The sequence below is a fragment of the Alloacidobacterium dinghuense genome, assembly GCF_014274465.1.
Taxonomy (GTDB): domain Bacteria; phylum Acidobacteriota; class Terriglobia; order Terriglobales; family Acidobacteriaceae; genus Alloacidobacterium; species Alloacidobacterium dinghuense.
In genome coordinates this window covers 3,801,312-4,031,997 of sequence record NZ_CP060394.1, presented here as the reverse complement: position 1 = coordinate 4,031,997, position 230,686 = coordinate 3,801,312, and the positions used below count along the sequence as shown (strand labels likewise).

Sequence of the window (230,686 nt, the reverse complement as noted above, 5' to 3'; positions counted from 1 at the left end):
GAGTGCGCGCGCCCCGAGCACAAGAGTTTCAAGCGGAAGCGTAATCGTCCGCGAAATGTAAATCGCAAGTGCTCCACTTATCAGAAGAACGAAGGCAACCAGGGCAACAAGCAGGTGATTCAATTGCGTCAGATAGCGGCTTGCCTTGTCATACGACTTCAGAACGACAAGCTGGATGAGCGGATCTCCTGCGCCTGACAGTTTCACAGACGCTTGGATATAGTGCTCACGATCCAGCCAGAGGTCCGCGCTGTTGAACGGATGATTGAGCAGCGTTTCTTTCTGGTCGATGCTCGCTTGCTGGCGTTTTGCTGCCAATGTTGTAGCCACAATCTCGCCATCCGCAAAAAAAATTACCTCGGCCGCTGCAGATTCGCTTACCTCTCTCACTACCTGATTGTTGACGGCGTATCCCACTGCCACATAGCCGAGCCTTGTCCCTGAAAGCGCGGAGCCGAAGTAAATTGGCTGAGCGGAAACCTCGTACAGTTTTCCATCGCGTAAAACGTAATGGGACTCAGTAGAGGTAAAGTCAGCTTCGGTGATACCTTGCACGGTTTTCGTGCCGTCCCACGGCACGCCTTGTTGAAAGAGTGCAACAAGACCGCCATTCGCATCGGCCAGGGCGAAGAAGTCGCCGCCGCTCAGGCGATAAAAATCCTTCGCCCCGTCACGAATCGTTGGGCCATCCTCAGTCGTCATCAATGACTTCAGGACCGGAAGATCGGCCAGCAAGGCCGCCTCACGCGAAAGCATCTGCCTGCGCTGGACCTGAATATTTTGAAACGTAACGATCGAGTGTTCAAGATCCGAGGAGATTTCGTTACGAATCTGCTTCTCGATGATGGTGTGGACAGCCAGAAGGCTCAGCGCAGCCAGCCCGAAGGAGACAGACACGAGGCTCAGCAAAAGCGTCGTTCGCATTCGCATTGCCACCGGCGTTTCGCCTCCTGCCTTCTCTCGTCCCCTTAAGCTTGCGGACTCTGCACGAACCTGTAGCCTACTCCATGAACCGTGCAAAAATGAACTGGATTCGCAGGATCGATTTCAAGCTTCTGGCGGAGCTTAAGCATCTGGTTATCAACGGTCCGGGTTGAAGGATAGAAGTTATATCCCCAGACTTCGTTCAACAGTTCTTCGCGGCTGATCACGCGTTCCGCATTTTCGAGAAAAAATCTGAGCAGCTTGAACTCATGCGCCGTCAATGCGATCTTCTTTCCGCCCTTTGTCACTTCCATTTTGGCAAAGTCCACCTGCACATCGCCAAAGTGCGCGGCCGGGCCTGGCCGAGAGCGCCTGGATCGCCGTATCGCTGCCTGCACTCTTGCCAACAACTCTCTCGGGCTAAACGGCTTGGTCACGTAATCGTCAGCGCCAAGTTCCAACAGCAGCACCTTGTCGGCGACTTCAGAAATGGCGCTCAAGACCACAACCGGAGTGTCAGGAGAACTTTGCTTCATGGACTTGCACAATTCCCGCCCTGACATGCTGGGAAGCATCAGGTCCAGAACAACCGCATCCGGAGTGGATCCGCGAAAGATCTCCAACCCCTGCCTGCCGTCATTCGAACTCTTGATTTCGTATCCTTCGGAGGCAAACAGGCGCTGAACCGCCTTTTGTATCCGCGCATCGTCTTCGATAACCAGAATCGTACCCATGCACTGTCCAAACTGCCGGCGATCGATTTGTAACCCGGCAACGCTGTCATCATTGTCCTCTAGATTGATAGCTTTACCGAGCGGCATCCTATGGAAATGACAATCAGATGACAAAAGCGCGACATTCCGGAGAGGTGTTAAGCGGCGAAAATGAGCGAGATCAACCCGACTTCGGGCTCAAAGAAGAGGTCGCTGATAGAAACTACCGTGCGCTGAATGACGGCAGCCTATCAAGAATGAAAAAGCTCCAGTTCTGCCGGAGCCTTTCATTTATCTGGACAGTTCGTATGTTCAGACACCCAGCCGAAGCAATTCTTGCAGCCCGATTCGACTTTTTTATTCGTACGGAAAGCGCGCCCGGTTCAAAAACTCAAACTAGACTGGAGCCCGCGATTCTTAGCAGGTAATCGTTTGCCATATATCCGTTGAAATGCGGTATCGATGATGTCAATAATTGCACTAATAGTGCGGCCCACTTGATCAATCGTAAGGCCCATGGCTTCTTTAGGATGTGTCAGTGCATTTCGAAGCCTGATCCCATCTTTTAGATGGGACCACGTTGACGATTGATAATCAAAGGCGTCCTCCACTGAGCATCTAGTCCATAACAAGGCGATTCTGTCATCGATTCTCTGCATTTGAAGAGACTCCTGCAGTGTGAAGACCCCTTGGCGCAAATCCACTTTTCGCTCGGAAAGAAAGGCGCGCTCGTGAACGCTGAGATCGGTTCGTTCAAGTTGGTCATCCACTATTGAGTTGATATGGGCTTCGAGGGAAGAAAAGCCAAGACTAAGAGAGGCATGCAAGAATGCGTGTATCGCTGTATCGTCGGAGGTTTCCTGAGCTTTCTCTAAGAAGCGCTTGCTCTCTTCGAGTAGGATAGACGCTAACGCGTCGATATCGTTCATCTATTTCGCCCCTTTTTCGAGGCGCTGCACTTCAAGTTGGCTTTGCTTCGCATAATACTTGGCAATGGCTACCTCGATTGCGCTCTTCGTAATGCCGTCACCCTTTTCGGCCTGATAATAGAAGAGTTCGACTAGCCTCCCTCGCTCTTTTGCGTCAGTTCGTGTACCGAGACCACGGTAGTTCTCTGGGTCTGTCTTATGCCGTCCTTTTGCCAAAGCAGCTGAGTTGAGCGGATCGCCACTAGTTTTCTCGCTCAGCGCGAAATGGCGTTTTAGACGTGCTTCATTATCCGTCAGGAAACCTGCTACATAAGCCCAGGCTGCAAGGATGGCGATATTCATTGCCTTCTCGCGGTAGTCAGCGGGCCCCTTCCTGCTCTCAATAGCCTTCCTTTGGGCGGCAACAAGCTTTGCAAATTGCATTCCTGCTCTGCTGAGCCTAGAGTCCTCCCAAATCGAGGGCTTGTGGCTGCGCAATTTGTCCCATTCCACGCCATCGATTCCAACGCTTGGGATGATCGGAGATGTGTCAGTCGTATCGAAGGGTTGTCTGGAATGTTTGACGCCCTCATAGAAATTAATAATGAAGGTTCGTGCAAGGCGCACAGTAATTGGGCCACTCCGCTGCGCCTTGTCCCCGAAGTCCGACTCTTTAGCGAGTAGCCCCGTCTGATGGCACCATTTTCGTAGTTCTGGTCCTTTTACAGTCTCCAGCATCCGATCGTAAAGATCACCGGATACGGCAATTACCGTATTCGATACGACCTGAACGTCCAAACGCTGTTCTTGATCCAACGCGAAATAGACTTTGACTTCGTGAAATTCATCGATACCTTGTGCCAAGGCCTCTTTAATCGCTTCCGTCCTATGCTGTCCACCGATCACTCCGAGTGGCGAAGAAGGATTTTGCTGCGGATTAAATTCAGCGACTATGTTGCTGAAGCTCCGTCTCTGAGAGGCGTCTGACTTCATTCGCTCGAAGGCGACATGGTCATTCACTATCTCGCGGTTGGCCCGATATTCCCCTTGCTCGTCTGGGTCGAGAGGAACGTCAGTCGTCGAGCTTTCGATGAATTTTGAGGCCTTGATATGGGATTCGAAGTAATGGGCGCCCGTGCGATGGTCGACAAAAACGAGAATCTCGTTCAGGTTAGTTTCGATCGGAGCGAAGAGATCGATAAATTCGTTGACTAGCTTACTAACTTCTTCTTTCTTTTCTTCATTGCTATTTCCGATGAAGCGAATTCGAGTTCTTGTCACTTCGATATTGCTCTGCAAGGTATCGTTCATGGTTGCCAACTATAGTAATTGATCTAAGAATCACCTCGATTCAAAGGAAGTTGTCTGTTAGACCGTAGTTGTGGTTGCTGGGCCTTGCTCGCGCAAGCAAGCCGCACATGAACTTCGTTCATCTGCGTCCTTCGACTGCGCGCCTCGCGCTTCGCTCAGGATGGCGACGAATTTAAGCATCGGCACGATGCGGCGAGTAGTCGAAGTGCACATCTCGAAATGAAAAAGCCCCAAGTTCTGCTGGGGCTCTTTCGTTTGCCCCGGACGGCCAGTCGGCCGCCGGAGCATCTTTTCTGTTTTCTCGCTAGACCGTGACGGTTTGCTCTACGTTGACGTTGACCGGCGTAAGCCAGCCAAAGCGGTCGGGTTTGAGGCCGTTGGCTATGCCGAAGAATTCATCGGCCAGCTGCTTGGTGATGGGGCCGGGGTTGCCGTCGGCTACCGGGATGCGATCGATCGAGCGGATGGGCGTGACTTCGGCGGCGGTTCCGGTGAAGAAGACTTCGTCGGCGATATAGAGGAGTTCGCGCGGCAGAGCCTGCTCAACGACCGTAATGCCGAGGTGGCGCGCAAGGGTGAGCACCGAGTCGCGGGTGATGCCGGCGAGGACGGAGTTGGCCAGCGGCGAAGTGTAGATGACTCCGTTGCGCACGACGAAGAGGTTCTCGCCCGACCCTTCAGAGGCGTAGCCGTTTACGTCGAGGGCGATGCCTTCGGCGTATCCATTGATGTCGGCTTCCATGCGGATGAGCTGCGAGTTCATGTAGTTGGCGCCTGCTTTCGCGAGCGTTGGCAACGTGTTGGGCGCCGGACGGCTCCAGGAAGAGACGCAGACATCGGCGCCGTCATCTCCGGCGACGTACTTGCCCCAGGGGTAGTTGACGATGTAGACCTCAATGGGCGAGTTCTTCGGATTGACCCCAACTTCGCCGTATCCACGAAGAGCAATAGGCCGGATGTAGCAGGGCGCCACACCGTTAGCTTCGATGAGCTCGACGACGGCGTTCGAAAGCTGGTCGAGTGAATAGGGCAGCGTCATGCGGTAAATCTTGGCCGAGTCGATGAGGCGCTGCATATGCTCGGGCAGGCGGAAGACGGCTGCTCCTTGTGGCTGCCCGTAGCAGCGAATGCCCTCAAAGACGGACGAGCCGTAGTGGACTACGTGGCTCATGACGTGGATCTGGGCTTTATCCCAGGGGATGAGGTTGCCATTGTGCCAGATCTTGCTGGTGGGCTGAATGGGCATGCGAGGCGAGTGCTCCTTTCCTACTAGACGCCTTCATTATAACTTTGCTGGCGCAGGTTTGGCGCTGGTTTCGATGATTGTGCGGGCACTTTGGGTACGTCAAATCGGGGCATGCGCCTGACAGAAATATCGGTTGACAAATTTATATCTACATATGTAGAGTTTGCCCGTGAAGCTGAGACTGTCGCCGCAAACGCTGAGTGTTCTGGATGCCTTTCTTGATGCTCCGAAGGAGTGGAGGTACGGGTACGACATCAGCCGGGACACGGGGTTGAAGTCGGGTACGCTGTATCCGATCCTTATGCGGATGGCGGAGCGGAAGCTGCTGGAAACGTCGTGGGAGACAGTGGAAGAGGGCAAGCCGCCGCGGCACCTTTACCGGCTGACGCCGGATGGGATGCAGTTTACGCGCGAGCACCGGCGGTCGCGTGCAACGGGTTTGCGGCGTGCCGCGCTGGGCGAGGCGAAGGGCTGATGTCGCGCGTTCGTGGATTTGCGAAGTGGCTGCTGGAGTTCGTGCTGCGCTCCGCGCCCCGGCACTGCGAGCAGTGGGCTCGCGCGATGCTGCACGAACTGGATTTCATCGAGGGGGACTGGGCTGCGCTGTTCTGGGCTCTGGGCAGCGTGGCTGCGATTTTCAGGCATTGCGGGCGCGAGCTGGTGCGCATGGGTTTCAGGAGACGGGAGGAGGCGGATATGAAAGAGACGGCGAAGAACGTGGGGTGGGTGTTTGCTGGGGTCGTACTGTCGGCAGTGCTTGTGGTGTGCGCGGCGATGCTGTTCCACTTGGCAGAGTATTTCTATCCGCCGATGAACCAGAGCATTCCGTGGCCAACCTGGCTGGTGGTGTTTTTCCTGCCTGAGACGCTTTTTGTGATTGGCACAGTGCGCCTCTGGCACAAGCGGAAGCCGATGGCGGTGGGAGTTCTGCTGGCAGCGTTGATCTTTGCCACCCACTTTGCCATGCATATTGTGAGTCACTTCCGGGGTTAAGAGCAGTACCTCAATGACTAAAGCTGCCGAGTCATCGGTCGTTTTATTGCGAGGGCTGAAGCCCTCGCCTACCTCAATGCTGACTCTGGAGATGGTGCTAACTACGTGCTTTGTGGGAGCGCGGCTCCGCTCTTTTTCAGCTCCTTCTTGCGGCGATAAATAACAATCAAGCGCACGGCTAGAGCAATCGATCCGCCGATCGCGGTGGAAATGGCGCGGCGTTGAGCGACGAGTGGGCCGGGGACATTGTTGATCGAGAGCAGGAAGACGATGTATCCGGTAATGCAGACCGAGAAAAGCGCGTAGTTGACGTTGTTCGTCCCATAGGAGAACCACGCAAAGATCAGGGTGAAGGCTGCGAGCACGGTCGGGGACGGGCTTGGAAGCTGCGCGAGGCAGGAACTGACGACGATCGCTGCGGCGAAGGTGCCGACAAGGCGCGCGATGGCGCGGCTGACGGTATCCGTGATGCCGGGCTTGAGGACGAGCAGGGCGGTCATCGGAATCCAGTAGCCGCTGGGGAAATTCATGCGGCGGTAGATTTCGGTCGTGACCGCAAGCGTAACAGCCAGGCGTAAGGAGTAGGGGATCGCCGAACTCAGAAATCGGCGTCCCAGGATCGATTGCGTGGCCATCAGATAAGCAGAGCGCAGGGCAAGCTGCTCAGCGTGGACATATTGGGCGAGTGAAGCAAGATGGCCCCCGAGCTGACGGAAAAGCCGGAGCAAAATCGCACTGAAGGCGAGTTGGATGGTTCCACCGGCAAGGATGAGAAGAGCGCGGTTGCATGCGGGTCCCAAAGACGCCGGAAATGCTGAGGCGACGAGAAATGTAATGACGCATTGCTGGCCCACCCAGCTGTAGCCCTCCTCGCGCGTGGTGAGCATGCCGTAGCCGAAGGCCCAGAGCGCGGCTATGGGAACCAGCAAGTAATTCGTGTAGCCGATGATCACGCCGAGAAATGCAGCGAAGGTCATGCCGATGGAAACGAAGAGCATCGGCAGCAGGCGGGAGTCGTCAATACTCTGCTTTGCGCCAAAGCCGACGGTCATCGCGCCGCCGCCCGCGATCATGCCCGCTGCGGGATGGCCGAGCGCGACGCCTGCACCAAGGCAGATCGCGATGGCCGGCAGCAGCACAAGGTCGTCGCGAAAAGTCTGGTTGTGCCAGTTAAAAACGTAGCTGTCGGTGAAGTATCCGCCGCTTTGTGGTCGTGCCGATGGTTCTGATGTTGCAGGAAGCGGCATATATCCAATCTTAAAGTGTGCGTGGCTCGAAATGCTTGAGATTCGCGGTGTTCACTGCCATCATGGGGCATGAGAGAGACGCTGGAGCGACGAATCGATCAGGCTCTCAGCCGGATGCCTGCCGATCTTGTCATTCGCAATGCGCGGATTCTGGATCTCGTTACTGGCGAGCTTCGTGCCGGGGACATTGCGATTTGCGGCGATCGCATCGTCGGAACTCTTGACACATACAGCGGCGTGCGCGAGATCGACGCGAAGGGACGCATCGCTGTTCCCGGATTCATCGATAGCCACGTCCATTGTGAAAGCACACTTGTCACTCCCGGCGAGTTCGATCGCTGCGTTCTTCCCCGCGGGACTACGACCGCAATCTGCGATCCGCATGAGATCTGTAACGTGCTCGGGCAGGAAGGGCTCCAATATTTTCTCAATAGCGCAATGGGCACGGTGATGGATCTTCGGGTTCAGCTTTCTTCATGCGTACCTGCTACGAATCTTGAAACATCGGGTGCTCGACTTACAGTCCACGATCTGGCGCCGCATCGGCATCATCCAAAGGTGATCGGTCTCGCCGAATTCATGAATGTGCCCGGCGTTCTGAATAAAGACCCCGAGTGTCTGGACAAGCTGGCTGCGTTTGAGGGGCAACATATTGATGGGCATGCGCCGCTGCTCTCAGGGAAATCGCTGAATGCTTATCTAGCGTGCGGCGTTCGTAACTGCCACGAAACAACAAATATCAACGAGGGGCGCGAAAAGCTTTCGAAGGGAATGCAGGTGCTGATCCGCGAAGGCACGGTCTCGAAGGACCTGGCGGCGCTGGCTCCGCTGATCAGCGAATTCACCTCGCCCTTTCTGGGATTTTGTACGGACGACAGGAACCCACTGGATATTTTTGAGGAAGGTCATCTGGACTGCCTGGTTCGTCGCGCGATTGCTCTGGCTGCGCCGGTGGCCGCTGTCTATCGCACTGCGAGTTGGTCGGCTGCGCGTGGCTTTGGGCTGACGGATCGGGGACTGGTCGCGCCGGGGTATCTTGCGGATATTCTGCTGCTCGATGATCTCGAGACCTGCGCGGTCAGCATGGTCTTGCGTCGCGGCCGCGAAATTACAGCCGAGTCATTTGAGAACCGTTCGCTGCCTGTTCCGCATGGTGAGAACTCGATGCGGCTTGCGCGTGTAAGCGCGCGGCAATTTGCAGTGCTCGCTTCAGGGCCTTCAGCGCCGGTGATCGGAATTATTCCAGGCAAAATTCTCACAGAGCACTTGCAAGCAAGTCTGATCTATCGCGATGGAGAGCGTCACGCAGACCCGGCAAATGACCTGCTGAAAATCTGTATTGTGGAGCGGCATGGACGCAACGGCAACATCGGCCGCGGTTTTGTGAAAGGCTTTGGGCTGCGGCATGGAGCGCTGGCCTCGTCCGTTGGTCACGACAGCCACAATGTGTGCGTAGTGGGCAGCAATAATGAGGACATGGCACTCGCCGTGAATCGCTTGGTTGAACTGGGCGGCGGTTTCGTAGCCGTCCAAGGCGGAGCGGTGCGCGCAGAGTTGGCATTACCCTTTGCCGGATTGATGAGCCTGAACACCTTCGAGGATGTGAGGCACAAGCTTGAGGCTCTGCGTGCGGCGGTGCGAGCCATGGGCTGTCCGCTGCCTGATCCGTTTTTGCAGCTTGCTTTTCTGCAACTGCCGGTGATTCCGCATTTAAAGATTACAGATTTTGGGATGGTGGACGTGGACCGGTTTGAGTTGATTGAGGTTTAGATTGTGCTTCATAAGTATGAAGAAGTATGATCTGTTCAGGAGTAGTTATGGCCAGTATTGAGCGCATGACGATCACATTGCCTACTGAGATGGCGGGCATTGTGAAAGACGCCGTGGAGGGCGGGGACTACGCTTCTTCAAGCGAAGTGATTCGGGAAGCCCTGCGCGACTGGAAATTAAAACGTGAGCTGCGAATCCAGAAAATCGCTGAACTCAAGGCTGAAATTGACCGAGGTTTAGAGGATGTTGCGAAAGGCCGAGTCAAGAAATTCAATGCACAACGCATTATCCAACGCGGGAGAAAGTTATTAGCCGAACGACCCTCCGTCTAACGGACGCTGCTGCAAGTGACCTGGCGGAAATCTGGAAGCACATAGCAGTCGAAGCATCGGAGGAAATTGCGACGCGATTTTTAACCTGCGTCGTTGCGAGATTTGATCAGGTCTTACGGTTTCCAATGTCGGGAAGTCCGCGTCCGCAACTTGCAACGCATTTACGCGTGATCTTTCACGACAACTACGCGATTTATTACTTGCCTCGTCTGAACGAAATCGTGATCGTGCGGGTACTGCATGGTTCTCGCGATTTGGAAGCGATTGCAGAAGAGGAAGGGTTTGCGCTCTAAGGATGTATGAGCGCTGAACCCTCCCTGGAAAATTCATGGCTGTGTAGGACTTGGATGCGAGACTGTGCTGCCGTCCGTCATGCCGAGAACCCACTTCACAGCTTCAAAGTACATCTTCCGGATATCGGGATCGCTCCAGGCTTCTTCCGTGTGGCCGAGGGTCGAGTAGAAGACCCGGCCCTTGCCGTACATCTTCGACCATGCGACCGCGAAATCATGATCCGTTCGATGAATGCGCGGGTTGTTGTTGTAATCGAGCCTTGAGGGATCAAGGCTGAGCAGGACGTTAACTTTGTCGCGGGACCATTCCTTGGGCTGGTAGATCTCGTCGTACTTCACGAACTCATGAGGAAAGTGGCGGACAGCGGGGAAGTTCGGGTCCTCATTGATGATGGGCGCGTTGAAGGTCATCCAGGGATGCTGGTCAAACCAGCCGCCGATCATTTCGCCGTATTCGGGCCATTTGTAATTCGTATCGAGCGCCGCATGGATGCCGACAAAGCCTTTGCCGTCTTCCTTGATGAAGGACATCATGTCGGCTTTCTGGCTGTCGTCCATGTCCAGCTCGCCCGTGGTGCTGGTGAAGACGATGGCGTCAAAGTAGTTGAGATTTTTAGCGTTTCTATTGCCGAGGTCTTTCTTGGTGAGCAGTTCGGTGTCGGTGCGTAGCGTCGTGTCCCACAAGCCGCTCTCTTGTCCCATGTTGAAGATGGCCGCCATCGCATCGGGAACTGAATCGTGTTCGAAGCCTTTGGTTTCACCGATCACCAGCACGTGCTTGAGGTGAATGGTCTTTGCGTGGGGCACTGGTGGAACGAGCGGGTTTGCTGCCTGCTGCGCGTGGGATAGGGTCGCAAACAAGAGACAGAAAACAGTGATGAGGGAAAGGCGAAGAATGGTCCGGTAGCAGCGCAAGTGGTCTCCTCTTCTGTGAAAAATCGAGTCGGCGAGATTCTACACGGAATCGGTTTAGTTCTGCATGGCGAACTGATTGAGACGGCACTGAGATAGAACACGGACGGAGAACCGGCTTCTATCAGGCGATCCTCCATAGCCTTCTCATTCCTCGCGCAGCAATATCGCAGGATCGATCGAGAGAGCGCGACGCGCCGGGATCCACGTAGCGAGAAGCCCTACCAACGACATTGCCAGAACGACACCAGCCATGACCAGTGGATCGCGGGGCGAGGCTTCATACACGATAACCGCGAGAACCTTGCTTGCGAGGATTCCGAGAAACAGCCCCGCTGCCGAACCAAAAGCCAGCAATTTGAAAGCCCGTTCCAAGGCTGCCTTTAGCACTTCCTTCCGTGGTGCGCCGAGGGCAACGCGGATTCCTAATTCCCGGAGCCGCTTGCTGACAGAGTACGCGGCCATTCCGAAGATTCCGGTGATTGACAGCACGGCGCCCATCACGCCCAGCACGCCCAGCGATACTGCCGCCATCTGGGAGGGAAACAAAGCCCCGCCGATTTCATCGTATCGGGCCTCAATCTGAACAGGCAGTCCCGGATCCAGTTGCCCCAGCGTGCTTCTTATGGCTGTCCCCAGTTGCTGCGGGTCCCGCCGAGAGCGCACCACTATCCACGCGGAGTTCGATGGATATTGCAGGATCGGGAGAAACATCGCTGCCTGGGGGTCTTCGGTGATAGACCCGTACTTGCCGTCCTCGGCAATCCCTATTACCTGTATGCGCGATCCATCCGGCATCTTGTAATAGCTGCCCACAGCGTTTTCTGCTGAGCCAAAGAGTCTGCGCGCGAACTCCCGATTCACAACGGCAACGCGCGGCGAGTTTTTGTCGTCGTGCCATGTAAGTGCTCTGCCATACAAGAACGTAGTGCCCTCCGCCTGAAGGTACTCGGGAGATACGTGGTATATACAGGCGCTGGCTGCGGCATTCGATGCCCGCATGTCTATGGTTTTATCGGTAAAGACATTTGAGGAGTTCGAACCATTCAGCAGCAACGTGTCAGTCAATCCCGCGAACTCCACTCCGGGAATCGCTGCGATCGCATCGATCAGGCGTTTTTGCATCGGAGCAACTCGATTGCCGCTGTAACCTGCCATACTCAGGTCCGCGCCCACCAGCACGGCATTCCGTGGCTCAAAGCCGTAATTGCCGTGCAGAGCGTGTGCCAGCCCGCGCACGGCAACCAGCGAAGACGTGACGAGTACGGCGCAGATTGCGATTTGCACTGCGAGCAATATGTCCCGGACGGTCATTCGCCTCCCCACTCTCGCGGACGATCCGGACTTAACAACTTCATAGGGATTTGTGCGAAGCACCTGGTTCACCGGGACCACTCCGAAGAGGAATCCGCTGATGAAGCTCAGCAGCAAAGCCAGTCCATAAACGGTCGCGTCGGGGTTTACAGGGATATATATGGGGAAATTCCCGAACGGCTGCCATTGGCTCAGCCACCGCAACAGCAGAACGGCGGTCCACATTCCAACAGCGCCGCCAGCAAGCGAGATCAGCACAGCTTCGGTAAACAGTCCGCGCAAAATGCGTCTGCGGCTCGATCCGAGCGCAAGACGCAAGGCAACTTCACGCCCACGGTCAGCGGCACGGGCTGCAAACAGGCTGCCCAGATTGGCGCATGCGGCCAGCAGAATCAACCCTGATAACAACAACAATCCCGCAAGAAATTCCTGGGCCGGGCGGCCAAACTGATCGCCCAGAAGTCCGGGACGCGCCAAAGAGAATTTCGTATCGCGCTCGTCTTTGGGATACGTCTTCTCCAGGAACGAGCCAATCGAGTTTAGGTCCGAAGTTGCTTGTGCCCGAGTGACGCCGGCCTTCAAGTGACCGATGACCATGAAAATCCAGCGGTTTTCGCGGTCATTCAGAGCGGCCTCCGCAGCGAGCTGCTCATGGTTCACGATCGGTACATAAAAATTGGGAAAGGCGAAGACAATCGTCCCGCGGAATTCGGGCGGGGCTACGCCGAGAATCGTAAACGGATGTTTGTTGAGTTCAACGATGCGGCCTACAACACCGCGATCATCGTGAAAGCGGCTGTGCCAGAATGCATAGCTGAGCACGATATACGGAGCACTGTTCGCGCCATGCTCATCGGAGGCATGAAAGAAACGGCCGAGATACGGCCGAATGCTTAAAGCGTCGAAGTAGTTACCGCTCGCCTCCTCACCCCAGACAAGAGATGGATTTCTCCCGGTGTCCAGCGCCACCTCAAAGATTGCAAAGGCTGCCAAGTCATCAAAGCTGCGATTTCTTTCGCGAAAATCGATGTAATCGGGATACGACTGGCTTGTATCCTTGTCGCTCGCACGCTCGATGAGGTACAGATTCTGTGCTTGAGGCACATTCAGGGGACGCAGGATTATTCCGTTGATAACACTGAACACAACTGCATTTGCCCCGATGGCGAGAGCCAATGTCACAATGGCGGTCAGGCTGAATCCAGGCGACTTGCGCAATTGCCGAATTGCGTAGCGAAGATCCTGCAACCAGCTGATCATTTGGATTACTCCGTCAAAGACGGAGCAATTTTCGTTCCTTTTAGAAAAACAACAAAGGGACTGAAAAAGAATCAAATGGGCCAGTTACACGGTTAGTCAGAGGCAGTTGCTGTCCACTTGTAAGCCATTTGTGTTCGAAAGTGGACAGATGGTTTATTTAACGCATGGCAGTTGTGATACATTCGCGGGCGATGAAAAATTCACGTTTATTGCTTCTCCTATTGTGCGCGCCTCCGCTTGCGTTGTTGGCGCAGAGCGCTCCGCATGGTGTCCTGCTGGTTGCGAATCAGACAAGTCAGAATCTCAGCATCATCGACCCGGCAACGGAGAAGCAAATTGCCGCCGTTCCCGAAGACGCATACACCGGCCACGAAGTCGCAGCGTCTCCCGATGGGAAACTGGCTTTTGTGCCGATCTATGGCAACTCAGGCGTGGGCAAGCCAGGCACCGATGGCAGCACCATGGACGTCCTCGACATTGCCAGCCGCAAGCTGGTGAAGACGGTCAGCTTCGGTCATGGCGTGCGCCCGCATAAGCCTGTCTACGATCCAAACAGCGGGCTGCTCTACGTGACGACAGAGCTCGATAACTCAGTGACCGCGATTGATCCGAAAACGCTGAAGATTGTCGGCGCCATTCCAACGGGCGCGGCGGAAGCGCACATGCTGGCAATCACGGGCGACGGCCATTACGGCTATACCGCGAATGTCGGCCCAGGCAGCGTCTCAGTTCTCGATTTGAAAGCGCGAAAATTAGTCACGGTCATTCCGGTTGCGCCGACAGTGCAGCGTATCTCTCTCTCAAACGATGACAAACTGGTGTTCGTCGCTGACTACACGAAGCCACAGATGGCGGTAATCGATACGGCGACGAACAAGGTCAAGAACTGGATCGTCCTGCCTGCGATCGGCTACGGCACTGCGTCGACGAAAGACGGCAAGTGGCTGCTGGTTGCGATGACCTCAGCGAACAAAGTCGCGGTCGTCGATCTGTCCACGCTGAAAGTGGCGCGGACGATCGACGTACCGCAAGGGCCGACCGAAATTCTGGTACGGCCAGACAACGCCGTGGCTTATGTTTCGTGCGGGCATAGCAATCAGGTGGCTGTGATTGATCTTGCTGCCTGGCAGGCAAAGACCGCGATCGACGCCGGGAAAGGCGCGGACGGTCTGGCCTGGGCTCAATTCTGAGCCTACGACCTCCCGTCGAGAGCCTCTCGAAGCGCCTGCGGCAATCTGCTGGTGTCACGGGAAAGGATCGCGTCGCCCGTGAGACCGCTGGCGTGGAGATTTGCGTCGGCCAGATAAGCGATGAACTGCTGCGCATCCTGCCGCTTGATGCGTATCGCTGATTCGATCGCCGACTCAATCGAGTCGGAATGCGAAATCTCAAACAAAACAACATCATGGCGTACCTTGTGCCAGAGTTCCTCAAGATGGCCGTAATTCGTGGCTGTCTCAACATCAAAGCCAGCCTTAACTAACGAGGTCGTGACCGCGGAAACAAGATGTTGATTATCACTGCCGAGTATGATCCGGGGGGATTGAGAAAAAGTAAGAGTACCCATCGTTGATTGTTTTGCTCCTGTCTTTTTGGCGTTCCGACAGTTTCAGGTGTTATCCCAACCAGGATTGGTTGACGATGTCGGGGCCCATATGGAAAAGCAAACGGGCGCTTTCTCCGGGCGGAATGTTAAAAAGCAGGAGGCATGCCAAACTATTTCTGCATTAAATTATTGATTTCGCACATCATAAACAGATAGCGGCCAGGGCAACCTTTCAGGCAGTCGCAATCTATTCACCGTGTCGAGAAGTTTTGACATGGACTGCCCATAGTTATTTACATAAGTAATTTATTTTCTAGTATTTAACCAAGGGTCCTCCGGAAGGATGCCGCCTCGGTGAGATAAGGTATTTCATTGGATATGTATGGTCCGGCGAACACGGCATTGCATGAGCTTCAGCATTCCACCTATGTCCGGTTTTCGCTGCTGGCTTTCAGCTCAATTTTCTTTCTGGTCGATCCATTTGCGGCGATTGGGTCGTTTCTGGCGATTACGGCAGGTGCAAATCCGGCACGGCGCAGGCGCATGGCCTTCAAGGCGTCCCTGACATGCTTTATCGTGCTCACGGCTTTCGCCTTTGCCGGGCAGTTTATCTTCAGCCTCTTCGGCATCAAGCTGCCGGCCTTTGAGATCGCCGGCGGGCTGATTCTGCTGCTGATTGGCATTGACATGCTGGAAGCCAAGCGGTCGCCTACCCAGGAATCGTCTGACGAGACGACAGAAGCTGCGACCAAAGAAGATGCGGGTATTGTGCCGCTTGGGATTCCAATGCTCGCTGGGCCGGGCGCGATTTCAAGCGTAATGGTGCTGGTAGGGCAGGCTCCGAACCACTGGCAGATGTTCGCTATCATCGGTTCCATCGCAATCACTGCGGCTGTCAGCTATGGCGTGCTGAATGGAGCCGATCGCGTGCGCGGGATCCTGGGAGAGACAGGGATTCGCATTCTCGTGCGCATCATGGGATTGCTCTTGGTAGCGCTGGCTGTGCAGTTCTTTGTGAATGGGTTGACCGATCTTGGTGTGATCGCTCGGCAAGACTAAAACCTCCGCTGCGAGAGAAAGAAAATCCCTGCTGGTCATCGAGTTTTCTAAGGGAGCCTTTGGGCGAGCGGCTGCAGCATGCGCTTGATGGTCGCGATCGTTTGACGCGGGCCACCCAGGATCAGGATTGCAGCGATAAGAAGGAAGAGCAGCAGCTTACGCAGGTTCATCGGTCTGGTCGTCTCATGTTCTCGTGCTCATTGTGCGCCAAGCCTGATGCGAATGCCGCTGTTACTTTGATTTCGTCAACCCGCACTTCCTGCCGCAGCCAATCTTTGGTAATGCCGGTTTTGAGACCAAACCCGGTCGTGTTACCGAGCTGGCCCTGCGGAAGAAATGCCACGTTTCTCATTCAAACGGATGCTCTCCGCTGCTTGCGGAGGATTTGGCCACGAAGGACAATTCGTCTAGGTGACTTCGTGAAGATCAGATCCACTTTCCTCAGTCCTGTCCTTCTTCTCATTGCAGTCGCAACTGCCCTTCCCGCGCATGCCCGTTTTGCGCAGCCTCCTCCATGTAAGAACGCCTTTACTCCTGATCGTGAGATTACTGAAGGCAAGAAAGCAGCAGCCCAGGTTTACAAAGAGATGCCGGTGCTGCCCGATTCGAATCCGGTAACGCAGTATGTGCAGCAACTGGGGGCGAAGCTGGTGCAGTTTGCTCCGGGGTATGCGTGGCCCTATTCGTTTCATGTCGTCAATCAAGCCGATATCAACGCGTTTGCGCTGCCGGGTGGGCCGATCTTCGTCAACTTAGGCACGATTCAAGCAGCGGAGACCGAGGCGCAGCTTGCGGGCGTGATGGCGCACGAGATTTCGCATGTCGTGATGCGCCATGCGACCTGCAATATCACCAAGCAGCAGGGGCAGGCTCCGTGGTGGGCTTTGGGGCAGCTGGCGGCGGGCGTATTGCTCCCCGGTGCTGGTGGAGCGATTGCGGCGGAGGGAGTAGGCGCTGCGGCCGGCATGACGTTCCTCAAGATGGGGCGCGATGCAGAGAAGCAGGCCGACCTGATGGGCACCGATATCGCGTATGACGCTGGGTATGATCCGCGCGGGATGGTGCAGTTCTTCGAGATTATTCAAGGCAAGTATGGTCAGGGCGGGACGCAGTTTTTGAGCGACCACCCCAATCCCGGCAACCGCACGGAGTATGTCAACGCCGAGATCGCGACCCTGCCGCCGCGCACGCAGTGGGTGAAGACGACGCCTGAGTTCCAGAAGATTCACAAGCTGGTGACGAGCATGCACGCGTACTCAGCAAAAGAGATTTCAAGCGGCGCATGGAAGGGGCACAGCGCCAACGCTCCTCCTGCAACAGCAGCTTCAAATCCCGGAAGCTTTGAACCCAACGGTCAATGGACGATGCTCGATGGTGCGGGGTTTTCCGTGCAGTATCCGGCGAACTGGCAAGCAGTCGAAAAGGCTGGCGTTGGCGCAACCATTGCGCCTCAGAATGGCGTAGTCGCTACCGCGACGGACGGCAACACGGTGATCTATGGCCTGATCATCGATGATTTCCAGCCGCAACAGGCGTCCGATATCGGCTCGGCGACGCGGCAATTGATTGCTTCAATCCAGCAGGGAAACAGCGGCATGAAAGCCACCACCGACGTCGACGAGATTCGCGTGAACCAGCGTGATGCGCGGAGCATCGAGTTCGAGAATCAGGGAGCATCGGCTGGCGGCGGAACCGAGCATGACTGGCTGGTAACAGTGGCGCGCGATGATGGGTCATTGAGCTACATGGTGTTCGTTGCGCCGCAGAAGGATTTCGAGACGCTGCGTCCCGTATACGAGCAGATGCTCAGGACATTTCGGGTGAAAAGCTGATCAATTTTTCCAGGTAGGATGCTTTGGATTCGTCCCTGGCTGGCAGCAAGATCAGGCTGCTTGCCAGCCGGGACAATTCTTTAAGATTGACAAACAATCGAACCATTCATGCCATTCGGGTAAAAACCACCCGAGCAGCGGCCGCCGTGGTAAACGATGTTCAGTACCTGCGACACTGTGCGCGGAATGCTCAATCCCTTTGCGTTATCGTCGTAAGGAGCCTTCGGCGTTGGGGGGATGTCAAGCGAATCCACAGCTGGACTGCTGACTGCGTTCTGGATACAGGCGAGTCGAAGTGAACCGGAATGTTGCGCTTCAACCCCCAGGATCGCTGCGGCCGCCGAGAGATAAGTGCGGTTGCTGATGAGTGGAGCAGCGCCCAGGTAGGCACTTACTCCTACATCTTCAAATTGTCTCGCCAATTTCAGCCAGCTATTGACGCTGGAAAAACCGTATCCAAGAGCATTGAGGTCAATTGCAGGTTTTTTGGCTGCCGAAGAGCCGAGGGCTGTGCGCAGGAACCGAACATGGTTGATTTCATCGTTGCGCAATGCGGTGGCGAGTACCGCCTGCGGCGAGGAGGAAAATTCCTTCACCATGTTGCCACCGGTTGTAGGCCCTGTCGTGTCGGCCTCAGGGATGACTCCCAGCGTCACCAAAGTCGCGCCATACGTGGCGACGGCATAAAACTCAGCCTCAAGGTATTCGAGGTTTAGAGCAAAGTTGAGAATATCGGCGTCGCTATACGCGGCGGCGCTTACGGTTTGCTCAGCGCTTCCAAACTTGCTATCGATGACGGCTGTGGTTGCAAGGCCGATTCCCGCGATTCCCGCCCCTTTTAAAAAAGAGCGACGATTGGCTGTGAAACGAGCTACTGTGTCCATTCGCATTTTGCGGTCTCCTGAAGTGTGTTGTCGTGAGTTTGTGAGGTGCATGGGCAGCGAGAAGTAGGCGGCCACACGCAGACGGGTGCGAGGCTTTCAGGTGCACAGCTTCACGGCACCCTTACTTTCCCTTGCTGGCTTGCGAGACGTTATCGGAGGTGGATCGTCAAGTGGACCTAGAGCGGCAGATGCCCTCGGGTAAGTCGTCGTGCATTGGATTGAAGAGGCAACCACAAGGGTTGACTGGGTATTGCGATCTGACGCGATATGACGTCACGGTAGCGGAAGCCGGTGCGGCAACCCGGCAGTTCATCGCTTCGATCCAGCAGGGAAATAGCGGAATGAAGGCGACCACCGGCGTCGACGAGATGCGCGTGAATCAGCGTGAGGCGCGGAGTGTTGAGTTTCAGAACCAGGGAGCGTCGGCTGGCGGTGGAATGGAGTATGACTGGCTGGTGACGGCAGCACGCGATGATGGGTCGTAGAGTTATCTGGTGTTTGTTGCTCCGCAGAAGGATTTTGAGACGTTGCGGCCCACGTTTGAGCAGATGTTGCGGACGCTCAAGGTGAAGAGCCGGTGCTGTGCACTTCGCGCGTGCTTGGGAAAAGCAGATCCTTCGCTTCGCTCAGGATGACAGCCCTGGATTGGCGATCGCTAGAGCCGCATAAACACTGGTCAAGCTCCTCTTTTCAACAGGCATTAACAGTTTTCAACAGTTGCAGTGGGGTCGCTCTGGTTGATAGTATTCATCTTGTCGCTACGAGGTTAACAAGGCGCTGAACAAGCGCATGTTGCTGCGAGCAGATGAGCTTGCAAGATGAGGCTGTCTGCGATAAGATGAGAAGCGATACGAAAAGCAGTGGCAAGTTGCTTCGCTCCCGGCCAGATGTTGGTGGTTTGAGTAGATAGCGAAGCTCAGGGTGATGGTTCGACAGCCGCAATGAGCGGCATTCAGAGCGAACAATCCATTGCAGGTTGGGAGTAAATCTCCCACAGGGCTGAGTGCCCGGCAGTAAAGCACGCTTTGCTGCGGATCTTTTAAAGTTTGGCGCTGTGCGGAATTTGCCGGGTGTGAGCCCGGTGACGATGCGAAGTGGTAGTCAGTAAGTCGGCGGATCAAGATAGATCGCACTTATGTGACGTTTGAATGACAAGTAAATGAAAAAGTTTACAAAATCGTTTGACGGATGCTTCAAACTTCGATAGTCTTAAAAAGTTCGCGCAAAAACGGCGCAACAAGTTCGAGGACGCACGACACGGTCGTGCTCTCGATCCAAAAGCAGCCCGCTCAGGCGGTCACTGTTGAGGATCTTTGACAATCAGGTTGAACATGCCAGTCGTGAGAATGGAAGAAGATCGGTTTGATCATTCTCACTATATTATGCTCTGCAATCTTTCGAGCATTGCAGGGCGATTGCCCCGCTGACCTCCGTCAGTCGGGTGCAATCATCAGGTTTCAAACGAGAGTTTGATCCTGGCTCAGAATCAACGCTGGCGGCGTGCCTAACACATGCAAGTCGAACGAGAAAGTGGAGCAATCCATGAGTAAAGTGGCGCACGGGTGAGTAACACGTGACTAACCTACCCTTGAGTGGGGAATAACTTCGGGAAACCGAGGCTAATACCGCATAACACCTACGGGTCAAAGGAGCAATTCGCTTAAGGAGGGGGTCGCGGCAGATTAGTTAGTTGGCGGGGTAATGGCCCACCAAGACGGTGATCTGTATCCGGCCTGAGAGGGCGCACGGACACACTGGAACTGAAACACGGTCCAGACTCCTACGGGAGGCAGCAGTGGGGAATTTTGCGCAATGGGGGAAACCCTGACGCAGCAACGCCGCGTGGAGGATGAAGTCTCTTGGGACGTAAACTCCTTTCGATCGGGACGATAATGACGGTACCGGAAGAAGAAGCCCCGGCTAACTTCGTGCCAGCAGCCGCGGTAATACGAGGGGGGCGAGCGTTGTTCGGAATTATTGGGCGTAAAGGGTGCGTAGGCGGTTCGGTAAGTCTTGTGTGAAATCTTCGGGCTCAACTCGAAGTCTGCACGAGAAACTGCCGGGCTTGAGTGTGGGAGAGGTGAGTGGAATTTCCGGTGTAGCGGTGAAATGCGTAGATATCGGAAGGAACACCTGTGGCGAAAGCGGCTCACTGGACCACAACTGACGCTGATGCACGAAAGCTAGGGGAGCAAACAGGATTAGATACCCTGGTAGTCCTAGCCCTAAACGATGATCGCTTGGTGTGACGGGTACCCAATCCCGCCGTGCCGAAGCTAACGCGTTAAGCGATCCGCCTGGGGAGTACGGTCGCAAGGCTGAAACTCAAAGGAATTGACGGGGGCCCGCACAAGCGGTGGAGCATGTGGTTTAATTCGACGCAACGCGAAGAACCTTACCTGGGCTCGAAATGTAGTGGACCGGGGTAGAAATATCCCTTCCCAGCAATGGGCCGCTATATAGGTGCTGCATGGCTGTCGTCAGCTCGTGTCGTGAGATGTTGGGTTAAGTCCCGCAACGAGCGCAACCCTTATTACCAGTTGCTACCATTTAGTTGAGCACTCTGGTGAGACCGCCTCGGATAACGGGGAGGAAGGCGGGGATGACGTCAAGTCCTCATGGCCTTTATGTCCAGGGCTACACACGTGCTACAATGGCCGGTACAAACCGTCGCAAACCCGTGAGGGGGAGCTAATCGGAAAAAGCCGGCCTCAGTTCGGATTGGAGTCTGCAACTCGACTCCATGAAGCTGGAATCGCTAGTAATCGCAGATCAGAACGCTGCGGTGAATACGTTCCCGGGCCTTGTACACACCGCCCGTCACATCACGAAAGTGGGTTGCACTAGAAGCAGGTGAGCCAACCGCAAGGGGGCAGCCTTCCAAGGTGTAATTCATGATTGGGGTGAAGTCGTAACAAGGTAGCCGTAGGAGAACCTGCGGCTGGATCACCTCCTTTCTAAGAGAGAACCTTATGGCAAGCTTATGTATCCGCGATGGCGGACGGCGAAAGCCGCGCATAAGATGTGCCATACACCCTTCGACTCGAGTCCCTGACTCAAGTTGAAGGAGCCTGAATCAAACCATCTCTGCTTCTTCCTGCTTCAAACGATGGTCATCGGTGGCGTAGCTGCCGAGCAAGTTCAACCTGGTCCTCGAAAACTTTCTCGAGTACGCAAAAGTGAGCAGTCTGGCTCAGCCTGGCGCCTGATTAAGGTAAGGCGTGAGTCGCCTGGGCAGGAATGCCGGGCCTGTAGCTCAGTTGGTTAGAGCGCACCCCTGATAAGGGTGAGGTCGGTAGTTCGAATCTACCCAGGCCCACCATTACTTAACGTGGGGCTGTAGCTCAGCTGGGAGAGCACCTGCTTTGCAAGCAGGGGGTCAGGAGTTCGATCCTCCTCAGCTCCACCAACCTCGTACGAGAGAATGCCCAAAGGTGAGCTTCTTGAAGAGAAGTTGATCTTTGGGCAGGCTGACGTAAGTCGTCAGCATGTTCGATTCGCCTGAGGGCGAGCGTCAGCGAAAGCTGATGTCTGGATGTTTGACAACGAAATCGATTGGGTAATTTATTACAAGGCTGAGCAAGGCTTTGTTCTGCGGATACAAGTTAGACTGCGGGGCTAAGTCATGTTCAAGTTGAGTGTCTTTAGATCAAAATTCTGTGACGTGCTTGTCTATGTAAGAAAGTAGATGAGTATGGTCACTAAGGCGGCAATATTACATAGTTTCAATTCCTGCATGGAATTAATTCTATGGTCAAGCTACTAAGGGCGCACGGTGGATGCCTTGGCAGAAACAGGCGATGAAGGACGTGGCAAGCTGCGATAAGCTTCGGGGAGCCGCACACAGGCGTTATATCCGAAGATCTCCGAATGGGGAAACCCTCCTGAGCAAACCTCAGGAACACCCTGCTGAATACATAGGCAGGAGTGAGCGAACCCGGGGAAGTGAACCATCTCAGTACCCGGAGGAAAAGAAAGAAATCTCGATTCCGAAAGTAGTGGCGAGCGAAATCGGAAGAGCCCAAACCCGTGGCATTTCGGTGTCTCGGGGGTTGTAGGACCAGCAACAGTAGAGTTACCAATCCGGTAGTTAGTCGAATCCTCTGGAAAGGGGATCCACAGAGGGTGACAGGCCCGTAGACGAAAACTATCCGGACTCGAAGCTGGCACCTGAGTAAGGCGGGGCACGTGAAACCCTGCTTGAATCCGCGGAGACCATTCCGCAAGGCTAAATACTCGTTTCTGACCGATAGTGAACCAGTACCGTGAGGGAAAGGCGAAAAGAACCCCTGTTAGGGGAGTGAAAAGTACCTGAAACCGTGTGCCTACAAGCAGTGGGAGGGCTATGCGCGCAAGCGAATGCCTGACCGCGTGCCTATTGCATAATGAGCCGGCTAGTTATTCTTGTCAGCAAGGTTAAGCGTAAGCGAGCCGAAGCGAAAGCGAGTCTTAATAGGGCGATATAGTTGGCAGGAATAGACGCGAAGCGGGATGATCTACCCTTGGCCAGGTTGAAGGTGGGGTAACACCCACTGGAGGACCGAACCGGTGTTTGTTGAAAAAAGCTCGGATGAGCTGAGGGTAGGGGTGAAAGGCTAATCAAATTCCGTGATAGCTCGTTCTCTCCGAAATAGCTTTAGGGCTAGCCTCGGATGATTTGCTGTGGTGGTAGAGACCTGGATGGACTAGGGGGCTTTCCGGCTTACTGAATCCAACCAAACTGCGAATGCCACAGACAACCAGTCCGGGAGTCAGACAGTGGGGGCTAAGCTCCATTGTCGAGAGGGAAACAGCCCAGACCGCCTGCTAAGGTCCCCAAGTTACAGTTAAGTGGGAAAGGAAGTCGGAACGCCCAGACAGCCAGGAGGTTGGCTTAGAAGCAGCCATCCTTTAAAGAAAGCGTAATAGCTCACTGGTCAAGCGGTCCGGTGCCGACAATACAACGGGGCTAAAACTGTACACCGAAGCAGCGGATGCACACCTATGGTGTGCGTGGTAGGAGAGCATTCTCAACAGCGGTGAAGCCAGACTGAGAAGACTGGTGGAGCGTTGCGAAGAGACCCTGCCGGCATAAGTAGCGATAATGAAGGTGAGAACCCTTCACGCCGAAAGTCTAAGGTTTCCTGAGGAAGGTTAATCCGCTCAGGGTTAGGCGGTCCCTAAGGCGAGGCCGAGAGGCGTAGCTGATGGACATCCGGTTAATATTCCGGACCTCCCAACTCTCGTTTGACGATGGGGAGACGCAGAAGGATAAGCAGGGCCTCCTATGGCTATGGGGCTTGATGCGTGTAAGCTGGTTCGCTTAGGCAAATCCGGGCGAACTTAACAGTGAGACGCAAAACATTAGGGCGTATGCCTGAAAGCTGCTGAGTTCACGCTGCCAAGAAAATCCTCTAAGGAGAGTAGTTGGGAACCGTACCCCAAACCGACACAGGTAGACGAGGAGAATATCCAAAGGCGCTCGAGTGAAAGCTTGTTAAGGAACTCGGCAAATTAGACCCGTAACTTCGGGAGAAGGGTCGCCCACTTCGGTGGGCCGCAGTGAAACGCATACGGCGACTGTTTAACAAAAACACAGGTCTCTGCAAAGTCTAAAACGACGTATAGGGGCTGACGCCTGCCCGGTGCCGGAAGGTTAAAAGGAGAGGTTAGCCGCAAGGCGAAGCTTTGAATTGAAGCCCCGGTGAACGGCGGCCGTAACTATAACGGTCCTAAGGTAGCGAAATTCCTTGTCGGGTAAGTTCCGACCTGCACGAATGGCGTAACGATCGTATGACTGTCTTAACGAGTTGCTCGGCGAACTTGTAGTACCGGTGAAGATGCCGGTTACCCGCAGCTAGACGGAAAGACCCCGTGCACCTTTACTACACCTTAACTATGAATTATGACTCTTACTGCGCAGGATAGGTGGGAGGCTTTGATCCCAGACTCTCGGGTTTGGAGGAGCCAACGGTGAGATACCACCCTGTGAGTGTTGTGATTCTAACCTACTCCCGTGATCCGGGAGAGGGACATAGTTAGGCGGGTAGTTTGACTGGGGCGGTCGCCTCCTAAATTGTATCGGAGGCGCGCGAAGCTACTCTCAGACTGTTTGGAAATCAGTCGTCGAGTGCAAAGGCATAAGAGTGGTTAACTGTGAGACCTACAAGTCGAGCAGATGCGAAAGCAGGCCTTAGTGATCCGGTGGTTCTGTATGGAAGGGCCATCGCTCAACGGATAAAAGGTACGCCGGGGATAACAGGCTGATCATTGCCAAGAGTTCATATCGACGCAATGGTTTGGCACCTCGATGTCGGCTCATCGCATCCTGGAGCTGTAGAAGGTTCCAAGGGTTAGGCTGTTCGCCTATTAAAGCGGTACGTGAGCTGGGTTCAGAACGTCGCGAGACAGTTCGGTCCCTATCTGCTGTGGGCGTAGGAGATTTGAAGAGGGCTGTCCTTAGTACGAGAGGACCGGGATGGACGAACCTCTTGTGTTCCAGTTGTCATGCCAATGGCACGGCTGGGTAGCGAAGTTCGGTTGTGATAACCGCTGAATGCATATAAGCGGGAAGCACGCTCTAAGATGAGATCTCCCTGAAGGGCCCAGGAAGACCACCTGGTTGATAGGCTGGATGTGGAAGCGCAGTAATGCGTGTAGCTTACCAGTACTAATCGCCCGTTCGGCTTGTCCATAGAATTAATTCTGTGCAGTATGTCGCACTGAAGATATTCAACAAGCCTTGTAAATACGCTGTTTTGAAGGGGCACGGCTTCAGCCGTGCCGTTACAGAGCTAGTACTAAAGGGGCTTTAGCCCCTGAGGTAAACCAATCGATTTCGTTGTGAAAGATCAGGTTGAGTGGCGCCAGTTGCCGTATCTCGTCCGGAGCAACAAACCGCAGACGAATCTGGCCGCGGGAGAAACAGCCCGCAAGCGCCTCCCAAGTTTGCCGGTGACCATACCGCGAGGGTCACACCCGTTCCCATCCCGAACACGGAAGTTAAGCCTCGCTGGGCCGATGGTACTGCACGAGAAATTGTGTGGGAGATTAGGTGATCGCCGGCATAATCATTAAAAAGCCCGCTCTTCGGAGCGGGCTTTTTGCATTTATGGGAAATTTCTTAGTCTCAAAGTAACCGTCCGGTCATTGCCGTGCTATGTTCTACGAAGTCTGTTCTGGCTTGATGACGAATGAGCAAACGTATAGTGGTCAGCTTAAAGGTTAAAAATCTCTGGCAGGCTGTGCGCAAGGTAGTATATGCGCGAGCGACGATCGTGTCGGTAGCATGCCTGATTGTTCTGTACGCCGATCTTGTATTAGCGTCTCCGGCATCGACAGCCCAGGAACGTTACGATCTGGGAGGCCCGTGTAAAGACCAACCAAATTTCCGTGTGTCGAAGGAGCTCCAAGACGCCGAGAGCGCCCACGAGTGGGACCGAGCTGTCGTGCTGGCAAAGGAGGACATCAGGGCCGGCGGGTGCAACATCCCATATAGATGGTACGGATTAGTCAACGTACTCCTTAGCGCTCATCGACCCGCAGAAGCATCGAGCGTTCTACAAGAGATAGACGCTCGCGGTTTCGACCTCAATCTTGCACTTTTGGCGAGGATTTCCCTGAAATAGTGAACTTCATGGAGGGCAAAGAATTTGGTGCATCCCCCCCCTGGGATTGAAATTTAAGCCCCTCGAGGACATATCGGATGAGAGGCGCATCAAGTTTCAGGAAGCCCTGAGTCGGATGCCTGCCAGTGAGAAGCCGCCGGACAATTATGTTGCCAAGGGCACTTGTCCTTTTGAGTGCTGCCGGTATGGCAACTGGACCGTGTTGGAAGACACGGATTTGGTTGCTAGTCCAGGCAGCAGCCGCGTGGTCGGCAGAGCCATGAAAGGAAGTCGTGCATTTGGTCTCACGGGCGAGGTGCATCTGAGGCCCGAGCCCGTTGTCGTGCTGACTGCACCCGAGTCCGATGGCGTGCTGACTGCAGACGAACTGCCAAAGAACAGCATCGCGTTCATCCTCGACTACGTAGGCGAGGGATACTCACACGTGTACACGCGTGGGAAGGTGGTCGAGGTCGAGACGCACTTGAGCTATGCAAAATATTGTTTCCATCCTTCGGAGTCTTGCTGGGGCGAGACGCTTTGGCCATCGAACGAAAGAAAGGAACAGATATGGTGGGTGAAGGTTCGACTTCCTAACGGAATCGTGGGATGGACTGATAAGACGAACAATTTCGGTGACAAAGACGCTTGCGCCTAATTGTTGGGATCAGGCGAGTCGAGAGGTTCCAGGGGAGAAGTTCATAAATGAGGTTGATGGGATGATCAGCGACCCACTCGAGGACGTGGCACAGATAGAGTTCCGGATCGAAACCGTTCAGCTTGGCTGTGCCCAGCAGCGTATAGATCGCGGCAGCGCGTTCTCCTCCAGGGTTGGAACCAGCGAAGAGATATTTCTTGCGGCTCAAATAGGGCTTCTCAGTTCGATTGACATCATGATGTCTATTTTGAGAGCATCATGATGTGCGAACGACTCTTTCCATCGATGATGATGTAGCCAGCCTGCTTGAGCAGGAGGTCCGACGCTCAGGGGAATCCTTCAAGTGGACGATCAACCGGCTGCTGCGGTTAGGCCTGATGGCGGCCAACCAGCCGCGAGAGCGCAAGCCATTCGTGGTTAAACCACGGAGCCTGAATCTACCGAGCTACGACTGCGTGGAAGATATACTCGAATTTCTTGAAGGACCGGAGCATCGGTGATCGTTGTCGACGCGAATCTTCTTTTGTACGCCTATGACGATCAATCGCCTTTTCATAACCGGGCGAGAATCTGGACAGAAGAGGTTTTTTCCGATGCCGCGCCAGTGGGTCTGCCATGGCAGACAATCTATGCATTTCTGCGCATCGTGACCAACCCCCGACTGCCGGGGCAGCATTTTTCGATGGCGGAAGGGATTGCTACGGTTGATCAATGGCTAACGCAGCCAAACGTTCGCCTTCTGTCTCCCAGTGAACGACATTGGTTGATCTTTCAGCAAATGCTGTTGGAAGGACAGGCCCGTGGCCCGATGACCACAGACGCGCAACTCGCAGCTCTGACCATCGAATACGGAGGAGTGCTCCACACTACGGACCGCGATTTCTCGCGCTTCCCGGGACTTCGCTGGATCAATCCGCTGATCCAATCATGACGAGTTGGCGTCTCGATTCACTTATCGCACACCCCACTCCCACATCCCAAAATCCACCTGCTTCGGCAACGGAAAGCCAGTCTGTCGCGCCAGCATGCCAATCTGTCCGCGGTGATGCGAATCATGCGCAATGATATAGCCGACAAAGGCTGCCGTATCCGGTTTGAATCCCTTGATACGCACACTCGACGCAAGCGACTCTGCGACCAACGTGTGCAAAGCCGCAGCGCTCGCGTCCAGCGCAGCAAGAGCTTCGTTAGCGGTCAGTATTCCCTTTCTCAGCTCCTCCGGAATTTCCTTGCTTCCCGCAGCCTTCAGCCACATGCGGCGCACGTTGTGAATATGCGCTACGATCGCGGCGACATTGCGGCCCTTGCCATCCGGTGTCGTCGCATGCCACGCCTTGGCGTCAAGATTCGCCACCAGATAGCGTGTGATCCGACAGTTGATATCCAAAGCCCGTATAAGGGAGTCGGTAAGCGGCAAAGCTGCATCAGCCGTTTTCGCTGGCATGATTTCCTCCTGCGCAGAGGGTCAAGAATGCGGGAGGCCAGAGTATCACGAAGATAGTTAGCGGAAGTGGAGCAGCCGGCTCCGCCTCCGATGCCGATTCGTGTTGCTAAAGCCAGTCTTCGGCAGCAAGAGCCGGCAAAAGCGCTCGGCTGCAAGTCATGATGCGGGGGGAGGGGTACGTCATGGGTTCTCCTCAGGAAACCAGCAAGGTTGCAAGATCAAGTGAGACACACGAATGAGCCGTCACCCGTCAGGATCGATTTGTGGAGATGCGCGGTCCCCAACGACGCAGAAGACTTGCAGGGGAAGTGGCAGGACAGTGCAGCAAAAGAACGGTAACTAGACGCAGATCATCGAGGAAGGGTTTTATTGTTAGCTTGGCGATTGAATCGCCCTGTTTCTACGCAGGATATGGGTCTCAAGATAGCGCTTCAGCGCGACCGCGTTGTTGTGCTCCGCATCATGAGAGCTGAAAACCAGCGTAACGCGGCCTGTCTTAAGTGCTTTCAGAATCGGCTCCAAAGCCTCGCGCCGTTGATCCAGTTCCGCAAAATATCTGCGCTGAAACTCCGTCCATTTCGCCGGATCGTGGCTAAACCATTTCCGCAACTCCGTGCTCGGCGCCGCGTCTTTCAACCAGGCAGCGATGTGCAATGCTTCTTTCTTCAGACCGCGCGGCCACAGCCGTTCCACTAGAAAGCGTGTGCCGTCATCAACGCTTGCATCATCGTAGGCACGCTTCAACTGGATCACGATGCACCACCTGTCGCTTCATCAAAAACCCGGATTCCTATGTGATTCTCATTCAGCGTTTCGCTTCAAGAAACTGAGTCCCTTCAACGCTGCCAATCACCACCCGGCTCGCCATTCCAAGAAACAGACCATGCTCCACCACTCCAACGGTCTGCTTGAAAGCGACCGCCGCCTCTTCCGCAGTAAGTCCCGACTTAGGCAGATCGCAATGCAGAATGTAGTGCTGCCCGTCCGTGATGAAGGGCTTGCCGTCATCGTTCACGCGCAACTCGGGTGCAAAGCCATGATCGCGCAGGCGTTTGGCCGTTGTCTCCCAGCCAAACGGAACCACCTCGACCGGCACCGTAAACACTGAGCCCAGCGTCTTCACCAGCTTTCTCGGATCGACCGCGATCAACAGCTTGCTGCTGGCCATGGCGACGATCTTCTCCCTCAGCAATGCGCCTCCGTGACCCTTGATCAGGTGCAGCGTGCCTTCCTGCACTTCATCCGCGCCATCGATCGTCAGGTCAAGATGCAGCTGATGCGCGAAGTCCGTCATGGAAATACCGAGGCTCACCGCTTCGCGATGCGATTGCTCTGAAGTAGCAATCGCAGTAATGCGCAGGCCCGACGCAACGCGGCGGCCCACCTCTTCGATCACCAACGCCGAAGTTGTGCCGGTACCCAGGCCAACCGCCATTCCATCTTCAACTTGCGAAGCAGCCCACTCCGCTGCCTTGCGTTTCGCTGCTTCTGCCGGATCCTGTGCCTTGATCGTAGTCATGCCAAGGTGATATCACGATGCGGCAGAAACTTCCAGCCGCGCAATTCGGCTCGAAGAATATGTCGCGCGCAAGCGGCACATCTGGCTCAGTGATGATGCCCGCCTCCACCGTGTCCACCCGAATGCCCACCCCCGCCTGAGTGTCCGCCCGGCATATGAAAACCGCCGCCGGAATGTGAACTGAATCCCTTCCCCCCGCTGAAACCCTTCGGCGCATGGCCGCCACCGAAAGAGTTCTCAGAAGAATGGCCGCCGCCGAAAAGATGGAAGCCACCTGAATGCGGCTGCTTGCCGGAATATCCGCTAAACCCATTGCCGCCAGATGCTCGGCCCGAAAACGCACTGCCGGAAAACCCGTTACCAGAAAACCCGTTACCAGAAAACCCGTTATACGATCGCTGCCCGGCATCATTGTGCGCAAAGCTCGATGCCGGGGCGCGATATGCAGGCATAGAACCGCTGAAAGTCGGGACCGATCTTCCTGAGAAATTCTCCGCAGGCCTCCCATAAAAGCCAGATCCATAGCTGGATCCGTAGCCCAACCCAGAGCCGGCCCGATAACCAGATCCATAACCAGGGCTCGAACGATAGCTTGGAAAGCTTGGACGACTATACTGCTGCGGGCTGCCCATCATCGGCGACGTTCGGTTGAAAGCCTCCTGTGTCGGCCGCGTATTCCCGAAAGCAGGGGCCTGATATCCGCGGCCATAATTCGTGGTCTGGCCGTAGCCATATCGTTGCGGCTGGCGGGCAAATCCCGATCCATATCCCCCGCCGTACCCGCCACGGTTATAGCTGGCTGTCGCAAAGCCATTGCGTTGTCCGGAAAAGGCGCGCATGTGCCCCGGCGGCAAGTGCCAGTCACGGACCGTGGCGCTGTTCGTGTAGTAATTCGACTGATGAAAGAGCACCGATTGCGTCAGCCAGTTCAATCCCCAAGTCAGCCAGCCAAACGGCGTATGGCTGAATGCCGACATCGCAATCCCCAGCCCCCACTGTATCGGCGACGAGCCAAAGAACGATCCCAGCGCCCCAAGCAGAGAAAATCCGGGATAGGGCGCGACCGGCTGCCCATAGACCGCCCACGGGTTATACGTCGGCACATACACCACCTGCGGATTCGCCGGATACAGCGCAATATTGCCCTGGTAGTAGCCCACCGTCTCCTGCGGAGTGTTCTGCAGGTTCCCCGCCGTCTGCGCGCGCTGGCGCATCTCCTGCACCGCCTCCATCACATCCTGCGGCTGGTTGAAGTACGCATTGCCCAACGCAGCAGTCCATTGCAGATTCCTATCCATCTGCGCCAGCACCTGCGGAAACGCCGTCAGTGCCTTCACACTCGGATCCCACGACGCAACATTCGCTTCAGCAGCAATCTGGTCGGCAGAAACATTGCCTTGCGCCTGCATCCAGTGATCGGCCTGCACCACCTGCATAGGATACGTCGAAGCCGCCAGCACCATCGCCACCAGGTTGTCGGGATAAAGAGCAATCGGCGCCACCAGCTGTTCCAGCTGATCCGCACCTAAAGCCTGCGTCTGACCACCGGCATACTGCTGTTGCTGGTCGCCATACTGCTGTTGCTGGTAAGGTTGCGGCTCCGCTTCCGCATCAACCGGCGGAGGCGCCCCATAATCCTGCGTCCCCCCATAGTTCTGCGCTCCATTGTTTTGCGCCGGATAGTTCTGCGCCCCATAGCTCTGCGCACTATAGCCCTGCGACTGCTGCGCATCATACGACGGCCCAATCTGCGGATACTGTTGCGCGAAAACCGTCCCCACAGGCAACAGGATCAGCGCGAAAAGCAATGCCCTGAGAAAATGGCGCTTCTTGCGGAGGACGGATTGTGCAGCAGAAGAACGATCCGTTGGGAGGTTAAAAAGCGAGGCTGGATGCAGCGCTCGCCAATGTTCGCAGGGTTCCATGTTGTTCCCCTCAGGACACGGAAACTGCCGTAGCCGCTCTTCCGCCCGCGACCGATCCCGAAACGCCGTCGCTATTCTCAGGTACTTTGTACACGTACCAGTTGGATTCGGCCAGAGAAGAACGATCAACTCAGTTCAAACCCAATCGCCCCGCAATAGTTCCGGCAACGTCTCTGACAATTCGCAGTCCAAGCCTGAAACCTGCCCTCAGGACCGTGCCCGGCGCGATAGCTTGTCCAGCCCTTGCCTTGAAAACAATGAGCTAGATACCTTTAACAAAGATCGGAATGGACTGACAGGGACCGGAATGGACCTTTTGTCCTGCGGAGCAGGACGACGGTAGAAGAGCGGGGCTTCAGCCCCGCATTAGGCCCAAACAAAGAAGGGGCTTTAGCCCCGGGGTTTCTCCACGCTCTTCCGTTGTCAAGAGGGTCCTCAGCAAAATAATAATAGTGATCCCTTTGACGGAGGATTTAGTTGGACTGATTGTCCTGCGCTAGCAGGACGGCGGTGAAAGAGCGGGGCTTCAGCCCCGCGTTAGAACCTCAACAAAGAGGGGCTTCAGCCTCGGAGCTTCCTTCCACGCTCTTCCGTTGTCAAGGGGGTCCTCAGCAAAATCATAATGGTGATCCCTTTGACGGAGGATTTAGTTGGACTGATTGTCCTGCGCTAGCAGGACGGCGGTGAAAGAGCGGGGCTTCAGCCCCGCGTTAGAACCTCAACAAAGAGGGGCTTCAGCCCCGGGCTTTCCCTGTTTCTCCTTTGTCAAGGGGGTCCTCAGCAAAATAATTTCCAAGTCGTTGAATCCAAATAGAAAATAGCCGGCCCAACTTGGCGTGGAATTATGCCCATCTGCGGTAAAATAAAAAGAGAGAAGAAAGAAAGCCTGCCGACACTCCGGCAGGCTTTTTCTTTGGGTAGTGGTGCAGCTTGTTTCCCTAATAAATGCCGATATCCTTGAGGACGCTATGGAAGCGAACTTGCAGATTTCGGCACTATCAGGAAGAATGTAGTTCCGACCTAAAGGAGTCTTTATGCCCGTCACTGCGAAAGTTAATTCAGCTTCGAATTGTCCACAACCGGTAACGGTGGCATTTGCGGGGCCTTTAACATTCCCAACGCACCCATCAGCTGAGCGGTCCTCAGGGCAGGCCCACGCCAATGCCAGCGGCAGTTCTCAGTCTTCAGATTCACAGACTCAACATCGCCACCCGAATAAAAGAGATCGCAGTCGGTCAGGACGCAATTAACAAAGAAGCAGTCTTCCATAACGAAAGCCGCCTTTGTAAATTTTTGGCCCTCGTATTTCGTCATTCTGTCGCGGCCTCCTATGCCGCTTTTCCTGTCCAAAAGTGCGACCAATTCTTCCAGCGACCGGACGTGATTGGCAATTCCTGCCTCCATCGCGGGCTAGTGATGATAGGCGGCGCAAGCGCAGCCCATGTCCTCGATGGGTTCAAGGACTGCATGCTTCGCGGTGCCCGTCATACGAACGATTGCGTTAATGCTGTTCCCCTCAACTAGAGCGGAAGTCACTTGTACGCGCTTAGCGGTGGAAAGGCGATTCATGACAATATAATTGTGGTTTATTGTCATATTTTTGTCAATATAATGCCACCATTTACCGTATTTGTTCGTCCAATAATTAACTATTGACAGTCAAGAAGATGTCGATATAATGCTCTAAGAACGTCTAAAAGTAGAGTGAACACTGTTCACTCTACTTTGATACGAGACTTGGGAAAGAGAGGATATAAATGGCAGCAAGCGCACTTCCCGTTATTGACCCTGACGTCAAGTTTGTTGGTGTCAGTAAGTTGCGCGATCTGAACGCCACCAAACTCAAGGAGCAAAGAGACGAAACGTTCGTTATTCAGGAGAACGATACCCCCCTTTCGGTGCTTCTCTCTTATAAGAAATTTCAGGAGATGAGAGAGGAATTTAACGCTATGTTGAGCATGATTGAAATGCTTTCAAACGAGGCTGAGCGTGCAAGTCTATTGGCAGCCTTCGAAGACATCCGTTCTGGTCGCATTCGCTCCCTAGCTGAAATCGAAGCAGATTTGGAGAGGGAGTAAACAATGGCAGGGAAGAATCGGAAGAACACTGGACAAGCAGGCCGGACTTCCGGTTTACCCTATGATGTCGATATGACAGCCTCAGCCGAGGCTGTCTATGTCAAATTAGCACGCGCCGCAAAGGCGGCTGAGGCAGCTGGGAACTATGTAAGCGCCAACTGCACAACCTTCAACATGGTCAAAGACGCCGTTAAGCGCATAATCCCGAACGATCCGCTCAACAAAAAGTACGCCCTTAGAGGCGATCTATCAAACATCTTCAGATTGCGGAAGGGCAGGCTGAGAGTTTGCTGGATCGCCTCATCGAAGTTGCGCCGCGTTTGTATACTTTTCATCGCGGAGACCCTGCGTAAAGAAGGCGACGCTAACGATCCATATGCAATCTTCCAGAGCCTTTTACAGTCGGGACTATTCGACAAAGCTATAAGCGAGTATGGTGTCCGCATTTCGCGAACATTTCCCCAGTCGCCAAACAAGCCAAACTAGCTAGCTCTTCTCCGTCGCTTCTTTAACGATACGCGCAGCAGTTTGGTTAATGTCTTCGCGAGACTTCTTCTTTGCAGTTTTTTTCTTCGGTTTTGGAGCGGCCTTTTCCTTCACTGGCTGTCCACAGTCCACCGCCGCTTCCGAATCAATTTTCAAACTGCACGACTATCTTGTTTTGCGGTAAATTTGCGATCTTTAGAGCCAATAGAATCAAATAGATAGAAATAAGCCCTGTAATTACAAATAGATAGCGCCATCTTTACCAAAGATCCCTGTTTCCAGGAATATCCGGGCTACCCCATCGCCCATGAGGACCAACCATGATCCCCGAATGCCAGCACGTCCTGCCCGGCGGAAAGAAGTGCCGCGCCATCGCCCTTCGCGGCAAGACCCACTGTCACCATCACTCGCCCACGCGTAAGCGGCACGCTCCTCGCCCCTACCGACTACGGCAGACCGCCCTGCTTGGGCCTCTTCCGGAACTCAGCAGCCATGATGCCGTGCAACAGGTTATCTCGCAGACCGTTCACGCCCTCGCGAACGGCGACATCAGCGTCTGCCGCGCACAGGTTCTCATCACCTCGCTCCAGTTAGCCGCCAAAACCTTGTGAGCACGATAGTCTAACGTTGATGAGTACCTCCAAAGCGATCTTCACGGCACTGATAGCCATAACCGTCTCCACCGGTCGAGCTGTCACCCACCACCCCGGCCCCTACGTCCCGCTATGCTCCCACATCACACTCACGGCGAACTACCTCGCCGAAGCCGAACCAGGTAAAGGACCGGGATTTGTATTTGTAATCAAGAACGATACAAATAAAGAGATCCGCCTCGCGGAGCCCGTTCCATCCAGCGCCCACTGGTACGCGCACGTTGGAACGAAATGGTTGTGGCGCGCATCGAGCGGCTCTGGTGGCAGCTTCGTCGATGCCGATAACGAGAAGGGCGAGGTCTTCGCCTACCAGCCGAAAGATCCGCCGCAGCATCCGCAATACATCGCGATTGCCCCACACGCCTCGCATGAATGGACCGAGACCGTGCACGATCATCCCGCAATCGCGTATCGTCCGAGCTGTGCCATCTGCAATAATCCGGGCGAGCACGAATACCGCGCGGTCTTCGCCTACGCCTATGTCCCGCACCCTCAGGAACATGCCGAAGGTCTGCTCGCCTGCGGCCTGCGCTCGGAACCGGCCGTGATGCCGCCACTTTCGACATCCCATCTCGCGCCGAAGTGATGCAATGAAACCCGCGCACAGATAAAAGTTGTGCGACAGGTCGCCTTTCATCCAACATTCTGCGTCTATCTGCATTGGAAGCGCCCATCCACCGGGGTGAGCGCAACCCAGCGCGCCAGACGGTGTTCTGAATCAGTGTTGGAGGAATCACACACTATGCGAAAAACACTCTGTACGATAGCACTCACTGGCCTGCTCGGGCTTGGAATGACGGCATTCGCGCAGGATCAATCCACTGCTACAACCACCGCGCCCCCGATGCATGAACCACACGGGCGTATGGACGCGAATAGTCAGCTGGAACATCTGACGAAAGCCTTGAACCTGACCTCGGATCAGCAGACGCAGATCAAGCCGATTCTCGATAGTCAGCAACAGCAGATGATGCAGCTTCACCAGGACTCATCGCTCTCGCGCGACGACAAGATGGCGAAGGCCAAGAGCCTGCACGCCGATACGACCAGTAAGATTGAAGCCGTGCTGAACGATCAGCAGAAGCAGAAGTACGAAGCCATGCAGCAAAGGATGCAGGAACGGATGCAGGAAAGATCAGGCGGTGGAGCAGGAACGCCCCCATCCCAGCCGCAGCAGTAATCTGTATCTGATTCAGTTACAAAAAGACCGCCGTCGAACCGGCGGTCTTTTTGTTAGTGTGTTGGAGGATTGACGACCGTCGCGCCCGCCTGTTGCACCGCATCGGCGTGAAACTTCTCGTAGTCGTTATCGGTAACGGCAATGTCGCCGCGCCAGCCAAGGATGCCGACCGCGTGAGCCACGACATGAGCCTGCGCGCCCGTCGGCAGCCAAAGCTCATTGTTAACAAGCTTCTGATCGAAGGCGAAGGTGCTTCCTTTGCCGACGCTGAACAGTCCAAAGCCGAGATGGAAGTTGTCATCGAAGCGCGCAATCATGCGCCGAACCTGGCGATCGTTTTCGTCAATCCAGATTGTGCCGGAGAGCTTCTTCGAAGCATTCTCCGCGATGCCATGCGTCTTCGCATGCGGATCGCCGGTAAAGTCGAACGCAATCACGCTGCGGCCATCCATCTGCTCGCGTCGCGCGTTCGAAACCTTCATGATCTGGAGCAGACGGCTCACGCTCACTTCGTTCTTGTCCAGCGATTGCCCGGGAGGCGTCTTCGAAGCCTTCTCTACTTCTTTCTCAACGCGCTCCTGTTCTTTCTTCTGCTGGTCTTCGTTCAGTTCCTTGCCGTCTTTCTTGAACTTGCGGTCGATTTCGTGGCCGTTTACAAAGAAGACGTTGTTCTCTTCGCTCTCGTTCTTCTTGATGTTGCCATTCTTGTCCAGCTCGTGGGTGATCACCACTTCGTGGTAGGTGTAGTTCTCGCGCACCTGGTCAAGCTTGCGCTGGTGATCCTCCACCTGCTTCATGAGCGTTGGAACGTCAGGCAAAGGTTGCAGCGTCGCCTGCGCGTAGCCACTTGCAGCCATCAGAACGGGAGCGGTCAGCAGAAGCCGGAGATGCATAAACTTCCCTGTCTTTACCTCTGGTCTTTCTTCCTGGATTATCTCAAGGTACGCTGGTACGGTTCGAGAGGTTCCCCTTAGAAGACGTTCAAACACTCCAAAAAGCGAGGTCAGAACAAAAATATGCTGCGGTTGCTGGTGAGATGGATTCTTGACGCGGTTGCCCTGCTGATTGTTGCGGAATTAGTGCCAGGCTTTAAAGTAGCTAACCTTCCGGCAGCGTTGATCGCCGTCATCGTGATCGGCCTGCTCAACGTGACGCTGGGATTACTACTGAAGTTGATCACCCTGCCCCTCGGAATCCTGACTCTGGGGCTGTTCTTTCTGGTCATTAACGCCTTCATTCTGAAGCTCGCCAGCGGAGTCGTTCCTGGATTCTACGTTATGACTTTCGGTGCCGCCTTTATCGGCGCAGCTGTGCTGGCCCTGTTGCACATGCTCTTTGAAGCCCTATCGAACTAAGGCTTCTCGGGTTCGGTGGATTGAGGTACGGCAACGCCTTTGGGTTTGTGCGCGTCGCGGGAAACCGTGGCGCGACCCGTAGCCTTTCGCTCCGAGCGGGAATGCGCGCCGCGTTCCGGAACCGCGACTGGCTGAGGCGCAATGCGCGCACCAGATGCCGCGCCGAGTCCGTTGCCAGGAACAGGCAGATGAACTCCGGTAGCGGGTATCACGCGCTGGTGCGAATGCTGCACGCTCCCAATCACGATGGCGATGCAGGCCAGAGCAGCAGCGACGGATGCGAAGACAATCCGTTGCGAGACAAAGGCGCCGAATCTGACGGCGAAGCCCCGGTGCTGCTCCGCTTCGCGGAGCAAACGGGCATGGATGCGGTGTTCGAGATTCGCAGGAGCTTGAGCCTGCGCCAAGAGATGATGCAATGCGGCATCGATCTGACGCTCAACGTCGTTTGCCGGATTCGGATGAGGGTTCATCAACTACTCCTCTCCTTTGTGAGCAACTCGGCAAGTTCGCGGCGCGCGCGGAAGATGCGGGAGCGGATGGATGACTCCGTCGTGGAACAGATGCTCGCGATTTCGGTTGTAGATAGCTCTTCGAGGGCGGAGAGCAGAAGCGCCTGCCGTTCTTTCGCCGGCAACTGATCGATAAGCGCCAGCACGCGCGCATGTTCCTGTGTGGAGATGACTGCGTCATCGGCGCGGCGTTCGGCGGAGGGCAGCGTTCGCACAAGATCTGCGATATCTTCGGTTTCCGGGCGCGATTTGCTGCGTCGCTTGCGGTCGAGCGCCAGGTTCCACGCGATGCGGACAAGCCAGACGCGCGCGTCGCGGATCTCACCGAGTTTGTTCTGGTGCCTGAGCACACGGAGGAATGTCTCCTGCACAATATCTTCTGCTTCTGCCGCATTGCGCGTGACCGAATAGGCAACGCGATAAAGCGTCGTCGAGTATTCGGCGACGAGCGCGGTGATGATTTCGCTCACGTCTTCCCGGGTCTTCAATACAGGTTGAGTGTAAAACCAGCCAGCGGCTTGTGCTTCGCAAGAACTCATCTTTCTACTGTGACTGACGGCTCACAAGCCTTTTGCGCTCATGAAAAAAGGGGCTACGCCACTAGGGAAACCCATTGGTTTATCCTGCTATGCTGTCTGCGATTGCGATGCGACGCCAGAAATGGTTTGAGTTCCACGATCACCGCCTGTATCCCGGCTTTCTGCGCGACCTGGTGACAGATGCGCTGGAGGCGATCTGGAACTACACGAACAGCTATCGCGTGATCGTTCCGCGTCTTCGAGCGGCAATGGAAGATGCCGGGACGCATCAAATTGTCGATCTGTGTTCAGGCGGCGGCGGACCATGGATCCACCTTCAGGAGCAGTTCGAAAGTGCCGAAAATTATCCGATTAACGTCGCACTCACCGACAAGTACCCGAATGAAAAGGCGTTAGCGCAGTCAGGGCTCTCGCTGGGATTGGAATTCTATTCCGCGCCCGTCGACGCCCGCGAGATTCCAGTTGGCCTCAATGGTTTCCGAACGATCTTCTCGACGTTCCACCATTTCAATCCGGTTGCAGCGCGGGCGATTCTGGCCGACGCGGTCGAGCGAAGGCAAGGGATTGCAATCTTTGAGGCTGCGAAGCGCAGCTTCCGCACAATGCTCGCAACCTCTATGGTGCCATTGCTCTCCTGGCGTGTAACGCCAGGGATTCGACCTTTCCGCTGGTCTCGCATTTTATGGACTTATCTGTTGCCGGTGGTGCCCTTTACATTGTTCGTTGATGGAGTGTTGTCATCTCTGAGAGCGTATTCGCTGGAGGATTTGCGCGAATTGACAGAGGGCTTGGGAGGTGGCGAATATCAGTGGGAGATCGGTGAGCAGGGCGGCGGAAGGATTGGAATCACTTACCTGATCGGCAAACCGCTCCGTTCGATTGCTCCTGACGAGCACCTCGTATCCGCTGCATTGGCGGACAGATGACAAAGGCCCGCTTGTGGCGGGCCTATTGTTTATGGGGTAGGGCAACTTTATGGATGTGCCGGCGCCGGCTGAGCGGTTGCGCCTTGCAGCTTTTGTGTGGCGATTTGCCCGGCTGCCGTGGTCTTATCCTGATCCTTGATCTCAGCGTAGAGGCGCTTGGCTTCGGCCGGTTTGGTCGTCTCATACAGACCGGCAAGCTGCAGCTTGGCCATGCTCGCCGGAACAGTGAGCGTAGGCTTGGCAATGAGCTGCTGATAAAGCTCGATGGCCTGAGGGTCACGTCCAGTCTGATGGTAGAGTCCGGCAAGGGCAAGCTTCGCCAGCGCGGCGACTCCGCGATCGTGCGAATCAGCTGCTTGCTTCAGCTCATTTTCGCCGGCTGCCGTCTGACCCATGTCGATGGCGGTCATGCCGGCAAGATAGCGTGAGTTTGCGCCTGCTTTGAACCAGCCGTAGCTATTCGCCACTTCTTCGAAGAGCGGATGTGCGTCCTTGGCGCGGGCGGCGGCGCTCGCGTATGTCTTAAGTCCCGGCTCTGTCGGCTGTCCTGGTTGGGTCACAGGAGTGTTGTAGATATCCATGGCCTGGCCGAAGAGGTTTTCAGCACGCGTGGAACGGTTGTTGTACGCAATGGCGCCAGCAAGAACAACGGCTATGACGACGACGACGACGATCGATGTCTTGATGATGATGGAACGATGGGCATCCATCCAGTTGATGCTGGAAGCGGTCGCCTGAACGAAGCTGTCCTGCTTAAGCGCGTGACGTGTTTGTGTATCCACGAGTTTCCTTCGAGATCCTTTAGGGAAGGGGAACTGGCAGGCAGGAAAATAGTGCTGTCTGCTTAGGTACTTAAAGTCTAGCAGCGTGGTTTAAGCGGGTCAAACCGATGACGGGTAGGGATTGCAGCCGCCAAGAAGGAACAAGGCTCCCCGAGGTGGGGAGCCTTGGTTGGCTGCTAACTCTGTTGCCGATTTTATCTATCGTGGTCGTCGTCGCTGGGGGCCAGGGCGACGCCGCGGAACGCTTCGCCAGCGCGCGCTGAGCGAATTGTGACGAACCTGTCGAGGTGACCGTTCGTTGCCGGCTGGGTGTCGCTGATTCGATCAGCGACTTTCACCAGCTTGTTGGGATCAGCGCCATTGTCTCCGTTCTGGCTGATCGTGGACGTGATCGCGTAAATCGTGGCGGTGCCGTCGTGGTTGACAACGCCGATTATGTTCCGGCATCCGCCAGCCGCGGGCTCGATCGACGCGGGATAGTTCCGGACGCTATAGGGCGCCCCAAGGTCGAGTCCATTCTGGATGACGTACTCGCGCACCCAGGTTTGGCTGCCACTCGCCGTCGTGGTGAGGACCCACTTTTGAAGACCGGCCGTCGCCAGCGTACCAGCATCTGCAACGTTCACCTGTCCATTGATTACCTGATTCGGGGTATAAATCAGGTCGCCCTCGTCACAAACGTACAACGTAGTAGCATTCGCAAACCAAATCCCAAAAGGATAGTCGCCGCCCGGGCTATTTGTGCTGGCACTGGTATCGGGGAATCCAGGAAGGATCGTAAAAGGTTCGTTGACAAGGCCGCCCGAGGGCGCATTTCCCGTGGTAGGCAGAACGCCCGGAGTACCTAGCTGATAGACGGTATTGATGCCGTTACCGCCGCTGCCCTTTGCGACATATAACGTATCGTTGAAGATTGTCATGCCGCGGAAGTTCGTATCCTTACCGGGCTTGTCTCCCGGGAACACGAAAAACGAGATCATGTTGTTGTCCGGCGGGACGAGCGGTGCCGCGCCAGGCGTGAAGAGTTCAGCACCGGTCGAGTGGGAGAGATTGAAGCCGAGTTGCGTCTCCGGCACCTGCTTCTTCGAGAGGCCACCGTTGTTGTCGTTTCCGACCGAGTAATACAGCCAATTGTCCGCCTTCATCACAGCGCGGGAGTTGTCGCCGCTGTAGGCGTCGCCATCGGTGTAGGAAATGTGGCCCCAGGCGTCCACCTCCGCGATGGAGCGGTAGTAAGCAGTCGGATTGGATGCGCCGGCATAGCTCGCGACCGAGGGATTGGTCGGGTCGCAGAGGCCTGGCGTACTCGAAGCGGAAACATCGATCAGGTTCGGCGCAGTGGGCGAGATCGGACCCACGTTCGTGCCTTGCGTCAGAGTGTTGGTCGCCGGATCCAGTGTCAGCGTCGGACAGCCAGGGCCGCCGCGGTAGCCCATGAAGGTTAGGCTCTTGCCGTCCGCCGAGCGATTCAAGGCAAGCTCGGATTTGGAGCTGAAACTGGTCACGATCTCATTACCGGGAACGTGTAGCGCACCGAGCAACGCGCCATCGGTGCTCAGGTCCCAGAGAACGATTGGCGAGGAGACGCCAAAGTTGGGATCCGTGCTCGCGTTATTCCAAACGTTGTGATTGTCATGGAGATTAGGGGCTTCGCCGTTATCGCTCGCAAAGCCGCAGGTAACCGTCACGGCTGTGGTGGTCGTAGAGGGCGTTTGGTCAGCGGGGAGGAGCGGGACATTCACTGTGGCAGGGTTAGGGTTTGTGACCGCGCCGGTGTTCAGACAGCCATGCGGTAATATTTCCCCCGGGGTAACGGTGTCGGCATTCCCAGCGTAGACTGTGCCGCTCAAAACGATGCTGCCATGTGCAAAACCATGGAAATCGTGATCGTGATCGCGATCGAAATCCTGCGCCTGAGATGCCAGGCCACCGGCAAGATAACCCAGGGAAAGGATGGCCGTTGCTGCAGCAAGCATGCTGCGATTGCTCACTTTTAGGGATTTTGTTGTCATGAGGTTGTTCTCCTGAAATGAGCGACACGATTGCAACCGCCATGCCGCCACGCAAGACGTTAGCAGCGGGTTGTTAAAGACGAATTACTTAAGACAACCTTAAGATCGGGCGGATAGCTGAATTTCTGACGGCTCAATCAGCGCGTAAGGCCTTCATGGGATCAATGCGTGTGGCAAGGCGCCCGGGAATACAACAGGCGATGAGCGCAACCAGAGAGAGAAAGAGGGCGATCGCCACAAATGTCAGCGGGTCGGTTACATTTACCGCAAAGAGCATTCCAGCCAGTGCGTGTGTGCAGAAGAAGGCCGCGATGATTCCGATGGCCACGCCGGTAAGAACAGGAGCCATGCCGCGATAAAGACTGTGGCGGAGGATCGCTTCGCGTGTCGCTCCAAGTGCGATGCGTATACCGATTTCTTTTGTTCGACGCGCGACGAAGAGTGCGAGCGTACCGCTCACACCCACTATGGGAAGGACTGTTTCTAGGCGTTCTAACTTCCACGAACAAACCGGCCTGAAGATTCATCGTGATAGGAGAGCGATGGAAGCAAGAAGAACTTCGACAACAGTCGGGAGCGTGAGTAGCCGTGTTCTATTCAGGTTGATGGGGGCTGGTGATGCGGACACACCGATGGTGGAAAAGCAGGTTTGCAGGACACCGAAAGGTGTCCTGCATTCTAGGCAGCGCGGACGGGGGCTTCGATCTGGCCGTTTTCAATTTTTCCCTGACAGTCGATGCAGTACGGGGTCCATGGCACGGCTTCAAGCCGTTTGGCGCCGATGGGATTTCCGCATTGCAGGCACTCGCCATAACTGCCGTCGTCGAGTCGATCCAGCGCAAGGCGAATTTGCGATAGCTGCGCATGGCCGCTTGTGCCCTGGGTAAACAGCAACTCCTTTTGATACGATGTTACCGCCTGATCGGCGACATCCTGCGTTGCGTCTGCTACAGTCTGGCGGCCTTGTTCAACGGCGGTCAGCATGTTGCGTTCGAGCATAGCCTGCTCCTCGCGCAGTTTCTCTTCTAATCGCCGTGCGTTTTGTGGGGACTGGGTCACTTTAGTTGAACTCCTTTATCGAATCATCTTTTTTCTCTCTCTTCCTTGCGAGACAAATATTGGACGCAGGATCGAGAAGAAAAGATTTGCGGCTGAGTTGCATTAATTGAGAAATTTGCGCAGGCAATAAACACCTTGACTAACCCAACGCACCCCGGGTATTATTTGGTTAGTCAAGGTGAACGACATTGCAAATGCCTGAAACACTTATCGAAGCCATCCGCTACTTCTCCGACGAACAAACCTGCATCAATGCGGTGGCTTATCTGCGCTGGGAGGACGGCAGTCCAGTATGCCCAAAGTGCAATGCGGCTCAAGGAGAGCGTAATCATTATTGGCTTACAACTCAGAAGCGTTGGAAGTGCTATGCGTGCCGCAAGCAATTCAGCGTCAAGGTTGGAACGATATTCGAGGATAGCCCAATCGGTCTTGATAAGTGGCTCACTGCCCTTTGGCTGTTGGTGAACTGCAAGAACGGAGTTAGTTCCTACGAAATCTCGCGCGATCTGGGAATTAGCCAGAAAGCCGCATGGTTTGTTCTACAGCGTCTCCGTCATGTTCTGAAGGACACCACCGTTATCCCGATGAAGGGGCCTGTGGAAGCTGACGAGTCGTTCCACGGCGGCAAGCCCAAGAACATGCATCGCAGTCGTCGCCTCAAGATGAGGGTTGCAATGAACGGCTATGAAGAGAAGACGGCGGTGTTCGGGATGCTGGATCGTGAGACTCGTAAGGTTCGCGCTCAGGTCGTCCCGAACGTCAAGCGGGAAACCCTTCAGAGGGCCATTCTTGACCGTGTAGGCTTCGGCGCGACGGTCTATAGCGATGGATGGCCGGGATATGACGGTCTAGACGCAAAGGGCTTCATCCATGAAACCGTCAACCATGTTGAGGAATATGTTCGCGGTCAGGTTCACACGCAAGCAATCGAGAATTTTTGGAGTCTGCTAAAAAGGGGATTGAATGGAACCTACGTTGCTGTCGAGCCATACCACATGGACCGTTATCTAGATGAAGCTATGTTCCGGTTCAATCACCGAATTGGTCATACTGATTCGACCCGCTTCGCACAGGCGCTCGCTCAGGTCGTAAGCCGTCGCCTTACCTATAAGGAATTGACGGGCAAGGAGGCAGGGTCTTGTTAAGCCCGGTCCTTTGAGGGGGAGTAAACGAATCGAGTATGACGTGAAGGTTTCGCTGCTTTGGCAGCCGCGATTGCGGCGCGGGAGGAAGCCGGGGAAGCTTTTGCAACCTTCGCCAAAGCGTCAGTAAATGCCTGAAATTCCCGTGGTGGCAGCCCCGAGTTTTTTCTAGGCGAATCTGACGACGATGACATATAACTGTCCTTCTCGGCTTTAACCGACGGATGGCCTACCAGAAGTGTATCACCGAGGGGGCAATCCGATGGATGACATGAACGTTGCTTATATAAATCCGCGCATCATTACGTGGGCTATGGCCCAAAACAATCTAGTGCCAGAGCAATTGGCCACGGAAGCCGTCACTGCCGACAAAATAAGAGCATGGGAACAGGGGGAACCGATCAGTGAAGATCAGGCGGAATTTCTTGCCAACAAACTCCAAATTCCATATCTAGTGCTATTCCTCCCGAACCCGCCTCAACCTGATCCGGTGCCAATTCCCGATCTCCGTACCCGCAGCGGAAAGCCTGTAGCCGAACCCTCACGGGAATTTATTGGCGTAATCAATGACGCGCTCATGCGCCAAGATTGGTTTCGTGAGCATAAGCTTCGCCAGGGAAAGCAAAAACTAACTCTTGTTGGCCGATTCACTACCAAGGATTCCGTCGCCGATGTTGCTGCCAATATGCGGTTGGTTATCGGAGTGAATGCCGATTTTCGGCAGCAGTGTAGAAGTTGGGAGAAATTCCTTCGTCAGCTAATCAAAAAGGTCGAGGTTGCGGGAATTTTGGTAATGAGGAGTGGGGTTGTCGGCCACTCCACTCATAGACGACTAGACGCGGAGGAGTTTCAGGGCTTCGCAATCAGTGATCCATATGCGCCACTAGTCTTCGTTAATGATACCGATGCAAGAGCGGCTCAAATTTTCACTCTCGCGCATGAACTTGCTCACATTTGGATAGGGAAAACTGGTATTTCCAATGCCAGACTTGCCGGGCGGAGTCTGAGCGAGTTGAGTAATATCGAGCGTTTCTGCAATCAGGTCGCCGCCGAATTTCTCGTGCCAGAGAAATCCTTCAATGTGTCATGGCAACCATCGCGGAGCATCAAGGCCAATCTTGAACGCATACAGCGACATTTTTGGGTAAGTTCATTGGTAGCCCTGCGGCGAGCCTATGATCTGAAAAAACTTAATTACGACGACTTTAAGGCCGCGCTCGACCAAGAGTATGCCCATTACTATGCAATCGAGCAAAGACGTAAAAAGCGTGAGGAAGAGGCCAAGAAAAAACAAACTGGCGATTTCTGGTCCACATTCAAATTGCGCAATAGCGTACTGTTCTCTAACGCTATTGCGGCAAGCGTCAGAAACGCTACGACAACCTACACGGAAGCCTCTAATCTCCTCGGCGTGACAATCGCGACAGTCGAAAGGTTCCTACATAGGGAGAAAGCCGCCGCTTGAGCAGCTACTGGCTCGATTCCGATGTTCTCGTGTGGGCGAAGGACAACGTAGCCCCATTGGGGTATACGGAATATGCCGGATTCTGGACTCTAATAGAACGCAACATCGCAAATGGTGCCATCAAGATCACCAAGCGAAATTTCAAGGAAATCACCGAGGGGCGGAAGGGGGACGACGAACTAGCTAAATGGCTCAAATTGCAATTGACCAAATGGCCAACTGTGCGAGTCTCGCCCTCCAAAAGTGTCCAAGAGTTTGCCGCGAAGATTGGAGAGTACGTCTACACGGAAAGTCGTTTCTATGCACGTCATCGTGCGAGGTTCTCTAGCGGGGCAGATGCGTGGCTCATTGCTCAGGCGGCCATCGACAACGGCACCGTTGTCACGAGGGAAGAATCCGCACCCATGTCGCACGAGCCAAAGATTCCCGACCTGTGTAAGCATTTCGACGTGAAAATCATTACTCTTACGGATCTGATGAAAACGCTCGGCACCACTAAGAAATAAATTATGGGTTAGCCAAGGTATTTATTGCCTTTGCGCAGTCTCTCGTCACACGCTTGATACTGCAGCGGCTGCCGTATACGCTTAAAGAAGCCATGTACGAAGACTTTCATGTGACTGATCGCTGGACCGGCGAAGATCTGCACTGCCAGTGGAAGGCAAATATTGTTGCCATCGCTACCCGCCATGCCGATGCCGTGGATGTTCGCTATGAAGTGAACAAGAGACCCGTGTGGATCGCGATGCCTTGCGAGGCATGGGTGGAGCAGAAGAAGCGGACCGGGCATGTGATTACCGATCAGCTCGCCGCGCAGATCGCGGGACATTACCTCAAGGGCGCGATCGAATCTGGCTATGACAATGGCCGCGAGATGTACACCATGAGCATCGATGAAGTACTCGATCATCTGGATGTGGTGCTTCATGAGGCAGGACATACGAGCAAGCTGCCTACTCTGCCAGCCAACGATGACGCGCAACCTGTTCCCTAAGATTGTTCGGGAAGACTCTCAACACAAAGGACTGCGTGAAGCAGTCCTTTTGTTTGTGCACTGTAACTTGTTTTGATCTAGTAGCGACCCCCACCACGTGGCCTTCTTGAATCGCGGCCGCCGGATTGTGCCTGGTAGCAGCTCTTGCAGAAGACGGGACGGTCGCCTCGTGGTTCGAAGGGAACCGTTGTCTGCTGACCGCAACCGGCACAGATTACGGATGTTCCCGTCGAAACATTCGACCGATATCCGCCGCCCCCGCCTCCGTAACTGCCACCGCCACCGCCCCCCTGATGGTCATTCTTTTTTGCCTGACGGCATGCCTTGCACCGCTTGGGCGCGGAATAACCGCGTTCGCGGAAAAATGCCTGATCGGCGGCACTAAAGGTGAATTCCTGTCCACAGTCGCTGCAGATGAGTTGCAGGTCCCCAGTCATATCGGCTCCTTACCTTGTTCGAACTATATTCGTTCCCGTCTGGAGAGTTCCTGCGCCTAATCCATATCTACTCGGTACCTGGAGGAGATAGACAGAAAGTCTGAGCAGCGGTTCGAGGGTAGTGCTTATTATTGCACTTTAGGGCGGCTCCGAATCATTAAATCGAAGCCAAGGTTTGCCGTATGCCCTCTTTATAGGGCGTTTTTGGCAGTTCACCTAACAGATCTTTCAGGCGCGTGTCGTCCAGAATGACTGGAGAAGTCTGCAGATAATGCATTTCAACCAATTCGCGCACCATGGGGTTGAAGAGGCCGAAAATGCGCAACATCGTCTTTCCGGCAACTGTATATTTCGGCTTACGTCCAGCTTGCGCAAAGATTTCGGCGGCCATGGCGCGGGTTGAGGTGACACCAGCCCCTCCCAGATTCCAAGCCTTACTCCATGCTCCTCGCGTAGCGATAAGGCGCGCGACGGTGGCGCCCGCGTCGGGGATGTAAACAAACTCGTGGGGCGTGTCGATAGGGCCAACGAGTTGAGCGCGCTTCCCCGTCTTGGCAGATTGAAAAGCGCTCCAGAGGAAGCTTTTATCGACACCAGGACCATAGAAGTCGGGCAGGCGCAGGATTGCCGTCTGAATTTTTCCCGTTTCGTGCGCTGCAAGTACCAGGTCTTCCTGCTCTTTGCGCATGCGGCCCTTGAATGTATGTGGTTGGCGCGGGTGATCCTCGCTTACGCGTTCGGCCTGTGGTCTGCCAAACGGATAGACAGTACCGATGAGGAGAAGCTTCTTCACGCCCGCGGCGACGGCTCCATCGAGGGTCTTCTTTATAAGCTGCGGATGAAGTTCGAATTGCCAATAGTTGACCCCCACCATGTAAATGGCAGTATCGATGTCAGCGAGCGCTCGACGGATCGATTCGGGAGAGTCCGGATTCCAGCTGACGAGGCTGGCGAGCGGATCAGCTCCGAAGCTTACTTTCAGCGAGGACTCTGATCTTCCAATGACACGGTAACGCGTTGATCTTGCGCTGAGCGCGGCGGCAATCGATTTGCCAAGGCTTCCAGATGCTCCAATGAGCGCGATCGACTCCATAGAAATTCCCTCTGATGTGCGGGTCTGCGTTGGCTGATGAATCTGAGAATTGTCTGCCATGTTTCAGAACAAAACTCGACGATAATGCTTTGCCATCTCACATTGCAGAATGGCACAATAAACAGTTTGCCCAAGGAGTGTATTTATGGGAGCTGCCACGATGGCAACTGACCTGCGAACCCTGACTGAAGGCCCTCACGTTCACCGGAATCTTTCTACCCCTCAACTCGTGGAAGCCGCCATTGCCCGCGGCGAGGGAAGACTGGCCGCAAATGGCGCGCTGGTGGCATTTACGGGCGCCCGCACGGGACGTTCCCCGAAGGACAAGTTCACAGTCGAGGATGATGAGACGCGCAGCCGCGTTGACTGGGGTAAGGTAAACCAGCGTTTCGATCCGGCGAAATTCCAAGCTTTGCTCGACCGGGTTACCAAACACATGGCGGAGCGCGACCTGTATGTCATGGATTTGTATGCCGGCGCAGATCCGGAATATCGTCTGCCGATAACGATCATAACGGAATACGCGTGGCACGCACTTTTTGTGAAGCAGCTCTTCGTGCGTCCGCAAATGGCTGAACTGGGACGCCATGTCGCGGAATTCACAGTGATTGCTGCACCAGAATTTGAAGCTGTTCCCGAGCGAGACGGAACCAAGTCAGGAACGTTTATTCTCGGGGACTTTACGCGCAATGTCATTCTCATCGGCGGTACGAAATACGCCGGCGAGATGAAGAAGTCCATTTTTGGAGTCATGAATTACCTTCTGCCTGCACGGGATGTTTTCCCCATGCACTGTTCCGCGAATATCGGCGCCAACGGGGAGACAGCTTTGTTCTTCGGCCTTTCGGGAACGGGCAAGACCACGCTATCGGCGGATCCTCTTCGGCGGCTGATTGGCGATGATGAGCATGGCTGGAGTCCCGCTGGAGTCTTCAATTTTGAAGGCGGATGTTATGCCAAGTGCGTCGACCTGTCCGAAGAAAAAGAGCCGCAGATTTATCATGCGATCCGCTTCGGGTCGGTACTTGAAAATGTCGTGATCGATCCGGTGACCGGTGTTCCTGATTATTCTGATATTCGCTACACGGAGAATACGCGAGTGGCGTATCCGATTGAATTTATCGAAAACGCCGTGATCCCTGGTGTCGGTGGGCATCCAAAGAACGTGCTTTTTCTGGCGGCTGATGCTTTCGGCGTGCTTCCTCCGATTGCGAAGCTTACACCCGAGCAAGCGATGTATCACTTCCTGTCCGGATACACGGCGAAACTTGCAGGAACCGAAGCCGGCCTGGGCAGCGAGCCTGTGCCCGAATTTTCTGCGTGCTTCGGATCGCCGTTCCTGCCGCTTGCTCCGCGCGTGTATGCGGAGATGCTCGGCCGTAGGCTAAAGGAGCACGATGCGCAGTGCTGGCTTGTGAACACTGGCTGGACTGGCGGCGCGTTCGGTGTAGGCAAGCGCATGAGCCTCAAGCACACGCGTGCCATCGTGCATGCGGCCCTCGACGGAAGGCTTGCCAAGGCTGAGTACGTCACAGAAGATGCATTCGGATTATCGATTCCTACTTCATCCCCTGACGTTCCGGCTGAGTTGCTCCATCCGCGCAATGCGTGGGCGGACAAGAAGGCTTACGATGCGCATGCTCGTCTCCTGGCGGCAAAGTTTGAAGAAAATTTTGCCAAGTTCGACGCTCCTGAAAATGTTCGCGCCGCTGGTCCAAAGTCTCGCGCTTAATCTGCGATGTACGCTCGCAAGCTGCAGGTCGAAAGCGTGAATCCTCACGGAGAAGCACAGCTGTGCCCCATCGCCTGGATCGACAATTTCGCCATGCGTAACTTCACGAACGATGCGGTTTTCGATGACACATTGCCTGTCGCCGATGGCTTGCTGGAGGTGGGTTTCCGAGTCCCGATTGATCAGCTCGAGATGGCGATGGAAGACTGGTTTCGGCGCAAGGGCTATATCAAGCCTGAGGAGAAGCTGCGCGTTACTCAGCTTCAGGACGGGTAGTATTCCAGATACAGCACAACTTCAAATGGGCTCGGCTGGCCATCCTTCATTTGCGGTTCGAAGACGAGGTTTCGCGCGTACTTGCGGATAGTACCTTCGAGGTGCTTGTCGTCGGAGTCGATGATCGATTCTTTCGTTACGTGTCCTTTCTCATCCACTGAAATTGCAATCTGAACGTTTCCATATATCGGCTGCGACAGGTCCATCTTCTTCGATTTGATAATTTTGTACTGGCTTTGCTGCGTGGGCTGCGATGGAGTGTCGGGTATTTTCAAGAAATTTTCAGGAAATGTTTTGACGGCTTCAACAGTGCCGGTTGCCTCGACAATCAGTTTCTTGTCCTCATAAATCCGGATCGCGCCCGGCACTGTATGCGAGCCGATCGGCAGCCACTGGTCATACATGATGGTGCGGTTGAACAACTGCGCGTAGGCAAACATACGAATCATAGGGTTAAAGCAGATGGCTGTACCGTCATTGTCATTCGCACACAGCACTGGAGCGCCTTCCAATTGCTCAGGGTGCATCGCGTCGATGCTTCCCGGCTCGGACTTGAAGCGGTCCACTGCGGCCGTTGGGAGGTCCATCACCTCGTCGAAATCGACTATCTTGAGCGGCATTTCACCCGTGTAATGAAGCCATTGAATGTGATCGCGCACATTGCTGATTCTGGTTAATTGGTAATTGTCGGCTTTGACCTCGACCCGCTCATACATGATTGGGTCGCGATAGATGTCGTACGTCGCAGTGCTTTCGTGTCCTTCCCGATCATAGAGTTTCAAGTCATAGTGAACGTGGTGGGGGATGTCAGTGGCCGTCGTCCCGGCGAGAAGGGACTGGGCGTGCGCCATCTCCCGTTCGTAATTCGTGTTTTGCATCACCTGGCTATGCGCATACGCGAAAGCGAACGTAAACAGGAGAATTGGAGTAAGGCTGCGCATTCGGCGATATGGTAGCGTTCTGCCGCGCGATGAGCAACTGTTTGCAGCGGCATGCATCGCGCAGGGAAACCCGCCAGTTAGTCTACGCGAAGGATCTTTCTCGCATCCCAGCTATTGTTCGTCAAACTTTCTACCGAGGTATGTTATGAAACTGGAAACCATGCGGGAGCTTCTGCTGGACGAACTGCAGGACCTTTATTCAGCCGAGACACAGATAACGAAGGCCTTACCGAAAATGGCCAAGACATCAACGAGCCCAGAACTGAAACAGGCCTTTGAGAGCCATCTTCAGGAGACCGAAGGGCATGTGCAACGGCTCGAAAAGATCTTTAAGCATTTGCAAGAGAGCTCCAAGGGCAAGACGTGCGAAGGCATGAAGGGTCTGCTCAAAGAGGGTGAAGAACGTATCAAAGACGGCGGCGAGCCCGAGGTTGTAGACGCTGGACTTATTGCTGCGGCGCAGCGCGTCGAACACTATGAGATTGCGGCGTACGGTTCAGTTCGCACCTACGCTGAACTGTTGAAGGAAAGCGACGTTGCGAACTTGCTGGAGCAGACGCTTGCAGAAGAGAAGTCGGCTGACCAGAAGCTGACAAAAATCTCCACGACTGTGAACAGGAAAGCCAAGGCGGCCTAATCTGTTCGCTTCACAGTTACAATTCCGTCCGGATTGCATGCGAAATGCGATCCGGGCTATCCAACCGTTGATGCAATCAGAACCATCTGAGCTACTGAAAGTGAGGTAGATGACATGTTTCTGATTCTGGCGTTGGTCCTGATACTAGCCTGGATTGGCGGATTTGTGGTGTTCCACACCGCAGGATTTCTCATTCACTTACTGCTGATCTTCGCGGTGATTTCGATCATCATGCATTTCGTTCGGGGTTCTGCTGCGAAAGCTTGAAAGGCGCCGTTGAGCGGCGCCTTTCTTATTCGTTGTAATGCAAGAGACTGAAGACGTCGTAGTCTTTGAACTTGTCGCGTCCTTTCAGGAAGTCAAGCTCCACGGCAAATCCAAGACCAGCGATGTGTCCGCCTAACTGCTGGACCAGCTTTACCGTCGCTTCCATTGTTCCGCCGGTTGCGAGCAGATCGTCGACGATAATTACCTTCTGACCTGGTTCGACGGCGTCGAGGTGGATTTCAAGCGAATCGGTTCCATACTCCAGGTCATAGGTGACGCGGGCCACAGGCGCGGGCAGCTTGCGCGGCTTGCGGACGGGCACGAAGCCGGCGTTGAGGCGATAGGCGAGAGCCGGGCCGAAGATGAAGCCGCGTGCCTCGATGCCGAGCACGAGGTCGATGTCTTTGCCGATGTAGTGCGCGGCCAAGGCATCGATGAGCTGGGCGAAGCCGATTCTGTCTTTCAGTAAGGTCGTGATGTCGTAGAAAAGAATTCCCGGCTTGGGGAAGTCAGGGACGGTGCGAACGAGCGGCTTCAACGGCTCGCAATCTAATGCGTGACTCATAACTGGCGTTACCAGGCTCCTTCAATCTGAAATGGTCCAAGGTCATTGTCTTCCGAATCGTCGAGCTGGTGTTCGATGACATGGTCGACACGGCTGCCCCGCGATCCGCGACCGAGGGCGAGGCGCAGGGCGGCAAGTTCGTTTGCGTCACCCGCTGCAACGACTTCGACATGACCGTCTTCTGTATTGCGCACCCAGCCACGCAGGCCCAGCGCTCCGGCTTCGCTGTGCACATACCAGCGGAAGCCGACGCCCTGCACGCGGCCTTTGATGAGGTAATGACGAACCATATTGGGGTGGACCGAAGACAAGTGTTGCAGATGCGCGGCTCGGGTGCAAGGCACGTCGCGCCTACCCCCTGGACCCGAAGTTCTTGAAATCAAACGATCTACGTAAAGATAGCGCTAACTATCAGATACGAATGCGCTTATATGCAAGTATTTGATTCTGCTGGCATTATCGATATGCGGGGAAATTGCTATTCGGCCTGTTATTCGATTCCCCTATTTATAGTTTACCGGAATCCGGCATAATCCCACGCCACTATTCGTTGCGACGATTAATTTATTTCGAGTCGAAGGTAATGCTATGAGTTGCGTCCGGATTTGCGATGGGGGCAAAGCCTATCTGCTCGTACATACGGGCCGCATCGGAAGTTTCGGCACGAAGTCGCACGATGCGAAAATGCTTTCTGGCTTCGGCGAGGAGTGTGGTGACGAGCGCTCTTCCGATGCCTTGATTCCGCCATGCTTGTTTCACGTAGACGCGCCTGATCCGGCCAATTTCAGGATTGGCGGCGAATGGATCGCAATTGAGTCCGCCTACGGCGACCAGCAGGCCTTGATTGAAGTGGCCGCAGAGGATCTCTCCGGGGCCGTCGAAGCGATTCTTTGCGCTGGTTCAGTCGTCGAGCAGCGTCTCGATGAAGTTGTAGCCTTCGCTGCGTGCCTCGGACTGCAATTGTTCCATTCCCGGCATGGGCAGCTCAATCTTCTGGATTGAGATCTTCGGTGAGGCCGTGCTCAATGGCGAATCGCCCACGCGAGTCCGTCGGGTTCTGCGCCGACATCGATATGGCCTGTAACTTCGAGTGTCTTCAGGTCGATCACGGCGACGTAGTTATCCGGAGAGCAGGCGACGTAGACGCGCGCGCCATCCGGCTGCATGACGATGCCGGCAGCACCGTGGCCGATCTTGATTCGCTTTACTTCTTTTCGCGTAGCGGCGTCGTAGATGGCCAAGTCGGGCTGTCGCAGGCTTGAGATGAAGACGAGCTTTCCGTCAGGGGTGAACTTGAGGCGGTTGGCTCCCTGCATGTTGGCTGCGAGTGTTTGCGTTACGGTTTTGCTGGCGCGGTCGATGATCGAGACGGTGCCGTCCTGTGCATTGGCTACCCATATCTCGCTGCCGGAAGGCGAGACATCAAATCCCTCTGAACCCTTGCCGACTGGAATCACCGTTTCATTCCAGTCGCCGCCGGGCGCGCCCATTGGCGGGGGGCCCGGTGGAGGGCCTGAACCTGCCGGCATGGGCGGCGGTGGTCCTCCGGGAGCCTGGCCTTTGATTTTCTCGATAAGGCTCACGGTTGCGGAACTCACATTCGTGGTGATGATCGACTGCACGTCCTGCGAGACGAAGATCATGTGCGTGCGGTTCTGGCCGGTTCCCAGGATCCAATCGACTTTACTGCCTGCAGGATCATAGCGGCCGATTGCTTTTGCCGCTTCGGCGGTGAACCACACTTTGCCATCGACAAACGTGAGGCCATGCGGTCCGCGCAGAGGGCCGAGATCGATGGAAGGCATTGCTTGCTGATGCACAAGATCGATGACTGCAAGCGTGTTGTACGCTCCAAAGCCATAGTTCGAAACGTATGCGGTGCTCCCGTCACTCGATGCAATCACTTCATGAGGATCATTGCCGACGGGAACGCGGGCTATCACCTGAAGGCTGGAGGGATCGACGATGGCAAGCGTATGCGCCCGCTTGGACAGGGCCAGCAAGGTCGTCTGCGGCGTGCTCTGAGCACCGAGTTGGAGCGACAGACACAGTCCAATGCAGAGGGATGCGAGAGCGAGCTTCATTTTCATCACGCGCAAATCTTACTCCCAAGCTGGTGCTGTTCCTATCGCTTTCGCGTTTGACTCATGGGAGATAGATCTGAGAGGTTTTCCCTTGAATTGCGGAAGAAAACAAAGTTGGATGTTACCGAGGTGAGTTCGAAAGATGGCCCACTTAGGATTTCTTACGCTGCACGTGATGGGACACCTCTTTCCGATGAGCACGCTGGCGGCGCATCTTAAGAGTCGCGGGCATCGGGTGACGTTCTTCGCATTCGCGGACTCGGAGGCCTTTATCACGCAAGCCGGGTTGGAGTGCGTTGTCGTAGGCCGCGAAGAATTTCCGCTTGGCTATGTTAAGCGGGCTTTCGGCGCGTTGAGCCGGATGAGTGGCATACGCGGAATTCGTTATACCGTCGACCTTCTGTGCAAAGAGGTTGGGGCTCAACTGGCTACGCTGCCGGAAGCGATCAGAGAAGCAGGAATCGACGCGCTGATTATCGATCAGTTCTATATCGGCGGCAGCACGGTAGCCGACCACTTGCAATTGCCCTACGTGCACGTTGCGAACGCTCTGTTGAGTAACGTCGACAAGAAAATTCCGCCGATCATTTTCACCTGGAGCGACGAACGAGGATTCATCGCCCTGGCTCGAATCAGACTTGCTCACGCGATCATCCGAAAGATGTTTCAACGGGTTTGGGACGAACTCAACAGGCAGCGACAAAAATGGGGGCTGCCGGTTTACACGGAATTCCTGAATGAGAGGTTTGGGGCGCAACCGCAGATCTGCCAGCAACCGCGAAGCTTTGAATTTCCCCGGAATTTGCCGCCCACATTTCATTTCGTGGGACCGCTGCATAAGAGTGAGAGCAGGCCGGGTACATCCTTTCCATGGGAGCGAATTGACGGGCGGCCGTTGATTTATGCGTCGATGGGAACGCTGCAGAATGGTCTGGAGTGGGTCTTTCGAGCGATAGCCGAGGGCTGCGCCGGAGTGGATGCGCAGCTTGTTCTTTCGCTTGGCGGCAATATGGATCCGGCGCAGTTTTCGCAGTTGCCGGGCGACCCCGTCGTTGTCCAGTTTGCGCCGCAGCTCGAAGTGTTGAAACGTGCGGCCTTGTGCATTACGCATGCGGGATTGAATACGGCACTTGAGTCGCTGGCTCAGGGCGTGCCGATGGTTGCAATTCCGATTACAAATGACCAGCCGGGTGTGGCTGCGCGCATTGTGTGGACAGGTACGGGCCAGCTGATTCCGCTGAAGAAACTCACCGCAAATTCTCTCCAACGCGCGGTGTCGGGCGTTATGTCGAATTCGACGTATCGCGAGAATGCGCGCAGGTTCAGAGATGAGATTGCGAACTTGAACTCGCTGGAGCGTGCGAGCGAGATTGTCGAAAGCGTCCTGCGCTGAGCGGCGCCGGTTTACACTGGCAATTGCTTAGCAGGAGGTGGGTTCGTGGCAGAGATTGTTGCGGGTGAGAGTGGTCTCGAAAAGGTGCGTGTCAGCACGGCTGCGGCTGAGGCAGACATTTACCTGCACGGAGCGCAGGTTACGTCGTGGCGCCCGGCGGGCGATGAAGATGTGATCTTCCTGAGCAAACAGTCGAAGTTTCAAGATGGCAAAGCAATCCGTGGAGGGATTCCGATCTGCTTTCCATGGTTTCGCGGGAAGGCCGATAACCCGAAAGCTCCGGCACATGGAGTTGTGCGCACAAAATCGTGGAAGCTTGATTCATTGGAGCAGCAGCAGGATTCAGTTGTGGTGACAATGTCGACCGAGAGCGATGACGGAACCCGGCAATGGTGGCCGCATGAATTTCGTGTGATGCATCGCGTGACGGTTGGTCCTGAACTGAAGCTGGAACTTATCGTGACGAACACAGGTTCGACCGCCATGCATTTTGAGGAAGCTCTGCACACGTATCACCAGGTTGGAGATGCAGAGAAAGTTCGCGTGTCCGGTCTGGATGGAGTTGTTTTTCTCGACAATATGGATGCGAATCGCGAGAAGACGCAGCGCGGCGATGTCATTCTGACGCAGCCGACCGACAACGCGTATCTGCAAACAAAGAGTGTGCTTGAACTGGTCGATGCAATTCTGGGCAGGCGGATCAAAATCGCCAAGGAGAATTCGCTTTCAACTGTGGTGTGGAATCCGTGGTCAAGCGGAGCGAAGGCTCTGGCGGATTTGGGAGACGAGGAGTGGCGGCATTTCGCGTGCGTGGAGGCAAGCAATATTCTGAGTTGCGGTGTGGACCTTGCTCCCGGCGCACAGCACACGATTGCGGCGAGGATCAGCGTGGCGGCTAGTTAAATCCGCGACGCGTCCTACGCTGGGACCAGTCGTCCATTTCACGCTCCGGTTCGCGTTCGGGGCGCGAGGGGCCGCGTGCCTTATCCTGCGCTGCGAAGCCGCGCTCTTCGGTCCTGCTGAGTCGATGATGCGCATACATGCCTTCGAGCAGGAATTCCGCGGCTGCGACGAGGTGTTCGGGATCGGATCCAGATTTGATTTTTAGCGGTGAGAGTTTTTCTGCGAGTCCTTGAATTTGCTTCAATTCAGCGGCAATGGACTTCGCGGGCTGGTCGTCATCGAACTTGATCGTTCCGCCGAGATTGAACCATTGCTCAATTTGCTGGGTGTTTGTTTCCACGAAATATTTGTCGAATATTTTGGCGACTGCAATACGAAGAATTTCGCGCACGACGGTATCGGCGCCGCGCATCTCGCCTTCGTATTCAAGCTCCAGCTTTCCGGTGATGCCGGGCAACGCAGCATACAGATCCCCGACGCGCGGCATGACCAGCGATTCGCCATGCATCAAGGCCCTGCGCTCCGCATTCGAGATGACGAGATCCATAGTTGAAATCGGCAGACGCTGGCTTACGCCGCTGCGCTTGTCGACCTTTTTGTCTTCGCGCGCGGAAAAGGCAATCTGTTCGATGATCTCGCGCATGTATTGCGGAATCTCGAGCGTGCCGAGACCGCGTGCGCTCCAGGCTTCCTGCGCGGTGATGGCGATGCCTTCCTCAATCGTTTCGGGATAGTGTGTGCGAACTTCAGAGCCGATGCGGTCTTTCAGCGGTGTGACGATCTTGCCGCGCGCGGTGTAGTCTTCAGGGTTCGCGCTGAAGACCAGCGCTACGTCGAGGGCGAGACGCACGGGGTAGCCTTTAATCTGCACATCCCCTTCCTGCATGATGTTGAAGAGGGCTACCTGAATTTTTCCGGCGAGGTCCGGGAGTTCGTTGATGGCGAAGAGGCCGCGATTGGCCCGTGGCAAAAGGCCATAGTGCATGGTCAACTCGCTCGATAAGTCCTGTCCGCCGCGTGCCGCCTTGATTGGATCGAGGTCGCCGATCAGGTCGGCGACGGTGACGTCAGGTGTCGCCAGTTTTTCGACATATCGCTCGTCGCGGTCCATGTAGGCGATGGGGGTTGCGTCGCCTTTTTCAGCGACAAGGTCGCGGCATCGCCTGCAAAGCGGATGATAAGGGTTGTCGCGGATTTCGCATCCGGCGATGTAGGGAGTCTGCTCGTCAAGCAGCGCAGTCAATGCGCGCAAGATGCGGCTCTTGGCCTGTCCTCGGAGCCCGAGCAAAATGAAGTTCTGCTTCGAGAGCACGGCGTTTACGATTTGCGGAACGACGGTGTCTTCGTAGCCGATGATCCCAGGGAAGATGGTCTCACGAGTTTTGAGTCTCGCGATCAGGTTTTCGCGCAGCTCGTCTTTCACCGTGCGCGATTGGAGACGTGCTTCAGAAAATGTAGAGCTCTTGCGTAGCTCGCCGAGAGTTTGAGGCAACTGGCGGTTGGTCGGCATCGTTACTCCTGATCTCTAGAGTATGACTTGTTTTTCAAATAGACGAGTGAAGACAGGGAATCAGTAGCGCTTTTCCCGGATGGGCTTCTTGAAAGTCATTGGCTGAGCGGAGCTACATGACCTGTCCATTGTGGGTTGCGACGCGGCTGGATATTGCGCCAATGCGGAGTTTGGGCAGCATGGTTTTGTAAAACTCAGACAGCATTTGCGTGCGCTCGGCATCGGAGCGAATGTTCAGCAGTTGCTGCTTGAATCCGAGATCGGCCGGTAAAGCCCAGGCGAGCTGAAAGGCGATGGGAGCATCGAGATTGACGTGCGCAGGTTGGTGCTCTACGCCGGCAAGCTCCAGGACTTCAAAGTGTAGGGCGAGGCATTCTTCGCGCGACTGCCGCGAGGACTCGGCTCCGTCGTCGGTGAAGAAGTCTACTTCGGCTTGCAGGAACGCTCGCGAATTGTCGAGTTGCTCAATCTCAAAGCGGTCGCCGCCATCGCATAAGATGTCGAGCCGTCCATCGTCATATTCCTGCAGAATGCGTATGATTCGCGCCATGCAGCCGATTACTGCCAGTCCTTCGCGCTGTGCGCGCACCACGCCGAAGCCGGTTTTTTCTGCGAGGCATTCGGTGATCATCTCTTTGTAGCGTTCCTCGAAAATATGGAGGGGCAGCGGGGTTCCCGGGAAGAGCACGACGTCCAGCGGAAAGAGGGGAACTTTCATGATCAAGCCATTATGCGCGTTTTGGTCGGGAAGGGAAGGTGTCCGACGCTCTTTGTTTTGATACGCCGCGACGGCGTTGCTATGAGGTCCGTTCGGGTCAAAGAGAACAACTACCCGGCCAGTTCCAGATCGTCGAGCATGGCCTGCATTTCACTCAGGGCATGCTGATTGCCGGTGCGGCGCGCGCTGGCGATGCCTTCTGCGAGCTGCGCTTTTGCCTCGTCGGCTCGTCCGGCCTTGGCCAGCGTCTGAGCGGCCATGAAGTATCCGGCGGTGTAGTCAGGGTGGTCGGCGAGCAGGCGCTGGAACTCCTGCATGGATGTTTCTACGTTGCCCTGGCTGGCGTGCTCCATGGCGAGGCCGTAGCGGGCGAAGGCGTTGGTTGGATCCTGGGTGAGTATTTCGGAGAGCGCGGCGATCTTATCCATCGGGTTGATTATTTCGCGCCGCGGAGGAGGACGCAAACTGCCGCGGAGAGCGTTTGCTTAAATCGGCGCCATTGCTTGAAACTGGTAGGTGGCCCCTTTGTGAGCGTTTGCGCGATTCTTAACGCATTTGCTTGCGGAAGGGTTGGGAAAGGCGAGTCTTGATGAATTTTTCCGGGCCTTCACGCCCCGTACGTACGGTTGCCGAATCGCAGTCGGAGATGACGGAGCTGATTCTGCCGAATGACACCAATACGCTCAACAATCTTTTGGGTGGGCGGCTGATGCACTTTATTGATCTGGTGGGAGCGATGGCAGCCTACCGGCATGCGCGCACGCATGTGGTAACGGCTTCGATGGATCACATCGACTTCATTGCGCCAGTGCACGTAGGGGATCTGCTGATTCTGAAGTCGTCGTTGAACCGGGCGTTCAATACCTCGATGGAGGTGGGCGTCAAGGTCTGGGTAGAGAACACGATTGCCGGAACGCATCGGCATGTGGCTTCGGCGTATCTAACGTTTGTGGCGGTGGATTCGCAGGGGCGGCGCGTTCCGGTCCCTTGCCTGGAGCCCGAGAATGAGGAGCAGAAGCGACGTTATGAAGATGCTGGGCGTCGGCGGGAGCAGCGGCAGAAGGAACTGGCGCACAAGCGCTCGGCCAAAGCCGAATTGGCTGCGCAAGGGCGCGTTTGATCGACTGAATTAGCGCACAAATTAAAGGTTTAAGCGCGAAATCAGCGCGCAAAGAGGAGCTTTTATGGCACATGGACATGCACCCCAGCCGCCGGCGCCGCCGCCGCTTCCGGGCGTGGCGAATATTGTGGCAATCGGTTCGGGTAAGGGCGGCGTGGGGAAGACCACGCTGGCGGTGAATGTTGCCGTCGCGCTGGCGAAGCTGGGCTACAAGGTTGGGCTGATCGATGCCGACATTTATGGCCCTAACGTTCCGCTGATGCTGGGGTCGGGGCAGCAGCCTCGCGTGCTCCAGAACAACCAGATCGAGCCGAATTTCGTTCACGGGATCAAGGTCATCTCGGTCGGCTTTATCTCGCCCGGCGACAAGCCGATGGTGATGCGCGGGCCGATGCTGCACCAGATCATCCGGCAGTTTCTACAGCAGGTGGAGTGGGGGGAGCTCGACTTTCTGATTATCGACCTGCCGCCGGGGACGGGGGATGTGGTGATCTCGCTGGTGCAGACGGTGCCGTTGACGGGCGCGGTGGTGGTTTCGACTCCTTCGGATGTTTCGCTGCAGGACGCGCGCAAGGCTCTCGAAATGTTCCACCAGGTCAACGTCGAGGTACTGGGGATGGTCGAGAACATGAGCCACTTTACCTGCCCGCATTGCCACCAGGAGATCGACATTTTCTCGAAGGGCGGCGCGGAGCGGACGGCGAAGCAATTCAACATTCCGTTCCTCGGGTCGATTGAGCTTGACCCGGAGATCCGGCAGGGTGGTGACAAGGGGCTGCCGGTTGCCCTGCTGGGCGAGAGTTCGGCCAAGGCCAAGGACTTTTATTCGGTTGCGCGACAGATTGCGGAGCGGGCGCAGGCGGAGTCGGCCAAGGCTGAGAACGTCTTTGAGATCAGCTAGGGCGCAACCCCGGTATATTTCTACGGAAATTCCTGATTCTGAACGGGTTAACGTGAATTAATAGGTAAATTATCTGTTTTCAATTACTTACGTTAAAAACAAGAAGGGCACGGTTTTTGAGGCCGTGCCTTTTCTGCTTCTGTTCTTATTATAGCGTTTTTTGCAGTAATTCCCTGCAGCTGCTTCGTCTTGCTAAGTCATTTATTAATAAATGACTTGCTGGTCGCTGGATGAGCCAAGGGGCTTGACAGCGTTTATAGGCGTCGATCGTTGACAGCGAAAGGCGAGCGATCTAACGTCAGACGTATCAGGAGACAGAAATGAGCGTCCAACTCACACGCGAACAGGAGGAACTGGTTCGGGCTAAGCTAGAAACAGGGCGATACGGATCGGCCGGGGAAGTTGTTTCTGATGCCCTGCGACTTCTTAGTGAGAGGGACCGCCTTCTGGAACTGACCCGCGACGAGGTCCACACCAAAATTTCGGCGGGCTTGAAGTCTCTCGATGAAGGCAAAGGGACGGACGGAGAGTCAGTGCTCGAACGGCTAGATGCCGAACTCGATCACTTGGAGCGCAGTGGACACGCGTGACGCGCTACCTTCTCTCTCCTGAGGCTGTTGAAGACCTGCAAAGCATCAAAAATTTCCTCGAAGAGGACGCTGGAGTCCGCGTCGCCCGTTATGTTCTCAAGGAACTTCGGGAAGGGATGAGGTTTCTGGCTGAGAGACCAGGAGCGGGACATACGCGTGAGGATCTGACGGACCATCCAGTCCGATTCTTGCCGGTGTTTTCTTATCTGATCGTGTATCGCGAACAAAATCAGCTACTTGAAGTGGTGCGGGTGCTGCATGGAAACCGCAACCTGCGTGCTTTGCTGAAATAGACCGGAAATGGGAAAAGGCCGGACGGGACGCCGACCTTTTCTGGTTCTGGGGTGAGGACTCTTATGCGGTCTTCTTGACGGCAACGGCCTTGACGCGAGCGGCGAGGCGGCTCTTGTAGCGGGAGGCGGTGTTGCCGTGAAGGACGCCCTTCTGCACGCTCTTGTCGAGCGCGGAGACGGTCTGCTTGAACTGCTCGTTGATGGCGGTGACGTCGCCCTTGGCGATGGCCTCGCGCAGGAGGCGGAGGCTGCCGCGAACGCGGCTCTTGTTGGCGCGGTTCACAGCCGTCTTTCTCTCGGTCTGACGGGCGCGCTTCAACGATGAAACATGGTTTGCCATGGTATTCCTTAACTTTCCTCAGGGGAATGGGATGCTGGGCAGGAGAGACACACAAGCCACATCCCGCGCAAAATATAAGTCTATGGGATTTGGGGGGTTGGGTCAAGGGACTAGCCAGAAGCAAGCAGGTTAGGTGCGGAATCTTTGAAGACCTTTCGGCTGTTTAATATTCGCTTGGCGCGACGCCATAAGCGCCAAGAATGTGTTGGAGACACACAAACGTCTCGGGTGTATGAAGGGGATGAGATGACGAATCGGGCAAGGCTATCAGGAATTCGGGAGTTCTCAGGTTGTTTGGCTTGTCTTTTAGATAATGCCATGCAAAGTTAGTGAAACCGAGAAGTGATACCAGTTGCTCATTGTTCTGCCATCGGCTCACTATCTCTTGCTGCCATTTTGCCGTTTCTTCGAATGCCGTATTCGGAGGCAGGTTTACGTCTAGAAAAACCGCGAATGGTATGCCGACAGTGCCTTGTTTTAATGCTTCACGGTAAAGTCTATCTATATCCGCCCGCATGCTCTCTCTGGCGGTAGGTCTCCCGGTTGGTGTAGAGAACCTGGTCGACGACGACTTTTTGTCTCGACGGCTAAGTTCTCACCTGTGTTTTTATTCCGTGCGATAAACTCCGGGTGTGGTTCCCTCCGACTTTCAATCCACTCAAGCTCAAATCCGCATTTAACAAAGGCGGCAGCGATAGCAACCTCATATCTTGCACCTTGAAACTCATTGTAATTTCGAAGTCTTGCCACTAGTTGATCTGGCAGGTGATTCACGCGCAATAGCGTATAAAGATCATGGCTCAAAGCGATCAATTCCGTTGTTGCGCCAGTAGCCGGAGCCCCGTAAACTCTCCCAGGCATTTGCTTCTGGGGTCTATGTTTAAGACCTTCCTCTCGAAATGATCTTAACCACTGAACCACTGCATGCCGTTCATTTTCTGGTTTTAGGATCTCTTGCTTATACCACTTCTCCCCAAATGTGCCCTTCAGTGGAACTTCTACAAGAAATTCGTGGAAGGTTTCTGTAATAGGTCGTAGGTATACTCTGTTCCACAACGCTATTGCACGTGTGTTTTGTTCTTTCCACGGAGTTTGTATTGCGCGGGGATTTGATGTGCGCAAAGGATTGAAGGTGAGTGCACGTAGAGTAGACTCGATTGCTTCCGGCGATGGACCAGAGGCTAGGTTTTGCCCAAGGTCGCGCTCTTCGAGAAGAACTAGCACATCGCAACCAGTCTCTTTTGCAGTATGACCTTTTACAACTGCAATAACAATTCCCTCTTTCCCGTTCTTTATCCCCTTACTATCGCCCGGTTTGTAGCTATCTTCCATGGTGCCGAAGTCGCTACCAGCAGGTACAGGAACGCCGTTGGACAATCGAACAAAATATCCATATTTGATCCACATAAGGTCAGTTCCTTTATAGCTAACTGGACAACACAATCATGAACGACCATTGTAATTTCGATAATCTTTTGCATTATTGTTGTTTGACAAGGCTGGGGGCTCCTCCAGAGAATTGCCCCGGGGCTAAAGCCCTTTTTGTTTTGGCGAGCTATTCATCGGCCTAAAGGCCGATGCTTTCACCGGGTCTTGCTGCGCAAGGCGATCCCATGTCTCAAAAGCGAGACATGGGGCACCCACATCCATTTTCGCGTGGCGTGTTCATTGCTGCTGGGGCTCAGGAAAGCGGGTCCTTTGACTTCCGCATCGATTCGCTCAGGATGACGGCAGTGGGAGAAAAGGCCCGGGGCTGAAGCCCCTTTTGTTTTGGCTCCCTATTCATCGGCCTAAAGGCCGATGCTTTCACCGGGCCTTGCTGCGCAAGGCGATCCCATGTCTCAAAAGCGAGACATGGGGCACCCGGCATACTCGGCGAAAAGCAGATCCTTCGGCTGCGCGCTTTGCGCTCCGCTCAGGATGACAAAACATTGGCGTACGGTTGCGGTATCCCACCCTTTCGCAAAAATGCGCGAAAGGATGGGGCACCCGGCGAGACATGGGGCACCCGGCATCGATTCGCTCAGGATGACGGCAGTGGGAGAAAAGGCCCGGGGCTGAAGCCCCTTTTGTTTTGGCTCCCTATTCATCGGCCTAAATCACCCCAACGCGCAAAGATCGCGCGTTGGGGACCCCGATGAAGGCCGATGCTTTCACCGGGCCTTGCTGCGCAAGGCGATCCCATGTCTCAAGAGCGAGACATGGGCGACCGGCTCGTTTGTGCGAAAGGGCTGAGGAGTTTGCATATTCTTCTGCAAGTGGCGCTCTTGCGGTCGATTCTGCGGCGGAGCATTTGAGGTCCCGGGGCTGAAGCCCCTTCATTTTGGTCCCGCTATTCACTGGCCTAAAGGCCAGTGCTTTCACCGGGCCTTGCCGCGCAAGGCGATCCCATGTCTCAAGAGCGAGACATGGGGCACCCGGCGAACTGCAGATCCTTCGGCTGCGCGCTTTGCGCTCCGCTCAGGATGACAACACAGATTATCCTCACAAAAACCCGTCGGCCTTAATGGCCGAGATGCGCTAGCGCAGCACGAAGTGGCGCGTCGGACACTCGAATGAGCCCCTCGTAAGGCGAGTACATTTCCAACAGCAGCAGAATCGCGCCGGAAACGGAGAGTGCTGAGACCAGCATCGTAACAATGATCGTTGGGTTAGGAGCGGAGAGAAGTCCCCAGATGACGAATGTCACGGTCAGCCAGAAGATCATGATGACCAGCATCGGCTTGGAAATGGACAGGGCTCCCTGCTCGTACATCAACCAGCGCATCTGACCGATACTCATGGCCATATTCAGAGACTGGGATCGTATGAAACGCTGTGAGTCGTCTTTTGGAGCAAGTGCCTCGATTTGATCGTAGAGTGCACCGGCGCCCACAGAAGTAGGGTCCAGCCGGGAAGCCTGGGCGCTATTTTCTGACCACAATTGATTGAGGATTCTCTCAGCTGCATTGCGCAAGGCCTCGCGCGCTTCTTTCGTTTCGGGTCCGTAACGTGCGAGGCCGCGGTCAAGGAAGGCAATGTTTGCCGACAGCTGGGTCAGTTCCGTGGTCTGCGCATCATAGAAGCCCTTGGCCGAAGCGACGAGCAGGCCAAGCACCAGCGCCGACATCGTCCCAACCAGCCCAGTGGCCAGTTTGATCACGTCTCTGGAATCATCACGGAGATGGTGAACAGGCAAGACCTTACGTAGAAGCATCCCGACAACTGCGCCTACGAAAATAATCACAAATGCAATGATGCTGGTACTAAGGGAGCCCATCATCTCCTCCGACCATCACGTCTAACGCAGTTGGGTTCTTGCTTTCCCACCCTGACTGCGACAGGATGGGGCGCTCCTTTTTTTGCAGCCCAAGGCGCGAACGCGATCGCTCCCTTCCACGCTCTGAGTGCGGAACGTGGCCGGCTGCCCGGCACCTACTTGCTTTCCAAAACAACCCGGCCGTACAGCGGCTGCGTCGGGCGTGCGTTGGCCCGGTACAGTTTTGAGAATTGCTCGATCTCCGCGGTTGTAACGGTCACCGGATGCTTCAGGACGTACCAGGTGACGCCTTCACTGCAAGGCGGCGTCGTGAGAGATCCATCGAAGGTGTAGTAACCGCGATCGGCGGGCAGCAGTTTGGCCAGATCGATCTGGATGTTGTTGAGATGTTCTTCTTTGTCCTTTTCTTTGGGGATGTCCTCCCACAGTTCGTGGACGAGAGGGTTGTCCTCTCCCTTCTGCAGGAGAACTGCGACGACGGCCAGGTGGCCCTGCTGGTCGGCGTGGACGAGATGCGCACCGATTTCATAGTCGACCCCGTTGATCCTTTCTTCACTGGGGCGGTGGAAGTGAAATTGTCTGAGTTCGTACCTCTTGCCGCCTACGGTGATGAAGCTGCCGGGGGCGTAGATGATCATGACGGTATGGCCGTTGTCGATGATGTCGAGCGGCGAAGGATTGTAGTTGAACTGGATGGGCGGGAGGTCGGCACTTTGCGGGTTGCGGATGTCGATGGGAGATTGGTGATGGCCATTCGCGCACGGCGCAAACTCGGGTCCAAGCTCAGCCCAATGACTTGGTCCATGCAAGTTGCTGTAGTCCCATGTATGCTCCGGATGCTGCTGCTGCGCTGTGGCTGCCGCTAAAACCAGGGCGCAAAAGATGAGTGCAGGGCGGCAATGCTTCGCTAGATCCATCCAGCCCTAAGTGAAACAGATCGTAGCGACGTATTTGAACTGTCAGAACTGTCAGTCGTCTTACGGACTCGAAGCAACTTTCGGGGCACCAGATTGTCAGTCGGCTTGAACCGGGCGTCGATGTAAGAAGAGATGGCGCAGTTGATCCTGACCCAGGACTCTTCGCACTTCGGCGTATGCGAAGAAGGGGATGAGCACAACGAACATGATCAGGGTGACGCAGATGATTCCCTTCAGGGTGCCACCGGCGATCTCGGTAATGCTTTGCGTGAATGGCCGGTGGTGAAAGAGGCCGACGATGCCGACTTCCAGAATTTTGAAGATAGCCAGGAGGATAGAAAATAAGGCGGACTTGAGGAGTGTCGGATAAATGAGCGGCACATCTTCGGCCATCTCGCCGAGGTGGAAAGCCTGGGCGAGGACGATGATCTTTCCGAGCGCCAGCGCGTTGATGAGCGCAAGGCCGCGCGTCTCGATACTAACGTTCTCCTCGGCCAGAATTACGGACTTGTACTCGACCAGGAGCGCAAAGATCACCCAAAGATAAAAGGCGACGACGAGGAATTTCTTCGTCTCCTCGATGATGACCTGCCTTACGGTTCGACGTGGTATCGCCATGTGATCTCCCTCCCATAAGGTCTTTCGGCGAGGTAAGGATATTCCTGTTGGGGCGAGGAGGGAAGCGAGTTGGAGTCGCGCTCCTTCGCAATTGGCTTTTCGGGCGCGACGATCCCCACTGACTGAAGAGAGGCGGTTACTTGGGAATTGTGAGCCTGATCATGTTGGATGGAAAGCTTTCCACTCCGTGCGCGTCCACGCTTTTCACCATGTAGTTATAGGTGCGGCCATTCTCAAGCAGGTAGTCCACATATTTTGTCTCTTTGATTGGGGACTTATTGAGCAGGTGATAGGCCGGGTCTCCTTCAGCCGAGCGGTAGATGTTGTAGCCGACGACGGGGACAGGCGAAGTGACGGGCGCATTCCAGCTAAGGTTAACGTGGTGCGGTTTGGGTTTGCAGGCGGCTGGAAGAGAAAGCAGACAACAGGCAAATAGCAGGCGGCTGATCGAGAAACAGGATGCGGTGAGCCGTGCGGGAGTCCTCAGGCGATTCGATGTCATCTTCTCCCATTATGGGGAGGAATTTCGACGAGGGATACCAGTATAAACACTGGGGCCATCGACGCTATTAATAGAGTGGGTTGCCTTCTATCAGGTTGTTTCCATTGGAAACTGGACGATGTTCGCTTATTTCCTGCGGACGGCGCTCCAGCGGCCATCGGCACGGCCTTCGACTTTCATTCTGCCCTTGGCCGTGTCCTCGTCGACCCACCCGGCGAGGGTTGCGGTGACGGTTCCGGGTTGATCGGGCCAGGTTCCGCTGAAGGTGAGTTCGACATAGCCGTCACGCCAGACGCCGTTGACAGGCTGATCCGGACCGAAGGCGCCTGACCATATACCGACGATGGTGCTGTTCTGGCGCACGAGCTTCATGGTGCCGGTGTAGGCGCCGGCGTCGCTCGCATACTTTACGTCCCATGTGCCGGCGGCTTCTCCGCCATTCTGAATCGGATCAGGTTTGGTGTTGGTGATTTTGAGATTGGAGAAGTAGGACTCTTCGCGGGCGTATGTCCAGAGAGCGACTGCACCCTGGAGGTCTTCGCCTTTGAGGCCATCGACGACGAGGCTCGGATTGGGTGAGTTGTTCAGAAACAGCTCGGCGTGACGGCCATGCACTTCGATCTTCATGTGCGTCCACTCTTCGGGCTGGAGGTCGGCGTAGGACTCGTAGATGAATGGCCATTGTCGGCGGAGCTTTTCCCATCCGAAATCCGGTTCGGAAACGTATTGGACGGAGTGGTTGCGCATGGCCTGATCGTCGGATCGCGAGTTGCCGGGGCGAAGGTAGAACATCTCGTAGCGGGATGCGTCGGGACGGGCACGAAAGGCAATGCCGGTGAAGCCGGGCATGCGGACGCCGGGAGGCACAAGAGTTTTCGTTGCTATGTCCGCCTCGATGGTTCCGTCATGAAACTGCGTTTCCTTGAGGAAGGCGAATCCGAATTCCTCCTCGGTGGTGAGCCGGATGGCCTTGCGGCCTCGGTATTCGACGGCTTCGGCTTTCACGCCCTGAAGTGTGAGATCTTTTGCGTCGGTGAGCGTGAAGGTCTGTGATGAGGGAAGGGATGGTTCCTGTGCCCTGGTAGTCTGTGCTGCGGAAAGGGATAAAAGAACGATTCCGACGGCGAAGGTCGTACTGCCGAGTCGAGACATGAGACACACAGTAGAAGCGGCAGGTTTGGGCGGCAAGAATTCTGTGACGAACTGCGGATATTCGTCGCGAATGATTTTGAATGCGGCAGAAAAGCGAAGGGGCGATTTCCCTTGCGGGATCTCGCCCCTTCTTTTCCGATTTTCGAAGATCCGGTTCGGAACCGGATCACAACTGTTTGTCGCTTCGGCTTTGCTCCGGACCTGCGAACCTTGCGGCCCGCGCTTCCTGAACTCTTCCGTCGCTTCCGGTCGTTGTAAGAGCTTTCTCGGTTCCATCCAAGGCTTTCGGTTGCCCGTACGCCTCGCGAGATCCGTTACCGGTTCTCCTGATGGTTCCTTGTCTGCTCTCTTCGCTGGAAGATCTCTCTTCCGTTGATTTGAAGCATACTCCCGCGCCGGCGTATTACAAGGGGGTAAAACAAATTTTCCGGTGTGGAAATGCAGGACAATTTGTGGAAAATATGTAACTGTGTCAGTTGCACATTATTCAGGGCATTTCTGCTAGCGAAATTGCAAGTTGTTGGAGAGTTGGGTGGTGGGTCAATTTGATTTGGCCGAGTTACCGAAATGCGGACTTTGCGGGCACTACACAGGATCACTTCCGTATTGCCGGTCACACGGCAGCTTGACGAATCGTTGGCCGTAATCAGCTATGATCCGTGCGATTCTCGCCAATCGGAACGCTCCTGCTCATCCCTTGTTAAGTCGTGCCAGCGACCTCCCCAGTAACCGGCCAAACGAATTGAGCGTTCCCGGTGGTCGATGGCGAGAGAGTGGATGCCACCTCGACCAACCTTCAGCGCCGATACCACCGTCAATGAGTGAGCATCGAGTACCAAAACTTCACTCCCCCAATCACGGTCCGTATCGACCAGAACCCAAGCTACCCGTGATCGTCCAATTGCGATGAATCGATCATCAGCAGAGTGGACGATCTGGTGAACGTAAAACCAATCAGGGACTACTGGCTTGAGAAGGTTCGGGAAGAATGGCAAATCGGCCTCTGAATCGCTCTTTCCAGAGTCGTCCAACAGGACGGCTTTCTGCTTCGTTCCTTCGCCCGACACCGTAAAAAACCGATTCGACGCTACAAGGTAGGTCGGTACGGCGGCGTCGTTCTTCGGGAATGTCAATGTGCCGTCGGTCACAGCATGGTCTCCATCGAGGCGATAGCGCCGGTAGCACTCGTATCCGCAATCATCGGGTACCCAAAACTGTTTAAATCCTGCCCCGAATATCGGTTCGCGGCCACCCACAGCAACTCCCAACACGCCCAGGTCCTGATCTGAGATCAATTCTCCTTCTATGCTCCATCGCTGACAGTGCAAGTGAACGATGGAAGCGTCGTTTGGACTGCGACCCTCCTGCGGTACATATCGCCAAAGTATGATCGAATCATCAGGGGCAAATCCTCCTAGAAACCTAGACTGGTATCCAGCCTCCAACGCGATGTTGTGAAAAGTGTGCCACTCTGACGAAAACTGCCCATGAAGCTCCTGCTTCTTCACGTTGAGAATCTGAATTGTGAGCTTCTCGGCTGGCAAGAGAGTGATCAGCCACTCCCCGTTACCGCTGAAGCCTTGTTCGCATCTCCACGGATTCGCGATCGTCGTGCGGATTACCTTTGCCGGGGCGCCGCGTGCTGCGAGGCGCGTCTCCAATAAACCCTTCTCGATGGTTCCGGTGGCTAACGTTCCATCCGCTGCGAAAGCCGAGCAGGTTCTAACAGAGGGGGTTTGACCGTTGGCGATGGCGTGTGCAAGAAAACAGGTAAGGACAACAACGAGAACTGAGCCGAAGGATTTCACAACCTCAAGGATAGTATGAGGCTCCACATCCAAGGCCGTGGTCGCATGATTACGAGTTTATTCCCGGTTTGTCGGCTATACGGAAGTAACCCATCGCTGGGGCAGCCAGCATGCAGAACGAAGTGCCTGAAAAACGGCATTATCGGTAACTACAATCTGTCAGAGACTTAAACTGACCCACTAGCGATGGTCGCCGGGTCGGGTGTCTTTTGTACGGGGCGGGTATAATCGCGTCTTGGCTTCATCGGAGGAGTCTGCGGTGCGGCAAATGCGATTTGATGCTGTGTGGGTGAGCGTGCTGGTGATGGGGGTTTTTCTGCCGGTGCTTTCTGCGCAGACGGCTCCGCACTCTGTTCTGACGACGCGCGATGGCGTGTATACAGCGGAACAGGCGCAGCAGGGAAAGGCGATCTACCAGAGCCAGTGCGGTATGTGCCACGGGGACGCGCTTGAGGGCCAGGGGGAGAATTCTCCGCTGGCCGGGAGCGAGTTTTTGAACAGGTGGACCGACCAGACGGTGGCCGATTTGTTTATGAAGACCATTGTCATGATGCCGGCGATGGATCCGGGGACAGTGCCGCCGAAAGAGGTGGCGCAGGTGCTCGCTTACATTCTGAGCGCGAGTAAATTTCCAACGGGCAGCAAGGAACTGCCGAGCGATCCGCAATCGCTGGAAGCAATTCACATCGTTAAGCCGTAGCGTGCAGGCTTCCAATGGGGCGCGTACTATATCTGCCAAGCCATGAATCGTCGCGAACTGCTTCGTAATTCGTTGTTGACCATGGGCGCGGCGGCGGTGACGCGACCAGCCGGAGCGCGGATTTTTCCTGCGGGAGAGGATGCTTTTCTCGAACTCCAGCGCGCTGACTGGACGCCTGTCTTTCTGAACCAGCAGCAGAACGAAACCTTGATTGTGCTGAGCGAGGCGATTATCCCAGCGACCGACACTCCGGGAGCGAAGGCGGCGCTGGTGAACCGGTTTCTCGATCTGGTGCTGTCGGTCGAGATCGAAAAAAATCAGCGCGAGTTTGTCGAGTCGCTGGAGTGGTTCGATACGGGTGCGCAGGAGCGCTATAAGACGACTTTCGCAAAGCTGACGGATGGTGAGAGGACAGATTTTCTGAACCTGGTTGCGTGGCCTCATACACAGTCAGCCTGGGGACAGGCGGGGGTTGTGTTCCCCGGCTATCTGCATTTCACCCGGCTCAAGGGTTGGATTGCCAGCGCGTACTACAGCTCTCCGATCGGCCTGAAGGAACAGGGCTGGGACGGCTGGGCGGCACGGGGCACATTTTCCGGTTGCGAGCATCAGCCGGGCGAACACAAGGCCAGTTAATCGGGAGCCAGTTAATCGGGAGATTGTGCAGAGAGATGTTTTTTCAGGATCCGCTGACTCGCACGTATGACGCAATCGTAGTGGGCTCGGGCGCAACCGGGGGATGGGCGGCGAAGCGACTGGCCGAAGCCGGTCTCGAAGTTGCTTTGCTGGAAGCGGGGCGCAATATCTCGCCGAGGGAGTTCACCGAGCACAAGCCAGTATTCGAGCTGAAATACAGAGATATGGGCGGAGCGGGGGAATGGCGCAAGACGCGCCCTATCCAGACGCAGTGCTACGCGTGCACGGAATACAACTACGACTGGTTTGTCGACGACCTCGAGAATCCTTACAGCACTCCTGCGGGCAAGCCTTTTACCTGGCAGCGTATGCGCATTGTGGGAGGAAGGACGCTCAGCTGGGGACGCCAGAGCTATCGGTTGAGCGATCTTGACTTCAAGGCGGCGAGCCTCGACGGCTATGGGAGTGACTGGCCCATCGCATACAAAGATATGGCTCCCTTTTACGACATTGTTGAAGACTATGTCGGCATCAGCGGCGCGGCGGAGGGAAATGACGCGCTGCCGGATGGGCATTTTCTACCCCCGATGAAGATGACCTGCGGAGAAATCCACTTCCGCGATGCTGTTGCCAAGAATTTTGGCAGGACGGTGACTATCGGGCGCACGGCGATTCTTACGCAGGCGCACAATGGGCGGTCCGCGTGCCATTACTGCGGCACCTGCGAGCGTGGCTGCATCTCTTTTTCGTATTTCAGCAGCCCCTTCACCACGGTGAAGGACGCGCTTAAGACCGGGAAATGCACCCTGCTGACGAATGCGATTGCGGCGAGTGTCGAGATGGATCCGGCAACGAACCTAGCGAATGGTGTAACGTTTGTCGACGGTACGACGCGGCAGACGAAGACCATCCGGGGGAAGACGGTGATCCTATGTGCGCAGGCGATGGAATCGACGCGCATTCTGCTGAACTCGACGAGCGGCAGTCACACGGTGGGCTTGGGCAATTCGAGCGGGCTGCTAGGCCGTGGGCTGATGGACCATGCGACCGGCGCCGGGGCTTCCGGAGAACTGCCGCAGTTCAAGGATGCTCCCGATGCGTACAGTGCGCCGCATCGTGCCAACGGAATTTACATCATCCGCTATCGCAATACATCGAAGGCGACGCGGCAGCCGAACTTCATTCGCGGCTATGGATATCAGGGTTCGGCAGAAGCCGATTTCCATTTCGAAGCGGAAGGATTCGGAGCCAGTTACAAGCAGGCGGTGAAGGCGGGCAAGTACATGATCTCGGTCGGAGGGTTTGGTGAGTCGCTGGCGCGCGATGACAATTTTGTCTCGATCGACCCGAACCTGAAGGATACGTGGGGCATTCCCGCGCTCCACATCTCGATGACCCACGGAGCGAACGAACAGGCCCTGATGGAAGATGCGGCCGCGACTGCTGCGGAAATGCTTGACGCTGCAGGAGCCACGAACATCAAGATTGGGTCAACGGTCGCCGAGCCGGGGATGGCGATTCACGAACTGGGAACGGCGCGGATGGGGAACGATCCGAAAACCTCGGTCACGGATTCTTATTGTCAATTGCACGATGTGAAGAATGTCTTTGCTATGGACGGTGCGTGTTTTGTCTCGTCCGGATGCCAGAATCCTACGCTGACGATGATGGCGATTACGGTGCGCGCCTGCGATCGCTTGATTGACCGGTTCAAGAAGCACGAGATCTGAAATCGTTCGCGGATCGTTAGCGCTGATCAGTTCAGCTTTTATTTCGTTCGGATTTTTTACGGCAGAAAAGCGAAGGGGCGATTTCCCTTGCGAGATCTCGCCCCTTCTTTTCCGATTTTCGAAGATCCGGTTCGGAACCGGATCACAACTGCTAGTCGCTTCGGTTTTGCTCCGGACCTGCGAACCTTGCGGCCCGCGCTTCCTGAACTCTTCCGTCGCTTCCGGTCGTTGTAAGAGCTTTCTTAGTTCCATCCAAGGCTTTCGGTTGCCCGTCCGCCTCGCGAGATCCGTTGCCGGTTCTCCTGATGTCTCCTTGTCTGCTCTCTTCGCTGGAAGATCTCTCTTCCGTTGATTTGAAGCATACGCTCGCGGCGGCGTATTACAAGGGGGTAAAACAAATTTTCCGGTGTGGAAATACGCGACTTATTGTGGAAAATATGTAACTGTGTCAGTTGCACATTATTCAGGGCAACTTATCAGCGAAATTGCAGGTACCCCCAGCGCTCGGGGACATGCATGTTGATGACGCCCTGTGGTGACCAGACCCAGTTGTCTTCTACTGGGTTGCCGGGCTTCCACTCGACGCGGCTGAAGTTGATGCGCCAGGTTGTTCCGGGCTGCGGTGGCGGCACGGCCTGTCTCGAGTTGAAGGCGGTGAGCGGATAAGCAATTTCGACTGTCCATCCGTGATCTTTGTCGCTGGGATGGTTGAGTGTTCCCTGAACGGCGATAGCGGTTTTGAGTCCGATGATGTCCCAGCTGTTGTCGGCTTTGCCGCCCTGGTTGTAGGGCTTGCTCAGGAAGAGATCCCAGCCGGTGTTGAGGGCATTGATTTCGAATTCGTAGTAGCTCGCGGTATCGGGAAGCGGCTTGATGAAGACTTCGAAATCGTTGTCCTTGAAGATGACGGAGTCGTGCTGGGTGAGCGTGGCGGTGACGTTGGGCTCTTCGAGTTCGGCGGCGATGTAGAGGTACTTGTCGTCGTAGAGCATCTTGGCCCGCGTGCGGAAGCGCGGGGTTGGTTTGGATGACCCTTCGATGTCGACGAAGTCGGAGGTCCACGGTGCCTGGTTCCACGCGGGATCGTCGAGCTTTCCGTCGATCACGATCGGAGTGGCTGTGCGGTGGCAGTCATAGGAGAGCGGCTGTGGCAGCGTCTTCTGTGCAAATAGCGCGGGAGCGATTACGAGGCAAAGGAACGTCAGAAGGCGGGTCGGGGAAGAAATCATGGATGGAAGTATTTTATTCAATCTGAACTTGCCAAGCCGGACTGCCCCGCCTAATGTGGATGCCACAACGTTCCGATGGACTGCGCGTTGTAGTTCATCATCCGCTGGGCCCCCCGCACATTCCATGACGAGGAGACTACACCGTGAAGCCCTGTCGTATCAGCAGTATTTCGATTTTGCTGGTTTTGCCTTTCGCATTGACTCTCACCAGTGGAACTTATGCGCAGCAGGATCAGCACCCGATTCTGGACAAGGTGGCAGCCAAGGTTATTCAGAAGTACCAGAGCGCAGTTGAAAGCGGAAAAGGCGGCGAAGACGCAGCCAACTCCCGAAGAGCAGAAGGCGATCGCGTTCCTGAAAAGCGATCCGCAGATGCGGACGATCTTCATCAACAAGATCGCCGCGCCCATCGCCAACAAGATGTTCGATTGCGGAATGATTCCCTAGCTTCAGGATGACGGCTGGAGGACGGCGCGCAGGCGTGCGTTCTCTTTCTGGAGTTCGTCGATGCGGCGGCGGAGCGGGTCGAGGCTCTCGGCGAGTTCTTCGAGCGTGTAGCGCGGGGTGATGTGCTGCGGGCAGTTCCAGTCGAAGGTTTCGACGTGGATGAGGACGGCGCGTTCAGCGGGCGTCGTTTCTGCAGGCATGCGCAGGGTCTCGAGCAATTCCTTTGCAGTTGCGTCATCTTCGTGGAATTCGGCGTGGCCGAGGATCTTGAGCCGGCTTTGCGACGGGTAGTCCATGAGGAAGAGCGTGACACGGTCGTCATGCTGGAGGTTGCCGACGCTGATGTACTGCTTGTTGCCGCGCAGGTCGGCGAAGCCGATGGTCTGTTCGTCGAGCACATGGAGAAAGCCTTTTGGGCCGCCGCGATGCTGGATGTACGGCCAGCCGGTTTCGCTGACTGAGGCCATGTAGAAGCTGTCGCGGGTGCGGATTATCGTCTGCTCGTCGGGACCGAGATGACTGCCGGCGATGAAGGACTGCTCGACGCGCTCATAGGAGCGGCGGCTGCCATGCTTCTCCTGCTGCTCTTTGACGAGCGGAGTGAAGGCGATTTCGGCGAAGCGTCGACCCATGCGGTTCTCCAGACTTTTGCAGGCTTATTAGAGATTCGCGAGGGTGCGGTTCGGATGCAGCGGTTGGCGCTTGCCAGCTGGCTATGGGGCCGAAGCGTCGTGGGCAGATCCGGTGTTGCGGTGGGTGGCTTTGATCTGCTTGTAGAGCGCCAGCTCGCGGTTTGCGTCTTCAGTGCGCCCGTCGCGACGGTAGGCGACCTGCAGTTGATAGTGGATGTAATCGGAGTCGGGATCTACCTTTGCTGCGATTTCGAGGTGTGGGATAGCTTCGTCGATCTTGCCATCTTCGAGCAGCACCTTTCCCAGCTGATATTGGGCTTGGGAGTGGTCGGGCTGCTCGGCGATGACGGTTCGCAGAAGGGACAAGGCTTCGTCTTTCTGCGAGGTTTCCAGCAGGGCGAAGGCGAGGTAGTACTGCGTCTCCACGTCCTGTGGGCTGAGCTTGAGTTCCGTGCGCAGCTCAGGGATGGCGTCGGTGGGACGGTCGAGGTGCACGAGCGTGGCTCCGGCTTCGAAGTGAGCGTGGGGCATGGTTGGGTTTTCTTCCGCCAGCTTTTTGAAACAAGGGACGGCGTGCTCGTAATTTTCCGTGGTGTTGTAGAGCTGGCAGACGAGCATGTGCACGTCGGGCGGCAGATCGCGCGCGGCCAGGTTGTCGATGATCTGGTTGGCCTGCTGCTCCTGATGCGTGCGGGCAAGCGAGAAGGCCCAGGCATAGGCGGAGCGCGTGTCCTGCATGGCGGCGTCACCGATCGGAGCGAAGTTCTGCGCAGCCTCGGCGAACTTCTCCACGTTGAAGAGAGACATGGCGAGCATCATGCGCGAGCGCTGGTCGTTCGGATCCTGCGCGACGACGGTGGTGAGGGCGCGGGCACTCTCCGGGTAATTCTGCAGCAGAAAGGCTGCGGCGCCAAGGTTGCGCATCAGGCCGGGTGTGGCCGGGTCCCATTTTTCAGCCTGCTGGAAGTGGGCGAGTGCCTGCTGATACTGCTGCTGGCGGGCTTCGGCGGTGCCCCAGTCGTTGAATCCGTTGCTCAGGACCTGGTGAAGCTGCTCATTGCGATGCTTCAGTTGCTGGGCTTTTGCGGGTGGCAGGTTGGACTGTTTTAGGGCTCGGCTCGTGGCTGTTTCCTGCTGGGCGGCGAGGTCGGTGAGCTTCTGCGAGGCGGTTATGACCTGAGCGGGGTCGCCGGATTGCTTTGCGGTTTGGTCGGCGTCGATGAGTTGCTGAAGCTGCTGGGTGGCGGCGTCAGGTTGTTGTTGCGCTGGCGCAGCAAGGGGGAGTGCGAGCATCATTCCCCATAGCCCGAAATTTGCTAAATTCTTGAAAACGCTCATCGAGTGGCGGAGAGTCACGGTAAATTATTGATTCCGGATATTTTATCTATAAAGTTTCTGGAATCAACAGTTTCCAGCATGTAGAAGTGCGCTGCATTTTCCGTACGCGTTTGAAAACTCTTCTATTGTTTGAAAAACTCTCCTATTTCTATTCTAGCCAATCCGAACGGGAAACACGCCAAGTTTGGCTGGGATTTTGCTCTTTGGAATGAGTGGGTTGCGACGAATTTTTAGCTTTTGGGGCTTGACAAGGTTTTGGGGGTTAGGAATGTTGTGAAAAGGCCCGATTTAGCTACCCGCGGTGGATGCTTCATGCTGTTGCGGGTGGTATTTGTCGCATGGATTTTTCCCCTTTGTGCCTCAGGGGCAGAATGAAGGCTCGTTTGCGTCTGGGGTTCCCACCCTTTGCTCCGCAAAGGATGGGGCACCCTTTTTCGTGCTTCTGCCTTGAAAAACAGGTACTTCCCCTTGATTGCATTCAGGGTCAGGATGACGGTCTATTGAGTGGTGTCTAAGCAATTTCACCTTTGCAGCCAGGATGGCCACATTCGCAGGCGATCTCGACTGTGTCTTTGCGTTCTTCACAATGGGCACTGCAATATTTTTCCGTGGTCATGCAGGTACAAGATGGATGTGCGCATTTCTTCGCGTCTGCCATGGGATTCTCCTCGGTGATCTGATCTCGGGCGTACGAAGACTAGGATGCGATTTACCCTTGGCTCGTTTGTGAGGCCGTTCTTCGATTGTTTGGCCGGAATTTTGGAGTCGCAAAGATCGTTCTGATTCTTTCCTTCGGCTTCGCTCAGGACAGGCTCTCCCGTTGGTCGTCGGAATGACGGGTGGGTTGGGGTATTGCTCTCCCACCCTTTCGCTCCGCAAAGGATGGGGCACCCATTTTCGTGCTTAACGATGCGATTGCGAGCCTTGCTCTCGCAAGGCTTCGCAGCTGTTTCCCGCTGCGGGTCCTTCGACTGTGCGCTTCGCGCTCCGCTCAGGATGACATTTGGGCCGGGGTGATGTTATGGACACACCGCTTCTCGTGCCAACACCTGCGAAAAGCAGATCCTTCGCTGCACTCAGGATGACAGCACTGTTGAAGTGGTGTGTTTTTTCGTTTGCAAAGAAAAATGGCAGGTTCCTTGCGGAACCTGCCGGAAAGCTCTTGGGAGAGCGGTTAAAAGTTGAAGTGGAGACCGTACTGGATCTGGCGAGCCGGTGTGCCCAGCAGACTTGTGGATGTGCCGAATCCAGGGGTCAGATCCTGCGCCGAGACGATGTTGTTGGTCGGGCTGCAGGCGTTGTAGAGTGAGTGGCCCGTTGACGGGTCGGTTCCCGCCACCGCACCGCAGTTGATCGCCTGAATCGGGTTCTGCGTGGCGGGGCTGAAGTTCGGATGGTTGAAGAGGTTGAAGAAGTCGAAGTTGAACTGGATGTTCACCTTTTCCTTGACGGTCCAGTTCTTGCGGACGGAGAAGTCAGTGTTGTTGAAGTTAGGACCACCGCAGAAACCGCGCGGCTCCATATTGGTGGGCAGCGTGCCGAGCGCATAGCCGACGAGGGTAAATGCGCCCGCGTTGGCGACCTGGTTCGAATTCCGGCCGGTGACGCAGCTCTGTCCGGTTTGGAGCGGACGTAGCGGCGAGGTGAAGCCGGTTTCGACCAGTGCGCCGTTCTGGTTCAGCTGGCTGCTTGCGCCAGCGACCAGATTGGCTTCATGCGCGCCCTGGTAGATGGTGAAGTTGTTGCCGTTCTGGGCGGTGATGATGCCGGTGGTTTCCCATCCGCCAAGCGTGCTGCGTTCAAGGAGGTTGGCTCCTTGCAGCTTGGGCAGATAATAGGTTGCGTTGGCTACGAACATGTTCGGGCGGTTGACGTCAGACGAGCCGTAGTCAAGGCGCGAATTCGTATAGTAGGTGCGAGACTGCTGGCCGATGCCACCGCCGGAGTCGTCGACGATGACGTCAGCCAGAGTGTGCGACCAGGTATAGGCGGCTCCCCAGGTGAGGGAGTTGCCGATGCGGCTCTTTACCACAGCCTGAAAAGCGTTGTAGTTTGAACCACCGTTGTGTGTCCAATAGGTGAGCGTGCCGTTGTTGCCGCCGGCGGGGTACGGACGCAGGTTGTTGGTGTCGGCACCGCTGTTGGCAAAGGTCGCCGTCAGCCAGTTCTGCGGAGCAATGCTGTTGACATCGTAGGAATCCGTCAGATGAAGACCGCGGTTGCCAACGTATCCGGCCTGGAAGGTGGTGTTCGGGCCGATGGCCTGCTCGATCGTAAAGTTCCACTGCCAGGAGTTAGGAAGGTTCGAATTTGGATCCTCACCGCCGGAGGGGCTGGCCGTTCCGGAAAGGCTGGAAGGCGTGGCGCCCCCGAGGGTGCGTGCGTAGTTGTTGGTGGTAAGGGCGAACGGAGCGTTGGCCACCAGTGTGTAACGAGAAACACGCTCACGCTGATAGAACTGGCCGCCGCCAGCGCGGATGACAGTCTTGCTGGTTCCGAAGGGATCCCAGATGACGCCGACGCGAGGAGCGATGTTGTGATAGCCGTTCTTGATGAGCGAGCGGTTGGGGCCCGGGGTTCCGCTTGAGAAGTTGGTGCCAAACTGCTTGTTGGCCGCGCCGCAGGGATCGGTTCCAGGAGCCACCCAGAGGCCGTTGCAGGCGTCTGATGCGGGCTTGGTGGGATCGTAGAGCGAGGGCTGGAAGCTGGTGATCTGGTCGTTGGGCTGGTAGGGCTGCAGCAGGAGCGAGTAGCGCGCGCCGTAGCTCAAGGTGAGGTGCTGCGACATCTTCCAGGTATCGCCGGCGTAGAACTCGTAGTCACGCCAGCGGAGCTGAGCGCGGATGTTGGTCGAAGTCTCGCTGATGTTGAAGGTGTTGCCGGTCAATTCGAGATTGGCCAGGGCGTCGTTGGTTTCAGTGCCGCCCGCACCGGTTGCGACAGCGCCAATGGTCGGACGCTCGCCGGTGGAGCTGTTGACGTCTTCATTCTTGCCATTGAAGCCGAGGAAGGCGCCGAACTTGTAGCTGTGCTGACCCTTGATCCACGACAGGTCGTCGCGGAAGGTGTAGATGTCGAGCTGATTCTGCCACGGAGCCTGCAGCGAAGTGGTGCCGCCGTAAGACCCGAAGTTGACCGAAGGAACGCCTTCCGCAGAATGCTTCAGGGATTCAGGGTACAGAGTTGGGATTGCGGAAGAAACCTGGGCCAGAAGACCGGGGTTGGTGCCGCCTGCGGTGATCTGAATGCGGTTGTTGGAGTAGTTGAAGGCCGCATCGTTCACCAGCGAGTTGGTGATGGTGGAGGTCCAGTGCGCGGTGATGGACTTGGACGGCTGAGCCCAGTTGCTGTTGAGCGCGGGATAAACGGTATCGCCCCAATAGCCAGCGTTGAAGGCCGGGTTCGACCAGGTGTCCTGGGTGTAACGGCCCATGATGTGGTTCTTCGCGTTGAGGTCGTAATCGCCACGGGCGTTTTCTTCACGCCAGAAAAGACCAGTCGGGAGCGACGAGGACCAGTTCTGACCGTTGGAGTTGAGCGCGCCGTTCTGCGTGGTGGGCAGGGGCAGCATCTTCAGCATGGTAGCTGTGGATGGATCGACTGCCGTCAGGGTGTGCGGGCCAGCCAGCATGTTGGCTGGTACTTTGCTGAAGTCAGGGAAGTTGGCTTGGTTGCAACCCAGGGTGGAGAAGTCACCAGCGAGTTCAGCCGAAGTGGGGACGCATTGGCTGACCTGGCGGCCCTTGATTTCGTGGTTCCACTCTTCAGAGAAGAAGCCGAAGAGCTTGTCGCGCTTGATGGGACCGCCAATGGAGTAGCCCCAGTCATTGCGGCGCTCCTTGTCCTTGCCGTTGAGGGGCAAGCCCTTGCCGGCGTTCGGAGCGGAGAAGAAGGTATACGAGTCGAGTGCATCGTTACGTCCGTTATAGAAGGCGCTGCCGTGGAACTGGTTGCTGCCGCTGCGGGTAACGATGCTGATGATGCCGCCGGAGGCCTGTCCGTACTCAGGGCCGTAGCTGTTGAGCAACATCTTGAACTCGGCAATGGCCTCGTTCGATGGATAGATCAGGATGGTGCGGTTGGAGCCTACGTCGTTGTTGTTGACGCCGTCGACGAGGAAGAGGTTGTTGGTGGTGGGGTTGCCGTTGATCGACATGTCCACGCCACCGTTGAGGCCCTTGCCGGTGTTGACGAAGTTGTTGGCGGCGGAGACGCCGGGCTGGAGCTGGGTGAGCTCGACGAAGTTGCGGCCGTTAAGCGGGAGTTCCTTGACCTGGGTGCTGTCGACGACGGCGCCGAGCGCGGCGCTGTCAGTCTGCACCTGGATGGCGTTGGCCTGCACGGTGACGGACTGGCTGACGCTGCCGAGCTGCATCTGCGCATTGACGTTGGTGGTGGTGGCGACGTGCACCACGGCGCCCTTGGTGATGTAGTCCTGGAATCCGGTGGCCTTGATTTCCACGGTGTAGGTGGATTCAGGCAGTTCGGCGACGGTGTACCCGCCCTGAGGGTCGGTGGTGACGGCTTGAACCTTATTGGTTGCGGTATTGGTGATGGTTACGGTCGCCCCGGAAACAGCTGCGCCGCTTGAATCGGTAACTGTGCCGGTGATCGTACCGGTGATTTTCTGTGCGTGCGCCGGATGCCACGACAGCAAAGCCGCGGCGAGGGCGATCAGCACGAGGAACACTCGTGATCGTCTCATTTGAATTAGCCTCCCTGATTTACGTCAAACAGGCTGGTCCTGTCCGGTTGGACAAGGCTGCCTTTAAGTTGTTAACCTGTATATACTTGTCTACAACGTTATGAGTACCAAATACATCAAAATTCCGTGCCGAAAATCATTTGTGAAAAATGAGATGAACCCGGAAAAGACCGTTAAGTAAACGGTTTGAGTACAGCAATGCCGGGGTCGCAATCCCTGCGTTGACTATTAGGCTTGTTCGAGTTTTGACTTGTCAAGAGAGCGACTCAAAAATGTGCTATGTTTTGCACTGGATAAAAAGGCTGTACTCATTAAAGTGATAGAAAACATTGAAATAAATCGTTTGATCTACTCCTCAAAGATTTTTGTGGAAATCTTGGCGATACTTCAAATGTAATCGTTTTCATTGTGGTTTGGTCATCGAAAACTGGGCGTTGGCTACCTTTAATAGGGCGATTCATCCCTAAAATCGCAGATTGAGATGGTCTTGAAGGGAAGTGGGGTCAAAAGAGCGCTGAGAATCGTCGCTTACTCATAAAACCAAATTTGCTCTGTGATGGCCTCGAAGCCTTGTCTGAATTGCAGATGTTTAATGATTGCAACTAGTTAAACCTCGTGATTTTCACCTGTGAAATCATTTCAGTTGGTTAAACAGATTTTCCCGGGAAACGAGGCCGGAACCTTCGCGGACGGCATAGAAATGATCGGCGGCGAGGTTGGTGAGCTTTTCGACGCCGCCGGAGGGCCAGCGGATTTCGACGGAATCGACTTTCGCGGCTTTGGCTAGACCGAAGTGGAGGCGAAGGTCGCTTTGAGAGATGTAACTGCCGCCGCTGCGGACTTCGTCGGTTTGCGTCATGCCTCCGGCGGTGATGGTGACGCGAGCGCCGAGGGCGAGACGATTGCTTTTCGTTCCGGCGAGTTCGAAGCTGACCCAGTGCGTGCCTGGAACGCCGTTGTTGTGGAGGATCATGGGTGAGCCGTCGATGTCGGAGATAACGATGTCGACGTTGCCGTCGTTGTCAAGATCGGCGACGGCGAGGCCGCGGCTGACGCGTGGCTCGATGAGTGCGGGGCCGGCCTGATTGCTGGCGTCGCAGAAGCTGCCATTGCGTTCATTCATGAAGAGATTTTTGGGCTGATGGTAGCGCGCGCCGGAGGGCAGCGAGTCGACCTGCGGGTAGACCTGGCCATTGACGGCGATAAGGTCTTCCCAACCGTCATTGTCCAGATCGACGAAGGCGTCACCCCACTTGATCCATGGAAGCACAGGCAGGCCGACGCCGGCATCGTAGGAAGCTTCGCGGAAGTCGTAGTTGCCGAGGTTCTCATAGAGGGCGCTATTTTCGTCGGCAAAGTTGGTTACGTAGATGGAGAAGCGCCCGGTGTGGTTGTAGTCGCCGATGGCGACGCCCATGGAGCCTTGTTCGGAGCCATCATTGCTGACGGCGGTGCCGGATTCGAGGCCGATGTCGGTGAACTTGCCGTTGCCGTCGTTCTTGTAGAGATAGTTGGGCGTGGAGTCGTTGGCAACATAGATGTCGGGTCGTCCGGTGTTGTTGAAGTCAGACCAGACGACGCCGAGGCCGTAGTAGCCGTCGGGATCGCTGACCCCTGCGGTCTTCGAGACGTCGGTGAAGGTGCCGTTACCGTTGTTGTGGTAGAGCGCGTCGCCTGCGCCTTTGAGTCCGCGCGGTCCGCACTGCACGTCGATGCCGCGATATTTGCAGGTGGGCTTGCTGCCAAATTCGGGCAGGTCGGAGAGCTTGAAATCGACGTAATTTGTAACCATCAGGTCTACAAATCCGTCGCCGTCATAATCGCCGAAGGCGGCTCCGGTAGACCAGCGGCCGTCGGCTACGCCTGCTTCTTTGGTTACGTCGGTAAAGGTGCCGTTGCCGTTGTTCTTATAGAGAACATTGCCGCCAAGGCAGGTGACGTAGATGTCGGGCCAGCCGTCGTTGTTGTAGTCGCCGACGGCTCCGCCCATGGCGAAGCAGGGTGTGGCGATGCCGGCTTTGTCGGTTACGTCGGTGAAGGTGCCGTCGTGGTTGTTGTGATAGAGTGCGCTGCGGGCTTTTTCTCCTTTGAGCGCCATGTCGACGGTGGGCGCGTTGGTGAAATAAATGTCGGGCCAGCCGTCGCGATCGTAGTCGATGATGATGACGCCGCCGCTCATCGATTCGACGATGTATTTCTTTTCCGGCGCGGACAAGTGTTTGAAGTTGATGCCGGACTTCCGGGTGACATCGACAAGCTGCGGGATGGGGCGGTCTTTGCAAACGCGTGATTTGACTCCGGCGGGCGGAGGCGAGGCCGGGCTGTGTGCCTGTGCGAAGGCCTGGACTACAAGCAAAAGGCACGCTGAGGCCTGACGCGCTGCGCTCAAGAAGGGCTGCCTGGATTGTGTTGTTCTGGAAAATTCCGCGGATGCGATGGGGCTTGGTTCGATGGGCACCTGAAAAATCCTGCTGTTTGAGTGGGCGAAGTTCATTGTAACGTGATGAGGGCCGGGAATGCTGTGTTTAGGGACACGGGAAGGATTCGTGATGGAAAACGCGAGCGATTCTGCCATTAAGGGATTGCGCGATTGTGTCGGAATCGCTGTTGTTCTTGCTGCGATGTGCGGTTGCGCTTCACCTGTGCTCGCGCAGCAATCTGCAGAACATGTACCCGCGGAGGATGCTCGTAACGCCAACATCACGACGGTCGACACGCACTTGCCGCTGCCCGAATTCACCAGTTTGAAAGCGTGGGAGCAGCGCAGAGTGTTTTTGCGGAATCAGATTCTGGTTTCCGCAGGGCTGTCGCCGATGCCGGAGAAGACTCCGCTCAATGCACAAGTGTTCGGGAAGATTGAGCGAAAGGATTACACGATCGAGAAGGTGCTGATTGAGACGCTGCCCGGCTTTTATCTGGGCGGCAATCTGTATCGCCCGCGCAACGGGAAGGCGAAGCACCCGGGTGTTCTCAATCCTCATGGGCACTGGCCGTATGGGCGGCTGGAAAATCAGCCGCTTTACTCCGGGCCTTCTCTCGGCATCAGCCTCGCACGGCAGGGATACGTGGTTTTTGCCTACGACATGGTTGGCTATACCGACACGATTCAATTGCCTCATCGATTCGGCAGCGCAGAGCAGCGGTTGTGGTCGTTTGGTCCGCTGGGATTGCAGTTGTGGAATTCGATCCGGTCGCTTGATTTTCTTGCTTCGCTTGACGATGTTGACGCGGGGCGGCTGGGGATAACAGGTGCATCCGGCGGTGGGACGCAGGCCTTTCTGCTGGCGGCTGTGGATGATCGCGTGCAGTTTGCCGCGCCGGTCAATATGGTGTCGGCGATCATGCAGGGCGGCGACTTGTGTGAGAATGCTCCGGGATTGCGCATCAATACAAGCAATGTTGAGATTGCCGCCATATTTGCGCCGAAGCCGATGCTGCTGGTTTCTGCGACGGGTGATTGGACGCGCAATGTTCCGCAGGAAGAGTATCCCGCGATTCGAAGGATTTACGACCTCTACGGCAAGGGCGATCAGGTGGCAGTTGTTCAGATGGATGCTCCGCACAACTTCAACAGGCCCAGCCGCGAGGCCGTCTATCGCTTTTTTGCCAAGCAGAATCAAGGTATAAGCGAAAGCGGGGAACTGATTGAGCACGACATTGATGTGCCTCCGCTGCAGGACATGATGGCGCTGTCGAATCGCACGCTGCCGGCGAATGCGCTCGACCTGGACAGTGTGTTTCGGCTCTGGCGGGAACGATCGGAGGTTCAGAACAAAAAGCTTGAAAATGGGGAGCTTCAGGATCGCGCTTTTCTTCGCGAGCGGCTCAGGCAGACGCTTGCGGTGGAGGTGCCACGGCAGGTCATCGCTGATCGCGATGGCCGCTCGATCGTTCTTGGACGCGCGGGGAAGGGGGATCGCGTGCCTGGGATCTGGATCGAGGGGAGTGGCGCGCCCGCAATCGTAATCGATCCGAGAGGTTCGGCGGCTGCTCTGGATAGTGACGTGGTCAGGCGACTGCACAAAGAGGGCCGGGCTGTTCTGTTGCTTGATGTGTTTCAGAGTGGGGCGGCAAAGGCTCCGCGTGTTGGCGACATTTCGAACGGACCTACCCCGAAGCTGGCCGAGGATGCGGATGATGAGGAGCGTGCCGATGCTGCTGCTGGGTATCCGAAGTTTTTGACTTTCAATGTGAGCGATGATGCGGCTCGCGTTCAGGATGTTGTCACGGCGATTGTTTATGCGAGCAGGGGCGATCAAAATGTAGAACTGTTTGTCACCGGGGATGCCGCGTTGTGGGCTACATTCGCAGCTGCAGTCAGCGATGTTCCGGTTTCATTGCATTTGGAGAATGTTCCCAAGTTGACATCCGACGCGGACTATCTGGAGCATTTTAATGTGCCGGGGATTTTGCGCGCGGGTGGGTTGACGGTTGCACAAGAGCTGAGTCAGGGGCATTGAGCCACTCTTCACGTAGATGCGGTGGGTGATTCTGGAGAAGGAAATCGGCATCGAGAAAAGACGGGTCGCTGGAAGGAGCGACCCGCCGAGATGCTGCATTCGTGAATTTACTTGATTGCTTTCAATACTTGATTGATGAAGGGCATGCCACTCGGCGTGCCCAATCCAGTGACGTTATCCCAGCCCGGGCCTGTGGCCAGGGACGAATCCGTCTCGAATGCGAAGACATCCCAACGCGTTGCTGAGGAGCTTTGGAATAACGCGCTCACAGATCGCGTTTCATTCGTTGCTGCGAATGGAGTGGCGCTGGAGGAGGAGAGCGGCCGCACCGCGAAGCCGCGCAACGTCGCCTTCATGCGTGGCGAGAAGGCGTGGCGGCTCTCCTTTCAAGGTGGACTTCTCCAACTCGGCTTCAATGATGGGTGAAAAGCGGTGCCAGGCGGAAGTGATATCTCCCGCGATGAGGACTAATTCGGGCGAAAGGGCAGCGGTGACCATTCGCAAACCTTGACCGATGTATTTGGCCTGTTTTGCCAGAGCTGCGACAGCATGCGCGTTTCCCTCTTCCGCGAAGTTGAGGAGTTCTTGAAACGTGATGCGCTTCGCCTTTGGATCCGACTGATAGTAGTAGCGCAGACCGGCGTTGCAAGATCCGAAAACCTCCCAGCAGCCGTTTTGTGTGCAGGCGCAGCGGGGGCCCGAGGGATCAATGGCGATGTGGCCGAATTCGCCGGCCATGCCGTTCTGGCCGGTTACGAGTTGTCCATTTGCGAGGATTCCTCCGCCGATTCCTTCGGAAACGGTGATCAACACTGCATCGCGGACGCCATCCATTCGTCCAAACCACAGTTCAGACATGAGGCAGGCAGTGGCGGCGTTTTCCATCTCAGTGGGAAGTTCCATGCCGCGCTCGACGGCTCCCTTGATGTCGTATTTCGGCCAGTGCAGGTTTGGCGCAAAGATCAACAACTGCGATTCCGTATCGACGCGTCCGGGAACGCTGATGCCGATGCCTTCCAGGGATTTCCTGGGATGGCTATCCCTGATTCGCTTCATGCAATCGATGATGCCGGCGACGGATCTGGCGGGATCAGAGCCGAGCGGCAGCGTAGACCGCGAAAGGAGGCGACCGGTCAGATCGATCATGGCGACGGTGACCTGGCGCGGATGAATGTCGGCGGCCAGGACCACCAGTTCATCATTCAGAAGCAGCATCGTTGGACGGCGTCCGCGTGGCGACTGAGCTACGGCGCCTTCGCGTATCCAGCGTTCCTGAATGAGTTGTTCGATGATCTGAGAGACAGTGCTGCGCTGCAATCCGGAGAGCCTTGCCAGATCAGCCCTTGAGATCGGTTGGCTCGAGTGGATCAGTTGCAGGATGATTTCTCGATTGATACGGCGCGCAGTTTCGCTGGAGGCTAACTCGATGGCATTCAGGTCTACTCGGCGTACGGCCTTCGCGGATGGCCCCGGATTGCTCAAATCATTTCCCAAGTGTTGCTTGTCTCCGTCCCACCATTTTATGTATGCGATTTCTCCGATCTGAGAACAAAGTGATTTCTCCCGGCTTCATCCAAGACAGCAGAACGGTCAACTGATTGTTTATATATTAGTTGTCATCTCCAACCAAAGGGATTATGCATGGATCTTCTGCTTTTGATTGGTTATGCTTTCGCGCGGATCGATGCAGCGCCGGTCGCTGTCCAGGCGCGTGAGCCATGTACATGGCGTGAGATGCTGTCTTGTCTCGACTAGAAATCTTCGTGGAAAGCTACTTCTCCTTGAACAGCAGTTTGATAGGCGGAAACGCGGCGCTCAAAGAAATTGGTCAATTCCTGCACATCCTGAAGATCCATGAACGAGAACGGATTCTTTGTGTGAAATGCGGGAGCAATGCCGAGGCGCTGCAGCCTGGAGTCGGCAACGTAGCCCAAGTATTGACGCATCTCGCGCACGGAGAGCCCACCCACGCCGCCGCTTAAGAGATCCTCTGCGAATTGAGTCTCCGCATCGACTGCTTCACGCAGCATCTGCACAATGTCGCGTTCCAGTTGCTCATCCCACAGGTCCGGTTCCTGACTGCGGACGACGTTTACGACTTCAAACGCAAACTCCAGATGGCAACTCTCATCACGAAAGACCCAGTTCGTGCCTGCCGCCAGCCCATGCAGCAAGCCTTTTGACCGCAGGAAGTACACATAAGCGAATGCAGCGAAGAAGAACAGTCCCTCAATACAGGCTGCAAAGCAGATCAGATTTAGCAAGAACTGCTTGCGATGCTGCTGTGTCGTGAGTTGGTCGAGTTCCTGAATCGAATCCATCCACTTCATGCAGAAGTTGGCCTTCTTTGCAATCGAAGGGATGTTTTCAACTGCGGCAAACGCTGCGGCTCGCTCATCCGGGTCAGGCACATAATTGTCCAGCAGTGTCAGATAGAACTGCACATGGACGGCTTCTTCAAATAATTGCCGCGAAAGATACAATCGGGCTTCTGGCGAGTTAACGTGCTTGTACAGATTCAGCACGAGGTTGTTGGAAACAATTGAATCACCCGTGGCAAAGAAAGCTACCAGCCGTTGAATCAGGTGTACTTCGGCAGGGCTGAGCCGCTGCTTCAGGTCTACGAGATCGGTCTGGAAGTCGACTTCTTCGACAGTCCACGTATTTTTGATTCCGTCGCGGAACATGTCGAAGAAGACGGGGTAACGCATGGGCCTCAGTGTCAGGCAGAGGCCGGGATCGAGGATGGTATCAGGCGCTTGAACAGAGGACATTCGTAATCTCCTTTAATGGCTTACTGGCAGGCTTCGCACGAGCCTGGATTCTCAAGCGAGCAGGCTACGGAGGACGCTGGCGACACATTGGCGTCCGCGTTTGCCGTGACAGTGGTTTTTGCAATGCGCGTTGCGGGTCGTGAGCGCAGGTAGTAGGTCGTCTTCAATCCGCTCTTCCAAGCGTACATGTACATGGAGCTGAGTTTGCCGATGTTCGGCGACTCCATGAAGAGATTGAGTGATTGGCTCTGATCGATGTACGCGTTGCGAGAGCGCGCCATGTCGATGAGTCCGCGCATCGGAATTTCCCATACGGTGCGGTAGACCTGCTTCAGATCGGCGGGGAGTTCCGCCAGCTGTTGCACGGAACCTTCGGCCAGTTTCAGGCGAGTGCGAATCTCCTCGTTCCACAGGCTGCGGTCTTTCAACTCCGCTACGAGGTAGCGATTGATTTGGAGAAATTCGCCGGAAAGGGTTTCGCGCTTGAAGACATTCGAAATCTGCGGTTCGATGCATTCGTAGCAGCCTACGATGGAGGCGATTGTAGCCGTGGGAGCAATTGCGATCAGCAGCGAATTCCGCACTCCATGCTTCTTGATTCGCTCGCGCAGCGCATCCCATCGAGCTTCATGAGACGGCTTCACATTCCAGAGATCAAACTGACACTTGCCTTCTGCATGGCGCGTTTCGCTGAATGACGGATGCGGGCCGAACTGTTCTGCAAGTTCGCACGATGCCGAGAGCGCGTAGTAGTAGATCTCCTCCTGAATTCGCGCCGACAAATACTGCGCTTCCGCTGAATCAAACGGAAGCTTCAGTTGAAAGAAGACATCCTGCAAGCCCATAACACCGAGACCGACGGGCCTCCACCGTGCATTTGCGTTTGCTGCCTGCGGAACGGGGTAGTAGTTGATGTCGATGACACGGTCCAGCATTGGCACCGCAATCTTTACCGTTCTCGCGAGCTTGTCGAAATCGAATGTGCCGTCTGCAACGTGGCGCGCCAGGTTGATGGAGCCAAGATTGCAGACGGCGGTCTCCTCGCGCGACGTCACTTCTGTGATCTCCGTGCACAGGTTGGAGAGATGAACGACGTTGCCGGGCTTGCCTGTCTGGTTGCACTTCAGGTTGCACGCATCCTTGAATGTCATCCAACCATTCCCGGTCTCGGCCAGGCAGCGCATCATGCGCGCATAGAGATCGCGCGCCCTTACCTGTCGCGTGAAGAGCATTTCTTCTTCTGCCTTTTCGTATGCCGCATCAAACTCGCTGCCAAACGCGTCGGGTAGATGTGAAACTGTCTTTGGATCGAACAAGGACCAGATGCCATCTTCGTCGACACGACGCATGAAGATGTCTGGAATCCAGTTCGCCAGATTCAGGTTGTAGGTACGGCGTGAAAGATCGCCGGTATTCTCGCGCAACTCAAGAAACTGCTCAATATCCGCGTGCCAGGGCTCCAGATACACACAGCAGGCTCCTTTGCGCTTGCCACCCTGATTCACCGCGGCAACAGAGCTATCCAGAGTCCGAAGCCACGGCACAATTCCGTTCGACAATCCGTTCGTGGCGCGAATCAGCGACCCCTCCGAGCGCACGCGATGGAAAGCGAGCCCGATGCCGCCTGAAAACTTGGACAGCAGGGCCACATCCTTGTACGCGTCGTAGATCGACTCCAGCGAATCCTGTGGAGAATCGTGCAGGTAGCACGACGACATCTGCGCATGTTTTGTCCCGGAATTGAAGAGCGTCGGAGAGCTAGGCATGTAGTCATGCGAAGCGATCATGCGATAGAACTCGATCGCTTCGTTCGGCGTGCCGGCCAATCCGCATGCGACGCGCAGAAAGAAATGTTGCGGCGTCTCGACTACTTTGCGCGAGAGGGGATCGCGCAGCAGATAGCGGTCATACACGGTCCGCAGGCCGAAGTACTCGAAGTTATCCGAGAAGTGTTCGTCAATGGCATGGTTGAGTTTGCGAGCGTGCACGCGCACAAACTCGGCTGTGGCCGCATTCACTACACCTTCCCGGAACCCGTGCTCCACGGACTGCGAAAAGGAGTGGAGGTTCTGTCCGGCAACTTCCTTCACAATCGTTCCGAGCAGCAAGCGGGCCGCCAGCTTTGAGTACTGCGGCTCTTCTGCAATCAGCGAAGCGGCTGTATCAATGGACATCGCATCCAGTTCGCGGGTGGTCGCTCCGTCATACAATCCGCCTATGGTTTTGCTGGCAACGCGGATAGCGTCGACATGAGCCAATCCATGCGCGCAACGCTGCACTGCGCGCACAATCTTGTTCACGTCGACAGGCTCAAGCGCGCCATTGCGCTTGCGCACATGCATCGTCGGCGTCACATCGGGAACAGGAAAACCCGGCACGATATCGGAAAGACTGGTTTGAGTCTGAACTGTGGCCATCTGCTGCTCTCCCTGGCCTCTGGAAGGGAAAAGAAGAAACAGCAGCACTCCGAGTCCGGAGCAGGAGCCACTGTCACCTCACCTCCCCTCGGAGGCGTAGCGAATGTCTTCGTGGCAGGTCTTCGGACTTGCAGGCTGCCTACTTGCTCCGGCTTCCCAGTTCACGGCTGAACCAGTGCTTGCTGTTGGAGCGTTTGTTCCTGCTTACCGCTGCGGGGCAGTTCCGGTCTTTCACCGGCTTCCCTTTTCACCCGGGTTTGAGGACCGGGCACCGCGAAGTGAAATCTACCGTATCAAGGGCTAGACTACGAGTCAACCGCAATATTTCGTGGTCCCTGTGCAAATCCTGGTCTCTCACATTGCGAGACTTATACTGCATTTTTCTTCTCAACATTGCCCGAATGTGAGTGGAACCTGAATTCTTAATCAGCAGAATAGAAAGCCACTTCTTTTGCTCCCAGGTGGAGTTCAAAGGTATCGTGGTTCGCGCTCACGACATTCGCAACGCCCGCCAGTGGACGTAGATTCGAACAACCAGCGAGCGCAGTATTTTCGGTGTTTAAAGTGATATTGCGCAGTTGATCCGCGTTGTTTGCTATCACTAATACGCGGTCTTTGCCGTCGCAACCGTGTGAGATATCTTCAGCACGGACAAAAGCAAATGCGGTAGGATCTTCATCCAGTACATCCTGCTGCTCGCCCGATTGCAATATGCTGTGCTGTGTGCGGAGGTGCAGCAAAGTACTTACCAAGCTATACATCTCCTGTTGCTCAGTGCTGCGGCTCGCGGCTTCAAAGGCGTTTGGCTGACCATCGTGAAACCCGCCGGGAAAATCATGGCGGTTGTCAGGGTCGTTACCGCCTCGCATCGCGATTTCATCACCAGCGTAGATTTGGGGCATGCCGCGCAACGTTGCGAGCAGGCCGAATGCCATCTTCAATTCAGCAGGTGTAGCGCCGGGTTCGCTCAGGAAGCGCGCGGTGTCGTGATTGCCGAGGAAGGTGACAAGACGCTCGGGGTGCGGATAGAGCCGGTCCTGTCGGAGAATATCTTCGAGTTTCGTGATCGGCTCTCCATGGACGAGCACTGAACGTAGTGTGAAATAAAGAGGAAAGTCGAAAGGCGTGTAGAGTCCTGTGTCAATGCCATTGTGTTCGACGCCTCCGGCGAAGTACGAGGTGATTGTCGGGTCGCCATTGAAGACTTCGCCGACTGTTGTGAGCTTCGGGTAGAGTTCACGCAACTGCGCATGAAACTGCTGCCAGAACGCGCGGTTCACATACGGAAATGTGTCGATGCGAAGGCCATCGAGGCCAGCCGTTTCGATCCACCAGACAGCGTTCTGAATCAGATATTTTGCCACGATGGGATTTTCCTGATTGAGGTCTGGCAGAACATTGGCGAACCATCCTTCGGTGATGTCGCGACGCTCGCGCCAGGATGCATGCGGATCGGGAATCGACTTGAAGTCGCCTTTAGCTACGGTGTGGTGTTCGAGCGTTCCATGGAACCAGTCAGGCAGCGGCGGGTCTTTGACCCAGGGATGCGCAGGGCCTATGTGATTCGGGACCGTATCAAGCACGATCTTCATGCGGTGCTGATGCAGAGACGAGGCGAGATGCTGATAGTCAGCAAGCGTGCCGAAGTGTGGATCGACTGCGTACATATCGGTCGCGCTGTAACCGTGATATGACTGAGGCGAAGGAATGTTCTTATAGACCGGCGTTGTCCACACGGTGGTAACACCCAGCGACTGCAGGTAATCGATGTGTTGTTCGATGCCTTTGAAATCGCCTCCATGCCACCCGCGCACTTTAGCACGCTCTTCGCTCGACTCGTCGTTCGATGAGTCGCCATCCGCAAATCGATCCGTCATGATCAGGTACATCACATCTGCAGATGAGAAGCCCTGAAAGCCGTCCGATTTCGGCCTGCGTGAATGCAATTGGAAATCTGCTTCTGCTTTGCCTGCGCTATTTGCGGCTGTGATGTGTATCGTCTGCGGCGAAGCATTCGCGGTGCTCAACCAGAGAAAAGCCCAGTGGCCATTGTCGGAAACTTGCGTCTTTTGAATGGAAACTTGATGTCCAGCCACCGAAATCCGGGCGCCAGAGAGGTATTCGCCATGAATGAGCAGCATGGGCGATGGCATATCGGCCCACCAGTCTGGCGGATCGATCTTGTCAATTGCGGGTCTGGCGCTTTGGGCACAGAGGGGAAGTGAAGCGCTCAGCAGGAATGCGACAGCAACTGCCAGAAAAGAAACTTTCAACTTCATGAGATCGGCGTCCTCGAAAAAAGCGCCACGCCGGAGGAGCCGTCGTGGCGCGAATGAATATTCAGCCAGCTAGAAGGTGAATCGCAGCGCGAACTGGATCTGCCGCACTGAATTGTATTGCAGGCCCGAGATCAAACCGAAATTCTGATCGTTCAGGTTGCCGTCAGGATTTGTGAATTGAGGCGTATTGAAAATGTTGAAGGCCTCAGTACGAAACTCAGTATTCACGCGCTCCGTGATCGGGATATTCTTCTGCAACGCAAAGTTCACAACCTTGGTTCCGGGGCCATGCAGAAGGCCACGTCCCGCAGTTCCGGGATTGGAGTAGATCCCGTTCACGTTAGCAGGCTCAGCGAACGAGGATGTGCTGAAGTAGGATCGCGTAACGCTGTGCGTAATAACAGCCGGCGCTACCAGATCGGCGAAGTCCGTCGGCGCATTGTGCGAATCAATGACGTCGAACGGCACGCCGGTATTCAGCTGTGCGATCATGTTCATCTGCCAGCCGCCGACTACGTAATTGACCGGCCTCGACACATTGCTGAAGAACTCGTGTCCCTTGCCGAACGGCAGATCATACAGCGTGCTGAAGTTGAAGACGTGGCGCTGATCCTGATAGGAGTTGCCCTTGTTCAGGTTCAGCATGGCGCTGTGCGTTGCGGGGTTGATGAATATCTGATTCGATTCATTCCCTAGCGGCGATACCGAATCATCCGTTGTATGCGCCCACGTATAGCTGGCCGTGGTGGTTAATCCTTTTGTGAAACGGTGCTCGAAGTGAAGCTGCAGACCGTTGTAGCTGGAGACACCGCTGTTGTTGTTCACCGTTGCGGCTCCGCCAAGCACCGGATAGAGGCGGAAGCCGTTGGCGTAGCCTAAGTAGCCGAGCGGCTGCTGGTTCAGGTTGTAGGCTGTTGTCAGGTGTGTGGCGCGAGTTCCAACATATGCCATCGTGAACGCTGACTGACCGATTTGCTGCTGCAATTGCAGGTTCCATTGTTGAATCGTGGAAGTCTGATTATTCGGCAGCTGCGCAATTACACTTACGTTCTGCGGATTGGTGATGTCTACGGTGCTGGCAGGGGCGGGAAGCGCAGCCGTTGCCAACCTGCTGTCGTTGGAGCCGGACGGTCCTTGTCCGGTAAAGGTCACACGGTAACCGTTATTGACGTTATAGCTGGCGGTTCCGTTGAAGTCGGGATTATTGCTGAGCTGGTTGCCGATGCCGCCGCGATCGAGGAAGTAGAAGATTCCATAACCGCCGCGCAGCACGCTGTTGCCGTTGCCAAACAGGTCGTAGGCAAATCCAACGCGCGGGGCAAAGTTGTTGTGATTCGTGTTTACCTGGCTTCGAGACTGGCCATTCTGCCCTGCGACGAGAAGCTGACCGGTAAGAATATCGAAGGTCGACTGCTGGTTATGCGCTGTGTAGGGATAGGTGTAGAGGTCATAGCGCAGTCCGAGGTTCAGTGTCAGGCGTCGCGTGACCTTCCAGTCATCCTGTGCAAAGTAACCGGTCTCCCAGTTATAGGTGCCGAAGAAGTCCGAGCTTGCTCCTAGAGAATAGTTCGAGAAACCAACCAGAGCTTCAGAGACGTCATACCCGGTCCAGTTCGGGTCACCGCTGCCAGCGCTGACAAAGTTGAAGAAGCCTTTCGAGTCGTTCCCCTGGAAGAAGTTGACACGCCGATTGATGATGTTCACGCCAAACTTGAAGGCATGCGCACCATGGTTCCAGCTCACCGCATCCAGGCCCTGCGCCGTGTATTCCTTGACCAGATAAGGACCGCCGTCACCGGTATAGGAAAGCTGTGAGTTGTTGTCGCCGATGAGCGCACCGCCGCTGGTGAGCTGATTTCGATTGGCGTTTACAATACCAAGGTTCTGCGATACCGGGTCGCCAAAGAAAGGTGGAATATAGCCGAACTCCGGACGCACATACGCGACGCGGAATTCATTCAGGAGGTTCGGTGTGATGATGCGCGTGTAGCTGCCGACGGCTGCGCGTGGATGGCTCTGATTCTGCCCTGTAGCAAAACCTGCGGGCAGGTTAGGGAAGAGCGATGACTTGGTGAAGTTGTCCTGTCCATAGCTGTAACGAACAAAGAACTGATCCTTTGCCGTCGGCGTGAAGTCGAGCCGTACATCGAAATCGTTAAACGAGGTGATCTGTTGCTGGATCGCTTCGTAGTTGCCTTGAATAAGATTCGGATTCGTGGGCGCGGGAAATGCGTTGAAATAGTTGACTGCGGCTTGATTCCAGCGATTCTGTGGAATGATGTTGCCGGTGAAAGGCTGGCAGGTGATGGGATCGTAGATCTGACCGGTCGACGCAGGCGAGGATTGTCCTGCAGGCACAGCGCATTGCGGAACCGTTGTCAGGTTCTGATTTCCGGGGGCCAGCAATTCGCTGAAGTCGCCCTGGCGCATGCGCGCGGTTGGAACCGTCTGGAAGGATGGGGCAAGTCCGGTCTTTTCACGCAACCCCTGGTAGTCGCCAAAGATGAAGAGCTTATTGCGAAGGATCGGCATGCCAAGGCTACCGCCGAATTGATTGCGAATGAAGTTAGGGAATTTCGAGAATCCTGCGCCGAGGAATTGATAGTTCGGGTTGGCGTCAAACTCAGAGTTTCGGAGGAAATCGAACGCTGAGCCGTGAATCTGGTTCGTGCCCGACTTGATTGAGGATTCGACGATCGCTCCGCCTGCACGGCCAAACTCTGCCGGAGCGACGCTGGTATTGACTCGGAATTCATCCGTCGCGTCGATTGGCGTGAAGAATACGATTGTGTTCACGAGGGACTCGTTGTTGTCCGTTCCGTCGAGGATGAAATTGTTCGACTGGGGCCGCAGTCCATTCACGGAGAGAGCAGCGCCGCCTGAATCGTTATAACGGAAGGTTTCCACATTGCCACCAGAACCGTTCGCCTGGTCGTTATAGTTGCCGCGGGTTACACCCGGAGTGAGCAACGCAAGCGCGGTAAAATTTCGTCCATTCAATGGGAGTTGGGTGACTTGGCGCCCTTTGATCACTTCGCCCGTCGATGAGCTTGCAAGATCGATGAGCGAAGCCGTGTCGGTGACTGTGACGGTCTGGCTTGTTCCACCTGGCTGGAGCTTTAGGTCGATTGCCCTCACCTGAGAAACGTCGAGCGAAATGGACTGTTCGATAGACGTAAAACCGGATGCGTCTACCTTAATACTGTAGTTGCCACGGGTAAGTCCGCTGACAGTGAAATTACCGCTCCCATCGGATGTAGCCGCGAAAGATCTGCCTTGGTCGGTGTTGGTGACGGTAATCGTAGCATTCGGAACAACCGCACCTGTGGGATCAGTCACCGTTCCCTGGATGCGAGCCGTATCTGTTTGGGCAAATCCTGAGCCTGCCATTAACGAAGTAATGAACAAGAGCTGCGAGAATCTTCCAAGCCAACTTCTAAGCATTGTGTGCCTCCTAGTGGGAAAGCCCGCACCTTCAGTTTTTTCAGGTTTTCGAAGCGAGGTGCGAGCCACCGAGTACTTGAAGACTTTTCTGATACGACTGGCAATGCACAGAGGGTCCTTTTTGCTTCACCGGGAGTTAGACAAATAAATGCTGAATAATGAATCGTTTGCGAAATTATTTCGTCAATAACTTAAGGTCTGATTTGCCTCTGAACGAGGAATATTACAAACTCAGAAAGGGCGCATCACCGCGGGAAGTATGTCGACAGCGGCAAAGACCGGATCGAAGGTTCACTTTGGCCTCTTCGAGGCAGATTTAAGGACCGGCGAACTTTACCGATCAGGCATACGCGTTCGGCTTCAGGCGCAGCCATTCAGGGTGCTCTCCATCCTTCTGCTGAATGCCGGAGAAGTAGTTTCACGTGAAGAATTTCAGGAGCGCCTCTGGGGCAAAAACACGGTTGTGGATTTTGAGCATGGCCTAGGAACCGCAATCAATAAGATCCGCGATGCCCTGGGCGACTCGGCCGAAAACCCGCGCTTCATCGAAACGCTGGCAAAGCGCGGGTACAGATTCATCTCTCCTGTTTCGTTTGCGCCACCACAGGCTGCTCATGTCCCATTGCCAGAACGTTTACCTCAGGCAGAAACTCCACTGCAGACAGAAAAGAAAGCTCGTTCTTCTGTCCCAGGCTGGTTGGTGCTCAGCATTTGCGGGCTTGCAGGGATCGCTGTAGGAGTCGGCGTTTTCTGGGCGGTCAGCCGGACGCAAGTGCCATCCTTGCAGATTTCCCGCGTGACTTCCTCCGGCCGCGTTTCTCCTGGCGACACCTTCCTCGAAGACCTTCCGGTGACAGTTACCGATGGCGTGCGGGTCTACTTCCCAGAACTTGAGAACGGGCGCATAACTCTGGCGCAAGCCTTAATCGCTAATGGCAAAACCTCGACATTGACGCTACCAGACGAGATCGTTGCACCACTACTAGGAGACATCTCCCCGGACGGATCGAAGCTATTGATCCGCAATCATATCTCAGCCGAAGCAGAACAGGCTTTGTGGATTGTGCCGACACTTGGCGGCGCAGCACGGCAGGTTTCTGGAGTATTAGCGCATGATGCCACATGGATGCCCGATGGAGCTCACATTCTTTATGCGAACGGCGATGGCTTATGGCTGGTCGGCGAAAACGGCGAGTCGCCGCAACGTTTGGCTACGCTCCACGGAAGAGCATTCTGGATGCGCTGGGCGCCCAATGGCAACTCCCTGCGCCTAACACTCCTGAATTCTGATACGCATACGACTTCGCTTTGGGAGTTAGGCTCACACGGGGAGAATCCGCATCAGCTTCTGGCGGGCTGGAACATTACTGCAAGCGAGTGTTGTGGAAGCTGGACCGCCGACGGCAAATATTTCGTTTTCCAATCCCGGCATAACGGCAGCAACAACATATGGATGCTTCGTGCGCAAAGTGGCTCACCTGTCCAGCTGACCTTCGGCCCGCTGGATTATCAGGCGCCGATTACTTCGCGATCGGGAAATCGAATTTTTTTCATCGGAACCGACACACGCTCCGAGCTGATGGAATACTCGCCGCCAAGTAAGAGCTTCCTGCCTTTCGGCGAAAGGCTTCGCACCGCCAACCGTGTTGCCTTCTCTCGCGACGGCAAATGGATGGCCTGGATCAGCACCGGCGATAACAGCCTGTGGCGCAGCCGTATCGATGGCTCGGAGCAGGTGCAACTGACCACATCGCCGATGGAAGTTTTCATGATGCAGTGGTCGTCTGATAGCAGCGAACTGGCTTTCATGGCCAGAGAACCAGGTAAAGTCTGGCAGGTCTTTCTGATCGGCTCGGACGGAGGAAACCTTCATCGCCTGCTTCATGAGGACCGTAATGAGGCCGACCCGGATTGGTCGCCGGACGGCCGTGAGATTGTCTTTGGCAGAGTGCCGGCCCTGATGGGAGAGACCGCTGAATCAAAGGCGATTTCTCTGGTGGACGTAGCTTCTGGGAAAGTCACTACGATTCCGGGATCGCAGGGATTGTTCAGTCCACGCTGGTCGCCAGACGGCAGGTATATCGCTGCCCTTTCGCTCGACATGATGAGAGTGATGCTCTATGACACAACCACGCAGAGTTGGCGGTTGTTGTGTCAGCAGAGTGCAGCCGATCCCGTCTGGGCAACTGACAGCAAGTCTCTTTTCTTTCACACGTACGTGCAGAGAAGTCAGGCAATCTTTCGCGTAACCGTGCCGGATGGCAAGCTAGAGCACGTCACGGACCTCAGCGATTTGCACTTTGCCGATGTCTTAGGGTATCAATTTGCCGGCAACACGCCCAGCAATGCGCCACTCGTGAATGCCAGCATGTCGACAGCAAATATTTATTCGACGTACATACGGGAACGGGAGCTATTCGCTGCGCCGGGCGCACATTAAGGTGTTTAGAGAAGACTTCCTACGCCCGGCACTCCGGCCGCAGCGGGTGAGGTTTTGGCATCGTTGCGCAAATTAACCGACTCTTAGACCATTCTCAGTCTATGCCTTTGGGGCCTGGCTGAAGATCTCTAGCAGCCGGTCGGCGATGATCTTGTCTTCTCCGTCTTTGAGTTGCCACATGGCGAAGCCAAAGCGGGTCGGATCGGCGGGTCGCCGGTGCTGCTCTGGCGGATGTGCCGGAGCATTGGGATCGCGCCCGCGCATCCCGCTTGCTCCTGCCCCCATGCTGCCGATTCCAATCGGTTTCGTATCAGCGAGCTGCTGCATTACTTCGTGCCCGGTAATCTTCAGCTTGGTCTGGTCGATTTGCCAACTGTAATAAGGCGTTACGTTGCCTAGTGCCTGGGCGTTGAATTCTCTCGGCCATGCCGTTACACCGAATTTCTTCATTGCATCTGAAATCACCTGCGCCCGCGAGTCATACATGCGCAGCACCGCATCGTAGTCCTGGTTGACGAACAGCTCGAGAGCCTTCAGCAGTGCAAAGATCGTTTCCTTGCCCACCTTGCAGCAGCGTCCGATTCGATCTTCCTGTGGGCTCATGTTCAGCTGCGCCCAGCGAATGAGTTGCTCCTTGCCGATGAGAATGCCCGAAGCTTGCGGGCCGCAGATATCTTTGCCGCCACTAAAGCCTACAAAGTCGAAGCCCACCGCTGGATACTCCCACAGCCGCTCCTTCGGAGGCACATCGGCAGAGGCATCGTTAAAGGTGTAGAGGTTATGCGCTTTTGCAATTGCCACGGTCTCTGGTCCGCTCACCTGGCCCTTATCTGAAAGAATGTTGGTAAAGTGAATGGCCAGCGTTTTCGGATTGATGGCGTTGATCATCTGCTCTTGCGTCTCCACTTCGATCAGCTTTGCTCCGGTTTGCCGAATCTGATGATCGAAGGGATTCCTGTGCGCCTTCTGGATGATGACTTCGGTACGGGGAAAGTCTGTCACATCCGGACAGACCCTGATACGAGGCTCGAGATCTTCCGTCATCATGCCCGCATAGGCAACGACCAAGCCCGCCGCCACGCCACCTGTTACCAGTCCTGTATATCCTGGCGGAGTCTTGCAGAGTTTCTCGATGTATCTGCCCGCAGCCACTTCCAGGTCGTTGATCATCACGAAGTGCTGGTTGCCTTGTCGCATCAGTTCCATAACCTCGGGCCTCATGACGGAGCCACCAATCACCGTCACTGTGCCGACAATATTGATCAATGGTTTGACGCCCAGTTCTGCGTACACGTCTCCTGTAGAGCCGAGCCCACTGGTGATGGGGACGATCGGGCTGCCGTCGATCGGAGACTGAGCGGATTCTTTTGTCTTCTTTGCAGCGAAGATTTCCGCAGGTGCAAAGAGGGTGCTTCCGAGGGTGCCAAGTGCGGACAAAAACGAGCGACGGTTCCATTTCGACTTCAAAATCATGTGTAAACTCCCTCTGATGATCTCCGTTAAGATTCTTACATTTCCACGCTTGGCTTGGGGCGGTTCACAGGCAACTGAAGAAATTAATGCAATGCCGACCATCCGATGCCGACCATCCGACCGTTTTCGACGAATGAAATGCCGGAGTCCAGTCCAAATCATGCGGAACAGCGTCAGGAGATCCTCACGCGAGAATTGTTGGCGTTATTTATCTGGTTACTTGGTGTCCGATTTGATAGCGATCACGGACGATGAGCAACTGGTTGGTCTTTTCATCGTTTGTTCTCAGGCAGACGCCGCGTTGAAACCTATCTGTGCACTCGTGCCTGAATCATTCTGTATCTTGGCTGGACCGGAAAAAAGATTCCCAATAACAACTGCGCGATCCACTTCTTTGCCTAGCGCAATATGCTGTTTGTTCTGTCGGAACTCGCAACCTTGAATCACAATGCTGCCGGAATTGGCCTGGATCGCAGCCTGGTCTCCTTCTTTCCCCCATTGCACAAATGTGCAGTCGCTGAATCCGACCGTACCCTGGCCATGAATCTTTGCAATCTGATTGCACGGCCCCCAGAACGCGCTATTGCTGATGCGAACGACTCCTTTATTGGCTGATCCGACCTCTACCATCGTGGGATCGTCGCCGTGGAACGATGTAAATTCGCCATTCGCGATAAGGAGCCCATACGGCGCGGCCTGCTCAACGAGAATGGCGCGATTGCAGTCGTCGGCTCCAATGCCGAGAAAGTTCCCGTTACAGCCACCGGTCGATGTTTCGACAAATTTGTAACCGACACGGTAACCAAAGCTAAATGTGTTCAGCACATACTCCCAATCGGAGCGGCCGAAAATGAAAGCTTCCGCGTTCTGTGTCTGCCATTGATAAACCTTGGTGTGAGAACTCCACCATGGATTGAAATGAACATTCTCGATGCGCCCAATATCGTAAATAGCGTCTACCCAGATGCCGCGACGAAGAGGCTGCCCAGTGACATTGCGTATGTTATGGCGCTCGTTCTGGCTTGCATCGATCACCTGATACGGATTCAGCAATTCGACATCAAAAACCGCCGGATTCTTGCCGCGCATCGCGATCGTCCACGGATACGCGACGGGTTCGCTGTCAAGCTCCTGCTCCGGATAATAGATAGTCAGGCCGCAGACCGAGCTGTTTGTATTCAGCATAAGGAATGGCGGTCCATCGTCGCTTCCGCGACCTGACACTACAAAAAGCGCGGTCCCATCATCGCCGGGTTTCGGCTGCCCCTTATCTCGAATCCCATTATGCGAAGGCACACAAGTAAACGAGCCACGCAGCGTTACTCCTTGTGGCACGATCAGGGTTCCGCGAAATAAGTATCGGCCAGGAGGAGCATACACTGTGCCTCCGCCGGCCTTGCTCGCAGCATCGAAGAATTGCTGAAATGCAGCCGTATCATCGGTGGCTGCGTCTCCCTTTGCCCCGTAATTTCTTACGTTGATGAAGTCTCTAGTTTCGTTTCCTGTAGAAGCAGCGTACGCGGGATTCGAAGTACCGACAAGCGCTGCAAGACCTGTAGCCGCACCCATCGACAAAAGACGCCTGCGCGATGACATTCCGGCACCCTTCACAATTGCTTCAGTATTGCTCTCAAAATTCATCTATAACCTTCGAGTTACTCTGCTTGATTCGACATGGAAGGTGGAGCAGCCGCTGGAGAGCTGCCCCATTGCAGGTTCGGCTGGTCAGCCATTTCAAGAATGAGTGTGCCGCCGTTGGCGATATCAGCATGCTCAAACCATGGCTTATTAAGGGGCTTCCCGTTCAGCGTAGCTGACTGGATGTATTTGTTGCGGTCAGAGACGTGATTTGCGATGATCTGAAACGTCTTTCCATTGCCCAGACGGATTGTGCTTCGGGCAAAAAGAGGGCTGCCGATTTCATAGACAGGACTGCCAGGACAAACAGGGTAAAAGCCAACGGCGCTCAGAACATACCAGGATGAAGTTGCGCCGCCATCGTCGTCGCCCGGAATCCCAAGCGGCCCATCACCATACCAGACATCCATCAGTTGACGAACGCGCCGCTGTGTCTTCCAAGGTTGGCCCGAGAAGTCATAAAGGTAGGGAATATGGAAGCTAGGCTCGTTTCCCTGTGCATAAAGGCCGACAAGCCCGGTTGCATCCGGAAATTGATCGAGAAAATGGAACTTCGAAGTCCCATATTGTTCTACAAAGAGCTGATCCAGCTTCTTGTTGAATGAATCGCGGCCGCCCATGAGTTGAATCAGGCCCGCGACATCATGTTGCACGCTGTAGGTATAGATCCATGAATCGACTTCGGTGAAGTAGTCGCGTCCTCCTTGTCCTCCGCCGAGCTTTGGATCAAAGTCCGCTACCCACTCACCATCTGCGCTCTTTGGAGCCATGAACCCGATGTCGCGATTGAAGACGATCTGATAATTGTGCGCCAGCTTGGTGAAATATTCTGCATCGGGTTGTTTGCCAAGTGCTTTTGCAATCTGGGCGACACACCAGTCGTCATATGCATTTTCGAGTGTGACGGAGACGGCCTGGCGCCGCTCGCCCGTAACCTCTGACACAGTTTCTGCCTCGCCCTTTGCCAGTGCTGGAAAAAATCCCTTCTCGAAATACACCTTGTCGAGGCTTGTCAACGGTCCGCGCCGCCAGGGAAGCATCGTTGCCTCAGTCGCGTTCTTCCGCATCGCCGCGTAGGCAAGGTTCAGGTCGAAGTCGCGATATCCCTTGGAATAAGCATCTGCAATCAGAGATGCCGCGTGATGGCCGATCATGACCTCCTGATCTCCGGCCACTGACGGAAAGGATGGCAGCCATCCGCTCTGCTGGTACATCCGCAGGTAGGAACGGATCATGTCTTCCTGCTGCCTTGCGTCAAGTAAAAGCTGCAGCGGATGCAGAGAACGATACGTATCCCAGATACCGTCATCGATATAGAAATCGTGTCCCTCAGCGTTATGGACAGCGTGATCGTACCCGCTGAAATATTTGCCATCCTCGGTGATATCTGTCATACGGCCGAGTGAGCGATACAAAGCGGTATAGAAAATCGTGCGTTGCCTGTCGCTGCCGCCTTGAACTTCCATGGCTCCAAGAGCCTTATTCCATACGACCTGAGCGTTGGTTTTTATCTGGTTGAAGTTCCACTGGGGAATATCGCGCTCGAGATTACGCCGCGCTTGTTCTGTACTGATATACGAGATTCCGACTCGAACCTCAATCTGCTCGCCGTCATTTGTTCTCTGGTCAGTTACAAATCCAAGTGAGTCGCCAGAACGCTTCTCTTCGTGACCAACATCATTGCCCTGCCACGTCGAATAGGATGGAAAAGGCTTCGAGAATTCCGCATAAAAATACTCTCTCGTCTCACCTGCATTGCCGGAAAGCTCGCCGACAGGGCCAATGACCTTTTCGCTCCCTTCCACTGCATTGCTTCCGACAACTGTGAATTCGGCATGATCCTTCATGTTCAGCACAAGATGCGCATGAGCACTGGCAGGGAAGGTGAACCGGTAATAAGCCGCCTGCATGGTGGCTGTCAGCTCGGCTTTTATATTCCAGGTTTGAAGATCGGCAGCATAGTAATACGGCGTAGATACTTCAAAATCATGGTCGAAATCTGAAGCGCAATCCTGCGTATGTACACTGCTGTCGCCGCCGACGGAAGCCATTAATATCGCCGGGCCTGCCGGGAAGCCGTAGATTTTATCGGCAAGGTAGCGATCAGTAATGCCAGGCGTTGTAATGGGAGCCAACCTTGCCATTCCGTGCGGATATTGAACATACGGAATCGTTGCCGTAAGCAATTGCCCAATGCCGCCTATATTAGGCGACACATAATCTACCGGCTCTTTTGTGTGCTGACCTTCTGTCTGCAAGTAGAAAAGCAGTGCTGCAAGGATGAATGCGTATCTATGTTTCACAGTTTGGATCATTCTTTAAGCCTTCCCACCCCTGAGTTCCAGAACGTTTGCGGCTATTCGTTGTTCATTTGCTTGACTAGAACTACAGACCACGCGTCAAGTTTCAACTTAACGTTCAATTCTCCCGCTTCGTTGGCCTGAGTAACCCGCTTTTTTGTATCCCAGGCAAGTTTCCGCAGCACAGCAGTCTGTTCTTGATTCGGCGGCTCCGGCTTTCCCATGGACACCCACTCCGCGACCGCGTCTCCGTGTTCCTTATCCAGTGTCTCAATCAGAAAAGAAGCATTGGCAGGCAGATGGTCAACGTGGAAGGTAAGATCGCGCGGGCTTCCGCTGTTGTCGATCTGATCGGCCTCGGCCAAAGTATTACTAACTGGCAAAGAAACTTTCATTTCGGGTGGATAATTGTAGAAGACAGCGGCAATGCGTCCAGTTTTGCTGTCGCGTGAGACCAGTCCGCCGACGGTTTGCGCAAGCAATTCATCTCCCAGATTATTCATAAATCGATAAGCATGGAAGGCAGGCTTGGGGATCTCCTGGTAATTAATCAGGCCAAAGCCTCCATGGAAGATCGAATCTGTATTTCTGTTCTCTTCGAAGACGTCCGTGAACGTCCAATAAGAAAGTGAGTCGACCAAGCCAACTGACTCGAGATTCGTTTTTGCGACAAATGTTGCGGCTGCCAGTGAATCATGCGAGTGATCCACGGGCGAGGGGCTGGAGTTCCATTCTGTCAGGTGAATCTCCGCTTTAGGATAGGGGCTCGCATCCATGATTCTTCGCATGGTGCGCAAATCGTCGCGCGTGGAATCGATGCTTCGCCGGAAGCCTTTGCCTTTTGGCATTCCCGGCTCGTCAATCGCGAAGTCCTGCGGATAGGGATGCGTCGATACAAAATCGACAGGCAGGCTGTTTTCGTGGCAATAGCGAAGAAAATCATCGATCCATACCGGCCGCCACGGAATGCTGAGCGGATCGAAGGGTTTGCCGGTTGTCTGTGCTTTCTTGATCGCATCGCCATCCATGTTGAAGTTGCTGGTGGCCGGACCGCCGACGCGGAGTTGCGGATCGACTGCTTTGACGGATTCTGCGGTGATTTTGTAGAGTTCGAAGTACTTTTGCTGTGATCCGCCGCGAAAGAATGACTGGTAAAGATTCGGCTCATTCCACACTTCGAAGTACCACTGTCGGACTTCCTCGATGCCATATCGATCGACGCAGTGCTTAACAAATGCCTGCACTAAATCGGCCCACTTCTTATAGTCGGAGGGGGGACTTCCATCCGCCCGCCACCAGAATGTCGTGTTGTGAACTGGCGACAGCGGAGCGGGGGAGAAGCTTAGTTCGACGAACGGACGCACTCCCTTTGCCAGCATCCTGTCATAAAGGTCATCGACATATTGGAAGTTATAGATTGGGTTTCCGTGCGATAAACGAACATATCGTCTTGAAAGATGCCGTGGAAGCGGACATATTGAAAACCAGCACGCTCCTTTGCCATCTCCAATTCTTCCTGCCAGGTTGAGCGGAGCCCTTCATTCGCGCGACCAGCGCCGACAACCTTGCTCCAGAAATGAACCAGCGGTTTGCCGCTCCCTTTTGCATCTACCGAGAGATGGATTGCCGTGCTTGCATCATTTGAATAAGTGCTTTTGGTTTGACCGGAGACACACACCACAAGAGAACCGCAGATCAAGCTGCCAACAACGAACGAAGATTTCCAGCGCATTATTTGTCCGTATAGTGATTCAGTATTTGTAGATAGAGACTGAGGGGTTGATTCAATTTGATGGAGAGGCGGACCGATAAGCTCGCCTCCATCGCTAATCGTTCTTCGTTAGAAGGCCAGGCGCGCTCCGATTTGCAGATTGCGCGGTTGGCCACTGCTCGTGATCTGACCGAACGTGCCATCCGTAATTGAGCCGTCCGGCATACCGAGGTTCCGATTGTTGAATGCGTTGAACGCCTCGAAGCGTAGTTCGAAACTTACGCGTTCGCCGAATTGCTGCTTGCGGTCCAAGCTCATGTCCCAGTTGCCATAGGCGGGTCCGCGAAGGTTCGGTTCGTTGCGGTTGCCATTTCCTGTTGTATATGCGGCAGGGATGGCATACGCCGAGGTATCGAACCATTTCTCAGGATTTTGCGCTCCATTATGGAGATGAGGATCATGCAGTCTGTCGGCCACGGCGCCGATTCCTGGCAGGTTGGTATTGTCTGGAACTGTGATCACAACAGAAGCCCGGAGCCGAAGGTAGTTACACCGCTCCACTGCCAATTGCCGATGACGTTCCCGATTGCTCCCGTGCCCAGCATTTGATGACCATGCCCGAAAGGAAGCTGATAGATGTAGTTCACAACCAGATATTGCGGTCGGTCGTATTCTGCAACTGCGCGGGAGAGGCCAAGGTTCGTCGGATCGACAATCGAACCGCCGCGACCTGCATAACGCTCCGGGATATCGTTGATCCCTTTGCTGAAAGTGTATGAGCCCTGCAGATACAAACCGTGACGATCGTCTCGATGCTGGAGTTGTAAGGTGAATGCGTCATAGTAGGAGTCGCCTATCGGATCGTGATACCAACTCACTCCTGTGTACTGCGGAAATGGACGGAGCAACTGGTTATACGCAACTGTAGGTGCGCCCAGTTGGCCTTGCAACTCACCCGCGAACGGATTTGCCACCTGCTGCGTAAGTTTTGATCCCAGGCTTAAATCCGTAATCGGCGCAGAGTTTTGATCCAGGTTGTACCAGAGGTGCTCGCCACGTGATCCGGCATAGGCGGCGGTAAGTACTGTATTGCCGGTGAGCGAACGCTGGACGCTCAGGTTCCAGTCCTGATGATTCGGGAGCGTGCCTGGACGGAACGGCGCCCCGATGCCCTGGCCGACCAGCGAGCTTGCTGGAGCAGGGTATGGCAGATATCCAGCAACAAATGGATTGGAAATGGTCGCGCCAGCCGGCGGCGTATTCGGAGCTGCTACCGGAGGACCCGTGTAAACGTTCGTGCTTACCTGGTATCCGGTGCCGGCTACGTTGCCGTCACTGTTTGTGACCCAGAAGAGACCGTAACCTGCGCGTATTGCGGTCTTGTCTCCGAGTTTGTATGCAAATCCGAGACGCGGGGCGAAGTTCGTATAATCCGTGTCGTTCTCCGCTCGCGGATTTCCATTTACTCCCGCGAATTGCACAACGCCCGGCAGGCTGGTGACAGGATCAGGTCCTGTGGGATCGAACCAAGTCAGCTTGTTGTAGCGGTCGGTCCAGCCGGTCAACACGTCGTAACGAAGACCCAGGTTGAGCGTTAGATTGTTCGTCACTTTGAAGTCATCGTTCACATAACCGTCGATGTTCTTTTGCGAGGAGGTTGCCGAAGCGTCTTTTGTGGTGTATCCGCCATCGGGTGCGCCGAGCAGGAAGGAAGCGAATCCCCATCCTGCGTTGGCCGTTGCGCTCGCTGGGTCAGGCCCCTGCGTGTAGGCTCTTCCGAAAGTGAAGTACCCTGCCGGGTTCAGCGGGCGGAACTGGTTGAAGAAGACAAACCTGTACTCGAACCCTGCTTTTATGGTGTGCGGTCCGGTCGCCCATGTAAGGTGAGCTTGTCCCTGATAGCTGCCTTCCGTGTCCGCATCTACTGCTGAGTTCTGAATGCCTAAGGGGCTGTCATCGGAGATACCGAGTTGGGGGAATACTTTACTCTCTGTCTGATCTACAAAGGAGCTTGAGAACCCGAGGTTGGACACATCGAAACCCTGGCTTGGCACGAGTGTGCCGAAGAAACTGCGTACAAAGTTTCCGCGAAACTCGATCAGCAGGTTAGGCTTGATCGTCCATGTGTCGCTGATTGTGCCAGTCCATGCCGTGTTAGTCGCGCCGCCTGGATCGCCATTGGTTCCGGTTTGGGGAAATGCAATGTTCACCGAGGGAGTGATGCCTGTGTAAGCATGGCGCCCCACTGTGACGAAGGCTTTGTGTTTACTGCCGAAGTTCTGGTCGACGCGCGCCAGGAATGTATTTTGCGTTGTTTTTCGCGTGGGCGTGATGACAAAGTTGTTGTAGATGCCCTGCACGCCAGTCGTATTCGGCAGGGGATAATAGCTGAGCGTCTTCTGCACAATCGGGTTATTGATGCGGTCGGCAGGGATGATATTTCCGGGAAACGGGCTTCTGGTCCAGGTATTGGATGTGCCGGGAACCAGCGTCGTCGTATTCGGGTCATAGAGCGTGATCTGGTTTCCGTTCTGATCGACCAGCCCCGAAAAATCGCCGTTGCGCATGGCAGGAGTAGGAACGCTGCCGGTAAAGATATCGGGCGTGCTCTGCGGGTCCCATTCAAGGTTGAGGAAGAAGAATGTTCTATTCTTGGCGTTATAGACCTTGGGGATCGACAACGGGCCGCCAAGACTGAAGCCATAGTTGTTTTCGTGATAGGTGCTGCGTTTTTGTCCGACGTGGTTCGGATACCACCCATTGGCATTGAAATCGGTATTGCGAACATATTCGTACGCACTGCCGTGATAGGTATTTGTTCCTGCTTCGGATGCTGCCGTGACTACACCGCCGCCGGACATACCGTATTCCGCTGAATAGTTGTTTGTAATGAGCTTTAGTTCACCAACTGATTCGAGCGGCGGCGTGTAAGCGAGATCGCCCGAGGAACTGTTAGCCTGCGTCGCTCCGTCTAGAAGAACATTGCTGGTATTGGCCATGCCGCCATTGATCTGCGCTCGGTTCCTATATTCCGGAAATCACTCGCGACCTTCCACAGAAGCCGGATCAGGCTGCAACCGAAGCAACTGCTCAGGAGAAACCGGCCCAACTGACTGAAAATCCCGCTGCGGAGATTGCGCCATTGGCAGTTGTGGCAAATTCCGCGGAAGACGCAGTGCGTCGTGTCGTTGATGGCAGCGTGCATTCCTGGAACCGCCGGAAATGGCTTGCCTTAGGATTGGTGCTCACAGTTGCCAACGTCTTACTCTGGCTCGGTTTTTGGAGCGGCTTCAGCCACAAGCCAAACGCAGCATCGTCCATGCTGCCATGGTCGCTGCTCTATAACTCTCCGCGCCCGCTGCAACTCATCACCAGCGATCCGGATATTGCCGAGATACAGGGATACACTGGCCAGGAGTTGTCTGTTTCCGATTATGCGAACCGCAACTACATTCCTCACCCGGAAAAGTTGTCGCGCGAGGTCAACCAGCTCTGCAATATCCTGCTTCATGGAAACAAAGCAGCTCTCGTCGATACTCCGATCGCTGTCAGCATCGCGGAGCTTGCCCAGGAAAATTCAAGAAAAATTGAGATCCATTCAGCGCGGAGTGTGGAGCTAGCTAATCTCCAAACTGACGACAACCTGATACTTCTGGGCAGTCCCCGGTCGAATCCCTGGTATGCCTTTTTCAGCGATCAGATGAATTTCCGTTTCGCTTACGATCCTGTATCTGGACAGGAAATCATTCGGAATATCCATCCCGGACCGCATGAACAGGCAGAGTATGTACCTACGGGATTAGGGTGGGCCACCGGTCAGTCCTACGCCATCATTGGTCTCGTCCGAAACCCTGACCAGAATGGACATGTATTGCTTCTGGCTGGAGCCAGCGCTGAAGGCACGGAAGCTGCCGGGAAGCTTGTGACTGACTTGCCTCGTCTATCCGAAGCGCTTAAGGCCTGCGGAATTTCCACCCCTGGGACCGCCGCGGAACTTCGAGCTGTTGCTGCGTCTTAAAATGATGGCGGGCTCTCCCATCAACATTAATGTGGAGGCGTGCCATACACTCCCTAGCGGCGCCATCCGCTAGGCCTTCATTCACTGACTGTCAGTCTCGATTGATGGATATGGTGGAATGAACGACTCATTCACGCTTAGACCTCCCAAGGTTTGATGGAATGCTCAAATCGTTCCATATCCACCCTCTCACCTTTAAACCTAACGCCCTCCAACTTGAGGCGCGCCTGTTGTTCCCGTGCGGCTGTTCCATGCAACTTGATCTCGCCTCCTGCGCCCAATACGCGATGCCAAGGTAGTTGATCGGGCGGATCTGTACGCAGAAGCCGGGCCACAGCACGGTGGTAGCGCGGATAACCAGCGGCGGCGGCAACTTTGCCGTAGGTGCTCACCTTGCCAGCCGGGATCGAGAGGATCATGCGACGAAACGCGAGATCGCGCTGCTGTTCTGGTCGCGATGCATCACGCAGGAGTCTCCGTGTGGCTTGCTGTATTGATAGTTGATCGACCGCGAAGTGGCTCATCAACGATTTTCGGCTTGATTTCGCGATCGAACGCATCTGTCTTCTCCTTAACAGTTCCGCATTGCCTTAGGGGGTAGTCCTGATTACGGGTGTTGGTATATAGAGAGCTAAGCATTTCTTTCGATGACTGCTTCCGGGCGCTGTGCATACTCAGCCCAGGATCCATCATACAAACTGACTTGCTGTGCTCCCACAACCGTGAGAGCGAGTGCAATCACAGCCGCAGTAACGCCTGAGCCACAGGTTGTGGTAATAGGCTGCGCGATGTCCACACCTTTGGTGGCGAAGTATTCGCTGAGTTCGATAACGGATTTTAGTCGACCATCTTTAAGTAATTCAGTGAAAGGCACATTTGTAGCTCCGGGCATATGGCCAGAGCTTATTCCGGGTCTGGGTTCAGGCATCTTGCCAGAAAAGCGGCCGGAAGAGCGTGCATCCAGAATCTGTGCGTGTTCCGCAATCAATTGACGAATCTCGGCGAAGTCCTTTACAGCACTCTGATCCAGATTGGCATGGAACGGAACTGATTCTCGTTCAACCTGGCCTGCGTCTATGGGAAGGTTGCCTTCGATCCAGGCGCTAAGACCACCGTCAAGTATATGTACATCCAGCGCTCCGAATGCACGCAGCATCCACCACGCGCGCGGAGCAGAGAAGACACCTTCCTGCTCGTAGACAATGATGGTCATCTGGTCACCGACACCGAGAGCTGACATGCTCCGAGAAAAGGACTCAGGGGTTGGCAGCATGTGGGGAAGCGATGTGGAGTGATCCGAGAGCTTCTCGATATCAAAGAAAACTGCGCCGGGAATATGCTGTGCGAGATAACGGGCATAGGTGTCTATTGCCGGCGTAATACCGACAGGAGGCAACGTAGCATCAAGGACGACCACGCCAGGATCACGGAGATGTTGACCCAGCCAAGATGTGGTGACGAGAGGATTCATTGTGCCTGCCTGCTTTTTCGCGTATGTGTTTTCTGGTGGGGATCAGCTAATATTTCGCAAACAGCGCGTAGCCAGATCGCAAGCGCCTTCGCTCCAGGGTCAGGATGACCGAGTACGCGATCCCCAAGGTAACTCGATCTTCCTAATCGTGGCTTCATTTGGGCAGTAGAGTCAGCACCTTGTTCCGCGCTTTTGATCGCAAGCAAAAGAGTTTCTCTCGATAGACCTCCTTCGACTTTCTTCAGGGATTTTACAAAAGGATCGAGTGCATCCAACATGGTTCGATCGCCAGGCATAGCGCCACCCAATTCGCTTATTGCTCGGCATCCTTGATCGAGCGCTTCGATCCACAGTGCAGCGTTCGTTGAGCCAGACCCTGCCAGAACATTCCCGATCCGGAGAAAGAGCACCGCGTACAGAGGTCCTGATGACCCGCCCAACTCGCGTCGCAGAGTTTGTCCCAACGCTCTCAACGTCTCGGAGATGTTATCGAGCGGATATGACTCTACTTTGCTACGAACGACCAGGGCCGCACGTTTCATGTTGGCGCCCAGATCTCCGTCTCCGGTAATGCGATCCAATTCAGTCAGCTCGGGTTCTGCTTCAATCAGAGCCTGGCAAGCGGCTTCTATGGCCAGCCCGACAATCTGCCCCATCTCAGTCTGCACTGCACTGCCGGTCCGAGAGGACGTGCTGACATCAACGTTTTGCTTGATTTGATCTGCTATTATTCCCGGGCGCTGCCTGAGCACATTCGGCCACGCTGGAGCAGTGGTTGTGGCATCGAGCCAGCCCAGCCTGACATCATTTATGCCAAGAACAGAAATTGAGATGCCAGCCATATCAAGAGACGAGAGAAATGTTCCTGCGTAGATTCGCTCGACGGTGTACGCCGTGCTTTCGAGAAAACGAAGAGCATGGCGGGAAACAATCGCAAGTTCCATGTCTGTCGTTGCACCGAGATTATTCACCATGACGGCAACGCGTTTCTCATCCCCAAATTTGCTATGCCCAAGAATTGTTTGCAGCAAGGTTTCGATCAGTTGGTCTGCATTCTTGATTTTGGTTCGCTCGACGCCGGGTTCGCCGTGGATACCCAGGCCGAGCTCCATTTCATCTGCGCCGAGTTCGAAGCTAGGCTTTCCCACAGCAGGTGAAGTTCCAGCCGAGAACGAAACACCCATGGTTCCGAGTGCCTGGATTGCCTCTCTGCCCAATGCCGCGATCTCGGCAAGGGTCTTGCCTTCGGCGGCGGCTGCTCCCACCAGCTTGTGAACAAGAACCGTGCCGGCCAAACCCCGCGCACCTGTCGCTTGCCCTGTTTCTTTGAGTGCGACGTCATCATCCACAATGATCATCTCCACTGGAATGCCTTCAGCTCGCGCCATTTCTGCGGCTAGACCAAAGTTCAACCGATCCCCGGTATAGTTCTTGACGATGAGAACAGCACCGCGTTCTCCCGAGACGGCTTGAATGGCGGCGAAGACTGAATCGCTGCTGGGAGAGGTGAAAACCTCACCGGCGACAGCGGCATTCAACATGCCCCTTCCGACATAGCCAGCATGTGCCGGTTCATGTCCGCTGCCGCCTCCAGAGATAATCGCTACCTGATGATTTCGAGCTTGTTCGGCATCGGCGCGAATTATGACTTTATGTCCTGACAATCGGCGCATCCCCGGATGAAGTATGGATAAACCGTCGAGCATCTCCTCCACGACATTTTCGGGGCGATTGATGAACTTTTTCATGACGCCAACCACTATATAGGGAGTGGCTGACATCGCGGCCGGACCCGCTCCGAGAGCTTTGCGGAGATTTCTCAGCCAAATATTATGAAGTGAGATGAACCCTCATCGGCGACCTATTCTTATTGACACTGACACGGCATCCGACGATGCTGTCGCGTTGATCATGGCTCTGCGTTCGTCCAGAGTTGAGGTCAAAGCCATTACCACTGTCGCTGGTAACGTCAGAGTAGAACAGGCGACACGAAACGCACTCTTCACGGTGGAGCTATGCGGCGCGGAGGTTCCAGTCTTCAGCGGCGCCGCAAAGCCGCTGGAGGGTGAACTTCAGACGGCTGACTGGTTCCATGGACAAGATGGACTAGGCGACCACGGATATGCACCCTCTGTGCATGCAACGGCCTCCGGAGATGCTGTCGACGCGATTGTCGCCGCTGTTCAGTCGACGCCGGGAATCGAGATCATTACGCTGGGACCCCTTACAAACCTGGCATTGGCGCTGGAGCGCTGCCCCACGATCGCACATTCGATAAGCCGATGTGTCGTGATGGGTGGGGCGCCATGCTGCGAAGGCAACGTGACTCCTGCTGCGGAGTTCAATATCTGGGTCGATCCTGAAGCTGCCCGAGCGGTTTTCGCGTCCGGCGCGCCCATCGAAATGATCGGCTGGCAGCTAGCGCGCTTCGATGCGGTGCTGAATGAGCGTGAGATTCAGGAAGTGCTGGCGTTCGAAACACCACTGGCAGAATTTGCCATCCGTGCAAACAGCACGGCCGCGACAGCATATCTTGCGCAGACGGGTGAGACCGGCATCTCTTTGCCGGATCCTGTAGCCATGGCCGTTTTGCTCGATCCCAAGCTCAAACTTGAGGTAAGCCCTCATTATGTGGCGATCGAGTGCAAGAGCGACCTGACCAGGGGAATGACTGTAGTCGACCGGCTCGGTGTGGCCGCCGACTCAAGGAATTCTGTTGTCTGGAGCGACGTCACGCAGAGGGACCAAAAAGTCGAGATTTGCTGGAAGCTGGATGTGCCTGGATGGAAGGCGGAACTGATCGCTGCTCTGAGACCGGAGAATCGACAGTCCTTCGCAACATGACGGCTGAGGCGTGGATTACATTTCGGGGGCGCCGCCTTTATCCTAGATAACAGGTTCCAATGAGCAGAGACTGTCGGATGGGCAAGAAGATCAATTATGTTCTGGTCGCCCTTTGCATCCTATTTCACGCTTCCGCTTCGTTTTCCCAAGCTGCTCTGCAACAAAACCAAACGCAAGTGGCCCCTCGGGCAAGGGTCATTGTTTTTGTGCATGGCCTTCATGGGAGCCGCGAATCCTGGCGGGCTTCGAATGGCGCCTATTGGCCGGATTTGATTCGCACAGACCCGCGCTTCGCCTATTCTGATGTTGAGGTTGCTGAGTATCCCACGCCGGCGTCGAATGGCCGGATGTCCAGTATGCAGCTGGCCGACATCCTCTGGACGCATCTCAAGCAGGATCATGTCTGGGAGCATCGCGAGGTGGTTTTCATCGCGCATAGTCTGGGCGGCATTCTTGTCGAAGAGATGCTGTTGAGACATCCTGCGGAGGCAGCGAGAGTCAAGTTCATCGTGTCGTATGGGACGCCGCACGAGGGCTCGCCGATCGCCCGAATTGCTTCCATCTATGACAAGGACCCGCTCCTCAACGATCTCAGCGATGCCAGCAATAATGCATTCCTGACTCAACTGGAAAACAACTGGCGAGGGCATGATTCCGTAAATGGCATTCATCGGTTCTGCGCTTATGAATCCGAAGACACAACTCCGGAAAACGGATTTGGCCGCTATCTCAAGACCCATGCCCGCGTGGTCAGCTACTTCAGTGCGACTTATGGATGCGATGTGACCACGCCGCCGCAGGAGATCCATGCCGATCACCTGCACATGGTCCGGCCTCTGGACCGGACATCAAGTGCCTATGACTTTTTTTACCGCGTGTACCGCGACAACCCGATCCTCGAAGAACAAGTTGTCACTCGAGACAATGTGATCGCGGGCCTGGAGGCTGGCTGTGGTCGAAGCAACGCGAATCCCGACCTGCAAGTCCCGATAGCTCTCGACAGCACAATGCACGAAAAAGTGACTGCGGCAACGGCCTCCCTGGTCGACATGATGGATCTTCGGGATGTGAACCCGCCGGTCGTTATCAGGATCGACCCGGACGGAGTGGCGCATGTTCAGTACGGATTCAGCGGGCCAGCTAAGAAGCTTCTCGTTTGCCTCGGGACCGCTCGCGCATCCTTGAAGGTTGAGTTTTCTATCGACCGCCAAGTACCAGTGCGCGAGCCATCGAATTGAGCCTGGTCGTATAAGCGTGTCCATCAGTACCATTGGTTACCTCGTGTATGCTTGAGCGAACCGCCACTCCGGTGGCTGGCTTAGCTTGGGTGTGGTCCGGAAACGACCGCGATCGACGACTTCGCCATCTTCGTTGAGAGTGCAGTAATGGCTCCAGCTATCTCCAAGATCGATACCGATCGTCATCCCAATCCGTGGACAGTCTGCGTGAACTTCGATGAGGTGATGCGCCTCTTCTTCAAGCGAAACAGTATGTCCGCGAAAACCCTCGGGGGTTACTGTGCGGAGTCAAGCATGGGAGTCTCGATCCGGTAGTTTGCCAGTCAAAGATGAACGTGGTGCTCCATTGATGAGTTCAAGGCCTCGTCACCAATACCATTTGGATCTGCCTGCCGGACTACTTCCGAGAAGCGCGTTTTTCACCATGAATCTCAACAGTCCGATCCAACACCACTCGCGGACTAAGTGAGTGTATCTGGCGTGTTCTCTCCAGTCATGACGCAGAGGTGCTGGCAATTACAAGTTGATTGGATTCAATAGGCTGCTGGATTATCATCGAGGTGATTGCCAACGCCTAGGGACGGTGCTGGGTTGCTCCCTTTTCCACCAGATGCTAGGATTTGGCCTTTCGAGGAAGATTTTGAGGAGCGGTTTGGCAAACGTCGATGCATTGGCTCATGCACCTGCGAATGAGCCATCGATCGAAGATTGCAAAGAGCAGGTTCGTCGGGTAGTTCAGTCCACGACCTTCCGAAATGCTGCAACACTGCAGCTGCTGTTTCAGTTTCTTACCGACAAGACGATCGGAGGCGCAGCCGAGAGCCTGAAGGAATACACGATAGGTGTCGAGGCACTAGGCCGCAAGCCTGACTTTGATCCCAAATTGGATCCGATCGTGCGGGTGCAAAGTCACCGGCTCAGAGTCAAGCTCAAGGAGTATTACGACGTCGAAGGCCAACTGGATCTAGTCCTGATCCAGTTCCCGAAGGGGCACTACGTTCCCACTTTTGAAGCGATGCCCGCTTCTCTTCCGGCCCTGAACGAGCCTGAACCCGCGGTGGACGACGCCACCGAAACGGCGACCGAGAAGATAACGGTACAGGAAGCGCAGCCGACTCGATCGGTATGGGGGTTCCTTGTAGCGGCGCTCACGGCTGTCGCGATGATCGCTCTTGGTTATTGGTTTGGCGCTTCGCGAGCCGACAAACGCTTCAGCGTAACCGGAGCCGCGGTAGCGGTTCCCAATGAAGGGATAGTGGAATCCTTCTGGGCGCGCTTTCTCGGCAACGATGCCTCGCCCGTAATCGCATATCCCGACGCAGTCTTTCTGCTGGACGACTCAAACGATCTCTTCCGGTTCCGGCATGGGGCCATCGACAGCCGAGGCGCGTTGGTCGATCCTCATGTGGCGCACGAATTTGCTGCAAACCCGGACATTGTTGCCAAGGCGGGCCAGCTTTATTACGAGAACGGATACACCGGCACCGGAGAGCTTGAGGCAGTCGGTATGCTGGCAGGCCTGCTTGGGCGGATGGGCGCGAAACCGATCATGAAGTCCAGCCGCGATGTGACGCCCGATGACCTGAACCAGCACAACGTGATCCTTTTGGGATCGCCCTTCCAGAATCCTGCCGTCGCTCAGCTGATGGCAGCCGGTGACTTCAGCTACAGCAATCCAGACCAGCACCACGAGCAATGGCGAGCCCAGATTCTGGATGCTCATCCCGTGGATGGAGAGAAATCAACCTATGGCACTGAGCGCGATCAGACGAGCAAGGTTCTGACAACAGACTACAGCCTGATCACTATCGCTCCTGGTGTCACGCCCGGGCGGTGGATTGCCATTGTTGGCGGTCTCGATACAAAAGGCACCGAAGGTGCAGCCATGTTTGTCACCTCGAAGCATGGAGTCGAACGCCTGAATAGCGTCCTCGATGGGATGGGTAGCGGAAAAGAACTTTTGCCGTTCCAGGCACTCGTACGCGTCCAGCTAGCAAAGGGCTATCAGGTTTTAGGCGCTGACCTGATTTCCGTTCACCGGCTTCACCCCGCAAAAGCCGAGCCCGAGGCCGCCATTCCTTCGCATTAAACCTCAATCTGGCTTCAGAATATTCGCCACAGTCCATCTCGCGTCGCGTCCAGTTCCCGAGCCAAGTCTGGTCAGCGCATGCGCCGTTTGCTGCGACTAAGGGGCAATAAAGCCTTTCCGGACGCATGTAACGTGCCCTGTAACAGCGATGAAACGTAATGGAATGTTGAGGAAAATGCAGGATGACGCTGTCTGGTATCCCCTGGGTAACTGGCGCACTCTACATCTTGATCTTTAGCGTTGCAGCTGTTTTTGGAAGGCCAATGGCAAGACGACGAGGTAGGAGGTCAAAATGAGATTTCAAGACAAATGCCGCCGACATAAAGTAAGCAACTTGATGCACGCAGCTAGAGGCGCGTGGAGAATATTCGCGCTTCTCGGTGTTTTGGCTGCCGCCCCATATATGCTCGCGCAAGGAGTAAGCGGACGCATTGTCGGGACGGTAGCCGATTCCTCTGGCGCGGCTGTCGCGAACGCCAGTGTGATCATCACCAACCAGGACACCGGGCTAAGCTTCAATACAGCAAGCGACTCCCGAGGCGACTACCGGGCGGACAATCTGCCGCCCGGAAACTATCAGGTGGAGATTTCAGCGCCGGGGATGCAGACGACGATCTCCAATGGGATCGTCGTGACCGTCGATAACAGCACCCCGCTCCCGGTTACGCTGCGAGTCGGCACCGCCAACCAGTCCGTGACAGTGACCGCTGCCAACGCCCTCATCGACACAACCAGTTCGTCATTGGGAGAAGTGCTCAGTAGCCAGGAAGTGACCACCCTACCGTTGAATGGGCGTGTCTTTTCCCAATTAGTCCAGACAGTTCCCGGGTCGGTCGCAGCCGGCTTCGGCAGTGCGCCTGAGGCAGCGGCTGGCGCCGGATCTTTCGGCTCCATCACCGCCAGCGTCAACGGAATGCCCTGGGGCGGCACCACCTACACGCTGGATGGCGTAAATAATATGGAGTTGCTGAACGCCTTTATCAACGTGACCCCTCCACTCGACTCCATTCAGGAGATGAAGATCTCCACCAACAACGCAGACATCACCGTGGGCACCTATGGCGGAGCGCAAGTCAACGCCTTCGTCAAGTCCGGCACGAACGCCTTTCACGGTTCCGCCTATGAGTATTTCCGCGACGATTTCCTGAACGCAAACAACTGGGGCGCAACCACCAAGGCTCCATACCGTTCCAACGAGTTCGGCGGATCGCTCGGCGGTCCCATCATCCGGAATAAAGCCTTCTTCTTTCTCGACTATCAGGGACTGCTGTTGAGCAACGGCATCAGCTATATCCTGACCACGCCAACCGAGTTGATGACGCAAGGCACCTTCCTCAAGAGTCAGTTTCCGGCTCCCATCTACGATCCCCAGACGCAACAGCCTTTCCCAACCGTCAGCACGCCGCAGGGAGACGCCTGGCAGATACCCACCAGCCGTTTCGATCCGGTTTCCGCAAACATGGTCTCCGGAAACAGAATCTGGCCGGCAGCAACCGACCAGTCGAGCATCAGCAATAACTACAAAGCAAATACGGTCGAGCCCGATGACAACCACCAGTTCGACGTCAAGGCCGATTACCAGATCACCGAAAAAGACCGCCTCTTCGGCCGCGAATCGTATCAGCGTCGCGACCTGTCTGCTCCATCACCAGGCACGCCCTTTATTCAGATTGGCGATGTGAACGCAAAAAGCCGCAATCACAACGCGGTCATCGGCTACAACCGCACATTTTCTCCCACGATGCTCAATGAGCTGCGCTTCGGCTTCAATCGCTTCTACACGCAAGACTATGGCAATGACCTGGGCACCAACGAGAACACCGCTGTCGGGATACCGAATGGCAACGATGCAGCCTTTGGTGCAACCGGTTTCGGCAACTTCAGCATCGGCAACATTGCATCCACCGGCTCGCAGGGCTGGACCAACTCGCATCGCATCACCAACGCCTACGAGATCACCGACAACCTGACGAAGGTATGGGGTGCGCATACATTCACCTTCGGCGAGGACTTCCGCCGCCTGCAGGCATCGCTCACGAATTCCGACGCAAACAAGAACGGCGACTTCACCTACATCTCCGACTACACCAGCAGCTGCACCCTGAATCCCAGCTGCGTGAACCCGGTAGGCGGCAACCAGTTCGCCAGCTTCCTGCTCGGACTACCTTCCTACCTGGATCGTGGCTATGTCGCCACCGATCCCGCGACTCGCGCAATTCTCCTCGGCATCTATGGCGGAGACCAATACCGCGTAAGGCGCAATTTAACTTTGACGCTCGCGCTGCGCTGGGACCTGATCACGCCTGCAGTCGATAAGGACAATCACCAGTCAAACTTCGACCTTGCCAACGGCGTCCTCGATTTCGCTACCGGCAGCAACCGCGCGCCCAACGTCAATAACTACTATGGCGGATGGTCGCCGCGTGTCGGCTTCGCCTACACGCCCGGAAGCCGCAACACCACCATCACAGGCGCATTCGGCGTCACGCACTTCCCCGGAAACTTCGGCGCGATCGGCGGCTTTCTCGAGCGCAACTTCCCGTTCTTTGAAGTCTTCACCAATCCCGCTCAGGAAAGAAACATCCCGCTTACGCCTCTGAGCGTCACCGGTCTGCCGCAATACATCCCCACCCCAACCAACGCGCCGATCGCACCACCGCCCGGCATCTCCGTCAGTCTCATGACAAAGAACATGCAGCCTGATGTTGCTTATGCGTGGAACTTCGGCGTGCAGCAGAAGATCACCGATGCCACGGCCTTCAGCCTGACGTATGTGGGAACGCGCGGCATCCATCTCTTCCGCCGTTACAACATCAACACTCCGCCTCCCGGCGATACGCCATTTAACTCGCGCCTGCCATACCAGTACTTCGACCCTGCTGGCGATCAATATGCAACGAACATTGGTTACGCAGCCGCCGACGGATCTTCGATCTACCATGCCCTGCAAGCTGAGATGAGGATCAACTTCACCCACAGTCTCGTCGGGCGCGTAAATTACACCTGGTCGAAAGAGATCGATGACATGAGCGTCTGGTGGCCACTCGACGACCGCTACAATCGCGGCGAAGGAACAAACCAGGCGCCGGACGTTCCACAGAACTTCATCGCCAGCCTTATATACCAGCTTCCCTTCGGACGCGGCCAGCAATGGGGATCGAATGCTTCTCGGCCAACGCAACTGTTCCTCGGAGGATGGCAGCTAAGCACCATCACCAAGCTGCAGTCAGGCACGCCCCTCACGTTCAATGCCGCGTATGACAACCTCGGCAGCGGCGTAACGAATCGCGCCAACGTAACCTGCCCCTCGGTCCGGACCATCGGTTCCGTGGGGGAATGGTTCGACACCAGTTGCTTCACCACGCCCGCACCCTTCCAGCTCGGCAACTCGGGCTCGGGCAAAGTGCATGGACCCGGCTACTACAACTCCGATCTTTCGCTCGCAAAGTCGGAAACGATTCATGAGTCCATGAAGGTCACCGTGCAGCTCGATGCCTTCAACCTCACCAACACGCCGCACTATTCGAACCCTGACACCAATCTCTCCGATTCCAACTTCGGGCAGATCGGTGGAACGAACGGAAACCCAAGGCAGCTGCAGCTTGGCTTCCACTTCACCTTCTGAAACGGGTGTACGGCGTGTGCTAGGAATCAGCGTGCGCCGTACGACTCGCCGAATGAAAATCTACTCAAAGGATCGCATGTGAATAGGAGGAACTTTGTCTTAAGCGGAGCCGCAATGGCGCTGGCGTCTTGCGCAAAGGGGTTACCGGCCCTCAAGTCTTCAGCTTTGAAGACAAGCGAGAACCTCATTCCCGAAACGCCCTGTGAAGCGCCGAATTACTGGTGTACGTGGGCTGTCCAGAACTACATGTATGGGCACCATCTTCAGGAGCTTTCGCCGGAGATTCTCGAAGGCGACTCAGGCAGCCGGCTCGCGCACAACGCCATGAACGAGCGGGTACTTCTCGGTAAAGATGGATGGGCGCACGCATTCTTTCCACGCATCCGCAAAGATCTCTATCTCATGCTCGATGACGGATGGGAGTCAGGCGGTACCGCAACCTTCGAACTCGATGCGGCGAAGTTCCCATCGTTCTCTGGCTCGCCAGCCGAGCGCCTTGCAGGGTTGAACAAAGCCATTCAATCCACAGACTGGCGCGGAGCCGCTCTATGGTGCCGCAACACTCCAGGCGGCACCAAAGACGAGCACATCGAGATGTTGAGTCAGCAAGCGGATGTCCGCTACTGGAAAATCGATATCGGCGACCCTGAATTTCACCTCGTCGAGGTGCGCAAAGCAGACCATACGAGGCTGCAGTTTGAGCATGTTCACGGCGAGCCGCCATTGAACGGAGATTGGAGAGGTGATGGAAGATTCGGCGCGCAACCCCGTGGCTCTCACCGCCAGCAGATTCTCGCGCATACAGATGTGTACCGCACCTATGACGTAACCTCGATCCTTTCGCTGCCGACGACGCTCGATCGCCTGGCGGAAATGCTCAGAGGCGCGCAGGGGCAGACAGATGTGCGCGCACTGCTGAACGTCGAGGATGAGGTCTACGTTGCAGCCGTCATGGGATGCACGATGGGAGTCCTTCGTCATCCTCTCGACGGTTTGCGTCCCGGCCCCGATACAGACCTGTTCTTCAATGGATCGCGTCTGGCCAAGCGCCGAATGGACGAAGTGGTCCGTGCTCTGCGCTGGCAGCGCATTGCACCGCCTTTCGCAGCCGGAAGCGGAAGTGTGGAAGTCAGCGAAGAAATATTGACGGATAACTGGACCTTCGAACGCGGTCAGACATGGGAGACGGATCTTGTTGGACAGACCGCGCATCAGGGAGCGCCGGCATGCGTCGCGCGCAACATCGCTCTGCCTCGTGTGACATCGAGCGGCGAAAAGCCATTCGTCTTCGCATCGAGATTTCCCAACGGCGCCGTTGCCATCGGCCTACAAGAGCGAACGCGCTCGGGTCATGCATGGTACATGCCCCCAGCCAACGTAGAGTTGCACGTAGGCGACGCGCCGGGGCCATTCGGAGTCTTTGGCAGTTGTGCAACGATCAGTCTCGTATTCGACAAGCCCATCGCAGGCAAGCGTATCCTCGCCCAGGATCTCGCGAGCGACGAAGCGCTGGACGTGACCGATCATGTTCACATCGACCGTCAGGGGCTTCAACTCACGGAGGCAAATCTGCGAAGCTTTGGACTGCGGAGTGTATCGAACGGCGACCTCTCGTCGCCCGCAATGGTTTTGACTCTGCGCTAGTAATCGTCTATTTCAGCATGAGAATGAAGATTCGATATTTTCTCGCCGCACTCGTTCTCGCGGCAAGCCACATGGCCACAGCGCAACAACCGGCGTCGTCATCGCCGCTCGGATTCACGTCATCAATCCCGTGGCTGACGCAATCGTTCGCATGGGCCAAAGAACAAGCGCTTGCATACAGCCGACGCGGCTCAAAGACAATGGGTCCATGGTACGAAGCCGCGCTTCCCGGCCGCAACGCCTTCTGCATGCGCGATGTTTCGCACCAGACAGAAGGCGCAGCCGCGCTCGGCCTATACGCCGCGAACCGGAACATGCTCGGCCTCTTCGTTCAATCCGCCGCGGAGTCGCGCGACTGGGTGGCATACTGGGAGATCGACGGAGAAGGTCATCCTTCCGCGGCAGACTACGTTTCCGACAGCGACTTCTGGTTCAATCTGCCGGCAAACTTCGATGTACTTGACGCTTCTGTCCGCATGTGGCGCTGGACCGGAGACGATACCTATCGCAACGATCCAGTCTTTCAGCGTTTCTTCCGCATCACCATGAGCGATTACATCCAAGCATGGCAACTAGCTCAGGACAAGATTCTGACCCGGCCCCGCATTGCAAACCAGCGGCAGGCGGAAGGCCGTTTCGTTCAGTCTCGCGGCATCCCGAGCTATACCGAAGGCACAAAGGATTTCATCTTCGGCACAGATCTGCTTGCGGCCGAGTACCGAGCCATCCGCTCTTTCAACCAGATCACGAACGACAAAGCCCTGGCGCAAAAGATGCAGCCCGAAGCAGACACAATCCAATCGCTGATCGAGGAGGTCGGATGGTCAGAGCAGGGTCACCACTATTTCAGCACCATCCACAAAGACCAAACCGGGTCCGGATCGGGCGACACCCTCGTCCTGTACTTCGGCGCCGCCAAAGATCCGGCCCACATTCGCGGTGCGCTCGACTATGTCTCATCGCCCACCTACTGGAAGCAGATCAACATCGAGGAAGAGAGCTACGTTCCTCTTACGCTGTTTCGTTACGGCAGAAACGAAGCCGCCTACCAGATACTCGCAGACATCAGCAGCCCGCAAAAGAACCGCCGGGAGTACCCCGAGGTTTCGTACGGAGTGATCGAGACCATCGTCAGCGGCGTCATGGGTCTTTCGCCCGGCCTTATTGGTGGTGACTCCGATCTCAGCACAATCTCAAGATTGCCGGCAGAACACGATCAAGCGGCGCTCACGGGAGTCTCTATTCGGCAAAACCAACTCGACGTGATGCAAACTGGAACCTCGATAACGCGACTGAAAAATGCCTCGGGCCCGACACTGCGCTGGCGCGCGGAATTCCCCGGAACTCTCGCCCGTTTGAAAATCGATGGCAAGACCGTCTCCGCTAAGCATTCAACGACGGCCGAGGGTATCGCGATCAGCTGGACGGACGTAACCGTGCTCTCCGGGGCGACGGTTGTGGTCAGAAAATGATACCCTAGACGCGTCCGGCGGAATAGATTACGACCAAGCCGAGCGCTACCCGATCGGCGCCCGCGTGTTGCGCAATACGATCGCGTCGATCATTCTTCGCCGCGAAGACGAACGGACGAAGACACTGCGCGACACGATGGCCGAGTTCCGTTGCAGAAGCGGAACCATTGCGGAACGGAATCTCTTTACACCTTTGCTCTCAAGATTCGCAGGTTTCAAGCGCTTTTAGTGCAACAGGGCTTTCGCAGTCGGTCCCAGAAGTCGAGTAAGCGGACTCGATGAAAGCACGAATATTCGGACATCAAGTGAACCTCCGCCCCGTCAAATGTCCGAGATTCCCGTTTCTTGGCAGCTTGCCTAGGACATGAATGAATTCGAACGGCTCGATGAGTCCTATAAGCCGTTGCGGCTACCCGACGCTGCGAGTCGGCTCAGACTTTCTGCGACTGCATCCTCATTAAGCTTGAGATGCTGCGCCACTTCATTAGCTCGAACGGTGAAGTATCCTCTTGCCAATATCGGCCGTCCTTGTGCTTCCCATGGATCGCGATTTTCGAGGGCGTCCAGAACGGTGGCATCAATGGCTGTGATCCCGGCTCTCATTGCGGGTGAGCTGCAGTTGCACCGTAACCCTATCTTTAGGGCAGAAAAACGAAAAACGGCTAGACGGATGCCCGGTTTCTGCCGATATTTTTGACATAACCACTAAATGCATCACCGAGCCAGCAGACTTTACGAGTTCGCTGGTTTGTTTTTTTAGTTTGTAGATGAACCGAGGGGTGGTATAAGCCGAAGGTTAAGGTCTCGCTTCTTTACGAGACTCACACGGGTATCTGGCGCATCTGTGATCCAGAAATGCACCAGCGATCTCATTCGACGCTTCCGGCGAATTGAGCGTAGGACCTTTCCGAGGCTTTGGTTGACGTTCCTTCCATTCACACGCAGAACACGCCCAAAACGGGTTCTTCCAGATCAAACGAGGTGGAGACTTTTTCATCGTTGGTTCTGACGAGTTGTGCACGGCCACGATATCAACGGTAGAACGATGCACGACTCATGTAAGTAGATGTCTTCGTCGGGTGCACTGGAGCCCCGTCTTCCCAGACCTCTAGGTCATCATCCATGCAGCACGTTTATCAGGCGTTCCGTTGCAGTGGAAGGCTATCTTTCGGACATTCCTTAGTCGCAGGGGATCACGAGCACCGCAACCGGCTTCCCTTGCTCGTCGGCTTGCATCCAACCGGTACATGCAAGCGATTAGGCTTCGTTGTGTCTCTTCTGAATAATTACGTTAAGCAATGGCGAGATGAGTCTCGACGTCTCGGCGCATTTTCTTTATTGATTGAACTTAAGCGTGCTGATTTTTTGCTGGATATAGCCGATCACATATTCGACATCGAACGTCGCGAAAACCTCCGGAAAGACGCCGTGAAATCTTACAACACAGTGGTTGTAGTTTTGGCAGCGGAATCGCTCTCACCGACAGAACGCTCCAATGTCAACCGGCGTCTCGATAGCCTCAGAACGCGGCTGCAACGCCTCGGAATCGTGATCGAGCGGAACGACGACGGTGAACTCAAGGCTGGGTAAGTCACGCAGAGCACCTAGAATTGGCGACAACTCAGATTTGGAAACAGCCCTGTTGACCGCGTTGGTCGCACCCATGGCCCCCTTAGAGAGTAATTTGTACGTAACGTCGGCACCGCCGCCGAAAGAGAAACGCAGATGATCTAATTGGAAACGCACGCTCCGGATCGGAATTTCACGATCGTCGGCAACCACGCCTACTTGTACTACGCGCGCTTGAATTCCAACCCTAATTTGGATCGAGTAGCGCTTCGCCAACCCATCGAATTGCACAGAAACTGTATTTTTCCACTACAACCGATCTGGTCCACTGGACCAGGCCCACCTTGATCGTTAAGTTACAAGATCTCCTCGCCAGCCGTTGAAACTAGTTGCGACGCGAGCACAACACCCGATCCAGCGGGTATTTCAACGCGCGCGACCGCCTTCATTCGGTCGGTACGCTGGCTGCTGCTAGCTCAATGGATACAAGCCGCATTTCGCTTGAGAATGGCGCCGGCGTGGATAGCGAGTAGGTGACATATATGGTTTGGCCTCCGTTCGCGTCAAATTCGGAATGCGCATGTGCGTCGTAGACGTTTCCCTGGGCAGGCTGCATTGCAGTGAATGCGATGAGTTCATCCGACCACGGACCTTCTGGGTTGGGTGCGGTACGCATCATCACATTTTGTGAAAGCGGCGCGCTGTAGACCGCGAGGTATCGCTGGAGGTAGCTGTTCCACGCAACACTAAGGATGTTATCTCCAGCAAAGACCGAAACGGCATGGCCAGCCTGCGAAGACCAGTGGCCGTTGCCTGCGTAGTAGCTCCAGGTGCTCCGGTCGAGCACATTTGCCGGATTTACCTTGCCTAGCCTGCACCCCTTGTCGCTTCCGCTGGTGGGTATACCGCAGCCGTATATGTAGAGCGTTCCTCGGCAGATCAGCGCGGCCGAACCAAAACTCGGCTCATGCTCATTGAATAAAAGATCGGGATGACCCGCCACAACTGGCGGGTTGATCGTGGGACGCTGCGGCTGGTCCTCAAGGCTCTGCCAGGTGGCGACAGAGTTCCCGACGGCCTGGAAATTGAAATTACCCGGCAGCGAATAGACCAGCATATAAAAGACTAAAGCATGACCACTAACGGGATCTACCGCGATCGATGAGGGCCAAAGCGCCCACCTGGCCCCGCAGGGCTGTTTCTGGCAATTGTTGCTATTGTGAGCGCCGTTAAAAGCCTCTTCCATCGGAGTCTCCGGGAGAATCATCGTGGGCGCACCGGCGGAATCCAGGGGCTGTTGAAAGCCTGTAATATCGTTCTGCGCATTGAAGTTCCTGGTATAGGACCAAGAGTCGCTTATCAGCGTAAAGTCTTCTGCGTTGGACTTGGCGAGAAATGTATCTCCGTACAGCCATACTGAATACCCCTGGAATGCCGCACTGTAGCCGCCATCTCGTCCCAGAATGCCTGGATTCGTGGAAAGCGTGCCGAGATCTTTCACGCTCGCGATGGTCAGATCAGGCGAAGACGCGGAGTGGACGCCACACCCCGATATTCCAACACCGGCAACAGAAAGAAGAAAGATGTATGGCAGAGAACGGAAGTATCTCCAGCGAAAAGGCCAGACTCGAACAGGAACGTGGGGAAGGCTGTGGGGGAGGAAGAACGAAGCCATTGCTCTGCTCCGGCGCTGCATTGCGGCACTTACCCAGAGTACTAACTACAACACAAGCATAAGCATAAACGCATCGTTCTCCTAGCACTATGGAAGTGCCGGCAGAACCCGAAGCACACTGATTGAACCATGCACCGCAAGTAAAAGGGAGCAATGTACCCTGTTGCCGTGGCCATCGCAGTTCCAGAGCGATAACGGAGAGGTTATTTACATTGCCTCGATTGCGCATAGTCCGTCTTCTCACAGGTTTTCGCAGACGCCAACTGATCGTCCAGCTTGAACCGTCCGACCGTGCGCGCGCGATTGTAGAGCGCAAGGCCATGGTCAACGATCCTTCGTCAAACACGGGACCATAGCGGCACTGCAAGGAGCGATTTCTGCTGCCTCGTTCGTAATTCCAATGCGCCTATGCTAACGGGCGTGCCGGTATAGGTCATGCCAAAAGCTCGGAAAATCCCTTAAACTTGTTGAGCTATGGAAGGCATTCGGTTTTGCGGTGGCTTCTACGACGAAAGAGTTCAAACGTTGCTGAACGAAACTGGTGCACCGAGGCAGGCACATAAGTGTTGTCGTTGCGGACAAACAACGACGCCCGAGAGGAACAAGCTTGGTATTTGGGAACCCAGGAGTCACTTGGTGCGCCCAAAGAAAAAACCGAGCCCGGAAAGGGATATCTGGCTACTGAGCGATCCTTTTCGGCACTCATGAACGCTTACGGCTCGGCCCTAGACAACGCTATGCATTCGACCGACCCCTCAGTGCGCAATTCCGCAGAGATCGAAGATTACCTTTGCATCTAAAAGGATGAACTTCGCAACAACAATCAGCGTACCGATTCCAACTTCTCATCGTTTCGACTGCAAAGTGCATCGCCTACCATAGAGGTAAAGACTCGGGACGGAGCGAATGATACGACGGACTCGCTATTTTCACTTTTGGATCACTCATCTAGCCAAAGCGTAATGGTGGGACAATCTCATGCTGGCCCGTCCGGTCTAGATGGAATGGAATTGATCATGGTCGCTGAAGAGGACCTCGACATTCCGATCAATAAGATCACCGAAGACGAAGCGGAGAAGATTCGGACTGTGCAGGATCTGGTTCAGGTGGTTCAGGCCAAAATTTTCCCGTAGAGTTCCTAATTGCGGGACACACGGCAGGAACGAGTCGCTGATGCCAAGCCTTAGTCGCTCAGGTGTCTATCACTTCGTCTTGTACGGGCAGTCTAGGAGGACTAAACTCAACCGCAAAATTTTGTAGGCAAAGGATGATTCTATGGTGACTGGTTTTGGCGGCGACATGCAATGTGGGTCTACTGGCCCTTTTACACTCGAACCGGATTATCTCGTCACTTGGTCTCTGGTGGGATTACCGCCAGCCTCTCATGTCGGCAATGTATTTGCGCAGAACCTATGGTTCCGGATGGCAGTGTCAATGGCTAGTCCAACTGCCGACACAAATCTACCGGGAACATCCGTTTCAATCGCAGACACTGCAAGCACCGGACGATATGGCGATGCTGTCATCGTTGGCGAAGACGGGAACGCATATCCCGCCTTAACCGTGGTCAATACAAGTGAACTAACAGGCGGGAGTGGCCAGCTTGCGGTTGTGTATTTCAACTGGCTTTCCGTGCGTCCAGCGAAGTATGCCGTTGAGCCGGTTTAATGTCAAAAAACACTTGAGGACTCCCATCATGAAATTAAACGTTTTGTACGATAAAGCGGGAAAGGTAGTGGCGATATGTCACGCAGAAAATCCCGGTGGTCAGTTCGTGCCGCAAGATGGGCAGCACACTGCGATATTGACTATTCCATCAGAGCTTCAAGGTCTTAAACCGCACGAATTGCACCGAGCTGTCCGCGTCGAAACCAAAGACGGACTGCATCGTCTCGTCGCCAAGATTTAGCGTTCGTATCAGCCGTTCGGTCGCCGTTCGGCTGAACTTCTCGGCAGGCACAAAGTCCTGGTGCCTGCGCTCCACCGCGAGCATGTAGACCATCTTCCTGGCAACCGCAGCGTGGCCCGGTTAGAATTCCCTTCTCCAGTTCTCTGGCACGGATCACGGCGAGTTCATGGCACTCCCACATCTGCGTTGACGATATCAGGGCCTTAGCGCTTATTGAGTATTCAGATCCAGTCGAAGTCAGCCATGACCAGACGTTAGCTGACCAAGTAACGCCGGAGATCATCGGGGTTATAACAGTGGGCGAAGGCGGTTTCTCTGGAGATACGGCCGGCACGGATGAGTTCAACGAGGGACTGCTCCATGGTAAGCATGCCGTCCGGGCGTCCTGTTTCAATGCTGGCCCGGAGTTGGTGGTCGTCGCCGCGCCGGATCAGGTTGCGCGTGGCTCCCGTAGCGACGAGGATTTCGACAGCGGGGTAGCGAGCGGCTCCGTCCATTGCCGAAATGAGTTGCTGAGAGATGATGGCCAGGAGCGCAAGCGAGAGCTGCTGCCGAATCTGGGACTGGTATCCCGAGGGAAACGTGTCAAGAATCCGGGACACGGTTTGCGCAGCATCGTTGGTGTGCAGAGAAGATAGAACGAGGTGGCCGGTCTCGGCGGCGGTGAGCGCAGCGGCCATCGTATCGCTGTCGCGCATCTCGCCGATCAGAATGACATCGGGATCCTGACGTAAGACGGAGCGGACTGCCTGGGCGAAGTCAGGCGTATCTTGGCCCAGTTCGATCTGCTCTACAAGGGAATTGTGATTGGCGTGCTGGTACTCGATCGGATCTTCAATAGTAATGATGTGATCGTGGCGACGAGCGTTGATGCGGTCGACGAGAGCGGCCAGGGTAGAAGTCTTCCCACAGCCGGTAGGGCCGGTCAGAAGGACTAATCCTTGCTTGCGCTCGGTTAACATGGCGAGCGCGGGCGGGAGGTGAAGTGATTCGAGCGAGGGAACCTGCTCCGGCAGGATACGAATCGCGGCTGCGAGCGTGGAACGCTGATGGTGAATGTTGGTGCGGAATCGCCCGATGGAGGCGCGGACGAAGCAAAAATCCACAGACTTGTTCTCCTGTAGCTCTTTCGATTTGGACGCATTCAGAAGGGGAAGGAGAAGGCCATTAAGTTCTTCGGCGTTAAGGGGTGCGTTTCCATCGGGCTGAAGCTTTCCGCTCATACGCATCGTCACTGGGGAGCCGGAGACGAGGATAACGTCGGATGCGTTTCTTTGGAGGGCCACGCCTAAAATCTGATCAAGCGATCTCTTTTCGACGGATCTGACCTGAGTTGCGGACCGATTTAGTTGATCAACGATCTTGGTCAGCTCGGTGTTGTACTCACCCATGAAATTAAGTGTCTCGCAGCGATTATACGTGCAGGAATCAATTGAAAGTGTGCAGGGGCACAAGGAGTCCAACCTGTAACCAGTCTTGGGCAGAGGCTGAACAATGGACTGATGGTGAGCGAGGTGAGATACTCTCGGCAATCTTTAGTTGGAGGAACACAATGCCGGTCACAGTGAAAAAGATATCGCTTTGGCGAAAAGAGGACGAGAACAAGACGGGGCTTCTTGCCCTGACACTTGAGCCCCTTGCAAAGGCCGGTGCAAACCTCAGCGTTGTGATGGGGTATCGGCTTCCGGGCAATGAAGCCAAGGCGGCTATTGAAATCTATCCGGTCGCGGGGAAAAAAGTAACTTCCGCTGCTACAGAAACAGGATTTGTCACCTCAGAGATTCCGACGCTTTTTGTCGAAGGCGACAATAAGCCAGGTATCGCGCACAAGATCGCGCAAGCGATCGCCGAGACCGAAGTGGACCTCAACTTTTTTGTTGCCCAAGCCATTGGCAGAAAATACTCAGCGGTCATCGGTTTCGCAAACGAGGGTGATGCAAAAAAGGCAGCTACTCTTATCAAGAAGGCAAGCCGAAAGAAGTGAGAGTGAGCGCCATCGGCTAGCCATCTCATCGAAGGCGAGATTGGGGCCACATTCCTCTGGCAAACGCGAGCATATCATTCATGCGCCAAAATGAATTCGTATTTGTAGCGCTTTGCGCAGTTCGAGCGGATCTAGACATTCGAGGCCGAGGCGGACGTTGGAACGCACCAAAATGCGGGGACTTTCTGTAAATCGCTGCTTATAGGTTTGGCGCAGTTCGTCTTTTGGCGTATCGCTCGACGGCATGATGTACGTGATCATGCGAGGGCAGTGGATGGCTGGATTCTGTTCCTTTCGCTTTTGGGCTACCCGGCGAATCTCGGCGCGCCCTTCGTGCGTCGAAATGTACGCTCAACCACAAACCGAGGAAAATAACGAATGTCGAATGATGATCGCACCAAGATAATTCCTAGGAGAACGCCGGAATCAGCGGCCATGTTGGCAAGCGTCAAACGAGCTATGGCGATCACCGCTAATCTCAACCGTTTGACCTTCAACGATGCGGACGAAGTCCGAGCCTTGTTTAGCGATCTCATCGGCAAGAAGGTGGACGACAGTTTTTTACTAATCCCACCGTTCTACACAACCGGCGGGGTCGATATCAGTGTCGGACGCAATGTTTTCGTCAATCAGAACTGTACTTTTTATGACCTTGGCGGGCTCGATATTGCCGACGATGTGATGATCGGGCCGAACGTGAGCATCATCACGTCTGGCCATCCCATGGAACCTTCTCAGCGGTGCGCCTTCGTAGTCGGAAAGCCCATCGTGATTGAAAGAAACGTCTGGATCGCAGCCGGTGCGACGATCATCGGTGGCGTAACAGTAGGCGAAAACTCGGTCGTCGCTGCGTGTTCGGTAGTCACCAAGGACATCCCCCCGAATACTCTTGTCGGAGGAAATCCGGCGAGAGTTATTCGTTCGATTGGCGAGTGAGGGATCGTTCGCAGGAGTGGCAACTGGAGCTTCGAACTGACCCACTGCCGAATAGCTCGTAGACAACCCTGCTCAGCGTGACCGGACGTTGGGAACTAACAGAAGAACAGTCCGCTTCCATCAATCAATCGTTTCGGCTCAAGTTTCATTACTCGATTTCACGAACAACTTGGCACGGATTGCCAACTGCAAGGACGTTGTCCGGTAGGCTTCGAGCGACTACGCTCCCAGCGCCAACTACCGTACGAGACCCGATTGTGACACCGGGAAGAATTATTGCCCCGGAGCCGATCCAAACATCGGATCTGATCGTGACAGGCGCGCCAAACTCTTCATTTCGCCGTAACTTTGCATTTAGTGGATGAAGCGGGGTAAGAATCTGCACTCCAGAACCGAATTGGCAATAATCTCCGATTGTGATTTCACAAACGTCAAGAACAATGCAATTGAAATTGAAAAATACATGCTCACCAAGTTCGATGTTTGAGCCGTAATCACAAAAGAATGGCGGCTGAAGTGCGACGGTGTCTCCTCCCTTTTTAAAAATCTCCAAGCATAATTGCCTTCTCAAGTCCCGCTCCGTTTCACGCGAAGCGTTGAGGAGTTGGCAGAGGTCCCGTACACGTTCCCGTCGCTGAACCAACTCGGCATCGAATGCGTTGTACAGTTTTCCAGCAAGCATTTTTTCGAATTCGGAGCTCATCGTTTCTCTTTCTGCATTGGGACGAAGAGACGTCGCAACTGTGCAATCGAGTTTAAGGCCAGAGGCCGCTCGGCCACGATTTTTACATCACCAACTCACTATGCCAACCCCGCTGGAATACCAAGTATTGGACCATCATTTCAACGTTGTCGGACACATTACGCCCACAAGCATAGGGACGATTTTGGTCACGGACAACGACGGTGATGTCTGTGGGAAGCCTTCCTCTAATAGCTGACGCTCAAATATGAAAAGGCGAGAATAACTTCCGACCTTTGGGTTGGAATTCCTTTCGGCGTGCCCCCTCCCTTGAGACATCTGCTCGCTCTGGCGGCGACGAGCAGAAGTTTTACTTTTGCCCTCATGGTGAAGTTTTTGGGCGAGAAAAATAGAGCCCAGCGGGTCCGGGTCAAAATCCCCGGCCGTTTTGTTTATAGGCAGCATCAAGAGTTTTTATTCCGGATTACGGACTCCTTATAGCTCACTTAGCTAAGGTTTACGTGTTTCTTCCTACCATCGAGCCATACACCGCAGGGTAAGCAAATTAGGAGCACCATGCGCTCGGCTTCAAGTTTTCAGCGGAATACTGTCTTCATATCGTTTCTGTTGGCTCTGGTTATCGGCGGATTCTCTACGCGTCGTGCATTTGCACAAAGCGATAAAGGTTCCGGCTCACCGACCGTTGCACCTGTAGCTGACGACGATCCACAACCGAACGAATCATCGGTCCAGCCGTCTTCGCCCAGGCAGCAACCACAGGGGTTTTTTACTCGCCTGGGCCACGCTTATCTCAACGATTGGGCGCCTTCGAGCAGTCTTCCCGCAGCTCCCGATCCTCCGCGCAGAGGGACTCCCGCGCCTTTGAACTCGCCACCGTTTCCGTCCGCCGACTGGCCTATGGGTGGAACGGTGACGATCGGCGCACCCGACTACCAGACCTATATGCTGATGCAGGCGGTAAACAGCAACGAAAGCCGTTTCAAAATCTATGGATGGTTCGATATCGGCTACAACGCCAGCACATCGAACAAGGGCAAGTTCGCCAACGCACCTACGGCCTACGACGTGATTCCCAACTCCGTCCAGCTCGATCAGGCGGCCCTGTACTTTGAGCGACTGCCCGATACGGTGCAGAAAGATCACTTCGATTGGGGATTCCGCTTCGCCAGCATTTACGGTCTGGACTATCGCTATACGACGGCCTCTGGCGTCTTCAGCCAGCAATTGCTTAAGGACAACAATACCTACGGCTACGACCCCGTGATGTACTACCTCGATTTCTATTTACCCCACATCGGGAAAGGCACCGATGTGCGCGTCGGACGCTACATCTCGCTGCCCGACATTGAAGCGCAGCTTGCGCCGAATAACTATACCTACAGCCACTCTTTGCTCTATACCTATGACTGCTATACGCAGCACGGCATCAACGCCACCACGAAGTTAAGTGAGCATTGGACTATTCAGGCTGGCGTCTCAGCCGGATGCGAAGCCGCCCCTTGGAGCCACTATGCAAAGCTCACTGGCGATGCATGCGCTGCCTATAGCTGGAGCAATGGTGGCGACAACCTCTATTTCTGCGCAAACTCCATGAACTCGGCCAAGTACTCTTACAACAACCTGGCCGCCTACTACCTGACCTGGTATCACAAATTCAACGCGACCTGGCACTCATCGACGGAATACTGGTACCAGTACGAGCGCGACGTACCGAATTTATGTTTCGGGCTTGCTCCCTGTATCAGTTACGGACCGAATGCAAATATCGGAGCGAACTCCGGCGGGATCATTTCACCCGCGCTGATCAACGGAGCCAACGGAGCGCAATGCAATCCCCTGGCCACGCATTGCTATGCGCCCGACTGGGCCATCGTGAACTATATCGAGCATGAGTGGAACAACCACCATACGTCGCTCACGATTCGCAATGAGTTCTTCGACGACCTTAAAGGTCAGCGCACTGGTACGGCCACGAAATACAGTGAGCATCTCCTGGGATTGAACTATTGGATTGGGAGTACGGTAACCTTCAGGCCCGAGCTGAGGCTTGAACACTCCTATGATAAGCCCGCGTTCGACGCTCCCTTCAATGGCGCGCCTACAAAAACAACCCAGCTTACGTTCGCCGGCGACCTGATCTGGCACTTTTAGAGCTTGAGCAGAGCTAATTTGTGTGCCGTCATCTGACGACACCGAACAAGTAAGGGGAGGAAGAACCTCAACGGTCTTCTGTTAGAACGCGTGCGGTTGGACTTACTCTGAACTGCTCTCATCTGCATCCATCGTATCCAATCGGTGGAGACGGCAAAATTGGATCACTATGCACTCCACTGACGTGTGCTTTCGTCAGCTATGGCGCAAAGCTAAGAGGAATAAGGAAGGCCGTCCAATGACTTCTAGGGAGAGCGTTATTCCGCACGGGAATAACGAAGCTCGCCACGCGAAGAGCGCCAGCCAAGCTTACTTGCAATCTTCGTCTCCGCGAGCGTTTGCAAGTAAGACTCATGAAGTTTCTTCTGCAGCAGCTTCTTGTCAGCCCTTAATTGTTTCGAGGATGCAGTGGGTCTCTGTCACCTGGTGATGCCTAAAAGGCATCAAATCTTTTTCCTCGGGTTCGATAAACCGTCAGTATCTTGTCAGTAATAAGTTGAACTAAAGGACTTATCGCACAGGATCGATGATGTGGTGATGCCTAAAAGGCATCAACGTCAAATGTAAACACCCTCCGCTTTTCTGCCGAGCGTAGGCCATTCTCGAACTTCTGCCTGCTGCCATTATGGGTGAGCGGTAAATACCCCCTATCGGATGGTGCCGCTTTTGGTGCCACTTCGTACTTTCCTTTCGTGCGCTTCGGTGCGATATGGTCGCTGTGAATAATGCGTCCATGTAATTGAGTAGGTGGATGTTATTCGTGCTTGTGCGAGCTGGTGCAGGGAAGTGCTTCACTGCGAAAAACGGACTTAAAATTCGCAAACCGTAAGATTGTGGGGGTTCGAGTCCCCGCCGGGCACCACAGGCAATCATCAACAACATAAGAACTCTATGCTAATGGATGGTCGAAGCATGCCTCTTCCATCCGTTTGTACGATTAGCCGGTAATTCGTCCACGTGAAACAAAGTCCTTTGGTAAACAGAAGCCGGCTTAAGGGGTGCAATCTTGCGTTTCCGTCCGTAAGCTATTGATCAAGTGGTAATTGCCGTATTGCCGGTAATACGTCCAGAACGCCGAATTTTCTGAGAGTCGATGAGCGAATTCGCGATTTGCACTCGAGATATTTGCATTCACTAAGGGCCAGAGGAATCGGCTGGCCTAGTGAGGATTCAGTGCCGTCTTACGGCTGATAAAGCCATGCGTGATTCACTCCTGAACCTCCGGGCTTGGCATCACCGCCGGCCAACAGGACTCGGCCATCGCTCAACAATGTGGCGCTGGAGAAACAGAATCCATCCAGCTTCGCACCTCCCACTGGAACGAATGCTCCTGAGGTCGGATCATAGACCTCTGGTTGCTCGGCACCGCCTTAATCTCCATAATCCCAACCTGGATCACCGCGACCGCGGCGCCTGCGGCTTCCTTCCCCCCTGCAAATCGAAAACGCCTCCCACCAAGTTCACGGGCTTACCCAAAACTCGTCCTCGAGGCGTTTCCGATCTTGCGTAGCGGTGACGCTGCGAGATGCCTGTATCCATTGAGAATTCGAGTTGGCTTCCGCCTCGCTCCTGTCTCCAGTAGCGCAGTAATTCACCGAGTTAGGGAACCGTGGAGGTCGATTGCATATCGGTTTAGATCTCCCTCTCATCAGAACTGGACCAGGCCGACAGATTCAAGCCGCGGCTGTAGTCTCGGCTCTCTGCTGTAATCCTCGCCATGCGTGCTGTCGGAATGGGTCTTCCAGCGGCGGATTGGCGATGGTTCCGGTGTAGTTTGTGATCGTCGATGCCGCCACGATAGCGATAACTTCCAGGATCTGCTCCTTCGTGAAGCCGGCAGCGATAAACGAATCAAGCTCCTCCTCGCTCAAGTGCCCGCGTTTTTCGATGAGCCCCTTAGCCAGTGCGGAAAGCGCCGCAAATCGTTTGTTCGTGGGTAAGCGCCGCTCGCGAATTGCGGTTGTCTCTTCAGAACTGATTCCCTGCTGGAGAGCCAGCGCCGTGTGGAATGCTACCGCATAGGTGCTGGAGTTCGTGACTGCGTCTGTCAGCAGGACAATCTGATTCTCCGCCTCGCTAAGCCCCGGGCTATGCACCTGCCCAAACAGGCCAACGAGGGAGTTGATGAGTTTTGGTGAATTTGCAATGACCGCGGGAAGGTTCGGTAAAACACCAAAGGCCCTCTTGAGCTGTTCGAGCGCCGGCTTTGAACCCTCAGGCGCCGAGGCGATGGTATGAACTGAATAGTTCGGCATGTGATTCTCCTTTGTGATCTGTAGCGTCGCAAGCAATCCTGTACGCTACATGTTCTTGAGATTCTACCTATCACATGGTAGATTCAAAATGTATGCGCCAATTCTGTGACACAAAGGAAAGTAGGGGACCGGCGAAGTGACCGCAAACTCTCGAGAAGACATCCTGGCAGCAGCCAAACGGGTTGCGCAGGCCCATGGCTACAGTGGATTGAACTTCCGTGATCTAGCTGAAGAGGTGGGCATCAAAGCCGCAAGTATCTATTACTACTTCCCCAGCAAGGCCGATCTGGCCGAGGCTGTGGCCAGGCGCTACTGGGAGGACACAGCGGCAGTTCTGGAGGGACTGCTCAACGAATCCGGGGACCCGATCCGTGCCTTACGCCGATATCCTGAAATCTTCCGCCGGGCGCTTGAGAACGACAATCGAATGTGTCTCCACAGCTTCATGTCTGCGGAGTACGATGACCTGCCTGAGCCGGTCAAGAAGGAAGTTCAGACATTTGCTGACGTCAATACCTCCTGGCTGAGCAAGGTTCTGTCCGCCGCCAAAGTAGTCAGCCCTAAGCAGAGCCAGCGACGAGCTCGCGCCATCTTCGCTGCCGTCGCTGGTGCACAACTTATGGCAAGGAGTCGCGCAGACATTGCGCTTTACGATGCGTTGATCGACAGCTACCGGGTGGCCGGTCTTCTACCGACATAAGCGTTGGTGACTGGCAAGCATCCGCCCTGTCGCAATCCCATTAACTAGTAGAATAGGGGACACCCCACGAAACGGAATATTAAGTACGCCAATAGCAAATCTGCATTGATTCTAAGAGAGTTAATCTTCGGCTTCTTGTGTAGAAACTTTTCGCCAGAGCGGAGCGTTAAGCCACTGAAAAGACCATGCGAAGACTCTCTTAACGTACATAGCGTTCCCTTTCCTGAAGTCTCCCCTAGTTAGCGAATGGTCGCCAACACGGAACTGACCCAGCTAATCAACGAAATTTCTGTAGCCGGCAATTCGTCTACAACGCCAGTTTTTCAGAATCTCGGTGAGTGAATTGGCGATTTGTCGATAATCGAGAGTAGAAATTCTGTCCACAGATGGACATAGGAGTCTCAAAATTGGACGCATAGTATGCGCGAAGTCATGGTATCCCAAGGTCCAGGCTTGGCATGGCACTTGCATATTAGATTGAGTGATCCTCTCTCGATGCCTGCCTGCAATTCGTGCTTCCGCTAGAGCATTTGTACGAACACCAGGACTGTCAATTGCTCTCCTGCTCACGATTGCAATTGGAGTCGGCAGCAATGCTTCTGTGTATGGGTTTGTCCAGGGACTGACGAATCCCCGCCTACCACTTAAACATGCAGACAGGATCGTCTCGATATTAGGTCAGGACCGCTTCCACGAGTTAGGACAGCTCTCACATGCTGAATATCTCCAACTCAAACATAGTTCGAACGTATTTGCATGGATCGGCGCTGCCCGAATTGTGCCAACCGACATTGCAATCGATGGTCACCCCAAGATCGCGATTGTTGCTGCGGTCACTCTCGATCTAGCGGAGGCGCTAGACCTGCCACAAGGAGTCGGGGTCATTGTCAGCCAACACCTGTGGCAAAAGGAATTGGACGGCAAGGCCGATGTCCTTGGTCATCAGATTAGGGTCGATAACACAGACTTTCCGATCATTGGTATTGCACCAGAGCGAATGGAAGGTCTCTATAGTGACCGTAGCGTCGATCTCTGGATGCCTTTACAAGACAAAGATTTGCAAGGTGTGGATCGAAGTGCCCGGGATTGGTGGGTTCTCGGCTCGCTTCGAGCATCCATTTCGCCGGGTCAGGCGCAATCAGCTGTTCGCATGAGTGTGGGCCCATCCAGCGCTATCAGTGTTGTTCCTTTTACAGGCGCAGCACCGAGAACAATTCGGGGATTGTCGCGTATTCGCATGTTGTTGAATGTTACTGCCGGTGCTGTGTTCTTCATCGCTTCTATCAATGTTGCTTCGTTCTTGATGGGAAGGGCGTTAAAGCGGTCTCACGAGACATCTTTACGGGTTGCGCTCGGCGCGACCCGTAGGCAACTGATCAGAGAGTTATTGTCGGACAGTATCGTTATCTCTCTGGCCGGGGGAGTCATAGGAGTACTGCTGGCAGTCTGCACGGCGCGTATTATCCCAGCACTGCTCTTTGAAGAGGATGCAGAACACCTTGTCTTCGCGCCGCATTTGCCGCCAATCTTTGCGGCCTCAATAGCAAGTGTCTGCATTACCATCATCAGCGGAATGATGCCCGTCTTTGCGACCGTGACTGATCGCCCCTGGATCATTCTTGGGCGGGAAAGCGGGTTGCCTTCAAAAAAGATAGAAAGTCTTCGAACCGGCTTGGTCATTGGACAGATTACGGCCTGCTATGTACTCGTAATCTCTTCAGTCTTTCTTGTTAGAGGTCTTCACGCAGCTTTAGAGACAAGCACCGGACGTAGCCTCGGCGATCCGATACTCTTAACCGTCCAAGCACAGATGCGACCGGAAGTTGATTTGAACTATTTCAACGAGGTCAAGAAACGGGTGAAATCGGTCGCCAATCTGTCACCATTGGCGTGGACAGCCCAACTTCCGGGCAATCAGCCAAAATGGCGATCGTTTAGCGTGGATCTGCCATCCTCGCAGTTTCGCGACGTGGAGATGGAGATCGATTGGCTCACCTCTGAATCGCTCAAGTACATAGATCGACCGCCGATTGCTGGGCGAATGTTCGGTGTCAGAGATCCAACCCGCAAGGAAGCTCTTGTCGATGAGAATGCTGCTCACGAGCTCTTTGGGGCGAAGACCGCTGGAATGATGATCCAGGATCCCTTCGGCTCCCCGGTTGAGGTCATTGGTGTGGTCAAAAGAATTCCAACAGATGCGTCGAATGAAAAGCGTCCAACAATTTATTACGATTACACAGATCACTTAATTGCTCCCGAGCCAACCATCCGTGGGCGCTTTCGTGCCCCCGTGTCATCGCCAGTCAACACCGAATTAAATGTGAACGTTGTTTCATCCGGTTATTTCGAGACACTTGGCATGCCATTGGTCGCTGGCCAAAAGTTCTCTGACCATCAGGTTGCCGGTCAAGGTCGAATAGGTATTCTCAACCAGGAAGCCGCCGATCTTTATTTCAGTGGCAAACCGCTCGGCGCGGCCGTTATTGATGACAGAGGTGTGAGAACACAGATCATCGGAGTAGTTCAGTCACAGGTGTTTGGGATATTCCAGCAGCACGCAGAGCCCGCCATTTACTTTCCCATATACCAGGATTGTCCGCCTCGTATGACGCTGATTATCGATCACTCAAAGTCAAACGCTCATCTGCCAGCCGAACTACGTCGAAGAATCAAGTCTGTACCAGGCTACGAAACGGCCCCCATTGCTATCAGCACCTTTGATGCCCAACTCGCTCAATCTGCCTTTGCGCCTCTGCGGATAGCGACGCTGCTCAGTGGCGCGTCAGCGTTGACGGCGTCGATACTCAGCATTTTCGGGCTATTCAGTGTGCAGCGCGATGCTCAACTCCAGCGCCGACGCGAGCTGGCGCTTCGTATTGCGCTCGGCGCTCAGCGTTGGCGTATCGGATTAAGGATCATGAGCAATGCAGGAAAACTTGTCCTTGGAGGCACCTTGCTAGGCACCTCGATTACACTCGCGCTTTTGCGCGTATTGCTGAGCGGCACAACGATCATCAGCTCGCCGCCGCTTTGGATTTGGGTAATCGTCGCACTCTCAACAGGAGTATCCGTATTGATTGCGAGCGCGCTTCCTGCAGTTCAGGCATCTATCGTGGATCCTTTAACAATCATGCGCGACGATCGGTGACTAGGGCAACCGCAGTCTGTCTGAATTGTTGGCTTCAGGGCTTTGCGCGCAGTGGGCCCCGGTAGAGCTTCCAACATATCGGAGGATGTGACAGATTTTTGGGTTTACGGCTGAGCCATCCCTGTCTCAGCGTGACAGGGTTAGGGTGTTTCCCAAATTCGTTTAGATGCTCAAGCAGGAGGCAACATCATGCGATTTGTCGTGGCGCTTCGAACAGCGCCATCGGCAGAGATGTCATGGTGGCCATGAGGGTCTTACTCCGCTTGTCACAGAAGGCAGACATTTTTGACCGCTGACAGTCCTGCCCAAGCTGGGCGGCGTTGGAAGTGTGCAGATTGTGGTGCAATCAGCTGAATCGAATGGGAGTGACGTAAGCGAACAAGCACATCGTTCGTCGTCTCTTGCAAGCGAGCTTTCGGTACATGAAATTTGCGGGTGGCCTTGGAGGTCAGCCGACAAAGATGATAGCGATTCGAAATATGGGCAAGTGCCCCGAACACTAAATCAGAGCGCATACTTTATTCACCTGGAGACCTTTCATCGCGTGTCTAGCGATAAGAACTGACGTGGCTTGGGATTATTCCCAGATTCCAAGCAAGAGAACGAAATTTATATCCTTCTGGCTAATCTCCAAAAACCGCGGCTCACGTGAGCCTAGTCGGGGCTGACCGAGTGGGAGACCGTGGCTCTCTCTTTGGTTCTACCAACAACGTGCAGCAAAGACTTGTTCTCCGGCCGATCTAGCCGCCTGGGAATATTTCGTTGGCCTCTCAGTTAGCAACGGCAGCGGGAGTGTGCGCAGTCAACGTAGTGCCACACAGTCAGCTTCACCGCTTTCACCAAACACCAATTGACTCAGCATCGATGCCCGGATGTTCTCCATGTCTAGCTATGCCATGGAAGCAAGCCCGGGCGAATCAGAAAGGAAGCACTCGAATGATGAGAGCATTACTAACGTTCTCACTACTTTGCACCAGCCTAATGGCTCAGGTGACTACCTCAACCAGTGCACCCACAGAAGAAACGAACGAGAATACGCCAAGCGTAGCTCGTCAGTCGCTCAATCCTGTTGTTCAGTGGAACCGGACGCTCCTGGTTATCGTGCGCACGCCCGGCGCTCAATCTCCAACAGTTCACCCTACCCGCAGCTTTGCCATCATGCACGCCGCAATTTACGACGCGGTCAATAACATCGATCGAACGCACAGGCCTTACTTTGTGAAATTTGCGGGAGTGTCACGAAGAGCTTCGGAGGCAGCCGCGGCGGATGCCGCAGCGCACGCCGTGCTGATTGCACTGTATCCGGATTTCGAGAAGACACTAAATGCACAACTGGACCAACTGCTGTCTCAGATTCCCGACGGCGTCCACAAAAATCAGGGAATCAAAGTTGGCGAAATGGTTGCTGATGCCATCCTCGATGCTCGAAGCAGTGACGGATCCACTGCTCAACCTCCGCCATCTGTCTTTGGAAGTGCACCAGGCGACTTTCAATCCACACCCCCGAATTTCCCGAAACCTCAGTTCACCGAATGGTCCAGAGTTACACCATTTACTCTGGAAGCTGCAAACCAGTTTCGTCCCGGACCGCCCCCGGAATTGACGAGCGACAGATACACCAGGGATTTCAAGGAAGTGAAGTCACTGGGAATAGCGAAGAGTACAACCGCAACAGCGGATCAGGCTCTAACTGGCCATTTCTGGAATGGGGCCATTCAGAATTACTGGAACGAGATTGCGCAGACTGCAACTCTTGCACATGGACTTTCGTTGCCGGAGAGCGCCCGGCTCTTTGCCCTGTTGAACCTTGCGTTCGCTGATGACGTAATCGCGTTTTACGACGCGAAGTACACATACACCTTCTGGCGACCAGTTACCGCAATTCGGGCCGCTGGCATGGACAACAATCCTGACACGACTGCGGATCCAAGTTGGCTCCCCGAAGTCGGCAAGACGACTCCCGACCCCTCATATCCTGGAGCACACGCGGTGATTAGCGCAAGCGGTGCCTTCTTGCTGAGGTCGTTCTTCAGAATAGATCGATTCAATTTCACCGTAACATCTGAGGTCTTACCCGGAGTCGAACGCTCATTCACAAGTTTCTCGGCTGCGCGGCAAGAGGCGACTCTGAGCCGAGTCTTCGCTGGAGTTCATTTTCGTTCGGACTTAACAACAGGAAGAGAACTCGGGGAAGATATTGGAGAATTTGTCTTTGATCACTTCTTGCGGCCGGATGATCGGGACCAAAGACCTGACCACGACTAATGACGCTGCCGCTACAGTCGCACAGTAGAGGGGCTTATCACTACCAGTTGCCTTAATGAAGGCGGGAAGACCTTGATCGCAGTGGCACAGAAGTTGGGCACACAAGCTGTATATAGCGCTCAAAGGTTGTATGCGTAGGCTTCTGCCGCTGCGGTCGCTAGGCACAAAATACATAGGCGAAATTTCCTTGATGCAGAGAATGCCAGTCTGGAGCAGGCTAACCGAAGGAGTCACTCTTCTCTGGGATAAGCCGCGACAAGAGGTGGGACCATAAAGCCGTGATGAAGCAGGCAAACGAGCAAATGGCACAGGCGATTGAACTTGGAATCAGCCGCGAATAAGCTCCAGAACAGCTGTGATCCGAAGTTCTCCATCCAGATACTCGACAAGCGTTGCGTCATCCTGATCACTGTGCATTCTGAGACCTCCCAGGCGCATTCGCCCATTCAATGAATGGCGCAGCGCGTGCTTGGCCCGGTGTAGGCGTGAGATGACCGTGCCGATTGGCAATGAAAGTATTTCAGCGATCTCCCGGTACGAAAACTCTTCCACTTCGCAGAGCAGAATGACTTCACGATATCGAGCCGGCAAGTTCTCCAACGCATCCACCACTGTCTGCTGATTCTCTTGCCGCAAAAGCAAGGCTTCGGGAGTGTCAGTGTGTGTAGCCGTCAAATTTACATCCATGTTTTCGTCTTCGAGCCATGAAGTATTTCGGATGGTGAGGCCGCTTCGCGAAGTCAGAAAGGTATAGCGCAGGATCGCCAGTCAACCAGTGGGCCAGGTTATACAAAGAATCGAACAACGGTAATGCCAGCTGCTCAAAAAACTCCAGGTCCATTCATTGCGCCTTCACAAGGCCACCGGGCAGGCTACTTCAGTGATACGGCTTTCAGGTACCGGATAATGTCTGCGCGCTCATCCGGCTTGACAACGCGAAAGGCCATATCATTATCTGCTATCAGTGAGTCCGTATTTGTCAGCCACTTGTCCAGAGAAGCGTCGTCCCAGGTTATAGCCGATGATTGTAACGCCTCGGAATACGTGAACCCGGGAACCTTGCCTGCCTGCCTTCCATAGACGCCCCTAAGATGAGGTCCCTCTTTATCCTGATCCAGAGAATGGCATCCGGTGCAGCGTTTTTCAAAAAGCTCCTTGCCGTGATCGGCGTCCGCCTCCGCGCGGCTTATGCGGGGAAATAATACGATTGCAACCAGAATCAAGATAACTGCACTGAACCCGACCACGAAAGCGTGAGAGGGATACCGGGACGAGTTATCCTGCGACCGATTCTGATGTGAGTTCAATCTGCGCAACGTTGTTTGTTTCATACCTATTTCTGCTCCGATACCTGACTTTTCACTCGCTTGCGCTCCGCCCTGGTCCATTCGTAAATCATCTGCTGATCCTCACTTGTGAGTTTTGCGCCTGGATGGAGAAGCAGGTAGTGCTTCAACGGCATCTCGCCGCTGCGCGCCTCCGCTCCGATCCGAGTAAGCAAATCGACCTGGCTTTCGCGGCTGTATTCTTCCCAGCGCGACATATTAAAGTGCTCACGTGCTTCCGACACATCGTGCTCCATAAACCACGACGCCGGCGCGAAGTTGCTATATACGGGCCAATGCGTGCTTTCTGAGTGACAGTCAACGCATTTGGTTTCGAGGACCTGCCGGACTTCGGGCGGAACCACTGCGCCTGTCAGCTTTGGCCTGTCTGCTCGCGCATAGGCGCGAAGGTTCCCCCACGGGTGCACGAGCGAGAGCGCTGTGCTCAGAATCAACAACGCTCCTCCTACCTGCAAAGTTCTCGACAGATTCATACTGCGCTCGGAGAATTTGATTCTTCACTCCCGGAAGCGAGCGTGGAATCGACGACTGCGAGTTGATGTCGTTGTGCTATGAAGTGCACGTCCGTGATTCCGAGCACACCGCGCAACTTCTCGGCAGGCACTTTCATGGGACCGGGAGACGGCGCGGCGCCCGGCGCAGGTTGGGGAAAGGCCGTGGACATGGCTGTGTGGAAGGTCGCGTTGCCCTCCACTTTTTGCATGACTTGGTGAATGTGCCCATTCAGCACGGTGACGGAGCCAAACCGTTTCAGCAGCGAAAAGGCTTGCTCGCTGTCTGATGTGCCCCAACCCCAGGTTGGATAGACCGCCCAAAGAGGGATATGCGCGAAAAGCACAATCGGCGTGCTGTTCTTTTGTTGGGTCAGGTCCTGTTTCAGCCAGTCAAGCTGCGCCTGGCCGAGTTTCCCCATACCTTCAAGCTGAACTACGTTCACCAGACCGATGAAATGCACGCCCTTGTGATCGAAGCTGTACCATCCATTTCCGGAAGAGCCTTTGCCATATCGCTCAAGGTAAGACTTTCCGTCGTCGACAGAGGTGTCGTGCTCACCCGGAACATAAAATATCTGTCTCTTGGCGTTTGTCAGCACTTGATCCATCGTGTCGAACTCGGCCGGTTTGGAAGAGTGCGTCAAATCGCCGGTGTGGATCATAAAATCCGGGGGACGGGGAATTGCCAGTATCTTGTCCACCGCGGTTTGAAGCGTTCCTGTAACATCCGCGTTCGCGGGCTTGTTAAAACCGATGTGGCTATCGCTGATCTGGACGAAACTGAAGTCCTCTTGCTTCTGCTGACGCATAGCTGATCCAAAGGCGCGCGACACTGGTACGCCGCCGGCCAGGCTCCATACAAGGCCAGTTCCGGCCCATGCCATGCATTTAAGAAATCCGCGACGGTCAATGCCATCGGACGGTGAAGAAGATCGGTCAGTGTCAAGAATTACTCTTTCAGAATGACTCTCTGGATTGTTCTCTTTCATGCTCAGTAGTGCTCCTGTGATGTGTGTTGATATTCACCTATGAAAACTGAGGGAGCTGGGTTTTATTCCAGAGAATCTGGAAACAAGCAGGTGTAGCAACTCTATTCGTTAGGCGTGGTCGATCGCATGAGTTTGCGAGAGTAACGGATTTCTTGAGGACGCTGCAGTTAAGAGGGGCATCTCTAACATTGCTCGCGCAGCCGCTTGTACTAGCCACGGAAATTGCTGTGGCAGCTCATTCGCTGACCATCCGCTCTCACCATCTGGAGCAACGCCGTTCATGATTAAGATAGAAAGCGACTGGATATCCATCGCACTGTTCGGGTCTGTGTATGTTGCAATAAAGGTTTGCACTGAGCCATGCCGGACGATGGGGAAATGGACACCGGATTAGCGCTTTGTGCATGCATAGACAAAGCAACACTTAGTGCCATAGATAGAACGGCAACCATACGCCTTAGTATGAAAGAAACACGCGACCAGAGATGCTCGTGAATACATAGAAACTGTTCATCTTGTATCCTCCAAAATTTCAGTGATCCAACTCTGTGGCCAAGGCGGAACAGATTCATGGTCCGTCGGAGTGTGGTTGCCTAAATGGATAACCTCCATGACTCAGAACTGAGCATCGTGGAATTTATTCGCAGCGGGGGCCGATCAGAACCGTCAAAACTCGCAGCTGCGACCTCCGGTGAACTCTACCATCACTGACTCATTCGGCTGTTCCTTGCAATCAGATTCCAATCGTCAATGGCTTTCACCAGTCCACTCAGCTATCCCAAGAAGAGGGATGAATCTTCAGTGATTGTGTTCGACCTTGTTGCACATGACACTTGGCTCTGCTTTCCAGTCAGTGCCCTCCAGCATTTCCCAGGTCACGGTGAACTGATGTGAGTCATTGACAACGTATTGAATCCGATGCGCCAAAGCTGATTGATCTTTGTTATTTGTCGAAGTAAGCATGAGCGTCTTCCCAGTCCAGCCCTCAGTGAAGTAGGAAATTGAAGTGGGATCGTCCGCATCGATCATGAGGAACTGACTCTTGTCCCGGTCGTACCCGACAAAATAGTTCCCGTTGAATCCGTCCTGACTCTCGCGAATTTCTGTCCAGGGCCCCGATAGACGAGGTGTCGCGCCTCCGGTGGCCCGATTGTGATTGCCCACTTCCAGATATGCGATCGAAGCGCCTGCTCCGCAATTCCATCGGCCGCTGAAATCAAACCCCTGCGGAGGATGCAGTCTCCGATCTACAGGAACAATCATTTGAGCTCTTGCTCTCGGGATTGCTGTTATCAGGCTTGAGAGTCCAACGACGATTGCCAATGCTGGGCGGATCTTCTGCGTAGTTCTTCTTTTGGGCTCATCTGGCTGTCTTATCTTCGGAGGCGTTCCGCGAAGGACCCTGGCGGTGCCGCAGGATTTGTACTCGCAGTCACGTCGAACGATGCGTCGTAGTAGGAGTCGCGGCGGCCAGGGATCGGCATGCAACACGACATGTTTCTCATTCATAGAGACCAGGGACTCCCTTTCTGACAACGGCTCTCTTTCATGTTTAGTCTGCTGCTGAAACCCATCTAGGAAAACTGAGACAAGGGAGATTTATTCCAGACCGCGTTGGAAAAAGTGCCGGAAGCTTTTCGCTTCGCAATGAGCGCTGTCTGTGCATTCAAGAAAGTTTCTGGCCCAATGAGGAATAAATCCTGCGCACAGCAGTTAGCGAGAGTACCGGGCCTCTGACTCTCTCGCAGGCGCAGTCGGCTGCGACAGTCAAAGAGCCCGGGATCAGGAGGAACACCAATGTCCCTTCGCAGGAAGGCTCTGCTTAGTGGATGCCTTTTGGCAGCGGCCATACCGCTGGCTATAGGCATTACCGGAATCGGTCAACAATCAGCCAAAGAAGCGCCGGCGGGCTTCAACACTCCCAGCTTCAACAGCGCAGCAAGCATTAGTAATGGAATCGTCGAGCCGCCCGGAGACTCGTTTGCTCGGGATCAGAATGTCTATGAGAAAAACGAGGCGGTAAAGGATGGACTCGGACCTGTGTACAACGCCACTTCCTGCGTCACTTGCCATCAAAATCCGAATAGCGGGGCGGCCAGCCAGATCACAGAACTCCGGGTTGGACACAATGATGCAAATGGCAATTTTGTAAACCCGACAATCTTCATTAACGACGGGAAAGACACGATTACCGGCAGATCCATTGTCGATGATCGCGCTATCGGTCCGCAGGCGCAAGAGCACATACCTGATACAGAAACCATCCGCACTTTACGAGCTGCCCTCAACACTCTAGGTGATGGATTTGTGGAAGCCATTGACGACAGCACCCTCATTGCGATTGCAGAAAGGCACCGGAACTGAGCGAGGGAAGAATTCACGGGGAGGTTGTGCAGGCCCCTATTTTCGAAGCTCCTGGACAGACCCGCGTCGGACGCTTCGGCTGGAAGGACCAGCACAGCAGCTTGCTCTCCTTTATTGCTGATGCCTATCTCAATGAGATGGGAATCACGAACCGGCTGCGCCCCACGGAGGTTACTCAAGTTCTTAACATCACCAAGGGCATTAACGATCAGCCAGATGACCTTGGCTTGGCCGACATCGATCACTTTGCTCAGTTTATACGCGGCACCATGGTTCCACCTCGTGACATAACGCTTGCCTCAACTCCTGCTGCTCTCAAGGGTCAGCAACTTTTCCGCCGGCTGGGTTGCAGCACCTGCCATATAGAAACCATCATCACGGCGCCCGCTGGAACGGTTATCGATGGTGGTCAGTTTACTGTTCCGGAAGCTCTTGGGGATAAGATCATCCATCCTTTCGGAGACTATCTGTTGCATGACATCGGCACAGGCGATGGAATCGTTCAGGTTGGACCACAGGACACAGCCAATAAATTGCGAACGGCCCCTCTGTGGGGTTTGCGCGATAAGGCTCGTTTCATGCATGACCTGAAATCTTTGTCCTTGGGGAATGCCATTGAACGGCATAAAGGCGAAGCACGCGAGGCTGAGAGGCGTTTCGATGAACTGAGTCCGGAAGAGCGAGCAGCGCTGTTCGCCTTTCTCAATTCTCTGTGATCACGGGCTATGGCAGATCGGCATCATGGCCGACTTGTCTTCGTAGCCAAGGGTCAACCGTCTCTCCTCGCAGCGAGACTAAACAGAATAAGAAGACATGTTGCGTGTGCGTACCCGTGTTTATGCAACTTGTGAAACCATTTTTGATCCCATAACCAAATTTCACAATTTGACCTACTTTCTTAGTAACTGGTTGTAACCGGCGAATAATCACTAAAGTCTCATGGCTGCATGGCTCCGGATAACTTCTTGTTCTTCGCCTTTCACTTCCAGAGCCGTGCGACTTGAGAACTAAGGAGTGCAGTAATGCATAAACGGATGCAAAGCATATCCATGCTTTTAGTGCTGGCCACAGCGATATTGCCGATGTATGCCAGTGCGGATGCCAACGACGTAGATAGCGCACACGCAGTCTTTGTCATGTCAAACGCAGCAGATCGAAATGAAGTGATCGCGTTTGCACGGGCCACTGATGGCTCATTGCAGGAGACTCATAGGTTTCCAACTGGTGGCCGGGGAAGCGGTGGCAACCATGACCCGTTGGAATCTCAGGGCTCTCTGACTCTCAGCCAGGATCACTCTCTACTGTTTGCTGTCAATGCAGGAAGTGGCGAGGTTTCTGTGTTCCGGGTTCACGGCTCTACTCTTGTTCTCTCGGACAAAGTTCTATCCGAGGGCAGTGAACCAAACGCAATTGCGCATCACGGAAATCTCGTTTACGTGGTCAACACAGGCGGGAGCAGTAACGTCGCAGGATTTCTCCTGGAAGGAGATCATCTGCGTTACATCAAGAACTCGCTTACCTTTCTCAGCACCAATACTTCCGGTGCAGCATCCATTGCCTTTAGTCCTGACGGCCAGTTCCTCGCTGTGACGGAGCGTCTCACCAACAACATTGACGTATTCAGAGTGCTGGCAGATGGCAAACTGTCCCCGATCGTGACCAACCCGAGTGCTGGCCCCGGTGTGTTCGCGGTCAGTTTTGCGCCTGAGGGGGTCGCGATCGTTTCTGAAACTGGGCCAGCGAACGTGACGAACGGATCAGCAGTTTCTTCCTATGCGATTCTTCCGAACGGCACGCTCTCAGCGATCAGCACCAGTGTCCCAACTCTCGGTGCAGCAAATTGCTGGAACGCAGTCACGCCTGACGGCCGCTTTGTCTATGTCTCCAATGCCGGTTCCTCAACTATCTCGGGATTTGCAATCTCCGCCACTGGTGTGCTGTCCGCGCTCCCAGGGACGGTTGTAGGCGAGAATCCCAACGGGGCCGGAAATCTTGACATTGCTGTCAGCGCCGACGGCAAGTTCCTCTACACGTTAAATTCTTCCAATGGAACGGTCGGCATCTTCGCGATCCAGAAGGATGGGACTCTCAGTAATGTGGGCTCGTCCACCGGCATCGGTCAAGATACTGGATTTAACGGAATCGCAGCGAACTGATAATTTGAACGCCTGCGCATCACAATGATCTTGTAGTCCGCAGGCGTTCTCTCATTCTGAGTCGGATTGATATCGTGGTTGAAAATTACCGAGCCTTCGTCTGGATTTGCGCTTGGCAATAGATTAGTTGCCAACTTCACCGCACGCGCCGAGCGGCGTCGGCTTCCTCTGCCATATTCATAAATGTCTGCAGGAACTCTTTCGATTGGCCGACGAAGAGCCCATCCGCAATGAAGCTTTTCGCCGTGGCAACAGCGCCTCCAAAATGGTCATCCAGTGGCCGGATGACAGAGCAGCGTGGCAAGTCTTTACTAATAAATTCACATGGGACGGGAAAGATCAGGTTGGTCTGGAAAAGGGGGCCGCCTGGCGTGACATTGAAATTCGGAAACGTTAAACCTTTGTCTGTTACGGGGGTTTGCGAGTTATCAAAACTAAAGGGCGGGCCCTGGACAGCGTTGCCCGCAAAATCCACCCACTCGAGAAAGTGAGCGATCTCGTCACCTCCGATGCCGAGCGTAATCTTGAGCACCTCCAGGTCCCTCACCTTTTGGCTCAAACTGGCATAAAGGCTCGAGCCGCCCTGCTCGATGTAGCCAAAATGAAATGCCGCGGTGTCAGCAATTGCCTGAATATGATTTGGATCATTGAAATCGGCATCCGTTCGGGGAATGGCAGGCCGATTGACAATCTTGATCGCTTGCGGGAACGTGGCACCAAAATCAGGATTTGTAGAACTGCGGTACCGAATATACCAGCTCGTGTCGACGTTCAGATGCATGAGGTTTGTGAGCCGGCCGATGTTCTGGGCTCCTGTTGCAGTACTGCCTTGCAAAGTGCGGAATTCGTCAAAATTGACTGGGTCCGCTCCTCGCGACTCCAGGTAAGCATTAAGGAATGTAGCGTGGCTGATCTCGTCAATGGTATTGCTGGTGATGTATTGGGAGCCATCGCCATCTAAAAACTGAAAGGCTAACTGATAATTGTTTTGCGTTCCTTCTGTAACTCCGCCGAGCTCTGCATATTGTTGCCACAAGTCATTTTCTATAAGCTCGGCAGCAGCTAGAAATCTGAGAATCGCCACGTCTCCTTTCAGAAGACGGATCTGATTTTCTTGACTCAGACTCTGTGCAAAGGCTTTCGCGCCGCCGGGCAACATGGTGCCTGCAGTTGCGACACCTGCAGCAATCACTCCCGTTGATATAAACACCCGGCGGTTCAATGAGGTTTTCTTAGGCTCATTCGAGTCATGCATTGTTATTTCATCTCCAATCCGCATCGTTCGCGCGTTGCCGCGCAACCATGAGAACTGAAGAAAGCCGTGTTTATTCCAGGAGCCTAAAAATACCTTTGCCTCTCATCACAAGCAAAATGTCACGAAAAAGCAGCGGTTTCTCCGGACTCGGGACGGATCGAGATAACCACGACTGGAAATCGATCCTGTTTACAAATTGGCGTCCCGGCATTCCAACGACGATTCAGGATTCCATTTTTCAACCGTTGTGATATATGGAAAGGTCGAAGGCAGCGGACTGGGTCTCGCAATAGCGAAGAAGATTGTTGAGGGTCATGGCGGGGAGATCTACCTTGATGGGAGGAGTGCGATCGGAGCTTTCTTCAAGATCAAGATTCCTTTTGCCATTCCCCAGCGATCAATCCGCCCGCGTCATCCGCTCGACGCGCATGTCAAGAGGCATGCCGCGTAGTGTGAACACGCCCTAGCATGTAGCTTTTTTTAGCCCACCAGGAAAAGCTCGATCCCGTGTGCCTTTCCGAGATTGCGCGAGTACTTTTTGTCGGCTCCATTGTTCCAATGTTCATGTACACCGAGGCTACGGCATCGGACGCCGTCGCGTTCAGGATCGTAGAACGTCTTTGATGGCGGATCATGAGCCAGAGCGGATTCACGCAGATAGTTGTCGGCATTCGCAATATCCGGAAGGTCGGGCCATTCCGAAGTCAGAAAATCGAAGCCGACTGAATCTATCGCGACGCCGTCAAGCGACATGAAGATGCTGTTCGGCCAGGCATCATTGAACGGTACCATCTTCCACTTACGGTGAGGCGGACCGTCAACGTTATCATTTCCATACAGCCCATCGATGATAAAGAGAACGGTCTTCTCGCCGAGGTCTTTATGCCCCAGGAAATCTGTAAATGCCGAGTAACTCGCCGAGCCGTCGCGATTGTGCTGGAAACCATCGTGCGCGTTCTTCCGCCAGTCGGTATAGATACTTGTGCAGCCGAACAGATTCTTCGCGCAAAGTGTCACTCCTGAACTCACATGCGCTCTCAATATCGCGGCATCGACGAGGTATGTGGCGTCTATCACCACGGTATCGAGCCCCTTTGCGTTGCGGCTTGTAATCGAGAAGGGAATCGCGTCAGGCTTGAATTCGGCCTTCACACCCCCGTCGCCGCCGACGTGGTCCACAAACACGACGCCTGGGAATTCATGGTGAACCTTCTCGTAGAGATTGCCGGGGATCCACCTGCTGGAATCGAAGATGGTGATCGACGCTTGCTGAACTTTCGCCGGCCCGGTCAATTGCCGGACGAGCGAAAGGATCAGATGAGGCGACGAATTCAGCCGGTCGATCGTGCCATGATCGGTTGTGTTATTCAGGTTTGCCTTGATGGCGATCTTCTCGCCGGCCTTGTATCCAACGTTTCCGCGTCCATGAGTGCGATTGAAATAGTGAAAGATGGAGCTCCACGCCTGGGTATCGCTCTTTTGATTGGTGAGGCCGCAGATGGACCGGGAGACCATGTGGTCAATCACAGCCTGGTTATTGTTGGCGTCCGTCCACCACGAACCTGTGCCATCCCAGGTCACTGCCGCTGGATCGTGCGCCCAAGTGACTCGGCCGGGAACCACGCCGCGGGGAACACCCATTGGGGGCAGCGGTTCGAACAAGGAAGGCCGCAGCAAGCTAGCAGCTGCAATTGACAGGGCAAATTGACGGCGATTCATTTCCATTTCTGTCTTATTCCTCTACACACAATCTATCGGTTACTCAGGTCAGTTTCCCAACGTTCGCAATACGAGAAGTGGTCTGTCGGGCTGTCCTGCCAACATGGAACAAACTCACCGCACGGTCACACGTAATCCTGAGGCATGGGGCACCGGGACTAAGTACTGGCCATGCTTGAGGGACGCGCGCTTCGAATCGTGCGTGATGTGCGCCTCCCGTGCGTCCAGTGCAGTCGCGTGTAGCGTTTCCGTCTCGACCGTGCTGCTGCGGCTTGGACCAAAGTCAAGTGACAGCTCCAAGTCATGAGCTGCGTCCTTATTCAGAATTACCACCGCCATCTCACCGCCTGGCAACTTCGCGGCATAGGCCGCGGCGTCTACGCCCGTGGCCTGAATCTGGCTGGTCAGATCGGCCTTCACCAGAGTGGCGCCGCAGAGTTCGCCCGCAAACATGAGCCCGTACGCCACGGGCTCGAGAGTGTATTGGTCCCCGAAGGTCGCGATAGGCGTGTAGAACGGGTGCGGGTGGCTGGCGATCTGTTCCGGCGTCTCTCCCGCGTCCTTCAGCATCAAGTCTCCCGGCAGAGATCCGCCCACCGAGTTTGCCACCGATTTTCCTGTGCCTCCGTGCAGATTCACGCCTGAGTAGTTTTTACTCGCCAACAGGAGCGAGTAGTCCGCCGACCATAACGCCGCTGCAAAGACATCGGATACGCCGGGCTTGCCGCCCCGATAACAGGTGTTACCCTCGGTCATTCGCACGCGCACGCCCATCTTGTCCGCAGCGGCGGTGGCTGTGTCGGCGGTTTTCTGCACGCGCAACATCGTCGCCGGTTTTAGCAGGTTGGAAATGCTGACCTCGGGATTCGTCGCGGGGCCGCCGAAGTAGTAATGGTGGGTCACCGTTGTGACGTGCGGTGGGTTCTGGACGGAGGGCCACATCTCGGCGATCTGCGTCAGCCAGCCTACGTTTGCCGCCACGTCCGGCATGCCAAATTTCGCGTCCGGAACCGCCTTTAGCACCGCCCGCGCGATGGCCAGCCACTCGTCCAAGTAGGTTTTCGCATTCCACGTCTCTGGATCGCGCAGGTGTCGACTGAACAGGTCAACCTCGTTACCGACCTGGAAATACTGCAGCCGTTCCCCCAGCGTTTTGGCCACGTACTCCGCCTCGGCCGCAGCCCCCTCCGCTGAGTTTGTCCCCATACCGATCCCATACAGGCACGTCCATCCGGTGGCCCGCAGGAAACCAGCGAGATTGCGCACGGCCTCAGCCGTCACGGGATAGTATTGCGCCTTGGGCTCGCCCTCCACCTCGCGCGTTTGCGGGTGCTCCGGCTCCTTTACGTCGGGCGTCGGCTTCCACCACTCGAACTCGCTCGTGTTGCCGCCGAGCCGCAGCACACCGTGCGCGCTCAGCGTCTTGAATACGCGAATTAGTCCCGTGTTCTTCGGCGAGAAAAATGTCGGATCCAGAAGCTGCTGTACCTCGTACGAGAGCCCGACGTAATCCTCTGGCATGTGCGGGCCGTTCGCCTCGGACGGAATGGTTAACGTCACATGCGCCGCTCCTTGCGCGCGAAGACGCGTGGCGGCAACACTCATTGCAGCGGCAGCAAGAAAATGGCGCCGGCTGATTCGATTCATCTGGATCGCTCTCTCCGCCGGAGGCATCGCGCTCGCTCCGGTTTTTATCGCACTTCAGTATAGACGGCGTATCCGTCGGGCACGCCGCGCACCGTCCCCCACGGGGATGAGCTCCACGTTGTCTTGGTCCTGTGAACGCAAATTGGCGTAATGCGATGCATACTTGGCGCGATCAGATTAGTCTATGCAGATCATCATCCTTACATTGAAGGTGTGGCAACGTACGAGATGTTTGCGAGCAGCCTGCATTTGAGAGAGGCTCAGCAGCGTTAAGGAGGCCACCAATAAAAGCGCTTGTACTTAACGCGATCGGCGGACGTTTCGATCTCGAGGAGATACAGATCTCTACGCCAACAGGACGCGAACTCCTTGTCGGCGTGCAGGCGTCTGGACTGTGCTATATCGATCTGTTGTGCTACACACGAGTATCCCTACACCTGCGGTGCTGGGTCATCAGGTTGCGGGAATCGTGCCGTGGGATGACGCTCGGATAAATCACGAATGGAGATCTACGAATGAGCAAACACATAAGCATCTCGCCAGCGGAAGCCGCGGACCGGCTCGCAATCAGGGAACTCGTCGAAGCATACGCACATTGCGCCGATCGCCGGGATGCCCAGGGTCAGATGGCTCTCTTCACTGCGGACACGCACTTCGTGGTGTACATGAACGCCAAGGATCCGACTCCCTCACAGGAGTTGCACTCTCGCGAAGCGCTCGCTCCAGTATTTGCAGATCTGAACAAGTACACTGCCACGATGCACTTCATCGGACAGAGCACGATTCGCACCTTGACAGCAGACAAAGGAACCGGCGAGACGTACTGCCTGGCACACCACCTTACCATGGTGGATGAAAAGCAACGGCTCATGATCGCAGCGCTCCGTTACTACGACGCATTCGTGAAAAAGGATGGTGAATGGTTCTTTGCGGAGCGCCTGCTCTATGTTGACTGGATCGAGGAGCGCGGTCTGTGATGACACCGATCGACCAGGAAGTTTCGGGCACCTCGATAACTGTTTCAACTGTCCGGCCTAAAGTGCTTCGTCATTCTTGGTGGTTGTGCGTTGTTGAGGATTTGTCATTGAAAGCGAAGCTTCAGTCGCGACCGGACTTGTTGCTGTCCTGTCCTTGTTAGGGGCTTCTTGTGCAGCTTTCGCAGTCGCGCACAGCCCGTTCGAAGAGAACATCCGACACGAGCGACAGACGTTCGGCGACGGAGGAAGCTATGAACCGGCGATAAGTCGTTGAGTGTTCTGCTCTTGTTTACTCCGGGTACGAGTCACTGAACATCGATTCCCGCTTTTGGGCTGTTGCTCAGCCTCGTCCTGAATGACATCCCGGTGTTCGACGAGATCCCACCCTTCAAGCGAACGACGTCGCTGCTACCGAAAGAGAGCGAACGCCGCAATTCCGAGGGCGACTGCATCTTCAAGAAGAGCAGCTGGTAGATCACGTCCAAACTTCCTTGCTAAAAGGCTCCTGGCCTTAGCTCCTCCAAATGTTCCGGCCACAGCCCCTATGATTCCCGCCACGAAGCTAATGATCATTCCGTTGCGAGGAAGCCCGATCGCAAGACCGCATAGAGCACTCATCACGATTCTGGTAATGAACTGAGGAGGTATCAATCGGCTTGGAGTCTTCGGAAGCTTGTCGTTGACCAACTCTCCGATCGCCATGAGGGTCAAGATGTACGGGGTGAACGCATAGCCCAGGAAAGCGAGCCAAGTGTGGTCTAGAGGCAAGATCCCAAAGCGGGCGCCCCAACTGACAGCGGCTAGTCCAATCAGGGCTCGTAGCCCGGAGGCGGTGCCAATAAGAAATCCGTTGATGAAGATAAACATGAAAACTCCTCAAGCTCGTCCGAGCGTTGTTGGATTGATCTCACAACTTGTGCCTGCGCCACGCCTGCGCGTAGCGAAGCCTTCTCTCTGATTGCAGAATGGGATACCGGTAGCCGTTGCCGCTCCAAGACAGCTTTGAATTTGCGTTTCCAACTGGGGCGAACTTGGAAATGCAGGGTGGTAGCGTGCGTTTATCCGTGCTTGGTTTGCGGCGTGATCCGCACGGATCTGTGAAGCAGATACACCACGAAGAATTGGAGGACGGCGATAAAGAGCGGCCCAGCGCATTTTCCAAGATCATGCTCAAACAGACCGATTCCGGCATCCAGCAATTGCATGGCGCCGGCGAGCGCACCCAGGATCAGCAACGCAGGCGTCGCCTGCTTGTAGATCGATCCCAATGCGAACAAAGCGAGAGGAATTGTGCGTGCCGCCGCGTACATCGCCAATAGCAACGACGCCTCCGTTGGAACGGATTCGGCAGGAACCAGGTATTGCGGACGGATGATCGCCGCAATGGAAAATCCGCTCGCGATCAGGACATTGATTGCCGTGACCAGCGAAGCCAGCCGAATCGCTTTTATTGTTGTCATCGATTCCTCTTTCTGAGTAAGCTCGTCCGAGCGTAGTTGGATTGATTTGACAACTTGTGTTCGCACTACGCCTGCGCGTAGAGCGAAACCTTCGTTGATTGAAGAGCGGGATACCTGTTATGTTTTCCCCCTATCAATTGTCGTCAGACCGTAAGAACTACCCTCCCGAAGGGGCGGCCTTCAACGAGATAACGCAGAGCCTCAGCCGCTTCGACCAAAGGAAACGTCTTAGCCACGATCGGTTTGATCGCACCGGATTGAAGTAGAGAGACGATTGCGTTCCAAGCGTCGGTAACGGTCGCCTGCGGCTGACGAAACATATTGAGACTCCGGATGCTGGCTTGCGGCACGATGAGATCTGTCACGTCGATAGTCGTCTTACGACTCGCGGAATACCCCAGTGTCGTGAGGCTTCCTCCCAACGCGAGCGCTTTGAGCGCTTCGCTCAACACCTCACCGCCGATCCCGTCGATGATGATGTCTGCGCCATAGCCGTCGGTGATACGACGTACGCCGTCGGTTAACTTTTCCACGGAAGTATCGATGACCTCATTGAATCCGAGCGCCATTGCCTGTTCAGCTTTCGCATGATTCGTGGTGCTTGAGATGGCGTGCTTTGCGCCCGCGGCACGCGCCAGTTGTGTCACCGCATTACCGACCGATCCCCCGATCGCAGGCGCCAGAACGGTTTTGCCTGGACGAAAACCGGCCAGAGTAAGAGCCACTTGCGCGGTGAGATACGCAACTGGGATGCCTGCGGCGGTTACGTCATCGACACCATCAGGTATCAAGCAAAGATCTTCCTTCCGAACAGCAATCCACTCGCTGTAGGTTCCGTCCTCAAAAGCGCCATAGGCACCCCAGAACATCACGCTTGAGCCAGCGGGAAAATCCGTTCCGCCTCCCTCCTCGACCACACCCGCCCCTTCGTTTCCCAGGACCAACGGCACCTCCGGGATGTGAAAATTGCCAAAGAGAATCGTATGGTCGAGCGGCGTCACGCCTGCAGCCGTGATTCGCACCAGTACCTTCCCGTCTGTGGCCGTTGGTTTTGGAAGCTCTACGAGCTTCAACGCTTCATAACCGCTAAATTTCTCCGCTCTCATTGCACGCATATCGCTTCTCCTTTTCCATGTCACTCCTGACCTGCGCCGCTGGGCCGCAACTTCGGAGATGTTAATGTCGATTCGAGACCATCAGCAGATCCCGAACTGCTTGAGCCCTTGTCCCTCGTCGAGCGCTGTGGATTATTGATATAATCCTCACACAGGATTAGATTCGTAATCCTGATTTGGTCGCACATTATTTTCGGAGAGGTTCAGATGGGTTATTCCCAGGCGCAAAAGGAGAGGACGCATAAGCGCATCGTTGCCATTGCCTCAAAGAGATTCCGCGAGAAGGGCCTCGCGGGATTTGGAATTGCTGAGTTGATGAAGGAAGCGGGCCTGACGGTTGGCGGCTTCTATAAGCACTTCGACTCTCGTGACGAACTCGTGGCGGAGGCACTCAGCGATGCATTCGGAGTCTGGCAGCGCCAAAAGGAAGCCGCTGAATCGGGTGGGCACTCGCTATCCTTCGAGAACCTTATCGACGACTATGTGAGCGATGTGCACCGCAAGAACCCAGGTGCGGGCTGTGCCTTCAGCGCATTGGCCCCGGAAATCGCTCGCAGTGACAAGCGGACTCGTGCGCTTACCTCTAAACAAGTCAAGGCAGATCTTGAATTGATTGTCGGGTTGCTGCCAGGCAAGGACAAGCGTGCTAGATCGAGAGCAATCTTGATTTTCAGCGCTCTCGTCGGAGCAATGTCGCTGGCGCGCGCCGTATCGGATGAGTCTCTATCGCGTGAAATCTTGAAGACGGTGGCAGACCTTCTTAAACATCCCGCCTGAAAGCGACATGGCAAGGTATTCGGTGCAGCGTCTCTCAATCAGACTTGCCCTCTGCCGCCATCGACGAACAGTTCGATACCCGTGATGAAACTGGAATCATCGGATGCCAGAAAAAGCGCGGCTTTAGCAATTTCATCGGGTTCTCCCATGCGTCCCATCGGGATGGTGGACACGATTCGTGCAATGGCGTCTGCAGGTTGCCCATCGATAACGGGCGTATCGGTCGGCCCTGGACTAATAACGTTGGAACGAATGTGACGGTCCTTGAGATCCGAGGTCCAGGTTCGGACGAAAGAACGGAGTGCAGCCTTTGTTGCGCCGTAGACGCCGAAGGCGGGCGTGCCCTTTACGCTCGCTACTGAGCCGTTCAGGATAATCGAGCCGCCATCGTTCAGCAACGGTAGGGCTTTCTGCACTGTGAACAGAGTTCCCTTGACGTTGATGTCGAAGAGTTTGTCAAAATGCTCTTCGGTGATTTTGCCGAGAGGAGCAAATTCAGCGACGCCGGCATTGGCGAAAACCACGTCGATTCTTCCTTTGATCGCAACAGCCTCGTAGAGACGATCAAGGTCGGTCAAATTGGCAATGTCTCCTTGAACGCCAGTGACATTGCTGCCAATTGCTTTCACCGCTTCGTCGAGCTCCTTTTGACTACGGCCTGTGATGAAGACGTAGGCGCCTTCTTTCACAAAGAGCTTTGCGGCAGCCAACCCTATCCCGGTTGTGCCGCCGGTAATCACCGCTACTTTTCCTTGCAGCTTCTTAGTTTTTGCCATCGGTCGTTGTCCTCTGCCAGCCTTGCTCTTGGTCGTCCGCAAAATGTGGGTCGACCATTTATGAGGGGAAACTCTTGCCAAACATGGGAAGTCCGCTGACGGATTCTTTCCGTGTGGCTTCGTCTTGCAACACGTCCCAATGCTCGGCCAGAAGACCGTCTTCAAACCGGACAATGTCTGCCGCGATCCAGGCTGCGGGCCTTCTGATTCCGGAGAAACGGCCGTGCGCAATGACATCGTCGCCTTCTGCGACAATGAGTTGGTTTTCGTAGCGCAACGCATCAGGCGTCGAACGGACCAGAGCAAACAGACCCTCTCGTCCCGGCGCGATGTGTGCGCTGTGCTGAATGTACTTCGGCGACCACAAGCGTTCTGCTGTTGCGTAGTCGCGTTTATTGAAGAGAGTGTCGAAGGCTTCGAGGACGATTGCCTTGTTCTGTTCGGGTGTTGTCTTTGGCATGTTCAGCTCCGTGTGAGTTCTGATGGTTGGTAAGTTGGGTAATCGGAATAGCCACGCGGCCCCGAGCCGTAGACGGTGTCCCAATCAACCTCAGCGAGAGGGGCGTTCTCTCGAAATCTCTGTACCAGGTCGGGATTTGCGATGTAGGGTCGGCCGAACGCCACCAGATCAGCCAGCCCATCCACGATAAGGCGATTGCCGCGCTCGCGGTCCATCTTCACGTTTGCGATCAGCGTGCCCTTGAAGAAGGGACGGAAATGCCTGAACATGCCATCGCCGGCCAACTTCTCGAGAGGTGTACCGCTGAAGTCCGTGGTATTGCCCATGAGCAACAAGTGCGAAAGACCGTAGGTGCTCAACTTCCGAATGGCATATTCGGTGACGGGTAAAGTTTCCTTGTTGGCTTGAAATGCGCTGCCTTCGTGCATCGGGCTGATCTTGACTCCAACCCGTTGTGCTTCGACCTCACCCAGGACCGACTCGACTACGTCGAAGAGAAAACGCGAGCGATTTTCCAAGCTCCCGCCGTATTCGTCTTTACGCAGGTTGGTAGCGGCATTCAGAAACTGCGAGATCAAATAGAGATAGTTGGCGAGGATCTGGACACCATCGAAGCCGGCTTCCATCGCGTTTCGTGCAGCTCGCGCGAAGTCCGCAACCGTGACTTGAATCTCCTGCTTCGTCAGAGACCGCGGTGTTACCGTGGGCTTTCTCCCCGTCGGTGTGACCGAGATCTGGCCTGGATCGACGTTCGATGCCGACACGGGCTGCGCGCCGTTCAGTAATTCAGGATGCGAGATGGCGCCGGTATGCCAGAGCTGTGCAATGATGCGGCCGCCGGCTGCATGGACAGCATCCGTAACGCGTCGCCATCCGCGGATCTGCTCCTTCGTCCACAATCCTGGCGTATCGGCCCAGCCGAATCCTTGCGGGCTAATCGCGGTGGCCTCTGCGATGATGAGTCCGGCCGAAGCACGCTGCGCATAATACTCCGTCTGCAAGGTCGTGGGCACATGATTATGCGATTGCGCACGCATTCGAGTGAGAGGTGCCATGACGATGCGGTTAGGAAGATCGAGGCCCCCCATTCGATAAGGTGTAAAAAGCGGTTGATTCAACATCACATGAACTCCTCTATAGATCGACTGGACGTTCTTAAGGGATCACTTCGACTGCATCGACGCGCGTGGGATAAAACGCAAGGTGGTCCTTAATGTCGGCAACTGCCTCATAAGGGTTTTCGTAGGTCCAAACGGCATATTCCGATTTCGTTCCACCAGTGGGAATGCTGTAGTACGTGCAATCGCCCTTGTACGGACAGTAGGTGTAGTGCGTGGTCCGAACGAGCAGCGACATGTCCGCATCGCTGCGCGGCAGGTAGTAGACGGGTGGATATCCCTTCTCCTCCAACCGAAGTGCTCGCGTCGATTGAGCGACTATCCTTCCAGCGACCGTTACACGCACCTTGCTCTCAACTGGAGAAATCGCGATGGGATGATCTGGGCCAGGAATTCTGATCTCTTTACCTTTGCTCGAAGTGTTATTCATTGAGTTCCTCACGTTGTCAGTTAAAGCTTGGAACCGCCATCGACGGGAATACTGGCGCCGGTGATCCAGCGCGCCCCGTCGGACGCCAGAAACGCAACGACGTCGGCGACATCTTCGGGTTTGCCGATTCGTTTGAGCGCCTGCATTCCCAGAGCGACCTCGCGTCCCACTTCGGTCTTTGTAAAATTCGACATGTCGGTGTCGATGATGCCTGGCGCAACAGCGTTTACCCGTATGCCGCTCGGCCCGAGAATAGCGGCCCAGTTTTTGACCAGAGTCTCAAGTGCTCCTTTGGTCGAGGCATAGGCAAGAATCGAAGCGTTTTCGAGACCGGGCTTGCCCACCACCTCGCGCGCTCCGAGAGAAGAGATAGCAACAATGCTTGAGCCTTCACCAAGAACCGGCAGGAGTTGCTGCACCAGGAAGAATGGGCTTCGGACGTTTGTGGCAAAGAGGCTGTCGAATTCCGCTACCGTGTGATCCGCAATGCGTGCCGCCTTGCTGATTCCGGCGTTGAGCACAAGCACATCCAACCGATCGCCGAAGGTGGAGCGCACCTGTTTGGCGAGCAACGATGCGCCGTCCGGAGTTCCTAGATCCGCCGAGATTGCATCGGCGCGTCCGCCTTTCTTTTGAATCTCAACCACTAGAGACTCCGCTTCCTGCTTTGAGCGGCCATAGTGAACCAGAACATGAGCCCCGGCCTCAGCAAGAGCCACTGCTGTCGCTCTGCCGATTCCTCTAGATGCGCCCGTTACAAGCGCCGTTTTGTTTTGAAGTGTAGTCATTGCTCTCTCTTGCCCTTTCACATCACGGGTAGATCGTTCTTTAGCCCATAGCTGGCGGGTGCGCTGTTTAGGCATTCATTCCGCCATCTACAGTAAGGTTCGCCCCCGTGATGTACGAGGACTCCGGACCGGCGACAAACGCTACCATAGCGGCGATCTCATCTACGTGCCCGTAGCGGTCGAGCGCTGTTGCCGCCTTCTGCGGTACTGCCCAATCACCCGAGGCGGGATTCAAATCCGTGTCGATCGGACCCGGCTGTACGTTGTTGACCGTGATGCCTCGGCTCCCAACCTCCCTGGATAGTGCCTGAGTAAACATCTTGACGGCTCCTTTCGTTGCCGCGTAGGACACCAGCCCTGGCGCAACGGCACGCTCGCCCACCGCCGAACCGACCATAATGATGCGGCCACCATCCTTCATGTGCTTCAGCGCCGCCTGCGTGGTGGCGAATACACCGCGGACGTTGATGTCGAGCACACGATCCATCTCCTCCAGCGTTGATTCCTCGAACGGTTTTGGAATCGCCGTGCCGGCATTGTTCACCAGCACATCCAGTCGGCCGAAGGTCGCGACGGCCTTTTCGACCGCACCCTTGACTGCTTCGACGTTGGCAGAGTCTGCCTGGATCGCGATGGCATTCCCGCCGCCGAGTTCAATCGCTTTGACTACGGCCGAGGCTGCGCTTGCGTCCTTTGCATACGTGATGGCTACACTTGCTCCATCGGCGGCCAGACGTTTCGCAATCGCTGCGCCAATGCCCCGGGAACCACCGGTTACGAGTGCCACTTTCTTCGCTAATTTAGACATGGATCTCCTTTGACCTGCTCGGAACAAGTCACAAAGCCGATTCAACTTCGATTCTGCTCGACCGTGCGCCGGCGCTTCTGAACCATTCAGTTCTATACGATGACGAAAGCGCAGCGAGGATGCAAAGATATTGAACTATTTAGTTCTTTATCGGATAATGTGTCTATGGGGCGCCCGAAGAACTTTAGCCGAGAGGAAGTGCTGGAGAAGGCGATGCCCGTCTTCTGGAAGCACGGGTTCGCGGACACAAGCCTCCAGGAACTGGAACGAGCCACAGGCGTGAACAAGTCAGGGCTGTACACCGAGTTCCGAGACAAGGAAGATCTCTTTGTAGCGTGCCTGCGGCACTACCTTGAGAGCCAGGAGAAGAGAGGATTTCTCACCAGGGAGCCTCTTGGCTGGAAGAACGTTGAGACTTTTCTTAAGAATGGTCCTCTCAACAAGGGGGAACAGCAGGGGTGCTTTTCCGTCAACTCTATGCGGGAGTTCGCTATCCTTCCGGATGAGGCTTATGGGGTCGTGACAGAGAATCGAGCGCTATTACAGCGACTTCTCGCCATGAACATCGAAGCGGAAAAGCCTAAGATGGCTGCTTCTGCAATTGCGGAGATGGTGCTGTCCTACTTCTCCGGATTGTGCATTGAGCGCAACCTCAAATCGGGTAAAGCCTCGTCTACCCGCAAGATCGAAAACTTTATGACAGCCCTTCGCAATCTCTAACCTGAGCCGACTCAGCTGCGCTTCGAACAGCTGCTAACATCTCCTGCCTTATTTGGCGCCGCGTAGGACATCGCGATCTACGTCGAATTCATCGGCGCGCGAAAGCTTTCTCAGTTGCAGGACAATCTTGCGAGCTTGGCGCTGGCTCTCTCGGCGGACCAATTGAAGATACTGGACGAAGCAAGTCGGATCGAACTCGGGTTCCCCTACCACCTTTATACGAAGAGATGGTCCGTGCAATCCGCTACGGCGGCCTGCGAGACCGGATTTTGGCTTGACCGTCCTTGTTGAAAAGCCGACATCAACGCGCTCCTCGCCGCATAGGTGAGCGTGCAGCTTATTTTGCCCACAGGTGCGAATTCGTCCCGATGAGCGTGCAACTGGCCTGGGCCAGTGAGGCTAGTGTCCGCCTACGGCCCGGGGGAGCCTCGGTTTATGCCAGCAGGCCAAGGCGCCCATCCAAGGCTCGTCAAGGCTCACTTTGCGGGCGCCTTCCGATTCCTGCGAGCGTCGGGTTTTAGAGAGTCGTCGATTCGCGTGCTCGCCCCGTAACGCAGGCCATCTACCAGCAATTCGACCATTCTGCGCGCATAGACAGGCTCTTCCCCGTGTGGTCCGTGGCATAAGGTCGCGACAGCTCGTAACAGATCGTCGGCTTCAATACCTGGGCGCACTACTCCCGCTGAAACAGCCGCTTCCAGTAGTGTTTCAAGTGCTGGCCGCAGGCGTTTGTCGAAGTATCCAGGCAGAGCGCTATAGGCCGGGTCGCCCGAGTGCAGCGCGGCTGCAAGCCCTCGCTTGGTAGCGACGAAGTCCATGTAGCGTTGCATCCAGCGAGCCAATGCCTCACCAGGCTCATACTTACTCGCGAGGTTAGGGGCCGCATCGGCGCAAGCATCCATTTGGGTCCTAAAGACGGCCAAGATGAGATCCGACCTGCGCGGAAAATGACGGTAAACCGTGCCGAGGCCCACTCCCGCCCTTTCCGCAATCTCACGGACCGGCGCATCAACTCCTGACTTAGCAAAGACCTTCATCGCCGCGTCAAGTATTGAACTCATCTTGCGCTGCCCATCGGCGCGCATCTGGCGAGGCTTGCTGTTTTCGAGTTTCTGATCGTCGGTTCGTTCTGCAATTCGCTTTTTCATGGCTGGAGAGCTTGCAATCGGAACAATGTTCCGCTTATTATATGGAACATGGTTCCGGCTATCCCTAAAGCATATCAGGACTCAGCCGCACACCGTAAAGGGAGGACAGTATGCAATCCAAACGCATCGCTCTGGTTACCGGGGCCAACCAAGGAGTCGGACTTCGGGTCGCAAAGGAACTCGTGGCGAACGGCGTCACTGTCCTGGTCGGGTCGCGCAACTTCGAGCGTGGCGAGGCTGCGGCCAAAGAGATTGGGCCTGGCGCCATCGCGCTCCAACTAGACGTGACGGATCGGGTCTCGATCGCTACCGCGGCGGAACGCATCCGAATGGAGTTCGGCCGCCTCGACCTGTTGGTTAACAACGCAGCTATCTCGAATACGAGGAAGGGCAGCTTGTCCCTCCAGGAGTACAGGAAGATAACCCTCCCGAGCAACGCATCCCTAGACGAAATCCGGGCGGTGTGGGAAACAAACGTGTTCGGGGCGCTCGCTGTGTACCAGGCTATGCTGCCACTACTGCGCGAGTCGTCGGACGCCCGCATCGTCAACGTGTCGAGCGGAGTCGGCTCGCTGACGTCGAACGCCGACCGATCCCACCCCTACCACGCGTCCTACATCCCGGTGTATCCGGCATCCAAGGCAGCTCTCAACGCGATAACACTGGCCATGATGATCGAGCTAGAGTCGACCGGGATCAAGCTCAACCTTGTCTCGCCCGGATTCACCAAGACGAACCTCAACGGATATGCGGGCACTGAGTCTGTCGAGGATGGCTCCCGCGAGGTGGTGCGCATTGCACTTCTTGGCCCGGATGGCCCATCAGGTACATTTACGCGATGGGAAAACGTAACGATCCCGTGGTGACGGGGCAACCATGAAAAAACACATATCAGGAGGAGATCAAGTATGACGATCTTAATTACTGGTGGAACAGGGCTCGTGGGTTCGCGACTTTTGCGACGGTTCGTCGAAGCCCGCGTGAATTGCCGTGCGCTCGTACGGCCAGGCAAGGAAGTTCTCGCCGGAGCCGCGCCTGTAGAGGGCGATCTTCTCGTTTCGGATTCGTTGAAGCAAGCTGTCGAGGGCGTCTCGGCGATCGTCCATCTTGCCGCGGTTTTTCGAACTCAGAACGAAGATGACATCTGGCGAGCCAATCTCGATGGCACGAAAAACCTGATCGCCGCTGCGAAAACCCACGTTCAACAGGCCCGCTTCGTTATGGCAAGCACCGGACTGGTCTATGATGCGGACGCATCCCATCCCGGCCTTGAAGATGACGCGACCAATCCCAAACTCGCGTATCCGGCAAGCAAGATCGCTGCGGAGAACGAACTCCGCAATAGCGGACTCAACTGGAGTATCCTCCGTCTCGGCTTTGTCTACGGCGATGGGGACGGACATCTGGCGGCGGCACCGAATTTGGCAGCGAGGTTCAAGTGGCACCCGGCAAGGACTTTCAGCCTCGTTCACCAGCGAGACGTTGCAGGCGCGGTCGAATTTGCTCTGACTGGGGCAATGGATGGGCACATCGTCAACGTCTGCGACGACGCGCCGACCACCCTCTACGAGATGGCCCGCCTTATTGGCTCCCCCATTGAGCCGTCGGCGGAGCCCTTGACCGATCCGTGGATGGGCCGCATAGATGGATCACGTCTTCGCAGCCTCGGCTTCCAGCCTACGGTTCCGACTGTGTATCAAGCTATGCAACAAGGAATATTGTGACGAGTGCCCGCGACCGGGTCCGTAAAAGGGGCACGGCCAACGAGTACATGCAGGAGTTGCCGGACAGCGTGAGGAAGATGGTCGGTGAGGTGTACGCCATGCTCACGAAAGGAGGGGAGTCTCAAGAGAGTCCGAAGCATTTGCCACCGAAAGCCACAAATTCATGCGAGGAATTTGCTGTAAGTGATTGAAAAGAATGGTAGGCACGAGGAGACTCGAACTCCTGACCTCTACCGTGTCAAAAATCTGGATGAGTGTAACTCATTGATTTCCGGAGCATCGGCGACTACCTAAGGCATCCGAAATCACCCTAAATCAAAGTTCCGTACCGTCGCGCTCTCGAAAGTAGAGGTCTGACGCATGACTAGAATCACAGGCTTAGGCGTCTCGTGATCTCTACCCGTGGTCGGTAGAAGTCTACGGCACACACAGTTAGTAGGCTTAGTTTTAATGCGTCTGCGTAATAGGCCTGCAGCGCGGCTATTGCGGCTCCGCAGTTTGCCCAATCGCTGGGCAGCAATAGCTACCCGTCTCAGAATTAGACGCTTACGCCCTGAGGCTGCACAGGTTTGGGAGGCAGAGCGGTGCTCAATTTCTGGATCGCGTCCTGGAGAGGCTTGTAACTTTGCGTCAATTGCATTAATTCAATGTAGGTATCCCCAATATCCTTCCACAGAACCTTGATGCTGTCGTTGGACTGCATAGTGCCGGTCACCGGAGTCTTGCTAAGGCTGTCGTCGAGTTTCCCGGAAAGATCGAACATGGACCTTGGAGTTCGGTTGGCTTTCGTATCCAGCCGATTGACATCCGCGTGCAGCATCTCGGCGAACCGTAACGCGCGATTAACCTGCGATTGCATCTTGATGCGCAGCAGGTTCCCCCCCAGGGCGTTAAAGCGAATGAGGTATTTCGCCTCCACACCTTTGGCTTTGGCAAAGTCGACGTCGCAGCTTTTCTCATAAGCGTCCACCAGACCGATGAGGTGATTCAGAATAATGACCGTTCCTTCCAAAGCCTTGGCGGAAAGGTAAATCTCGTAAGAGTCCTCGAACGCGCAGATCGCGTCCACAGCCTCGTCGGACGAGCGGTGAACCGCTTTTAGCGCCTGCAGCAGGTCCTGCAGTGCCTCGAAGCCGTGAAATCCCGTCAGCAGGCCAGTGCCCGCCTGCGGATGCGGACTGACCGCCGCGTCTCCCACCAATAACGCCGGAAACTTCGGGCTGATCACGTGCCGCGCCCGTTTGATTTTGACCTCGAAAGCTCCAACCGCCTTATCCTTTGCGTTCAACTCATGCATCACCTGGCCCTGATACGCCCGCCCTGCCACGTCCATGCACTCTCTCAGCTTCGTGGAGTTCTGCTTGAGCAGAGCGAAGTCGGCAGGGGTCGCCTGCTTCAAGGTCAAGAGTAGATACTCTGAGTTGTCCGTCGATATTGCTGTTGCCATCGCGATCGACTTAACTTCGTTCTGGAGCTTCGATTGCAAACTCGCGTCGTAGGTCTTGGTGTAGACGCCATAGATAGCAAAGTTGCTTGCGTTCAGGGTTTCCGTGTCGAAACCCAGAGTCTTTTTAAAGAGATCATTTTCGATTCCCGATGCGCCCACCGCCAGAATCAGGAGGTCCGCGCTGATGATCTCCCTCTTCTTCGTCGAAGCCGCCTTCTTCGCGTGATCCCATTGGGCGATGGTGATCGCCATACTCTTGAAACGCCCGTCGGAGCGCTTTTCCTTGCCGATAATATCGACGGCGACCCAGCCCTCTTTCATCTTGACGCCGCAGCTCACCGCTTTTTCATGAATGGCAGTTTCGATCTGGGATAAGGGCGCGGCTCCCGACTTGCCCACAGCTTGCGCCTTGATCTGAAGGTGCTCTAGGTGCTTGCCGACCGGGGTGGGCAGTGCGGGCACGTTCATTCGCGAATACTCGTCTGCGCGCATCTCCACCAGAGTCACCTTGCCGGAGTTGAACGTCTGAGCCGCCTCAATTGCACAGAAGAGCCCGATTGGCCCTCCTCCTAACACTACGATCTTCTTGAACGACATCCGAGCACCTCTGGGGGTTATCGCGCCACGGGATATCGAGCCGAGGACTGCGTCTCGGGCACGGGAGCCAACGGCGCGGCCATTATAGCTCGAACATGAAGACCTTTGATCAGTTCGACTCCAACTTCCGGCCTTCGATAGACGAGCGCCAGATAAGCGTCAAGCAAGTCAGAGGCACACTGAGTTGCTGACGCGTGCCGTACCACTCCGGCACGCCAATAGCCGCACAACCTTGGATATTTACACGCAGGCAGTAGCAGCTGATAAGCTCCAAGCAAGTCAGAAGCACGTTGAATTGTTGATAGGTTCAGTACCGTTGCGTACCGTGGAGAATGGCAGGAATGCTGTAAGTGATTGAAAATATGGTAGGCACGAGGAAACTCGAACTCCTGACCTCTACCGTGTCAAAATCCCGGTATTCGGTAATACAACAACTTCCAGGCTATCTGGGACTGCCAAAATCCTTGTTAATCCGTCATGATCCGTGTCAAGAGCGGAACTGGTGCGGAACGGAATCTCTCAGGCCGTTGCTCTCAAGATTCGCGGGTTTCGAGCGCTCTTAGTGCAGCAGGGCTTTCGTCGCCGGTCCTAGGAAGGAATGCGCAAAGGCAGCGGCATAGAAATGGCAATCTCAACCCAGAATGGGGCTTTGAGCTTTTGGGGGTAGTGTTGCAAGTTTCAAATGCAGACAAGTTTGTCGCCGAGCGTCTTTCGTGCGTTCTTAGGCTGCCAAGTCGAAAAAGGGCTGTCGATGAACCGAATCTGACGAAGAAGATCACCTCCTGGCACCAATCGAACTTGCCCCTTCCGCGACGTTTGTTGGCTCGATGATCCTGTTCGAGAATGTTGTTCAAGTACTGCACCGGTCGGTCTCGACAGCGCTTGCGCAGCGTCCCTTCCTTCTTGCTGTCGGGGATCGCGGAGCTGTAAATCGGCGCCAGTTCAGTTGATCACTCGAGGTTGAGGGTGGGATCGATCGCCGAGCGCCTTGCGCAAGAGCCGCTTGGAGCATCGGCGTCACAGAACGTTGTCAGCAAGAAATCGATGGTGGCACCCTTGGAATCGATGGCCCGATACAAGTAGCACCAGCGTCCCTTCAGGCGAACATGGGTTTCGTCCGCCCGCCACGACTTGTTTGTCGGCTTGAGATGCTGTCGCAGTCGATGCTCCAACTCCGGGCCGTAATCCTGCACCCAGCGCCAAACCGTTGTGTGATCTACCTGGAGACCGCGCTCCTCCGGCACTTCCTCAACATCGCGCAGCGAGAGAGAATGGCGAAGATATCACCGTACCGCACAAACTATGAGGCCGGGTTCGGTCTGACGCCATTTGAAGATCGCGGGTCGGGTTATCATTTCGCGATTCTTTCACGTCTCCAGCCAGCAGCCCTGAAAGTTGAAACGCATCCCTAATGCTTATCTTCTTAACGAGTGTTGGTACGATCTGGTATCGTCTTCGCAGACCGCTACCTACACTGATCGCTAGGCATACTACCGAGAAAGGCGCAGGATGCGGATCGTTGCTCGAGCCAGGCTTTGTGTCGGATAACGAGTAGAACATACGCAGGTCATGAGGTTTCCTGATGAGTTCGAACGCAGATCGGATACCGACTGCCGCAAGGCAAATGTCCGCCGCGATTGGGCTGACGCTAATACGCGTAACGATTGGAGCAATGTTTGTGTGGGTCTTTTTCGAGAATAAGGGAAAAGGCCTCTACACACCTGCCGGCTATGCAGGACTGATCAGCTACTACATCAAGTCGAGCCACTGCCCCGCTGTATGGAAGTCGGTGATGGCCCTGGCGGCAAGCCACGCCGCGATGGTTGCTCCCCTGCAGGCCATGACCGAGATTTCTCTTGGCATCCTGCTTGTCATCGGTCTCTTTACCCGTCCCGCCGCCTTCGTCGCCTTTCTCTTTCTCGGCAGCCTCTGGATTTCCGAGCTCGGCACTTCGTGGATCTGGGAGCTTCTCGTTTCCGTGCTCGCCGCGCTCGGGCTCGCTATCGGACGCGCCGGCCGGAAATGGGGCATAGACGCATTGCTGGCTCAGCGCTGGCCCGCCTCTCCGTGGTGGTGATCGGGCCGACTTTACGTGCGCGTTTCCGTTGTCATCCCCACTCACAATGAAGCCCAGGCGATCGAGCGCGTCTTAGCCGATCTCCCGTTCGGTCTAACGACAGAGGTCATCGTCGTCGACAGCAACTCGACGGACGGCACGCCCGGAATCGCGGCTCGAATGGGAGCCCGCGTCATTCAGGAGCCGCGCCTCGGCTACGGCCGAGCCTGTCTCACCGGCTTCGCCGCGGCAAATTCGCCTGATGTCGTAGTCTTCCTTGACGGCGACTACAGCGACCGCCCCTCCGAACTCCCGAGTCTTCTCGCGCCGATAGCAGAGGGCCGCGCGGACATCACCATCGGCTCCCGCCTCCACGAACGGAATTCTGCAGAGGCGTTGCCTTGGCATCAGGCGATGGGTAACCGACTCGCCGCCCACCTGATTCGCCTTTTCTATGGACTGGAAATCAGCGACCTCGGCCCATTTCGTGCTGGCCGCGCTGAGGTTCTGCGCGCGCTCGGCCTCGAAGAGACCACCTACGGCTGGGCCGTTGAGATGATCCTCAAAGGCGTTCTCGCCGGATACCGCATCGTGGAAGTCCCCGTCAGCTACTTTCCCCGCATCGGAAAATCGAAGATCGGTGGCACGCTCAAAGGCACCGCCGGCGCAGCCTGGTTCATTCTAAGCTTGATCGTGCGGTACTATTTTCGCCGCCGGAAGGCAGAAAGCCCCGCATAACTTCGCATCGACACACTATGGAATCTGCAAACCATACTGATCCGCCTACGCAGGAACCTCTACCCAATAGCGACCGCGTGCTCGTCATCATGGCGAAGGCTCCCCGACCCGGCGCAGTAAAGACCCGTCTGACTCCGAGGTTGCCCCCTGACACCGTCACCTCGTTTTATCGCTGCCTTCTCGACGACACCCTGGCGCTCGCGCTCTCCCTGCGCGACGTGGAAGTCGCCATCATGTGCCCAGAGCCAGACGTAAACGAGTTGGCGCAGTTGGTAGGCCCCGAAGTGAGCATAGTTGCGCAAAACGGCGCAGGCCTCGCCGCAGGCCTCACTTCCGTCTTCGCGCACTTCGCCGAAGGCCGCGGACGCCGCATCATCGCCTTCAATAGCGACAGCCCGCACCTGCCGGCTTCCGTCCTCGAGGGCGCATTCGACAAGCTTGCCGCGCATGACGTCGTCATCGGACCGACCTTTGACGGAGGTTACTATCTCGTAGGCGCGAAGGCTGCGCATCGTGCTCTTTTCGCCCGCGACGGAATGGGCACCAGCACCGCTCTCGACACGCTTCTCTCTCGCGCACAAGCTCTTTCGCTTTCTGTAGCCTTTGCAGAGCCTTTTTACGACATCGACGTAGCGGACGACCTTGCTCGTCTCGCAGCGGAGCTGCGTCTCGCTCCGGAAAAAGCCCCACGCACAGCGCGATGGCTCAAAGAGTGGGAGCTTTCGACGACACAACCACGCGCGGGCGCAGCACAATCATGAAGATCACCCCCGAGGCCAGGGTCTACTTATTCGGCATAGCATTGTGCGCCGCCCTGACCATCTGCGCACACAGCTTCAGCGATACCCGAGGAGCGTACTTTATGGCCGCGCTGGCGTTCGCGGGTATCGTCTACCTCCTCGCGATTCGCGAGTTTTTCGCTACGCCAGCATTTCCGCGCCGCCTCGTCATCATCGGACTCCTCCTCGCCGTCGTCTGGCACCTCGAATTGCTCCCCGCGCCGCCAAACGACGACATTTACCGATACGTCTGGGACGGCCGCTTGCAAAGGCTCGGCTACAACCCCTACATCGTCATCCCCAGCGGCCCTGCCGCGAGTAGCCTGCATACCTCGGAGACCCGCAAACTGAATAACCCCGATCTGCCTAGCCCATATCCAGCCGGGGCGCAGCTATTCTTCCGCAGCGTAACCGCCATTCACGAATCTGCCTTTGCGCTGAAGGTTGCACTCGTGCTTTGCGATTTTGCAATCGCTCTACTCTTGCTCGATATCCTGCGTCTCCGCCGCCTGGGGCCGCACCTGATCCTGGCCTACGCCTGGAACCCATTGCTTGCCATTGAGGTCGCGGCAAATGGACACATCGACATCGTTGGCACGCTCTTCTTGATGGTTTCCGCCGTCGCCCTCGCTCGTCGATGGCGCGCCGCCGCGGCCGTCTCACTTGGTCTTGCCGTAGCCGTGAAGTTCCTGCCCATCGTGCTCGTGCCTCTGTACTGGAAGCGCGTCCGCATTCGCGACGCCGCGCTCGCCGCACTTGTCGTCGGACTCCTCTACCTGCCATTCCTCAATCACGGACACATACCCGCCGGTTCCTTCGGCGCCTACGTCCAGAACTGGCGCTTCAACGGACCCATCTTCGCCGCTCTCACTCACGTCGCGCCCCCTAAGCTGCTTGCCGGGCTGGCGATGCTCGCGGGACTAGCGACCGCGGCATGGCTGAGAAAGACCGCGCCTGAATGGTCTCTGGGTGCGTTCGCCTGGCCTATGACGGCAACTCTGCTGTGTGCGCCCGCTATATTTCCCTGGTATCTTCTCTGGCTGCTACCGTTTCTCACCTCCTCCTCGACGCTCCTGCTCGTTCTCTGGACAGTGAGCATCACCCCCACCTACGTCATGTGGCATCTGCGTGCGCCGGGCACTCCATGGGGCGCGCTTCCCGGCTGGACTATGCTGGTCGAATATGGATGCTTAGCAATCGCTGCAGCATTGATCAGGTTCTACCGTGCGAGGGAACCCCGGCCGGTTAGCACTCTATCGGATTAAAAGTGTCAGACTGAAACTGTACTTAAGGATAAGGTCGTTGCAGTTATTCAGTATCCAAAGATGTCTCTCTGGCATCTAGACAGCGTCGGTTCAATCTAAGAAGGTGAACTTCCATGAAAAGATCGAGCTATCGTTTGACCATACCTCTTCTGGCGTTAGCACTGCTAATCCACGTCGCACCCTCCTCGGCGCAGAACCGCGCCCCCATCATCGATAAGATTGCGAAGGCCTATGGAATTGATTCCTATGACCAGGTTGAGGCTATCCGCTACATCTGGAACATCGATATCCCCGGGCTCTTCAAGGGCTCTCACAAGTGGGAATGGGAGCCGAAGACCGGCAGGATTTCCTTCGAAGGAACGGATAAAGACGGCAAGCCGGTTAAGGTTTCCTATCTTCAGTCCCAGCTTAACAGCCAGCCTGCCGACGTTAAAGACATGGTTGAGCCATCCTTCGTCAACGACAACTACTGGCTTATTTTCCCCTTCCATGCCTACTGGGACAAGAGCGCAACCATAACCGATGAGGGTATGCAAAAGCTGCCGATCGGGAAGGGAACTGCCAGGAAGGTTGTGGTGAAATATCCCGCGGAGGTCGGCGGCTACACACCCGGAGACACATGGGATCTTTACGTAGGGCCTGACTATCGCGTCCAGGAATTTGTGTATCATCGCGGTGGACCCAAAAAGCCCAGCCTTGTGACCGCAACCTGGACAGGCTACAAAAAGGCCGGTCCGCTCCTCTTCTCAACCGAGCACCGCGGCACCGCCGATGACAAGCCCCTGCATCTCTGGATAACTGACGTGGCGGTAAAGACGACCGGCTCCGACGCCTGGAAGAGAGCACAATAAGCAGAGGCGGACTCGTTCAACAGTCCAACCCCATGAAGGCGGACATCGAGCTGGATATCGCGCGCAAGACCTTCGCTTCTGGTCTCTTGCCGGACCTGATCGCCCTGCTGCGCCGCACCCGTCAGGGCGATCTAGTCGCGCTCATCGGTGACGACCAGCGCATCGGGCCCGACCTCGAAGCCTGGTGCCGCTTCACCGGCAACCCCCTTGTTGAATCCACAGTTGAAAACGGTCGCGCACGCTGGCTCTTTCGTTGCGGCGCCGCTCCGATGCCTCCGGAAGAGAACCGCCCAGTCGGCTCGCGCCTTTGGCTCTATACGAACTTCGACTGCAACCTGCGCTGCGACTACTGTTGTGTGCGCTCCTCGCCCGCCGCGCCCCGACGGGAGCTGGGACTGGCGCTTGTGCAGCGGATCGCTCGCGAAGCGGCTGAGCTGGGCGTTAAAGAAATCTTCGCAACTGGAGGCGAGCCATTTCTGCTGGAAGACATCGGCGAGATCCTGGCTGCCTGCGCCTCCGCTGCTCCTACCACGGTGCTGACCAATGGAATGCTGTTTGCTGGACGGCGCATGGAAGCCTTGCGAGCGTTGCCCCGCGATCGAATTGTCCTCCAGATCAGCCTGGACAGTCCTACCCCAGGGCGCCACGACCTCCATCGCGGGCCCGGAACATGGGCACGCGCCCGGGAGGGTATCAGGCGCGCCCGTGAGCAGGGTTTTCGCGTGCGATTGGCAGCGACCGTTTCGACTAATACCGAGGCCGAGGAATTCCGTCAATTCCTCGATGACGAGAAGATTGCTGCGGAAGACCGGATCATACGGCGGATCGCTTTGCGGGGTTCTGCGGCCGCGGGTATTGCTCTCGGCCGAACTGACTTGATTCCGGAAGTGACCATCACTGCCGACGGTGTGTACTGGCATCCCGTCGGAGCCGAGGATGCCGACCTGCTCGTCACGCGCGACATTTTCCCTCTCGCTGAGTCCTTCGCTGCCGTGCGCCGCGCCATTGAGCGTGAGGGTGAACACGCCAACAAGCTGGCAAGAATCTTCAACTGCGCCTGAACCTGAAGGTGCCTGCGCCTCTTACGCTGAATGCGCAACCTGCGGCTCGAAGAATCCTTGTTCGGCCGCGGCTTCCCGCAATGCAGCGTAGCCATCAGGGTGAGGCGGCAGCCAGCGCTTCAAGCCTTCAGTGTCGAGGATGACGCGATGAACCGGATTGTCGTAGCTCATCGCCGACAGAGCCTCCACAAACCGGCGCTCCTGTTCCGCGTTGAGGCCAGGCCGCGCCGTGAACATGCAGTGGTTATACGTCGGAGAAGTCCATATCTCCTTGAGGCCGCCTTCCGGCACGAGCCGCTCAGTCTGCACCGTGCTCCAGAAAGGAGCGCCAATCGCTCCGGCTTCGGCCCGCCCATCCAGTACGGCCCGCACCACATCTACTTCGCTTGTTCCCGTATCACCATGTTTGCCTAGGTCGCTGTCGAAGCGCAGGGTCTTGTAATCTCGCCCCTCGCGCAAGCCCTCCTGCTCCAGAAAATGCACCGGAAGGATCGCCGCGTGCCCGCTGTCCCTGCTGCCAAGCGCGAGCGTGCGATTCTTGAGGTCCGCCACCGTAGAAACGGGCCCTCCCGCAACCGCGACAATCTTTGTCATCCAGCCGAGATCGCTATCGCGCATCGCGATCGCGCGGCAGGCATGCCCGCTCCACTCGTCGGCCTGCAAGTACGCCAGGTTTGTGTTCCAGGCAATATCGATGTGCGGCGCCACCTCGCCCGGCTTGGCTAGTAGCGCCAGGACCTGCATTTCGTAGCTCTGAAAGAGCACGACCTCAACCGGAAGATGCGCCTCCTCGTGAAAATAGCGCCGCATCCCCTCCCAGATCGTAACCACCTTCGGATCGTATGCAACAGCTCCTACCCAGATCGTTTTGCTCATACACCCTCCACACTCTTTAGAACAGCGGAATCCCTAGTAGCGACTTCCCGATAAACTCCCGCATCACATCCGCCGTCGGCGCCATCACCGCGCCCGCGTGCGCATCGCGGAACAGCCGCTCGACCCCAAGATGCTTTGAGAACGCCGCGCCGCCGCAAACGCGCATGGCCGTTGAGGTCACGCTGATCGCCGTCTCGCCTGCTGCCGCCTTGCTTTCCATCACGCGCAGCAGCGTCGTATCGCGCGGCTCCTCAAGATGCTCGACCAGATCGTCAATGAGCGCCGCGAGGCTGTCAGTCTCAATCTGCATCTCCGCGAGATGCGCGCGCAGCGTCGGCAGGCTCTCGCCGAGGCTCTGGCCCAGATGCTCGAATCTCGCGTTCTTGAGATGCGTCACAGTAGCCGCGACCGCCGCCCGGCACAATCCCAGCGCCACTGCTGCCGAACCCAGATTGAATAGCGGCAGCAGCACGCTCATCATCGTCGGAAATCCAGCGCTGTCATCCGTAAGCTGAAAATCCGTGGAGACCTCGCACTCTTCCAGCGCAATCGGAGCCGAAGCGTTGGCCCGAAGCCCCAACCCGTCCCACGGCCCCGCAATCGAAAGCCCGCGCGTCTCCGCCGCAACAAGATAGACTGTCGAATCCGTCGGCCCCGAACCCTCTGGTGCGAGCGTCGAAACCACATAGCTATGGGCATGGCCCGCACTCGTCACCCACGATTTCTTCGCGCTGATACGGACGCCCTTGCCATTGCGGTGTGCCCGCGATACCGGCGCCCAGAAATGGCTGCGCGAGCCGGCTTCACTGATGGCGAGTGTGGTCAGGTGCAGTCCCGCGCCGATCTCCCGCAGCACCGGCGCTACTGCCTCGGCTATACCCGGCCGAGCCGCTGCAATCATCGCCGTGCCGAGGATGTGCATCAGATACACCATCGCTACCGAAGCATCTGCCTCGGCGAGCGTCGCCGTCACAGCAGCAAGCGTGCGCGGGCCCAGCCCCGCGCCGCCAAACTCCGCGGGCAGCATCAGGCCAAGCAGTCCAGCGTTGCCCAGCGCTTCAATCGCCTCGCTCGAAAATTTTCCAGCCTTGTCGTTTTGTCCCGCGGACGGCGTCAGCACGCCATTCGAAATCTCGCGTGCCTTCAAAACGGCTGCATCGTGAGTCATGATCGCACCTGTCATTCGCTATTTACTGGATCGAACCGGATTGTCGCCGAAGGTGCGCGCAGTCGTCAAACGGTTCCTGATTCTTATCGGTTCGAACGACATGCTCAAATTAAAAATAGATCGTATGAACAAGTTGCCCCTTTGACCACTCTCTTGACGAGCCTACAGCGTTCACTCCCCGGAGTCTTGTGAACTCCGCCCGACGCGCGCGTTGCATTTCCCGACGCTGGGTTGCCGCCGGTTTGCATTCTCAATTTGATGGCGACATTACTGACTGGCTCGTTGGCGAGCGGCTCGCGCAGCGGTATCCGGCATGGCCTTGCTTTCACACCACCATGTTTGCGATCGAGGTTGAGGATGTGCGATGCCGCATCATCCCGCGCACAATTGGTGACCGCCTGTTAGTCAACCGCAGCAAATTCCAGTTGGTTGAAGGCATTCTTGACGGAATCGAAATGGCGTCAAATCATAAGAGACGCGGTGAAGAACGACAAGGCCAGACAGGACACCCACGCCGGAAGATCTCGATTCCGCGAGTTGCGTTGGTTCAGCTCAATGTCACCAGCAGAAGGTTCGTTTCGTGCGTACCAATTGTTTTGACAGCAACACTAACCTTGTCGCATGTTTTCCTATGCTGCAGCGCTTCGGATTCCTCATTGCTTCTCTGCTGGGCATCTCCTCCGTATTCGTGCAGGCTCAAGCTTCGCCTGGTCCGGTACCATCCCATCCCACAAGCACGCCGTATTCGGGCGATCTTTCGATCTTTGAATATCCGGAACGTGACGCCAGGCTCCAGCCCCAGAGGATTCTTTCGCTTCTCGGCGTGCGTGCTGGTTCTTCTGTTGCGGATATTGGCGCTGGCGGCGGCTGGTTAGCGGTCAGAGCAGCAGAGCGAGTTGGCTCTGACGGCGTGGTTTTCGCCGAGGATATCAATCCTGAGGCGATCAAGGCGATTCGTTATCGTAGCGAACGCGAGCATTTACCCCAAGTCCGGGCGGTGTTGGGTCTTCCTGATGACCCGAAACTTCCTCCGCACAGCATCGACGCCGTTGTAATCCTCAAAACGTACCATGAAATTGCTCATCCAAAGCTACTCTTGCACAACCTTATCCCTGCGCTGAAGCCTGGAGCTAAGCTAGGCATTATCGACCGCAATGGAAACGGTGCAAATCACGGATTGGATGAAGCAATCGTCGTCCGTGAACTTAAGGATGCAGGTTTCCGACAGGTTGCTCGTTACGACTTCACGAAAGCCGACGGAGAAGATTACTTCCTTATCTTTGAGCAATCAGATGGTACATGACGGCATTTTCTTGGACTAAAGATCGGCTCGGAAACAGCACCCGCGTTCCGATTTACAGCGCTCACGTGGCACAGCTTCCACGGCTCAACCGAAGATCGGTTTGTCTACTACGGAATGAGCAATCCCCTGACGATGAAGCTCTGCGAATTTGTTCACAAGGAGTTGCTTAAGCAATCGTGAGCGTTGCTTGATATGTTAAGCAGCCGCGCAATGCAGCGCCGAAATCGTCCGCCAAGCGGCCCAATCAGCGATCTCTTACTTTTGCCTGACAGCCCGGTGTTCGGAACCCACCAGGCCCGGTCACAAACGACTTGGTCTTTCTCATTATTTGCAATTGTGGGAACCACGACTTCCGCTTAAGCCTTGGCTACGCGCAGTTACTAAAGAAATCTGGGATTCTGTGAAAGGTCATGAGAGTCTAACACTCAAGTCTCACAGGTAAAAGAGATAGTTTCCTTTCATTGTTTGGTTCGGACCTTCATTGTTTTTGGCCGAAACTTACTCGGGAGCAGGTCCCAATGTGGCCGGGAGCACAACTGAGTCTCCAATCCCTCTAAGGAATCAAATCGGTCCCCAGGCCCTTGTCTCAGGACTCATTGAAATGTTCAGAAAGAAGCTCGTAGTCTCTTTTTTTTGCTTTGCTCTTGCGGTGCTTCCAAGCAGCGCACAAGAACAAGCGATTCAGGCAGATACGCTTGTTGACTCTGTCGGAGTCAACACTCACCTTGCCTATACAAATACAAACTACTTCCAGAAGTACCAACAAGTGATTTCCGCGTTAAAAGCCGCTGGAATTCGTCATATACGCGACGGCTACTACAACTGGCCGACAGGGAACCAGATGTACACAATTCACTGGGGTATCGCTGCAGCCGGGATCCATACAGAATATGTAGTTGCATATGACCCGCTCCTTACGACTGCCGATCTTCAGAACTTCCAGTCCCTTGCCCGAGATATGGAGAGCATTGAAGGGCCAAACGAATATGACGATCAAAAAAACTCGCAGTGGGCCACCCAGTTGACGAGCTTTCTGCCGACCCTGCAACTCGCCGGTGCCGCTCTAAATGTTCCAGTTCTCGGCCCATCTCTGACACAACAGGCTTCCTACAGTGCATTAGGCAACATTGTCCCCTACATCACGTATAACAATCTCCACATCTACTTTGGGGGCAGGAATCCCGGCACGAACGGATGGGGTTCAACCAATGCTCAGGGCCATTCTTATGGAAGCATCGCGTGGTGGTTGGATAACGCAAATACAAATGCCCCTGGAGTGCCGGCGATCGTGACTGAGAGCGGGTACATGCAAGCGCCAACCACCACCAAGCCATATACAGTCACGAATGCTGTGGCCTCGGCCTATACCATTCAGACAATCTTCGAAATGATGACTCAAGGCATCTTGCGCACATACATGTATGAATTGATGGACGACCCATCTTCGCCAATGTATGGGCTAATGACGAGCACGCTGAGCGCGAAACCTTCGTACACATCTATCAAATCACTGACGAACTATCTTAGCGACCCTGGCGCTCCTTTCACTCCAGGCAGGTTGACGTATTCGCTCACCGGAACTACAGCGAACGTTCATCATCTGTTGCTGCAGAAGCGTGACGGGTCGTTTTATCTGGCGCTCTGGTTGAACGCATCCATCTACAATCCCGCAACAAATGCTCCGATCAGTGTTCCACCGCAAACTGTGCATCTTACTCTGGACTCAGCTCACGGTGTTCAGTCTTGTTTCTGGGTTGATCAAAATGGGGCTCCTCACACGATGAACGAGAACCTGACATATGCGTTTTCTTTAAACGTGACTCCAACTGTCACTCTTGTGAAGGTGATCTCAACAAATTAATCAACTACTCGTATTGACCTCATGCGGCGACGCTCACATGAATCTGCAGTGTCGGTGAGAATATGCAACGACACTCTCAACGGCTTGTTTTCAGTGATTGCTCAAACGCGAACCGAGGCGTCAGAGCCTAAGTTTTATCTTTTTGCCGCACCATACTGCAATCACACGCAATCTGCTTATAAGCAGTTGAGAGGCGTCCGGGCAAAAATCAGTATCAATGGTGCCGATATTGTTGATGCGTCTGAAGCCTACGAGACATGAACATAGAGCAACACTTTCCCGGATTCTTGTCTCAAACCTTCTAGCTCTTGCCGCAGTGAGCGCCGATGACCAGCCGCGTCAGCTCTTGGCTTACCTATTCGCTTACACTCTCGCTCTTGATCTGCGTATTGCACCCATTGGCATTGGGTCAGCCCGACCTCCAAGGGCAGTGGACCACATTGTCCAAGACCATGCCTATCAATCCGATCCATGTGGCGCTGCTCAGTAGTGGCGACGTCCTAGTGGTTGCCGGCTCAGGAAACTGCCCACCGTCGCAGACCGGATGTCCGTCGGGGCCACCCTACGGACCGTCGAATGGCTCCGGGGCATTGCTGTTGGATCCGGTGAGCGGCCAGACTATCACCCAGTTTTCTCTGTCATGGGACATGTTCTGTAATGGCATGGTGCTCCTGGAGGATGGTCGCCCGTTTATAGCCGGCGGCACCATACAGTACGACCCTTTTTTCGGACAGCCGCAGGCGGCAACTTTTGATCCGCTGGCAAACACATTCAGTAATACGCCGAACATGGCGCACGGGCGATGGTATCCGACGCTGCTGACACTTGGCGACGGAAGAGTCATGACGTTTTCCGGCCTGAAGGAGACCGGCGGTACCAATACCGCTGTCGAATTTTACTCGGTTGGCTCGGGCTGGAGCGCACAGTATATGGCGTCCTGGACCCCGGATCTCTATCCACGCTTGCACGTCTTGCCTAATGGCAAGGTGTTTTATTCTGGTGCGCAAACCACATCGAAGCTCTTCGACCCGTCGACGAACACCTGGAACACAAGCTTCGCGAGGACGAACTACAGTGGAACGCGTACCTACGGTACATCCGTTCTGCTCCCGTTGAGTCCGAACAACAACTACGATCCCAAAGTGATCATCATGGGCGGTGGCAATCCGGCTACCAATACCACCGAAATCATCGACATGGGGGCATCTACTCCAGCATGGCAATATGGGCCAAACATGAGTCAGGCGCGCATTGAGATGAACGCGGTGATTTTGCCCAACGGTAAGGTTCTTGCACTTGGCGGCTCTGTGAATGATGAAGACACGAACACCTCCAGCCTGAATGCGGACCTCTATGACCCTGTAACCAACACCTTCTCTTCAGCCGGAGCGAACGCTTATCCACGTCTGTATCACTCGGTGGCGCTGCTCCTTCCCGATGCGACAGTATGGCTGGCCGGGGGCAATCCTTTGCGCGGCACCTATGTGCAGCAGATGGAGATTTATAAACCCGCATACCTGTTCAACTCGGACGGCACAATGGCCACGCGGCCTTCGATCACGAGCGCTCCGAGTTCGATCTCATATAGCAGCGCTTTCACTGTAGCAACCCCGGACGCTGCGAACATTTCGTCGGTCGTTCTCGTGCGTAATGGAACCGTAACGCATGCTTTCGGAATGGATCAGCGTGAGGTGGGTCTGTCGTTCACCGCTGACAGCGGGCTGCTGACGGTCACGGCACCTCCCGATGGCAACGTCGCCCCGCCCGGCTACTACATGTTGTTCATTCTGAATCAATCCGGCGTACCCTCAGTTGCAAGCTTTGTGCAGGTAACTGCACCGCCAGATTTCTCGGTCGTGGCCACACCATCGTCCCAGACCGTGCCTCCAACAAAGGGTACGAGCTATACCGTGAGCGTCACACCTTCATATGGATTCACCGGAAACGTTAGCTTCAGCGTCAACGGATTACCCTCGGGCGCAAAAGCCAGTTTCTCACCCAGTTCAGTTTCGGATTCGGGATCCTCCGCTTTAACGGTGAATACTTCGACTTCAACACCACCTGGCACCTATACCCTCACAATCACCGCAACCAGCGGCACTATAACTCATTCCACGCAAGTGAAACTCGCTGTGAATGCTTTCTCAGTCGCGTCCTCTCCATCGTCCCAAACGATTTTGGAGGGAAACGGCACGACATATGCCGTGAGCGTCACACCTTCATATGGATTTACGGGGAACGTCAGCTTCAGCGTCACTGGTTTGCCCTCGGGCGCAACCACTACCTTCTCACCTACTTCAGTTACGGGTTCGGGATCGGCCACCTTAACGGTGAATACTTCGACTTCGACACCAACTGGCACCTATACCCTGACGATCACCGCAGCCAGCGGTACGGTGACTTACTCCACGCAGGTGAAACTGGTCGTAAACGCCTTTTTGCTCGCAGCCACGCCAACCTCCCGGACCATCTTGAAAGGAGATGGCACGACTTACAGTGTCAGCGTGACTGCATCTAGTGGATTCACCGGAAACGTCAGCTTCACCGTCACCGGCTTGCCCTCGGGCGCAACCGCCAGTTTCTCTCCCGCTTCATTTTCAGGTTCGGGATCTTCTACCTTAACGGTGAACACTTCGAGTTCAACGCCAACTGGCATCCATACTCTTACAATCACTGCAAGCAGCGGCCCTATGGCTTACTCCACGCAGGTAAAACTCGTAGCAAACGCCTTCTCGCTCCCGGCCACGCCAACCTCCCGGGTTGTCTCACGGGGAAACAGCACGACCTTTAGCGTGAGCGTGACACCATCTGTTGGATTCGCGGGAAACGTAAGTTTCAGTGTCACCGGGCTGCCCTCTGGCGTAACGGCCAGTTTCTCCCCCACTTCCGTTGCGGGTTCGGGATCCTCCACTCTCACAGTGAACACTTCGAGTTCAACGCCAACTGGCACCTATTACTTTTGGATTAATGCCGCGAACGGTTCTCTCACCAACGCCACGGAGATAAAACTCATTGTGGTCGATTTCTCGATGTCGGTTTCGCCCAGCAGCCGCACGGTGGCGAGGAATTCGAGTGGAGCATATAGCGTAAGCGTCTCGGCTCTGGGGTCGTTCTCTTCCACTGTTACGTTCAACGTTAGCGGGTTGCCAACAGGTACCAGTGCATCATTTAGTCCTTCTAGTGTCCGGGGGACGAGCACTTCAACTCTAACCATATCGGCATCGGCGAGCGCTTCGACCGGCAATTATTCCCTTACAATCACCGCAACCGGGGGAGGGCTGACACACTCTGCGAACGTAACTCTGATAACTCAGTAATGTTTGAGGAAGCTGAATTCAAAGGAAAAATCGCCATGAAAAGCACAATCATGCCGTTTCGTGCTTACCTCCTTCGGTCGTTAACCTTGATGATCATAATGGGGGGCGCTTCTCTTTACGCTGCTACCGATATCAAAGGAAGATGGTCGGGAATGTTCTATTCGAACCATTCAGATGTCGCTCCCTTCACGATAACGGTCGTCATCAACCCGGATTCGCGCGGACATCTCGCTGGGAGTTCGAACTTAACCTCGCATTGTCTGAAAGGCGCGCATCTGGAGGTCACAGTTACTGGTTCTAACGTAGTCCTCGCCGGCAGCGACAAAGAAGGGGACAACGTAACGCTGCGGGGTTCGCTTGATAACACAGGCACACAGCTGAAGTCCACCTACATCCTGAACGGCAGCGCTACGGGCGGGTGCGAAACGGATGACGGAACGGGGACTCTGACGAAGCAATAGTCGTTGCCAATCTGGACCAGATCTCGAATGGCAGTGTTTTGCCCTCTAACTGTTACCTGCTTTGAAGACCATTCTTCTTCGTAAGGAAACACTATGATTACATCGCGCAGGCTCTTTCTTCGATCCGCGGGTGCCGGCGCCGTAGCCGGGATGGCTGCACGCCCGCTTACAGACTTTTCGAGCGCCGCTACATTCAAACAAGATGACGGTCTGGTCCGCCTCGACAACAACGAGAATGCGTATGGTCCATCTAAGAAAGTACTCGATGCCATACATTCTTCCGTTGGATGCGTGAACCGTTATCCGCTTATGGAGCCCAACTCCCTGACTGAACGAATTGCTGATCTGCACGGGAGGAAACCGGAACAGATCCTCCTTGGTTGTGGCTCTACAGACATCCTCCGCATGGCGGCCTTTGCATTCCTCGGCAAAGGCAAGCAACTGATCCAGGCTTCACCGACTTTTGAAGCCATCGAAGACTATGCACGTTCAGCCTCCTCGGAAGTCATATCAGTCGGGTTGACACTAACGTTCTCCCATGACCTTGACGGTATGCAAGCGCGTGCCGGTTCATTAACCACGCTGGTATACATCTGCAATCCGAACAATCCCACCGCGTCACTTACTCCTCGTAAAGATTTGGAAGATTTTATTGCGAAACTCCCAGCGTCCACCTTTGTCGTGATCGATGAGGCCTACCACCATTACGCGGGTCAATCCGGGATGTACGCCTCCTTTATCGATCACCCTCTCGATAATGAGCGGGTCATTGTTACGCGCACTTTTTCCGAGGTCTACGGCCTAGCGGGCATGCGATTGGGCTACGCCATGGCATCGCCGAATACGGTTCAGAAGATGCGGCAGTTCGCCAGTCAGGACAATATCAATACAGTTGTGATTCAAGCCGCTTTGGCTGCTCTGGAGGATACCGAGAGCGTGAACGATTCTATTCGACGCAATATGGACGACCGTCAGGAATTTTTCAATCAGGCGATGGCCCGTGCCCTCAAGCCGATAGACTCTCATGCCAACTTTGTGATGATGAATACCTTTCATCCGGCGGAAGAAGTGATCCAGCACTTCCACGAGAATAAGATTTTGATCGGTCGAAGTTTCTCGCCGATGAGAACATACATTCGAATCTCTCTGGGGCGTCCTGAGGAAATGCAGCGTTTCTGGCAAGCATGGGACATGCTGCCTTATCCGAAACATACGATGCACCACTAGGTGTATGTACGTTGATACTATCTGGCGTTGCCAACGGGAATGGTCAGATGACACACCTGAATCTGGATCAATGTCGAGCGTTAAGTCCATCACAGGGTGATATCGCCGATTGGACGGGTGGCATGGGGGTAGTCTGGCTAGCGAACCGCAGCGACGGGCGCTTTGAGCGCCGCGTGGCAGTATAGATCCTAAACATTGCCCTCATGGGTCCAGGTGGTGCAGGGCGGTTCAAGAGGGAAGGGCCATTCTAGGACGACTCTCTCATCCGCGCATTGCGAGGCTCCTCGATGCTGGCGTATCCGCCACGGAACATCCACTAAGACTTTTGGCATAGAATCGTGGCGTAATGTCTTAATCATATTAAGACTTGGGTACGAGCCATGGCTACTCACATCATTCACTTTGGGGTCGACCTTGCGACCCGAGTTCCGGTATTGAAGAGCGCCGGATTTCAAGTGGATATATGCTCATCCATCGACTCGCTGATTGACAAATTAGGGCGAGAACATGTCGACGCTGTAGTCGTGCCTGAGGACCAAGAATTTAACTTATATCGTGTTGCCAGTATTACCCAATCCAGACCAAACACCCCTGTGATTGTGTTCGCGGAAGCACCGAGTCAACTATGCGACGCGAAGTTCGATCTGGTGATTCCGGTACTCACTCCGCCACGGGAATGGTTGGCCCACATCGCAAGCTCGATTGCTCAGAGCAAGAACCTGTAAGTGGAATCAGAACAACTCGTTCCCATTTTTTCCAATTCTGACCGACACGATGAGCTTCCAACGGTGCGAAAGCAGACCAGACAAATGCTGTCGAAGCTGCCATCTTTGTTTTCGCTCATCGCGAAATGATAATCGTGTTTCATATCGTGGCCGTATGGACGCGGCAAGGTTCATGCCGATTTTCTCGCTTCGAATTCTTCAATAGTATGAACTGTTTTGCTGCCTAGGTGACCAGACAAAATGGTTCCGCAGGCTTTGAGAAGTAAATCAGGCCGGACATCACCATGCGGGAGACACAGTATCTGCATATCGGGATAGCTCTCATGCAGACCTCCGATGAATGCAGTTCTCTCCCTTTCGGCGAAGTATGGCTCCAGAATGACTAGATCAGGCATCACGGAAAAGATAACAGCGACGGCTCGTCCCAGGCTTGGCGCTTCAGTTGTTTCGTATCCGGCGCTTTGTAGGGTATCGCAACGAAACTTGGAGAGAAGATCACTCTCACCTTTCGAAACAAGAAGTATGTGCCGGTCCATGGCGACTCCGATGCATTGAGAAAGCGTTCATGTAATGGGATGCGTTTGGCAGGGAAGATCTGTGCCGGCGGAGACATATTGCGCAGCCCAATTTTGTTCGTCTCCGAGAGGATAAGGATCCACGAAAGGTCGCTAAAGAAACCTGACATTCTTGAAACGGGCAGCACTTCACCTGGCCGATTCTGGAGCACGGGAGCTCGCGGAATGCTCGGAGTGCTCCCAAACTGCATCTCGGACAAGTGGCGAGGAAGCTCCTAGGTCGTCATCAGTACAACATGTCCTCTACTCGTCGCAAGCCGCCTCTTTGGCGTGCCCCTGACCTGGAACATTTTCAACCATAGCGTGAAACTCCCAAATGGGAGGACACCATGATGCGGCAATGCTATCAGCGTGGTTGTCTGAGGTATGCAAAGCGTAAATCAGGTTCCGATTGTTGGGAGTTTCTGTGGCGAGAGACCGATGCGACAGGAAAGCGTGTGCGGCGTACTGCTTTTATAGGGACCGTTGGTGAGTATCCCACGAGAGAACTGGCTCAGGAAGCAGCAAATGGATTGCGAATGCGGGTGAATGAAGATCGCAATCGCGAGTCCTTGCGGGACATCGCCGTTGAAGATCTGGTCGATCACTATATACACACAGAACTGTCGGAGAGTGCCGACTGGCATTCGCTTGCAACGAGGATTGTGTATCGCGCATTCCTAAGAAGATGGGTACGCCCCTATTGGGGAGAAACAAGCATCTATTCGATTAGAACAATAGCAGTTGAGCGATGGTTAAGGTGGTTACGGCGTGCTGATGGCAACCTACTGGCGGATTCAACGAAGGCTAAAATCCGTAGCCTCCTCAGTGCGCTTTTCAATCATGCGATACGCTACGAATGGTTTGACCAGGGAAAAAATCCGATAACTCTGGTTCGTCAAAGCGCAAAACGTCAGAAAACCCCTGAAGTCTTGGAAATATTTGAGATCCAGAGCTTGCTGCAAGAACTTAATTCATGCTTTCGCTTGATGGTGATTTTGGATGTGACAACAGGATTGCGCCGTAGCGAACTGTTTGCTCTTAAATGGCGCGACGCTGATTTTTCGAATTTACAGCTTGATGTCCAACGGTCGATCTATTTAGGAAAGACCGGAAAATGCAAGACGGAAGCCTCTCGCAAGCCAATCCCTCTGGATGAGCGTGTAGCCGCTGACCTCTGGCTTTGGAAAGAAGCCAGCAAATACCGGGAAGCGGACGACTGGATGTTTGCAAGTCCTCACACTAATGGGAGTCGCCCGTTCTGGCCGGACGCTGTCTTGCAAAAAGTCATCCGCCCTGCCGCGCTAAAGGCTGGGATACGTAAAGTGATCGGGTGGCATACTTTTCGGCGTACTTATTCCACGCTTCTGATTGCTAATGACGAGAACGTCAAGGTCGTTCAAGAACTGATGCGCCACGCCAACAGCAGATCAACGCTGGAGATTTATTCGCAAGCCCGGATGGAGGAAAAGCGAAGGGCGCAGCAACGTGTGGTACAGGCTATTTTCCCTGACGAGGTAGATGTACAAGCGCCGATGATTCAAGGGGCCTTGATGACAGGCTATCTTGAGCGGAGGTCGACGGGGTGAGGCGGATTAGGAGAGTTGGTTTGGAATGTTTGCAACCATTTAGGCCCTTGTTGGAGCGTAGTGGAGCGGTGGGAAGAGAGCGAAAAATCTGTAAGTCATTGAAAGATATGGTAGGCACGAGGAGACTCGAACTCCTGACCTCTACCGTGTCAAGGTAGCGCTCTAACCAACTGAGCTACGCGCCTGTTAGGTTTCCTACTTTAACCTGAGCCGGTGATTCCACCAGCCCGGAGGGCCATCCATTTTCGCCTGTTCCTGCTGTCTTCCACAGGCAGAAAACAACTTCCCGATAGAGCAACTAGTAAAGAGAGTACAGAATGCCGGAACTAGTTGCGCATGGGTGAATGCCGGGGCCTTGTCATCACCTCATAAGCTAGATTGTAACAAAAATTGGAGTCTGTGGACGTCCGAGCGCCAGAATCAATCTGCGCAAGGGGGCAAGTGTGACGGTGCCTTACTCAGGGCGCAACGCCGGCCTTCGTCGAGGTAAGCCAATTGCTCGGTTCTTTGTAAACACGTTCGCCAAACTTGTTGAAGCTTCTCTCTAACGTATCCATCCGAGATGACACCGATGCCGAGGCAACCGACACAGATCTCAACCGCAGAATCGACGCCGGATTTCTTATCCTGCGGACTCGGACAAATTCTCTAAGGTTTTTATGCGCGATAACTAGGGTGTTTGACGGATGCAAAAAGCATTCGAAATCGCGGGACTATACAAACGGGTCAAAAGATGTGACAACGAAGTGAGAAAGCGGTTTGAAGCATCTTTGCTGCAAGTCTGATCACACTTGGAACTGTAGACGTTCTTAGACAGTTCTGATTCCTGAGTCAAAAGCAAGAGTCCCTGCAGTCCACAACTCAGGAGCGAAATCGCCGTCCGCCGTTTTCTCGGGCTTCGCTTCATCGGCATTTCGCAGCTCAGGCCAGACCAATGTCATCGTCAACTTACTCGGCTCGTCTGCTGAACGGACGGAGAAGATGCAGCCGTGCGCAATGTTAGCCCCCTACGTCCAGACTCTCTTAAAGGCTGATTCATGAGAACCCTCCCCTGTGCATTCTTGATTCTCTCGACATTCGCACTACAGTCGTTTGCCAGTATCACTGTCAGCAGTCCTGCCAACGCAAGTGAAGTGTCATCGCCGTTCGCCCTTTCGGCGAATGCTCCAAACTGCTCGTCGCAAAATGTGGCCGCGATGGGCTATTCGCTTGATGACAGTACAGACACGACCATTGTGAACAGCACATCGGTTCAGGCCTTGGTCACCGCTGCTCCTGGTACACATACGCTGCATGTGAAAGCATGGGGCGACCATGGCGCAGTGTGTGTTTCCGACATCCCTGTGACGATCGCAAGTCTTTCGAGCTCTCCCGTGGTTCCTTCGGATGCGATAAGTGTAAGTGGCATTCAAACACTGAGCAATTGGCAGGGAGTGAACGACTCGGGAAGCGGCTCCGGTATGTCAATCGGAAGCACAGCCATCACAAACTCTCCATCGCAATCGGGCCACACACGTCAATTTGCCACCACCTACGCGGACTCCGGTGCTGAGCGGTATTTCGTCTCTTTCGGGGACGATACAGAAGCCACAAACTTTCTGTACGATGCATGGGTTTACCTCAACGGTTCTTCCAGTCAAATCGCAAACCTGGAAATGGATATGAACCAGGTAATGCCGAACGGACAAACTGTAATCTTTGGAGTTCAATGCGATGGCTACTCCGGTACATGGGATTACACAACAAATGCGGGAACTCCTGCGAGTCCGTCAGACCGGTGGTTGCACTCAAAGGCATCCTGCAATGTGCGTAACTGGACGATAAATAGCTGGCACCACGTTCAGATCAGCTACTCCCGCGACAACTCGGGCAATGTTACCTACAAGTCTGTGTGGGTGGACAACGACAGGCAGGATCTAAACGCCACTGTGCCATCGGCTTTCGCGCTTGGCTGGGCTCCTGCTCTACTAACCAACTTCCAGGTAGATGGGCTCGGCGCAAAGGGATCGCCTGTCATCTATCTGGATAACCTGCGGGTCTATCGCTGGTAGACGAACGGTACATTCCCAGACGAGGGTGTCTAGGGTTTTTATCCAGACTATCTAGGGTGTTTGCCGGATATGCGGGAAGCCGACAATCGGCAAATATAAGGTCAAGCCCAAGGACGTGACAACTAAATGCGGGGGGCGATGCGGGGGCATCGCCTTTACCGGTCGACGAATTCAGAACACACGGGAATTCTGACTTTGGAGGACTCTTTGCCGTATCTTATTTTGGCCGATGATTCAGACATCTTCCGCGCGGGCGCAGCACGACTGCTTATGGCGGAAGAAGACCTGCGGATTGTTATGCAGTGCAAAGAAACCATCCGTTTGAATCGTGCAGTGGATTCTTATCCCAACGCAATTGTAGTAGTTGCCTCAAAGCTGCTGGCAAACTCTCCCGGCCTTCTTGCGCGCATTCAATTGAACAACGGGCGATCGATCGTAGTCGCCGAGATGGGGGAAGACGCGAAGACGTTTCTCGACCAGGGCGCGCACGGCCTGCTCTATCGCTCGGCTTCCGGTGCAATGCTGTTGGACTGTATACGTCAGGTCTGCCGTGGAGAGCACTATGTGCAGGCCGCTGACGTGGGTGCATCGCCCAGCGATCCCGTGGGCACCAGGGTCCGGGACGGATTAACGCCGAAAGAGCTTAAGGTTCTCTCTCTGATTATGCAAGGCTGCAAGAATCGCGAAGTGGGTCTCAAACTTAAAACCAGCGAACAGGTTATCAAAAATTACTTGCGTGGGATTTTCGACAAGGTCGGCGTGTCTGACCGACTGGAGCTGGCATTGTTTACGATTCATCACCCGACTTTGGCGGCTGCCGTGGCATCCGTGGAGGTAGCGTGAGGACAGCTCAGATGGATGCTTCAGAATTGGTCGATTTCAGGCGGAGCAATTTTCCCATCGCGCTTTGGCAGGACATGGTCGTGTTGAGTGTACATCACGACGAAAAGGGCGAGTTGCCCACAGACTGGAAGATTGCGACCGAACGCCTTGTATATGAAACGCTGTGCATTCTAGCGGCGGCCTTCAGCCCGGCAGCGACGCTCGAGCCAGATGCCTGGCTTGCGCAACGCTGGATCGGGACTGCTCCAGGCCAGTGCTGATGTGGTTCGCTAGGGCACATTCACGAAAATGATCTTGTGTGCAACCGCGTACTGAACCAATTCCGCTTTGTTGTGCAGATCCAGCTTGCGCATCAGATTGGTCTTGTGGGATTCCACAGTCTTTCCGCTTAAACCCAATATGATGGCGACGTCTTTGACTGTCTTGCCTTGTGCCAGCAACTTGAGAACCTCGCGTTCTCTCACAGTCAGGTGGTAATCAGCACCGGACTCTTCAATTGGCCGGTTGAAGAAGCGATCCGCCATCGGAATGTGCTTTTCTCCCCGATGTGCTTTCTCAATTGCGATCCTCAGCTCCTGCCTCTCGCTGGACTTAAGGACGTAGGCGTGCGCTCCTGCCTCGATCGCTCGCCGGATATATATGTCGTCGCTGTAGCCGCTAAGAAAAACAACTTTGAGACTGGGAACGGACTTTTTGGCAAGCCGAGATGCGTCGAATGGTGAATAGCCTGGCATGGCCACATCCAGAATAAGAATGTCGGCCCGCTCACGTACGGCGCAAGCCGCTGCTTGTCCGGCATCCTCGAAGGCGCCGACAAAATGGATGCCACCATCCCGCGCAAGCACTTCAAGCAAAGCTTGCCGTACCAGACTGTGGTCGTCAGCAATTACACAACGAATCAACTTTGACCTTCACGTTATTTTGGTTGTCATCGTTTCACAAAGAACCGGGCGTTTATGATCGGGGAAATCAATATTAAGTTCAAGTAAGACATCCTGGGCGGATGAAATTAGCCAATTTCGGCTGTTTTTTATAATTACCATGGCCCGAAAGTTATCAACGAAAACCAGCGAAGAATGAATATAGCACCACTCCCATCAGGAAGTCACCTTACGTAAGATCATGAGACCTTGGTGCGTGGACTAAGTAAATGAAATGGTTCCTATAGTTTCTGCCTCATCACGCAAGAAAGCAATCGACAGTCGTCGATTCCTGTCATCTAAAAAAGGCTGTCTCTATCCGGCCGCCAAACCATCTAGGATAGTTGAATGCGCCGGATCCTTCTTTTGGCTAACCCGCTCTTCGAGTCACTGAATGGGTCGGTTCTTCCGCGCATTCTGCGTGTCTTTGAGCAGGCCGGAGGCAAGGTCGAAGTTCTGGAGACGGGCGCGGAACGGGCGGCGGGGGGCAAGGCGAAGCGAGCGGTAGAACAAGGTGTGGATGCCATTATCGTCGCTGGCGGCGATGGTACGGTCTTCGATGTCTTGCAGGGAGTTGCCGGTTCGGATATTCCCCTCGGCATTCTTCCCTTTGGAACGGGGAATGTGCTGGCACAGAATCTGAAAATTCCTAAGAATCCCGCCGAAGCGGCCCGTTGGCTGCTGGCGGCAAAGCCTCGCCTCGTACCTCTAGGAAGAATCACTTGTTGCACTTCTGAAGGCAAGCGATCCTGGTTCTTTGCCATGGCTGCCGGCATGGGAGTGCATGCCGCCATGATGGAGGTTGCGCGGCGCAACCAGAAGGACAGAACGGGACGTCTTGCTTACTTCTCAGCCGGAGCCAGAGTGCTCTTTTCGCATCCTGTGCAGCCCTTCAAATTGAAGATCACAACTGTCGAGGGCGAAGTGCTCGAAAGGAGCGCCTCAGAAATGATTGCCGTGCGCGTGGCGGAACTGAATCTCTGGCGCCCGGGAGCCAGTTTGGATTTCCCCTTTCTGCGGCTTGCGAGCGTTGAGGGTGCATCGCGTCGACGTCTTGCGCAAGCCTCCTTCCAGGCGCTGTTTCTCGGTGCAGGCCAGCGCGAACGTCGACAAACCGACCGAGCGGCAGCTCGCTACGAGGACGTGTTGCGCGTGGAATGCGCGCCAATCCCAGGCATAACCTATGACGTGCCGATTGCAGTCGAAGCAGACGGTGAAATCCTTGGAGCTTCCTGCGCCACGATCGAAATGGCCAATGTGAGTGTCAGGTTGCTGTCTCATCCTGTCCCCGCTGCATGACTCGATCGTTGACATCGATTGAGTCGAAACCACTCCTCCAAAACAACCGAAACCACTCCTCCAAAACAACCTTTGAGTGGTCTGCTTTTTTCGCACTTGCCCTGAGAGTCAAACACTGCGAATGTGGGAGAGTCTTTGTTCTCTGGGGCTATCGATGCGAACTTCCGAATGGATCCAGGCAGGTTTCGCTACCATTCTGGCTGTAGCTGCGTGGATTCGACCGCTGCCCGCAGGACGCCGGCGGATCGTAACACTGCTCGCAGTTCTTGCCCTCCTTGCGATTGCTGCGGCGCGCTCCTCTCAACGCGTATTCGATCCCTACAGTGTCTCGGTTCTTCGTGATTGGTTGCCGGTGGTTTTGATGCTCGTGCCCTATTGGCAGACAGGCCAGTTCTTCATGGGACCGAACGAAAAAATTCAGAGTTGGCTCATCAAGACTGATCGCTCGCTATTGAACGTTGTGCCCCACTTGGGCGGAGCGTTTGATCGTCTTACCCGCGGCTCCATCGAATGGGCCTACATGTTTTGCTATCCGCTGGTGCCGTTGGGACTCGGTGTGCTCTACGCTGCGGGTTTGCGTCAATATACGAGCACCTATTGGTTTCTTGTTCTCGTGCCAACCTATGTGTGCTATGGCATCACTCCATTCGTGCCCGCTCTGCCGCCGCGGAGTATCCATGCAGAACCAAAAGCTGCCGCGAACAAAGGCCGTGTGCTCAATCTCTGGCTTCTGAAATATGGAAGCATTCACGCGATCTCGTTTCCCAGCGCTCACGTTGCCTCTGCGTTGGCAGTATCGCTCGTCCTGCTGCATTTCGTGCCGATCGCAGGTGTGGTTTTTCTGGTTGTAGCATTCGCGATTGCAGTTGCTGCAGTGGTGGGTGGATATCACTATGCAATCGATGTGCTCCTGGGAGCGGCGATGGCATTGATCGTCGCTGCGGCCTGGTTCAGTCACTTGATACCAAGCACCCTCATCACAGCGCCCGCCATGGCTTTAGCGGCAGGGTTCTGAGGCCTGCCATTCTCCGGAGTAAGAAAGATCGAGGATAGAAATCTTATTCCCAAAGGAAGTTTGGCTGGCGTGCCCGCTTGTCCCGGCGGAAAGAATCTGGCTAATGCCTGTCGTGGTTTTTCGCGAACAAGATCAATCATTGCCACTCGATGCACGCATGAAATAGTGCAATAAGGAGCGCAGGGCTTCCGCGTCCAGTACTCTCGCTCAAGGTCCTCAGACGTGTACTTCTCCAACGGGATCGCAGGGTATCCTCGCTGCTGCGAACAGTAGTGAACGAGCCCATCTTCGCAAATGTAGAGATAACGGCTCCCCGCCCGGCACTGCCACTCGTTTGACTGACCTAGCGCGAGATTCTTGTGAAAGAGATTGTCGTACGCGAAGGCCCAGAAAGCCGGCTTCCTCTCACTTTGTATCTGCTGGTATACAGATCTCTCCTCGCCCTCTAAAGGGCGAAGTTGTCCGCTGTGATCATGGATAATGCCAACCGTAGTATCAAACCCCAGCTCAAGCGCGCGGCGCGTAATCGTTAACGCATCTGCCGGATTTCGAACCCCCGCTCCCAAAACAGAGTTGATATTCACGTCGAACCAGGCATGCTCGGCCAGCCACTGAAGCTTTTTGTCGAGGACTTTCAGGCTCTTTTTCGACACATCGTCCGGTTGTACGTTATCGATGCTGATCTGCAGATGTTCAAGACCAGCGCGATTGAGTTGCTGAATGCGTTCCGGAGTCAGCAAGTATCCGTTGGTGATCAGCGTAGCGATAATGCCGTGGCTGCGAATTCTGCGAATGATTTCATCGAGTTCGGGATGCAGCAGCGGTTCGCCGCCACTGAACGTAATAATGCCTGTACCGAGAGCTGCAAGAAGATCCACACGACGAAGCATCTCCGCGATCGGCACGGGAGAGGATACCTTGTCATATTCATTGCAGTACGCGCAGGAAAGATTGCAGCGCCGGATTGGAATAATATGAGCGAGGATTGGATGATGGCTTGACTTGATGGCACGGCCCAGCATGCGCGCCTGACGAAAGCGGCGATCGAGGGATCGCAGGTTCCTAACCGATCGGGCAAGCGTCATTCTGACCACCCACACCTGCAAGTCTCATTCAGTTTACGCGATGCCTGAGATATCGAGCCTTTTCTGCCCGGTTGAGGGTTCGATTTTCAATCCTCGTGAGTCATTCGTCCATCAGATACGCCGCATTCTCTCAGGGGGCTTCTAGGACATTTGTCCTGCTCGAAAACCGTATTACAGCCTGATGACAGGCCGATCTCATCGTTGTTCAATTCTCCCAAGTCAAAAGTTGTACGAGAAAGGTTGCGTCGCTCCCTGAGTATTCCTACATCCGCTGATCGGCACGAGAGCGATGGCATATCGGATCGTCGGTTTTCCTGGGGTTCTGACTGTTTCATTCAAAATCTGGAGAGATAGAGAGCATGAAACGCTTGTTTTTGCTGTGTATTAGGCCAGTAGCAGTGGTTGGAATCTTCCTGATCGGTGGAATGCTGCGAGCCCAGGTTGCGAATAACACTGCGCTTGTAGGAACGGTGGTAGATCCGACCGGCGCCCCGATTTCCGGGGCGAACGTAACCGCCGTAAACGAAGAGACGAAGGTTGTCTATCCCGGTGCGACGAATGCGGAAGGCTACTACTCCATCACCTTTATCGTTCCCGGAACGTATGACATCGCCGTTGAGCAATCAGGGTTCAACAAGCTGACGAAGACCGGGCTTGTTCTAACCATCAACCAGGCATTGCGAACCGATTTCAATCTCACAGTTGGCTCAACGACTGCATCGGTGACTGTGTCCGCAACCATGCCTGCGATTGCGACCGACGATGCAACGCTCGGGGAGACATTCGATACAAAGGCAGTGGAAGACTTGCCCTTGATTGGCCATAATGCCCTTGAAGTAGCGGCCACAGCGTCGAATGTGATGATTGGCCCGACGAGCAACTATTCGGGCGTTCCTCCGGGCGAGGATTTTATTGGCGCCGGGCAGCGCGAGATTCAGAACAGTCTCAATCTCGACGGCGTCTCGATCATGAATAACCTCATCAGTCTTGCACCTGCGCGCCCCAGCACGGACATGATTTCCGAAGTGCAGATGCAGAGCGGCAACTACACCGCGCAGTATGGATCGTATCTTGGGCTGCACATTAATCTGATCAGCAAATCAGGCACCAACAGCTTGCACGGTGCTGTTTACGACTACATTCAGAACACTGCGCTCAATGCGGCTCCGTTCTTCAATCCTCAAGGTGCGCCGACGCCGATTCAGCACTACAACCAATACGGTTTTGATCTCGGCGGTCCGGTCTACATTCCAAAGATTTATAACGGGCGCAATAAGACCTTCTTCTTCGCTTCATACGAAAAAATCAATCAGGTACAGCAGTCGAATCAGGGACCTGTCTCCACGTTGACATCAGCCATGGAAGCTGGCGATTTCTCGTTCCTGAATGGAAGCCAGCAACTATACGATCCATATACAGGCCAGCCTTATCCCAGCAATCAGATTCCAGCTTCTGAGCTGAACACCCCGGCGGGGCAAATCGCCAAGAACATTGAACAATACATCGCGCCGCCGAACCTTCCGGGCAGCACGAATAACCTGAACGTGAACTATCCGGCGAATCTCTTCATTAAGCAGAGCCTGGACCGTATTGATGAGAATATTGGCGAACACGTTCGTCTCTTCGTTCGCTATCACTGGCAAAACCTGAGCATAGTGGGTGGCGATCCATTTCCGACCGACGCGTCGTACGGGCCCACGGATACCAGAAACATCGCGATCGGCTACACGCACATCATCACGCCAAACCTGGTCAACGATTTCCGTGTCGGCCTCAATACCGTCACTTCAAATAACCTCAACTATTTTGCTGAAAATGGTCTGACGGATGCGGGAACGAAGCTCGGCATTCCTGGCTTTGACTCTGATTCGGTCTACAACAACCCCGGAATCCCATCCATCAATTTTGATACTTACCATGAAGCTGGAAACGACGCGTCGAACTGGTACCAGGACGACCGCACCATTGACGGCTATGACCAGGTGAGCTGGACCCACGGCAAACATAACATCATGGCTGGCGCAGAACTGCGGAAGCTCACGATTGGACGTCAGGCAACGAACGAGCCTCGTGGCGCGTTCAGCTTCACTGGCACTGCACCCACCGATGCAGGCTACACGAGCACAGGCTATGGCGCTGCGGACTTTGTCATTGGTCTGGCTCAAAGCGCAATGACTCCGGTTCTTCCCGTCAAGGGATCGATCGGCGAATGGCGCGACGGCTTCTTTGTTCTCGACAACTGGCAGCCGTTTCGGAAGCTCACTTTGAATTATGGTTTGCGCTACGAACTCCCAACCGTGCCGTACAGCTTGAACGGTTATGCACGCATTCTGAATCCGGACCAGACGGCGCTCATTCCTGCTTCGAATGCTTCGGTTGCCGCAGACTTTACGCCAACTCCGGGATTCAAATTCAACGCTCCCAACCACAACAATTGGGCTCCGCGAATCGGCTTCGCTTACCGGGCCACGGAAAACACGACGCTGCGCGGTGGATTCGGCATTTACTACAACGCGAACCAGCTCAACACATACACGCTGACGACGCAGAACTATCCGCTGTCAGCCTCGGTTAATTACTTTTCAACGGCGTCGGCCTTGCTCTCGCTGTCGAGCCCCACTCCGGGTGCTGGATCAGGATCGCCAGTGGCCGGCACTTGTACTCCGAAGTGCACGTATGTGAGTGCGGTCACGATGGGGCCGTATCTGCCGACGCAGACTTTGTATCAGTGGAATCTCTCATGGGGGCAGGATCTGTGGAAGGGTGCCGGCGCTGAGCTGCAGTACCTGGGCTCGCATGCGATTCACCTGGATCGCGATTTCTACGACAATGCGCCGCAGCCCTCAACGAATAGAAACATCAACATCCGCAGGCCGAATCAGCTCTTTGGCTCGATCCGACGGATCCAGAACGATGAGTATTCGCACTACAACGGCTTCACGGCGATTTTGCGGCAGCGCGCAAGCCATGGTCTGTCGGGCATGCTGAGCTACACGTGGAGCCATGACCTGGACATCACGGATAACTCGAATGGCGCGACTACGACGATGGATCAGTACAACATCGGGCTCGATTATGGTGATTCGAACTGGGATATCCGCAACCGCTTCGTAGGCACAGTAACGTACGACCTGCCTAACATTCCCCATGCCAACGCTTTAGTGCGCGAAGTCTTGGGAGGATGGCAGACGAACGCGATTGTGACGCTCCAGACGGGCGAGCCGTTTAACGTCAACCTGGGCTTCGACAACGCAAACGTCGGTTTGCCCAGAGGCAACGTCCAGCGCCCCAACGTTCTTCATCCGGCGATGGCGCATTGCAGCCTGCACGACTACATCCGGAATGGCGGTTATAACAACGGCGGAACATCGTGTATCGATGCATCGGCGTTTGTTATTCCCGCGGTGGGCACCTATGGAGACTCAAGACGCAATTCCATCCATGGTCCGGGATACAGCAATGTGAACTTCTCCATCTTCAAGAACTTTAATATCTGGGAGAACCTGAAGTTCCAGTTCCGCGCGGAAGCGGGAAATCTCTTCAACCATCCCAGCGCCGGCAACCCGAACTCGGAGATCGAGCAGGGGTTTGATCCAACGAATCCGGTGGCCACGAGCAACTTTGGCACTGTCACGACTACCAGTACTTTCTACGCGCCGCGTACGATCCAACTCGCTGGAAAGCTGGTTTTCTGATGATGTCGAACCCCACGATGTTGGCCTCCCTACAGCCGCTGCACATGCAGCGGCTTCTTTTTCGGTCGACGTCGCGCTTAGGTCAATTGACGTATCTTTCGGCAAGGCGATGGGCCGATGACAGCGTGCCCGTTGATCTCTAAGTTTTAAATTTCATCCCTTCGTATGATCATGGGTTGGAGCTTCTTGGAGGGAGCAAATGCAGTTTGGCAAATATTGTTCATTAGCGGTTGTTGCGATTGGCACTGGGTTGGTGTCTGCCGGTGCGGCCAGTGCTCAGGATTACGACATGATTCTGCAGGGTGGCCACGTTCTTGACGCGAAGAATCATGTGGATGCGGTGGAAGATGTTGCCGTGAAAGACGGGTTGGTCGCCGAAGTTGCGCCGCATATCGACCCGAAAAAGGCTGTAAAGACAATCGACGTAAAAGGGTTCTACGTTACGCCCGGTCTCGTCGATATCCACGTGCATGTTTATGCGGGAACAGGTGAGAAAGAGTCATACGCGGGCGACAACAGCGTCTATCCGGACGGCTTCACGTTTCGCGTCGGTGTCACAACGGTCGTAGACGCCGGCGGTTCGGGATGGCGCAACTTCGAGGACTTCAAGCAGCGCATCATTGACCGCTCGAAGACGCGCGTCCTGGCGGATTTGAATATCGTAGGTTCCGGCATGCGCGGACCGAAATATGAAGACAATCTTGATGACATGGATGGCGAAGCCACCGGCAAGATGGCGCTGAAATACCCCGGAGTCGTCGTCGGCATCAAGAGCGCGCATTTCACCGGGCCGGAATGGAAGCCCTATGAGCAGGCGGTCATTGCCGGCAACATCGCGAACATTCCCGTGATGATCGACTATGGCTCCCGTCGTATTGAAAGGCCACTCTACGATCTGCTGTCTCAGAAGCTGCGTCCCGGAGATATTTATACGCATTGCTATTCGGGTCTGCGCGGAGAACAAGACCCCGAAACGGGCAAGGCCAGCAAGGCCCTACTTGTCGGACGCCAGCGCGGAATCTATTTCGATGTAGGGCACGGTGGAGGATCATTCGCATGGACCGTTGCGATTCCCGTGATGCAGGGTGGCTTTCAACCTGATTCGATTTCTACGGATCTGCACATCAGCAGTATGAATGCCGGCATGAAAGACATGCTCAACGTGGCCGACAAATTTCTGGCGATGGGGCAAACCATTCCGCAGGTCGTAACCGAGATGACATGGAATCCAGCGCACGAGGTCAAGCAGGATCAGCTCGGCAATCTTTCCGTCGGGGCTCCGGCAGACATCGCAGTTCTCAGCGTCGAGCACGGCAAGTACGGTTTCGTCGACATGTACAACACGAAGTTGATGGGAACGCAGAAGCTCATCTGTCAATTGACGGTGCGTGGCGGAAAGGTAGTCTACGATCTGAACGGCATTTCATCCGATCTTTGGAACTCGTCTCCCACCAGCGACGTCAAACTGGCAAGTCGCTGGACGACTTTCACCGAGCGACCCTTCGGCGGCGCAGCGCATAAGAAGTTTCCGGAGTCTACACCGGTGAAGTAATACGCATCTCGACAATGCGTCCGGATTGAAACGAATGATGCGAATTCTGTGGCGAAGCTCGATCTATTTGCTTGCGTTGGTTGGCGTGTTTCTTGCAGCGAGCACCCGCGCAGCCGAGCCGGTTCCGCAGCAGGTGGGCTGGAGCACGCTCAAGATGCTCACTTCTTCCAGTGCTGAAAGTTCTCCTGTGCGGCAATTGAATGGCAAGCGCGTTTCTATCCCAGGTTTTATGGTGCCGCTGGAAGACGATGCGCAGGAGGTCACGGAGTTCCTTCTTGTTCCATATGCTGGCGCATGTATTCACGTTCCGCCACCGCCGCCGAATCAGATGGTCTATGTGCAGCTCACGCATGGGGGAAAAGCGAAGATGTCCTTTACTGAGCCCATCGTTGTGACCGGAGTATTGAAAATAACGAATGTCAAGAGTCCGTATGGAGATGTTTCCTACAACCTCGACGGAGATGCCGTCAAACCTTACGTGGAGCAATAATTGTCAGCGGTCCATCTGCAGGACGTCACATTTTCTTACGAGCAAAACGCTCCACTACTTCAGATCGATGAATTGCTGATCGATGAGGGAGAACGTGTTTTCCTTTACGGCCCCAGCGGCAGCGGTAAGACAACGCTGCTTGGTATCGTCGCCGGCGTGTTGCGAGCCAATACCGGAGAAGTGCAGGTGCTGGGAAAGGACTTGCGTCGCATGTCGCCTTCTGCGAGAGATCGCCATCGTGGCGCAGAGATGGGCTATATCTTTCAGAGCTTCAATTTGATTCCGTATCTTTCTGTTCGTGAAAATATTGCCTTGCCTTGCTACGTGCATGCCAGAAGGATGAAGCGGATTATGGCTTCCACGCTTGACGGCGAGATTGCGCGCATAGCCGGGCGGCTTGACCTCGGCGATATCCTGCACAAACGGGTTACCAAGCTGAGTACAGGGCAGCAGCAGCGTGTGGCCATCGCCCGCGCTGTTATCGGAGCGCCGCGTCTGGTAATCGCTGATGAGCCCACTTCCTCGCTCGACCGCGATCGTCAGGAGAGCTTTCTTCGACTCTTGATTGAAGTCTGCGATGAGGCCCGTTCGACGCTGATCTTTGTCAGTCACGACAGCTCCTTGATGTCACGATTTGAGCGCCATATATCGGTGCCGGAAATCAATCAGGTGGTCTTATGCTAGTTCTGTTGCGCCTTGCCTTTTCCTCTTTGAAGAGTCGGGTCGTGACCACAAGCCTTACTGTTTTTTCCATTGCGCTGAGTGTTTTGTTGCTCGTAAGTGTGGATCGTATCCGGCAGGGCGCACAGGAAGGTTTCTCCGGCACCTTGAGCCAGACCGATCTGGTCGTTGGAGCGCGCGGAGGGGCGCTGCCGCTCCTGCTGTATTCGGTATTTCATATAGGCACGCCCTCAAATGAAATCTCCTACACATCGTATGAACATTTCCGTGATCATCCAGCAGTGCAATGGACGATTCCTTTGTCGATGGGCGATAGCCATCATGGCTATCGCGTAATTGCGACTGACGAAAATTTTTACGAGCACTATCGCTTTCATCGCGACCACTCGCTTCAGTTCACAGATGGAACAGCACCGGACGGCATCTTCGACGCCGTCATCGGGAAGGAGGTAGCGGAGCGCCTCGGTTATCACGTCGGCTCAAAGATTGTCTTGAGCCATGGGCTTGAAGACGTCAGCCTGCTGAAGCATGGCGATAAGCCTTTCACCGTGGTCGGCATTTTGGCGCGCACGGCAACTCCTGTAGACCGCGGCATCTATATCACGCTGTATGGTGAGGAGGCGATCCATCTGGACTGGGCTGGAGGTACGCCGCCCGCTCTCGGAGAAGAAGTTCCCGCCGCGAAAATTCGTAAGGAAGACCTGCACATCCAGAACATCAGTGCATTTCTTGTTCGCACGCGGTCGCGTGTTGATACCTTGCTCCTTCAGCGTGAAATTAACAATTATCGGGACGAGCCGTTAACCGCGATCATTCCGGCTCTCACGCTGCAGGAACTCTGGAGCATGCTCAGCTACGCGGACGTCGCGCTCTCACTTGTCAGTGGCGCCGTACTCGTCGTGGGCCTCGTGGCCATGCTCATTGCCCTCTACACCGCATTGAATGAGCGGAGAAGGGAAGTTGCCGTCCTCCGGGCAATTGGATTTCATGCGCGCCAGATTTTTATTCTCTTCGTGCTTGAGTCAACGCTCATCAGCGCAGCCGGAATGGCCTTTGGTCTTATTGCAGCTTATGGGTTGCTATGGCTTGCTCGTGCTCCTATGGAGGCGCACTTCGGCATACCTTTGGCGATGGTCGGTGTCTCGTCGCGAGTCTCCCTATATGCTTGTGTAGTCGTACTGGCGGGCGCGCTGCTCGGTTGTGTGCCTGCCATTCGCGCATATCGGAACGGATTGATCGACGGACTCAATGCGCACTGACGCGGAATGATATTTTTCAACGGAGTGTAGATGTCACCCGAACGCCGCTCGCAAGTACGTTTTTATCTTTCATTTCTTCTCTTCATTCTCAGCGCCGTCGCATTTCTTGATCGGACCAATATCTCAATCGCCGGGCTGCAGATCAGCGCTGAATATGGGCTCGGGAATCAGCATTTGGGTTGGATCTTTTCGGCCTTCCTTGTCGGATACGCCGGCTTGCAAATTCCTGCTGGCTGGATGGCCGCGCGCTTTGGCCCACGTCGTGTCCTTGCTCTTGGTGTTCTGTGGTGGGGCGTTGTCACCGAGCTTACCGCGCTGCTGCCAACGGATATGTCGCACGCAGTTGCTGTTTTGATCGCGATCCGATTTGCTCTTGGCGCGGGTGAGTCCGTTGTGTACCCCGCGGCAAACCAGTTTGTCGCACAATGGATTCCGCAGCAGGAGCGGGGTTTCGTCAACGGACTCATCTTCGCAGGCGTCGGAGCAGGAAGCGGCCTGACGCCGCCGTTGTTGACGTGGCTCATTACAAATCACGGCTGGCGCGCCGCCTTCTGGTTCAGCGCCCTTATCGGAGTCGTTGCCGGCATGGTCTGGTGGTTTGCTGCTCGCGATACACCCGAGGAGCATCCCGCAGTATCCGCGGCTGAACTGAAAAAAATTCAGGATGGCCTGGAAGAGTACCAGGAGCGTCCCGCAGTAGCGCCGACAACCACAGAAAGGCCAGGTTCCTCTGGGATCTCCTGGCGGGCAATCTTTCACCGTACTGACCTCGCCGCGCTGATGGTCGGATATTTCGGTTTTGGCTACATCGCCTGGATTTTCTTCAGCTGGTTTTTTCTTTATATGGCGCAGGTACGCGGCTTTGATTTGAAATCAAGTGCGCGCATTTCCATGCTGCCTTTTCTTTCGATGACAGTTTTCTGCCTCGCTGGCGGCGCTTTAAGCGATCGACTGACGCGTAAATACGGCCTGCGCACTGGCCGTTGCTATCTCGCCTCAGCCGCACTTTTTTCAACCGCCATTTTCCTGCTCTTGGGTTCGCAGGTACAAAGTCGCAGTCTCGCTGGACTGATACTGGCAGGCGGCGCCGGAATGCTATACCTCTCCCAGAGTTCTTTTTTCTCGGTCTCCGTCGATATTGCGGGACGCAGCTCCGGCGTTTTTTCCAGCATCGTGAACATGGGCGGGCAGATCGGCGGCGCGGTGACTGCTTCGCTCACTCCCTGGATTGCTCAACATTTTGGCTGGGGCAGTTCGTTCGGTGCGGCGGCAGTGCTGGCTCTGATTGGTGGGTTCTGTTGGTTGGTCGTTCACCCTGAGCGCCCGCTCGAAAGAACTTGATGGGCGCTGAGTGAATCGAAAAAACTGATTTGAGGCGATAAATGAAGCGCCGGATCGCCTTTACAACTTGCCCCGACTTGTGATGCCGTAAGAGTAATCCTTCCAGCATGGGGTGCTTTGTCCGATGTCCGCTCAAGCTCGTCCTCCGGCGTTCGAGGAGCGTCCTTGTGGGGCTGTGCCTGTTTGCCTTCTCCGTCGTCATACCCGCAAGAGTTTCGGCGCAAACAAATTTTCGCCTCTCTGAATACCAGAAGCAGGGATGGCAGGTAGAAGACGGCCTGCCGGAAAACAACGTCCGCATGATCGCGCAGGAGCCGGACGGTTCTTTGCTTCTTGCTACCGCTGCCGGCCTGACCACATTCGACGGCCTACGTTTCCAAAGTCTTCCCATCCCCGGAGATATCGACGGGGAGGCCGTGAATGCGGTCCTGATCGGAAAGAGTGGTGATCTCTGGATCGGGACCGACGGACGAGGCGTGTTGCAATACAACGGCTCCGGTACTCCCAACAACATCAGTGAGCTTGCTGGTCGTATGAATGAGCGAGTTCGAAGGCTGTATCAGGATTCGGCCGGCGTGCTCTGGATTGCAACGCAAAATGGTATTGAACGGTTTCATGATGGCCAGTTGGAAAGCTTCGGCGAGACTGGCATGATTTCCGGAGATATCGTCGCGCCTTTCGCCGAAGATAATCGCGGCGGCATGTTCTTTGTCACGTCGAACGGGCTCTTCCACGTGGTGCGCGGTGGAAAGCCGGAGCGCTATACGTTGCGCGATAGAACTCTGGGCAACCCGGTCGCCATTTATCGCGATCCGCTGCATCGCCTCTGGGTTGGCACGGCGAACAGTGTCGTTCAGTTAAAGCCACGCCAGCAAGGAGCAGCGTACGAAGAAGTCGTTGCAGCGCGCGTACCCACTCCCGTTACCGTGATGCTGGGCGATGCCCAGGGCAATCTCTGGGTTGGAACCCGTCACAGTGGCATTCGCCGAATCGGGAGTGATGGTGTCTCGTCGTGGTCGTCGCAGGATGGGCTGCCGGATGACACCATCCGCTCCCTCTTCATCGACAATGAGCACAACCTCTGGATCGGCATGTTCGCCGGCGGCCTGAGCCGCTGGCGCAGAGCGGCATTTGCTCCATATAGCGAACCGGACGGCTTTCCCGAAGCCTACGCATCGACAGTTTTGTCGGACAGCCATGGCGATCTGTGGCTGGGCACCTGGGACAAGGGACTCTATCGCGTCCACAACGGAAAACTCACGGTAATGACGCCGTCCGACATGCCTCTCTCCACGCATATTCGTGCGTTCGCTGAGAACCAGCGGGGACAACTGTGGATTGGAACCTGGTTCAACGGCATCTACCGCTATGACGGAACCTCCTTCCGGCACTATCTTCTCGGCACAGAGTCCCCAGGCAACGCCGTCAGCTCAATCCTGGTAGACCGCCACGGTGGTTTGTGGATCGGAACCTATCTCGGTCTGCTCTATTTTGCGAGTGGCGAACTCACTGGACAGCGGTCTCTGTTTCTCGATGCCAAGCTGATTACCTGCATGCTGGAAGATGTTGACGGCTCGATGCTGGTGGGCACGAATACCGGCCTCTTTCGCGTACGCGAAGGACACTCTACTCCCATTACCGATCTGCCGCATTCGCATGTGATTTCGCTGATTCGCGACAGTCTTGGCTATACGTGGATCGGCACAAGAGCCGGAGGTCTTGCTCTTCTCGTCCATGATCGCGCAGAGCCATTGAGCGCAAGGAGCGGCCTCCCGATGCTGCCCGTTCGCACAGCGGTAGAAGACGCGCATGGTCGCCTGTGGCTGGGAACCTCGCGTGGCATTGTGCGGGTTACGGTTGCTGCTCTACATGCCGTCGCTGACGGTGAAGATCGATATCTGGCGCCGGTTGTCTTTGGACGCGAAGACGGCATGCAATCCAGTGAATGCAATGAATTTCCTCAGCCGGGTTCAGCTCGCGCTCCCGATGGCACGCTCTGGTTTGCCACGACCAAAGGCTTCTCGCGCACAACGGGTGAAGCCAATCTCCCGGCTGCTTCAGGCCCCATCACTCCCACCCTGGGATGGACCTTTAGCGACGACTTAAATCGGGATCATGTCCTCAATGGATCTAGTGTTGAAATCGCGCCGGGCCAGTCTGATGTAACCTTCCTGTTCAACGCGATTCATCTCTCCAATCCCTCTCAGATTGAGTTTCGCTATCGCCTCAGCGGCTACGATCCGGATTGGACGACGACACAGGCGCGCATGGCGCGTTATCGTAAGCTTCCACCAGGCAAGTACACATTCGAAGTACAGGCGCGCAATAGTGGTGAACCGTGGGGGCCTTCGGTTGTTTCCGCAACCGTAAAGCAGCAGGGTTATTTCTATCAGACCTGGTATTTCTATCTCGCAGTCTTGTTGTTAGCTGCAGCGCTGGCGGTCCAGTTCTTTAGACAGCGCGTGAAGTTAGTCAAAGGACAGATCGGTGTCGTCATCGAGGAGCGGAATCGAATTGCGCGAGAGTGTCACGATACCTTGATGGCTGGCTTTGCCGCCATATCGTGGCAGCTTGAAGCGACTTCGAAAATCTTCCGCGATGGCGCGCTGGTGGACACGGCTGCAGCGAAATCCTGCGAGCTCGCACGTGGTATGGTCTCTCATTGCCAGGCTGAGGCCCGGCGCATCATCTGGGACCTGCGCGACACAGGAGACATGACCAACATCCTTTCCCATGCCCTGTCACGCACCTTGAATGCGCAGGAGCCGGGTGACTCGCTGGTCATCACGTTTCGCATGGAAGGGGATGAGGTGCCGCTCGCGCCGGCATATGTGCACCATCTTGTCTGTATCGGACAGGAGGCTGTTTCCAACGCCATGCGGCATGCTTCTCCTTCCCACATCGCCGTTCATCTGCGCTATGAGCCGGATTCGCTCAATCTGACCGTCAGGGACGACGGCAAAGGGTTTCGAGGCGACTCCTCCAAAGTGGGACATTTCGGAATCCCCGTCATGGAAGAGCGTGCCAGAAAAGTGGGCGGCGTATTGCGCGTGCAAAGCTCACATGATGAAGGAACGGAGGTATCCGTGAACGTCTCCTTTAATGCCCTGCAAAAGGTCAGCGGGCAGCAACATCAGTACATTGTTCCCTGGATCGGCATATGAAAGAGATTCGTGTCCTTCTGGTTGAAGATCATTATCTGGCGCGAATGGCGTTGCACTCGGTATTGTCAGGTCACTCGCAGATCCGAGTCGTAGGCGAAGCATCCGATGGCGAAGAGGGAATCGTGATGTATCGCTCCCTCCAGCCCGATGTGGCCGTGGTCGACTTGCGTCTGCCGCGTATGAGTGGCTTTGAGCTGATCACGCAATTGCGGCAGGAGTTTCCCAAGGCGCGCATCGTCGTCCTCTCAAATTATCAGGGAAGCGAAGATATTTACCGCGCCGTTCGCTCTGGTGCCATGGCATATCTCACGAAGGATGCGAGCGGCGAAGAACTGGTCAACGCGATCCAAAGTGTCGATCGTGGCCTTCGCTACCTTCCTCGCATAGCTCTCGACCGGCTGGCCGAGCGGATTCCATCCGTCGACCTGACCCCTCGCGAGTCGGAAGTGCTTGCCTGCATCGCTCAAGGCCGCTCCAATCGTGAGATTGCCGACGAGCTCCACATCGCGGAGAAGACGGTGCGGATTCACGTATCTTCAGTGCTCGATAAAATGGGAGCTCGCGACCGCACGCAGGCAACGATCTTCGCTCTCCAGCGAGGTCTCATCCATCTGGATTGAAAATTCCAACACACACCGGAGGTTAAGTTGAAGGCATCTGTGTTTTTCTTGCGTCGATGCACCATCGTGGCAGCTTCTGCTGTTATTGCCTTGGCCGCTACCCTTACCGTTACGCACATCGTTCTTGCCGACACTCCAAAGACCGCAGCCGACTATGCCGCCGACCCTGCACTGATGATCGATGCATATCGCCACGTTGAAGCCGCGTCCGTCTCGGATGCGATTGAGCAGCTGCTTCACGAAAAGCGCTATATGTCGCATCGCATGCAATCCATCTTCCCCGCTAAATTCGCGGGCACTGCTCTCACGGTCAAACTGGTGAAAGAGGAAAACCACGACCCAAATGCCTTGGCGGGCATGCTGAAGGCAATCGATACAGGCGGTCCGGGATCCGTCTATGTGATGACCGTTGAGGATGGCGCCGACATAGCTGGCATGGGCGGTCTCATGGGAACCGCCATGTTTTCACGAGGCTTTACCGGCGCTGTCATTGATGGCGGAGTTCGTGACCTTCCGCAGCTCAAGAAGATCGGGTTTCCCGTGTACTCAACAGGTCCGGTTCCATCCACATCCGTAAGCCACTACCGTTTCGGTGGAATGAATGTTCCTGTCGTCTGTGATGGAGTGAAGGTGGAACCGCAGGACATCATTGTGGCCGATCAGGATGGCGTCGTAGTCGTGCCGCGTGAAAAGGCTCCTGAAATCCTGGTGTTGGCGCAGCATCTGGATGACAGCGAGCACTCGATGTATCCTTTCATCGAAAAGTTTCACTCGATTGAAGAGGCCGTAAAGCAATTCGGCCGCCTCTAGCGCGACGCCGTAGGGCATTTGTCCTAATTTGTGAAGGGGCGTGTGACCGATGACAGCATGCTGAGCTTCGCGTGGAATGGTTGCACTGAAAGATCTGATGTTTTTCTACTGCTTGCCATTGAGACGGATCTTCGTCTCCTGAACATCGCTTTGCGTGAGGTGGATCAAGGAAATGCCTAAACAGGGTGCGGACAGTCGCCTTTCCCGCAGAAGATTTCTCAGTTTGTCTTCTACCGCGGCTGCCGCACTCGGCATCGCTCCTCTCGCTGTACGGCCTTCCGAATCGTTTGCCGAAAACGCTCCTTCCGCCGACGACTACTATGCAAAGTTAGGCGTCGCAAAGATCATTAACGCGGCTGGAACCTACACGTACCTCACCGCCGCGTGTATGCCTCCGCAAGTACAGCGAGCCGTGGCGCAGGCTGCGCTGCATCCTGTGCGGCTGAAAGACCTGCAACTCGCCGCAGGCGAGTATCTGGCGAAGAAGTTGCGCTGCGAGGCTGCTGTTGTTTCTTCAGGAGCATCGGCGGCGTTGACGCTCGCCACTGCGGCTTGCATCGCATCGGCGAATGGCGCGAGTCCACAGGAGATTCCGGAAAATGTGGACAAAATGAAAAACGAAGTTGTCGTGCAAAAGGCCCACCGCTATGAGTACGACCACGCCATGTTGCTGTGCGGTGCTCGTATCAAGGAAGTCGTCACGCTGGAAGACTACAAGCGAGCATTGAGTCCAAACACTATAATGACGAACTTTTTCAATGCCGCGGAGGCTGGACCGGATGGCGCACAGATCGACCGCGAAACCTGGTTGAGGGTCGCGCATGAGCACGGCGTTCCCTGCCACAATGACGCTGCTGCCGACATGCCCCCGATCGAAAATCTATGGAAGTACACAGGCATGGGCTTCGATCTGGTGTGCTTTTCCGGCGGCAAGGGAATTCGCGGTCCGCAGAATGCCGGATTGCTCCTTGGCAAGAAGCACCTCATCGATCTCGCGGTGGCAAACAACAACCCCAATTCCGACGCGGTGGGTCGCGGAATGAAAGTTGCCAAAGAACAGATTGTCGGCATGGTTGCCGCCGTGGATTGGCTCCTGGAACAATCCGACGAAAAGAACCAGGCGGAGTACATGCGGCTGACGAACATCATCGTAGATGCGGTGAAGGACGTTCCCACAATGAAGACGCGTGTCTTCATGCCGCCCATCGCAAATCATGTTCCGCATCTGTTGCTCTCGTATAACCCGTCGGTTGTGGGCCTTACGCCCCAGCAGGTCCAGGAAAAGTTGCGCGCTCAGACTCCCTCGATCGAATTGAATCCGGCAACAGGCACAAGCTCACGAGTCGGTCTTCCATCCGACGAGAATACGATCGTGATTTCTACCTGGATGTTGCAGCCAGGGGAGGCGGAGATCGTCGGTCGTAGTCTGAGAACAGCTCTGATGAAGACTTAGGTATAGCAGAGGGCATTTGCTTCCAAACCCAAAGGAGAGAATAAGCATGAAAGAGCAGTCGAGAAGAGGTCTTCTCAAGAATGCAGCGATAGCAGCCGCAGCTGTGGGCAGCTCGGCAATTCTAAGCGAAACCGCTTCAGCCAAAACAGAGAAGCTTGAAAAGAAAAGCTATCCGCCGCCAAAGCCCGGAGAAACCCCGCTCTTCAGTGGAGCAGTCTCATATGGCAACCTTCTCTTCCTCGCAGGCGTGGGAGCGCATTTCGAAGGAACGATTGAAGAACACACCAAGCATGTGCTCGATGAGCTAGAGCAGAAGCTTCAATCGGCGGGTTCGTCCATGGACAAGGTTCTGAAAGTGAATGTCTATCTCAACGACATCAAGGACTGGGAGAGAATGAACACCGTGTACAAAGGGCGTTGGGGAAGCGTTCCTCCGGTACGCACGACGATTGCGCCGGCTGGCGGCATCCCCGGCAATTCACTGGTCGAAATTGATTTAATCGCGTACATCTGAGCTGTTGTTCTGCTTAACAACACAATTCAAGAAGAATATAAGGTCTGTCCATGTCTCTCTTTCGTAATGCGCGCCCGTCCCGGCGAGAAGTTCTGAAGCAGTCGGGAATGCTTACAGCCGTATCTGCCGCTACGGCTGTTTCTCCCTTGGTTGCAAACGCTGCAACGATCGCCAAGCCGCAGCGATCGATCCACACTGCCGTTGAGGGAATAGACGGTGACAACCTTTTCACGCGCATCGGTGTTCGTCCGCTGATCAACGCGCGCGGCACGTACACCATCATTACCGGTTCCCGCTCTCTGCCGCAGGTAAAGCAGGCAATGCTCGAAGCGTCGAACTATTATGTTCATCTTGACGAGCTGATGCCCGCAGTCGGCAGCGAGGTAGCCAAGCTTATGGGCGCGGATGCAGCGATCATAACCACGGGATGCGAAGCGGCAATTGCCGTCGCAACAGTCGCCTGCATCGCGGGCGCAGACCCCGAGCGGACCCAGGCAATGCCTTATTCGAAGAAGCGCGATCAGGTCATCATTCCCAGGCATTCCCGCAATCCCTATGATTTTGGCGTGCGCATGTGCGGCGTCGAAATTGTCGAGGTGGATTCGGAAGAAGAGCTGCGCTCCAAACTCTGCGAGCGCACAGCAATGGTCTACATTCTCTCCAGCCCTGCCGCGGAAAAAGGCCCGCTCTCCATCCCGAACATCTGCTCCATCGCGAAAGAAAAGAACGTTCCCGTCTTCGTAGACGCTGCCGCCGAAGAGCCCCTCGTTCCAAACATCCATATCGGCCATGGCGCAACGCTCGTAGGTTATTCCGGCGGTAAGTGTATGCGCGGGCCGCAGGCGGCTGGAGTTCTTCTCGGTCAAAAGGACATTGTGCGTGCTGCATGGTTCAATGCCGCGCCACATCACAACTGGGGACGTGCCCTCAAAGTCGGTAAAGAAGAGTGCATGGGCATGCTGGCAGCCGTGCGCGAGTGGTACAAGCGTGACCACGCTGCCGAGCAGCGTGAATGGCTATCGTGGCTTCAGCACATCGAAGGCCGCGTAAAAGGCCTGCCTTCGGTCACGACCGAATATATTCAGCCCGAAGATCTTTCCAACCGCGCTCCGCAACTCCGTATCAATTGGGACGCCAACCAGCTCAAAATCACTGGAACAGAGCTGGTCGAGCGCCTCGACAAAGGCACGCCCCGCATCCTTGTCGACAGTGGCACCGGCAGGCGTCCCGACAAGATGCAGAGTTCTCTCACGATCATGCCCTACATGATGGCTGCCGGTGAGGAAAAGATCGTGGCTGATGCGATTTACGAAGGACTCACGCACCCGGGCCACTACGAAAATCCGGTCATTCCGCAGGGTGCTCCGGTGCAGATCGCCGGCAACTGGGCGGTCGAGATCAAATATATTCGCGGCATCGGAGAACAGAAATTCACTCTGCAGCAAGATGGAGACCGCGTGACCGGAACCCAGCAAGGCGAAATCTATAAGGCAGACCTGAAGGGTCTCGTGCAGGCCGACCATATTGAGCTGACGAGCGACATGGAGGTGCCCGGTAACTCCATTTTCTGGACATTCCGCGGAGTCGTTTCCGGCAGCAACGCGAGTGGCACGGTTCACATGGGCGAATATGGAGATGCTACCTGGACAGCGGTAAGGAGCTAATATCGACGAACCAGCGATGATTCCGGGAGCGACATGGCAATTACCGTTACCCATCAGGACCCGCGTTACCCCACACTGAGAAGAAGCAGAAACCTCCGCCTGCCTCCGTCGGAAGCAGACTTCGCCAGCCGTATCGAACTGTGCGAAAACACGGCGGAGGTAGCTGAAGCCTTGCAGCGAATCGTCAACGCCGGGCTGCGTCCAACCGTGCGCAGCGGCGGCCATTGCTACGAAGACTTCGTCGTGAATAATCCGGGCGGTGCGATTCTCGATCTCAGCCTTCAGGAACCGCACTCCGCGAAAGATGGAACGGTGTACAAGATCAGCGCCGGAAGGCAATTAGGAGACGTCTATCTCGACCTCTATAAGAGGTACGGGGTAACCATCCCCGCCGGGACCTGTTACGCCGTCGGCGCAGGTGGCCACATCAGCGGAGGGGGATACGGTCTGCTTTCGCGCCTGCACGGACTGACAGTGGACTGGTTATCGGCCGTGGACATTCTGACAGTCGATGCGAATGGCAAAGTAGTTTTGCGTCACGTCGATAAACAGCATGATCCTGATCTCTTCCGCGCATGTCGCGGCGCAGGTGGCGGCAACTTCGGAGTCGTCACCACTTTCTTCTTCGACAAGCTACCTCCAGCTCCGCAGGAAGTCGTCCATTCAGGCCTGTCGTTTGATTGGACGACGATGACCGAGGAACGATTTGTCACCATCCTCACCACTTACGGTCATTACTGGGAATCGCGTGGCAAGGACCCTGATACCTATGGCCTCTTCTCCATTCTCGACATTTCTCACGCCTCGACAAAACGACTCGGTCTCTCGTTGCAGTTCTGTAATCCCGACGGAACCTGCAAAGACCTGAGCGTAGTGAACGAGTTTCTTGATCTCTTCTCTCCCTGCAAGCCGACGCCGGGGGCTCCTGCACCTACCGGACAAAGAGCGATACCCGGCGCCTCTGGCCCAGGCGAAGCATGCCCAGGGCTCTACCCGATGAGCCGACGGTTATGGCTTGACGCCACCATTGGCGACAGCGGTGGCGAAGGGAGCGGCCGAGCCAAGTACAAATCAAGCTACATGAAGACGAACTTTACGCCGGAAGAAGCGAAATGCATGTACAAGCACATGACGCGTGAAGTCTCCGGAGTGGACCTGCGAGGATTTTTCCTGGCAATCGATTCCTATGGCGGAGCGACCAACCGCGCTAACCTCGCAGAAGAAACTTCAATCTGGCAGCGTTCGTCGACCATGAAGCTGCAATTTCAGTCGTATTGGCAAAATGCGGAAGACGACGCGGGCCGACTCAAGTGGCTGAAGGATTTCTACGCTGACTTGTACACCAATTCCAAGGTAGACCCTCGCTACGCATCTACGCCCTATCCCGGGGAGCATTACGAGGGCTGTTACATTAACTATCCCGATAGCGACATGCTCGCATACTCATTCTGGCCGCAGCTCTACTACGGCGATCAGGGATTATATGAGTTCCTGCAAGGTGTGAAGCGACGTTATGACCCGAACAATGTCTTCCACCACGCGATGTCTGTCCGTACCTAGCACTATGAGCGAGAGCAAGCAATGGAATCGTCGTGAATTCCTACAAGGCATCGGATATACGTCTCTTCTCGGCACGCTGGACAAAGCAATGCCATTCGCGAAAGAGGCGATACCCGCTCAGGAGTTCGCCTTCGTTGCCGCAGCCGGGGAAGTTCACGCCTTCGCAGTACGCGGCGATGCATGGCAGTGGAAACAGAGCATACCAAGCCGCTCGCCCGTGTCCCTGGCCCTCCATCCCAGCCGACAAATTCTTTATGTAGCAAACGAGATCGACGAATATGAAGGACTGCCGCGTGGCACGGTAGAGGCGTATCAATTTGACGCCAATAATGCCGAGCTGAACTTGCTAAGTCGCCAGCCTCTGTCGCTCTCCGGTATCAATCCAAGGCACATTGAAGTCTCGCCCGATGGCAACTATTTCATCGTGGCCATCCACGGCGGCGGCGCCTTCAACGTATTGCCGATTGCCGCTGACGGTTCTCTGGGCCGGGTCGCGCAGATTTTGAAAGAGGTCGGTGCCGGTCCTCATCCCGACTACCAAGCATCCGCACACCCGCACACGGTTGCGTTCGATGCGTCAGGACAATATCTTCTCGCCACAGACGAAGGATGTGACCGCATCCATGTGTTCGCGTTTCAGCGCGGCAGGATGACACGAACGATTCAGACCGCTTGCCGTCCAGCGTCGGGTCCCGGACACATCGCCGTACATCCCTCCGGAAATTTTCTCTACGTATCAAACAGTCTCGATGAATCAATCGATTGTTATCGCTGGAATGCGGATGCTGCCGAAGTCAAACACGAACAACAAGTCTTGACGAATGCAGCAGCTACTCCGCATGAAGCGCAGCAACTTGTTATTTCGTCGTCAAGTGACGTTCTTTACGCGACATCTGCGGATGACCGCATTTCCTCCTGGACCATAAATCCTGTGACGGGAAAGCTGTCCCCCTTGCAGCAATGGAGGCTTGAAGGGCGATCTCTGCATTCCTTGAGGCTGTCCTCGGATGGCCGCCGCATCTTTGCCGTCGATAGAATTCAGCACGAAGTGCTGTCGATTTATGTTCATGACAGTGGCAAGCTGGGTAATGCGGTCATGGCGGCGAAGGTAACCGCCCCCATAACCCTCATAATGAGTTCGCCAAACCATACTAAAGTTGTTGACTCGGAAGACGATTTGGACGAAGTATGAAAAAGTTTGCAAATACAGTCTTGATTCTTTGCATGGTGTTGCCCTTAGTGGTGTGGCCCTTATCTGCCCCGGCACAAAACGCTCCTTCCCGGCGACCGTTTAGGCTTGTGGCAAATACTCCGTCCTTCTGGGATCTAATGAGCCATGATGCCAGGCTGGAGACAATGGCAACTGGCTTCGGTTTCACCGAAGGTCCGGTATGGGACAAATCCGATTTCGTGTGGGTCAGTGACGAAGAGCTGAACAAAATCTTTCGCGTCTTTCCCGATGGGCACCGCGAAGAAATGGTCGCGCTGGTCGATCCTGATGGCAGCACCTACGATCACGACCATAGGCTGATCAGCACCGCAAGCGCCCTTCGAGCGGTGATTCGTCTCTCGCAAGATGGAAAGAGTTACACCGTGCTTGCAGATCGCTTTGAGGGAAAGAAATTCAACAGTCCAAACGACGTAGTTTTGGGTCCGGACGGAGCCCTCTATTTCACCGATCCAACCCTCGACTTGCAGAAGGGTGAAAAACAGGAAACACCATTTCAGGGAGTCTATCGTCTCGACGCGACTGGAAAAGTCACTCTGCTTACAAAAGACCTCACGCAGCCGAACGGATTAGCATTCTCTCCTGACGGCAAGCACCTCTATATCGATGACTCAGAAAAGAAAAATATCCGCGTGTACGACTTTCATCCCGATGGAACCATCTCAAATGGACGCATCTTCGGCAGCGAAGACGACGGCACAAAAGACGGAGTTCCCGACGGTATCCGTGTCGACCAAAAAGGAAATCTCTTTGTCGTAGGACCGCGCGGCATCTGGGTATGGAGTCCGACAGGCGAGCATCTCGGAACCATCGAAGTCCCGGAGCAACCGGCGAACCTCTCATGGGGCGGTGCGAACAACTCGGTGCTCTACATAACCGCAACCACATCGGTATATAAGCTTCCGACCACCACCCGCGGATTTGTGCCGTACGATTAGGCCTTCCTTGCTTTGCCTTCGCTCTTCCTGACTAGGCATGACAGCTAAATACGCTTTGAGAACGGAGTCCTGTCTCTCAAGGACGGGACCCGCGTTCGGATGCTGTTGCAGTACGCAAATGTTTTTGTGATCGGCTAGTGTTTCACCGCAATCGCCGAAATTTCTATCTTTGCTCCGCCGATCAAGCCCGCGACCTGTACTGTGGCACGCGCCGGTTTCGGATCCGGCATAAGCTTCTTATAGACCTCATTCATTTTTTCGACATCGTTAAGATCTGTAACATAAACAGTTACCGATACGATGTCCGTCATCTGAAAGCCTGCCTTCTTGACAACTTTCTCGATCGCGGCGATAGCATTCGTGGTCTGAAGTGTGATGTCAGTACCAGTAACCTTGCCATGCGAATCAGGCCCCTGTTGGCCCGCGACATACAGAGTATTGCCGGCAATATATCCTTCACTGAAGGGCATGCCCGGCGTAAAGTCAACGGCTTGATGTTGTGCGAAAACGTTCCCTGAGCTACCTAAGATCAAAAGCCCGGCCATCCAGATGAGTGGTCTTGATATCGGCGAACTTGCTCTTTTCATGTTTTGCTATTTTCTCCTCGTTGCGTTAAATGTGCGTTCCACTTTGGAGGCGGCCGTTTCGGCAATACCACCTCGATCGTTCGCAGTATCGAGAGCCAACCGCACAGCGCCTATCAACTGTGCATCAACTCCCAATCCGCTATGAATGAGCTGCATGTTTCCGTGTCGTCGCCACTTTTCCAATTCCTGCCGAGTCGCATCCCCAAGTGCCCGATGCATTCCAACTCCTCCGCCCAACAGAAAAAGAGAGCAGTTCAACACCAGTGAAATGTTGTAAATCGCATAGGCCAGGAGCCGAGCTGACTGTTCGAGAATGGATCGCGCGAGCGCATCCCCGCTTACTGCGCCGTCAAATATCTCAGTTGCCGTCAGATCCTTGCAAAGCGATGTGCCTCCTTTGCTCCATCTCCGTCTCCACTCTGCCCGAATGCCTTCACCGCCAATCAATTCTTCGAGCGCCCCAGGCGTGCTCGTGTCTGCAACGCCGTCCGATACACCCGGCACAAGCATGTAACCAATCTCACCCGCCGACCAGTCCATTCCGCGAAACGGCTTACCGTCGAGAATGATGCCCGCTCCGATGCCCGTTCCCACAGCCAGGAAAACAAAATCACGCACACCCTTTGCGGCGCCGGCCCAGTATTCGCCAATGGCCGCCAGATTCACATCATTGTCCACCGCTGCGGGAACTTCAAAGGCAGCTTCGAGCAGATCGCGAAGCGGAACATTGCGCCAACCGAGCAGATAGGATGTGGCCACCACGATGCCTGCTTCTACATTGGTGACGCCGGGTGCGCCGGCAGCAACTGCTTTCAATGCGCTGCGTGGCACATCGGCTTGCCGCAAAAGCTCTTCTGCGCCACTTCGAATCAGATCAATGATCACATTCGCGTCGCGGCTTCCCGCAGTAGAAGAAGACCATTTGGCAACAATCGCTCCTCCCGCCATGTCTGCCAGGGCGAGGCGAAGGTTGGTCCCCCCTATGTCGATACCGAGAACGTATTGATTGCCGGATGTAAGCAGCTTATTGCCCCTTGATATTGGTTTCTAGTTGACTGCGACACTTGGCTTTGCGCTGATGCTCTCTAATTCGCGGCCCTTTGTTTCCGGAACGATAAAGCGCACAAAAAGCAGAGTAACGATACAGAAGCCCCCATAGATAACAAAGGTGAAGACATTACCCGCCGCTTTGATGAGTGAGAGAAATGTGAGTGACACAAGAAAGTTCGATGCGCCTGATCCCAGTGTTGCTGCCGCAACTCCACGTCCGCGAATTTGCAATGGAAACACTTCGGAAACAAGAATCCAGGCAATCGGCCCCATGCTGAAGGCGAAGCAGGCAATGTACACCACCAGGCAGACGGTAGCGATCATTCCAAGCGACGATCCGAAGGCGACCTGATGGAAAGCGATAGCCAGCATGAAGAGCGACACCGTCATTCCGCTCACCCCAATATATAAAAGTGGCTTGCGCCCAATTCGATCCACCAGGAAAAGCGCAATCACAGTAGCCAGCATGTTCGTTACGGCGACAATCAGAGTTGCGAAGATCGCGTTCTTGTTGGAAGTGATTCCGGCAAGCGCAAAGATTTGTGGCCCATAGTAGATGATGGTATTGATCCCTGTGACCTGTTGCAGGACGGTAAATCCGACGGCGATAAAAAGGGCTCCGCGCGCCGCGGGACTCCAGAGCGCACTCCAGCGCCGGTCAATCTTTGCTTCGAGTGCGGTATGAATGTCGTCCAGCAAGAGTCGCGAGCCGGCCTCGTTCGTGTACGTTGTCAGAACAACCTGCGCTTCTGTAGCCCGGTTTTGCGCAAACAGCCAGCGTGGGCTCTCCGGCAGAGTAAGGACCAGTAACAGAAACAAGGCAGCGGGAACGGCTCCAATGCCAAACATCAGCCTCCACGCCTGCTCTCCGGCGAGCCAGTAACCTACCAGGTCCGCAAGCGCAATCCCGAGAGTAAGCGCGAATTGGTAAAGGCTGATGAGCCCGCCGCGCGATTGCGGGGGAGCAAGCTCCGAAACATAAACCGGAGCCGTCACAGAGGTGAAACCGATGGCAAGTCCCAGGATCGCGCGAGCAACGATCAGCGTGAGCACATTCGGTGAGAGTGGAGCAAGAACCGAGCCAAAGATAAAAAGGCCGCCACCCCAAAGCAACGTTGAGCGCCTGCCGATACGGTCTGCGATGCTGCCGCCGATAATTGCGCCGAGCATCGCGCCAACAAGCACAATGCTTACGACCATTTCCTGCATCTGCGTTGAAAGGCCGAATGACTGGCGCACGAAAATCAAGGCGGCAGCAATGATCCCCATGTCATACCCGTAGAGAATGCCTCCCAGTCCGGCGATGAAGGAAACTCTCCAGAGAAAACCGCGATTGACTTGTATCTGTGAGGCGGCTATGGAATCAGACACGGGCATCCTTTTAACTCGCAAAAATAAAGCTACTGCTCCATCACTCCGTACTGAAAGCGAGGCGGCAACCGGCAGCCTGTTCGTTCCACAATGCCAAGCGTAAGCGCCTGCGGCACAAGAAGTGACGTAATTCCCTCCCACGGCTCGGGCACCGACTCGATCCTGACAGGAAACAGCTTATCTGAAGCCCTGTGCTCATCGTTCGAAATAAGAACGACCTTTCCGCCGCGTCGGTTGCACTCCTGCGCGAGCTTCACCCCAAGGTCCGCAGCCCGCCCTAGCGCGAAAATAATCGCCACATGTGAAGCATCAACATCCAGATTCGGCCCGTGCTTAAAACCTGCTCCAGTGTGCGCTGCGGCCCTCTGGCCGCTCATTTCACGGATACAGAGCGCACTCAAAATCGCGCCGCCGTATGCCGCGCCCCGGCCAATGATCTCAATGTTCGCAGCGCCCCTGCAGAACTTCTCCAATTCGCTCCGGATGGCGAAGATAGGATCGAGATGAGCCGCAAATACTGCTGCTGCCCGTTCCGCATCTTCCTCCCACGCGCATCCAACCATTTCCGATGCAAGAATGATGGCGGCGGCTGTAGCGTTTGTATATGTCTTGGTCGCATTGCCGTATTCGGGTCCAGCCAATATAGGCAGTCGGTTCTCCGCGAGATTCCAGCATGTGCTTGCAGAGTTGTTGCAGATCAAGCCCAACGGCCTGCCGGTACCTCTCTTGAAAAGCTCCACCAGTTCCGCGCTCTCCCCGGACGTTGTCAGCAACACAGAAAGTGCTGCGTCGGCCCAGATAGAGGATGCGTAATGAAGCCACTCGCCGGCATCGACGGAAAACGCCAGTCTTCCATGCGATTGCAGAAAAATGGATCCGCTGATCGATGAACAAAACGATGCCCCCATCCCGATAAAGAGCACCGGGCCTTTGCCCGCTGCGAGACTCCGAAATTTCTTCAATTCGCTGCGGATCGCCGGATCGTTCCCGTACGCGCGAATCAGATCGTGAAGCTTAGCAGGCTGTTCGCGGCACTCAATCTCCAGAATCTGTGTGCCGGTAGCCGTGAGCAGTTCTTGCGGCGGCTCGATGCCTGAAATCCAGCGCGGCGCCTGTTTCGTTTCTTCCATTTACTTGATTCTCAATCTTCCGATCGGTCTTAACTTCAAAGGACTTCCTAACGTTTATTTAGTATTCTGCCTGTGTCTGTTTTGAGCAAGGACTTCTTTGCATGTTTTGCCACAAATTCAAACCGAAGCGCGGCGAAATAAAATCGCAGAGACGCGCCCTTGTCGTTGAAGGCAATGAGTGAAAAGAAAGTCGATCCAGATCGGCAGGCCGTCCACGCTGCGTCACACGAACGCGCTCAGCATTCTCACGCTCCTGCGTGAATGTGGCTCCTGCTCAAGAGCCGACCTCGTCCGGGCCTCCGGTCTAAGCGCACCAACGGTCACAAACGTAGTGAAGGATCTCCTGTCAGAAAACCTGATCGAGCCTCTGGGCGAGGGAGAGTCGAGCGGCGGCCGCCCCCCTGACATGATTCGCTTCAAAGCCGAGCGCGGCTGCATCCTCGCAGTTGAAATCTCCGCAGAAAGCCTTTCATTTCTTCTCGCGGACTTGAACGGAAATGAACTCGATTCGCTGAAAATCGCGCTCAAGAACCGCAAAACAACCCCCGAAGCCGTTTGCGCCTACATTGGTAAGGCACTGCAAAATCTATTGCAGAAGCAGAAGAAAACGCGCAAGCAATTGCTGATGATGGTCGTGGGAGCGCCCGCGATCGCGAATGTTGAGGAAGGCAGCGTCCTATCCATCAGCACTCTGGATGGATGGCGAGCAGTTCCTCTGCGTGCCATGCTCAATAAAATCGTCGACTGCCTGGTCATCATCGAAAACGACACCAATCTTGCCGCTCAGGGAGAACACTACTGCGGCGCAGCGCAGACCGAGCAGGACTTTGTCTTTGTCGCCATCGGAACAAACGTGGGCGCCGGCATTATCCTGGGCGGCAAAATTCACCATGGCTCAAAATGGTCTGCCGGCGAAATCGCTTATCTTCGCCTTCCGCACATTCAGCGCAGGCAGCCCGCCATTCATGAGTTCGGAGAGCTCGAGACAGTCCTGACCAGTTCAGGAATTCTAAAGAGCTGGGATAAAGAGAGCAAAAGGATTGGCCGCAGTCACATTGCCACAAAGAGCGTAAAGCAGCTGACCGCGCTTGATGTCCTCGATATTGCCCAGGCCGGCGACGCAGACGCGCAAAGAATCGTCCGGTTGAGAGCTGACATTGTCTCCGACATCATCGTCAACCTGTCGCTCATTCTGAACCCGGGGCTCATCCTCTTAGGCGGAGAGATTGGCAGTCATCCCGTATTGGTCAGCTCGGTTCTCAAACAGCTTGAGGGCAGTGAGTTTGCGGTGCCGAAGATCGGCACCAGTGCCCTCGGTCCTCGCGCCGGGCTTTGGGGCGCGGTTTCCCTTGCGCTCGACGCCATCTCTTCCGTATTGCTCCCCCAGCCGCCAACTTGATACGCGACTCCGACCGAAAGCGAACAAGTTCTTGACAGGCTATTCGCCGTATGGTCGCATGGATGTTGGTCCTGACTTAGTTATGGAACATTAGAAACGCGTTCGTAATGCCTTCGGACCATGTACCGCCCCAATCATTTGCAGTTTATGAAGACGATCCGCCACTGCCTTTTGCTGTTTCACATTGCAGCCTGCATCGTGTGTCCTGCTCAAACCATGAGCGGCCAGAAGAAGCACCTTCTTGTGATCGGCGAAGAGAAGGGATATCGGCACGAGTCGGTTTCGCACGCCATGGCCACCATCGAGCGTCTTGGCGAACAGACTGGATTGTGGGACACGACCATCCGCACCGATACCGAAGCCCTTACGAAGAGAAAGCTCGAATACAACGCAAAGAACTTAACAAATTTCGATGCCGTTCTCTTCTTCACGGGTGGCGACTTGGAAATGGATGTACAGCAGAAGGCGGATCTTCTGTCTTTCGTGCATGACGACGGTAAAGGGTTCATCGGCGTTCATAGTGCGGCGATCACAATGACCAAGTGGCCGGAATTCGTCGACATGGTTGGCGGTACCTTCGACGAGCATCCCTGGGGAACGTTTGATGCGCCAATCGTTGTGGAAGACCCGAAGTTCCCCGGCATGGAGCAGTGGCCGCATGCTTTTACTCTTCGCGACGAGATCTACCAGATGAAATCCTCCTCGCGTGACAAAGTACACGTTCTCATGAGCCTCGATGCCAGCAAACTCGACTTGTCCAACCCAAGGGTGCATCGAACAGATCACGACTTCATTGTCACCTGGGCCAAAATGTACGGGAAAGGTCGCGTCTACTATTCGACATTGGGGCATCCGAAGGAAACCTGGGACGATCCACGCCTCCAACAGATGTATGTTGAGGCAATCAAGTGGGCCACGGGGCTGGTGAATGCAGACGTTACGCCGTCGCCTGCGCTACCTGCCCCCAAATAGTAGATCTCTCAAACGAGAGAGGAGTTGAATGCTGACTCGACGAGCATTTGCCAAACTTGCTGTCGCTTCCTGTGTCGCCAGTGCAGCGGCGCCGCTGCGCGCTTTCGATTCACTTAACATCGGTGTTGGAACCTACAGCTATCACGGCCTCTCAGTCGACGACATGATTGTCCAGCTGAAGGCTCTACGTGTTCGCGAAATAGAAATGTCCCGCGTCGAGTTCATGTTGCTGAGCCATCCTGAGGATGCGTTGTTCCGCACCGCTAAGGAAAAGCTGGACCGCGCCGGAATCCGCTGTGTTTCCTACTATGCCGCCACCTTCAAGAATACTCAGGACATCACCGATGCAATCCGCTTTGCAAAGCTGCTGGGCGCGACCAATATTACCGGCGACGCCACAGAAGATATTCTGAAGCAGCTTGACCACCGCCTCACCGAAGAAGGACTGACCTTCGGACTTCACAATCATTTCTTCCCGTATAAATTTGCTTATGAAAGCCCTGAAGATGTACTGAATGCCCTATCCGGGATGTCGAAGACCATGGGAGCCACAGCGGATACTGGCCACTTCGCGTCCTGCGGCTATGACACTGTTGATGCCATCCGCAAATTGGAGCCGCGTTTGCGAATGGTTCACTTAAAGGATATTCAGGCCAAGGGCGGAGAAGTGAACGTGCTGTTGGGCAATGGCATTGCAAAGATTCCGGAAGTGATGCAGGAACTGCACCGGCAAAACTTCGCAGGCCTCGTCGCCGTCGAATATGAGAAGGAAGGCGACGTCAATCAGGACATGGTGCAGGAAGTAACATTTGCCAGAAAGCTCGCGCAATAGTCGCGCCGAGCAACGCATGGAGGAAACGATGTTAAAGAGGGTCGCTTTTGCCGCAACAATGTTGCTTTTTTCTGTCGCTGTTTTGGCGCAACCGGCACATCCCATCCTTCCTCTGGGTTCGTCGGCTCCGGACTTCTCGCTGCCGGGCGTAGATGGCAAGACCCACAAACTCACTGACTACGCGAGCAGTCCCCTTCTGGTCGTGCTGTTCACCTGCAATCACTGCCCGATTGCCCAGATGTATGAACGCCGCATCGAACAGCTCTATGAAGATTACGGAAAGCGCGGAGTGGCGGTCGTTGCCATTCAGGGAAACGATCCGAAAGCCATCCGAATCGATGAACTCGACTCTTCCGATGTCAGCGACACACTCGACGACATGAAGATTCGCGTGCAGTACAAGCATCTTCATTATCCCTACCTGTATGCCGGCGATACCGAGTCGGTGACTCTCGCCTATGGGCCGCAGGCAACACCGCATGTCTTCGTTTTTGATAAGGAGCGGCACCTTCGCTATGAAGGCCGCTTTGATAACAACTACCGCATCGAAATGGTAAAGACCCACGACGCCCAGGATGCGATCGATGCTTTGCTGGCAGGCAAAGACATTGCCGTGAAGCACACAGGCGTCTTCGGTTGCTCCACAAAGTGGTCTGAAAAATCTGAGCAGAGAGAAGCCGCCGAGAGAAAGCTTGAGGCAGAGCCAGTTCAGGTTGAAAAAGTAGATGCCGCAGGGCTGAAAAAGCTCCGCTCGGGAACAAGCGGCCACGTCACGGTGATCAATTTCTGGGCGACATGGTGCGGCTCCTGTGTTGCCGAATTCGCAGACCTGCAGGACACCTATCGGATGTACAGCGCCCGTGACTTTGACATGGTTACTGTCTCGGCGAACATGCCGGATGAGGAGCCTGGTGTCTTGCGCTTTCTGCAGAAGAAGCACGCCACGACGCGCAATCTTCTCTTTGCATCTGACGACACCGAGAAATTGCAAGCAGCATTTGATCCGGCTTGGCAGTCCGCCGTGCCCTATACCGTTGTCCTCGCCCCAGACGGCAAGGTCATCTACAAAACGCTGGGCTCCGTCGACCTGCTCGAAATGCGCCGGAAAATCCTGGCTGCCATGCCCTCAGACTACATTGGCTTCAACAAGTATTGGGCTGGCGGTAATTGAGCCTGCAGCCACTGCTGCGTGCGTGAACCAATCAACGAGAGGTCCGATTTTCCGATTCAACCTAGCTCGCGTCGAATTCAGGATCGACGGGGACCTGGAGCGCCGTCGCTAAGGCATTTGTCTCGGAAGCCATTCTGACCACTGCCAGAAACTCGCTGTATTGCAGATCACTGATTCCCTTGGCTCGCGCGGCTGCTGTGTGCGAATGCACGCAGTAGCTGCAGCTGTTCACGGTTGAAACAGCAATATAAATCAACTCTTTCGTGATCGGATCGAGCGCGCCCGGTTCGATCATGACCGCCTTGATGCTCGACCATGTGCGTTCAAGCAACGCCGGCTCGTTCGCGAGCGCCCGCCAGAAATTATTCACAAAGTCGCTCTTGCGCGTGGCGCGGATATCGTCGAATACCGCTTTGATTCTCGGATGCAGAGAAACCTCTTCATCCGTCCAGAGCTTCACAGTAGCCATGCCTCAAACCTTTAAGAAGAATATGTCCAGATTGCTCGATCGCGTATTCGATGGCAAGGGGCAGGCAGGCGGTTCACTTGCTTAAGTCACAAAACAAACCAAAAGAGGACGTTTGCTGATATATTGCGGCAATCCAACCGAAGACAGGGTTCGGAGCTTCACCAGCTAAGTCGCTGGATGGCATGTTCTTGGGCCGGCTTTAAAAGCTTTACAGGAGGGAAGGATGAGCATCACCGGAGCAATAGCCGAATTGAACAAGGAGATCGAACGCCTGACGAAAATTCGCGACTCGCTTGCGCAGGTTGCGCCCACTGGAACCTCGGCGAAGACGGCTTCATCTGCCTCAACAAAAGGATCCGCTTCCGCAAAGACGGCTGCACCGGTGAGGAAGAAGCGTGTACTCTCGGCTGCGGCTCGCAAGAAGATCTCCGAGGCCAACAAGGCGCGGTGGGCAAGGATCAGGGGAGCGAAGGCGGCGAAATAGACTCGGCCTTCATCGCGCTGATCAGGCAAGATGCGCACTGGAGATCATTGATTGGTAAAAGGCATCGTCGTGCCTGCTCTCGTTCTGGCGCTCTTGGAAAACTTTCGCTCCAACCCAGTGCTCCAGCCGCAGGGTCTTCGGCTCATTCGTGCTGTATAGTCAAGATGATGGCATCGAAAGTTCAGGTAAGCGCAAAGCTGGAGGAGAAGTCTCCCGGCTTGCCATATGCTGCGCTCATTCTCGGTTGGCTGGTTCCTGGTCTGGGCCACGCGCTCACAAAGCATTGGATCCGCGCGATTTTGCTCTTTGTCTCCATTACCAGCATGTTCACCCTTGGAATCCTGATGCAGGGTAAGCTCTATCAGCCCAACATGGGCGATGTGCTGGAAATGCTTGGCTTTGCAGGAGATCTTGGCTGTGGCGCTCTCTACGGTCTGGGCCGCCTCATGGATCTGGGACACGGTGCCGTTCAGGTGGCAACGGCCGACTATGGAACGAAGTTCATCGTCGTTGCCGGCCTCCTCAACATCATCTCCGCCGTCGACGCGCACAATCTCCGCATAGGCAGGAAGCCCGCATGTTAGTGCTTTCCCATTTCTCCGCTGTTCTGCTCTTTGCGACGTTTGCCTCGGTAGTCTTCGCGATCACACAGCGCACCAATCCAAAGGCGATGGTTCGCTACGGCCTTTACTGCTGGGCAATGTTTGTGGGGATCGTGATCGTTGCCAGTTGGCTCATGTGGTTCATTCGCCGCTAGCTTAAGACTCTTTCGTCCAGTTCCAGGAGCGGTCCCAGACCATCGCGTCGAAGGAATGCTTTTCAACAAAGCCCACGCTGCGGTAAAGATCCACTGCGTTCGCATTCTCTTCCGTGACAGTCAGTGTCAGGCCGCGAAACCCGCGTCCCCGCAATTCCTCCGCGCATTCTTCAATCAGCCGCCTGCCCAGCCCGAGCCCACGCTGATCTCTCGCTACGCAGACCTGCGTCACGTGCCCGATGTCCTCACGCACGCGAGAGCACAAGAGCACCCCAGCCAGCGAGCCATCTGCCGTGCGCGCCATCGTTCTCGATGCAGCCGGATCAAACAACCCGCAACCGGGAAAGCGAACGATATTGTGCAGGAATCGAAGTGAGCCGCTTACCGACCGGTATTGATCATTGATAAAGCTATCCAGGTGCCCATTGTAGGCATCGGCAATCAGATATCCCGCCGGATGAAAATCGTTTTCCCGCCACCTGCTGAGAACAATGCCTTCTGGAAGCGGCCGACGCGATCCCGACGCTGCGAACTGTGTCAGATCAAGCTCCATGAAGAGGCGGCGAAAGAGCTTGAAGCCCGCCCGTTCGAAAATCTCGGCATGCAGTCCATGCGGATGCAGCAACAGCTGGCACTCTATGCGATCGATCCCCGGCGAGTGCCGAAGAAGCTCAATCAAATGGCGCAGCAGCTGGCTTTCTACTTCGGCAGGTGCATCGGAAAGAGAAAACACATCGCCGATGATCGCCTTATGGTCTTCGTACACGCAGAAGACATACCCGGCAATGCGTCCATTTTCCAGGGCGACATAGCCCGGCAGCACGCGGGAATCAAGGTACTGCAGCAACAGGTCCGCAGAAGTACGGTAATCCCATCGCAGCCGATCGCTCCAGAGACGACTCTCCTCGTCCAGCACCGGTCGCAGGCTGCTGGCTGAAAAATGCCTCAGGTCGAGAATCTCAAACTGCAATGCCGAGCTCAAGCTGTCTGCACCATGAACTAAGTGATTGATGTATCTTCAGGGCCGCGTTCCAGAACGAAGCCGTAATTCGGGAAGAAACACCCACCTGCTGATTTACTCTTCTGCCGCTACTGCGTAGACAACCAGATTCTGAGCAGGATACACGAACAAAGGCTCATATCGCCTGCCGGTAAGTTTTTGACGCAGTTCG

The 230,686-nt window shown here is 55.1% G+C and carries 203 protein-coding genes, 3 tRNA genes, 3 rRNA genes, 2 pseudogenes and 1 riboswitch (2 of these 212 only partly in view); of the genes and pseudogenes, 110 read left to right on the top strand and 101 right to left on the bottom strand.

Going from position 1 to position 230,686, the window contains the following annotated elements:
- From H7849_RS16650 to H7849_RS16630, 5 genes are all read right to left on the bottom strand, one after another.
- Window positions 1-924: the 5' portion of a sensor histidine kinase gene (locus tag H7849_RS16650; protein ID WP_186740816.1), read on the bottom strand. Its footprint begins 852 nt before the window's first position; 924 of the gene's 1,776 nt are visible here — the first part of the coding sequence; the start codon lies at window positions 922-924; its stop codon lies off the left edge, out of view.
- A 44-nt stretch (window positions 925-968) separates the two neighbouring features.
- Window positions 969-1,658, bottom strand: a complete 690-nt coding sequence (locus tag H7849_RS16645) for a response regulator transcription factor (RefSeq protein ID WP_186740814.1) — start codon at window positions 1,656-1,658, stop codon at window positions 969-971.
- A gap of 362 nt (window positions 1,659-2,020) precedes the next feature.
- The gene (locus H7849_RS16640; protein ID WP_186740812.1) at window positions 2,021-2,566 is read right to left on the bottom strand and encodes a hypothetical protein; all 546 of its coding nucleotides are present in this window, start codon (window positions 2,564-2,566) and stop codon (window positions 2,021-2,023) included.
- The gene (locus tag H7849_RS16635) at window positions 2,567-3,856 is read right to left on the bottom strand and encodes a hypothetical protein (RefSeq protein ID WP_222439671.1); all 1,290 of its coding nucleotides are present in this window, start codon (window positions 3,854-3,856) and stop codon (window positions 2,567-2,569) included.
- Window positions 3,857-4,160: 304 nt separating this feature from the next.
- Complete coding sequence (locus H7849_RS16630) at window positions 4,161-5,102, bottom strand: branched-chain amino acid transaminase (RefSeq protein WP_186740810.1); 942 nt, start codon at window positions 5,100-5,102, stop codon at window positions 4,161-4,163.
- Window positions 5,103-5,271: 169 nt separating this feature from the next.
- Between H7849_RS16630 and H7849_RS16625 the strand changes: the two genes are divergently transcribed.
- Window positions 5,272-5,577, top strand: coding sequence for a PadR family transcriptional regulator (locus H7849_RS16625; protein ID WP_186740808.1), 306 nt, complete (start codon window positions 5,272-5,274; stop codon window positions 5,575-5,577).
- Window positions 5,577-6,095 (top strand): hypothetical protein, encoded by a 519-nt coding sequence (locus H7849_RS16620; RefSeq protein WP_186740806.1) that lies wholly within the window; start codon window positions 5,577-5,579, stop codon window positions 6,093-6,095. The genes H7849_RS16625 and H7849_RS16620 overlap by 1 nt, the downstream gene beginning before the upstream one ends.
- Before the next feature lie 101 nt (window positions 6,096-6,196).
- Here H7849_RS16620 and H7849_RS16615 read toward each other — a convergent pair whose 3' ends face one another.
- Window positions 6,197-7,342, bottom strand: a complete 1,146-nt coding sequence (locus H7849_RS16615) for an FUSC family protein (RefSeq protein ID WP_186740804.1) — start codon at window positions 7,340-7,342, stop codon at window positions 6,197-6,199.
- A 69-nt stretch (window positions 7,343-7,411) separates the two neighbouring features.
- On the opposite strand from H7849_RS16615, the gene ade reads away from it, so the two are divergent.
- From ade to H7849_RS27540, 3 genes are read left to right on the top strand one after another with little or no spacing between them, the layout of a single operon-like run.
- Window positions 7,412-9,112, top strand: coding sequence for an adenine deaminase (ade, locus tag H7849_RS16610; protein WP_186740803.1), 1,701 nt, complete (start codon window positions 7,412-7,414; stop codon window positions 9,110-9,112).
- A 47-nt stretch (window positions 9,113-9,159) separates the two neighbouring features.
- Window positions 9,160-9,444, top strand: coding sequence for a ribbon-helix-helix domain-containing protein (locus H7849_RS16605; protein WP_186740801.1), 285 nt, complete (start codon window positions 9,160-9,162; stop codon window positions 9,442-9,444).
- Window positions 9,381-9,737: a type II toxin-antitoxin system RelE/ParE family toxin gene (locus H7849_RS27540; RefSeq protein ID WP_186747609.1), complete on the top strand. Its 357-nt coding sequence runs from the start codon at window positions 9,381-9,383 to the stop codon at window positions 9,735-9,737. Before H7849_RS16605 ends, H7849_RS27540 begins: the two co-directional genes overlap by 64 nt.
- A gap of 33 nt (window positions 9,738-9,770) precedes the next feature.
- On the opposite strand, the gene H7849_RS16595 is transcribed toward H7849_RS27540, so the two are convergent.
- Entirely contained in the window at window positions 9,771-10,652 is an 882-nt protein-coding gene (locus H7849_RS16595) for a ThuA domain-containing protein (RefSeq protein WP_186740800.1), read from the bottom strand.
- 144 nt (window positions 10,653-10,796) lie between these two features.
- Entirely contained in the window at window positions 10,797-13,223 is a 2,427-nt protein-coding gene (locus H7849_RS16590) for an ABC transporter permease (protein ID WP_186740799.1), read from the bottom strand.
- Between the two features lie 164 nt (window positions 13,224-13,387).
- On the opposite strand from H7849_RS16590, the gene H7849_RS16585 reads away from it, so the two are divergent.
- Window positions 13,388-14,413, top strand: a complete 1,026-nt coding sequence (locus H7849_RS16585) for a cytochrome D1 domain-containing protein (RefSeq protein WP_251106320.1) — start codon at window positions 13,388-13,390, stop codon at window positions 14,411-14,413.
- Between the two features lie 2 nt (window positions 14,414-14,415).
- On the opposite strand, the gene H7849_RS16580 is transcribed toward H7849_RS16585, so the two are convergent.
- Entirely contained in the window at window positions 14,416-14,790 is a 375-nt protein-coding gene (locus tag H7849_RS16580; protein WP_186740798.1) for a hypothetical protein, read from the bottom strand.
- A 357-nt stretch (window positions 14,791-15,147) separates the two neighbouring features.
- Here H7849_RS16580 and H7849_RS16575 point away from each other — a divergent pair, with 357 nt between their 5' ends.
- On the top strand, window positions 15,148-15,828 hold the full coding sequence (locus tag H7849_RS16575) for a MarC family protein (protein ID WP_186740797.1): 681 nt from the start codon (window positions 15,148-15,150) through the stop codon (window positions 15,826-15,828).
- Window positions 15,829-15,875: 47 nt separating this feature from the next.
- On the opposite strand, the gene H7849_RS27120 is transcribed toward H7849_RS16575, so the two are convergent.
- Together H7849_RS27120 and H7849_RS16570 are read right to left on the bottom strand one after the other, a co-directional pair.
- Window positions 15,876-15,998 (bottom strand): hypothetical protein, encoded by a 123-nt coding sequence (locus tag H7849_RS27120; protein WP_285288896.1) that lies wholly within the window; start codon window positions 15,996-15,998, stop codon window positions 15,876-15,878.
- Window positions 15,995-16,180, bottom strand: a complete 186-nt coding sequence (locus H7849_RS16570; protein ID WP_186747921.1) for a hypothetical protein — start codon at window positions 16,178-16,180, stop codon at window positions 15,995-15,997. Before H7849_RS16570 ends, H7849_RS27120 begins: the two co-directional genes overlap by 4 nt.
- Before the next feature lie 67 nt (window positions 16,181-16,247).
- On the opposite strand from H7849_RS16570, the gene H7849_RS16565 reads away from it, so the two are divergent.
- Window positions 16,248-17,660 carry a M48 family metallopeptidase gene (locus H7849_RS16565; protein ID WP_251106319.1) on the top strand — a complete coding sequence of 471 codons (1,413 nt, stop codon included), beginning with the start codon at window positions 16,248-16,250 and terminating at the stop codon, window positions 17,658-17,660.
- 80 nt (window positions 17,661-17,740) lie between these two features.
- Here H7849_RS16565 and H7849_RS16560 read toward each other — a convergent pair whose 3' ends face one another.
- Window positions 17,741-18,550, bottom strand: coding sequence for a ferritin-like domain-containing protein (locus tag H7849_RS16560; protein ID WP_186740795.1), 810 nt, complete (start codon window positions 18,548-18,550; stop codon window positions 17,741-17,743).
- 164 nt (window positions 18,551-18,714) lie between these two features.
- On the opposite strand from H7849_RS16560, the gene H7849_RS16555 reads away from it, so the two are divergent.
- The 7 genes from H7849_RS16555 (at window position 18,715) to H7849_RS16525 (ending at window position 26,788) form a co-directional block, all read left to right on the top strand.
- Window positions 18,715-19,029 (top strand): hypothetical protein, encoded by a 315-nt coding sequence (locus H7849_RS16555; protein WP_186740794.1) that lies wholly within the window; start codon window positions 18,715-18,717, stop codon window positions 19,027-19,029.
- A gap of 972 nt (window positions 19,030-20,001) precedes the next feature.
- A 16S ribosomal RNA gene (locus H7849_RS16550) occupies window positions 20,002-21,501 on the top strand.
- Window positions 21,502-21,789: 288 nt separating this feature from the next.
- Window positions 21,790-21,866, top strand: a tRNA-Ile gene (locus tag H7849_RS16545).
- An 11-nt stretch (window positions 21,867-21,877) separates the two neighbouring features.
- Window positions 21,878-21,953, top strand: a tRNA-Ala gene (locus tag H7849_RS16540).
- Window positions 21,954-22,296: 343 nt separating this feature from the next.
- Window positions 22,297-25,218 (top strand): 23S ribosomal RNA (locus H7849_RS16535).
- A gap of 255 nt (window positions 25,219-25,473) precedes the next feature.
- Window positions 25,474-25,590, top strand: a 5S ribosomal RNA gene (gene rrf / locus H7849_RS16530).
- The 16S, 23S and 5S rRNA genes sit together here with 2 tRNA genes alongside, the layout of an rRNA operon.
- A 676-nt stretch (window positions 25,591-26,266) precedes the next feature.
- Window positions 26,267-26,788 (top strand): hypothetical protein, encoded by a 522-nt coding sequence (locus H7849_RS16525; RefSeq protein WP_186740792.1) that lies wholly within the window; start codon window positions 26,267-26,269, stop codon window positions 26,786-26,788.
- Here H7849_RS16525 and H7849_RS16520 read toward each other — a convergent pair.
- Window positions 26,724-26,981, bottom strand: a pseudogene (locus tag H7849_RS16520) (transposase domain-containing protein); the annotation flags it as partial. The gene H7849_RS16525 and the pseudogene H7849_RS16520 sit on opposite strands and share 65 nt — an antisense overlap.
- A 70-nt stretch (window positions 26,982-27,051) precedes the next feature.
- On the opposite strand from H7849_RS16520, the gene H7849_RS16515 reads away from it, so the two are divergent.
- Together H7849_RS16515 and H7849_RS16510 are read left to right on the top strand one after the other, a co-directional pair.
- The gene (locus tag H7849_RS16515) at window positions 27,052-27,288 is read left to right on the top strand and encodes a hypothetical protein (protein ID WP_186740788.1); all 237 of its coding nucleotides are present in this window, start codon (window positions 27,052-27,054) and stop codon (window positions 27,286-27,288) included.
- A complete protein-coding gene (locus tag H7849_RS16510) occupies window positions 27,285-27,719 on the top strand; it encodes a type II toxin-antitoxin system VapC family toxin (RefSeq protein WP_186740786.1) in 435 nt (144 codons plus the stop codon). The genes H7849_RS16515 and H7849_RS16510 overlap by 4 nt, the downstream gene beginning before the upstream one ends.
- Window positions 27,720-27,740: 21 nt before the next feature.
- On the opposite strand, the gene H7849_RS16505 is transcribed toward H7849_RS16510, so the two are convergent.
- The 4 genes from H7849_RS16505 to H7849_RS16490 form a co-directional block, all read right to left on the bottom strand.
- Window positions 27,741-28,232 carry a DinB family protein gene (locus tag H7849_RS16505; protein WP_186740785.1) on the bottom strand — a complete coding sequence of 164 codons (492 nt, stop codon included), beginning with the start codon at window positions 28,230-28,232 and terminating at the stop codon, window positions 27,741-27,743.
- A 372-nt stretch (window positions 28,233-28,604) separates the two neighbouring features.
- On the bottom strand, window positions 28,605-28,985 hold the full coding sequence (locus H7849_RS16500) for a DUF488 domain-containing protein (RefSeq protein ID WP_186740784.1): 381 nt from the start codon (window positions 28,983-28,985) through the stop codon (window positions 28,605-28,607).
- A 52-nt stretch (window positions 28,986-29,037) separates the two neighbouring features.
- A complete protein-coding gene (gene rpiA / locus H7849_RS16495; protein ID WP_186740783.1) occupies window positions 29,038-29,751 on the bottom strand; it encodes a ribose 5-phosphate isomerase A in 714 nt (237 codons plus the stop codon).
- An 86-nt stretch (window positions 29,752-29,837) separates the two neighbouring features.
- On the bottom strand, window positions 29,838-31,676 hold the full coding sequence (locus H7849_RS16490) for a DUF3300 domain-containing protein (protein ID WP_186740782.1): 1,839 nt from the start codon (window positions 31,674-31,676) through the stop codon (window positions 29,838-29,840).
- 1,757 nt (window positions 31,677-33,433) lie between these two features.
- Here H7849_RS16490 and H7849_RS16485 point away from each other — a divergent pair.
- On the top strand, window positions 33,434-33,754 hold the full coding sequence (locus H7849_RS16485) for a hypothetical protein (RefSeq protein WP_186740781.1): 321 nt from the start codon (window positions 33,434-33,436) through the stop codon (window positions 33,752-33,754).
- Window positions 33,755-33,757: 3 nt separating this feature from the next.
- On the top strand, window positions 33,758-34,240 hold the full coding sequence (locus H7849_RS16480) for a type II toxin-antitoxin system YhaV family toxin (protein ID WP_186740780.1): 483 nt from the start codon (window positions 33,758-33,760) through the stop codon (window positions 34,238-34,240).
- Here the strand turns inward: H7849_RS16480 and H7849_RS16475 are convergent, their stop codons facing one another.
- The gene (locus H7849_RS16475) at window positions 34,241-34,396 is read right to left on the bottom strand and encodes a hypothetical protein (RefSeq protein WP_186740779.1); all 156 of its coding nucleotides are present in this window, start codon (window positions 34,394-34,396) and stop codon (window positions 34,241-34,243) included.
- 164 nt (window positions 34,397-34,560) lie between these two features.
- Between H7849_RS16475 and H7849_RS16470 the strand changes: the two genes are divergently transcribed.
- The 3 genes from H7849_RS16470 to H7849_RS16460 all read left to right on the top strand — a co-directional run bounded on the left by H7849_RS16470 (window position 34,561) and on the right by H7849_RS16460 (window position 36,073).
- Window positions 34,561-34,851 (top strand): hypothetical protein, encoded by a 291-nt coding sequence (locus H7849_RS16470; RefSeq protein ID WP_186740778.1) that lies wholly within the window; start codon window positions 34,561-34,563, stop codon window positions 34,849-34,851.
- A 19-nt stretch (window positions 34,852-34,870) separates the two neighbouring features.
- Window positions 34,871-35,479: a hypothetical protein gene (locus tag H7849_RS16465; protein WP_186740776.1), complete on the top strand. Its 609-nt coding sequence runs from the start codon at window positions 34,871-34,873 to the stop codon at window positions 35,477-35,479.
- A 156-nt stretch (window positions 35,480-35,635) separates the two neighbouring features.
- Window positions 35,636-36,073, top strand: coding sequence for a Spy/CpxP family protein refolding chaperone (locus H7849_RS16460; protein WP_186740774.1), 438 nt, complete (start codon window positions 35,636-35,638; stop codon window positions 36,071-36,073).
- A gap of 53 nt (window positions 36,074-36,126) precedes the next feature.
- Here the strand turns inward: H7849_RS16460 and H7849_RS16455 are convergent, their stop codons facing one another.
- Window positions 36,127-36,966, bottom strand: coding sequence for a hypothetical protein (locus tag H7849_RS16455; RefSeq protein ID WP_186740772.1), 840 nt, complete (start codon window positions 36,964-36,966; stop codon window positions 36,127-36,129).
- 123 nt (window positions 36,967-37,089) lie between these two features.
- Here H7849_RS16455 and H7849_RS16450 point away from each other — a divergent pair, with 123 nt between their 5' ends.
- The gene (locus H7849_RS16450; protein WP_186740770.1) at window positions 37,090-37,428 is read left to right on the top strand and encodes a phage holin family protein; all 339 of its coding nucleotides are present in this window, start codon (window positions 37,090-37,092) and stop codon (window positions 37,426-37,428) included.
- Here the strand turns inward: H7849_RS16450 and H7849_RS16445 are convergent.
- Window positions 37,425-37,901 (bottom strand): hypothetical protein, encoded by a 477-nt coding sequence (locus H7849_RS16445; protein WP_186740768.1) that lies wholly within the window; start codon window positions 37,899-37,901, stop codon window positions 37,425-37,427. The two genes, H7849_RS16450 and H7849_RS16445, sit on opposite strands and share 4 nt — an antisense overlap.
- Entirely contained in the window at window positions 37,901-38,479 is a 579-nt protein-coding gene (locus H7849_RS16440; RefSeq protein ID WP_186740766.1) for an RNA polymerase sigma factor, read from the bottom strand. Before H7849_RS16440 ends, H7849_RS16445 begins: the two co-directional genes overlap by 1 nt.
- A gap of 74 nt (window positions 38,480-38,553) precedes the next feature.
- On the opposite strand from H7849_RS16440, the gene H7849_RS16435 reads away from it, so the two are divergent.
- Window positions 38,554-39,405, top strand: coding sequence for a class I SAM-dependent methyltransferase (locus tag H7849_RS16435; protein WP_186740764.1), 852 nt, complete (start codon window positions 38,554-38,556; stop codon window positions 39,403-39,405).
- 47 nt (window positions 39,406-39,452) lie between these two features.
- On the opposite strand, the gene H7849_RS16430 is transcribed toward H7849_RS16435, so the two are convergent.
- From H7849_RS16430 to H7849_RS16415, 4 genes are all read right to left on the bottom strand, one after another.
- Window positions 39,453-40,187: a tetratricopeptide repeat protein gene (locus H7849_RS16430; protein WP_186740762.1), complete on the bottom strand. Its 735-nt coding sequence runs from the start codon at window positions 40,185-40,187 to the stop codon at window positions 39,453-39,455.
- Window positions 40,188-40,381: 194 nt separating this feature from the next.
- Window positions 40,382-42,199, bottom strand: a complete 1,818-nt coding sequence (locus tag H7849_RS16425) for a hypothetical protein (RefSeq protein WP_186740761.1) — start codon at window positions 42,197-42,199, stop codon at window positions 40,382-40,384.
- Window positions 42,200-42,332: 133 nt separating this feature from the next.
- On the bottom strand, window positions 42,333-42,665 hold the full coding sequence (locus tag H7849_RS16420) for an FtsX-like permease family protein (protein WP_186740759.1): 333 nt from the start codon (window positions 42,663-42,665) through the stop codon (window positions 42,333-42,335).
- 212 nt (window positions 42,666-42,877) lie between these two features.
- A complete protein-coding gene (locus tag H7849_RS16415) occupies window positions 42,878-43,198 on the bottom strand; it encodes a TraR/DksA family transcriptional regulator (RefSeq protein WP_186740758.1) in 321 nt (106 codons plus the stop codon).
- 254 nt (window positions 43,199-43,452) lie between these two features.
- On the opposite strand from H7849_RS16415, the gene H7849_RS16410 reads away from it, so the two are divergent.
- From H7849_RS16410 to H7849_RS16395, 4 genes are all read left to right on the top strand, one after another.
- Entirely contained in the window at window positions 43,453-44,403 is a 951-nt protein-coding gene (locus H7849_RS16410; RefSeq protein WP_251106318.1) for an IS1595 family transposase, read from the top strand.
- Between the two features lie 259 nt (window positions 44,404-44,662).
- Window positions 44,663-45,865: an ImmA/IrrE family metallo-endopeptidase gene (locus H7849_RS16405; RefSeq protein WP_186740756.1), complete on the top strand. Its 1,203-nt coding sequence runs from the start codon at window positions 44,663-44,665 to the stop codon at window positions 45,863-45,865.
- Entirely contained in the window at window positions 45,862-46,371 is a 510-nt protein-coding gene (locus H7849_RS16400; RefSeq protein WP_186740755.1) for a DUF4411 family protein, read from the top strand. Before H7849_RS16405 ends, H7849_RS16400 begins: the two co-directional genes overlap by 4 nt.
- Before the next feature lie 92 nt (window positions 46,372-46,463).
- A complete protein-coding gene (locus tag H7849_RS16395; RefSeq protein ID WP_186740754.1) occupies window positions 46,464-46,859 on the top strand; it encodes a hypothetical protein in 396 nt (131 codons plus the stop codon).
- A gap of 77 nt (window positions 46,860-46,936) precedes the next feature.
- On the opposite strand, the gene H7849_RS16390 is transcribed toward H7849_RS16395, so the two are convergent.
- Both H7849_RS16390 and H7849_RS16385 read right to left on the bottom strand, forming a co-directional pair.
- Window positions 46,937-47,296, bottom strand: coding sequence for a CxxC-x17-CxxC domain-containing protein (locus H7849_RS16390; RefSeq protein ID WP_186740753.1), 360 nt, complete (start codon window positions 47,294-47,296; stop codon window positions 46,937-46,939).
- 157 nt (window positions 47,297-47,453) lie between these two features.
- On the bottom strand, window positions 47,454-48,449 hold the full coding sequence (locus tag H7849_RS16385) for an NAD-dependent epimerase/dehydratase family protein (RefSeq protein WP_251106317.1): 996 nt from the start codon (window positions 48,447-48,449) through the stop codon (window positions 47,454-47,456).
- 85 nt (window positions 48,450-48,534) lie between these two features.
- Between H7849_RS16385 and pckA the strand changes: the two genes are divergently transcribed.
- The gene (gene pckA, locus H7849_RS16380; protein WP_186740752.1) at window positions 48,535-50,121 is read left to right on the top strand and encodes a phosphoenolpyruvate carboxykinase (ATP); all 1,587 of its coding nucleotides are present in this window, start codon (window positions 48,535-48,537) and stop codon (window positions 50,119-50,121) included.
- A gap of 6 nt (window positions 50,122-50,127) precedes the next feature.
- Entirely contained in the window at window positions 50,128-50,397 is a 270-nt protein-coding gene (locus H7849_RS16375) for a hypothetical protein (protein WP_186740751.1), read from the top strand.
- Here H7849_RS16375 and H7849_RS16370 read toward each other — a convergent pair.
- On the bottom strand, window positions 50,385-51,338 hold the full coding sequence (locus H7849_RS16370; RefSeq protein ID WP_186740750.1) for an energy transducer TonB: 954 nt from the start codon (window positions 51,336-51,338) through the stop codon (window positions 50,385-50,387). The genes H7849_RS16375 and H7849_RS16370 overlap by 13 nt on opposite strands.
- A 145-nt stretch (window positions 51,339-51,483) precedes the next feature.
- Here H7849_RS16370 and H7849_RS16365 point away from each other — a divergent pair, with 145 nt between their 5' ends.
- Window positions 51,484-51,975 carry a ferritin-like domain-containing protein gene (locus tag H7849_RS16365; protein ID WP_186740748.1) on the top strand — a complete coding sequence of 164 codons (492 nt, stop codon included), beginning with the start codon at window positions 51,484-51,486 and terminating at the stop codon, window positions 51,973-51,975.
- A 114-nt stretch (window positions 51,976-52,089) separates the two neighbouring features.
- Window positions 52,090-52,242 (top strand): lmo0937 family membrane protein, encoded by a 153-nt coding sequence (locus tag H7849_RS16360; RefSeq protein WP_186740746.1) that lies wholly within the window; start codon window positions 52,090-52,092, stop codon window positions 52,240-52,242.
- A gap of 25 nt (window positions 52,243-52,267) precedes the next feature.
- On the opposite strand, the gene H7849_RS16355 is transcribed toward H7849_RS16360, so the two are convergent.
- The 4 genes from H7849_RS16355 to H7849_RS16340 form a co-directional block, all read right to left on the bottom strand.
- Window positions 52,268-52,807, bottom strand: a complete 540-nt coding sequence (locus H7849_RS16355; protein ID WP_186740744.1) for an adenine phosphoribosyltransferase — start codon at window positions 52,805-52,807, stop codon at window positions 52,268-52,270.
- Window positions 52,808-52,815: 8 nt separating this feature from the next.
- Window positions 52,816-53,097, bottom strand: coding sequence for an acylphosphatase (locus H7849_RS16350; protein WP_186747604.1), 282 nt, complete (start codon window positions 53,095-53,097; stop codon window positions 52,816-52,818).
- A gap of 274 nt (window positions 53,098-53,371) precedes the next feature.
- A complete protein-coding gene (locus H7849_RS27535; protein WP_432756552.1) occupies window positions 53,372-53,641 on the bottom strand; it encodes a GNAT family N-acetyltransferase in 270 nt (89 codons plus the stop codon).
- 188 nt (window positions 53,642-53,829) lie between these two features.
- Window positions 53,830-54,897: a YncE family protein gene (locus H7849_RS16340; protein ID WP_251106315.1), complete on the bottom strand. Its 1,068-nt coding sequence runs from the start codon at window positions 54,895-54,897 to the stop codon at window positions 53,830-53,832.
- A 136-nt stretch (window positions 54,898-55,033) separates the two neighbouring features.
- On the opposite strand from H7849_RS16340, the gene H7849_RS16335 reads away from it, so the two are divergent.
- A complete protein-coding gene (locus H7849_RS16335) occupies window positions 55,034-56,284 on the top strand; it encodes a glycosyltransferase (protein ID WP_186740742.1) in 1,251 nt (416 codons plus the stop codon).
- Window positions 56,285-56,329: 45 nt separating this feature from the next.
- Entirely contained in the window at window positions 56,330-57,187 is an 858-nt protein-coding gene (locus H7849_RS16330; protein ID WP_186740740.1) for a D-hexose-6-phosphate mutarotase, read from the top strand.
- Here the strand turns inward: H7849_RS16330 and H7849_RS16325 are convergent.
- The 3 genes from H7849_RS16325 to H7849_RS16315 form a co-directional block, all read right to left on the bottom strand.
- Window positions 57,180-58,697, bottom strand: a complete 1,518-nt coding sequence (locus H7849_RS16325; protein WP_186740738.1) for a magnesium chelatase ATPase subunit I — start codon at window positions 58,695-58,697, stop codon at window positions 57,180-57,182. The genes H7849_RS16330 and H7849_RS16325 overlap by 8 nt on opposite strands.
- Before the next feature lie 112 nt (window positions 58,698-58,809).
- Complete coding sequence (locus tag H7849_RS16320) at window positions 58,810-59,415, bottom strand: LON peptidase substrate-binding domain-containing protein (RefSeq protein ID WP_186740736.1); 606 nt, start codon at window positions 59,413-59,415, stop codon at window positions 58,810-58,812.
- Between the two features lie 110 nt (window positions 59,416-59,525).
- Window positions 59,526-59,843 carry a tetratricopeptide repeat protein gene (locus H7849_RS16315; RefSeq protein ID WP_186740734.1) on the bottom strand — a complete coding sequence of 106 codons (318 nt, stop codon included), beginning with the start codon at window positions 59,841-59,843 and terminating at the stop codon, window positions 59,526-59,528.
- 161 nt (window positions 59,844-60,004) lie between these two features.
- On the opposite strand from H7849_RS16315, the gene H7849_RS16310 reads away from it, so the two are divergent.
- The 4 genes from H7849_RS16310 (at window position 60,005) to H7849_RS16295 (ending at window position 62,319) form a co-directional block, all read left to right on the top strand.
- The gene (locus H7849_RS16310; protein ID WP_186740732.1) at window positions 60,005-60,535 is read left to right on the top strand and encodes an acyl-CoA thioesterase; all 531 of its coding nucleotides are present in this window, start codon (window positions 60,005-60,007) and stop codon (window positions 60,533-60,535) included.
- Window positions 60,536-60,599: 64 nt separating this feature from the next.
- Window positions 60,600-61,436, top strand: coding sequence for an Mrp/NBP35 family ATP-binding protein (locus tag H7849_RS16305; RefSeq protein WP_186740730.1), 837 nt, complete (start codon window positions 60,600-60,602; stop codon window positions 61,434-61,436).
- Window positions 61,437-61,756: 320 nt separating this feature from the next.
- Complete coding sequence (locus H7849_RS16300; RefSeq protein WP_186740728.1) at window positions 61,757-62,026, top strand: ribbon-helix-helix domain-containing protein; 270 nt, start codon at window positions 61,757-61,759, stop codon at window positions 62,024-62,026.
- Window positions 62,023-62,319 (top strand): type II toxin-antitoxin system RelE/ParE family toxin, encoded by a 297-nt coding sequence (locus H7849_RS16295; RefSeq protein ID WP_186740726.1) that lies wholly within the window; start codon window positions 62,023-62,025, stop codon window positions 62,317-62,319. Before H7849_RS16300 ends, H7849_RS16295 begins: the two co-directional genes overlap by 4 nt.
- Window positions 62,320-62,380: 61 nt before the next feature.
- On the opposite strand, the gene rpsT is transcribed toward H7849_RS16295, so the two are convergent.
- The 8 genes from rpsT to H7849_RS16255 form a co-directional block, all read right to left on the bottom strand.
- Entirely contained in the window at window positions 62,381-62,659 is a 279-nt protein-coding gene (gene rpsT, locus H7849_RS16290) for a 30S ribosomal protein S20 (protein WP_186740724.1), read from the bottom strand.
- Window positions 62,660-63,160: 501 nt separating this feature from the next.
- The gene (locus H7849_RS16285; protein ID WP_186740722.1) at window positions 63,161-64,066 is read right to left on the bottom strand and encodes a hypothetical protein; all 906 of its coding nucleotides are present in this window, start codon (window positions 64,064-64,066) and stop codon (window positions 63,161-63,163) included.
- A gap of 1,096 nt (window positions 64,067-65,162) precedes the next feature.
- Window positions 65,163-65,921, bottom strand: coding sequence for a bestrophin-like domain (locus H7849_RS16280; RefSeq protein ID WP_251106314.1), 759 nt, complete (start codon window positions 65,919-65,921; stop codon window positions 65,163-65,165).
- Between the two features lie 152 nt (window positions 65,922-66,073).
- Window positions 66,074-66,835 (bottom strand): carbonic anhydrase, encoded by a 762-nt coding sequence (locus H7849_RS16275; RefSeq protein WP_186740720.1) that lies wholly within the window; start codon window positions 66,833-66,835, stop codon window positions 66,074-66,076.
- Between the two features lie 96 nt (window positions 66,836-66,931).
- Window positions 66,932-67,453, bottom strand: coding sequence for a hypothetical protein (locus H7849_RS16270; RefSeq protein ID WP_186740718.1), 522 nt, complete (start codon window positions 67,451-67,453; stop codon window positions 66,932-66,934).
- 136 nt (window positions 67,454-67,589) lie between these two features.
- Complete coding sequence (locus H7849_RS16265; RefSeq protein WP_186740716.1) at window positions 67,590-67,955, bottom strand: fibronectin type III domain-containing protein; 366 nt, start codon at window positions 67,953-67,955, stop codon at window positions 67,590-67,592.
- A gap of 126 nt (window positions 67,956-68,081) precedes the next feature.
- Window positions 68,082-69,107: a 3-keto-alpha-glucoside-1,2-lyase-like domain-containing protein gene (locus H7849_RS16260; RefSeq protein ID WP_186740714.1), complete on the bottom strand. Its 1,026-nt coding sequence runs from the start codon at window positions 69,105-69,107 to the stop codon at window positions 68,082-68,084.
- Between the two features lie 650 nt (window positions 69,108-69,757).
- Complete coding sequence (locus H7849_RS16255; RefSeq protein ID WP_186740712.1) at window positions 69,758-70,915, bottom strand: hypothetical protein; 1,158 nt, start codon at window positions 70,913-70,915, stop codon at window positions 69,758-69,760.
- Between the two features lie 268 nt (window positions 70,916-71,183).
- Between H7849_RS16255 and H7849_RS16250 the strand changes: the two genes are divergently transcribed.
- Genes H7849_RS16250 through H7849_RS16240 form a run of 3 tightly spaced genes read left to right on the top strand, consistent with a single transcriptional unit; the run spans window position 71,184 to window position 73,981 of the window.
- Complete coding sequence (locus H7849_RS16250) at window positions 71,184-71,615, top strand: c-type cytochrome (RefSeq protein ID WP_186740710.1); 432 nt, start codon at window positions 71,184-71,186, stop codon at window positions 71,613-71,615.
- Between the two features lie 42 nt (window positions 71,616-71,657).
- Window positions 71,658-72,251, top strand: a complete 594-nt coding sequence (locus H7849_RS16245; protein ID WP_186740709.1) for a gluconate 2-dehydrogenase subunit 3 family protein — start codon at window positions 71,658-71,660, stop codon at window positions 72,249-72,251.
- A 35-nt stretch (window positions 72,252-72,286) separates the two neighbouring features.
- Window positions 72,287-73,981 carry a GMC oxidoreductase gene (locus H7849_RS16240; protein ID WP_186740707.1) on the top strand — a complete coding sequence of 565 codons (1,695 nt, stop codon included), beginning with the start codon at window positions 72,287-72,289 and terminating at the stop codon, window positions 73,979-73,981.
- A gap of 476 nt (window positions 73,982-74,457) precedes the next feature.
- Here the strand turns inward: H7849_RS16240 and H7849_RS16235 are convergent, their stop codons facing one another.
- The gene (locus tag H7849_RS16235; protein ID WP_186740706.1) at window positions 74,458-75,210 is read right to left on the bottom strand and encodes a carbohydrate-binding family 9-like protein; all 753 of its coding nucleotides are present in this window, start codon (window positions 75,208-75,210) and stop codon (window positions 74,458-74,460) included.
- Window positions 75,211-75,501: 291 nt separating this feature from the next.
- On the opposite strand from H7849_RS16235, the gene H7849_RS26525 reads away from it, so the two are divergent.
- Complete coding sequence (locus tag H7849_RS26525) at window positions 75,502-75,657, top strand: hypothetical protein (RefSeq protein WP_222439670.1); 156 nt, start codon at window positions 75,502-75,504, stop codon at window positions 75,655-75,657.
- Between the two features lie 2 nt (window positions 75,658-75,659).
- Here the strand turns inward: H7849_RS26525 and H7849_RS16225 are convergent, their stop codons facing one another.
- From H7849_RS16225 to H7849_RS16210, 4 genes are all read right to left on the bottom strand, one after another.
- Window positions 75,660-76,289, bottom strand: coding sequence for a pyridoxamine 5'-phosphate oxidase family protein (locus H7849_RS16225; RefSeq protein WP_186740705.1), 630 nt, complete (start codon window positions 76,287-76,289; stop codon window positions 75,660-75,662).
- 81 nt (window positions 76,290-76,370) lie between these two features.
- Entirely contained in the window at window positions 76,371-77,585 is a 1,215-nt protein-coding gene (locus H7849_RS16220; RefSeq protein WP_186740704.1) for a tetratricopeptide repeat protein, read from the bottom strand.
- Window positions 77,586-78,801: 1,216 nt separating this feature from the next.
- Window positions 78,802-82,332 (bottom strand): TonB-dependent receptor, encoded by a 3,531-nt coding sequence (locus H7849_RS16215; RefSeq protein WP_186740703.1) that lies wholly within the window; start codon window positions 82,330-82,332, stop codon window positions 78,802-78,804.
- Window positions 82,333-82,966: 634 nt separating this feature from the next.
- On the bottom strand, window positions 82,967-84,721 hold the full coding sequence (locus H7849_RS16210) for a CRTAC1 family protein (protein WP_251106313.1): 1,755 nt from the start codon (window positions 84,719-84,721) through the stop codon (window positions 82,967-82,969).
- Between the two features lie 160 nt (window positions 84,722-84,881).
- Here H7849_RS16210 and H7849_RS16205 point away from each other — a divergent pair, with 160 nt between their 5' ends.
- Window positions 84,882-86,792: an alpha/beta hydrolase family protein gene (locus tag H7849_RS16205; protein WP_222439669.1), complete on the top strand. Its 1,911-nt coding sequence runs from the start codon at window positions 84,882-84,884 to the stop codon at window positions 86,790-86,792.
- A gap of 279 nt (window positions 86,793-87,071) precedes the next feature.
- Here the strand turns inward: H7849_RS16205 and H7849_RS16200 are convergent, their stop codons facing one another.
- From H7849_RS16200 to H7849_RS16180, 5 genes are all read right to left on the bottom strand, one after another.
- Window positions 87,072-88,286, bottom strand: coding sequence for an ROK family transcriptional regulator (locus H7849_RS16200; protein WP_251106312.1), 1,215 nt, complete (start codon window positions 88,284-88,286; stop codon window positions 87,072-87,074).
- 257 nt (window positions 88,287-88,543) lie between these two features.
- Window positions 88,544-89,566: a ribonucleotide-diphosphate reductase subunit beta gene (locus H7849_RS16195; RefSeq protein ID WP_186740702.1), complete on the bottom strand. Its 1,023-nt coding sequence runs from the start codon at window positions 89,564-89,566 to the stop codon at window positions 88,544-88,546.
- Window positions 89,567-89,586: 20 nt separating this feature from the next.
- The gene (locus H7849_RS16190) at window positions 89,587-91,983 is read right to left on the bottom strand and encodes a ribonucleoside-diphosphate reductase subunit alpha (RefSeq protein WP_186740701.1); all 2,397 of its coding nucleotides are present in this window, start codon (window positions 91,981-91,983) and stop codon (window positions 89,587-89,589) included.
- 96 nt (window positions 91,984-92,079) lie between these two features.
- A riboswitch (cobalamin riboswitch) is annotated at window positions 92,080-92,274 on the bottom strand.
- Between the two features lie 131 nt (window positions 92,275-92,405).
- The gene (locus H7849_RS16185) at window positions 92,406-94,262 is read right to left on the bottom strand and encodes an alpha-amylase family glycosyl hydrolase (RefSeq protein ID WP_186740700.1); all 1,857 of its coding nucleotides are present in this window, start codon (window positions 94,260-94,262) and stop codon (window positions 92,406-92,408) included.
- Window positions 94,263-94,331: 69 nt separating this feature from the next.
- The gene (locus H7849_RS16180; protein ID WP_186740699.1) at window positions 94,332-97,706 is read right to left on the bottom strand and encodes a TonB-dependent receptor; all 3,375 of its coding nucleotides are present in this window, start codon (window positions 97,704-97,706) and stop codon (window positions 94,332-94,334) included.
- A gap of 259 nt (window positions 97,707-97,965) precedes the next feature.
- Here H7849_RS16180 and H7849_RS16175 point away from each other — a divergent pair, with 259 nt between their 5' ends.
- Window positions 97,966-100,146: a winged helix-turn-helix domain-containing protein gene (locus H7849_RS16175; protein WP_186740698.1), complete on the top strand. Its 2,181-nt coding sequence runs from the start codon at window positions 97,966-97,968 to the stop codon at window positions 100,144-100,146.
- 99 nt (window positions 100,147-100,245) lie between these two features.
- On the opposite strand, the gene H7849_RS16170 is transcribed toward H7849_RS16175, so the two are convergent.
- The 6 genes and pseudogenes from H7849_RS16170 to H7849_RS16145 all read right to left on the bottom strand — a co-directional run bounded on the left by H7849_RS16170 (window position 100,246) and on the right by H7849_RS16145 (window position 110,267).
- Window positions 100,246-101,619 carry an L-seryl-tRNA selenium transferase gene (locus H7849_RS16170; protein ID WP_186740696.1) on the bottom strand — a complete coding sequence of 458 codons (1,374 nt, stop codon included), beginning with the start codon at window positions 101,617-101,619 and terminating at the stop codon, window positions 100,246-100,248.
- A 285-nt stretch (window positions 101,620-101,904) separates the two neighbouring features.
- Complete coding sequence (locus H7849_RS16165) at window positions 101,905-103,260, bottom strand: glycosyl hydrolase family 28-related protein (protein WP_186740694.1); 1,356 nt, start codon at window positions 103,258-103,260, stop codon at window positions 101,905-101,907.
- A gap of 14 nt (window positions 103,261-103,274) precedes the next feature.
- On the bottom strand, window positions 103,275-105,560 hold the full coding sequence (locus H7849_RS16160; RefSeq protein WP_222439668.1) for a GH92 family glycosyl hydrolase: 2,286 nt from the start codon (window positions 105,558-105,560) through the stop codon (window positions 103,275-103,277).
- A 53-nt stretch (window positions 105,561-105,613) separates the two neighbouring features.
- Window positions 105,614-107,289: pseudogene (locus tag H7849_RS16155) on the bottom strand (GH39 family glycosyl hydrolase).
- A 108-nt stretch (window positions 107,290-107,397) separates the two neighbouring features.
- Window positions 107,398-107,790 carry an outer membrane beta-barrel protein gene (locus tag H7849_RS16150; RefSeq protein ID WP_490337725.1) on the bottom strand — a complete coding sequence of 131 codons (393 nt, stop codon included), beginning with the start codon at window positions 107,788-107,790 and terminating at the stop codon, window positions 107,398-107,400.
- Window positions 107,787-110,267 carry a TonB-dependent receptor domain-containing protein gene (locus H7849_RS16145; RefSeq protein WP_186740689.1) on the bottom strand — a complete coding sequence of 827 codons (2,481 nt, stop codon included), beginning with the start codon at window positions 110,265-110,267 and terminating at the stop codon, window positions 107,787-107,789. The genes H7849_RS16150 and H7849_RS16145 overlap by 4 nt, the downstream gene beginning before the upstream one ends.
- A 143-nt stretch (window positions 110,268-110,410) precedes the next feature.
- Here H7849_RS16145 and H7849_RS16140 point away from each other — a divergent pair, with 143 nt between their 5' ends.
- Complete coding sequence (locus H7849_RS16140; protein ID WP_186740688.1) at window positions 110,411-111,286, top strand: hypothetical protein; 876 nt, start codon at window positions 110,411-110,413, stop codon at window positions 111,284-111,286.
- Between the two features lie 137 nt (window positions 111,287-111,423).
- Here the strand turns inward: H7849_RS16140 and H7849_RS16135 are convergent, their stop codons facing one another.
- From H7849_RS16135 to dhaL, 3 genes are all read right to left on the bottom strand, one after another.
- Window positions 111,424-111,846 (bottom strand): MGMT family protein, encoded by a 423-nt coding sequence (locus tag H7849_RS16135; RefSeq protein WP_251106311.1) that lies wholly within the window; start codon window positions 111,844-111,846, stop codon window positions 111,424-111,426.
- 71 nt (window positions 111,847-111,917) lie between these two features.
- Window positions 111,918-112,757: a 3-mercaptopyruvate sulfurtransferase gene (gene sseA / locus H7849_RS16130; protein ID WP_186740687.1), complete on the bottom strand. Its 840-nt coding sequence runs from the start codon at window positions 112,755-112,757 to the stop codon at window positions 111,918-111,920.
- Window positions 112,754-114,505, bottom strand: a complete 1,752-nt coding sequence (gene dhaL / locus H7849_RS16125; RefSeq protein WP_186740686.1) for a dihydroxyacetone kinase subunit DhaL — start codon at window positions 114,503-114,505, stop codon at window positions 112,754-112,756. Before dhaL ends, sseA begins: the two co-directional genes overlap by 4 nt.
- Before the next feature lie 94 nt (window positions 114,506-114,599).
- Between dhaL and H7849_RS16120 the strand changes: the two genes are divergently transcribed.
- The 8 genes from H7849_RS16120 (at window position 114,600) to H7849_RS16085 (ending at window position 127,259) form a co-directional block, all read left to right on the top strand.
- Window positions 114,600-115,601 carry a nucleoside hydrolase gene (locus tag H7849_RS16120; protein ID WP_186740685.1) on the top strand — a complete coding sequence of 334 codons (1,002 nt, stop codon included), beginning with the start codon at window positions 114,600-114,602 and terminating at the stop codon, window positions 115,599-115,601.
- 59 nt (window positions 115,602-115,660) lie between these two features.
- A complete protein-coding gene (locus tag H7849_RS16115) occupies window positions 115,661-116,839 on the top strand; it encodes an esterase/lipase family protein (RefSeq protein ID WP_186740684.1) in 1,179 nt (392 codons plus the stop codon).
- Between the two features lie 652 nt (window positions 116,840-117,491).
- Window positions 117,492-118,928 carry a hypothetical protein gene (locus H7849_RS16110; RefSeq protein WP_186740683.1) on the top strand — a complete coding sequence of 479 codons (1,437 nt, stop codon included), beginning with the start codon at window positions 117,492-117,494 and terminating at the stop codon, window positions 118,926-118,928.
- Between the two features lie 292 nt (window positions 118,929-119,220).
- On the top strand, window positions 119,221-122,553 hold the full coding sequence (locus H7849_RS16105; protein ID WP_186740682.1) for an outer membrane beta-barrel protein: 3,333 nt from the start codon (window positions 119,221-119,223) through the stop codon (window positions 122,551-122,553).
- A 114-nt stretch (window positions 122,554-122,667) separates the two neighbouring features.
- A complete protein-coding gene (locus H7849_RS16100; RefSeq protein WP_186740680.1) occupies window positions 122,668-124,197 on the top strand; it encodes a hypothetical protein in 1,530 nt (509 codons plus the stop codon).
- Window positions 124,198-124,220: 23 nt separating this feature from the next.
- Window positions 124,221-125,669, top strand: coding sequence for a hypothetical protein (locus H7849_RS16095; RefSeq protein WP_186740678.1), 1,449 nt, complete (start codon window positions 124,221-124,223; stop codon window positions 125,667-125,669).
- Window positions 125,653-125,898 carry a hypothetical protein gene (locus H7849_RS16090; protein WP_186740676.1) on the top strand — a complete coding sequence of 82 codons (246 nt, stop codon included), beginning with the start codon at window positions 125,653-125,655 and terminating at the stop codon, window positions 125,896-125,898. Before H7849_RS16095 ends, H7849_RS16090 begins: the two co-directional genes overlap by 17 nt.
- Before the next feature lie 1,040 nt (window positions 125,899-126,938).
- Window positions 126,939-127,259 (top strand): hypothetical protein, encoded by a 321-nt coding sequence (locus H7849_RS16085; RefSeq protein WP_186740674.1) that lies wholly within the window; start codon window positions 126,939-126,941, stop codon window positions 127,257-127,259.
- Between the two features lie 424 nt (window positions 127,260-127,683).
- On the opposite strand, the gene H7849_RS16080 is transcribed toward H7849_RS16085, so the two are convergent.
- Entirely contained in the window at window positions 127,684-128,913 is a 1,230-nt protein-coding gene (locus H7849_RS16080) for a DUF5005 domain-containing protein (RefSeq protein ID WP_186740672.1), read from the bottom strand.
- Window positions 128,914-130,188: 1,275 nt separating this feature from the next.
- Here H7849_RS16080 and H7849_RS16075 point away from each other — a divergent pair.
- Window positions 130,189-130,581, top strand: a complete 393-nt coding sequence (locus tag H7849_RS16075; RefSeq protein ID WP_186740670.1) for a hypothetical protein — start codon at window positions 130,189-130,191, stop codon at window positions 130,579-130,581.
- Window positions 130,582-130,729: 148 nt separating this feature from the next.
- Here H7849_RS16075 and H7849_RS16070 read toward each other — a convergent pair whose 3' ends face one another.
- Complete coding sequence (locus H7849_RS16070) at window positions 130,730-130,915, bottom strand: hypothetical protein (RefSeq protein WP_186740668.1); 186 nt, start codon at window positions 130,913-130,915, stop codon at window positions 130,730-130,732.
- A gap of 161 nt (window positions 130,916-131,076) precedes the next feature.
- Window positions 131,077-132,213, bottom strand: coding sequence for a type IV pilus twitching motility protein PilT (locus tag H7849_RS16065; protein ID WP_186740667.1), 1,137 nt, complete (start codon window positions 132,211-132,213; stop codon window positions 131,077-131,079).
- Window positions 132,214-132,374: 161 nt separating this feature from the next.
- On the opposite strand from H7849_RS16065, the gene H7849_RS16060 reads away from it, so the two are divergent.
- Together H7849_RS16060 and H7849_RS16055 are read left to right on the top strand one after the other, a co-directional pair.
- Window positions 132,375-132,806: a hypothetical protein gene (locus tag H7849_RS16060; protein WP_186740666.1), complete on the top strand. Its 432-nt coding sequence runs from the start codon at window positions 132,375-132,377 to the stop codon at window positions 132,804-132,806.
- A gap of 378 nt (window positions 132,807-133,184) precedes the next feature.
- Window positions 133,185-133,742 (top strand): sugar O-acetyltransferase, encoded by a 558-nt coding sequence (locus H7849_RS16055; RefSeq protein ID WP_186740665.1) that lies wholly within the window; start codon window positions 133,185-133,187, stop codon window positions 133,740-133,742.
- A gap of 148 nt (window positions 133,743-133,890) precedes the next feature.
- Here the strand turns inward: H7849_RS16055 and H7849_RS16050 are convergent, their stop codons facing one another.
- Window positions 133,891-134,445 (bottom strand): sugar O-acetyltransferase, encoded by a 555-nt coding sequence (locus H7849_RS16050; protein WP_186740664.1) that lies wholly within the window; start codon window positions 134,443-134,445, stop codon window positions 133,891-133,893.
- A 555-nt stretch (window positions 134,446-135,000) separates the two neighbouring features.
- Between H7849_RS16050 and H7849_RS16045 the strand changes: the two genes are divergently transcribed.
- Window positions 135,001-136,596 carry an outer membrane beta-barrel protein gene (locus H7849_RS16045; RefSeq protein ID WP_186740663.1) on the top strand — a complete coding sequence of 532 codons (1,596 nt, stop codon included), beginning with the start codon at window positions 135,001-135,003 and terminating at the stop codon, window positions 136,594-136,596.
- Window positions 136,597-137,777: 1,181 nt separating this feature from the next.
- Here H7849_RS16045 and H7849_RS27115 read toward each other — a convergent pair.
- The gene (locus H7849_RS27115; RefSeq protein ID WP_285288895.1) at window positions 137,778-137,912 is read right to left on the bottom strand and encodes a hypothetical protein; all 135 of its coding nucleotides are present in this window, start codon (window positions 137,910-137,912) and stop codon (window positions 137,778-137,780) included.
- 357 nt (window positions 137,913-138,269) lie between these two features.
- Window positions 138,270-138,851 carry a carboxymuconolactone decarboxylase family protein gene (locus H7849_RS16040; protein WP_186740662.1) on the bottom strand — a complete coding sequence of 194 codons (582 nt, stop codon included), beginning with the start codon at window positions 138,849-138,851 and terminating at the stop codon, window positions 138,270-138,272.
- Window positions 138,852-138,987: 136 nt separating this feature from the next.
- On the opposite strand from H7849_RS16040, the gene H7849_RS16035 reads away from it, so the two are divergent.
- The 3 genes from H7849_RS16035 (at window position 138,988) to H7849_RS16025 (ending at window position 144,964) form a co-directional block, all read left to right on the top strand.
- Window positions 138,988-139,551, top strand: a complete 564-nt coding sequence (locus H7849_RS16035) for a TetR/AcrR family transcriptional regulator (RefSeq protein WP_186740661.1) — start codon at window positions 138,988-138,990, stop codon at window positions 139,549-139,551.
- Window positions 139,552-140,032: 481 nt separating this feature from the next.
- A complete protein-coding gene (locus H7849_RS16030; protein ID WP_186740660.1) occupies window positions 140,033-142,699 on the top strand; it encodes an ABC transporter permease in 2,667 nt (888 codons plus the stop codon).
- A gap of 936 nt (window positions 142,700-143,635) precedes the next feature.
- Complete coding sequence (locus H7849_RS16025; RefSeq protein ID WP_251106308.1) at window positions 143,636-144,964, top strand: vanadium-dependent haloperoxidase; 1,329 nt, start codon at window positions 143,636-143,638, stop codon at window positions 144,962-144,964.
- A 327-nt stretch (window positions 144,965-145,291) separates the two neighbouring features.
- Here H7849_RS16025 and H7849_RS16020 read toward each other — a convergent pair whose 3' ends face one another.
- From H7849_RS16020 to H7849_RS16000, 5 genes are all read right to left on the bottom strand, one after another.
- A complete protein-coding gene (locus H7849_RS16020) occupies window positions 145,292-145,651 on the bottom strand; it encodes a sigma-70 family RNA polymerase sigma factor (protein WP_186740659.1) in 360 nt (119 codons plus the stop codon).
- Window positions 145,652-145,836: 185 nt separating this feature from the next.
- Window positions 145,837-146,187 (bottom strand): c-type cytochrome, encoded by a 351-nt coding sequence (locus tag H7849_RS16015; RefSeq protein WP_251106307.1) that lies wholly within the window; start codon window positions 146,185-146,187, stop codon window positions 145,837-145,839.
- Window positions 146,188-146,297: 110 nt separating this feature from the next.
- Window positions 146,298-146,744, bottom strand: coding sequence for a heme-binding domain-containing protein (locus tag H7849_RS16010; RefSeq protein ID WP_186740655.1), 447 nt, complete (start codon window positions 146,742-146,744; stop codon window positions 146,298-146,300).
- A gap of 35 nt (window positions 146,745-146,779) precedes the next feature.
- Window positions 146,780-147,688, bottom strand: coding sequence for a metallophosphoesterase family protein (locus tag H7849_RS16005; RefSeq protein ID WP_251106306.1), 909 nt, complete (start codon window positions 147,686-147,688; stop codon window positions 146,780-146,782).
- 903 nt (window positions 147,689-148,591) lie between these two features.
- On the bottom strand, window positions 148,592-149,056 hold the full coding sequence (locus H7849_RS16000; protein ID WP_186740651.1) for a hypothetical protein: 465 nt from the start codon (window positions 149,054-149,056) through the stop codon (window positions 148,592-148,594).
- A gap of 534 nt (window positions 149,057-149,590) precedes the next feature.
- On the opposite strand from H7849_RS16000, the gene H7849_RS15995 reads away from it, so the two are divergent.
- From H7849_RS15995 to H7849_RS15985, 3 genes are all read left to right on the top strand, one after another.
- Window positions 149,591-150,157, top strand: coding sequence for a di-heme oxidoredictase family protein (locus H7849_RS15995; RefSeq protein ID WP_186740649.1), 567 nt, complete (start codon window positions 149,591-149,593; stop codon window positions 150,155-150,157).
- 26 nt (window positions 150,158-150,183) lie between these two features.
- Window positions 150,184-150,873: a di-heme oxidoredictase family protein gene (locus H7849_RS15990; protein WP_186740648.1), complete on the top strand. Its 690-nt coding sequence runs from the start codon at window positions 150,184-150,186 to the stop codon at window positions 150,871-150,873.
- Between the two features lie 306 nt (window positions 150,874-151,179).
- Window positions 151,180-152,313 carry a lactonase family protein gene (locus H7849_RS15985; protein ID WP_251106305.1) on the top strand — a complete coding sequence of 378 codons (1,134 nt, stop codon included), beginning with the start codon at window positions 151,180-151,182 and terminating at the stop codon, window positions 152,311-152,313.
- A 136-nt stretch (window positions 152,314-152,449) separates the two neighbouring features.
- Here H7849_RS15985 and H7849_RS15980 read toward each other — a convergent pair whose 3' ends face one another.
- Complete coding sequence (locus H7849_RS15980) at window positions 152,450-153,568, bottom strand: ferritin-like domain-containing protein (protein ID WP_186740646.1); 1,119 nt, start codon at window positions 153,566-153,568, stop codon at window positions 152,450-152,452.
- A gap of 247 nt (window positions 153,569-153,815) precedes the next feature.
- On the opposite strand from H7849_RS15980, the gene H7849_RS27530 reads away from it, so the two are divergent.
- Window positions 153,816-154,019, top strand: coding sequence for an ATP-binding protein (locus tag H7849_RS27530; protein ID WP_186740644.1), 204 nt, complete (start codon window positions 153,816-153,818; stop codon window positions 154,017-154,019).
- A gap of 29 nt (window positions 154,020-154,048) precedes the next feature.
- Here the strand turns inward: H7849_RS27530 and H7849_RS15970 are convergent, their stop codons facing one another.
- Complete coding sequence (locus H7849_RS15970) at window positions 154,049-155,287, bottom strand: DUF362 domain-containing protein (RefSeq protein WP_186740643.1); 1,239 nt, start codon at window positions 155,285-155,287, stop codon at window positions 154,049-154,051.
- Between the two features lie 114 nt (window positions 155,288-155,401).
- Window positions 155,402-156,934, bottom strand: a complete 1,533-nt coding sequence (locus H7849_RS15965; protein ID WP_186740642.1) for a hypothetical protein — start codon at window positions 156,932-156,934, stop codon at window positions 155,402-155,404.
- Window positions 156,935-157,449: 515 nt separating this feature from the next.
- Here H7849_RS15965 and H7849_RS15960 point away from each other — a divergent pair.
- Window positions 157,450-157,911 carry a nuclear transport factor 2 family protein gene (locus H7849_RS15960; protein WP_186740641.1) on the top strand — a complete coding sequence of 154 codons (462 nt, stop codon included), beginning with the start codon at window positions 157,450-157,452 and terminating at the stop codon, window positions 157,909-157,911.
- A gap of 408 nt (window positions 157,912-158,319) precedes the next feature.
- On the opposite strand, the gene H7849_RS15955 is transcribed toward H7849_RS15960, so the two are convergent.
- The 3 genes from H7849_RS15955 to H7849_RS15945 all read right to left on the bottom strand — a co-directional run bounded on the left by H7849_RS15955 (window position 158,320) and on the right by H7849_RS15945 (window position 160,486).
- Window positions 158,320-158,778: a DUF4126 family protein gene (locus H7849_RS15955; protein WP_186740640.1), complete on the bottom strand. Its 459-nt coding sequence runs from the start codon at window positions 158,776-158,778 to the stop codon at window positions 158,320-158,322.
- 191 nt (window positions 158,779-158,969) lie between these two features.
- The gene (locus H7849_RS15950; RefSeq protein ID WP_186740639.1) at window positions 158,970-159,371 is read right to left on the bottom strand and encodes a hypothetical protein; all 402 of its coding nucleotides are present in this window, start codon (window positions 159,369-159,371) and stop codon (window positions 158,970-158,972) included.
- Window positions 159,372-159,514: 143 nt separating this feature from the next.
- Window positions 159,515-160,486 carry a quinone oxidoreductase family protein gene (locus H7849_RS15945; RefSeq protein WP_186740638.1) on the bottom strand — a complete coding sequence of 324 codons (972 nt, stop codon included), beginning with the start codon at window positions 160,484-160,486 and terminating at the stop codon, window positions 159,515-159,517.
- Between the two features lie 207 nt (window positions 160,487-160,693).
- Between H7849_RS15945 and H7849_RS15940 the strand changes: the two genes are divergently transcribed.
- On the top strand, window positions 160,694-161,263 hold the full coding sequence (locus H7849_RS15940) for a TetR/AcrR family transcriptional regulator (RefSeq protein WP_186740637.1): 570 nt from the start codon (window positions 160,694-160,696) through the stop codon (window positions 161,261-161,263).
- 38 nt (window positions 161,264-161,301) lie between these two features.
- Here H7849_RS15940 and H7849_RS15935 read toward each other — a convergent pair whose 3' ends face one another.
- The 6 genes from H7849_RS15935 to H7849_RS15910 all read right to left on the bottom strand — a co-directional run bounded on the left by H7849_RS15935 (window position 161,302) and on the right by H7849_RS15910 (window position 165,643).
- The gene (locus tag H7849_RS15935; RefSeq protein ID WP_186740636.1) at window positions 161,302-162,039 is read right to left on the bottom strand and encodes an SDR family oxidoreductase; all 738 of its coding nucleotides are present in this window, start codon (window positions 162,037-162,039) and stop codon (window positions 161,302-161,304) included.
- A 58-nt stretch (window positions 162,040-162,097) separates the two neighbouring features.
- Window positions 162,098-162,499, bottom strand: a complete 402-nt coding sequence (locus H7849_RS15930) for a nuclear transport factor 2 family protein (RefSeq protein ID WP_186740634.1) — start codon at window positions 162,497-162,499, stop codon at window positions 162,098-162,100.
- A gap of 2 nt (window positions 162,500-162,501) precedes the next feature.
- Entirely contained in the window at window positions 162,502-163,620 is a 1,119-nt protein-coding gene (locus H7849_RS15925) for an alkene reductase (protein WP_186740632.1), read from the bottom strand.
- Between the two features lie 34 nt (window positions 163,621-163,654).
- Window positions 163,655-164,047 carry a DUF427 domain-containing protein gene (locus H7849_RS15920; protein WP_186740630.1) on the bottom strand — a complete coding sequence of 131 codons (393 nt, stop codon included), beginning with the start codon at window positions 164,045-164,047 and terminating at the stop codon, window positions 163,655-163,657.
- Window positions 164,048-164,067: 20 nt separating this feature from the next.
- Window positions 164,068-164,835: an SDR family NAD(P)-dependent oxidoreductase gene (locus H7849_RS15915; RefSeq protein ID WP_186740628.1), complete on the bottom strand. Its 768-nt coding sequence runs from the start codon at window positions 164,833-164,835 to the stop codon at window positions 164,068-164,070.
- A gap of 67 nt (window positions 164,836-164,902) precedes the next feature.
- Window positions 164,903-165,643: an SDR family NAD(P)-dependent oxidoreductase gene (locus H7849_RS15910; RefSeq protein WP_186740627.1), complete on the bottom strand. Its 741-nt coding sequence runs from the start codon at window positions 165,641-165,643 to the stop codon at window positions 164,903-164,905.
- Window positions 165,644-165,808: 165 nt separating this feature from the next.
- Here H7849_RS15910 and H7849_RS15905 point away from each other — a divergent pair, with 165 nt between their 5' ends.
- A complete protein-coding gene (locus tag H7849_RS15905) occupies window positions 165,809-166,363 on the top strand; it encodes a TetR/AcrR family transcriptional regulator (RefSeq protein ID WP_186740625.1) in 555 nt (184 codons plus the stop codon).
- A 476-nt stretch (window positions 166,364-166,839) separates the two neighbouring features.
- Here the strand turns inward: H7849_RS15905 and H7849_RS15900 are convergent, their stop codons facing one another.
- Window positions 166,840-167,511: a TetR/AcrR family transcriptional regulator gene (locus H7849_RS15900; RefSeq protein ID WP_186740623.1), complete on the bottom strand. Its 672-nt coding sequence runs from the start codon at window positions 167,509-167,511 to the stop codon at window positions 166,840-166,842.
- A gap of 110 nt (window positions 167,512-167,621) precedes the next feature.
- On the opposite strand from H7849_RS15900, the gene H7849_RS15895 reads away from it, so the two are divergent.
- Window positions 167,622-168,377: an SDR family NAD(P)-dependent oxidoreductase gene (locus H7849_RS15895; RefSeq protein ID WP_186740621.1), complete on the top strand. Its 756-nt coding sequence runs from the start codon at window positions 167,622-167,624 to the stop codon at window positions 168,375-168,377.
- Window positions 168,378-168,419: 42 nt separating this feature from the next.
- The gene (locus H7849_RS15890; protein ID WP_186740619.1) at window positions 168,420-169,235 is read left to right on the top strand and encodes an NAD-dependent epimerase/dehydratase family protein; all 816 of its coding nucleotides are present in this window, start codon (window positions 168,420-168,422) and stop codon (window positions 169,233-169,235) included.
- A gap of 538 nt (window positions 169,236-169,773) precedes the next feature.
- Here the strand turns inward: H7849_RS15890 and H7849_RS15885 are convergent.
- Window positions 169,774-171,279 carry an FAD-dependent oxidoreductase gene (locus tag H7849_RS15885; protein ID WP_186740617.1) on the bottom strand — a complete coding sequence of 502 codons (1,506 nt, stop codon included), beginning with the start codon at window positions 171,277-171,279 and terminating at the stop codon, window positions 169,774-169,776.
- Window positions 171,280-172,229: 950 nt separating this feature from the next.
- The gene (locus H7849_RS27525) at window positions 172,230-172,523 is read right to left on the bottom strand and encodes a DDE-type integrase/transposase/recombinase (RefSeq protein WP_432756499.1); all 294 of its coding nucleotides are present in this window, start codon (window positions 172,521-172,523) and stop codon (window positions 172,230-172,232) included.
- 27 nt (window positions 172,524-172,550) lie between these two features.
- Between H7849_RS27525 and H7849_RS27520 the strand changes: the two genes are divergently transcribed.
- From H7849_RS27520 to H7849_RS15850, 7 genes are all read left to right on the top strand, one after another.
- A complete protein-coding gene (locus H7849_RS27520) occupies window positions 172,551-172,691 on the top strand; it encodes a hypothetical protein (RefSeq protein ID WP_432756498.1) in 141 nt (46 codons plus the stop codon).
- 170 nt (window positions 172,692-172,861) lie between these two features.
- Complete coding sequence (locus H7849_RS15875) at window positions 172,862-173,356, top strand: TQO small subunit DoxD (protein ID WP_186740615.1); 495 nt, start codon at window positions 172,862-172,864, stop codon at window positions 173,354-173,356.
- 15 nt (window positions 173,357-173,371) lie between these two features.
- Window positions 173,372-174,073 carry a glycosyltransferase family 2 protein gene (locus tag H7849_RS15870; RefSeq protein WP_186740613.1) on the top strand — a complete coding sequence of 234 codons (702 nt, stop codon included), beginning with the start codon at window positions 173,372-173,374 and terminating at the stop codon, window positions 174,071-174,073.
- A gap of 17 nt (window positions 174,074-174,090) precedes the next feature.
- A complete protein-coding gene (locus H7849_RS15865) occupies window positions 174,091-174,834 on the top strand; it encodes a TIGR04282 family arsenosugar biosynthesis glycosyltransferase (RefSeq protein WP_186740611.1) in 744 nt (247 codons plus the stop codon).
- Window positions 174,774-176,117 carry an MptA/MptB family glycosyltransferase gene (locus H7849_RS15860; protein ID WP_251106304.1) on the top strand — a complete coding sequence of 448 codons (1,344 nt, stop codon included), beginning with the start codon at window positions 174,774-174,776 and terminating at the stop codon, window positions 176,115-176,117. Before H7849_RS15865 ends, H7849_RS15860 begins: the two co-directional genes overlap by 61 nt.
- A 113-nt stretch (window positions 176,118-176,230) precedes the next feature.
- On the top strand, window positions 176,231-176,968 hold the full coding sequence (locus H7849_RS15855) for a hypothetical protein (protein ID WP_186740609.1): 738 nt from the start codon (window positions 176,231-176,233) through the stop codon (window positions 176,966-176,968).
- A 32-nt stretch (window positions 176,969-177,000) separates the two neighbouring features.
- On the top strand, window positions 177,001-178,029 hold the full coding sequence (locus H7849_RS15850) for an Rv1681 family radical SAM protein (protein ID WP_186740607.1): 1,029 nt from the start codon (window positions 177,001-177,003) through the stop codon (window positions 178,027-178,029).
- Window positions 178,030-178,050: 21 nt separating this feature from the next.
- Here the strand turns inward: H7849_RS15850 and H7849_RS15845 are convergent, their stop codons facing one another.
- A complete protein-coding gene (locus H7849_RS15845; RefSeq protein WP_186740605.1) occupies window positions 178,051-178,905 on the bottom strand; it encodes a phosphate/phosphite/phosphonate ABC transporter substrate-binding protein in 855 nt (284 codons plus the stop codon).
- Between the two features lie 16 nt (window positions 178,906-178,921).
- Window positions 178,922-180,073 (bottom strand): acyl-CoA dehydrogenase family protein, encoded by a 1,152-nt coding sequence (locus H7849_RS15840; protein ID WP_186740603.1) that lies wholly within the window; start codon window positions 180,071-180,073, stop codon window positions 178,922-178,924.
- A gap of 580 nt (window positions 180,074-180,653) precedes the next feature.
- Between H7849_RS15840 and H7849_RS15835 the strand changes: the two genes are divergently transcribed.
- From H7849_RS15835 to H7849_RS15810, 6 genes are all read left to right on the top strand, one after another.
- Complete coding sequence (locus tag H7849_RS15835) at window positions 180,654-181,376, top strand: methyltransferase domain-containing protein (protein WP_251106303.1); 723 nt, start codon at window positions 180,654-180,656, stop codon at window positions 181,374-181,376.
- 601 nt (window positions 181,377-181,977) lie between these two features.
- Window positions 181,978-183,237 (top strand): hypothetical protein, encoded by a 1,260-nt coding sequence (locus H7849_RS15830; protein WP_186740602.1) that lies wholly within the window; start codon window positions 181,978-181,980, stop codon window positions 183,235-183,237.
- A 326-nt stretch (window positions 183,238-183,563) separates the two neighbouring features.
- Window positions 183,564-186,554: a galactose oxidase-like domain-containing protein gene (locus tag H7849_RS15825; RefSeq protein ID WP_186740600.1), complete on the top strand. Its 2,991-nt coding sequence runs from the start codon at window positions 183,564-183,566 to the stop codon at window positions 186,552-186,554.
- 152 nt (window positions 186,555-186,706) lie between these two features.
- On the top strand, window positions 186,707-187,015 hold the full coding sequence (locus tag H7849_RS15820; protein ID WP_186740598.1) for a hypothetical protein: 309 nt from the start codon (window positions 186,707-186,709) through the stop codon (window positions 187,013-187,015).
- A gap of 93 nt (window positions 187,016-187,108) precedes the next feature.
- Entirely contained in the window at window positions 187,109-188,242 is a 1,134-nt protein-coding gene (locus tag H7849_RS15815; RefSeq protein ID WP_186740596.1) for a pyridoxal phosphate-dependent aminotransferase, read from the top strand.
- 380 nt (window positions 188,243-188,622) lie between these two features.
- Complete coding sequence (locus H7849_RS15810) at window positions 188,623-188,967, top strand: hypothetical protein (RefSeq protein ID WP_186740594.1); 345 nt, start codon at window positions 188,623-188,625, stop codon at window positions 188,965-188,967.
- 170 nt (window positions 188,968-189,137) lie between these two features.
- Here H7849_RS15810 and H7849_RS15805 read toward each other — a convergent pair whose 3' ends face one another.
- Window positions 189,138-189,503: a DNA-binding transcriptional response regulator gene (locus H7849_RS15805; protein WP_186740592.1), complete on the bottom strand. Its 366-nt coding sequence runs from the start codon at window positions 189,501-189,503 to the stop codon at window positions 189,138-189,140.
- Window positions 189,504-190,060: 557 nt separating this feature from the next.
- Here H7849_RS15805 and H7849_RS15800 point away from each other — a divergent pair.
- The gene (locus H7849_RS15800; protein WP_186740590.1) at window positions 190,061-191,110 is read left to right on the top strand and encodes a tyrosine-type recombinase/integrase; all 1,050 of its coding nucleotides are present in this window, start codon (window positions 190,061-190,063) and stop codon (window positions 191,108-191,110) included.
- Between the two features lie 108 nt (window positions 191,111-191,218).
- Here H7849_RS15800 and H7849_RS15795 read toward each other — a convergent pair.
- Window positions 191,219-191,295 (bottom strand) — tRNA-Val (locus tag H7849_RS15795).
- Window positions 191,296-192,147: 852 nt separating this feature from the next.
- Here H7849_RS15795 and H7849_RS15790 point away from each other — a divergent pair.
- From H7849_RS15790 to H7849_RS15780, 3 genes are all read left to right on the top strand, one after another.
- Entirely contained in the window at window positions 192,148-193,161 is a 1,014-nt protein-coding gene (locus H7849_RS15790) for a hypothetical protein (protein ID WP_186740588.1), read from the top strand.
- Window positions 193,162-193,368: 207 nt separating this feature from the next.
- Entirely contained in the window at window positions 193,369-194,004 is a 636-nt protein-coding gene (locus H7849_RS15785; RefSeq protein ID WP_186740586.1) for a response regulator transcription factor, read from the top strand.
- Window positions 194,001-194,264: a hypothetical protein gene (locus H7849_RS15780; RefSeq protein ID WP_186740584.1), complete on the top strand. Its 264-nt coding sequence runs from the start codon at window positions 194,001-194,003 to the stop codon at window positions 194,262-194,264. Before H7849_RS15785 ends, H7849_RS15780 begins: the two co-directional genes overlap by 4 nt.
- Before the next feature lie 9 nt (window positions 194,265-194,273).
- Here H7849_RS15780 and H7849_RS15775 read toward each other — a convergent pair whose 3' ends face one another.
- Complete coding sequence (locus tag H7849_RS15775; RefSeq protein ID WP_186740582.1) at window positions 194,274-194,906, bottom strand: LuxR C-terminal-related transcriptional regulator; 633 nt, start codon at window positions 194,904-194,906, stop codon at window positions 194,274-194,276.
- A 366-nt stretch (window positions 194,907-195,272) separates the two neighbouring features.
- Here H7849_RS15775 and H7849_RS15770 point away from each other — a divergent pair, with 366 nt between their 5' ends.
- Window positions 195,273-196,223, top strand: a complete 951-nt coding sequence (locus H7849_RS15770) for a diacylglycerol/lipid kinase family protein (RefSeq protein WP_186740580.1) — start codon at window positions 195,273-195,275, stop codon at window positions 196,221-196,223.
- 154 nt (window positions 196,224-196,377) lie between these two features.
- Entirely contained in the window at window positions 196,378-197,238 is an 861-nt protein-coding gene (locus tag H7849_RS15765) for a phosphatase PAP2 family protein (RefSeq protein ID WP_186740578.1), read from the top strand.
- On the opposite strand, the gene H7849_RS15760 is transcribed toward H7849_RS15765, so the two are convergent.
- The gene (locus H7849_RS15760; RefSeq protein ID WP_186740576.1) at window positions 197,178-198,323 is read right to left on the bottom strand and encodes a radical SAM protein; all 1,146 of its coding nucleotides are present in this window, start codon (window positions 198,321-198,323) and stop codon (window positions 197,178-197,180) included. The two genes, H7849_RS15765 and H7849_RS15760, sit on opposite strands and share 61 nt — an antisense overlap.
- Before the next feature lie 359 nt (window positions 198,324-198,682).
- Here H7849_RS15760 and H7849_RS15755 point away from each other — a divergent pair, with 359 nt between their 5' ends.
- From H7849_RS15755 to H7849_RS15685, 15 genes are all read left to right on the top strand, one after another.
- Window positions 198,683-202,018, top strand: a complete 3,336-nt coding sequence (locus H7849_RS15755; protein ID WP_186740574.1) for a TonB-dependent receptor — start codon at window positions 198,683-198,685, stop codon at window positions 202,016-202,018.
- Between the two features lie 199 nt (window positions 202,019-202,217).
- Window positions 202,218-203,570, top strand: coding sequence for an amidohydrolase/deacetylase family metallohydrolase (locus H7849_RS15750; RefSeq protein ID WP_186740572.1), 1,353 nt, complete (start codon window positions 202,218-202,220; stop codon window positions 203,568-203,570).
- Window positions 203,571-203,604: 34 nt separating this feature from the next.
- Entirely contained in the window at window positions 203,605-204,060 is a 456-nt protein-coding gene (locus tag H7849_RS15745; protein ID WP_186740570.1) for a DUF3299 domain-containing protein, read from the top strand.
- Window positions 204,061-204,744 carry an ABC transporter ATP-binding protein gene (locus tag H7849_RS15740; protein WP_186740568.1) on the top strand — a complete coding sequence of 228 codons (684 nt, stop codon included), beginning with the start codon at window positions 204,061-204,063 and terminating at the stop codon, window positions 204,742-204,744. It begins immediately after the preceding gene.
- 41 nt (window positions 204,745-204,785) lie between these two features.
- Window positions 204,786-206,000: an ABC transporter permease gene (locus H7849_RS15735; protein ID WP_251106302.1), complete on the top strand. Its 1,215-nt coding sequence runs from the start codon at window positions 204,786-204,788 to the stop codon at window positions 205,998-206,000.
- Between the two features lie 30 nt (window positions 206,001-206,030).
- The gene (locus H7849_RS15730; RefSeq protein WP_186740565.1) at window positions 206,031-207,341 is read left to right on the top strand and encodes an MFS transporter; all 1,311 of its coding nucleotides are present in this window, start codon (window positions 206,031-206,033) and stop codon (window positions 207,339-207,341) included.
- 167 nt (window positions 207,342-207,508) lie between these two features.
- Window positions 207,509-210,505, top strand: a complete 2,997-nt coding sequence (locus tag H7849_RS15725; protein ID WP_251106301.1) for a sensor histidine kinase — start codon at window positions 207,509-207,511, stop codon at window positions 210,503-210,505.
- The gene (locus H7849_RS15720) at window positions 210,502-211,125 is read left to right on the top strand and encodes a response regulator (protein WP_186740563.1); all 624 of its coding nucleotides are present in this window, start codon (window positions 210,502-210,504) and stop codon (window positions 211,123-211,125) included. The genes H7849_RS15725 and H7849_RS15720 overlap by 4 nt, the downstream gene beginning before the upstream one ends.
- A gap of 27 nt (window positions 211,126-211,152) precedes the next feature.
- Window positions 211,153-211,935 (top strand): RraA family protein, encoded by a 783-nt coding sequence (locus H7849_RS15715; RefSeq protein WP_251106300.1) that lies wholly within the window; start codon window positions 211,153-211,155, stop codon window positions 211,933-211,935.
- A 172-nt stretch (window positions 211,936-212,107) separates the two neighbouring features.
- Window positions 212,108-213,388, top strand: coding sequence for a twin-arginine translocation signal domain-containing protein (locus tag H7849_RS15710; protein ID WP_186740561.1), 1,281 nt, complete (start codon window positions 212,108-212,110; stop codon window positions 213,386-213,388).
- 46 nt (window positions 213,389-213,434) lie between these two features.
- On the top strand, window positions 213,435-213,902 hold the full coding sequence (locus H7849_RS15705; protein WP_186740559.1) for a RidA family protein: 468 nt from the start codon (window positions 213,435-213,437) through the stop codon (window positions 213,900-213,902).
- Window positions 213,903-214,009: 107 nt separating this feature from the next.
- Entirely contained in the window at window positions 214,010-215,566 is a 1,557-nt protein-coding gene (locus tag H7849_RS15700; RefSeq protein ID WP_349627429.1) for a PLP-dependent transferase, read from the top strand.
- A 33-nt stretch (window positions 215,567-215,599) separates the two neighbouring features.
- Entirely contained in the window at window positions 215,600-217,126 is a 1,527-nt protein-coding gene (locus H7849_RS15695; protein WP_186740555.1) for an FAD-binding oxidoreductase, read from the top strand.
- A 4-nt stretch (window positions 217,127-217,130) separates the two neighbouring features.
- On the top strand, window positions 217,131-218,318 hold the full coding sequence (locus H7849_RS15690) for a lactonase family protein (RefSeq protein WP_186740553.1): 1,188 nt from the start codon (window positions 217,131-217,133) through the stop codon (window positions 218,316-218,318).
- 164 nt (window positions 218,319-218,482) lie between these two features.
- On the top strand, window positions 218,483-219,292 hold the full coding sequence (locus tag H7849_RS15685) for an SMP-30/gluconolactonase/LRE family protein (protein ID WP_251106299.1): 810 nt from the start codon (window positions 218,483-218,485) through the stop codon (window positions 219,290-219,292).
- A 134-nt stretch (window positions 219,293-219,426) separates the two neighbouring features.
- Here the strand turns inward: H7849_RS15685 and H7849_RS15680 are convergent, their stop codons facing one another.
- The 4 genes from H7849_RS15680 to H7849_RS15665 form a co-directional block, all read right to left on the bottom strand.
- Complete coding sequence (locus H7849_RS15680; protein WP_186740549.1) at window positions 219,427-219,879, bottom strand: RidA family protein; 453 nt, start codon at window positions 219,877-219,879, stop codon at window positions 219,427-219,429.
- Window positions 219,880-219,885: 6 nt separating this feature from the next.
- Entirely contained in the window at window positions 219,886-220,863 is a 978-nt protein-coding gene (locus H7849_RS15675) for an ROK family protein (RefSeq protein ID WP_285288968.1), read from the bottom strand.
- A gap of 63 nt (window positions 220,864-220,926) precedes the next feature.
- Window positions 220,927-222,300 carry a sugar porter family MFS transporter gene (locus tag H7849_RS15670; RefSeq protein ID WP_432756497.1) on the bottom strand — a complete coding sequence of 458 codons (1,374 nt, stop codon included), beginning with the start codon at window positions 222,298-222,300 and terminating at the stop codon, window positions 220,927-220,929.
- Between the two features lie 29 nt (window positions 222,301-222,329).
- Window positions 222,330-223,430, bottom strand: a complete 1,101-nt coding sequence (locus H7849_RS15665; RefSeq protein WP_186740545.1) for an SIS domain-containing protein — start codon at window positions 223,428-223,430, stop codon at window positions 222,330-222,332.
- Window positions 223,431-223,608: 178 nt separating this feature from the next.
- Here H7849_RS15665 and H7849_RS15660 point away from each other — a divergent pair, with 178 nt between their 5' ends.
- From H7849_RS15660 to H7849_RS15645, 4 genes are all read left to right on the top strand, one after another.
- A complete protein-coding gene (locus H7849_RS15660; RefSeq protein WP_186740543.1) occupies window positions 223,609-224,829 on the top strand; it encodes an ROK family transcriptional regulator in 1,221 nt (406 codons plus the stop codon).
- Window positions 224,830-224,976: 147 nt separating this feature from the next.
- Window positions 224,977-225,801 carry a ThuA domain-containing protein gene (locus tag H7849_RS15655; RefSeq protein WP_186740541.1) on the top strand — a complete coding sequence of 275 codons (825 nt, stop codon included), beginning with the start codon at window positions 224,977-224,979 and terminating at the stop codon, window positions 225,799-225,801.
- 28 nt (window positions 225,802-225,829) lie between these two features.
- Window positions 225,830-226,633, top strand: coding sequence for a sugar phosphate isomerase/epimerase family protein (locus H7849_RS15650; protein WP_186740539.1), 804 nt, complete (start codon window positions 225,830-225,832; stop codon window positions 226,631-226,633).
- A 28-nt stretch (window positions 226,634-226,661) separates the two neighbouring features.
- Entirely contained in the window at window positions 226,662-227,804 is a 1,143-nt protein-coding gene (locus tag H7849_RS15645; RefSeq protein WP_186740537.1) for a redoxin family protein, read from the top strand.
- Between the two features lie 61 nt (window positions 227,805-227,865).
- Here H7849_RS15645 and H7849_RS15640 read toward each other — a convergent pair whose 3' ends face one another.
- Entirely contained in the window at window positions 227,866-228,273 is a 408-nt protein-coding gene (locus tag H7849_RS15640) for a carboxymuconolactone decarboxylase family protein (protein WP_186740535.1), read from the bottom strand.
- 223 nt (window positions 228,274-228,496) lie between these two features.
- Between H7849_RS15640 and H7849_RS15635 the strand changes: the two genes are divergently transcribed.
- The 3 genes from H7849_RS15635 (at window position 228,497) to H7849_RS15625 (ending at window position 229,514) form a co-directional block, all read left to right on the top strand.
- Complete coding sequence (locus H7849_RS15635) at window positions 228,497-228,757, top strand: hypothetical protein (protein WP_186740533.1); 261 nt, start codon at window positions 228,497-228,499, stop codon at window positions 228,755-228,757.
- Window positions 228,758-228,921: 164 nt separating this feature from the next.
- Window positions 228,922-229,341, top strand: coding sequence for a DUF6677 family protein (locus H7849_RS15630; RefSeq protein ID WP_251106297.1), 420 nt, complete (start codon window positions 228,922-228,924; stop codon window positions 229,339-229,341).
- On the top strand, window positions 229,335-229,514 hold the full coding sequence (locus tag H7849_RS15625) for a hypothetical protein (protein WP_186740531.1): 180 nt from the start codon (window positions 229,335-229,337) through the stop codon (window positions 229,512-229,514). The genes H7849_RS15630 and H7849_RS15625 overlap by 7 nt, the downstream gene beginning before the upstream one ends.
- 1 nt (window position 229,515) lies before the next feature.
- Here H7849_RS15625 and H7849_RS15620 read toward each other — a convergent pair whose 3' ends face one another.
- Entirely contained in the window at window positions 229,516-230,496 is a 981-nt protein-coding gene (locus H7849_RS15620; RefSeq protein WP_186740529.1) for a GNAT family N-acetyltransferase, read from the bottom strand.
- Window positions 230,497-230,589: 93 nt separating this feature from the next.
- Window positions 230,590-230,686, bottom strand: partial view of an ArnT family glycosyltransferase gene (locus tag H7849_RS15615; protein WP_251106296.1) — the final stretch only. 1,649 nt of this gene lie beyond the right edge of the window; 97 of the gene's 1,746 nt are visible here — the last part of the coding sequence; its start codon lies beyond the right edge, outside the window; its stop codon occupies window positions 230,590-230,592.

What these genes read in the sequence shown, in the direction of transcription:
- H7849_RS16645 (WP_186740814.1), bottom strand. Translation starts at nt 1,658, where the DNA reads ATGGGTACGATTCTGGTTATCGAAGACGATGCGCGGATACAAAAGGCG.
- H7849_RS16640 (WP_186740812.1), bottom strand. Translation starts at nt 2,566, where the DNA reads ATGAACGATATCGACGCGTTAGCGTCTATCCTACTCGAAGAGAGCAAG.
- H7849_RS16635 (WP_222439671.1), bottom strand. Translation starts at nt 3,856, where the DNA reads ATGAACGATACCTTGCAGAGCAATATCGAAGTGACAAGAACTCGAATT.
- H7849_RS16630 (WP_186740810.1), bottom strand. Translation starts at nt 5,102, where the DNA reads ATGCCCATTCAGCCCACCAGCAAGATCTGGCACAATGGCAACCTCATC.
- H7849_RS16620 (WP_186740806.1), top strand. Translation starts at nt 5,577, where the DNA reads ATGTCGCGCGTTCGTGGATTTGCGAAGTGGCTGCTGGAGTTCGTGCTG.
- H7849_RS16615 (WP_186740804.1), bottom strand. Translation starts at nt 7,342, where the DNA reads ATGCCGCTTCCTGCAACATCAGAACCATCGGCACGACCACAAAGCGGC.
- ade (WP_186740803.1), top strand. Translation starts at nt 7,412, where the DNA reads ATGAGAGAGACGCTGGAGCGACGAATCGATCAGGCTCTCAGCCGGATG.
- H7849_RS16605 (WP_186740801.1), top strand. Translation starts at nt 9,160, where the DNA reads ATGGCCAGTATTGAGCGCATGACGATCACATTGCCTACTGAGATGGCG.
- H7849_RS16590 (WP_186740799.1), bottom strand. Translation starts at nt 13,223, where the DNA reads ATGATCAGCTGGTTGCAGGATCTTCGCTACGCAATTCGGCAATTGCGC.
- H7849_RS16585 (WP_251106320.1), top strand. Translation starts at nt 13,388, where the DNA reads ATGGCAGTTGTGATACATTCGCGGGCGATGAAAAATTCACGTTTATTG.
- H7849_RS16580 (WP_186740798.1), bottom strand. Translation starts at nt 14,790, where the DNA reads ATGGGTACTCTTACTTTTTCTCAATCCCCCCGGATCATACTCGGCAGT.
- H7849_RS16575 (WP_186740797.1), top strand. Translation starts at nt 15,148, where the DNA reads ATGTATGGTCCGGCGAACACGGCATTGCATGAGCTTCAGCATTCCACC.
- H7849_RS27120 (WP_285288896.1), bottom strand. Translation starts at nt 15,998, where the DNA reads ATGAACCTGCGTAAGCTGCTGCTCTTCCTTCTTATCGCTGCAATCCTG.
- H7849_RS16570 (WP_186747921.1), bottom strand. Translation starts at nt 16,180, where the DNA reads ATGAGAAACGTGGCATTTCTTCCGCAGGGCCAGCTCGGTAACACGACC.
- H7849_RS16560 (WP_186740795.1), bottom strand. Translation starts at nt 18,550, where the DNA reads ATGCGAATGGACACAGTAGCTCGTTTCACAGCCAATCGTCGCTCTTTT.
- H7849_RS16525 (WP_186740792.1), top strand. Translation starts at nt 26,267, where the DNA reads ATGCCTGCCAGTGAGAAGCCGCCGGACAATTATGTTGCCAAGGGCACT.
- H7849_RS16505 (WP_186740785.1), bottom strand. Translation starts at nt 28,232, where the DNA reads ATGCCAGCGAAAACGGCTGATGCAGCTTTGCCGCTTACCGACTCCCTT.
- rpiA (WP_186740783.1), bottom strand. Translation starts at nt 29,751, where the DNA reads ATGACTACGATCAAGGCACAGGATCCGGCAGAAGCAGCGAAACGCAAG.
- H7849_RS16490 (WP_186740782.1), bottom strand. Translation starts at nt 31,676, where the DNA reads ATGGAACCCTGCGAACATTGGCGAGCGCTGCATCCAGCCTCGCTTTTT.
- H7849_RS16485 (WP_186740781.1), top strand. Translation starts at nt 33,434, where the DNA reads ATGGCAGCAAGCGCACTTCCCGTTATTGACCCTGACGTCAAGTTTGTT.
- H7849_RS16480 (WP_186740780.1), top strand. Translation starts at nt 33,758, where the DNA reads ATGGCAGGGAAGAATCGGAAGAACACTGGACAAGCAGGCCGGACTTCC.
- H7849_RS16470 (WP_186740778.1), top strand. Translation starts at nt 34,561, where the DNA reads ATGATCCCCGAATGCCAGCACGTCCTGCCCGGCGGAAAGAAGTGCCGC.
- H7849_RS16465 (WP_186740776.1), top strand. Translation starts at nt 34,871, where the DNA reads ATGAGTACCTCCAAAGCGATCTTCACGGCACTGATAGCCATAACCGTC.
- H7849_RS16460 (WP_186740774.1), top strand. Translation starts at nt 35,636, where the DNA reads ATGCGAAAAACACTCTGTACGATAGCACTCACTGGCCTGCTCGGGCTT.
- H7849_RS16455 (WP_186740772.1), bottom strand. Translation starts at nt 36,966, where the DNA reads ATGCATCTCCGGCTTCTGCTGACCGCTCCCGTTCTGATGGCTGCAAGT.
- H7849_RS16450 (WP_186740770.1), top strand. Translation starts at nt 37,090, where the DNA reads ATGCTGCGGTTGCTGGTGAGATGGATTCTTGACGCGGTTGCCCTGCTG.
- H7849_RS16445 (WP_186740768.1), bottom strand. Translation starts at nt 37,901, where the DNA reads ATGAACCCTCATCCGAATCCGGCAAACGACGTTGAGCGTCAGATCGAT.
- H7849_RS16440 (WP_186740766.1), bottom strand. Translation starts at nt 38,479, where the DNA reads ATGAGTTCTTGCGAAGCACAAGCCGCTGGCTGGTTTTACACTCAACCT.
- H7849_RS16425 (WP_186740761.1), bottom strand. Translation starts at nt 42,199, where the DNA reads ATGACAACAAAATCCCTAAAAGTGAGCAATCGCAGCATGCTTGCTGCA.
- H7849_RS16415 (WP_186740758.1), bottom strand. Translation starts at nt 43,198, where the DNA reads ATGCTCGAACGCAACATGCTGACCGCCGTTGAACAAGGCCGCCAGACT.
- H7849_RS16410 (WP_251106318.1), top strand. Translation starts at nt 43,453, where the DNA reads ATGCCTGAAACACTTATCGAAGCCATCCGCTACTTCTCCGACGAACAA.
- H7849_RS16405 (WP_186740756.1), top strand. Translation starts at nt 44,663, where the DNA reads ATGGATGACATGAACGTTGCTTATATAAATCCGCGCATCATTACGTGG.
- H7849_RS16395 (WP_186740754.1), top strand. Translation starts at nt 46,464, where the DNA reads ATGTACGAAGACTTTCATGTGACTGATCGCTGGACCGGCGAAGATCTG.
- H7849_RS16390 (WP_186740753.1), bottom strand. Translation starts at nt 47,296, where the DNA reads ATGACTGGGGACCTGCAACTCATCTGCAGCGACTGTGGACAGGAATTC.
- H7849_RS16385 (WP_251106317.1), bottom strand. Translation starts at nt 48,449, where the DNA reads ATGGCAGACAATTCTCAGATTCATCAGCCAACGCAGACCCGCACATCA.
- pckA (WP_186740752.1), top strand. Translation starts at nt 48,535, where the DNA reads ATGGGAGCTGCCACGATGGCAACTGACCTGCGAACCCTGACTGAAGGC.
- H7849_RS16375 (WP_186740751.1), top strand. Translation starts at nt 50,128, where the DNA reads ATGTACGCTCGCAAGCTGCAGGTCGAAAGCGTGAATCCTCACGGAGAA.
- H7849_RS16370 (WP_186740750.1), bottom strand. Translation starts at nt 51,338, where the DNA reads ATGCGCAGCCTTACTCCAATTCTCCTGTTTACGTTCGCTTTCGCGTAT.
- H7849_RS16365 (WP_186740748.1), top strand. Translation starts at nt 51,484, where the DNA reads ATGAAACTGGAAACCATGCGGGAGCTTCTGCTGGACGAACTGCAGGAC.
- H7849_RS16360 (WP_186740746.1), top strand. Translation starts at nt 52,090, where the DNA reads ATGTTTCTGATTCTGGCGTTGGTCCTGATACTAGCCTGGATTGGCGGA.
- H7849_RS16355 (WP_186740744.1), bottom strand. Translation starts at nt 52,807, where the DNA reads ATGAGTCACGCATTAGATTGCGAGCCGTTGAAGCCGCTCGTTCGCACC.
- H7849_RS16350 (WP_186747604.1), bottom strand. Translation starts at nt 53,097, where the DNA reads ATGGTTCGTCATTACCTCATCAAAGGCCGCGTGCAGGGCGTCGGCTTC.
- H7849_RS16340 (WP_251106315.1), bottom strand. Translation starts at nt 54,897, where the DNA reads ATGAAAATGAAGCTCGCTCTCGCATCCCTCTGCATTGGACTGTGTCTG.
- H7849_RS16335 (WP_186740742.1), top strand. Translation starts at nt 55,034, where the DNA reads ATGGCCCACTTAGGATTTCTTACGCTGCACGTGATGGGACACCTCTTT.
- H7849_RS16325 (WP_186740738.1), bottom strand. Translation starts at nt 58,697, where the DNA reads ATGCCGACCAACCGCCAGTTGCCTCAAACTCTCGGCGAGCTACGCAAG.
- H7849_RS16320 (WP_186740736.1), bottom strand. Translation starts at nt 59,415, where the DNA reads ATGAAAGTTCCCCTCTTTCCGCTGGACGTCGTGCTCTTCCCGGGAACC.
- H7849_RS16315 (WP_186740734.1), bottom strand. Translation starts at nt 59,843, where the DNA reads ATGGATAAGATCGCCGCGCTCTCCGAAATACTCACCCAGGATCCAACC.
- H7849_RS16310 (WP_186740732.1), top strand. Translation starts at nt 60,005, where the DNA reads ATGAATTTTTCCGGGCCTTCACGCCCCGTACGTACGGTTGCCGAATCG.
- H7849_RS16305 (WP_186740730.1), top strand. Translation starts at nt 60,600, where the DNA reads ATGGCACATGGACATGCACCCCAGCCGCCGGCGCCGCCGCCGCTTCCG.
- H7849_RS16300 (WP_186740728.1), top strand. Translation starts at nt 61,757, where the DNA reads ATGAGCGTCCAACTCACACGCGAACAGGAGGAACTGGTTCGGGCTAAG.
- rpsT (WP_186740724.1), bottom strand. Translation starts at nt 62,659, where the DNA reads ATGGCAAACCATGTTTCATCGTTGAAGCGCGCCCGTCAGACCGAGAGA.
- H7849_RS16285 (WP_186740722.1), bottom strand. Translation starts at nt 64,066, where the DNA reads ATGTGGATCAAATATGGATATTTTGTTCGATTGTCCAACGGCGTTCCT.
- H7849_RS16280 (WP_251106314.1), bottom strand. Translation starts at nt 65,921, where the DNA reads ATGATGGGCTCCCTTAGTACCAGCATCATTGCATTTGTGATTATTTTC.
- H7849_RS16275 (WP_186740720.1), bottom strand. Translation starts at nt 66,835, where the DNA reads ATGGATCTAGCGAAGCATTGCCGCCCTGCACTCATCTTTTGCGCCCTG.
- H7849_RS16270 (WP_186740718.1), bottom strand. Translation starts at nt 67,453, where the DNA reads ATGGCGATACCACGTCGAACCGTAAGGCAGGTCATCATCGAGGAGACG.
- H7849_RS16265 (WP_186740716.1), bottom strand. Translation starts at nt 67,955, where the DNA reads ATGACATCGAATCGCCTGAGGACTCCCGCACGGCTCACCGCATCCTGT.
- H7849_RS16260 (WP_186740714.1), bottom strand. Translation starts at nt 69,107, where the DNA reads ATGTCTCGACTCGGCAGTACGACCTTCGCCGTCGGAATCGTTCTTTTA.
- H7849_RS16250 (WP_186740710.1), top strand. Translation starts at nt 71,184, where the DNA reads ATGCGATTTGATGCTGTGTGGGTGAGCGTGCTGGTGATGGGGGTTTTT.
- H7849_RS16245 (WP_186740709.1), top strand. Translation starts at nt 71,658, where the DNA reads ATGAATCGTCGCGAACTGCTTCGTAATTCGTTGTTGACCATGGGCGCG.
- H7849_RS16240 (WP_186740707.1), top strand. Translation starts at nt 72,287, where the DNA reads ATGTTTTTTCAGGATCCGCTGACTCGCACGTATGACGCAATCGTAGTG.
- H7849_RS16235 (WP_186740706.1), bottom strand. Translation starts at nt 75,210, where the DNA reads ATGATTTCTTCCCCGACCCGCCTTCTGACGTTCCTTTGCCTCGTAATC.
- H7849_RS16225 (WP_186740705.1), bottom strand. Translation starts at nt 76,289, where the DNA reads ATGGGTCGACGCTTCGCCGAAATCGCCTTCACTCCGCTCGTCAAAGAG.
- H7849_RS16220 (WP_186740704.1), bottom strand. Translation starts at nt 77,585, where the DNA reads ATGATGCTCGCACTCCCCCTTGCTGCGCCAGCGCAACAACAACCTGAC.
- H7849_RS16215 (WP_186740703.1), bottom strand. Translation starts at nt 82,332, where the DNA reads ATGAGACGATCACGAGTGTTCCTCGTGCTGATCGCCCTCGCCGCGGCT.
- H7849_RS16205 (WP_222439669.1), top strand. Translation starts at nt 84,882, where the DNA reads ATGGAAAACGCGAGCGATTCTGCCATTAAGGGATTGCGCGATTGTGTC.
- H7849_RS16195 (WP_186740702.1), bottom strand. Translation starts at nt 89,566, where the DNA reads ATGTCCTCTGTTCAAGCGCCTGATACCATCCTCGATCCCGGCCTCTGC.
- H7849_RS16190 (WP_186740701.1), bottom strand. Translation starts at nt 91,983, where the DNA reads ATGGCCACAGTTCAGACTCAAACCAGTCTTTCCGATATCGTGCCGGGT.
- H7849_RS16185 (WP_186740700.1), bottom strand. Translation starts at nt 94,262, where the DNA reads ATGAAGTTGAAAGTTTCTTTTCTGGCAGTTGCTGTCGCATTCCTGCTG.
- H7849_RS16180 (WP_186740699.1), bottom strand. Translation starts at nt 97,706, where the DNA reads ATGCTTAGAAGTTGGCTTGGAAGATTCTCGCAGCTCTTGTTCATTACT.
- H7849_RS16175 (WP_186740698.1), top strand. Translation starts at nt 97,966, where the DNA reads ATGTCGACAGCGGCAAAGACCGGATCGAAGGTTCACTTTGGCCTCTTC.
- H7849_RS16170 (WP_186740696.1), bottom strand. Translation starts at nt 101,619, where the DNA reads ATGATTTTGAAGTCGAAATGGAACCGTCGCTCGTTTTTGTCCGCACTT.
- H7849_RS16165 (WP_186740694.1), bottom strand. Translation starts at nt 103,260, where the DNA reads ATGAATTTTGAGAGCAATACTGAAGCAATTGTGAAGGGTGCCGGAATG.
- H7849_RS16145 (WP_186740689.1), bottom strand. Translation starts at nt 110,267, where the DNA reads ATGGCCAATACCAGCAATGTTCTTCTAGACGGAGCGACGCAGGCTAAC.
- H7849_RS16135 (WP_251106311.1), bottom strand. Translation starts at nt 111,846, where the DNA reads ATGCGTTCGATCGCGAAATCAAGCCGAAAATCGTTGATGAGCCACTTC.
- sseA (WP_186740687.1), bottom strand. Translation starts at nt 112,757, where the DNA reads ATGAATCCTCTCGTCACCACATCTTGGCTGGGTCAACATCTCCGTGAT.
- dhaL (WP_186740686.1), bottom strand. Translation starts at nt 114,505, where the DNA reads ATGAAAAAGTTCATCAATCGCCCCGAAAATGTCGTGGAGGAGATGCTC.
- H7849_RS16120 (WP_186740685.1), top strand. Translation starts at nt 114,600, where the DNA reads ATGAACCCTCATCGGCGACCTATTCTTATTGACACTGACACGGCATCC.
- H7849_RS16115 (WP_186740684.1), top strand. Translation starts at nt 115,661, where the DNA reads ATGAGCAGAGACTGTCGGATGGGCAAGAAGATCAATTATGTTCTGGTC.
- H7849_RS16105 (WP_186740682.1), top strand. Translation starts at nt 119,221, where the DNA reads ATGAGATTTCAAGACAAATGCCGCCGACATAAAGTAAGCAACTTGATG.
- H7849_RS16100 (WP_186740680.1), top strand. Translation starts at nt 122,668, where the DNA reads ATGGCGCTGGCGTCTTGCGCAAAGGGGTTACCGGCCCTCAAGTCTTCA.
- H7849_RS16095 (WP_186740678.1), top strand. Translation starts at nt 124,221, where the DNA reads ATGAAGATTCGATATTTTCTCGCCGCACTCGTTCTCGCGGCAAGCCAC.
- H7849_RS16080 (WP_186740672.1), bottom strand. Translation starts at nt 128,913, where the DNA reads ATGGCTTCGTTCTTCCTCCCCCACAGCCTTCCCCACGTTCCTGTTCGA.
- H7849_RS16075 (WP_186740670.1), top strand. Translation starts at nt 130,189, where the DNA reads ATGGTGACTGGTTTTGGCGGCGACATGCAATGTGGGTCTACTGGCCCT.
- H7849_RS16070 (WP_186740668.1), bottom strand. Translation starts at nt 130,915, where the DNA reads ATGGTCTACATGCTCGCGGTGGAGCGCAGGCACCAGGACTTTGTGCCT.
- H7849_RS16065 (WP_186740667.1), bottom strand. Translation starts at nt 132,213, where the DNA reads ATGGGTGAGTACAACACCGAGCTGACCAAGATCGTTGATCAACTAAAT.
- H7849_RS16060 (WP_186740666.1), top strand. Translation starts at nt 132,375, where the DNA reads ATGCCGGTCACAGTGAAAAAGATATCGCTTTGGCGAAAAGAGGACGAG.
- H7849_RS16055 (WP_186740665.1), top strand. Translation starts at nt 133,185, where the DNA reads ATGTCGAATGATGATCGCACCAAGATAATTCCTAGGAGAACGCCGGAA.
- H7849_RS16050 (WP_186740664.1), bottom strand. Translation starts at nt 134,445, where the DNA reads ATGAGCTCCGAATTCGAAAAAATGCTTGCTGGAAAACTGTACAACGCA.
- H7849_RS16045 (WP_186740663.1), top strand. Translation starts at nt 135,001, where the DNA reads ATGCGCTCGGCTTCAAGTTTTCAGCGGAATACTGTCTTCATATCGTTT.
- H7849_RS16040 (WP_186740662.1), bottom strand. Translation starts at nt 138,851, where the DNA reads ATGCCGAACTATTCAGTTCATACCATCGCCTCGGCGCCTGAGGGTTCA.
- H7849_RS16025 (WP_251106308.1), top strand. Translation starts at nt 143,636, where the DNA reads ATGATGAGAGCATTACTAACGTTCTCACTACTTTGCACCAGCCTAATG.
- H7849_RS16020 (WP_186740659.1), bottom strand. Translation starts at nt 145,651, where the DNA reads ATGGATGTAAATTTGACGGCTACACACACTGACACTCCCGAAGCCTTG.
- H7849_RS16005 (WP_251106306.1), bottom strand. Translation starts at nt 147,688, where the DNA reads ATGGCATGGGCCGGAACTGGCCTTGTATGGAGCCTGGCCGGCGGCGTA.
- H7849_RS16000 (WP_186740651.1), bottom strand. Translation starts at nt 149,056, where the DNA reads ATGATTGTTCCTGTAGATCGGAGACTGCATCCTCCGCAGGGGTTTGAT.
- H7849_RS15995 (WP_186740649.1), top strand. Translation starts at nt 149,591, where the DNA reads ATGTCCCTTCGCAGGAAGGCTCTGCTTAGTGGATGCCTTTTGGCAGCG.
- H7849_RS15985 (WP_251106305.1), top strand. Translation starts at nt 151,180, where the DNA reads ATGCATAAACGGATGCAAAGCATATCCATGCTTTTAGTGCTGGCCACA.
- H7849_RS15980 (WP_186740646.1), bottom strand. Translation starts at nt 153,568, where the DNA reads ATGCATGACTCGAATGAGCCTAAGAAAACCTCATTGAACCGCCGGGTG.
- H7849_RS15970 (WP_186740643.1), bottom strand. Translation starts at nt 155,287, where the DNA reads ATGAATCGCCGTCAATTTGCCCTGTCAATTGCAGCTGCTAGCTTGCTG.
- H7849_RS15965 (WP_186740642.1), bottom strand. Translation starts at nt 156,934, where the DNA reads ATGAATCGAATCAGCCGGCGCCATTTTCTTGCTGCCGCTGCAATGAGT.
- H7849_RS15960 (WP_186740641.1), top strand. Translation starts at nt 157,450, where the DNA reads ATGAGCAAACACATAAGCATCTCGCCAGCGGAAGCCGCGGACCGGCTC.
- H7849_RS15955 (WP_186740640.1), bottom strand. Translation starts at nt 158,778, where the DNA reads ATGTTTATCTTCATCAACGGATTTCTTATTGGCACCGCCTCCGGGCTA.
- H7849_RS15950 (WP_186740639.1), bottom strand. Translation starts at nt 159,371, where the DNA reads ATGACAACAATAAAAGCGATTCGGCTGGCTTCGCTGGTCACGGCAATC.
- H7849_RS15945 (WP_186740638.1), bottom strand. Translation starts at nt 160,486, where the DNA reads ATGCGTGCAATGAGAGCGGAGAAATTTAGCGGTTATGAAGCGTTGAAG.
- H7849_RS15940 (WP_186740637.1), top strand. Translation starts at nt 160,694, where the DNA reads ATGGGTTATTCCCAGGCGCAAAAGGAGAGGACGCATAAGCGCATCGTT.
- H7849_RS15935 (WP_186740636.1), bottom strand. Translation starts at nt 162,039, where the DNA reads ATGGCAAAAACTAAGAAGCTGCAAGGAAAAGTAGCGGTGATTACCGGC.
- H7849_RS15930 (WP_186740634.1), bottom strand. Translation starts at nt 162,499, where the DNA reads ATGCCAAAGACAACACCCGAACAGAACAAGGCAATCGTCCTCGAAGCC.
- H7849_RS15925 (WP_186740632.1), bottom strand. Translation starts at nt 163,620, where the DNA reads ATGTTGAATCAACCGCTTTTTACACCTTATCGAATGGGGGGCCTCGAT.
- H7849_RS15920 (WP_186740630.1), bottom strand. Translation starts at nt 164,047, where the DNA reads ATGAATAACACTTCGAGCAAAGGTAAAGAGATCAGAATTCCTGGCCCA.
- H7849_RS15915 (WP_186740628.1), bottom strand. Translation starts at nt 164,835, where the DNA reads ATGACTACACTTCAAAACAAAACGGCGCTTGTAACGGGCGCATCTAGA.
- H7849_RS15910 (WP_186740627.1), bottom strand. Translation starts at nt 165,643, where the DNA reads ATGTCTAAATTAGCGAAGAAAGTGGCACTCGTAACCGGTGGTTCCCGG.
- H7849_RS15905 (WP_186740625.1), top strand. Translation starts at nt 165,809, where the DNA reads ATGGGGCGCCCGAAGAACTTTAGCCGAGAGGAAGTGCTGGAGAAGGCG.
- H7849_RS15900 (WP_186740623.1), bottom strand. Translation starts at nt 167,511, where the DNA reads ATGAAAAAGCGAATTGCAGAACGAACCGACGATCAGAAACTCGAAAAC.
- H7849_RS15895 (WP_186740621.1), top strand. Translation starts at nt 167,622, where the DNA reads ATGCAATCCAAACGCATCGCTCTGGTTACCGGGGCCAACCAAGGAGTC.
- H7849_RS15890 (WP_186740619.1), top strand. Translation starts at nt 168,420, where the DNA reads ATGACGATCTTAATTACTGGTGGAACAGGGCTCGTGGGTTCGCGACTT.
- H7849_RS15885 (WP_186740617.1), bottom strand. Translation starts at nt 171,279, where the DNA reads ATGTCGTTCAAGAAGATCGTAGTGTTAGGAGGAGGGCCAATCGGGCTC.
- H7849_RS27520 (WP_432756498.1), top strand. Translation starts at nt 172,551, where the DNA reads ATGGCGAAGATATCACCGTACCGCACAAACTATGAGGCCGGGTTCGGT.
- H7849_RS15875 (WP_186740615.1), top strand. Translation starts at nt 172,862, where the DNA reads ATGAGTTCGAACGCAGATCGGATACCGACTGCCGCAAGGCAAATGTCC.
- H7849_RS15865 (WP_186740611.1), top strand. Translation starts at nt 174,091, where the DNA reads ATGGAATCTGCAAACCATACTGATCCGCCTACGCAGGAACCTCTACCC.
- H7849_RS15860 (WP_251106304.1), top strand. Translation starts at nt 174,774, where the DNA reads ATGGCTCAAAGAGTGGGAGCTTTCGACGACACAACCACGCGCGGGCGC.
- H7849_RS15855 (WP_186740609.1), top strand. Translation starts at nt 176,231, where the DNA reads ATGAAAAGATCGAGCTATCGTTTGACCATACCTCTTCTGGCGTTAGCA.
- H7849_RS15850 (WP_186740607.1), top strand. Translation starts at nt 177,001, where the DNA reads ATGAAGGCGGACATCGAGCTGGATATCGCGCGCAAGACCTTCGCTTCT.
- H7849_RS15845 (WP_186740605.1), bottom strand. Translation starts at nt 178,905, where the DNA reads ATGAGCAAAACGATCTGGGTAGGAGCTGTTGCATACGATCCGAAGGTG.
- H7849_RS15840 (WP_186740603.1), bottom strand. Translation starts at nt 180,073, where the DNA reads ATGACTCACGATGCAGCCGTTTTGAAGGCACGCGAGATTTCGAATGGC.
- H7849_RS15830 (WP_186740602.1), top strand. Translation starts at nt 181,978, where the DNA reads ATGTTCAGAAAGAAGCTCGTAGTCTCTTTTTTTTGCTTTGCTCTTGCG.
- H7849_RS15825 (WP_186740600.1), top strand. Translation starts at nt 183,564, where the DNA reads ATGACCAGCCGCGTCAGCTCTTGGCTTACCTATTCGCTTACACTCTCG.
- H7849_RS15820 (WP_186740598.1), top strand. Translation starts at nt 186,707, where the DNA reads ATGTTCTATTCGAACCATTCAGATGTCGCTCCCTTCACGATAACGGTC.
- H7849_RS15815 (WP_186740596.1), top strand. Translation starts at nt 187,109, where the DNA reads ATGATTACATCGCGCAGGCTCTTTCTTCGATCCGCGGGTGCCGGCGCC.
- H7849_RS15810 (WP_186740594.1), top strand. Translation starts at nt 188,623, where the DNA reads ATGGCTACTCACATCATTCACTTTGGGGTCGACCTTGCGACCCGAGTT.
- H7849_RS15805 (WP_186740592.1), bottom strand. Translation starts at nt 189,503, where the DNA reads ATGGACCGGCACATACTTCTTGTTTCGAAAGGTGAGAGTGATCTTCTC.
- H7849_RS15800 (WP_186740590.1), top strand. Translation starts at nt 190,061, where the DNA reads ATGCGGGTGAATGAAGATCGCAATCGCGAGTCCTTGCGGGACATCGCC.
- H7849_RS15790 (WP_186740588.1), top strand. Translation starts at nt 192,148, where the DNA reads ATGAGAACCCTCCCCTGTGCATTCTTGATTCTCTCGACATTCGCACTA.
- H7849_RS15770 (WP_186740580.1), top strand. Translation starts at nt 195,273, where the DNA reads ATGCGCCGGATCCTTCTTTTGGCTAACCCGCTCTTCGAGTCACTGAAT.
- H7849_RS15765 (WP_186740578.1), top strand. Translation starts at nt 196,378, where the DNA reads ATGCGAACTTCCGAATGGATCCAGGCAGGTTTCGCTACCATTCTGGCT.
- H7849_RS15760 (WP_186740576.1), bottom strand. Translation starts at nt 198,323, where the DNA reads ATGACGCTTGCCCGATCGGTTAGGAACCTGCGATCCCTCGATCGCCGC.
- H7849_RS15755 (WP_186740574.1), top strand. Translation starts at nt 198,683, where the DNA reads ATGAAACGCTTGTTTTTGCTGTGTATTAGGCCAGTAGCAGTGGTTGGA.
- H7849_RS15750 (WP_186740572.1), top strand. Translation starts at nt 202,218, where the DNA reads ATGCAGTTTGGCAAATATTGTTCATTAGCGGTTGTTGCGATTGGCACT.
- H7849_RS15745 (WP_186740570.1), top strand. Translation starts at nt 203,605, where the DNA reads ATGATGCGAATTCTGTGGCGAAGCTCGATCTATTTGCTTGCGTTGGTT.
- H7849_RS15730 (WP_186740565.1), top strand. Translation starts at nt 206,031, where the DNA reads ATGTCACCCGAACGCCGCTCGCAAGTACGTTTTTATCTTTCATTTCTT.
- H7849_RS15720 (WP_186740563.1), top strand. Translation starts at nt 210,502, where the DNA reads ATGAAAGAGATTCGTGTCCTTCTGGTTGAAGATCATTATCTGGCGCGA.
- H7849_RS15710 (WP_186740561.1), top strand. Translation starts at nt 212,108, where the DNA reads ATGCCTAAACAGGGTGCGGACAGTCGCCTTTCCCGCAGAAGATTTCTC.
- H7849_RS15705 (WP_186740559.1), top strand. Translation starts at nt 213,435, where the DNA reads ATGAAAGAGCAGTCGAGAAGAGGTCTTCTCAAGAATGCAGCGATAGCA.
- H7849_RS15700 (WP_349627429.1), top strand. Translation starts at nt 214,010, where the DNA reads ATGCTTACAGCCGTATCTGCCGCTACGGCTGTTTCTCCCTTGGTTGCA.
- H7849_RS15695 (WP_186740555.1), top strand. Translation starts at nt 215,600, where the DNA reads ATGGCAATTACCGTTACCCATCAGGACCCGCGTTACCCCACACTGAGA.
- H7849_RS15690 (WP_186740553.1), top strand. Translation starts at nt 217,131, where the DNA reads ATGAGCGAGAGCAAGCAATGGAATCGTCGTGAATTCCTACAAGGCATC.
- H7849_RS15685 (WP_251106299.1), top strand. Translation starts at nt 218,483, where the DNA reads ATGGCAACTGGCTTCGGTTTCACCGAAGGTCCGGTATGGGACAAATCC.
- H7849_RS15680 (WP_186740549.1), bottom strand. Translation starts at nt 219,879, where the DNA reads ATGAAAAGAGCAAGTTCGCCGATATCAAGACCACTCATCTGGATGGCC.
- H7849_RS15665 (WP_186740545.1), bottom strand. Translation starts at nt 223,430, where the DNA reads ATGGAAGAAACGAAACAGGCGCCGCGCTGGATTTCAGGCATCGAGCCG.
- H7849_RS15655 (WP_186740541.1), top strand. Translation starts at nt 224,977, where the DNA reads ATGAAGACGATCCGCCACTGCCTTTTGCTGTTTCACATTGCAGCCTGC.
- H7849_RS15650 (WP_186740539.1), top strand. Translation starts at nt 225,830, where the DNA reads ATGCTGACTCGACGAGCATTTGCCAAACTTGCTGTCGCTTCCTGTGTC.
- H7849_RS15645 (WP_186740537.1), top strand. Translation starts at nt 226,662, where the DNA reads ATGTTAAAGAGGGTCGCTTTTGCCGCAACAATGTTGCTTTTTTCTGTC.
- H7849_RS15640 (WP_186740535.1), bottom strand. Translation starts at nt 228,273, where the DNA reads ATGGCTACTGTGAAGCTCTGGACGGATGAAGAGGTTTCTCTGCATCCG.
- H7849_RS15635 (WP_186740533.1), top strand. Translation starts at nt 228,497, where the DNA reads ATGAGCATCACCGGAGCAATAGCCGAATTGAACAAGGAGATCGAACGC.
- H7849_RS15630 (WP_251106297.1), top strand. Translation starts at nt 228,922, where the DNA reads ATGATGGCATCGAAAGTTCAGGTAAGCGCAAAGCTGGAGGAGAAGTCT.
- H7849_RS15625 (WP_186740531.1), top strand. Translation starts at nt 229,335, where the DNA reads ATGTTAGTGCTTTCCCATTTCTCCGCTGTTCTGCTCTTTGCGACGTTT.